Source organism: Streptomyces sp. R302 (assembly GCF_012927245.1).
GTDB lineage: Bacteria > Actinomycetota > Actinomycetes > Streptomycetales > Streptomycetaceae > Streptomyces.
The window spans coordinates 56249-281557 of sequence record NZ_JABBGE010000007.1; the positions used below are offsets into that span (position 1 = coordinate 56249).

Genomic DNA, 225309 nt, shown 5'->3' on the forward strand with positions numbered 1-225309 from the left:
GACGAGGATCGTCGCCTGGCGATCCTGGCCCGCGGAGCCGCCGAGCTCGCCGCTCGCCGTACCTGCGGAGGGGAAGGGCCTACCGTGGACGACGTCGTGCGGCTGGCCTTCGAGGAGTTCGCGGTCGTGATCGACGCCGCCCAGGCTCGTACGGCCCTGCTCGGTCGAGTGCGTTGACCGGGTCGCTTCGGGAGGCGCTGTCGGGATCGGTGTCGGGGAGCAGTGTTTGGGATCGGCGTTCGGGATCGGTGTTCGGGATCGGCTTCGGGTTGGTCCCCGTGGCACGATCGCCCTGACGCTCAGTGGCCGGCCCGTGCCGTCTGCGCCCTCTGGGTCAGGGCCAGTGGTGACCTGTCGGCCGGGCTCGGGCGTACGTGGCGTGGGGACCGGCCCGGCACAGGCTACGGGGGCGCTTGATCAGCCGTCCGGGCTCACTCGCTGGGGGGCGGGAGGCGGGGGCGGCGCGGTGCCGAGGATCCGGCAGCGATCGGTGACTGTCCCGGAACAGATCGCGAGCGCGCGCCCTGGCAGGCCGTTCAAGGAGGGGAGGCATGCGACCCAGCGGGAGGGCCGGACACTGCCTCGTCCCCGTTCCGTGCGGCCCACCGCCGGACTGCCGGCCGGTACGAGCGGCCCGTGGGCCCGTGGCCCGGTACCCGTGGCCCCTGGCCCGGTTCCCGGAGCCCGCGTGTCAGCTCCGACGCACGGGAAGGCCCCGCAGGTCGGCGACCGGCGGGGCCTTCCTCCGGGGATTCGCCGTGCGGCGGGCTCCCCGGGTGTCAGAGCGGACGGGCGGGAGTGAGCAGGGTCAGGTCTCCACCGGCCTTCTCGCTTCTCAGCTCGGGCCGTGACCGCAGGAGCGTCCGCGTGAGCGGGTCGCGTGCGAGGACCCAGTCCGGGAAGACCGGTGTCCCGTCCCCGTCGTAGAGCACGGCCGAGTCCCAGTCGGCGGGGTCGCTCGCACCCTGCCGGTCGACGATCACGGCGCGGGTCGGGACCGGCAGTGCCGTCGTCGCCGCGATGACGGCCGCCTCGACCGCGTCGGTCTGCTCGGGCGTGAGGCCGTCCAGCCACAAGGTCTGGATCTCGCAGCCGAGCGGTTCGTACCGGAACTCGTCGGTCACGTCGACGTCGGCGGAGAACCACCAGTTCACCGTGAGGGACGCGATGCGCAGGCCCAGCAGGCGGCCCAGCTCCTCCCGGCTCATGGGGACGCCGTCGCCCTCGACGTCGAGCACCACGGCCGCGCCCCGCGCCGGGTGCGCGAGCGCGAGGCCATGCGCCCCGAAGACCTCCGCCTGCTCGGCGAGGACCGGTGTGGCCGCCGACTCCCGGTACCACCGGATGAATCCGTCAGTCATGGCTAGCAGCTCGGCAGGGTGAAGATGTGGACATTCTCGTCTCCGAAGGCCTTCTTGGCCTGCTTGATCGCCGACTCCGGGGTGTTGTCGGCCAGGTAGTAGACGGCCTTCACGCCGGCCTCGTCGGCCGCGTACTTGTTGATCTTGAGGGCCTTTCCGAACTTGGACGGATTGGCGGCCTTGGCGCCGCCGCCGACGTAGATGTACTCGCCGTTCGGTCCGATGACGTCGAGACCGCTCGATCCCACGTTGGGCATGACGATCTTGATGTCCTGGCCCTTGTCGTCCTTGGCCACCGTTCCGCCGACCAGCTTAGCGATGTACTCCTCGCGCTTGAGGCCGATGTTCTCCGCGTCGCCGCCGCCGGACCTCGTCGCGAACACGCCGCGCGCGGCGGCCGCCGACAGCGCGGAACTCCGCGCCGGACCGTTCTTCTTCTTGTCCGTCACGCACGCCGGAAGCTTCTTCCAGACGTCGTCGAGGATCTCCTCGCCCTTGTCGACGAGCTTCTTCGCCCGGGCCGACTTGTCGAGGAAGTCGTTGATACCGAGGATGATCTTCCCGAGCTTCGGGAGCTTGCTGACCACCTTGACGGCCTTCGCCCAGGGCAGGTTGGTGACGATCGCCCACAGGCAGGTCGGAATGTCGGGGTCGTCCCAGCACTCCTTGATCTCCTCGGCGGCGAGTTCGACGAGCAGTTCGGCGCCGTTGTCCATCAGGTAGTCGAGCAGGTCCTGCTGCGCGAGGGCCTTGGCCGCCTCGTACTCCGCGACGCTGATGCCCGCCGCTTCGAGCGCCTTGCGCTCGGCCTCCTCCAGGGAGTAGCCGTCCCCCTTCTCCTTGCTCCTGGCGGCCTCCTCGCGGGCCTTGCGCTCCTGCTCGCGCTGGTACTCCTCGGCCCGCCGGGCCGCCGCCTCGGCCTCCTTGGCGTGGGTGCCGGCGTTCTTGGCGGCGGTCTCGGCCGAGGTGGCGTGCTTCTCGGCGGAGTCCGCGAGCTCGGCGGCGTCGGCGGCGTCCTTCTCCGCCTCGGTCGCCGCGGTCCGCGCGAGTCCGGCTTCCTTCTCGGCCAGGGTGGCGGCGCCTGCGGCGGCCGCCGCGTGGTTCTCCGCTTGGGCGGCGGCGCCCCGGGCCCGCTGCGCCTCGGCCTCGGCCCGGGTCGCCGCGGTGCGTGCCGCCGCCGCGTCCGCGAAGGCCTGGTCGGCGGCCTGGCGGGCGAGCTTCGCGTCGGCCTGCGCCTGGACGTCGGCCTGGTGGGCCCGTGCCGCGGCGGCCCGGGCCTTGGCGCCGTCTTCGGCGGCCTGGGCGGCGGACTTCGTCGCGGCCGCCGAGGAGCGCGCCGCGGCCGCGGAGGAACGGGCCGCCGCCGCGGCCGCCTTGAACGCGGGCGCCACCTGGGCGTTGGCGCGTGCGGCCGCGGCTTCGGCCGCCTCGGCGGCCTTGACCGCCTCGGTCGCCCGGGCCTCGGCCTTGGTGACCTCTTCCTTGCCCATGGTCAGCGACGCCTGGGCCACCTCGGCGGCGAAGTCCGCGTTCACGTCCGCGCCGGTGAACGGCGCGGTGAGGAGGACCGCGGTGTTCGCCGGGTCGGCGATGCCGGCGGCGGCGGTACGGGCGGAACCGGCGGCCCGCAGGGCGACGGTGGCCTGGAGGCGGGCCATCGCCGCTTCGCGGGTGGCGCCTTCGGCTTCGTCCCGGGTGCGGTTGGCGGCCTGCAGGGCCTGGTTGGCGTGGACCGCGGCGAGTCCGGCCAGCCGGGCCGCTTCGTGTGCGGCGATGCCGGCGCGCGCCTCCTGCGCGGTGGCATCGGCGGCCTTCACGTCGGCCCGCTGCGCCGCGGCCCGGGTGGCGGCGGCCTCGGACTCGGCCCGGTTCGCCGCCGCGTTCGCCGCGAAGGCCGCGGCTTCGGCCCGTCCGGCGGCGGCGTCGGCGCGCGCGGCGTGGGCGGTGGCCTCGGCGGCCGCCGCCCGCGCCCGCGCGGCCGCACCGGCCGCCTCGATGGCCGCCGAACGCGCGCGCACCGCGGCGCCGGAGGCCTGGTCGGCCGCGCCCCGGGCCGTACCGGCGGCCGTACCGGCGGCGTTCGCGGCGGAGCGCGCCTCGGTGGCCGCCGTGCGCGCGGCCTCCGCGTGCTCGGTGCCCTTCGCCTTGGCGGCCAGCGCCTCGGTCGCCTTCGCCCGGGCCTCCTCCGCCTTGTGGGCGCGTTCGGCCGCCACCGCCTTGTTGCGGGCGTCGCGGGCCTTGGTCTCCTCGCCCCGGGCCAGCCCGTCGGCCTTGGCGGCGATGCCCTCCTGCGTCTGGGCGGTGGCCCGCTTCTCCGCGGCCACGGCCGCGGCGGCCTGTGCGTCGGCGCGCTTGGCGGAGGCGGTACGGGCCTCGGCCTCGGCACGCGCCCGGGCCTGGGCGGCCGCGTCGCGTTCCCGTTCGGCCCGTGCCCGCGCGGCCGCGGCGAGGTCGCGCTCGCGCTCGGCGATCGCCCGCTGCTCGGCCGCGATCCTGGCCTGGCGCTGCGCCTCGATCCGCGCGTCGCGGGTCTTCTTCGCGTGGTCCCAGGCCTGCTTCTCGGCCTGCTCGGCCTCGATCCGCGCCGTGCGGGCCTTGCCCGCCGCGTCCGCCGCGATCGCGGCCTGCTTGGCCGCCGCCTCCGCGAGCCGGGCCGCCGCCTTGGCGTGCTGTTCGGCGTTGGCCCGCCACTTGGCGGCCTGCCGCGCGTGCAGTTCGGCCTGGTTCTTGGAGTCGAGCCCGGCCGCGTCGGCGGCCGTGGCGTCCACCGCGTGCCGGGCGGTCGCCGAGGCCTTGGCGGCCGCGTCCGCCGCGGACGCGATGCCCGAGGCGACCTCCGACCACTGCACGCCGTGCGTCAGCCCGGTCTCGGCCAGCACATCGGCCTGCACCTTGGCCTGGGCCGCCGCCACCTGCGCCTGCCGCGCGGCGTCCTCGGCGATGCCGACCTGCCGGGCGATCTCCGTCTTCACCGGCGCGTAGTCGGACAGCCGCTTCCCGGCGCGGTCGGCGGCGAGCATCCGGTCGGCCTCACGGGACTGCGCGGCCGCCGAGCTCATCGCGTTCGCGGAGGTCTTCAGCGCCTTCACCGCGTTGCCGTGGGCGGCTATCAGCTTGGTACGGGCCTCGGCGGCGCGGGCGGTGTTCTCGGCCAGCTCCCGCAGCCGCTGCGCCGCCTCCAGCGTCTCCTTCTGGGCCTTCTCGTGTGCGGCCCGGTCGTCCGCGTCCTTCTGCGCGGCGACCGGGTAGCCCTTCTCCAGGAACTCGGCGATGGCCTTGTCGTCGCCGGTGGCCAGCGCGGCCTGCGCGGCCCGCTTCACCTCCGGACCGCCGACCGCGACGAGCATCTCCACCCGCTTGCGGTTCTCCGCCGCGCGCTGCTTCTCGTTCTGCTCGGTGGCCTTGTCCCGCTGCCGCGCGATGTCGGCGCCGAACGCCAGGAAGTCGGCCCGGTCCTTGGCCGTCCCCTTCAGGACCCGCTCGACCTCCGCGTTGAAGTACGGGCCGCCCGTACCGCGCATCGCCTCGATCCGGCGACGGTCGGCGATGTCGGCCGCGTCCCGCTTGTCCTTGGCACGCTGCCGTGCCTCGGCCTCACCGTGCTCCAGGAAGTCCCGGATCGCGTGAGGATCCGTGCTCTCCAGCGCCTTCCTCGCGGCTTCGCGGACTTCCTCCTCCTCGTCGAACTCCGCGAAGTCCTCGACCAGTTGCCGATCGCGTGCCGCACTGATGTCGTCCAGTGCGGTGCGCGGCGCGGGCACGGCCGTGGTGGCCGGCTTCGGCGGCGCGGCCCCCAGCCGGCTGTGGGCGACCGTGGCGTCCGCCCCGGTCCGCGTCGCGGCGCCGGCTTCCCCGGCCGCACCACCCAGGATGGCCAGCGCCATCACGGTGGAGACCGCCCTGCCCATCATGGCGGGCACACGGCCGCGCCTTCTTCCGGCCCGTGGCCGGAACGTTCCCTTCACGGGAAACCCCTTCAAAGAATTGGTCGGTAAAGAAAAACGGCAAAGAAATCCCCCTGCCCTCGATGCGCGGGCAGGGGGAAGGGACCGGAGTCACGGCTCCGGTGTCGGGGACGGTACGGGCCCGGCGAAGTGGGCCGGGCCCGTGGCGTCAGCCCTTGACGCGGTTCTCGCCGTCCCGGGCCCGGTCGGCCATGTCCTTCCAGAAGGCGGCCGTCTCACCGGCCTCCGTGCGCTCCTTGGCCCAGTCGCCCTGACGGGCCTCGGCGGGTCCGGAGATCTTCTCCCAGAGGGCGTCGGCGCTCTGCTCGGCCAGCCTGGCGATGTTCTGCCAGCTCTCCGCCTGCGTCCGGGCCGCGTCCTCCTCGGTCAGCCACGCCTGCCGCGCTCGGTCCGCGTGACCGGCGACCGCCTGCCAGGCCGCCTCGGCCTCGGCACGCGCCTTCGCCGTGTCCGCCGAGGACGTCAACGCCTCCTCGGCGGCGACCGCCTGCGCGATCAGCTGCGACAGCAGGTGGTGGCGGCGCACCTCGGCGTCCGCCACCCTCAGCCGGTACGCCTCCACGTCCAGTGCGGCGCCCGTCGCCCAGCCGTAGCCGAAGAACTCCGCGACGTCCGTGTCCGTGGAGCCGGGCCGCAGCGCCCACTGCGCCGCCACCCGCACCTGCTCCCCGGGGTCACCCTCCGAGAGGGCCCGTACGAAGGCGCGGTCCCGCTCGGCGATCTCCTGACGGTGTTCCACGTCAGCCGCCCGCGCGGCGCGGTCGCGCTGCTGCGCCTCGGCGTACCCGGTCCTCACGAACGCGGCCCGATCGGCGTCGGTGCCCTTCAGCGCCCGCTCGGCGGCCGACCGCACCGCGGGGGAGAAGCCCGCCGGATGCGTGCTCACCACCCGCTCGCAGAACGCCCGGTTGCGCGACCGGGCGTCACGCAGGCGCCGCTTCGCCGCGTCGTAGCCGCCCTCGGGGGCCAGCCAGTCCGCGATCGCCGCGTCGCCGCGCCTACTGCGCAGCGCGTTCCACGCCGAGGTACGGATCTCCGCGGGCAGCCCCGACTTGGCCAGGCGCAGTACGCGCGCCCGTGCCTCTTCCGCGGCGGCGGCCGCCACCAGGGCCGGCTGACCGGCTCCCGCCGGTTCGGCCCCGGCCGGGTCGGCGGCCACCGCCGCGGCGTGCGCCCGGACGGCTGCCGGGTCGGCGAACACGCCGCCGGCGGCGAGCACGCCGACCACCAGTCCGGACACGGCCCAACGCTGACGTCTCCCACCGTGACCGGCGGATCCTGTCATCACTCTCGCTCCCCCGTCGTCCGTCCCTCGGGTCAGGGCGCCAGCGGTGCGGAGACGCGCCAGATCGCCATGAGGACCGGCTTGGCTTCGCCCGGCTTGCCGCCGGGCAGGTCGAACGTCATCTTGGAGCGCGCGTAGACGGCCTTCGTCGTGGGCCCGAGCCAGTTCGTGGCCGTGCCGGCGGGCTGCGTGAAGAACATCCCGCCGAAACGCGCCGGCAGGGGGGCCTTGCGCGCACACCAGGTGGCGCTGTTCCGGAACGCGGTGCTGCGGTCGTCGGCGGCGACCTCCACGCGCAGGCCGTCCTTCTCCGCCTTGCCGCTCTTGAGGTAGTGGCCGGGCTTGCGCACGGACTCGAAGGAGTAGCAGCCGGGCCGGCTCGCGAGGGAGGGCACGACGACCCAGGTGGCGTCCTCGCGGTCGGCCAGGGAGCTCGCGGAGTTGATCGAGTCGGTGAGGACGACCTTCCCGCGGTCGGCGCTGGACTGGCGGGCGATGTCGCCGTTGCCGCGCACCTTCAGGGTCTGGCGCTTGAGCCGGTACTGGGTGTCGGCCTTCAGGAAGTGGGTGACGGCTTCGTCGCTGCCGGCCAGCGCCTTCTTGGCGCCGGCGGCGAGGTGGGGGTTGACCCCGCTGTTCTCCGCCGCGGCCTGGATCTGCAGGGCCAGCTTGCGGTTCGCCGCCGCGAGCTGCTTGCGCCGGTTCTCGTCGTCGCGCTTGTAGGCGGCGTCGGCGCCGGTGTGGATGTACGCCTTCCACACGGCCGGGTCGGAGCTGAGGGTGGCGCGCTGCGCCTCGGCGTAGAGCTCGGAGCCCTTCAGGTCGGCGGGTGCCAGGCGCAGGAGCTCGCGGATGAAGTTGTCGTCGCTCAGCACGAGCATCGCCTGGGAGGGCGTGACGCGGAACAGGGCGGCGGCGCTCTTGCGGGCCGCCTCCTCCTTGCGGCGCTCGGCCTCCCGGCGGTTCTTCTCCTCCAGCTCCTTCAACTCGTTGGCCACATCGCGCTTGTGGGCCTCGCGGCCGCCGTTGACGATGAACTCGTGCCAGTCCGCCGCCTCGCCGAGCAGTGCCTGCAGTGCCGCGGCCCGCACTTCGGGACCGGAGGCGGTGTGCCGGGCGACGGCCCGGATGAAGTTGTCGTCGCCGAGGGCGAGGAGCTCCGGGGTGCTGGGGATGCCGACGGCGAGCAGGAGCTGGGACTTGGCCAGCCGGTTCGCCCGCTCGGCCTCGGCCTTCTCCCGCTCGCGCTGCTGGTCGAGCTTGTACGCCTCGTGGATGCCGGTCGCGATGAACCGCACGTGGTCGTCCTCGACCGTGCTGGCCATGGCCTGCTCGGCGGCGGTGCGGACCGCGTCCAGCTTCTCTCCCGCGTCGCTGGCCTTCTGCCACAGCGCGTGGATGAAGTCGTAGTCGCTGAGCAGGAGCACGTCGGCAGTCGGGTCAAGGCGGACCACGGCCGCGGCCTCGACCCGCTGGTCGTCGGTCGTGCCGATACCCGCGGCGCGGGCGGCGACGTCCGCTGTCGCGGCGGTGCTGTCGGCGACGGCGGCCGGTGCGACGGCGCCGGTGACGGCCGCGAGGGCGGTGGCGGTCGTGAGGCCGCGCGTCACGATGCGTCGCATCCGCGCGGAAGTGCTGTGCTTGCTGTTCATGGTCGTGCGAAGACCCCCTCTGCCGCCGAGTGGCGGCGGATGTACATGAGAAGAATGGCAGCGGACACCGCGTGGTCGTCGCGGTGGTCGGTCGTGTGCGCCGCCATGTCGAACGAGGTGAGCCGGGGCGTGAAGTCGCTCGGCCATCATGGGATGTGACGGTCGATCACGATCCCAGAGGCGAGGAAGAACGACGACGGTGTGTCAGAGGAACACCGTGGTGTCAGCGGGAAAGGCACGCCGCCGCGCGATGGTTCGGAGATCCACTCCGGCGACGTCTCACAATTCCCCCTGCTGTACTGATGAAACACCCTGGGGCGCCCGGTCCGGCGAAGCATGGTCAGTGCCTCGTCGATCCCCTCCGGCACGCTGCCCGGTCACGCTGTTCATAACGAACCTGACCCGCGCATGCCGACCCACGCAATGATCTTCCTGACACAGTGGCGCAACTCGCATACGGTGGGTGCAATTCCGCTTGGCGAGCAGCCGGGAGCGCGGGACGAGCCCAGGGCGGGCACCGGACGTGCGCGTTGGAGGGATTCAGTTGCGGTCGAGTCGCGGGAGCTCGGCGCAGAGGCGGGACGGCAGCTCCGGCAGGACTTTGCGGATGCCCGCGCATCCCGCGTCGCCGTTCATGGCCGCCGGCCGCCAGCCCGAGGTCTCGGCCCGGTAGAACCAGCGCTGGGAGACGGTCGAGGAGGAGCAACCGGCTTCGGCGCCGCCGCACGCCGGTCCCATGCGGGTCGACAGGTCCAGCACCAGCCATGTGTCGTCGCAGCCGCGGTACTCCCAGCTCGTGTGCTTCGGGATGTCCGTGTCGTTGACCGCCTGGTGGTACGAGGAGGAGGTGCAGCGCGGGGGTGTCGGGTCGCACCCGTTCTCGCCGCACCGTCGCAGGGCGGGTGGGGTGGCGCCCTTGGGGGTGTAGACGTCTCGGCTGTTCACCATGATCGTGCGCGTGCCCAGGGGTTCGCCCAGCTTCACCGTCGCTTCGATCCGCCGCGTCCCGGTGCAGCCGGAGTCCCGGTCCAGGGCAGGCGTCTCGTACGTGACCTTCACGTACACGGTGCCGTGTTCGACGGTTTCGAGTTCGCCGCGCACGTCGCGTACGCAGTCGCCCGCCCCGTCGGGCACTTCGGCGTCCACTTCCAGGGAACGGCCGCCGTCAGCGGTTCGGACGCCGTTGATGCGGATCGGAGCGGCGAGCGTCCAGGCCGTGGCTGTGGCTGCGGCGCTGGCCGTGGGTGCGCCGGGGACCCCGTCGGCCGTCTCGGCGGTATCGGCGGTATCGGCGGTATCGGCTGCCTTGGAGCCGCAGCCGGCGACGAGTGCCAAGGCCGTGGCGAGCACGATCGTCCGCATCTTCCGGTACCGCATTCCATGTCCCCCCATCGCCGAGGATCGGCAGCCTAGCCTCCCCTCCCCCGTTGCGCCGCCCGCCTTCGATGCGTCTGATCTGCCACGTCAGGCCATCCCGCGCCCGCGCCCGAGCAGGAGCAGGCGCGCGGAGATGTTGATCACCGGGTCGGGGCGGGCCTACGGTGCCTCGCATGACTGCGGTTCGAATCGGTGTGATGTACGACCGTGACTGGGCACCGGAGGGTCTGCCGGCCTTTGCGCGGGAGGTCGAGGCGCTCGGGGTGGACGATCTGTGGGTGGTCGAGGACCTCGGGTGGAACGGTGGCGTGTCGGCCGCCGCGGTGGCACTCGCGTCGACGGAGCGGCTGCGGGTGGGGATCGGGATCACCCCTGCGCCGCTGCGCAGTCCGGCGCTGCTGGCCATGGAACTGGCCACGTTGGCGCGGATGTTCCCCGGGCGGCTGACCGCCGGAATCGGGCATGGGGTGGCGGAGTGGATGGCGGCCGCCGGTGTCGCGCCGCGGTCGCCGCTGGCGTTGCTGGAGGAGACGATCCGGTCGGTTCGGGCGCTGCTGCGTGGCGAGCGGGTCGAACTGGTCGGGCGCGAGGTGCGGTTGGACGGTATCCAGTTGGTGCACCCGCCGCTGGAGCCGCCGCCGATCGTCGCCGGTGTCGTGCGTCCTCGCTCGCTTGAGCTTTCGGGGCGGGTCGCGGACGGGACGCTCATCGCCGAGGGGCATGGGCCGCGGGATCTCGAACGGGCACGGGAACTGACCGCGCGGGGCGGCGCGGGGGTCGACCACGACCTGATCGTGTTGGCCTTCTGTTCGGTGGGGGAAGACCGCGAGCAGGTGGCGCGGACGTTGCAGCCCACCGTCGAGGGCCACGCGGGCTGGCTGGGTCGCCCACCGGAGCAGGTGTTCACCGTTTCGGGGCGCGTCGAGGACGCCGTGGAACGCGTGGACGAGCTGGCCGCGGCCGGGGCGGGAACGGTGGTGCTGCGGGTCGTGGGCGACGAGCCGCTGAAGCAGCTCGGGGGTGTGTGGGGAGCGCTCGCGTCGAGCCGTCGCCGCATGGGCTGACCAGGGTGGCGGGCGCGGCGGGCGGGCGTGACGGGCCGCTGTCCGTGCGAGCCGCACGTCGTCCTTCCCTGGACCGCCCTGCCTTCCCCCGACGCGCGCTGTCGGCCGCTGTTGGGTGGGGTCGATTTCGCGTCCGCGCTGCGGATGGCCGGGCCCTTCGTTCATCGCGCGGGGCTTGCGCTGGCGTAGCCGACGCTCGTCGCCGTCGCGCTGCCCACGGGCGCCGTCCCGTCGGCCGCGACCGCTCCCCCGCGGCGGGCTGCTCAGGTCGTCGGGACCTTCGTCGGCGCTTGCTCGTGGCGGGCGAGGAGGCCGGAGGTGGTGATGGCCGTGGTGCGGCGGACCGGTCCGGTGAAGTCCAGGCGCATGGGTGCCAGTTCGGTGTCGGCGTGGTCTCGATGAGGGTGCCGGCGGCGTCTCGGGGCCGAGTTCGGGTACGCGCTGTCGCGCGAAGGGGGTGAGGGCTTCCAGGAAGGTCTTCGCCACGCTCCTGTGCCGGATGGCCACCCCGGTGGAGATGTTGCCTCCGGTACGACGCCCTGCGCGCCGAGGAGGTCGCACACGACCGGGCGGGCGGCCATCGAGGTGGCCAGGACGTCCGGCCAGGCGGTCGCCCCGTTGCCGCGTGGTGCCCGGGACGGGCGGATGCAGGCGGGTGAGCTCGTCGGCCCATTCCTCGGCCTCCGTGTCGAGGAGGTCGAGGAGGTCGAGGAGGTCGAGCAGGACCGCCTCGCGCGATTCGAAGTAGCGCAGCACGTTCGCCCTGCCGAGGCCCACGCGGCGGCTGAGTTCGTTGAGGTTCCCGACCAGCACGGAAAGCTCGCCGGGGCAGGTGCCCATGTCGTTCTGGCGGCGCGCACGCCGACCTGTCGTCGGTCCGCACCTTCACGGAAGGGCCGGTCTCCGTCGGCAGGCCGCTGGACCTGCTGGTCGACGACGCCGGCGTGAGGAACGTCCCCGGGCGCACCGAGACCGCCGACGGCTTCGAGCTGCAGCCGGGCACCAACTTCCTCGGCCCGTTCGCCCTCACCGTCCGGCTCCTGCCCCTGCTGCTTGGCCGTCCCCGCACGGCGCGTTCCGGTTACACCCGGGCCAATCCGATGACCTCCGGCCCGACCCTGAACGGCGGTCGTCCCGGCCTGGCGAGCCGCCGCTCTCCAAGATCGTCCCGCCCCAGAGGGCGGAGCAGGGCGCGGAACCCCTGCTGTACGCGGCCACCGGCCCCGACGCCACGGCCGGCGGCTACTACGCGGGTTGTGGCACGAGGCCGAGGACTTCGTCGGCGTGTCGGTGGCCACCCTGGTCTGACACCTGCTGTGACTCCGCTCCTGCGCGTGGAGAAATACGGTGCGGGAGCGCTCCCACTCTGGGATCGTGGGGCGGGTGACGCCACCGTTCATCCGCCGCTACCGGCCCTCCGACCGCGCCGCCCTGGGCGAGATCTGTGTCAGGACGGCCGACGCCGGCGGTGACGCCGCCGGGATCTATCCCGATCCCGAGCTGCTGCCCGTGATCTTCGCCTATCCCTATGTCGAGTTGGAGCCGGACTTCGCCTTCGTTCTGGACGACGGGACGGGGCGGGCCGTCGGCTACGTCCTCGGGGCGCCGGACACCGCGGACTTCGCCGCCCGGTTCCGTACGGAGTGGCTGCCTCGGGTGGCGGATCGCTTCCCGGCGCCGGCCGGGGCGGCCGGCACGCCCGCCGACGCGATGGCGGTCCTTCTGCACACGCCGGAGCGCATGGTCCACGGGGAGCTGTCCGGGCACCCGGCCCACCTGCACATCGACCTGCTGCCCTCCTGGCAGGGGCAGGGGTACGGGCGCGCGCTCCTCCACGCGCTCCTCGCCGCGCTGCACGAGCAGGGCGTGCCCGCCGTGCACCTCTGCATGGATCAGGCCAATGCGCCGGCCCGCGCCTTCTACGACCGGCTGGGGTTCACGCGGTTGGAGGTTCCGGACCCCGGGCCCGTCTGGTACCTGGGCCGACCGACGGCGCGGTTCCGGCGAACGGGAGCCGGCCGTCAGCGGTCCGACAGTCGGGCCTTGTAGGCGAGGGCGTAGGCGAGCTTTCCGGGCTTGGCTTCGCTGTACGGCTTCGCCAGCTTGCCGAACTCGCCCTTGTCCTTGGCCTTGCCGTCGTTCCAGGCCGCCAGGACGCCGAGTTCGCCGGCGGTCCTGCCGCTGTCGACCACGCTGTCCGGGGACAGGGCCGTCTGCGCCTTCGTCAGGGTCTCGACGGCGCCGAGGTAGCCGGCGAGGTCGTCCGTGTTCCAGCGGTCGAGGCCGGCGGGGCGGGTGTCGCGCAGCCAGGCGCCCCAGTAGAACTCCTGGAACGGGACCGTCCCCGCCTCGTAGCCGATGTCGCGGCCGAAGTAGAGGAGGCTGCGGTAGGGGTCGTCGTCGAAGTTGGCGAGTCCGACGTTCCGGGGCAGCTTGTTCACGTCGACGGCGTCGCCCTGGGCGTCGCGCAGCCACACCCACTTCTCGGCCTTCATCCGGTCCCAGAACGCCTGCCGGGGCAGCCGGCTGAGGTTGGCCACGACCCGGAGCCGTATCCGCAGGTCGGCCCCGCCGTCGGGGAGTTCGTACAGGGAGGTGAGGGTGTGGTGGCCGTCGGTGAGGTACAGGCTGCCGCCGGGGCCGACGACCACGGTCTTCATGGCCGCGAGGCTCTCGGGCGTCTCCTGGCCGACGGGCAGTTCGCAGGTGAAGGAGGCCGGATCGTCGATCCGTGCGTCCGGAGCGGCGCTCGCCGCCTCGGCCTGGCCGTTCGTCTCGCACCACTCGTCGAACTTCTTGTTGATCTTGTCCTTGCCCAGCGTGAAGCGGCCGAGCTTGTAGTAGACCTCGTCGTGGCCGAGCGACGGCTGGGTCGGGCGTACGTCCCCGATCCTGACCTCGACCAGGTCGCCGGGCCGGGCGCAGAGGTACTCCTGCGGGGTCGGCCGCCGGTCGTGGCCGCAGAGCGAGGGCGGGACGCCCGGCTCTCCGGGCGCGGCCGGGGCGGGTCCCGCGGACGCGAGGACGCTGCCGCCGGCCAGGGCGGTGACGGCGAGGGCGGCGAGCGTGCCCGTCAGGGGGCGACGGGCGGGCTTCGCGGAGGACATCGGGGAGGACATCGGTGACGGTTCCTCAGGGATCGCGGTGCGTGGGAGTGGGGCAGCGTGGGAGGCGCGCCCACGGTCCTGATCACGCGCGACGCGCGGGAAGCCGTCGTCCGTCGTCCGGGTGAACGCCGGTCGAACGTCGGTGGCGTACCGCCCTGCCGCCTCTGGCCCTCGTCGCCCTCGGGGCCGGGTCAGACCGTGCGGGCCAGCAGCGTGGTGCCCATCACGAGCATGGTGGCGGCCACGAGGGCGTCGAGGACGCGCCAGGCGGCGGGGCGGGAGAGGACGCCGCCGAGGAGGCGGGCGCCGTAGCCGAGGCAGGCGAACCACGCGAGGCTGGCGAGCATCGCGCCGAGGCCGAAGACCCAGCGCAGGGAGCCGCGTTCGGCGGAGACGGAGCCGAGCAGCAGCACGGTGTCCAGGTAGACGTGCGGATTGAGCCAGGTCATGGCCAGGCAGGTGAGCACGGCGGCGCGTACGGAGCCCGCAGAGGCCCCGTTCGTCGCGAGCGCCTCCCCGGCGGGCCGCAGGGCGCGGCGTGCGGCCAGGAGGCCGTAACCGATCAGGAAGGCGCCGCCGGCGAGGCCTATCGCGGTCAGTCCGGCGGGCCAGGCGGTGACGACGGCCCCGAGCCCGGCGACGCCGAGGGCGATCAGGAGGGCGTCGGACAGGGCGCAGATGCCGACCACGGCGAGTACCGCCTGCCGGCGCACGCCCTGGCGGAGGACGAAGGCGTTCTGCGCGCCGATGGCGACGATGAGGGAGAGGCCGGTGCCGAATCCGGCGACGGCCGCCGGGAGGATGGTGCTGGTCATGGCGACGACGCTACGATCGCGCGCCTGCTTCAGTACAGCTAAAGATTCTTATGCGGCTTAAGGTGAGCTCATGATTCCATGGGGCTCATGGACGAGCTGCCCATCGATCAGGTCCGCACGCTCCTCGCCGTCATCGACGAGGGCACCTTCGACGCGGCCGCCGCGGCCCTGCACGTCACGCCCTCCGCCGTCAGTCAGCGGGTGAAGACGCTGGAACAGCGCACGGGGCGGGTCCTCCTCACCCGTACGAAGCCGGTCCGCGCGACGGAGTCGGGCCAGGTGGTGGTGCGGTTCGCGCGCCGGCTGGCCGCGCTGGAGCGGGACGCGCTCACCGATCTGGGCATCGCGGGAGGATCGGGTCCGACACGGCTGGCCATCGCGGTGAACGCGGATTCCCTGGCCACCTGGTTCCTGCCGGCCCTGACCCGGGTGCCGCAGGATCCACCGATCTGCTTCGAACTGCACCAGGAGGACGAGGCGCACACCGCGGCGCTGCTGCGCGACGGACAGGTGATGGCGGCGGTGACGTCCTCGTCGGAACCCGTCGCGGGCTGCACCGTCAGCCCCTTGGGCGCGGCGAGGTATCTGCCGGTGGCGAGCCCGTCGTTCGCGTCCCGGCACCTGTCGGGCGGGCCGCTGGAGTTCGTCCTGCCGGACGCGCCGGTGGTCGTCTTCAACCGGCGCGACGAACTGCAGGACCGGTTCGTCGGTGCCCTCGCCTCCGGCGCGTCGGGTGCGAGCCGGCTCCGACACCACGTGCCCACCTCCGTGGGCTTCGCCGAAGCCATCGCCGCCGGCCTCGGCTGGGGCCTGGTCCCCGAGTCCCAGGCCGAACCCCTGCTCCGGTCCGGCGCCCTCGCCGAGCTGGCCCCGGGCCGCTTCGTGGACGTACCGCTGTACTGGCAGCAGTGGAAACTCGACGTACCCGCGCTGGCGCTCGTGGCCCGGACCGTCGCCGCGACCGCCGCCGCGTCCCTTCACGTCCTGGACCGCCCGTCGGGAGCGCGGCGGGCTCCGTGACCGTCAGCTGCCGGCCCGGCGGACGCGGAGCGCCCACAGCACCAGCGGCACCTGGAGGGGGAGCCGGGCCAGGGCCGCCGTCCTCGCGGGGGCCGGGCGGTGGCGCCAGTCGTACGCCATCTTCACGTTCGCCGGGAACACGGCGGTGAACAGGCCGGCCGCGGCCAGCGCGCCCGCGCGCCGCGAGGCCGGATGCGCGACCGCCGCGCCGACGGCGATCTCGGCGAGCCCGCTCAGGCGGGTCCACGTACGCGGCGCGCCGGGGAGGCTCCGGGGAACCATCGCGTCGAACTGCCGCGGAACCACGAAGTGGGCTACGCCGGCGCCCACGAGCAGACCGCCGAGGAGGCGAGCGGAGGTCGCGGAACCGGGCATGTGACGCCCCTTTCGTGGAGGTGGTGTCCTGCGGAGACCCTTGCAAGTTACCTGACGGTAGCGGTCGGGCGGCGCGGAGGGAACCCGCTCCACGAAGGCGCCTTCGGCGGTCTGCCCTGCGCGGGCCGCTCGTGTCAGCATGGCCGTCATGACGAGTACAGGGCAGACACCGGCCGTCACCCCGTTACCTCATCCCGGCCCGGGCCCCGGCCCCGCCTCCCTCTCCCGCAGGGTGCGTTCCGCCGGATCGGCGTTTCCGCTGCTCACCCTCGGCGCCGAGGAGGAGTTCCTGCTGGTCGACCCGGTCTCCCGCGGACTGCGAGCCGACGCCGAGAAGGTGGTGGCCGAGGCGGCGGGCGAACTCGGCGAGCGGGTGGGCCCGGAGCTCACGCGCTACCAGGTGGAGACCCGTACCGACCCCCACACCAGCCTGGCCGACTTCGCCGGCCAGATCCGCGCCACGCGCCACGCGCTCGCCCGCGCCGCCGCACGCCGGGGTGTGCGCGTCGTCTCCAGCGGCACACCCGTCACCGCTCCGTCCGGGCCGCCGCCGCTGACCGACGACCCCCGCTACGCACGCAGCGCCGCCCTCTTCCGGGCCCTGGACGACGAACAGATCGCCTGTGCCTGCCACATCCACGTCGGCGTCCCCGACCTCGCCACCGGCCTCAGGGTCAGCAACCACCTGCGGCCGTGGATCCCGCCGCTCATCGCCCTCTCGGCCAACTCGCCGTTCTGGGCGGGCCGGGACACCGGTTACGCCAGCTGGCGGACGACCACCTGGGGACGCTGGCCGGTCGCCGGTCCCCCGCCGTACTTCGAGTCGACCGCCCACTTCGACGAGCTCGTCGGCGGCTTCCTCGGCACCGGCGCCATCATGGACCTCGGCGGCCTGTACTGGGACGTCAGGCCCTCCCATCACGTGCCCACTCTCGAATTCCGGGCCGCCGACGCCGCGGGCACCGCCGACGACACCGTGCTGATCGCCGGGCTCGTCAGGGCTCTGGCCGCCACCGCGCTGCGCGCCGTCGACGCGAACGAGCCGGCTCCCCGGCCCGCTCCCGAACTGCTGCGGGCCGCCTGCTGGCGCGCCGCCCGCGACGGCCTCGCCGGCGACCTCGTCGACCCGGTCACCGGCCGGCTGGTCCCGGCCCACGTGTACGTCGACGGGCTCCTGGCCCATGCGGGACCGGCGCTCGACCAGGCCGGCGACACCGGGCTCGTCCACCGGCACTGGTCGCGCCTGCGGCGTCACGGCGGGCGGGCCGAGGCCCAGCGTGCCGCGCACCGTCGCCGTGGCCGCTCGGCCGACGTCGTCGACCATCTCATCGCCCTCACCACGTCCGAGGCCTCCGACCGGCCCGCGTGACGCCCCCGCGGGGCTCTTAGGATCGGCGCCATGGCAACACGTCTCGTACAGATCAACATGAAGGCCCACGACGACGCCGCGCTCGGCCGGTTCTGGGCGGAGGTGCTCGGCTGGGGTGTCGACAGCGAGGGGCCCGGGGTGACCAACCTCGAACCGGTGGGCTTCGCCTACCCCGACCCCACGGCCGTCTGCATCGACCTCGTCGCCCGCCCGGAACCCAAGACGGTGAAGAACCGCGTCCACATCGATCTGGCCACGACGTCGGCCGCCCACCAGGCGGAGTTGGTCGAGCGTCTGAAGGCTCTCGGCGCGACCCTCGCCGACGTGGGGCAGGGCGACGTGCCGTGGACGGTCATGGCCGACCCGGAAGGCAACGAGTTCTGCGTCCTGGAGCCCCGTCCGCTCTACCGGGACACCGGTCCGATCGCCGCGGTGGTGGTCGACTGCGCCGACCCGAGGGAGCTGGCCCGGTTCTGGGACGCGGCGATGGACTGGACGCTGCACGAGGTCACCGACGACCACGCGAGGATGCGGTCCGCGAAGGGGGTCGGCCCCTACCTGGAGTTCGTCCGTACGCCCGACACCAAGAGCGGGTGGAACCGCGTCCACCTCGACGTCAGGCCCTACCCCGGTGACGACCTGGCCGCGGAGGCGGACCGGCTGCGCGCCCTGGGCGCCACCGACCCCGGCTTCGACGGGTCTGCCATCCACTGGACGGTGCTGGCCGACCCGGAGGGCAACGAGTTCTGCCTGCTCGCCCCTCGCTGACCCGGGGCGCCGCCACCCACCGGTCTCGCGCAGCGCCGCGCCGCGGCTTCAGGCGGGGTTCTGCGCTGCCGGCGGGCTGTCGTGGGTGGCGGCCCAGGAGGCCAGCAGGCGTAGTGCTTCCTCGGAGGCGTCGGACGTCGTGGGCGCCCCAGCGGGTGCGGAAGTCCGTGCTGCGGCCCGGCCAGTTCGTCGTCGGATCCTTCGCCGCCTCGGACAACACCTGCGCGAACTGTGCCCACGGTTTCCCGTCGAACTGTCCGCACCGGGAGTTCATGTCGACCTGCCAGGCCGAGTACATCCGCGTCCCGAACGCCCAGGGCGCCCTCGTGGCCCTCGTGGCCCTCGACGAGACGCCGGACGAGTCGCTGTGGCCGGGACTGCTGGCGCTGTCGGACGTCATGGGCACCGGCGAGTGGGCCGCCGACGCCGCCGAGGTGCGGCCCGGCTCGACCGCCGCGGTCGCCGGCGATCGCCCTGAGCCGCCACGCGTCCCGTCAGGAGCTGGCCGTCGCGTTCGGCGCCACCGACATCGTCACCGAGCGCGGCGAGGAGGGCGTCGCCCGCGTCAAGGAGATGACCGGCGGCATCGGAGCCGACTCCGTCCTGGAGTACGTCGGTACGGCGCAGGCGACGAGCCGGGCGCTCCGCTCGGCCCGGTCCGGTCCGGTCCGGCGGCAACGTCGGCTTCGGCGGCATCCCGCACGACGTCGCCGTCGACGGCGAGGAGCTGTTCTCCTGCCACGTCGGCCTGCGCGGCGGCCCCGCCCCCGTCCGCCGCTACCTGCCCGACCTCACCCTCCCGCTGGAGCAGGTCGCCGAGGGCTGCCGGGCGATCAAGGCGCTCCTGAAGCCCTGACCAGTGTGGTGCGGAGGCGTCGGGAGCGGAGGACCAGGAGGAGTTCGAAGCGGCGGTCGGGGTCGTCGAGGGCGTCGCCCCAGAGTTCTCGGATCTGGCGGAGGCGGTAGCGGGCCGTCTGGGGGTGGACTCCGAGGCGGTGGGCCACTTCGGGGGCGCCGCCGGAGGTCTCGATCCAGGCCAGGAGGGTGTCGGCGAGGCGGCGGGCCTGGGCGGGGGCGACACCGTTCAGGGGGGTGAGGCACCGCGCGGCGGCGGCGTCGACGAGGTCGCGGGAGGGGAGCAGGAGCAGTTCCTCCATGCGGTCGGTGCAGTGCTGTACTTCGCCGTGCGGCAGGAGGCCCTCCTCGGTGAGGGCCACGGCCGTCTCCGCCCAGCGTAAGGAGGCCACGGCGGAGGCCAGGGGCACGGTCGGGCCGATGGCCCCCGACCAGCCGGCCGTGGCGTGGCGGACGTGGTCGACGCGGCCGGCGGTGTCCGGGTCGGGGATGACCAGGCGCGGCTGCTCGCTCTCCATGTCGAGGAGGATCCCCCGGCCGAGGGCGGGGGCGACGGCCTCCCGGGCGGGCCGGATGAGGAGTCCGACGGCGACGGTGGCCGGCAGGTCCCAGCCGATCCGCGCGGCGCGCTCGCCGAGGGACTGGGCGGGGTCGGTGTGCGGGCCGGACAGGAGCCGGTCGATCAGCCGGCGCTGCAGGCGCAGGCGTTCGCCCTCCTGGCGGGCCGCCGCCTCGGCGTAGCCGCGTACCGACTGTTCCACCAGGCCGTCCAGGTACTTGAAACCGGACTCGGCGAGTTCGTACATGGCGGGCGCGGCGATGTCGACCTGCTGGCCGATCTCGGCGAACCGGCGCCAGGCGAGGCGGACGCCGAGCCGGTAGACGGCCTGGAGGGAGTCCAGGCTGCGTCCGTTCAGGCCCTCTCCCCGGCCGAACTCCTGGAAGACCTCGGACGGCACGCGCGGGTCGGCGGCGCCGGACGCGAGATGGTGGACGAAGCCCTCGATGGCCCGCCGGATGCCGACGAGGGCCTTCGGCTCGCCGGACTCCCCCTCCACGAGGCGCAGTTCGGGGAACTCCTGGCGGATGGCGCGGAGGATCTCGTGGGCCAGGGCGGACGATTCGGCCAGTGCGACGTCGGCGAACCGGTCCATCTGCGGCCGGGGCACCTCACTCCAAGCGAGTCGGGTCATCGGCTCGCCGGGGTGGTCTCGTAGGTGACCAGGGGAACGTTGGGCTGCTCCGGAACGCTGTCGAGCAGGGACACGATCCCGAAGGAGGCGCCCACGGCGCACATCGCGGCGATCACGACGGTTCCAGTTGCTGCGATCAGTCTGCGCATGGTGTCGGGTCAGCTCCTCGCTGGAGTCGTCCCCCTCCCGGCGGCCCCCACGCCGACCGACAGTTTTGACAGTACATTGACATCTCGTCAAGTGCTGCCTAGCGTCTCCGGCCACAAGGACCTCGACCGGGTCCTGGGGTCCGTGCGTCTCCGTGAGAGTTCTCGAACCAGGAGTCCCGGATGCGCCGCACCGCTTCGCCCTTGTCCCTGATCCTGCTGGGAGCAGGGGTCTTTCTGCTGGTCCTCGCGCCACTGCTGGTGGCGCACGTCCTGCCGGAGGCGAAACGCACTCCGCTCGACGTCGACACGACGACCGTGTTCACGGGGACCGGCAGCTACTTCGACACCGCTCGGCTCGCGACCGTCGACGACCGGCGGATCACCATCACCCGGCAGGTCCGCGGCGACGTCGCCGACGGCGTGCGCGGCGGGAAGGCCGTGTGGGACGTGTCCACGTCGGTGGACACCGACGCCACGCTGCCCGCCTCCGACACCCGTGACTCGCTCCAGTGGACCCTGGAGCGGTGGGTGACGGACCGGCGGACCAACGAGCCGGCGCACTGCTGCGGCGAGACGCCCGTCTTCGACGGCGAGGCGTACCTGAAGTTCCCCTTCGACGTCGAGCGGCGTGACTACCGCTGGTGGGACGGCACGCTCGGCGGCGTCGTCCTCCTCCGTCACACGGGCCCCGGCACCGTGCAGGGCCATCGGGGGCTCCGTTTCACCGGCACCGTCCCCGCCACCCGTACGGGCGTGCGCCAGGTCCCGGGGAAGCTGGTCGGCCTGCCGAAGCGGCCGCAGGTCCTCGCCGAGGAGTGGTACGAGAACACCGGCATCGAGCTGGTGGTGGACCAGCCCACGGGGCGCATCCTGTACGCGGCCATCGGGCCCCGGAAGACGCTGCGCGCCCCCGAGGCGGACGAGGACGCCGTCGTCCTGCTCGCCAGTGACAAGATCGCGTTCACCGAGGCGACCCAGCGGCGTCAGGTGGAGCTGGCGGCGTCGGACGGCAGGAGGCTGAAACTGCTCGGCAGCGTCGTCCCGATGGCGGCCGGGCTGCTCGGTGCGGTGCTCGCGCTGGCCGGCGGGATCCTCGTGGCGCGTGGGCGCGTCCGCCCGACCGCGCGCGGCTGATGCTCACTTGTCGACACATCCACGCGCCTGAGCGGTCGCCAAGTTGTCATACCGGTGAGTAGCCCCGGGGTGATCGGCTGGCGAAGACTGGCGTTCCCCATCAAGCACGGCCCCATCCCGGTCGCCCCTGTCCTTCTCCCGTCTCCGTCCTTCCCTCCGTCTCTTCCCCCTTCCGACTCCCCCCTTCCGACTCCCCCCTTTCGGCTCCCCCCTTTCGGCTCCCCCCTTCCGTCCCTGCCCGTTCCGCTGTCCCCGTTCCGTACTGACCCGGCCTCCCCGGGCCGCGCCGACTCCCTTCCCGTCGGTCCCCCGCCGCTTCCCCGCACCCGCACGAGTTGGAGCACGCATGCCCCAGCACGTCCCGCCCCCGCCGCTCACTCCCGCCCCGCCGTCCCCGCTCCCCCAGGCCCTGACCGGACGCGTCCAGAACCGCGCCCGCCGGACCGAACCGCCGCGGCGCGTCGTCTTCCTCGCCCACCGCGGCGTCGGGAACCCCGCCGCGGGCGGCTCGGAACTCCTCATCGACCAGATCGCCACCGGGCTGACCGAGTCCGGCCACGAGGTCACGCTGCTGTGCGGCGGGACCGCGGCACAGCGCCCGTACCGCGTCGTCTCGGCCGGAGGCCCGTTCGGGCACTTCGTCACCGCCCGGTCCGCCTTCCGACGGCACGTCGGCTCGTGCGACCTGCTCGTGGAGGTGTGCAACGGCATGCCGTACCTGTCGCCGCTGTGGCACCGCGGCCCGACGGTGTGCCTGGTCAACCACGTCCACACGGAGCTGTGGGGGATGCGGTTCCCCCGGCCCATGGCCCGTACCGGTCGGCTGCTCGAACACTGGGCGCTCGCCCGGGCCCACCGGGGCAACCTCCTGGTCGCCGTCTCCCCCTCCACGGAGGCGGCGCTGCACGCCATCGGGGTGCCCCCGGAGCGGATCCGCGTGGTCCACAACGGCGTCGACGAACCGGGCCCCCGGGCGGCGCGGTCGCCGGAGCCGATGTTCCTCGTCCTCGGCCGGCTGGTCGACTACAAGCGCGTCGACCTGCTGCTGCGCCTGTGGGAACGCGTCCGGCCGGTGACCGGCGGCCGGCTGGTCGTCGTCGGCGACGGCCCCGAACGCGAGCGGCTGCGGCGACTCGCGGGCGAGGGCGTCGAGTTCACCGGCCACGTGTCCGAGGAGGAGAAGCACCGGCTGCTGTGCGAGGCGTGGCTCCTGCTGCACCCCGCGGCCGTGGAGGGCTGGGGCCTCGTCGTCACCGAGGCGGGTGCCCGCGGCACGCCGACGCTCGGCTTCGACGTGCCCGGTCTCCGGGACTCCGTACGGGACGGCGTCACGGGCGTCCTGGCCCGCGGGGAGTCCTCGTTCGCCGCCGCGTGGTGCGCCCTGGCACTGGACGGCGGCCGTCGCGAGGCGATGGGCGAGGCCGCGGCGCGGCTCGCCGCCGGGTTCCGGTGGAGCCGTACCGTACGCCGCTTCCGCGCCATCGCGTCGGAGGCCGTCGAGCTGGCCGGGCCTCCTCCGCGCCGGGGCGTGCGTACGGAAGGCGTGCGTACGGAAGGCGTGCGCCGATGAAAGAGCCGATGAGCGCGCCGTTGAGGGATCCGTCCTTCGGCCGGTCCGTGGCACTGCTCCGGGCCTTCCTCCGTGAGCAGGACGACCCCCGCGCGGCGTACGAGCTGCTCGCCCGGGACGCCGCCGACCAGGTCGAACGGCTGGTGCCGCTGAAGGGCCGGGTCGTCGTGGACGTCGGCGGCGGGCGCGGGTACTTCACCCGGGAGTTCCGTCGCAGGGGCGCGCACGGCTACCTGTTCGAGCCCGACCCGGCCGAGCTCGCGCCGGCCGGGTCCGAGGCGGCTGCGGCCGGCTCCGACGGCACGGTCGTCGTCGCGGACGGCTATCTCCTCCCGCTCGCCGACGGCGTGGCGGACGTGTGCTTCTCGTCGAACGTCCTGGAGCACGTGTGGGATCCCGGCACCTTCCTCAGCGAGTTGGTGCGGGTGACCCGGCCCGGCGGTCTGATCTACGTCTCGTTCACCAACTGGCTCTCGCCGTGGGGCGGCCACGAGTGGGCGCCCTGGCACTACCTGGGCGCCGAGCGGGCGCGGGCGCGCTACGAGCGGCGTACCGGCCGGGCGGCCAAGCACCGGCTCGGCGAGAACCTGTTCGCGATCGGCGTCGGCCCCACCCTGCGTGATGTCAGGGGGCGGGACGACATCGAGATCGTCTCCGCGCGCTCGCGCTACTGGCCGGTGCTGCCCGCAGTCGTCACCCGGATTCCGGTGGTCCGCGAGGTCGCGACCTGGAACCTTCTCCTTCTTCTTCGGCGGTGTCCATGAGCAGCCTCGTTCCTGTCCGCCCACCGGCCCCGCCCGGTTCCGGTTCCGGTCACGGGACCGGAACCGGGAGCGGGACCGAGACCGCCGTGCCGGGTCCTCGGCGCGCGTCCCGGCGGTGGCTGTTCGGCTTCTGGGCCGCCGTGTTCGCGGCCTTCCTGGCGGTCTCGCCCGGCCGGATGACGTTCGACACGAAGCTGGGCGTCGTCACCGATCCGTGGAAGTTCCTCGCGGATCTGGGCCGGTTGTGGCACGACCGGGCCGGTTTCGGAGGGATCGCCGACCAGTACGTCGGTTACGTGATCCCGATGCTGCCGTTCCACGCGGCGGCCGATCTGGTGCGGCTGCCGGTCTGGCTGGCGGAGCGGCTCTGGCTGTCGGTCGTGGTGACGACCGCGTTCTGGGGTGCCCTGCGGCTGGCCGAGCGGTTCGGCGTGGGCTCCTCGGCGTCGCGGGCGGTCGGCGCGGCCGTCTACGCGCTGTGGCCGACGTACACGATCGTCGTCGGCTCCACCTCGGCCGCCGCGCTGCCCGGTGCGCTGCTGCCGTGGGTGCTGCTGCCGCTGGCCCACCCGGGTACGAGCCCGCGGCTCGCCGCGGCCCGCTCGGCGCTGCTGATCCCGCTGATGGGCGGGGTGAACGCCGCCTCCACGCTGGCCTCGCTGCTGCCCGTGGGCCTGTATCTGCTGTCCCGTCCGCCCGGTCCGCGCAAGCGGGCGCTGATCGCCTGGTGGACGCCGGGCGTGATCCTCGCGACGGCGTGGTGGGTCGTGCCGCTGCTGCTCCTCGGGGTGTACGGCGAGAACTTCATGCCGTACGTGGAGACCTCCCGTACGACGACGGCGACCATGTCGGCGACCGAGGTGCTGCGCGGCGCGGGGAACTGGGTGGGCTACCTCCACTTCGGCGAGGCGTGGCTGCCCGCCGGCTGGACGGTCGCCACCTCGGCCGTCGTGGTGGCCGGTTCGGTACTGGCCGCGGCGCTCGGTCTGGCGGGGCTCGCCCGCCGGGACCTGCCGGAGCGGCGGTGGCTGGTGCTGACCGTCTCCGTGACCGCGCTGATCACACTGGCCGGGTACGGGGGCGCGCTCGGCGGCCCCTTCCACGCGACGGTACGGGAGTGGCTGGACGGGCCGCTGGTGCCGTTCCGCAACATCTACAAGTTCCAGACCGGGATGGCGCTCGCGCTGGCCCTGGGGCTGGCGCATCTGCTGGCGGTGGCGGTGGCGCTCCCCCGGCAGGTGCCGGTGCGCGCCCGGCGGCTGGCGCCCGTCGTCGCCGCCGTGCTCGTCCTGCCGGGGCTGGCCTGGCCGTACCTCAACGGCACGATCCTCCAGCCGGGCGCGTTCCGGAAGCTGCCCGCGCACTGGGAGGCGACCGCGGACTGGCTGGCCGAGCACGCCCCCGAGGACCGCGCGCTCGTCGTCCCGGCGACCGCGCACGGCATCTACACCTGGGGGTCGCCGATCGACCAGCCCCTGGACGTCCTGGCCCGGTCCCCCTGGGCGCAGCGGGACTACGTGCCGTTCGGCACGCCCGGAAACCGGCGCGTCCTGGACGCCGTGGAGCAGGCGCTGGCGTCCGGCGGCGAGGTGCCCGGCCTGGCCGCGTACCTCGCCCGGGCGGGCCTGTACCACGTGGTCGTCCGCAACGACCTCGACCCGGACCAGGTCGGGCACGTGCCCACGGCGACGGTGAAGCGGAGCCTGGAGGCGTCCGGATACCGACGGGTGACCGGCTTCGGTCCGCTGCTGACCGACGGCCGGATCCCGGACGGCACGCCGTTGCAGGTCGAGGGGTTGTACCCGCGTCAGCGGGCGGTCGAGATCTACGCGCCGCCGGCCGGCACCCCGCGCCCCGGACGGGTGCGCGTGTCGCCGGCGGCGGACACGGCGGTGGTCGGCGGCGGGCCCGAGTCCCTGCTGCCCCTGTCGGCGTCGGGTGCCGTGACCGGACGGCCGACGGTCCTGGCCGGTGACGCCCACCCGGGGGTGGAGGCTCCGGCTCTGTACGCGGCCGGCGACGGGCTGCGGCGGGCCGACACCCGGTTCGGTCTCGTCAACTCCGGAACGTCCCACACGTACACCGACGAGGAGCGCAACCCGGTGGAGGCGGTGCAGGACCCGGGCGCGGAGCCGCGTCAGATCCTGCCCACGTCCGGCGCCGCCCACCAGACCACGGCGGTGCTGCGCGGCGCGCGGTCCGTGACCGCGTCCTCGGTCGGCAACTGGCTGTTCCACCTGCCCCAGTACGACCCGGTCAACGCCTTCGACGGAGACCCGGACACCGCCTGGGCCGAGGGCTCGCCCGGAACGCCCCGCGGCGAGTGGCTGCGGATCGCCTTCGACACCCCGGCCGCGATCCCCGCGACGCTGGACCTGACGCCGCTGCCCAGCGGCGAGGTGCGTGCCGCGCCCACCGTGGTGAAGGTCGAGACGGACCGCGGGAGCGTGGTCAGTCCGCTGCGCCCGGACGGCAGCACCCAGCGGGTCGCCGCGCCGCAGGGCGAGGCGACCTGGCTGAAGCTGACGATCCTCGACTCCCAGCAGGGCCGCCCGGGGCTCACCGGCGCCGGGTTCGCCGAGGTCGCGGTGCCGGGCCTGCAGGTGACCCGGATGCTGCGGCTGCCGGCCGACGCGCCGCAGGAGGTGGTGGCGGGCCCGGTGGCGTACACGCTGAACCGCGGCAGCGACCCCGGCGGTCTGTCCGCCGTGCCCGCCGAGGTGGGGCTTCACCGGCAGTTCACCGCCGCCAGGTCCGGCGACCACACCGTGCGGGCCACCGCCCTGCCGGTACCGGGCGAGGAACTCGACGACCTGCTGTTCACCCTCACCGGGCGGCGTGAGCAGATCGTCGTGAGCGCGGACTCGACCGCGCGGCTCGGCACGAACCTGAGCCCGCGCAACCTCACCGACGGCGACCTGACCACGGCGTGGGTGGCCGGCGACCGGCCCTTGCTCCGGCTGTCCTGGCCGGAGAAGACGGCGGTCGGCGAGATCGTGCTCGCCTCCTCCGGCGGCCTCGCGACCCGCCCCGAGCAGCTGCGGATCAGCTCGCCGGAGGGTGCCGCGATCGCGTCCGTGGACGAGAACGGGGTGGCGCGGTTCGCCGCCATCACGACGGACCGGATGGACATCGCCGTCTCCAGGGCCGCGCCGCTGACCCTGCACCATCCGGTCGCGGGCCGGCAGCTGCAGCTGCCGGTGGGGCTCAGCGAGCTGTACATCCCGGCCCTGGAGAAGTACCGGGCGCCGCAGCCCGACCCCGCGAAGCGGTTCACCCTGCCGTGCGGGAAGGGCCCGGTCGTCTCCGTCGACGGCCGGTTCCTGGAGACGCGGGCCGAGGGCCGGATCCGGGACCTCACCGAGCGGCGTCCGATCGCCGTCTCCCTCTGCACCGAGGGCGGCAGGGTGTCCCTCGCCCGCGGCACCCACACCGTCGAGGCCGGTGACACCGGTCCCCTCGCGGTCACCCGCGTCGACCTGACGAGCGGTGCGCCGAGGGCCGCCGCGACCGCGCCGCGCGAGGTGGAGGCCGTCTCCGGCGGCGGGGACCGGCGCACCGTGCGGATCGGCGCGGGCGAGGCCTCGTACCTCCAGCTCCACGAGAACCACAACGCGGGCTGGACGGCCGTGCTCGACGGGCGAAAGCTGGAGCCCCTGCGCGTCGACGGCTGGCAGCAGGCGTGGCTGGTCCCCGCGGGCGCGGGCGGGACGGTGACGCTGGTCTACGAGCCGTCCCGGCTGTACTCCGCCGGGCTGACCGTCGCCGCGGTGGCGCTGCTGGTGCTCGCCGGGCTCGCGCTGTCCGGCCGGCGCAGGAGGGACTCCGGAAACGGCGGAGGGAGCGGTTTCGACGCGGCGACGGAGCCGCCCGCGCCGGGGCTGCTGCTCGGGACGGTGGTCCTGACGCTCGTCGGCGTGGTGATCGCGGGGCCGGTGGCGGTGCTCGTCCCCGTGCTCGCGGTCCTCGCCTGGCTCCGTCCGGGGCTGCTCGCGCCGCTCGCCTTCGCGGCGATGACCGGCGCGGGGGTCACCGCCGTGACCGGTGGCGCGGCCGTCCTGGACGAGGGCGCGTACGGGCCCACGGCCCAACTCCTCGCCCTGACCGCTCTGTTCGCCGCGCTCGTGACGGTACGCCGGGGGTACGGCTCCGGGACCGGCGCCCATCGCGCCGGGTCCGCCGCTCCACGCGCGGGATCGTACGGACCCGGGAAGCGGACCGGAGAGGAGAGGGACTGATGGCCGCCGACCACCGGACGCGCCCCGCGGACCTGCCCGGGCGCGAGCCGCTCGCGCGGGTGCCGTTCACGGTCGCGGACGAGATCGCCCGGCACTGCGCCGACGCCCGCGAGCCGAACACGGTGCACATCGAGCTCCACCTGCCGGGTCGCGTGGTGCGGGACCGGCTGCGCGAGGCGTTCGGCAGGGCGCTGGCCCGGCACCCCCGGGTGCTGATGCGGGAACGGCCGCGCGGGCCGTTCGCCCGGCGCTACGAATGGGAGCTGACCGGCCGCGCCCGCGCGGACGTGGTGGTCTTCCCGCCGTGCGAGCCCGGCGCGCTCGCCCGGGCCCGGCACCGTTCCCTCACGGAGCCCCCGTCGCTGGCGGATCCTCCGCCGCTGCGTCTGGAGGTCGTCGAGGAGCCGGACAGGGAGGGCTGCGTGCTACTGCTCGTCCTGAACCACACGGCGCTCGACGGGCCCGCCGGTCTGCGGATCGTCGCGACGGCCGCCGAGCTGTACGGCGGACGGACCGCCCCGCCGGCCGCCCCGCCGGTCCGTCCCCCGGCCGCCGCCTCCCCCGGGCCGGGGGGCCGGGGGGCTCGGGTCGCCCGTGTCGCGGCCGGCAGCCCCGGGCCGGCTCCCGGCAACGCGATGCTGGTCACCGAAGTGCCGGTGCCGCGCCGCCCGTCCGGCGCCGCGCACACCGTGAACGACCAGCTGTTGATCGCGACGGCCCTGACCGTCGCCGACTGGAACCGCCGCCAGGGCGCGCCCGAACGCCCCCTGCGCATCACGATGCCCGTCGACGACCGCGGCCGGGGGCCCGCCATGCCGATCGGCAACGGCACCCGGCTCGTCGAGGTCGACTACGCCCCGGCCGAGGTCCGGCCGGGTGCCGACCTCGGCGCGCTGCTCCGGGCCACGGCCGCACGCACCCGCGTGCTCAAGGCCTCGGACCGCCCGCCCCTGGGGCGTGCCGCCGAGCTGCTCACCTCCCCGGTCGTCCCGGTCGCCGCCCGCGCGGTGCTGGCCCGGGGCGCGCGCCGGCTCGGGGCCCGGTGGATCTCCACCACGCTGCTCAGCAACCTCGGCCGGATCCCCTACCCGATGGACTTCGGCGACGCGGGCCGGGCCTCCGCCGTGTGGGTGTCGGCGCCTGCCGCCATGCCGCGCGGCCTGACCTTCACGACCGCCTCGACCGGCGGCCGGCTGCACCTGGCGGTGCGGTGGTCCCGGGCCCTCCTGGGGGACGAGGACGGCCGCCGGATCGCCGAGACCTTCGCCGACCGGCTGGCCGCGACCGACACGGAGGCACGGTGAACGTGGAACAGCCGGAAGCCCCCGGCGTCGGCACCTCGGCCGGGCTGCGCGACTTCTACGAGAATCCGGCCGTGCCCGTCGCGTCCGGCGACGCCCGGAGCCGGCGTCAGGCGCGGCTGCTGGCCGGGGTGCTCGACCGGCCCGGGGCGCTGGTGCTCGACGTCGGCTGCGGCGACGGCACCGCGGCGGCGACGGCGGGGCCGGTCCTCGCCGGGCACCGGATCGTCGGCGTCGACTGGTCGCAGGACGCGTTGCGCCGTGCCCGGCCGCGGATGAGCGCCGTCGTCCGGGGCGAACTGGACGACGGGGGGCTGCCGTTCGCGGACGGCTGCGCGGACGCGGTGCTGTTCAGCGAGGTCGTCGAGCACCTGGTCGACCCGGACGGCGCCCTGGACGAGTTGCGGCGCGTGCTGCGCCCGGGCGGCCACCTGATGCTCTCCACGCCCAACCTCGCCGCCTGGTACAACCGGGCGATGCTGCTGGCCGGCCGGCAGCCGGTGTTCTCGGAGGTGAGCCTGCGCGGCATCCACGGCCGACCCGGCACCGAAGTCGTCGGTCACCTGCGGCTGTTCACGGCGCGGGCGCTCCGCTCGTTCCTGACGTCGGCCGGGTTCGAGGACGTCCGGATCTCCGGTGCGCCGTTCCACGGCGTCCCGCGCGGGCTGCGCCTCGTCGACCGCGCGGCGTGCGCGGTGCCGTCCGCGGCGTCCATCCTGCTGGCGCACGCCCGGCGGAGGTGACCGTGTGGTGGGGGGTGGCGGCGGCGTTGACGGCCAACGTGCTGTACAGCGTCGGCTTCGTCCTGGAGAAGCGGGCGCTCGGCGCGCTGCCCGCGCTCTCGGCGGGACGGCCGGTGCGCGCCGTCGCCGCGCTGCTCACCAGCCCGCTGTGGACGGCGGGCGCGCTGACGCTGGCCGCCGGGTTCGCCGCGCAGCTGTTCGTGTACCGGGCGCTGCCGATCGCCGCGGCCCAGGGCATCTTCGTCTCGGGTCTGGTCCTGCTGCTCCTGCTGTCGTCGTCGGTCCTGGGCGAGCGTCCGTCGGGCCGCGAGCGGCAGGCGGTGGGCGCGGTGCTTGTGGCGCTGCTGATGGTCGTGGCGTCGGTGCGCGAGGACGACGAGGTCGCGAGCGGGGGCCCGCCCTGGGGCGTGGCGCTCCTGGTGTCCGTACCGGCGCTCGTGGCCGGCGTGGGCCTGTTCGGGCAGGTGGAGCGGCGGGCGCGCCGCCGTCACCGGGTGCCGACCAACGGCATCGGGTACGGCGTCGCCGTGGGACTCCTGTACGGCGTCAGCTCGCTCGCCGTCAAGGGCGTCTCGGGGCGGCTCTCCGTCGCGGGCGTGCCCGAGGCGGCGAGGGCGCTGCTCGGTTCGCCGTACCCGTACCTGCTCCTGTTCACCGCCGGTGCCGGGCTCGTCATGTCCCAGACGGCGCTCCAGCGTTGCCGTGCCACGTTGATCGTGCCCGTGTGCACCACGGTGACGTGCCTGTTCACCGCCGTGGTGGGGACGTTGGCCTTCGGGGAACGGCTGCCGGACGATCCGCTCCTGCTCTGCCTGCGCACCGCGGGTACGGCCCTGGCCCTGGCCGTCCTGCTCCTCCTGCCCCGCCACGACCCGCCACCCGCCCGGGCGCCGGGTCCCCCGATTCCCGACCCGCGCCGCCGAGGGCGGCACCGTCACTCACAGAACAGCGAGGACCCGCATGTCTCCCGCCCCGTCCCGCCCGTCCCCGGCGCTCGACGACACGCTGCTCCGCATCCTGGCCTGCCCCCTCGACAAGGGCCCGCTCACGCCGACGGCCGACCGGGACGCGCTCTATAACCCCCGGCTGCGGCTCCGCTACCCGATCGTGGACGGCATCCCCCAGCTCCTGCCGTCGTCCGGGGAGCGGGTGCCGGCCGAGGCGCACGAACGGTACGTGAAGGGCGTGGGCACCCCGGCCGGGTAGCGCCGGCGGGAGCGGGGCCCGCGCGCCGGTCCGTCAGCCCGTCAGGGAGGTCCAGACGGTCAGGGGGCGGTCCTCCACCGTGATCTGGTCCTCGTGGCCGCGGCCGTCGCGGATCACGATGATCCGGTACTTGTCCTGGTGGAAGGCCCAGAAGAGGCTCAGGCCGTTGATCCGCTGCATGTCGGGGACCGCCAGGAACTCGTCGACCCGCTCGATGCCGGCCAGCGAGCGCCACAGGTCGAGCCCGCGGTCGCCGCGCTCGATGGCGTCCTGGTGGCCCCTGCCGTCGGCGACCGAGATGAGGCGGTAGACCTGGGCGCCCATCAGGGTGTGGAACACCCAGTAGTAGCTCTTGCCGTCGGCCCGTTGCAGGTCGGGGACCGGGAGGAAGGCGTCGACCTGTTCCACGCCGTTGAGCGAGACCCACGCGGAGAGGGAGCGGTCGGGGCGGTCGATCCGGGCGGCCTGCTCGGGCGGGAGTCCGCTCTCGGCTCCGTCGGCGACCGAGATCAGACGGTAGGCCTGACGGCCCTCGACCGTGTGGAACAGCCAGAAGCGGCTGCGGCCGTCGACCCGTTGCTCGTCCGGGACGGGCAGGATCGCGTCGACCTTGGTCACCCCGTCGTAGCAGGGCCAGGTGGTCAGGGGCCGGTCCGGGCGTTCCCGGACGTCCGTGTGATCGTCCCCGTCGGCGATGGAGAGGGTCCGGCAGACGGGGATGCCGTCGCCGCCCGTCCCGTACGCCCAGTACCAGCTCTTGCCGCCGCTCCGCTGCAGGTCGGGGAGGGGCAGGAAGGCGTCGGTCGTCCGGAGGACGGCGGGCGGCTTGTCGGTGAGCCGGCCGTCGCCCAGGAGCCGCAGCAGTCGCAGCGACGGCACGAACGCGTACACGGACCCTTCGGTGACCACGAATTGACTGAGGGTCAGCTTCGTGGTCCTCCCGGGCGTCTCGTAGCTGAGCGTGCCGGCGGCGCCGACCATCCCGTCGGGGCCCGGCTTCTCGGTCCGGTTCGGGGGGAAGTCCGGGCTGTCGATCCAGGCCTTCTGGATGAACTCGAACTGCTGCACGAGGTCGGACTGGTAGCAGACGAAGAGCAGGCCGCGCTTCTCGTCGGGCCCGCCGGGCCCTTCGGAGGCGGGGTCGAAGGGCGCGCCGTAGGGGGCGCCGCGGCGGATGATCCGGCGGCGGTCCATGACCGGGTTCTCGTCGAACGGCCGGTCCCCCGGATGCTCCTGGAGGCCGTCGCGGGGGTTGGTCTTGCGCAGGTGCGAGAAGAGCGGGGTGCGGAAACCCTCGGGGTCGTCGCGGTAGCCGAAGTCGTTGTCCTCGCCGGCCTGCGCGTTGGAGGGACGGTCGGCGTTGGGGCAGGTGGCGACGGGGGTGCCGGAGCGCCACCGGCCGACGAGGCGGGCGGCCAGCCACTCCGTGGTGGCCTCGGGCGGCACCACCTTGGCGTTCTTGAGCACCTTCAGCTGTCCGGCGACCTGCGACCAGAATCCGGGGACGTCCTGGCTGAGCCGGCGCACCACCTGGAAGCTGCCGTTCTCGGTCCATTCGGGGGTCTCGCGCGGCTCGCTGTCGACCCGGTCGAGCCCGACGACGAACTCGCCGGGCGGGATCAGCCGGGTGCCGTGGTGGCCCTTGACGTACTCGGGCTTGACCGCGTCCCGTTCGTCGAAGCCGATCACGCCCGGCTCGCTGACGCCGTCCTTGAAGCCGAAGTGCTCCTTGCCCCTGCGGGTGCCGGTCAGGGTGGCGGCGTCCTGCTGGAAGACGATCACGATCTTCGCCCCGGCGCAGGCCTCGCGCTGCTGCCGGACCGCCGTCTGGAGGTCCTGGAGGGTGTCGGAGGCGATGGTGAGGACGGCGTGGACGGGCTCGCCCTTGCCGTTGCCGAAGAGCCACATCTCGGGCGAGCTGTCGCCGGTGTCGCCCAGGGCCCGCTTGTCCGAGCCCTGCTTGAACGCCTCCAGGCCGCTGCGGGGCGCGACGGACGGCAGCGGGTCCTTCCCGGTCAGCTGCCGCAGCCCCTCGTAGGTGAAGCTCACGTTGATCCAGGTGGCCCGCAGCGTCTTCGGGTCGTCGCCCGCCGAGGCCTTCCGGGCCCTGCTGAACGCGGCGTTGAAGGTCGCCACCTGACGCGTCGTGGAGATCTGCGGTTCCAGCGCCTTGACCCAGGCGCGCGCCCTCGCCGGATCCTCGAACTTGAGGAAGAGCAGGGTCATCTGGTCCTTCTTGAAGCCGGCGAGGACATCGCCCTGGATGTCGTCGCTGTCACGCAGTCTGAGATCGTCCGCCATGGTCCCTCCAGAAGATCGACACCTCCACGCCTTGGTTGCGCAGAGTGATTGCAACGTATGCGACCTCCGGAGGGCCGAGGGGCCGGGAGCGCGGCCTTCACTCGTTCACCGCCGACAAACGGGCTGGTCAGGGGGCGCACGGGGCGCATCGGGGCGCTTTCGGCGCTCGGGATCACCCAGCTGCGTCGGTCAGGGCGACAGCCTGCCGACGCGCCGGAACACTGAGTCACGTCACTGTCAGTGAACACGTGGCAGTCTGGCAGTCCTGTCACGGGCGCGCCCCGACCTGTCCCCTCGTCGGAGCCGCTGCGCCGTCCCCACCCGACAAGGAGTCCCATGCCCCCCGGAAACCCAACGACGCCCGCCCGCCGCAGACTCGCCACGGCGGTCTCCCTGTGCGCGGCCACCGCGATGGCCGCCTCCGTGGCCGTGATGTCGGCCGGCCCCGCCCTCGCCCACACCGGTCACGGAGACACGGACCACGGCGACGCCTTCCCGTACGCCCCCGCCTCCCGGGCGGCGAAGGCCCCCGTGGCCGTGGACCCGGCCGAGGCCGCGACGCTCGGCGAGGAGCACGCCGAGGAGCACGCCCGCACCCGCAAGGCGATCGCCGACGTCGGCGAGTACCCGCAGACGACCCGGACGGCGCGGCTCAACGCGCTGACCGCCTCGCAGGAGAAGGCCAACGCGTCCTTCGACCCCTCGGAGTTCGGCCGGTTCCGGGAGTACTTCCAGTCCCCGGACTTCGCGGCCCACATCGCGCTGCTGCCCACCGGCAAGGTCCTGCTGTTCTCGTTCGAGCGGATCGAGGTCAACCCGCAGAAGGAACCGGCCCCCACCGACACCATCGGCAAGGAGAACGCCGGCCGCGCCTGGATCTGGGACCCGGCCAAGGGGACCGGCGCCGACGCGTTCACCGAGAAGAAGCCGCCGATCGTCAACATGCCCGACGGCAAGAACGAGCCGCGCCCGGCCCCGTTCTTCTGCGCCGGTCACTCCTTCCTGCCCAACGGCATGCTCGGCGTCTTCGGCGGCAACCTCGGCGGCAACGGCGGCTCCGGCGCCAAGCTGTCGCTGGTGTTCGACCCCTGGGCGGAGGAGTGGTACCTGAACAAGGACATGTCCGTCGGCCGGTGGTACCCCAGCGTCGTCACCGGCGCGGACGGACGCCAGGTCATCATGTCCGGGCAGTCGGAGCTCGGCTGGGGCACCCCCACCCCGGTGGTCGAGCGCTTCCCCGGCGCGGCGCACCCGGTCCCGTTCGACAAGTCGGTCAAGCCGGTCGGCTGGGGGGTGGACAAGCTCAAGACCGAGGCCCCGTTCAAGTGGGACTACCCGCACCTGTTCTCCCTGCGGGACGGCAAGATCTACGGCCTCGGCCGCTCCGTCGACCATCAGTGGATCTTCGACACCGCCACCGACACCAAGTCCGACCTGCCGAACCGGCCGGACGTCAACAAGGACATGCCCGGCCCCGACGGCGGGGAATGGCGGCGCAACTACGGCTCCGCGGTCCCCCTCCCGGCCGGCTTCCGGGGCCCCGACTCGGTCCTGGTCCTGGGCGGCGACCGCAACGACCCGAACACCTACCGCCTCGCCGGCGGCAAGTGGAACACCGAGAAGCCCCGCGCCTTCGGCCGCACCCAGGACGACACCCTGCTCCTGCCCAACGGCAACCTGCTCACCGTCAACGGCGCCTTCGACATCCGCGACTACGGCAACGGACCGTACAACCCGAACGCGGATCTGAAGTTCCGGCAGACCGAACTGCGCGACGAGAACGGCGACTGGAAACTCGGCCCCGTCCAGCGGCTCCCGCGCGGCTACCACTCCAACGCCGTCGTCCTCCCGGACGGCCGCGTCATGATCACCGGTGACGAGCTCCAGCAGCTCGCCAACGACCCCGACATCAACGACAGGAACAACGGAAGCATCGAGATCTACGAGCCGGCCTACCTCCACCAGGGCAGCCGCCCGGAGCTCGGTCTGGTCTTCAACCCCACCGTCGGCTACAACGACAAGCTCACGGTGAGCACCAGCACGCCCAACGACGTCACCCGCGCCGTCCTGCTCGCCCCGACCACCTCGACGCACTCGGTCAACACCAGCCAGCGCCACCTCGAACTGCGCATCAAGAGCCGGGGCGGCAACTTCCTGGAGCTCCAGGCCCCGCCGAACGCGGGCGCGGCCCCGCCCGGCCACTACATGCTGTTCCTCCTGAACGAGGAGGGCGCCCCGAGCAAGGCGGGCTGGGTCCAGCTCAAGCCGACCACGGCGGCGACGACCGCTGCGGCCGCCGCGGCGGCCGACGCCGCCAGGACGAAGGCGTCAGGAGAGTAGCCCCCTGGCCCCCCTTCCCCCTGACCCCTGACCCCGCGATTCCGAGCCCCCAGCCCCGTCCTGGCGCTGGGGGCTCGCCGCATCGTGGTCCGCCGGCGTGCCTAGCCGAGCCAGACGATGTGGAGGACGGTGAGGTGGCGCAGGGGTCTGTTCACCCAGTAGGTGAGGGACATCCGGCCCACGGAGGCGTAGCGGACGTCGTGGCCGTCGGGGTCGTCGGCGTTCCACTGGCGGAAGCCCCACGGGTCGGCCGCGGCGGCGTCCAGGACGTCCCATACCGCGTCCTCGACGCCATCGGGCAGGGTGTCGAGGACCTCGGCCGCCGCCGAGGAGAGGCGGACCGCGTACGGGGCGCCGGTCACGGGCGCCTTCGCCGCACTTCCGCCATGTCGACGGCGTCGCTGTCGTCGTAGCCGGAGGTGATGAAGGCGTCGACCGCCGAGGCGTGGGCCAGACGTGCCTGCCAGTCCTGGACGACCTCGTACAGTCCGGCGAGGGAGAACGTCCGGCGTGACTCCTCCAGCGCGGCCGTCCACTCCCGCTCGAAGGCCGGCGCCCACCGCTCCGCGCGGTTGCTGGACCGGAGCCGGGCGAGGAGTTCGGCCGGCGCGCCGGGCGCGGGTGCGTGGGGTGTGACGGGGGTGCGGGGTTCGCCGGGGGTGTGGTCGGGTTCCGCGCTCATCGGCACCTCCAGGAGGGACGTGGTCCTGGTCACTGTACGCGCGGGTGGCGGGGCGGGGTGGGCAACGCGGGGGTCGACGATCGAGTCCGCCGGCCGGACGCAGCCAAGTCCTGGACGTGGAGGCCGAGTTGTGCGGTAGCTGCGGTCAGGGGCGGGCGCCGCCGCGGTGTGACTGCTGGTACTGGGGTTCCGGGGCGGGTGGGACGTCGCGGACCCGGTCGCCGGCGTGGTGGGGGCGCTGGCCGGTGTGGCGGGACTGGGCCGTTCGGGACGGACCTGCGGGAGGGCGCGAGGACCGCGTGCTCCTGAGAGGGCGTCAAGTGCGTTTCCGGTAGAGGTCGCGTCCGGGTTGGGTGAGGTTTTTTGCCGGACGAGGCGGCCCAGGCGGGAGCGGGTGACGTTCACCGTGGCTTCGTCGGTGGGCAGGTGGAGGTGTTCGTGGAGTTCGCGACGCCAGCGCCCGCATGCCCTCGATGAGGCACCCCGGGTACGCCGGGCTCCGGCGGTCGGCGACCCGCCCCCGCACGCATGGGTCGAGACGGGACCGGCCGGGGCCGCGTGCTCGGGTCGGTTGCCTACGGGCCCAGTCAGGGATAAGCCAGGTGTACGACGGGCCAGTTGCGCCGGGAGTCTAACGCTCCTCGCGGTTGAGGGTCTGGTACTTTCCGTCCTTAGGATCACCGACCAGCCGCCGCATCTTCGGGTGCTCCTTCGAGCCGCCGAATCTCCACGGGTTGCCTTCGCAGATGGTGGTGTACAACGACTCATGCGCTGCCTTGTCGTCGGGATACACCCCCCACTCGCCGGAGCCGCTGCACTCCGACACCTTCTCGCCGTCGCGGCCGTACCAGACAAGCCCGGTCACAACAACGGTGCCATCGGCCTCGAAGCGGAGGGTCCCGTCATCGTCACTGGACCAGGTCCCCGTGATCTCAGCCCGAGCCAGCTCCTGCTGCTGCCACATGCACCCGGTGGCCAGCATCAAGGCAGCGACCACGCCTGCCGGCACCATCCCACCCCGGGCAGCTGCACAGATCCGTCCCCTCATACCGCGCATGGCTTCCCCTCACCTCCACGACACGTCCCCGGTCAGTCCGCGCTGCAGACCGGCAGATGATCATCCTGCCAAAGGAGTTGAGCGCGTTCAACTCCTTTGGCTGTCCGTGGATCGCCCTCACACTGCGTCGCTATCGGCTCCCGCGCTGTATCCAGCGCTATATTTACGGGCCATCGGTCGCTGAAACGGGCCTGACGTCCACCGGGGGGCGTTAGGTTTCATTCCTGATGGTGTGGTGCCGCCCGTTCGTGGGTGATGGGACGGTACGGTCCTCGCGTCACGTCGTGTGCATGATGGGGTCGCGGGCATGGAACGGATGCCGTACGCAACCGACTTGTCCGATGGGCAGTGGGCGTTGATCGAGCCGCTGGTCACGGCGTGGAAGCAGGAGCGGGTGGCTCGGTCGACGACCGGGGGGATCCGGGCTCCTGAGACCTGCGCGAGGTCGTGAACGCGCTGCTCTACCAGAACCGGACGGGCTGTCAGTGGCGGCTCCTGCCGCACGACCTCCCGGCCTGGTCGGCGGTGTTCTCCTACTTCACCCTTTGGCGCCAGGACGGCCTCGACCAGCGGACCCAGGAGATCCTGCGCTGCCAGGTGCGAGAGAGCCAGACGATTAGAGGACCCATCCCTGGTGATCATCGGCACTCGGTCCGTCCGCGTGGCGGCCGGGGTGCCGAAGGGGACGACGGGACTGGACGTCAACAAGAAGGCGCCTGACAGCAAGCGGGGACTCGCCGTCGACGTGCTGGGCCTGATCATCGGTGCCGTGATCCTCGCTGCGAGCGCGCACGACAACGAGGCCGGCATCGCCCTGCTGGACCAGGCGGCCGAACGATGCGGGATGCGCCTGGAGAAGGTTCTGGTCGACCAGGGCTTCAAAGATGCCATGGTCATCCACGGGGCGGTGAAGGACATCACCGTCGAGGTGGTCCGCCGCAACCCCGCCGACCACGGCAAGGGCTTCGTCCCGCAATCGAAACGGTGGGTGGTCGAGCAGGTCAACGGCACCCTCATGCTGCACCGGCGCCTCGCCCGCGACTACGATCACCGACCCGACAACGCGGCCTCCCGCGTCTACCGGGCCTCCACCGCCGGCATGCTCCGCCGCCTCACCACCCCTGCCCCCACCTGGCGGGACGACGTGGAGCTGGCTGCGTGAACGTCCACGAACTCCTGCGGCTGCTCCAGGCCGAGCATGATGAGACCGCCACACGAGCCGACGACCTGCGTGAGCAGATCGAGCAACTCACCACCGTCCTCGCCGAGACCGAAGCCCGCCTGGCCGAGCTCGCCGCCACCCGCAAGGTCATCGACGGCCTCACCCCTCCCGCCCACGCAACGGCCCCCGTGGAGACCACCACCGCCACCGTCTACCAGCGCTTCGTGACCACGTTCAACGAGCACCCCGGGAAGGTGTTCCGCGTTCGCGATCTGCACAAGCACCTCGGCCTGCCCGCCGACGAGCCCTCGATCAACGTCACCCGCTCCCGCCTGGGGCGACTCGTCCGCCAGGGACTCCTCGAACAACCCGAACGCGGCCGCTACCGGAAACGGACTCAATGCCCTCTGAGACCGCGTCGCTCCGCGCTGGGGTGCGCGGCGGGTTGCCTTCCTGTTCTGTTCCTCGGCCTGTTCGCGTCCGGCGAGGGTCCGACGGTCGGCTGGGCGGTGCGGGCGGCGGCCTTCGGGCTGATGGCGGCGGCGCGATGGGCATCGCCGTCGTTCCCGACGAACGCCGCGACGGGCCGCGGTCGGTGATACGGGCCTGGTCTTCCTCGTCCTGACGCGCGACGTGCTGCCGTGGCGTCTCGGCCGCTTCCTGCACGCGTGCCACCAGGCAGGGATACCGCGCACGGCGGGAGCGGCGTACCGGTTCCGGCACCACGAGCTCCAGGGCCATCTGTTCAGGGGCCGGTGAGGTGGGCCGCGATGCGCGTGATGGTGCGGGCGTTGTCCTCGAACAGGTGGGCCTGCATGCCCGTCGCCCGCGCGGCCTCGACGTTGACCGCGGCGTCGTCGATGAACAGGCAGGCCTCCGGGCGCGCGCCCATCGCGGCGCATGCGGCCTCGAAGGCGCGCGGGTCGGGCTTCTCGATGCCGAGCTCGTGCGAGTAGACGATCTGTTCCACCAGCTCGTCGAAGTGATACAGCGTCGTCTCCCGCTCCCGGGCGCCGACGAAGCTGTTGCTCAGGATGCCCAGCCCGCAGCTGCCGCGCAGCCCCCGGAGGTGGTCGATGAGCTCGACGTTCGGCGTCCCCAGGTACTCCGTCCAGAGGTCGGCCATGAAGGCGTCGACCTGTGCGGCGTCGAGCCCCAGCCGGACCGCCACCTGTGCGTGCACGCCCTGCTCGCCGATGCTCCCGACGCTCCCGGCCTGCCATATGTCGTGCATCCGTGCGTGGACGGTGCCGCGCGGCAACTCAAGGCGTTCTTCCCAGCGTTGCACCCACCCCGTGTCCGGCGTGAACTCCAGCACGCCGCCGACGTCGAGGATGACGCAGGTCTCGGTCATGGGAATCTCCTCCTCGTCGGCGCGAGGTCAGGCTATCTGCGAGGCCAGGAACTCGGCGAGCCTCGCCCCGGGTTCACCGTCCACCTGATGCGCGGACCGGCCGGTCGGCCAGGTGGAGATCCCGTCGTCCGTCCATCGCGGTACGACGTGGATGTGCAGGTGCGGCACCGACTGCTCCGACCCCGGGCCGCTGGCGCTCAGGATGTTCACGCCCGTGGCGCCCAACTCCGCCCTCATGGCCCCGGCCACCCGCTGGACCAGCGCCATCGTCGCGGCCAGGACCTCCGGCGGTGTGTCGAAGACATCCGCGTAGTGCCGTACGGGAACCACCAGCGTGTGCCCGGGCGCCAGAGGATCCAGCGGCGAGAAGGCGCGGGTCAGGGCCGTACGGGCCACCCAGCGCGTCGCATCGTCTCGGATGAGGTCACAGAATACGCAGTCCACGCGATCCGAGCCTGCCACATGCCCTCCGCGTCCGGATCGGGGGGACAGGCGGCCGCCGCACCCACTAACGTACCCGCGAGTAGGCAGCGGGCGGCGGTGTCGCGCGGTACGGAGGGAGCGGGGCCATGGACCGGCGGTGGAGCCTGGAGGAGAGTGTGGTGGTCGATGCGCCGCCCTCGGTCGTCTACGGGTTGGTGTCGGACCTCCGGAACATGGGGCGTTGGAGCCCGGAGTGCCGGGCCGTGTGGGTGCTGCGGCCTCCGGCGCGTACCGGGTCCCGGTTCGTCGGCTTCAACCGGCGCGGGCCGTTCCTCTGGCCGACCGTCGGACGCGTCACCCGGGCCCGCCCGGACAGCGAGTTCGTCTTCGACATCAGCGCCTTCGGGCTGCCGATCGCGCGCTGGGGCTACCGGTTCGAGCCGGAGGGTTCGGGGACACGGGTCACCGAGTTCTGGCAGGACCTGCGGACCGAGGGATTCCGCGCCCGGGTCGCCGAACTCCTCGGAACGGTCTTCGCCGGTTCCCACCCGGCCCGCCGGGTCGCGCTCAACCGGGCCGGCATGCGCACCACCCTCGCCCGCATCGCGCGGACGGCGACCGCCGATGTCTGACAGCTGACGTCCTCCCCACGCGCGGGGATCGCCGGCCGCGGGGGGGGGAGCCCCGCCCCCGCGGGGTCAGGAGCCGGTCGTCGGAAGGCTCAGGAACAGGTCGAAGTAGGTGCCGGTCGACAGGAGCAGTCCGATGGCGCCGAGTACCGCGCCCGCGGCGGCGATCGCGCGGACCCGGACGGGGCGCCGGGGCAGGGTCAGCACGAGGACGGCGACGATCACGGCGAGGAGGGAGAAGACTCCGTTGACCAGGGCGGTGCTGTGCCAGGCGTCGCCGTAGATCTCGTTGATCTGCTGGGCCGGGGTGCCGGTGCCGGAGGTCTTGATCTGCCCGATGAGCGTCTCGCGTTCGGCGACGACCTTTCCGGTCCAGGTACCGGTGAGGGCGGCGACGGCGAGCGCGGCGGAGACGACGGCCGCGGCGGCGGAGACGACGCCGGTGCCAGTGCCAGTGCCAGTGCCGGTGCCGGTTGCCGCGGCCTCCACCTCGTCCCGCGCCTCCTCGTCGTCGTGCTCGTTCTCACTCGGTTCGTCGAGCAGGTCCTCACCCTCGTCGACTGCGTTTTCGCTGTCCGGGCCCGCTGTCGTCTCTTCGGTCTTCTCGGTCGTCTTCGTGTCCATGCCGCGCACGCTAGGCGCCCCACATGAGAACCGTCTTAACCGATCCGCCGGTCCACGCGCGTCCGGTCAGGAGGGGAGGTAGCCGGCGGCCATGAGGAGGACGGTGACGCCTACGTCGGTGAGGGCCGCTGCCAGGAGGTACCCCACGGGTGCCTGGGACGGGGTGTCGGGCGGCGCGGTGAGGGTGCCGGCCGTCCTGGTCTGCCACCACACGTAGGACGCGAGCAGGAGGGCGGCGGCCGGGAGCAGGATGACGTGTCCCGTGAAGTGCGGTACGGCCCCGCTGACGCCGGCGACTCCGGCGGCGCCCAGCAGGACGCCCCGGCCGTCGAGGCGGAGGCCGATGCGGCCCGGACGGTCGCGCACCAGGGCCGCCGTCGCGATCGCGGCGGTCACGGCGAAGGGGATGCCGCCGAACAGACACGCACGCCAGTCCAGGGCCATCGGGACCCACCAGGTCGCCGCCAGGCCGAGCGCCGGGCCGGCGGCGCCCGCGACCGCGACGTAGATCCCGAACGCCTTCCGGCGTTCCTGGAGGTCGGTGAAGGAGGTGGACACCAGGGGCACCGCCGAGGACGAGACCAGCGCGGCGAAGGCGCCTTGCAGGGCGCGGGCCGTGATCCAGAGGCCGGACGAGGGCGCCAGGCCGCCGAGCGCGGCGGCCGCCGCGAAGCCCACGAGGCCGATCACCAGCGTCCGCTTGCGACCCATGAGGTCCGCGATCCTGGCGCCGACCAGCAGCGCACCGACGAAGGCCAGCGCGTACGCGAGGGGCATCACGTCCAGGTAGACGGTGGACGACACCTTCCAGCCGTCGACGGAAAGCCCGAGGTCCCGGCGGACGCCCGCAAGCATCATCGCCCGGTTGGCGAAGACGGCGTCGAAGAGCACGACCGACTGGGCCAGCGCGAGCACGACCAGGGCCCACCAGCGCCGTGGCAGCGGGGCCTCCGGCTGCGGGAGGCGGCCCGGGGCCGTGGGCGCGGCGCCCCAGGCTCCGGGTGACGGAGGCAGGGGCGCGCCGAAGCCGGGGGTGGCCCCGGCGTGCGCCGGAGCCGTCGGGACGTACGCGGGCGGGGCGGACGGGGCGGGCTGCGCGGGCATCGGCGCCCTGGCGGGCGGGATCCGGGGGTCCGGCGGCGCGGCGGCACCTTCGGCACCCGCGTCAGCCGGGGCGGCGGGTGCGGCGGGGGCGTAGTCCAGCATGTGAGCGGCGCGGCGGCCGAGCTGGGCGAGTACCGCACCGGGCAGCCACTCCCCTGCCTGGCCGGTCGTGGTGCGCGCGGCCACCTCGTGCGGGGTGGGCCGCTTCGCCGGGTCCTTGTCGAGGCAGGCGCGTACGAGGTCGACGAGCGCGTCCGGTACGCCGGTCAGGTCCGCCTCCTCCTCGGCGATCCGGAAGAGGTGGGCGTTGAGGCCGGTGTCCGTGGCGCCGAAGAGGAGGCGGCCGGTGGCGGCGTAGACGAGGAGCGCGCCCAGGCAGAACACGTCGGACGCGGGGGTGAGTTCGAGTCCGCGCACCTGCTCGGGCGACATGAAGCCGGGCGAGCCGATCAGCATGCCGGTGCGGGTGTGCAGGCTGTCCCCGGCCAGGCCGTCCATCGCCCGTGCGATCCCGAAGTCGATGACGCGGGGGCCGTCCACGGTGACCAGGACGTTGGACGGTTTGAGGTCACGGTGGATCAGGCCCGCCTCGTGCACGGCCTGGAGGGCGAGGGCGAGGCGGTTGGCGAGGATGCGGACCGAGTGCTCGGGCAGCGGACCGAAGTCCCGGGCCACGACGGTGGTCAGGTCGGGCCCGGGGATGTACTGGGTCGCCACCCAGGGCACGGCGGCGTCGGTGTCGGCGTCCAGGACGTCGGCGGTCCAGGCGCCGCCCACCCTCCGGGCCGCCGCCACCTCGCGGGCGAAGCGTCTGCGGAACTCCGCGTGCTGGGCGTGTTCGGCCTGGACGACCTTGACGGCGACGGTACGCCCCAGGTCGGAGCGGCCCAGGTAGACGAGGCCCATCCCGCCCGCGCCCAGGCGGGCGATCAGGCGGTACGGGCCGATGTGCGCGGGGTCCTCCCCCGTCAGCTGTTCCACGGTAGAGGTCAGCCCTTTCGGTGCCGGTCATCCGGGATCTTGAGCTAGAACAGAATTCCAGAACGTACCGCAGCGCGCCAACCTCCCGACGATCGGGGCGCGTTGGCCAGGCCAGCGCTGTCTCGGCGCCGCGGCCGGGAGGTGCTCACGTCGGAGCGGGTCGCGGCGAGCGTCAGCACCCACCCGGTGATCATCCGGCGCAGCCTCGGCGAGCTGCGGCGCGCCGGGCTGGTGCGGATCCGCCACGGCGCCGGCGCGGGCTCCGGCGCCGGCGCGGGCTGGAGCCGGGCCCGCGCCCCTGAGCGGATCACGTTGCTGGACGTGTACGACGCCGTCGACGCGCAGCCGCCGTTCGGCCTGCACCGCACCGAGCCGCACCTGAAGTGTCCGGTCGGCCGGGGCATCCGGCCCGCCCTGGGCGGGGTCTACGGACGGGTCGAGGCCGCCCTGCGGGAGGAGTTGGCGGGCACGACGATCGCCGACGTCCTGCGCGAGTCCGCGGAGCTGATCGAGCTGTCCGTCCGGGAGTTCGTCGAGTCCGAGGAGGCGGTGGAGGCGGTGGAGGCGACCGTCCTGGGCCAGTTCCGTGACCTGGACGACCCCGACCGGTTCGTCTGGCTCCGCGGCTTCGAGGACATGGCTCGCCGCACCGAGGCGCTGGAGAGCTTCTACGGCGGGCCGGTCTGGGCCGCGCACCGCGACAAAACGAACGCGACGATGGCCGACTCCGATGACGTGCTGCTGCTCCGGCCCGCGTCGGCGGGCAGCGGGTTCCCCCTGCCGGCCCGGACCCGGCCCGCCCCCGGCGAGCCGACGGCCCCGCCACGGTCGCTCGTCCTCGCCACGATCTGGTACGGGCACGGCCCGTTCGACGAAGCTTTCGTCGAGTTCTTCCCCGCGCTGCCGGTACGACTGAACGAGAAGGTGTTCGTCTGGTTCGCCCACTTCGCCGCCGACGGCGAACGACCGGCACCTGACGCGGCTGGAGCGTGCGGAACGGTGTCGCGAGGAGGTGCTGCCGCCCCTCTCGGACCGTTGGGCCAGGGTGCCGCAGCGACTGCGGCTGATACCCACCGACCGGTCCTCGCTGCGGCGAGTACGCCCGGCGCTCCCGGAGGTCAGCTCACGAGGAGCAAGCGCACCGCGCCCTCGAAACAGCCGACCGTGCGAAGGCCTACCGCGCGCGGGTGAGCCGTCCGCCGGGGAGGACTGCGTTGCGTCCTCCGTCCTCCTGGACGGCGGTCCGCGGCGCCTCGATAAGGTCCGTGCGGCCTGCCTCCGCGCCGAGGACGCGGGCGAACCCGCGAGCGAGCTGCGGGCCGCCCCGGACGGCCCACCCTCGGATCACGTCGCGGCAGGCCGCCTCCCGGCAGCGAGGGTCACTTCATCCACCCCCGAGAACGCCCGGCGCAGTCCGAGCACGGGGACGCGATCCGCGCGCTCGGGGTAACACACCGAGCGGAGTTCCAGCATGGCGCGGCGCAGGAGCGTGGCGGCGGCGTGCGCGTCGGGTCCCAGGTCTCCGCCCGGCGGCCGACAGGTGCCAGGCGCGATCGTCCGGGCGGTACTCGCCGCCGGCCGCGCGGAACCGGCCCGGTCTCCCGCGATCCGGCGTCCAGGATCACGCCACCGGCGTCGGTGACGTCGTCCGGCCACACGTTCAACAGGGCAGGTGGCGCGGGCTCTTCTACGGCGAACCTGCGGTCGGGACCGCCTGGAGAGTGACGTGCGCGGGCGGGCGCGGCGCGTCGGACGGCGGAGAAGCGGGCCGGGTCACGTCGCGATGCTCGCAGACGGCGGTGACCGGTGGCCGGACGGGCGGGCGACCGGACCGGGTCCGGTGGCGGTGACGGTCCCGGCCCTCCCGGGCCCGGTCCTCCCGGTCCCGGGGCAGGGCGCGGTGTCGGCGGGCCGGGCGGGAAGGGCTTGGGGTTCGTCGGGGGCGCGGGGTGCGGGTCCGACGGATCCAGCGGGTCGGCGGGGCCTGTCGGATCGCCGGGTTCCGGCGGCGGGGGCGGACCGGTCGGGGAGCCGGTCCGTGCTTCATCGTCCATGGTCACACCTGCTCATGAAGGGAGCCGCTCCAGGCGTCCGCGGGCCGCTTTCAGGGAGCGGCCGCGGGGCAGCTCTCGTTTCCAGGGGTCGTCTTCCTCCAGGCGTTCGTCGAGGGTGGCGAGGGTCCAGCACCTCGCCGTGAGGTCGGGGGCGTCGAGTTCGGTCCAGCTCAGCGGGGTGGCGACCGGGGCGCCGGGGCGGGCGCGGACGGCGTAGGGGGTGACGGAGGTCTGGCCGTAGCCGTTGCGCTGGATGTCGAGGTAGAGCCGTCCCTTGCGGGCCTGTTTGCGTGCCGCGGTGGTGAGGTCCTCCGGGTGCCGGGCGGCGAGCAGTTCGGCCACGTCGCCGGCGAAGGCCCGTACCTCGTCGAAGGCGGTGCGGCGGTCGAGGGGCACCACGACGTGCAGTCCGCGCGAGCCGGTGGTCATCAGGGCCGCCGGCAGGTCGAGTTCGTCGAGCAGCTCGTGGAGTCGGGCGGCGGTCCGCCTGACGGGTTCGAAGTCCTCGCCGGGAGGGTCGAGATCGAAGACCAGACGGTCGGGGTGGTCGGGCCGGTCGGCCTTGGACAGCCAGCGGTGGGGGGTGATGCACGCCTGGTCGACGAGGTAGAGGAGGGAGGCCAGGTCGTCGCAGACCGGGTACGTGACGGTGCCGCCCTCCTTCGGCAGCTCCGCGCGGTGGATCCAGTCCGGGAAGTAGTCGGGGGTGTCCTTCTGCATGATGCGGCCGTCGCCGATGCCGTCGGGGTAGCGCTCCAGCATCAACGGGCGTCGGCGCAGGTGCGGCAGGATCCGCGGGCCGACCCGGCGGTAGTGGTCGGCGAGGTCCGCCTTGGTGATGCCGTCGTCGGGGAAGAGCTCCTTCCCCGCCCGTTTGATCTCGACGGTCCGGCCGCTCACGCGGATGTCGGTGCTGGTCGTCGTGGTCATGGCGTGCCTCGTTCGCGGATGACGTCGGTGGCCGCTTGTCGTCGCGCAGGCCCTTGTAGCGGGGGGGCGGAGCCGGCCGGCGCCGGTCCACTCGGTGAAGTCGCTCTGGACGACGAGTTCGGGACCGACCCAGTGCACGGCTCGCTCCCGGACGTCGTCGGCGAGCGGCGAGCGGTCCCGCTCCAGCCGGTCCAGGCGTCCGCGCAGCCCGCGCAGAGCGGCCGTGTCGTAGCCGGTGCCGACCTTGCCCGCGCACCGGAGCTGTTCGCCCTGGCCGGCGGCGCACTTGAGCTTGAGCCGGTCGGTGAAGCGCCGGTGCAGGTAGGTGCACGTAGGGGCCGTCGGCCGCTTGGCGACGAGGCCCTCCCAGCCGCGTCCGCAGGCGTCGGCCGGCAGGTCCCGGGCGTCGTGGCCGACGCGGTGGGGCGTGAAGCGCAGCGGAGGACGGAAGGCGAACGCGTCGCGGAGCAGGGACTTGCGGGCGCGTACCGGCAGGGCGGTGATGCTCCGGCCGTCCAGCCGGAGCAGGCCGAAGAGGTAGGAGCGGACGGAGACGCGGCTGGCCCGGACGTCCTCCGGCCGCGTGAGCCGCATGCGCTGCTGGAGCAGGGCGAAGTCGCCGCGGCCGCCCTCGACGGCGGTGATCTCACCGTCCAGGCGGAAGTCCGGGCGGTCCTGCGCGGCGAGGACGTCGACGACTTCCGGACAGGTGCGGTCCAGGTCCCTCCCGGTGCGGGAGAGCAGCCGTGGCGGTGCGCCGTCACGGCGGGTCGCGAGGACACGTACGCCGTCCAGCTCGCGTTCGAACAGCATCTCGTCGTCGAAGGTCCGGCGGTCGCTGAGCACGGCGAGCACCGGCCGCCGCTCACGGGCGTCGGTCTCCGCGACGCGCAGGCGTTCGCTGTCGGCCCCGGACAGCCGGTCCAGCAGGCTCATACGGTCTCCGCCCCTCGCTCCTGGCGTGTTTCTCGCTCCTCATGCGCGTCTTCCTCTTCGTGCGCGTCTTCCTCTTCGTCCTCGGCGACCCGCTTGAGCGTCCGTCCGCTGCGCGCCGAGCGCGCCCGCCGGGGGTCGGGGGTGCCGCCGCGTGCGGTGTGGCCGTGTCGGACCAGCAGCCACGCCTCCCGCTCCCCGTCCGTCCCCTTCCGGAACCGGGTGAGCGCCCAGTCGCCGTGCAACTTGCGGCCCGCGAGCCGGAAGGAGGCGTGGCCGGCGTCGAGCGCCTCGTCGAAGGGGATCTCGTGGCCGCGCCTGTCGGTGCTGCGGTTCTCGTACCGGCCCTCGTCCCAGATGATCACCGTGCCGGCGCCGTACTCGCCCGGGGCGATCGTCCCCTCGAAGTCGCGGTACTCCAGGGGGTGGTCCTCGGTCGGCATCGCCAGGCGCTTGTCCTGCGGATCGCCCGAAGGGCCCTTGGGCACCGACCAGGACTTGAGCACCCCGTCCACCTCCAGGCGGAAGTCGAAGTGCATCGTGGTGGCGTCGTGGATCTGGACGACGAACGCGGGCTCGTGCCCGTCCCCGCCGTCGCCCTTCCCCTCGGGCTCGCGGGTCTTGCGGAAGTCCCGCTTCCGCCGGTACTCCGTCAGCGTCTCCTCCGGTCCGGCCATCGCGCGTTCCTCCTCTCCAGCCCCCGCGACTACCCGCGGAGCCGGTGACGACACCCCGGTGTGACGCCCCGGATGCGGGGCAGCCGCCCGAAGAGGGGGCGGAAAAGGAGCGGAGAGGGAGCGGAGAAGGCAGACGAAGGCGAGGTGCGCGGGCGATGACCGCCGACACGATGACCTCCAGGCTGTTGTCCGCATACGGCCGGACCTACGCACAGCAGGCGGGCATCACGCTGCGCGACAAGCCTTCCCCGCTGTACCGGCTCCTGGTCCTGACGGTGCTCTGCTCGATCCGGATCAGCGCCGACACGGCGGTCGCGGCCGCGAGGGAGCTCTCCCGGGCCGGGTTCCGGACGCCGCGGGCGATGGCCCGCTCCCGCTGGCAGGACCGGGTGGACGCCCTCGGCCGGGCCCACTACGTGCGGTACGACGAGAGCACCGCGACGGCCCTCGGCGACGGGGCGCGGCTGGTGCTCGAACGGTGGCGCGGCGACCTCCGCCGTCTGCGGGACGAGGCCGACGGCGACGCGGACGCGCTCCGTGAGCTGCTCCAGGAGGTGCCGCGGATCGGCCCGGTCGGCGCCGACATCTTCTGCCGGGAGGCGCAGGCGGTCTGGCCGTGGCTGCGTCCGTACTTCGACGACCGGGCGTGCGAGGTGGCGCGGGACCTCGGCCTCCCGCACACACCTCGCGGGCTCGGGCGCCGCGTGCCTCCGGAGGACCACGCGCGGCTCGCCGCCGCGCTCGTCCGAGTCGGCCTCTCGAAGGACGCGGCGCGGGAGCTGCGAGCCGCGTGACGCGCGGAGTCCTGGCGCCGGCTCCCTACGCGGCGGGGGCCAGGCCTCCTCAGACCTCCGTGCGCTTCTTGAGGCGGCTGCCGCGCGGCAGGGTGACGGACATGATGTCGCTGGGGCCGTCCAGTGTGATGCGGTGCCATCGCCCACGCGGGACGATGACGGCCGTTCCGGCCGCCAGCTTGATCTCCTCCTCTACCTGCTCCTCTACCTGCTCCTCTGTCCGGCCCCCTGCCTCGCCCTCTGCCTCCCCCTCGGTCTGCTCCCCCGGCTGCTCCGGACGGAAGTGGAGACGGATTCCGCCCGTGAGGCAGGACACGAGTTCGTCCGCCTCGGTGTGGATCTCCCAGTGGTCGCCGTGGACGTCGGCGTCCGTCTCCACGTGGAAGGTCATCACCTGCCAGCCGTCCCGCTCGGAGTCGAACACGGGTTGCCCGGCGCTCACCTGGCCACTCCGGTCCAGGTGAATGAACGAGGAGAAGAGATCGATCGGTGCAGCGGTCATGTCAGGACATCCATTCTTCGGAGTTCGTCGGGTGGGTTGCGGCGCGTGGAGACGGGCCCGACCGCGTCAGCCGCCGTACATCGCCACGCGGTACAGAGCCGCGAGCGCGTCGTCGATGGGGTGGGGCTGCGGGCTGCCGGAGGAGTCGAGCCTGTTCCAGCGCTGCGTGTTCACCGCGACCGCCAGCTGCCGCTCGCCGTCGGCCCGGATCATGGCCAGTGCCCCGCCGCCCCAGACCGTGCCGCCGTTGCCCCAGAAGGTGTCCTGACCGGGCTCCTCCATCGGGTACAGGCCGAGGCCGTAGTCGATCGTCGTTCCCGCGTGGGAGACGACCGGGCCGGTGCGCTGCATCTGCGCCAGCGACGACGGGCTGACGATCTCGCCGGCCAGCAGCAGGCGGTAGAAGCGGTTGACGTCCGCGACGGTCGAGATCAGCGAACCTGCCAGCCCCGTCCACGACATGTCGTAGACGCTGTAGTCGCGCGGCGGGTCGATCATGCCGAACCACGCCTCGTAGAGCCGCGAGTGCGGCCCGCCGACGTACGGTCCGGTGGGGAGTTCGGTGTCGCGGAGTCCGGCGCGCTCGATGACGTTCCGGGTGATGTACTGCTCGGCCGTCGTGCCGGTCACCCGCTCCAGGAGCCGGCCGAGGAGCAGGTAGTTGGTGTTGGAGTACGCCCCCGGAGTTCCGTCGGGCGCGCCGGGGCCTCCGACGGCGGGTGCGGCGACTCCCCTCTCGATCAGGTCGACGGGGTCGAAGCGCGTGAAGCGGAGGTCGTCCAGGCTCTGGGGGCTGGTGTCGGCGACGACGGGGAGCGCCTTGAGGGAGGGGTAGGCGTAGGGCAGGTACTCGGCGAGGCCGCTGGTGTGGTTGATCAGCATCCGGACCGTGATCGCGTCGCCGCGTTCTCCGGGGACCAGCTCCGGAAGGTACCGGCCGATCGGTGTGTCGAGCCCGATCCGACCCGCTTCCGCCAGCTGCAGCACCGCGGCGGCGACGAAGGTCTTGGTGATGCTGCCGACGCGGTGCCGCATGCCGGCGGTGACGGGGCGGCCGGTGGCGACGTCCGCGACTCCGGCGGCGCCGCGCCAGACCCGGTCACCGGCCCGTACCTCGGCGAAGAGGCCCGGTATCCCGGCGCGGTGGACGTTCTCGATGGCGGCGTCCAGCGCCGCTAAGTCCAGTGAGTTCCTCACGACATGTGTCCTTTCGGATCGCTCGGGGCGTCACGCCCACGTCCTCATTATGCACGCGGTGCGTGCAACACCAAGTGCATAAGTTAGACTTCGTCCGACGAGAGGGGCGAAATGGCAGCTCGAAGGCGCTGGACGACCGAGGAAATCCTGGATGCGGCAGCGGAGTTGCTGCGCACGAGCGACGCGGAGTCGTTCAGCGTGCGCAAGCTCGCCGCGGCCCTGGGGACCGATTCCTCCAGCCTGTACCGGCACTTCCGCAGCAAGACCGAACTGCTGCGTGCGGTCGCCGACCGGATCCTCCTGGCGTCCATGGACGGCTACCGCGCCGAGGGCGACTGGAAGCAGCGCATCACGGCCCTGGCCCTGCGCGTGCGAGAGGCGTTCGGCCAACAGCCCCAACTCGCCGCGGTGTGGGGACGGTACGCGTCGGGCGGCGCCGGGTCCCGGCTGGTCATGGAAGAGGTGCTGCAGGCCCTGCGCGCGGCCGGGCTGCCCGACGAGGAGATCCCGGCGCGCTACCACCGCCTCGCGGTCCTCATCGCCGCGCTGATCGCCTCCGAGGCCGGAGTCGGCAGCATCACCTCGGAGGAGTACGAACAGGGCATGGAGCTGTTCCGCGTCGCGGTGCTCGGCGCCGACCCCGAACGCTTCCCCGCCCTGGCGCACTTCGCGCGTGACGTCCGCCCCCTCGGGGAGGATCGCCGCGCCGCGTTCGAGGAGATCCTCGCCGCCCAACTCGCCCACATCGAGGCCGCGATCGACGCGAGTCGGCCGACCGACGCGAGTCGTCCGACCGACGCGTGAGCCCGCGCGCGACCGGACGCGCTCAGGCGTGGTCCGTCCGGGTCGGCCCTTCGCGTCGGCAGGTCCCGGGCGGGGTGCCCTGCGCGCGTCTGAACGTGTGGGCGAAGGCGGACTCGAACGCGTAGCCCACTGGGGCGGCGACCCATCTCAGGACGCGTCCGATGTCCGTAGCGGCCGCGCCGCCGTGGTCGTCCCCCGCCACCAGGTCACGTACGCCAGAGTGGCTGGCTCCCCCAGCCACGCGAAGCGCTGGGCGAAGGGCTGGGCTGAGCGCTGGGCGAAGGGCGCCCTGGAGAGCCGGACCTCCGCGGCGGGCGGCGGTGACCGCCGGGTCGTCCAGTGCGGCGGCGAGCAGGCTTCTGCGTGCGGGCGGCTCGACGGTGGCGGTGCGGGGAGGGTGGGCGGATCGTGTCCAGAGCGACCCCGATCGAGCCGCCTCTCGACGCCGGGGCGAGCGCGGCGCGCATGGTCGCCCGCGGCGTTGTGGCGGACCTGAGGGCACTGGTGGATCTCGTCGACGCGGGCACGGTCAGGGTGGACATCAGCTCGACATCACCTCGACATCAGCTGACCGCGACGACTGGCGGACCTCGCCGATGTCCACCGGACCGGGGAAATCGACCGGACCCGGGGCAAGGTGCTCATCGCCCCGTGAGTCCAGGTGGCCGGCACCACCACCGGCACCGGCACCGGCACCGGCATTCGGCATTCGGCATCCGGCATCCGGCCTCCGCGTCAGCCTCGGGTCCGGGTGCCGTGTCCCTTCTCCAGGGTGGTTCGTTCGCACAGCGGGTTGCACGTCGGCCGGATGCGAGGTGGGTTGGTGCAGGTCCGGATGGTGTCGGAGAGCTTGGGCGAGTCCAGTGCCGGGCGGGCGCGGCCGGGGAGGATGAACGCGCTGGACCGGGCGTTCGCGTTCCTGTCCGACCGCAGTGCCGCGCCGTTCATGGTGGGCCATGTCCTGGACTTTCCTGCCGAATCGTTCACGCTCGACGCCCTGCGCGCCCGCGTGGCCGAGCGGGTGCCTGCCCTGGAGACCCTGAATGTCGCTGCGGTGCCGGGGGCACGGTCGTGGACGCGGACCGCGCCGCCCCGGGCCGGGCTGCATGTCGGCGCGGAGCGGGTGGACGGCCGGCTCGCCGAGGCGACCGACGCGGCTCTGCTCCGGCCGCTGCCCTCCCCTCCGGCGCCCCGCTGGGACCTGCGGCTGCTGACGTCCCGTACCGAGCAGGTCCAGCGGGTGTGCTTCCGTATCGAACACGCGGTCACGGACGGCGTCGGCGCCGCCCATCTGCTGGCCGCGCTACTGGCCGACGAGCCGTGCGTGGGGCCGTACCCCTACCGCCCGCCCGTCCGGCGACGGCGCGGCTCCTCCCTCGCGTGGTCGACCAAGTGGCCGCTGGGGAAGCTCCCCGTCCAGGAGACGGTTCCCGCCGGGTCCGACGCCACGCGGAGCGGGCGGGTGGCCCTGGCGTACGCGGATGTGCCGGAGGCGGAACTGCGGGCGGTGGCGTCGCGGTGGGGGGTGGCCGTCAACGACGTGTACCTCGCGGCGGTCGCCGGCGCACTCGCGGCCCTCCAGCGGAGGCTGACGGGCCGGGCCGGGGACCTGACGGTGGTGATGCCGATGTCGGTCCGCCCGCGGGGCGCCGCGCTCGCGCCGGGGAACGCGGCGCTGCCGGCGATCGTACGGCTGCCGTGCACGGTGGCGGATCCGGGGCGGCGCCTGGAGGACCTGGCAGGACAGACCCTCGCGCACAAGGAGTCCGGTCTGCGGGAGAGCGGCTGGAGGACCCTTCTGCGCGTTCCGCCCCGCCTGCTCTGCCGCACGACGGAACGTGCCGGCTTCCGGCTGGCCACCAGCCACATCAACCTCAACGACACCTACCGCGTCCTCGACGCGCCCCTGCTCGGCGGCGGCGTCTTCGCCCTGAACAGTCCCGGCATGCTCGGCTACTTCTCCCTCCTCCGCACGACGGAGACCGCCCGCGTCACGGTCGTTCACGACCGGTCGCTCGCGTCGGCCGCCGATCTGCCGAGGCTCTGGGTGCAGGCCCTCACCGAGCTCGCCCTGCCCTGATCCACCCGGTCCCCGCTACTGCACGTGGCGGTACCAGCGTCGGTGCACCACGGGTTCCACGCACAGGACGGCCGCGCCCGCGATCGTACCGACGAGGAGGGCCGGGGCTCCGCCCCCGTTGAGGACCGCGCCGAGGCAGGCGGCGGCGACGGCGAGCGGACGCAGCAGGGTCAGCGGGCCGAGGCCGATGACCACCGCGAGAGTGCTGGCCCGGAACGGCAGAGCGAGGTACGCCGCGAGCGAGACCGTCACGACGGCGGTGTAGAGGGCGAGCGGAAGCAGGTACCCGAGGCCTCCGGCGGCCAGGGTGTCGAAGGTCTCGGCCCGGTCGGACGCGGTCAGCAGGACGAGGACGGCGGTCAGCGTGGGGGCGAGCAGCAGAACGGCTCCGACGGCCAGCCCGCGCAGGGCCGCCCGCGCCGCGGCCCGGCGCTTGCGGATCCGCGCGTCGCGCCCGGCGTAGGCGCGGAATCCGCTGAACGACGCGTCGATCAGACCGAGCAGCGCCAACAGTACGGCGGTCGTCATCGGGCGGCCTCGGCCAGGTGCTCCGGGCCGAGCAGGCGGCGCGCGGCCCGTCCCAGCGCCAGGCGGAGCGGCGCCTCCAGGTGGGGGCGTACTCCGATGACCGGCCGCAAGGTGGTGCAGAACGGGTTCGCCGAGCCGCGCGGCTCGTACAGCAGCGGCCGGATACCGGGTGCGGAGGCGGCCCGGAGCAGTGTCTCGTCGCTGTGTGCGCGCCGCGCGGAGACGACGCCGTCGTGGCGGCCGAGGGGGTGGCGCATGCGGGCGCGGTGGAAGACCCACGCGCCGATCGGGGCCACGCGGGTCGCGGCGATGTCGAAGTGGCAGAAGGCCTGCGCCGGTGTGGCGGCCTGGGCCCGGAAGAAGTCGGCCAGGTCCGGTCCACGGAAGTGGTGCAGCACGCCGGTGGAGACGTAGACGGTCGCCGCCTCCGGCAGGTCGAAGGCGTTTCCGTGGACGAAGCGGCAGTCGAGCCCCTCCGCGCGGGCCAGCCGGTCCGCTTCGCCGATCAGCGCGGCGTCGAGGTCGACCCCGACCAGCTCGACGTCCGCGCCGAGGGCGTTGGTCGCCGCCAGCCAGCGCACCAGGTAGCCGAGGCCGCAGCCGACGTCGACCAGGCGGTACGGGCCGGACCGCGCGCCCGTCGACCGGATCGCGGTGAGGAGCGGGCCGAGCACGTGGACCAGGCGTTCGCCGATCCGCAGCTCCTCGCTCAAGCGCTGGAGCTCCGTGTGCACGCTGACGAGCAGACGGTCCACGGCGTGCGGGTCGAGTACGCCGTCCCGGTCCGTGGGCAGCTCGGCGACGATCCGGGCCCCGCGCTCGTCCCCGCTCTCACGGAGCAGCCGGATCACCGCGGCGCGGCGGACCGGGAGCCGGCGTCCGCTCTCCGGCTCCACCGCCGTGATCAGGTCGGATATCTCAAACTGGTGCACGAGGCAGAACCCTACGGCTTCCCCGGACCCTGCCTGCCTTCGATCGCCAGGGCGGACGATCACTCCTTCTTGGTGGTCAGCGTGCGGTCCAGGAGCGGGAGCAGGCGGTCCCAGTGGCGCTTCAGGCCGGAGGCGCTGAAGGCGTCCGTGTCGGACATGGTGAAGCCGTGGGTGGTGCCGGGGTAGATCTCGGAGGTGCGTAGGCGACACCCGCGGCGTCCAGAGCCTGATCGAGCTCCTTGAGCGCCTCGGGTGTCATGTCGCCTTCGGCGTGACCGAGGTGGACCTGAGCGGTGAGCCGGGAGAAGAGGTCCGGGCCGTCGACGCCCACGGGGCCGTGGAACGCGGCGACGGCGGCCACCCGGTCGGCGTGGGCCGCGGCGGTGCGCATCGCGTAGAGGCCGCCGCCTGCATTAGCCGGTCACCGCGACCGGCCCGGCGCCCACCTCGGGCTGGGCGGTGAGGAACCTGAGGTAGGCGTCCGTGTCGCTCAGGACACGTTCCGCGGTGTGCGCCTCGATCAAGGGCATCACTTGGGCGAAGACGGCGGATCGGGCCTCTTCTACCGGCACGGCCCGGCGCCCGATGTGCTCGTGCAGCCCGACCACGGGCGCCGGGCCGTGCCCGTAGAAGAGGTGGGGGACGAGTACGTCGTACCCGCGCTCCGGCAGTTCGCGGGCCATGCCCCGCAGCACGGGCCGGATGCCGAAGCCGTCCGCGTACCTCAGCACTCCCGGGTACCGCCCGCCGGGGCCGCGGCCGCGCAGGCTCCTCGACCGGACAGCGGGCCCGCCCGCCCAAGCCCGTACGGCGCTCAGGAGAGCACCGGGTCACCGATCCGTGTGTGGCGCGATGCCGTCCCGGTAGTCATCCCCGCAACTCAGCCCACGGTCAAGGCCGTGCGGCGGCACCGTGGCGGCGCGGAGAAGGGGGAACCCGTGATGTGACCCACATCACATCACACTTCTGTCAGGAATCGGAGGGCTGCCCCGCTCAAGCCACCGAGAGCAGGCACAACGACAGGAGTCGAACATGAAGCAGCACCGCATCGTCGTTCTCGGTGCCGGGTACGCCGGGGCCTTCGTCGCCGGGACCCTGGCCCGCCGGCTGTCACCGAAGGACGTCGAGATCACGGTGGTCAACGCCGAGCCGGAGTTCGTGCAGCGGTTGCGGCTGCACCAGTACGCGGCCGGCCAGGAGATCGAGGCTCCGCGGCTGTCGGAGGTCTTCGCCGGTACGGGAATCGGGCTGCGCCTGGCCCGTGTCACCGCGGTCGACCCCGAGCGGCAGGTCGTCGCCGTGGCCGACGCCGACGGTGGCGACGAGTTCGGGTACGACACGCTCGTCTACGCGCTCGGCAGCCATGGAGACACCCACGGCGTCCCCGGCGCCGCCGAGCACGCCTTCGACGTCTCCGCCCGGCCCTCGGCGCAGCGCCTGCGCGAGCGCCTGGCCGACCTGGACGCGGGCGGGCGGGTGGTGGTGGTCGGTGACGGGCTGACCGGGATCGAGACCGCCACCGAGGTCGCCGAGTCGCGGCCCGGCCTGTCGGTGGCGCTGGTCGCCCGCGGGGAGCTGGGCGCCCGGCTCTCGACCGGGGCCCGCGGCCATCTGCGCCGGGCATGTGAGCGGCTGGGCATCACCGTGTGGGAGCACACCGAGGTCGAGTCCGTCGAGGCAGGGCGCGTGGTGTGCGCCGACGGCACCGTTCTGGCATCGGACGCGACCATCTGGACGGCCGGGTTCGCGGTCGGCCCGCTGGCCGCCGCGAGCGGCCTCGACGTCACCGGCGACGGCCGGATCGTCGTCGACCGCACCATGCGGTCGGTCTCGCACCCGAACGTCTACGCCGTCGGCGACAGCGCTCTCGCCATCGGCGACAACGGCCGGCCGCTGCCGATGTCCTGCGCCTCGGCCGGCTACACCGGCCGGCAGGCCGTCAACGCGATCGTGGCCCGTCTGACCGGCTGCTCGATCGTGAACACCAAGCTGGAGTACATCGCCAACCACCTCAGCCTCGGCCGGCGGGACGCGATCCTGCAGATGGTCGACGGCGAGGGGCAGGCGAAGCCGAAGTACACGGGCGGCGGGAAGGCCGCCCGGATCAAGGCGGGCATCGTCTGGATGTCGCTGTGGGCCACCTCGCACCCCACCTTCGCCCTGCCGAGGCGCAAGCACCGCGTGACCGTCACGCCGGTCGCGTCGTCCACCGAGGCGACGGTGGCATAGCCATGCGAGACGTCCCCACTCAGGGCGCACCCGCAGCCCTCCCCCCTCAGGCCAGGCCCGCAGCCGAACCGACTGAGGCGACACCCGATTCCCCTCAGGCCGGGCCTGCGGCCGATACCGCCGGAGCAGCGTCCGTTTCCGCTCAGGCCGGGCCTGCGGCCGATACCGCTGAAGCGGCACCCGATTCCCCTCAGGCCAGGCCCGCAGCCAATACCGCTGAAGCAGCGTCCGTTTCCGCTCAGGCCGGGCCTGCGGCCGATACCGCTGAAGCGGCACCCGATTCCCCTCAGGCCAGGCCCGCAGCCAATACCGCTGAAGCAGCGTCCGTTTCCGCTCAGGCCGGCCCCGCTGTAGATACGGCCGAGGGGGCAGCCAACCCCGCTCAGGCCGGGGCCACGGCCGATCCGGCTGAGTCAGCATCCGTTCCCGCCCAGGCCGGGCCCTCGGCCGATACCGCTGAAGCGGCGTCCGCTTCCACTCAGGCTGGCCCCGTAGGAGATACGACCGAGGCGGCATCCGCTTCCGCCCAGGCCAGGCCCACAGACGATCCGGCTGAGGCAGCATCCGCTTCCGCCCAGGCCGGGCCCGCAGCCGATACCGCTGAAGCAGCGTCCGCTTCCACTCAGGTCGGCCCCGCTGTAGATACGGCCGAGGGGGCAGCCAACCCCGCTCAGGCCGGGGCCACAGCCGATCCGGCTGAGGCAGCATCCGTTCCCGCTCAGGCCGGGTCCACAGCCGATACAGCTGAGGCAGCGTCCGTTTCCGCTCAAGCCGGTGCCACCGCCGACCCGGCCGAGGCGGCATCCATTCCCGCCCAGGCCGGCCCCGCAGTCGGCGTCTCGCCCTGGCCCGTCGTGGCCGGGGCGGTCGCCCTGCTCACGGCGATCGTCAGCCTGCTGCTCGCCGCATTCGCCTGGCCGTCCGTACGGTCGTCGGTGCACGATGTGCCGATCGCCGTCGCGGGGCCCGCCCCGGCCGTCAGACAGTTCACCGCCGTACTCGACCGACGGCTCCCCGGCGGCTTCGAGGTCACCGAGGTCGCCGACACCGCCGCCGCCGAACGGCTGATCCGCGACCGCGAGGTGTACGGGGCGATCGACCTCGGCTCCGGCACGTCGCCCCAGGTGATCACCGCGTCCGGCGCGAGCATCGCCGTCGCCCAGACGTTGAACGGCATCGCGGCCGCCCTCGGCCAGACACCAGACTCCGGCACGGCGGCCGCCGCCCGGGACCTCGTCCCGCTGCCGGCCGACGACCCGCGCGGCGCGGGACTGGCCGCCGGAGCGCTGCCGCTCGTCATGGGCGGCCTCCTCGCCGCCCTGCTCCTGACCAGGCTCGTCCGCGGCAGCGCCCGCCGCGTCGCCGGAGCACTCGCCTTCGCCGTCACCGGCGGCCTCGCGATGACGGCAATCCTGCAGTTCTGGCTCGGCTCGCTCGACGGCTCCGCCTGGGCCAACAGCGGCGCCATCGCCCTGGCCCTCGCCGCCACCTCCCTGAGCATCCTCGGTCTCGCGTCACTGCTCGGCTCCGTCGGCTTCGGCCTCGGCGCCGCCGCCATGATGCTCGTCGGGAACCCCTTGTCAGGAGCCGCGACCGCACCCGAGATGCTGCCCGGCCGGTCCGGTACCCTCGGGCAGCTGCTGCCGCCCGGGGCCGGTGGCCAACTGCTGCGCTCCACCGCCTTCTTCGACGGTCACGGCGCCGCTCGCCCTGTCGCCGTCCTGGCGGCCTGGCTCACGCTCGGAGCCGTACTGTGCCTGGTCGGCGCCCTGCGTGCCCGCACCGCGGCCGCCACGCACGGCCCGGCGGCACCGGCAGCACCGGCGGCACCGGCGACGACCTGATTCCTTGATCACTTTCCGCGCGATCTTCTAGGGTGGTCCCCGTGGACAGCACCGTCACCGATCCCTTCGACACCGCCCGGTTCGAGGCCGGCCGGAGCCGGCTGGCCTCACTGGCGTACCGGCTCCTCGGCTCCGCCGTCGACGCCGAGGACGTCGTACAGGACGCGTTCCTGCGCTGGCAGGCCGCCGACCGGCAGCGGATCGAGGTGCCGGAGGCGTGGCTGACCAAGGTCGTCACCAACCTGTGCCTCGACCGGCTCCGTTCGGCCCAGGCTCGCCGCGAACGCACCGCAGGCGCCTGGCTGCCCGAACCGCTCCTCGACGGCGACCCGATGCTCGGCCCCGCCGACACCTTCGAGCAGCGCGAATCGGTCTCCCTGGCCGTACTCACACTCCTGGAGCGCCTGTCGCCGATCGAACGGGCCGTCTACGTCCTGCGGGAAGCCTTCTCCTACGGCCATGCCGAGGTCGCCCAGATCCTCGACATCTCCGAGTCCGCGAGCCAGCAGCACCTCCACCGGGCCCGGCAGCGCGTCACGGCCGCCCGCCGCCGCGGCGCCGAGGTCGATCGGGCGGCGGCCCGCCGGATCGTCGAGGAGTTCCTCGCCGCCGCCACCTCGGGCCGCACCGAACGGCTGGTGGCCCTACTCACCGACGACGCGACCGCGATCTCCGACGGTGCCGGCCTGGCCGCGAAGCTGCTGCGGTTCGACACCCCGCAGCGCGTCGCCGCCGTCGCACGGGCCGGCTTCAAACCCACCCCCGCGAAGCGGCGCCTGGCCGGCGGTACCCCCGCCATCCACTACGCGCTCGTCAACGGCACCCCCGCCATCCTCAGCGTGGTCGGCGACCAGGTCGTCGGCTCCGTGTCCTTCGACCTCGTGGACGGCAAGATCGCCACCGTACGCGGCATCGCCGCCCCCGCCCGCCTCACCCGCCTCACCGAAGCCTGGCGACGACGGCCCGGAACGGACACTCCGCTCATCGCCGAGTGGTGACCCACTCGGGGGGGGACCTTCTCCTCCTACAGGGCGAGGACGTCCTGGGCCGGTGTGGGCGTCATGTCGTCGGACAGGTCCGCGCCGATAGCGCTCCTGGACGGCGCCTTCACCGTGTTCGTGCGGCGCGGCTACGCCCAGGCGTGCGTGAAGGAGATCACGCAGGAGGCGGGCGTGGCCAAACCCACGGTCTACAGCCACCTCGACGACCAGGAGACCTTGTAGCGCGAGGCCGTCCAGACCGCCGCCGAACGGTTCGACACGCGCCGCGCTCACCGTCGCGGCCCGCAGTCTGCTTCAGGAGGTCACCGACGAAGACGTCTGAGAGGTACGGCAGTTGGCGTCGGCCCAGGCCGCGGCACCATGCCCCGATCTCACGGACAGCGTTCGCCGGCCGCCTGCGCCCCTGCCCTCGACCCCCGTCGCGGACGCCGCGGTGGACGACTTCCTTCGCGCCCACGGAACGACTGAAGCCGACTCCACGGCTCCGCCGCCATGATCACCAGCTCGACGAAAACAGCGCGCCTGGCGGCGGCAGGGAGCGCGGACCGGTCCAGCCGCCCGCCCCCGCTCACCCCGCACTAGGGTGACGGCCGTGATCAAGAACAGATTCCTCACCGGCCTCCTCATCGTGGGACTCCTCGTGGCGGGCGCGCCGGCCGCCACCGCGCAGGACGAGACGTACGTGAAGACCGGCGTCGTCTTCAACAAGCCGCGCGGCACGACCGCCGAGCAGGGCGCGATCCTCAGCCACCTCGGGCGCCTCGTCAACGGCGCCCCCGGCGGGTCGACCATCCGCATATCCCTGTACGCGTTCGGGTCGTCCTGGCTCGCCGACCAGCTCGTGCAGGCGCACCGGCGCAATGTGAACGTGCAGGTCCTCGTCGACGACACCAGCGTCGCCGCGGCGTGGATGGGCACGTCGGGGCAGACCGTTCGGGACAAGCTCCAGGCGGCCTTCGCGACGCAGTCCGCGCCCGGTCAGGAGTCGTGGTTCCGGGTGTGCGCGGCGGGCCGGCCGTGCCTGGCCGCGGGGACGAGCGGTGTGAACCACAACAAGTTCTTCCTGTTCTCCCGCTCCACGGGAAGCGGCTCGCCGACCACGGGCGCGGTGGTCGAGGACATCGTGGTGCAGTCCTCCGGGAACCTCACCACCTGGGACCGCGAGTCCGCCTGGAACGACGCGATGACCGTCACCGGCAACGCCGCCCTGCATGCCGGCTACGTCCGCTACTTCGACCTCATGGCCGCCTCGCAGGCGCAGCCGGACGGGTCGAAGACGGTGAGCAACCTGGCCATCGACGTGGAGGCCGGGCAGGCCAAGGGCTACTTCTTCCCGCGCTCTTCGACGGACGTCGTCGAGAACATCCTGAGCATGGTCGAGACCCGTGTGCCGAACGCCGACGGGACCCTCGCCCCGGTCTGCCACGGGAACACCCCGGGCCACGGCACGGCGGACGGCCGCACCGTGATCCGCGTCGCCAACGGGCACATCTCGCGGCCGGCCGTGGCGGAGAAGCTGTGGAGGCTCGCCGACGCGGGCTGCTACGTCGACGTCGTGTACGGCAAGCTCTCCGACTACTCGGCCGCCGGCACGCACCGGGAGACCGCGTACTGGCTGACGCGGTCGACCGAGAAGGGGAAGATCTCCCTCCACCGCCTGGCGAACGACAAGGCCACCAACCCCGCCGCGCCGGAGGTCTCCGGCACGACCACCCACACCAAGTACCTGCTGATCGAGGGCTCGTACAAGGGCGTGAAGGATCAGAAGCTGGTCTTCACGGGCAGCCACCCGTACACAGGCCTGGCACTCACCGCCAACGACGAGACGCTCCTGAAGTACGTGGCCCCGGAGATGCACGACGCGTACGTGACGAACTTCCGCGACCAGCGCGCCGCCGCCCTCGCGGAGTCCCAGTACGGCGGCGTGTTCTGAGAGGTCATCCCCTGTGGCCGGGGCGGTAGGTCGCGGGCCGTGGTGGGGGTGGTCGAGCCGCTGGCGCCGGACGGGTTGTGGGAGCTGTTTCAGTTGCCGTCTGCCTCGTTCGGGCCGTCGTGAGCGACGGCCCACCGGCGCAAGCGCGGGTACCGCCCACCGCATCGCCTGCACTCTCGTCCGCTACCGCCGACTCGGCGGCCACGCGCCCCGGTAATTCGATGGCGCACGTGAAGCGGTGTGATCACCCTGATCGAGTGACAGAACCCAAGCATCAGATCCGAGCCCTTCACACGGACGCGACGGTCACCGTCTACCAGGCATATTCGTCGGCGATCGGCCTGGCCGCGGCCCGGGACGGTCGTTTCCCGGCAATGTGGCAGCGGGATCGGATGACGTGGATCAAGCCGTCATTCCTGTGGATGATGTACCGCTGCGGATGGGGCACCAAGGAAGGCCAGGAGCACGTCCTCGCCGTCGAGATCACCCGGGAAGGCTTCGAGTGGGCACTGCGGCACGCCTGTCTGTCGCACTATGAGCGGGGACTCCACACCGACCGCGACGAGTGGAGGCGTCGGCTGAAGCGAGCTCCTGCCCGTGTGCAATGGGACCCTGAACGCGACCTGCGTCTTCAGCCGCTCCCCCACCGATCACTCCAGCTCGGCCTCGCTCGTGAAGCCGCCCACCTCTACGCCGACGAGTGGATCGTCTCCATCACCGATGTCACGGCGCTGGCCCGCACGATCCACACCCACGTACAAGACGGAGAGCTGGACGCGGCCCGGCAGCTCCTGCCGCATGAACGCCCCTACCCCGTGAGCGATGAGGCTCTGACTCATCTACGCCGATAGCCGGTCCAAGGGGCAGGGCTACACTCCGAGTTCGGCGCAGAGGGCGGCGTAGGCCTGGAGGTGGTCGGGGTTGCCGCGGACGGCGCCCAGGCCGATCACGTCGAACTCGTCCGCCGTGGCCGCCGCCTTCACCCCGAGCGCCGCGAGAGCCTGATTGATCGTCGCTCCGTCGGGCGTCAGGCGCACCTCCCCGTCGAACGCGGCCGCCCACTGGTCGCCGGTGCCGGCGAAGTACTCGGTCTGGACGACGGCGAAGCGCGGTGTGCGCCCGCGGGTCACCTCGCGCACGAGGTCGTGCAGGACCGCCTCTCCCGGGAACGTCATGCTCTCCGCGAGGATCCCGGGCGGCAGATCGAGCTGGGCGCGGTTGCCCCGCACCGCGGCCCAGTAGGCGGAGAAGTAGTGGTCGATCGGGAACACGGTGATGTCCGCGTGTGCGAGCACGGCACGCAGCCCCACGGATTCGGCTCGTGGGGTATCGACCCGCCCGGCCACGACGAGTCCGCACATAGCGTGGGCCATGCGGGCATCGTATCCAGTGAGGCGTGTGGCGATCGGAGCAGGGCCGGAGGCGGCATGAGCGGGGAAATCGAGGGTGCGGCCGAGGAGTTCGAGCGCTCGGCGGACTGGTTGCGGGACGCCTTGCGGGGTCTGGTGGCGGCGGTCGACCGCGCCGCGGAACCGGAGGTCGAGGAGTGGGTCCAGGAGCGGCGGACCACACGCGGGGCGCAGGGGCGTCAGTTCGGGATACGTATATCCCGCATCGCTCCGCCCGGTCCTCACCACGCGGACGGCGTCGCCGACGCATTGGCCTCCGCCGCCGACGCGATGACCGCGGCCGGCTGGCGCACCGAGATCAGGGAGGACGCCCGGGGGCCTCGACTCCTCGCGCAGCAGGCCGGTTTCGAAGTCGGCCTCTTCGGCGTGCGGAACGGCGGGCTGAGCGCGTGGGGGAAGGCGCCCACCGTCTGGTTCCGTACCCGTTGGGCGCGTCCACCGCGCGCGGCCACGCCCGAGACCCTGGCGCCCGGATACGAGCTGTGCCCCGGGTGCGACGGCTGGGGCTCCTGCTTCGGCTGCGAGGGGCTGGGTTTCCTGGACGGGCGGCAGTGCCCGGAGTGCGGTCTCGGCATGGACTGCTCGTACTGCGGGGGCTCCGGCCGGCGACGCGCCGACCGTTGACTCTCCCGGCCACCCGACCGGGAGTTCGGCTTCTCGGACGACCCGGAGGTGATGTGCGAATGAACCGCGCGCCCCGGCCTCCGGGGCGCGCGTCGGGGTCTCATCACTCCTTCGTGTGAACCCGTCACCGGATCGACGGACATCTCCTGCCGCGATCATGTCGTTATGTGGGCGTGAGAGGGATAAACGATCGACGGAGAAAGGATTCTTCGATAGGTCGGCGCGACTGCGTCGTCGACCTGTCGGCCGGCCCTGTCGTTCCGAACACCCGAACCGACCACTTTCAGACGAAACCATTCTGCAACGCGGGAACCGGACCGCACCCGGTAGGACCACGCGCGCCCGCCCGCCCTCCCCCAAGGACACCCATGCATCGCGATCCGATCGACAGCCCGGGCGACATTCCGGTGAGGACGAGTCCGGGAGCGGCGCCGGGCCATCGCGGCGTCGACGCCCTGGCCCCACCCCCACAGCCGCCGGGCGCGCGCCTCGCGGCCGGGGGCGCCGGATCGGACCGCGCGCCGGGCAGGGCGGCCGATTCCGCCGAGGCGGCCTTCGACGCGCTCTACCTGTCCACGGCGCCCGGCCTCACGCAGCAGGCGTACGTGCTGACCGGCTGCCGCCGCCTCGCCTTCGAGTCGGCCGAGCAGGCGTTCCACCGCGCTTGGGAACAGTGGCCCGAGGTCGCGCACGATCCCGACCCCGAGGCATGGGTCAGGGCGCGGGCCCACGAGTACGCTCTCGCGCCCTGGCACCGCCTGCGCCCCGGCAGGCCCCGGCCCGATCCGTCGGCCGCCGACCCCGTCGTGCGCGTGCTCCTGGAACTCCCGCCGTGGCAGCGCCGAGCGGCGCTGCTGTGCGACGGCCTCGACCTGAGCGTCTCGGAAGCCGCCGCCGAGACGCACGCGACCACCGCCGCCACCGCCGGCAGGCTGCGCCATGCCCGCGCCGTCATCAGCGGGCGGCTGCCCGACGGCGCCGCCGGCGCCCCGGACCACCCGCTCCGACGGCGCGTCAAGGACGCGTCGGCCGCCACCCTCGCCCAGCCCTGGTGCGTCCGCGCCGCGAGCGAGCGTCGGGCACGCGCTCTCACCCTCGTCGTGTTCGCGGCGACCGCGGCCCTGGCCGCCCTCGCCGGCGCCTTCGCCCTCGCCCCGCCGACCGACAGGCCCGACGACGACAACGGCCGCTCGCCACACGCCCGTTCCCAGCCCGGCGACCCAGCGCACGGGACACGGTGACGGCCGGGACGCGGTGACGGCCGGGACACAGTGACGGCGGGGACACAGTGACGGCCGGGGCACGGTGACGGGTCTCCGGGCCCTGACCGCTTCAGGTCCGTCCCCGAAACGTCACAACGCTGTCATCACAGCCGCGCCCCCGCCTCAGCCGACGCACCATGTTCCCAACCCACCACCGCACACCCAGGGGAACCATGCGCATCCGCACCGCAGCCGCCGTCGCCGTACTCGCCGTCGCCCTCGTCGGCTGCGGCACCGACTCCGACAGACACAGGCCCACCACCGTCGAAATCCCCTCGCCCACGCACGCGCGTACGCCTCCTGCGACGGGCACCGCGCACACGGGTACCGGCGCCGGGAACGCCGGCATTCCGCCGGAGCCCACCGGCGCCCGGCGGGACGCCGTCCTCGCGGCCATCCGCGACGTCAACGCCGGCCTCGCCCATGACGAGGAGAAGGCCATCGACGCGGCCCGCAGCCAGTGCGCGGCCCTCGACGGCGGCGCGGCGGAGCCTGACCGCAGCGCCGTGCGACGGTTCTCCTACGACGGTGTCACGCTGACCCGTGACGACGGGAGCCACCTCAACATCGGGCTGCGCAGGACGCTCTGCCCCGAGTCCTGAGGCATCAGCCCGCGGGTGGGGCGTCGCGGCTCCTGACCTGGCTGAGCAGCTCGTCCAGGTCGACGTACTCGGTCTCGCCGCCCGCCGGGACGATCGCGTACGAGGCCGCGAGGAACTGCTCGATGACGGGCTTCGGCGCGTGGAACGTCACCGGGCAGCCCGGTGGGTGCAGCCAGAAGTAGACGACGTCATGGGCGGGGTCGAACGACGGATGGACGGAGACGTCGCCCGGACCCGCCCAACCGTGGAGCCCCTGGGCGAGGAGGTCGCGGGCGAAGACCCACGTGACCGGCGTGGGGAGGTCGACCTGGCAGTCCAGGTGCACCGCGTACGGATCCCTGCGGTGATAGCGCAGCCGGGCGGGTACGGGCGCCGTCCGGTCCGGGGCGGTGTACGCCGCCAGGGTCAGGGGGACGACGCAGTCGGGGGCCTGCGCTGCGCCGCAGGGCCCCTTCTTCGGCTTCCGGCCGGTCACCGGCGCTCCACCCCCGACACCACGCCCCGCGCGCCGCGGGAGACGGGGACGAGTTCCGGCAGGACCGGGACGATCCGAGTCGGGGTGACGGAGACGAGCGCCAGCGGGCGGTCCTGGGCCGCCGCCCCCGGGACGAACCGCCCGCTCTCGAGCCACTGACAGGCGAGCGCGGCAAAGATCGGAGACTCGCGCAGAACCGTTTCGTCCAGGGCTAGGACGGTGACGCGAGGGTAGGAAGTCATGCCCGAGGAAACGATGCTGCAAGATCTCGGTAACTCCCTGAGTCAACCCTCCTTGACATCCGAGACGGACCCTCCGAGCAATTCACCCACTCGCCCCCTCGACCACCCCTCGCCTGCCCCTCACCCGCCCCTCGCTCACCCCTCCACCACGTCACGCATTCCGCTCAGACGTTTGAGAGACGGAATCCGCATCCCCCTATCAGGCGAAGTGATCACCCATTGGTGGTGCGACCTTCCCCCGACCTCGGTCGTTAGGTGGGCATGACGTCGGAAGGGGTGTTTGCAGAAAGGGTTCTTCTATGGAACGCGGTCACACACACGAGTTAACCGGAGAAGATCACGTGCGCGCCTCCGCACTCCGTGCTCTCGACGGACCGATCTGAAACAAGGGCACGAAGAAAGTCAGATGGACTGGTACAGAGAAAAGCCGAACTTCTACATCCCGCAGCACCCCATGGAGCCGGTGCGGGAGACGCCGCAGTACCCCGGCGTGGGGCGCGACACCTCGCCGTATCCCACGGGCTCGGGCTGGAACGTGCGGGAGTACCCGGGCATGGGGGACGACGTCCCTGCGTACGCCGCGGGTCCGGTGCGGGAGATGCCGCAGCACCCCGGGGCGGGGCGTGACGTTCCGCTCTATCCCCCGCGCTCCGGGCACGACGAGCGCGTCCCGTACGACAGTGGCCCCGTTCCCACCCGGCAGCCCTGGGACGACAACGGGCTCGACACCACGATGAGTCACAGGAATCTGGAGGAGGAGCTGGCCCACCTGCTGGCCGCGGAGCCGGCGCCGCCGCCGCAGGACGCCGACCCGATGGACCGCCAGGCGCCCAGGATCGACCGGCGGCGCACCCGGCCCAGACCGCAGTTCCTCGGCCTCTACCGGCGCATCACCCAGGTGACGGCGCTCTTCGCCGCCATCGCGCTGTGCGCGGCATGTCTCCTCGTGTGGTCCATCGCCTATACGTACGGGCAACTGTCGGAGACCGCGGCGTCCGTACTCCCGATGGACCTCGCTCTCTGGTGGCCGCTCACGCTGTACGGCCCCTGGTCCGTCGCGGCCCTCTCGGTTCTACGGGCGGCCGTACAGCGACAGCCCGCGAAGCGCTCCTGGGGAGTGCTCCTCGTGACCTCGGCCATGGCGGTGGCCCTGTGCGTGAGCCACTCGTCCCGCTCGGTGCTGGCGTACGTGACACTCGGGATTCCGCCGATCACGTCCCTGGTGTGCTTCTGGGAGCTCGTCGGCCAGTTCTCCTGCGAGCGCCGGACCCGGCGGAGGTCTCGCGTCCCGCAGCCCTCCAAGGCATGACGAACCCCCGGAAGAATCCCCGGAAGGAACCACCCGACCTCCACTGAGGGACCGCCGAGAAGCTCCTCAGCAGAAACGGTTCGCCGACTCCCCCGGCGAACCGTTCCATTCCGTTCCAGCCAGTTCCGTTCCGTTCCAATCCGTCCGTACGCGACTAAGGGCTGTCCCGTAAAGGCCCCTCATAGCTCAGGGAACGGCAGGGTGTCGTCCATCATCTGCAACAACTTCCGAGCAGGTGTCGCTTCCTCTGGCCGTACGGAGGAGACGACGCTCTCGATGACTGACCGGCCTACGTACACGGCTGCCCTTGAGGCCGTCTCCCAGCCGGTTTGCTGCCGGTAGCTCGCATCGTGTTTGCGGTCCTGGGTCGCCGAAGCGGCGGAGTGCCACTGGTCGGTCTGGTAGATGCTTCCCAGCAGGTCTAGCAACTCGGCCTTGCAGGCCACGTGCGGGGACCCGGCCAGTTCGAGAAGGAACGGGACGGTGGGAGCTGTCGCCTCGCCGACAACGAACCCCAGCGCGCAGATGGCATCGCCCAGGTCATCGATGGCGATGCGGGCCGTGTCCTCGTCCCCGTATGCGATCCGGGACAGCAGAGGGGGGATACCGCCGGCTGCGGCGCCCGTCGCGTCGCGCAGTTCTCCCCAGCGGACCGCGGAAAGGCTCCTCAACAGACTTCCCACACCCTGCTCCTCATCAGATCCTCGTGCCGGCCCCGGCGGTGCCTTGAACATGGTGCAGCTATGGGTGAGGCCCTGGCCAGACGACCTTTGACCGGGTGGTGTAACAGGCCACCGGCTGGCGCCATGATCTTGCTGTGACTGGAGTGATCACGGCGTCGGCCTCGTCCTGGATAGCCCCGTTCACCGGGCTGAGCCCGCGTTGCTTCGGCAAGCTGGTGACTGCGCTGCGCCGAGAGGGAGCCGACGAGGTGCGGCGGGGCCGGCCGTGGGGGCTGCCGCTGGAGGACCGGGTGCTGCTGGTCACGGCGTACTGGCGCACCAACTTGACGCTGCGCCAGCTTGCCCCGCTCTTCGGGGTGTCGAAGTCCGCGGCCGACCGCGTCATTAAACACATCGGCCCCCTGCTCGCGCTCCGGCCGCGCAAGCGGTTCCGCAGGGACACTGTGCTCGTCGTGGACGGCACCCTGGTGCCCACCCGGGACCACACGGTGGCGGAGCAGTCCAAGAACTATCGGTACTCGACGAATCACCAGGTCGTGATCGATGCCGATACCCGCCTGGTCGTCGTGGTCGGCCAGCCGCTCGCCGGGAACCGCAACGACTGCAAGGCGTGGGAGGAATCTGGCGCCAAGGCCTCCGTCGGCAGCACCACGACGATCGCCGACGGCGGCTACCCGGGCACCGGACTTGTCATGCCTCACCGTCGGCGAAAGGGCGAAGAGCTACCCAAGTGGAAGGAGGCGCACAACAAGTCCCACAAGCAGGTCCGTGCCCGCGTTGAGCACGTCTTCGCCAGGATGAAGACGTGGAAGATCCTCCGCGACTGCCGCCTCAAAGGTGACGGCGTTCACCACGCCATGCTCGGCATCGCACGGATGCACAACACTCGCCGGATAGGCGAGCGGCGCACGACGGCCGGCCATGCCCGAGGCGACCCGGAGATCATTTGCGGGACAGCCCTTAGGTTCGGTCCCGCCGATCATGTCCGGAGCCAGATGATGGTTGCGACGGTGATGGTGCCCAGGTAGACGTATGCGCGCTTGTCGTACCTCGTGGACACGGGGATGCCGCGCCGACGCAAGTAGCGTCGGGTCCGGCGATTGCTGTACGCCTTGTCGGCGCTCACGCTGTCTGGTGTGGTTAGCGGGTGGCCTGGCCCGAGTCGAGGCACCCGGATGCGTTCCATGACTGGCCCGAACTGTGTGCAGTCCGCCCGTTGGCCTGCCGTCAGTCTGCCGTCAGTAACAGTGAGAGCACGTGGCAACGCCCGTCGGCACTCAGGTGGATCTTGATGATGAAGCCTCCTCGGGAACGACCGAGCGCCTCACCTCCTGCACCACCTCCGCCAGGCGGGCGCACAGTCTCGCCCACAGGCTTCCGCTCTGGTGTGCCATCGCGGCCGCCCCTTTTGACGCGGCGGGCGGCGGAGCTTTCCGCGCGCCGGCCGGTAGCGTTCAGGCAGGTCGCGCCGCTGCTCCCCGGTTCGCACCCGGTGCAGGATGCCGTTGATCACCTGACGGTGATCAACGGCACCACCTGCAGCGGTTGTTGTCCGTGGGCAGGAGCGGTTCCAGACGTCGCCACTCCGCCTCCGTCGGATCCCCCCGACCGGTCACGCAAGAGCCAAGGAACCAGTGGGTGACATGGGTACGGTCAGCATCTGCGATGCCACCACGCCAGCCCCGGGTCTTCCGTCGGCTCGTGATGCGTTCGCCCGAGGAGCACCGCGTCCAGGCGCTCGACCTGCACCCGGAGTTCACCCGCGGCCCTTGGCGGAAGCATGAACAAAGCGTCTTGCAGCTTGTCCCGGGCCCAACCCTCGCCGCAGCAGGGGCAGGTGAACTCCGCCTCCCCTTGCCTCCACCGGCGCCTCGTGCCGTGGACGCGCACGGACCACACGCTCAGCGCCACCGCCACGACGCCCGGAGACAATCGCTCCCGTTCGAGCACACGGACAGCGGCGTTGGCCGCTCCCGACAGACCCGGGACATCGCGATACCGCACCCAGGGTGCACTCCACCTGCGTTCCCGTGGCCGAAGTGAAGCTGGTGTTCTACGAGGCACGGCCCCTTCGGATGCAGGTCATGAACAGCATCCTCCCACAGCCCGAGCCGCAGCCCGAGATCGGCCGGACGGAACCTAGCTCAGCGTCTTCACCGCGGCAGCGTCGTACGGCTTCAGCTCGTCGAACCGGCCCGACAGGACCTTCGACGCCCACTCGGGGTCCTGGAGCAGGGCGCGGCCGACGGCGACCATGTCGAACTCGTCCCCCTCCAGGCGGTCCAGGAGCTCGTCGATGCCCTGCACCGGAGAGCCCTGGCCCACGAAGGCGCCGATGAAGTCGCCGTCGAGGCCGACCGAGCCGACGGTGATGGTGGGCCTGCCGGTGAGCTTCTTGGTCCAGCCCGCGAGGTTCAGGTCCGAGCCTTCGAACTCGGGGATCCAGTACCGGCGGGTGGAGGCGTGGAAGGCGTCGACGCCGGCCGCGGCGAGCGGGGACAGGATCGCCTCCAGCTCCTGCGGCGTCTCGGCGAGCCGCGCCTCGTAGGCGTCCTGCTTCCACTGCGAATAGCGGAAGATCACCGGGAAGTCGGGCGAGACGCTCGCGCGCACGGCCGCCACGATCTCGGCCGCGAACCTCGTACGGGCCACGGGGTCGCCGCCGTAGGCGTCGGTACGGCGGTTCGTCCCCGACCACAGGAACTGGTCGATGAGGTAGCCGTGGGCGCCGTGCAGCTCGACGCCGTCGAAGCCGATGCGCTCGGCGGCGGCCGCGGCCTCGGCGAAGGCGCCGATGACGTCGTCGAGGTCGCGCTGGGTCATCGCCTTGCCCTCGCCCTCGGTGCCGTCGGTGCGGATGCCGGAGGGGCCGACGGCGGGGGCCTCGGGGTAGGGCGCCTGGCCCTCCTTGCGGACCATGCCGATGTGCCAGAGCTGCGGGACGATCGTGCCGCCCTCCGCGTGCACGGCCTCGGCGACCTTGGCCCAGCCCGCGAGCTGCTCCTCGCCGTGGAACCGCGGCACCCGGTCGCTCTGGCCGGCCGAGTCGTGGCCGACGTAGGTCCCCTCGGTGACGATCAGTCCCACGCCGGCGGCGGCACGGCGGGCGTAGTAGGAGCGCACGTCCTCGCCGGCGACGCCGCCCGGGGAGAACATGCGCGTCATCGGCGCCATCGCGATGCGGTTCGGGACGGTCAGGCCGTTCAGCGCGACGGGCCGGGAAAGGATCTCGGCCGCGCGGGAGGCGGGGGACTCGGTGACGGTCACAGAAACGCTCCTCATGGCTACTGCTTGACAACTTCGATGCTTGAGAACCTCATGCAATGACGAAGACGGTAGAGGTCGATATTTGAGGTAGTCAAGTATCTCCGGGTAGAGTGACCCCATGACCGAAGCTCCCCGCGCCGACACGGCCCAGCTCATGGAGCTGCTCTCCCTGTCCCTCGGCGTCTACTACGGCGAGTTCATCGCCTCGGCGGCGAGCGAGAACCTCACGGCGAGCCAGGGCAAGGCCCTCACCGTGCTGCGTCGGGGACCCGCGGCGATGCGGGCCCTGGCCGAGACCATGACCTGCGACGCGTCGAACATCACCGGGATCGTCGACCGACTGGAGAAGCGCGGCCTGGTGCGCCGCGAGGCCGGCACCTCCGACCGACGCGTCAAGAACGTCGTCCTCACCGCCGAGGGCGAGCGCGTCGCCGACGCGATCCGCGCGAGGATGCCCATCACCCGGGAGGGCCTCGACAGGCTCGACGACCAGGACCGGGACCGTCTGCGGATCCTGCTGGAACGAGTCTTCCTCTCCGACCACCCCACCGCCTGATCCTCCGCCCCTGGCGACGGGTACGACCCCGGGGGCACCGCCCCCCGTCGGCCCCAACGGTGTCACCCTCCGTCGACCCCACCGGTGTCAACCTCCTCAGCGCCGGAGCCGCCGACTCCCTCGGCCGGCGTCCACCGCCCGGCCAACTCCTCACCGCCTCCGCCGAGTTCTTTCGCGAGCGCGGTCACCAGGCATTTCTCCATGGAGTGACTCAAGGGGTGAGACGAGGGTCTTGACGACGCGATTGGTCCAGTCCAATCTGTGACGCGCTCACCTCTCCCTGCTCCCCACCCCACCCCCCCATCCCCATCACCACCCACAGCTCCCCCTGGAGGAATGGTGTTCGTACGCAACCGTCTGGTGGCATCGCTCGGCGCGTCGCTGCTGGGCGCGGCGGCCCTGGTCGCCCTGCCCGCCCCAGCCGCCCAGGCCGCCGAACTGCTGACGAACCCGGGCTTCGAGTCCGGCTCCCTCTCCGGGTGGAGCTGCTCCGGCGGCACCGGCTCGGTGGTGTCGAGCCCCGTCCACGGCGGTACCAAGGCGCTGGCCGGCGCGGCGAGCGCCTCCGACACCGCCCGGTGCGCCCAGACGGTCGCCGTCCAGCCCAACACGACCTACACGCTGGCCGGTTGGGTGCGCGGCAATTACGTGTACCTCGGCGTCGACGGCAGCGCCTCGACCTGGACCGCGTCGGCACCCTCGTACCAGCGCCTCTCGCTGAGCTTCACCACCGGCGCGAGCCAGACCAGTGCCACCGTCTACACCCACGGCTGGTACGGGCAGGGCACCTACTACGCCGACGACCTCAGCCTCGACGGCCCCGGCGGCGGGGGCGGCGGCGACACGCAGGCCCCGAGCGCGCCCACGGGCCTCCAGGTGGCTTCGAAGACCGCCTCCGCGGTGACCCTAGCCTGGGCCGCGGCCTCCGACGACGTGGGCGTCACGGGGTACGACGTCTACCAGGGGGCCGCCAAGGTCAGCACGGTGACGGGCACGACCGCCACGGTCGGCGGGCTTGCCCCGAGCACCGCGTACACCTTCACCGTCAGGGCCCGCGACGCCGCCGGCAACGTCTCCCCCGCGTCCGCTCCGGTCACGGTCAGCACCGAGGCGGGCGGCGGGGGCGGCACCGGCTTCAAGCAGGCCGCGCCCTACCTGTACCTCGGCTGGGGCAACCCGCCGGCCCCGGCCACGGTCATGAACGCCACCGGCATCAAGACCTTCACCATGGCCTTCATCCTCTCCTCCGGCGGCTGCAACCCGGCCTGGGACGGCCAGCGTCCGCTCACCGGCGGGATCGACCAGTCCACCATCAACGCCATCCGGGCGGCCGGCGGCGACATCGTCCCGTCCATCGGCGGCTGGTCCGGCAACAAGCTCGGCCCCAACTGCGCCACCCCGGAGGCCCTCGCCGGCGCGTACCAGAAGGTCATCGACGCCTACGGGCTCAAGTCCATCGACGTCGACATCGAGAACACCGACGAGTTCGAGAACGCCGCCGTCCAGGACCGCGTCCTCGGCGCGCTGAAGATCGTCAAGGCGAACAACCCGGGCCTGCGCACCATCCTCACCTTCGGCACCTCGACTACCGGCCCGACCTCCTGGGGCAACCGGCTCATCGAACAGTCCAAGGCGCTGAACGCCGGCATCGACGTCTTCACCATCATGCCCTTCGACTTCGGCGGCGGCGCCGACATGTACGGCAACACCGTCAAGGCCGCCGACGGCCTGAAGAACAAGCTCAAGTCCGTCTACGGCTGGGACGACGCCACCGCCTACGCCCACGTCGGCATCTCCGGCATGAACGGCCTCTCCGACCAGCAGGAGGTCACCACCCCGCAGACCTGGACCGGCATTCGGGACTGGGCCAACACCCACCACATCGCCCGGCTCGCCTTCTGGTCCGTCAACCGCGACCGGGGCTGCGCCGGCGGCGGGGTGACCGAGACCTGCTCCGGCATCGCCCAGGCCGACTGGGAGTTCACGAAGATCACCGCCGGCTTCACCGGCTGACGCCACCTACGCCGTTCGGCGGGCCGGACCCCTCTCTCCTGGGGCCCGGCCCGCCGCCGTATCGCGCCGGTGACCGTGCCCGTCCGCCGCCCCCGGGAGGCGGGTCAGGACCGGCTCAGGAGCACAGGGTCTTCTGCAGCAGTTCGCCGAACTCGGCGGGGTGGGTGGTCGAGCCGGTGTGTCCGCCGGGGAAGTGCTGGAGGTCCACGCCGAGGAGTTCGGCGAGGAATGCGGTTGCACGGTAAGGGAGTTCACCGCGCGAGTCCTGACCGCCGGCGAGGACGAGCCGGTCCGACAGGGCTGCCAGGCGGGGGATGTCGGGGGTGTAGGCCATGAAGACGGGGACGATGCGTTCGACGAAGTACGGCAGGTCGGCCATCGTCCGCTCGGCCCGCGCGGCGGCCTGCGGCGGCAGCTCGGTCGCGGACTCGGGCGCGGGATTCCCACTCCCCTCCGTCAGCCCTGCGGCGAACACGGCCATCGCCGGCATGAGCCCCCGGGTACGAAGCGTGTCCCGCACGCGTGCGAGGAGCGCGCGGTGTTCGGCCGCGTCCGGCAGGACCTCCACCACGGGCGGCTCGTGCGCCACGACGCGTGCGACGCGCTCGGGGTGGGCGGCGAGCAGGTGCAGCGCGGCGATCGCCCCCGAGCTGGCGCCGAAGACCCGCGCGGGCTCGCCGGGCGACAGGTGTTCCAGCAGACGCAGGGCGTCGTCGGCGTGTTCGGACACGCGCTGCTCGGCGGCGGCGTCGGCGTCGGCGTCGGCGTCGGCGCCGAGTGCGCTGTTCCCGATGCCGCGCGGGTCGTAGGCCACGACGGTGTAGTCGGCGGCGAGCGCGTCGACGACGCCGTCGAAGGCGGCCGCGCCGCCCGCGCCGCCGGGGATCAGCAGGAGGAGCGGGCCTCGGCCGCGTACTTCGTAGTGCAGGGTCGCGCCGTCCACGCGCAGGCTGCCGATGACGGGCTCGGTGATGACGGGCTCGGTGATGACGGGCTCGGCCATGAGGGGCTCGGTCATGAGGGGTCTCCTTCTCGGGCGGAGGGCCAGTTCTCCAGGAGGGAATGCAGGGCGTCGAGGGCCCGGACCCAGGACTGCTGCGGCGTACGCTCGTGCGCGAAACCGCCCGCCGCCTCCAGGGCGACGAATCCGTGGAACGTGCTGCGCAGCAGCCGGACCGCGTCGGTCAGATCGGGTTCGGCCAATCCGTAGCCCCGCAGCATGCCGTACGTCAGCACGACCGCGCGGCGCGGTCCGGGCGCGTCCGCGGCCAGCTCCGGGGCGATCTCGATCGGAGCCTGCGTCGCGGTGTAGCGGCCCGGGTGCTCGTGGGCGTACGCGCGCCATGCGTTCGCGAACGCCACCAGCGCGTCCTTGCCCGCCCGCCCCGCGGTCGCCTCCGCGATGCGGATCGTCTTCTCGTCCGCCGCAAGGAGCGCGATCCGCCCGCGCAGGTCGTTCAGGCTCCGTACATGCGCGTAGAGACTCGCGTCCTTCACCCCGAGCCGCCGCGCCACCTGCGACATGGTCACCCGGTCGAACCCGACCTCGTCCGCCAACTCAGCCGCCACGGCGGTCACTCGCTCCGCTGTCAGCCCCGCACGCACCATGAGCTCCCCCATTCCTAATAGCTCTAGTTTTAAGCTAGGAGTATTAGGTTCGTCAATTGAGTGCAAGCCTCGTCGACGTGTCGGATCACCGTCGGCGTGCGCGACATGGTCGGTATGGGTGGAGGAACGAGGCGAGTCGCCCGGACGTAGGCGCTGATCACGCCTCGGAAGAACCGCCACCGCTACGGGTGCGATGTGGAGTCCGGCCAGATCGATGGTCGCGGTCTTCTCGTAGCGGGGGGCGATGCCCCGCCACTGTTTCAAGCCGTTGATGCAGCGTTCGACGGTGTTGCGCTGCTTGTACGCCTCGCGGTCGAAGGCCGGCGGCCTGCCCCCTCGGCTTCCGCCAGCAGGCGGTGGCCGCGTTGATCGGCCGGAATGGGAATAACGGCGCGGTTCCCGCGCTTGCGCAGGTGCTCGCGGATTGCACGGGAGGAGTACGCCTTGTCGGCCAGGAGCACGTCCGGCCTGGTGTGGGGCCGTCCTCGCCGTCGAGGACCGCGAAGGCGGGCCATGACGTCTGTGAAAGCGGGTGCGTCGCCGGCCTGTCCGGCGGTAAGAACGAAGACCCATGGCCGACAGTGGGCATCGGAAGCCAAGTGGATCTTTGCGGTCAGTCCACCGCGGGACCGACCGATGGCGTGATCGGCCGGTTCGCCTGCGGGGCCCCTTCTTGCGGGCTCCGGCCGCGTGCTGGTGTGCGCGCACGATCGTGGAGTCCACCGAGACAGTCCAGTTGAGGTCTTCGTCGGCGTCGGCCTGTGCGACCAACGCGGTGAGCACCCGCTCCCAGGTGCCGTCGATGGCCCATATCCGCAGCCGGTTATAGACGCCTCGCCAGTTGCCGTACTTCTCAGTGGACGTTAAGTCCGTTTCTGGTAGCGGCCTCGTCCGGGCTGGGTGAGGAAGCCTTGGCGGGTGAGGCGGCCCAGGCGGCTGCGGGTGACGTTGACGGACGGTTCATCGGTGGGCATGCTGAGGAGTTCGTGCAGCTCACGGACTCGGAACACCTGGTCGGGGTGCTGGGTGAAGGCGTTCACGATGGCCTGGTAGGCGGTGTTCGTCTCGGGCGGATCGGGTTCGGCTCCTGCCGGTGCGACCTCCGCGATGACCTTTCGAGTAGTGACCAGATCTGCGAGTCGCGCTTCGGTCTCGGCCAGGGCAACGGTGAGGTGCTCGATCTGGCCGCGTAGGTCTCCGGCCCGGGCGGTGGCCTCGTCGTGCTGGGCCTGGAGGTCCGCCAGGAGCTCGATGACGTTCATGCTGCCATCGCGAGGGTGTCACGCCAGGCCGGAGCGGGTGTGGTGAGCCGGCGGGTCATGTTCGCGATGGAGGCCCAGTAGACGCGCGAGGCAGAGGTGTCGGGCCGGTGGTCATACTCGCGGGCCAGGCGGCGGTGCAGCATCAACGTGCCGTTGACCTGCTCGACCACCCACCGCTTCGGCTGCGGGACGAAGCCTTTGCCCTGGTCGGCGGGGTTGCGGCGGACGACCTCGACGTCGATGTCCAGCAGGGCGCCGTGGATGAGGACCTCATCCTTGAAGCCCTGGTCCACCAGGGCCTTCTCCAGACGCATTCCGTATCGCTCGGCTGTCTGGTGGAGCAGGGCGGTGCCGGCGGCGTTGTCGTGAGCGGAGGCGGCCGGCACGACGACACCGATGATCAGCCCCAGCACGTCGACGGCCAGGCCCCGCTTGCGCCCCTACACCTTTTTGTTGGCGTCCAGGCCCGTCGTGGTCTTCGGGACACCGGCGGCCGCGCGAACGGACCGGGTGTCGAGGATCACGAGGGACGGGTCCTCTAACCGGCGGGCTCTCTCCCGCACCTGGCAGCGCAGGAGCTCCTGGATCCGCTGGTCCAGCTCGTCCTGGCGCCACAGGCCGAAGTAAGAGAACACCGCCGACCAGGCCGGGAAGTCGTGGGGCCGATAGCGCCACTGGCAGCCCGTCCGGTTCTGGTAGAAGATCGCGTCCACGACCTCCCGGGTCGCAGGACCCAGGGTCCCCGGTCGCCGAACGTGCCACCCGGCCCTGCTTCCAGGCCGTGATCATTGACTCGATCAACGCCCACTGCTCGTCCGATAAGTCGCTCGGACACGGTCTTCGTTCCATGCTCCGCATCTCAACATGGGCATGCCCAACAGGTGGCCCGTGCGCGGCGATCAGTACCAGGATCGAGCGATCACGAACCGGGGAAGGTCGGACTTGACATCCACCGATAGCAGCGGTGCCGCGAGTTCGGAAAGCTCGGCAGGTAGATGCAAGAAGTCGGCGTTCTCGCGGTGGCGTTGGAGAACGTCGATCAGGGAGGATGGCACGCGAACGCGCCCCCTGTTCGTGATCAAAGGCTTCGTGAACCTTGATCATCAGGGGTCGCGTTCGTCGCATCCAAGCATGGACAAGCAGGTCATCAGCCCACGTCCGCATACGAGTTACTCGTCTCGCTGCGCGAGAACTCACGCGCCCTGGCGGGATGCCGATGGCCCTTCTGGCGGGGCGGGGTTGCAGGCCCATGCCGCCACCTCACCGGCCTCTGCCTACCCTGAAACATCTGAGGTACCTTCTGGTGCCCCCCATGGCACACTCCTGGGAAGCCGTCGCCATGGAACGAATGACGGTGAAGCGCCCCCCACTTCAAACAGACAAGGACTTCACGTGTCAAGAACTCGCACTGGGACAACCGCGCTGGCCGGCGCTCTCGCCCTCACGGCCCTGGGCGTCGGTCTCGCACCGACCGCAGCCGCCGACGGCCCCGCTGTCCAGATCAAGTATTCGGTGAAGGTCACCGGCACCACCAAGAACGTGGGAGGGAAGCTGCTCGCGACATGCTCCGCCGGGAAGGGCGGCACCTGCACGCTCTCGAAGACGTACTCCGTCACACGTACCATCGGAACCGATCTGGGCATCTCACGCGGCGCGGTCGCCAGTTCGATCAGCTTCAGTAGGTCCACCTCCGCGAGCGTGACGGCGGCGTGCACTTCCCCGAAGTTCTCCTCGAACAGCCAGGTCTACGAGGCCTATGCGCAGGGGACCAGGAAGTACTACAAGGTCACCAAAAAGACCTACGTCCAAGGCATGCTGGCGAGCACCAAGACCTCGGGCACGCTCTCGGCGTTCAATCCCACAGGGGTCAAGTGCGTGATGAGGTAGCGCTGACAGGGGCAGTCTCTCTGCTCACCATGTAAGAAGGGCCGTCGGCGGGGAACGCCGACGGCCCTTGTGGTGGGGCGGGCTGCAGGTTGGCTCAGGAATCGCCGCATGGAGCGGCACGCCGAAGCCCTGCGCATCGCGCTCACCGTGCGCATGCCGGGGATACTGCAGACCGAGGACCACGCCCGCGCCGTCCTCGAGGCAGTGGCCCTCCGCCTGCGCCCCTCGGACATCGACCTGCGCGTGGCACACCGCATGGATCACCAACAGGTACTGGAGCGGGCGGATCCGCCGAACGTCGCGCTGATCATCCACGAGGCCGCCCTACGCATGGAGATCGGACCGCGCCCCGCACCCAAGTCCGAGGAGACCAAGGCGCCGACGGTGGATGGTTCCTCGCGGACCTTTGCGTGCGTGGCCGAGCCCGAAGTCGCCCTGCCCCGCTCACCCTCGGCCGCCGGTTCGACGGCCCGCAGGCCCTGTTCGCCGAGCAACTGCACGGCCCGGACCGGGGGATGCGGTACGACGTCATCGCCATGGCGCGCCAGCTGATGGGCTCCTGGCGGGCGATCACGTCCGTCCTTTACGGCTCATCAGCGACTCCTGCGGCCGGAAGAATCGCGGTCCTCACCGAACCAGCCCCGGGTCCCCCTTGCCGCCTACGTCACCGCCCATCCCACGCCGAGCACCGTCGGACGCGTGGGCGAGCCTTCACCGCGCCCCTGTGCCGTGCCCATCAGCCGGCCGTCGTGGCGCTGGCCGACCTGGCGGCCTGGCGGTCTGGCGGCCTGGCCGAAGAACCTGCCCCTGCCCAGCCTGCTGAGCACCCACACCGGCACCCATGTCTGCCGCGCGGTAGACGCAAAAAGGGCCCTGCCGCATGCCGCCGCCGCGAAACTCACCCTTGGCCAGCTCGGACAGGTAGCGGCCCACCGCGGTAGCCGTCCTGAAGGCGCTCGCGTCGTTCGGCCGCGCCCCGCGTCCGCGCCGGCCGGCATCCGACCCGTCACCGTTCGACGGACAGCACGGTGGCCGCCCAGACGGTCGCGACGCGTGCCGTGCGGGAGCGCGAACGCCGCTCTGAGCATGTCGTACCGCTCCTGGACTGCCCGCCACCTCAACCGCCGCCCGAACTTCGACGCGATCGACCCGTCGGTCCGATCGGGCCTGTCGTCCCCTCGTACTGCCGCGCCTACGACGGATCTCTGAGGCGTAACTGGCGACGACGAGTCCGGCTCCACCGCGTCAGCCCTCTTGAAAGCCTGGAGGGACAACGACCCCACCGCACGCGAAGTGGCGCCCTGTCTCGACCGTGTGGCCGTTCCGTCGCGGCACGTCTGGAAGACGTAGACGTCTCGGAACCTGCGCCGATCGCGAAGGAGCAGGCGAATCGCTCGTCGGTACGGGAAGGGCCCCGCTCTCCGGAAGAGGCCCTTCCCGCGCGCCGGGTGCGCCGCGGAGGGCGCGACCGTGGCGTCAGCCGACCGACAGGAGGTCGACCACGAAGATCAGTGTCTCGCCCGGCTTGATGGCCGACGACGGCGAGCGGTCGCCGTAGGCCAGGTGGGGCGGGATGACCAGCTTCCGGCGGCCGCCGACCTTCATGCCGCGCACGCCCATGTCCCAGCCCTTGATGACCTGCCGTCCTCCCAGCGTGAACTCGAAGGCCTCACCGCGGTTCCACGAGGCGTCGAACTCCTCGCCCGTGGAGTGGGCCACGCCCACGTAGTGGACCCCCACCACGGATCCCTTGGTGGCTTCGGCCCCGTCCCCGACCACCAGATCCTCGATGTGCAGATAGGGGGACGGCCTGCCTCGGGGGGACTCGATCTCAGGTCGCTCAAGGGCCATCGCCCGCTCCTCGCTCTCGTCGCCGGCCGACCCGTCGTCGTCCGACATGCCTAAGCGATCATTCTCACCCACCCGACCCGTGCTGTCCGGCAGGGGCGGAGGCTCTTCCCCCTCCTCCCCCTCTCCCCGCGCGCACCCCGTCTGCTGTGACATCGACCGCGTGCGGCACAATCACGGTCGACTGGCCAGACGCGGATGGGGGCGAGGCGAACGTGGGACGTTTCGGATCGTGGAGTCGGGGGAGTCGAGGGAGTCGGCGTCGGTCCGTACCGACCGATCCGGGGCTGCTGGCCGCGGCCGCGGAGCACCCGGGTGGCAGCGTCGCCGAGATCGACCCGACGTACATCGACGACCCGAACGGCTATGTGCCGCCGGAGGCGATTCGCGGCGCCTGGCTGGTGGACGGGAACGGGAATCTCACCGGTGAGTACGAGAAGAATCCCCGCCACGGCGTGCCACAGGACGACTTCGGCAAGCTCAACACCTCCGGTCACTGGCTCGGCTGGCTCGGCGACGATCCTGCCGCGGCACTCCGGGCCGGCATCGAGGACTCCTTGCGCGCGCAGGTGGCGGACGCGGTCGTCGAGTGGGTCAAGGTCCTTGAGACGCCCCACTTCCTCACGGGCGCGCGTCCCCGCTCCGAGGACGAGCAGACCCTGCTGGTGACCCGCGCGGCTCTCGCCGCCCCCTTCGCGTTGTCCGTCCGTACCGCACAGCACGGTCGTTCCGTGCTCCTCGGGGTCTTCTCGTGGGCGGCGGTGGACCTCGCGCCGCCCGGAGTCCGCAGGGATCGGCAGTGGTTCGACCTGGGCGTCGGCCTGGACTGGGCAGCTGAGCAACTTCAACAACGGATCTACGACATCGACGGTGCGGACGACGCCGCTGAGCGGTAGGGCGACAGGACCCGGAGTCGCTCCGGATGCCACTGGGGGGGGTGGCCTCACCCCCGATGGGGCCGGTGGCCGGATGGGGCGGGGGCCCATCCGGCGACAAGCTTGAGGCATGACAACACGCCGTATGAGTACGTCACTTGCCGCCTCCACCCTGGCCGTCGCGGCCATCGCCTCCGTGGGACTCGTCGCCGCGGGAGGCCCCGCGAGCGCGACCGGCAGCAAGGCCCGCCCAGCGCCCGCATCTGCCACCCAGACCGCAATCGCTGACAGTGACGGTGATGGTCACGTTGACGGTGACGGTCTGCATTGGGACGACTGTCCTGCTTCGGTGAAGCCGGGTGCCGGGCAGCAGTGCGCGACGCTCGCCGTGCCGCTCGACTACGGCGACCCGACCGGACCGCGCGTGGACATCGCCGTCTCCCGGCTGGCCTCCACTCGGCCGGAGGCCCGCCGCGGGACGCTGCTCGTGATCGCGGGCGGGCCCGGGAGCTCCGGGGTGCAACGGCTCTCGCAGAAGGGTGCCGCGCTCGCGAAGGAGACCGGCGATGCATACGACCTCGTCGCCTTCGATCCGCGCGGGGTCGGCGGCTCGACGAAGGCGCGGTGCGGGCTCGCGGACCAGGACCGGTGGCTGGTGACCCTGCGGTCCTGGCCCGCCGCCGACGGGTCGATCGGCTCCAACGTCGAGCGGGCGCGCCGGATCGCCGAGGCCTGCGACCGCAACGGCGGGGCCATGCTGCGGAGCCTCACCACCGCCAACCAGGTGCGGGACATGGAGGTCCTGCGGCAGGCGCTCGGTGAGCGGAAGGTGTCGGCGTGGGCCAACTCGTACGGGACGTACGTCGCCGCCCGATACGCGCAGGAGTACCCGGGCCGGACCGATCGCTGGGTCCTGGACAGCAGCGCCGACCCGGACCCGCGCCGGCTCGCGTACGGCTGGCTCGCCGACATGGCGAAGGGCGCCGAGGACCGGTTCCCGGACTTCGCGGCCTGGGCCTCGCACCCGGACCGCGAGGCGGAAGGCCTGCGGCTGGCGGACGGGCCCGAGGAGGTGCGCTCCCTCGTCCTCGCCCTCGCCGCACGTCTCGACCGCGCCCCCCGCGCCACCACGGTCCCCGGCGCCCTCCTCACCGGCGCCGCGCTCCGGCAGGCGCTGCAGTCCGCCCTCTACTCCGACGCCGCCTTCCCCGGCTTCGCGCGCCTCGTCGGCCAGGCACTCGACCCGAATGCCTTGCCCGTGCTGCCGCCGGAGCTGACCGGGCCGATGCCCGACGAGGCCACCACGATCACCGTGGGCGTGGTCTGCAACGACGTCACATGGCCCCGTTCCGTACCGGCGTACGAGAAGGCGGTCGCCGCCGACCGGGCCCGTCACCCGCTGACCGGTGGCATGCCCGTGAACATCACTCCCTGCGCCTTCTGGAAGGGCGGGGCGGTGGAGAAGCCGGTCCGCCTCACCGACGACGGGCCGTCCAACATCCTGATGATCCAGAACCTGCGGGATCCCTCCACCCCGTACTCCTCCGGCCTGAAGATGCGCCAGGCCCTCGGCGACCGCGCCCGGATGGTCTCCGTCGACCGAGGCGGCCACGGCGCGTACCTGATCGCCGCCGGCGGCACCGGCAACGCCTGCGGCGACCGAACGGTCACCCACTTCCTCCTGACCGGCGAACGCCCGGACACCGACGCGCGGTGCTGAGCGGTCGATACGTCGGCGGATACGGCCACGTCCTGCGCGTACGGGGTCAGGGCACGTCTCCCCTGGCTGTGTCGCCCTCCTCCCTCCCCCTCATCCCTCCCCCTCACCCTTCCTTCACATCTTGACGGAAGGATGGTCCAGACCTATGGTCTCGGCTCAACACGCCATCCCCTCAAGGTGTTTCACGTTCAACACGAGAACGGAAGGCCCCCACCCATGCGCAGAACCGCACCCCTCGCGGCCGTCGCCGCCGTCGTCGTCGCCGGTGCTCTCGCCTGGCCGTCCGCGCCCCGCGCCGAAGCCGCCCCCGCCGTCTTCGCACATCCCGGAGTCACCGTCTCCCAGGGACAGTTGGACTTCGCCCGTTCCAAGGTGCTCGCCGGCGCCCAGCCCTGGAAGAGCGCCTACGACCAGATGATGGCGAGCAAGTACGCCGACCTGAACCGCACGCCGAAGCCCCGCGCGGTCGTGGAGTGCGGCTCGTACTCGAACCCCAATTACGGCTGTACCGACGAGCGGGAGGACGCGATCGCGGCGTACACCAACGCCCTCGCCTGGTACATCAGCCGGGACGCCCGCTACGCGCGGAAGTCCATCCAGTTGATGGACGCCTGGTCCGCCGTCATCACGGACCACACCAACAGCAACGCCCCGCTCCAGACCGGCTGGGCGGGCTCCTCGTGGCCCAAGGCCGCCGAGATCATCAAGTACACGTACACGGGCGGCTGGCCGAACTCGGGCCGGTTCGCGACGATGCTCCGCGACGTCCACCTTCCCGAGGTTATCAACGGCTCCCACTCCAACGGGAACTGGGAGCTGTCGATGATGGAGGCCGCCGTCGGCATGTCCGTCTTCCTGGAGGACAGGGCGTCGTACGACAAGGCCATGGCGAAGTTCCGCACGCGGACCGCCGCCTACGTGTACCTCGCCTCCGACGGCGCGCTGCCGAAGACCGTACCGAGCCAGAACCTCGACACCCGCGACAAGATCGTCAAGTACTGGCAGGGCCAGTCGACCTTCACCACCGGCCTCACCCAGGAGACCTGCCGCGACTTCACCCACACCGGCTACGGCATCTCCGCGATCGCGCACGTCGCCGAGACCAGCCGGATCCAGGGCCAGGACCTGTACGGCACGGACGTCGGCGAGCGGCTGCGCCAGGCGCTCGGCTTCCATTCGAAGTACGAACTCGGCGCGGCCGTGCCGAGCACGCTGTGCGGGGGCAGTCCGCACCTGGGGCTCGGTCCCGTCACCGAGGTCGGTTACAACGCCATGCACAACCGTCTCGGCTTCGCCATGACCAACACCGAGGCGCTGACCAAGCGCAACCGTCCGGTCGGCAGCAACAACCTCTTCGTCGCGTGGGAGACCCTCACCCACGGGGACAACCCCTCCTGATCAGGATCCGAAGGTGGGGTCCGGCCGGGGCGAGCAGCCTGGGACGGCCCCCACCGACCCGGAGGAGGAGGAGGAGGTGGCGGCGTGCATGGTGAAGGCTCGGCTGCTTCCTGGTCCGCTCCAGTCGTGCGGAGGAAGCACCCCTACGGTGCGGGCCGAGGAGCGACCCAGCGCGCACGACGGCTGTGATGGTCTCGGCACCACCAGAGCCCGCGTGCTCGGCACCCTCTCCCGGTGTGAGCACCAGCGTGACCGCGGTGGCCGAGCCCACCGCGGTCGGTACGGTCTCCGACACCGTCACGTCGTGGTACGCGACGCGACCAGCGGCCCGTCGACGAAGACGGCCCAGGTCGCACCCCCTCCCGGGTACCCGGCCCGCCACCGGTCTTCGGCGCCCGGCTCCGCTCACCCTCCCCGCTGGGAGGTCGGGCAGACGGCAGCGCGTACGCGGTCACCGGCGAGCGCGCTCACCGGCGAGGGCGCGCACGACTTCGCGCGCACGCGGGGGACGCTCGTCGTGGGGCTGGAGGACGCCGCTCGGTTCGAGCAGGTCTTCACGGCGGAGCGGCTGTACGTGCGGGGGACCACGGCGAAGGGGTCGGTCGACTGGATGCACGTGGACCGGGCCGGCGTGAAGGCCGAGCGGATCCTCAAGGCGCCGGGCAACGACCCCGAGTTCCTGCTGCGCCAAATGCTCATGGGCGTGCGCTACCGGCGGCTCGCGGCGAAGGACGTGGATGGTGTCTCCGCCACCCGCTACCCGGGCGAACTCACCCACGCCGCCCTCGCCCTCGGCATGTCCCCGGAGGCCCGGAAGAAGGTCGACCAGATGCGCGACATGACGGGCGGCACGATTCCCGCCACCGCCGACGTGTGGCTCGATCGGCGGGGCCGGCTCATGCGGGTTCGGCTGCAGATGGATCTTGAGGGGATGCTGCTGTCCACGGCGACGCTGAGCCCGAGCGGGCTGGGCGAGCCCGTGCAGGTGCGGGTGCCCGCCGACGCCGTCGAGGCCGAGACGTCGTCACTCGTCTGAGCGGGCAGCCCTCACGGGGGTTCTCTCCGCGTCGCGGAGGCGTCGGGTGGTGACCCGGGAGGCAAGGGGAAGCGCGGCGAGGGCGAGTCCGACGGCCGCGGCGAGGAAGACGGCGCGGACACCCAGGTGGCGTCCGAGCAGTCCTCCGCCGAGCGCGCCGAGGGGCACGACGCCCAGGACGATCAGGCGGTAGGCCGCGGTGACGCGGCCGAGGAGCGCGTCGGGGACGGCCGCCTGGCGCAGGGTGCTGACGACGATCTGGTTGAGCGAGCCCGCGAACGCCGCGCCGAACATCGCGGCCAGGGCGAGCGGCGTGCTGTGACCGAGCCCGAGGACGGCGTACCCGGCGGCCGGGACGAGGGCGGCCAGCCAGCAGGTGGGGCCGCCCCCGATGCGGGGCACGACGCGCTCGGCGAGCAGCGAGCCCGCGATGGCGCCGGCCGCGGGAACGGCGATGAAGAGGCCGTAGTTCGACATGGCCACCGCGTACGGGCCCGTGATCAGCAGGACAAGGAGCCCACCGGTGGCCGCGCCGAAGAAGTTGATGGCCGCCGAGATGAACGCGACGCGGCGCAGCAGGTCGTGGCGCCAGAAGTGGGCCCATCCGGTGCGGATGTCCTGAGTCACGGTGGTCCGGGCGGAACTGTCGGAGCGGTCGGAGCGGGCGGGTTCGTGTTGCTTGCCGGTCGGGCGCAGTGCGGGCAGCAGCAGGGCCGCGAGTCCGGCGAGGGCGAACGCGGCCGCGCCGGTGAAGAAGGCCGCGGACGCCGCCAACGCGAACAGCGCCGCGCCGACGGGTGGGCCGATGAACGTGTTCACGAGCGACTGCGTGGCGAACAGTCTGCCGTTCGCGCGCTCCAGCTTCGCGCGGGGCAGGAGGCGGGGAGGTATGGCCAGGGCTGCGTTGTCGACCATCGTCTCGGCGCAGCCTGCGACGAACACCGCGGCGTAGAGCAGGGCGACGTGGCGCCATCCGCCGGCCAGGGCGAGGGCGAGCAGCGCGAACCCCGCCGCGCGCAGCAGATTGCCCGCGACGAGGATCCGCCGTCTGTCCATGCGGTCGGCGAGCGCGCCCGCGGGGAGGGTCGCGAGCAACCAGGGCAGGAACTGCGCCACCGTCATGCCAGCCACCACGAGCGGATCACGGGTCAGCGTGGCGACGAGGAGGGGAGCCGCCGCCTGGAGAAGTCCGTCGGCGAGGTTCGACGACGCCTGCGACGCCCACAGAGCGGTGAACGGTCTGACGACGGCGGAGGCGGTGACGGCGATTTCGGCGGACACGATCTTTCCCTTCGCGAGAATCTCATGGGTGATTCGCCAATTGGGCATGAAAGAAAAACGAGCACCAGGATCACAGAGGATCACCTCACATGCAATGATGGTTTTACCCATGAGGGGTGACATCTGAGAGAGGAGCCGATGGTGAGGTTCGGCCACATCGCGGGCGACCGCATGCTCGACCTGGTGAACACCGTCGCGTGGCGGCTGGGCGGACCCGAACGCACCGAGTCCCTGACGACCTACTCCGACGTCGTCGCGTGGTGCCTCGAATCCGATCTGATCGGTACGGGCGAGGCCGCCGCCCTCCGCGACCTCGCCGAACAGGACGGCGCCGCGGCCGAAAGGGAACGCGAACAGGTCGTCTCCGCACGGGAGATGGTCTACGGGGTCCTCCTCGCCGACGACGCGGAAGCCGCCGCGGACCTCGCGAGCCTCTACCGGGCGGCGATCGCCGCGGCCGACCTCGTCCACACGGACGGCCGCTGGCAGTGGCAGGACCGGGAGACCGACCTCCGCCTGCCCCGCCACCGCATCGTCCGGGGGCTCGTGTCCCTCACCCAGCGCGACGACCTCGACCGTCTGCACCAGTGCGAGGACGCCAAGTGCGGATGGGTCTATCTCGACACGTCACCGCGACGGAACCGCCGCTGGTGCGACACGAAGGACTGCGGCGATCGCAACCGCGCCCGCGCCTACTACGCCCGGCAGAAGCAGAAGCATAAGCAGCAGGACACGCAGGCTCAGGAGGCGTAGAGCCTCCCTCACAGTGTCCCGATTGGTTCACGAAGCCGTCCCGATCGGACCCCGACACCACCTCCAGCCTGCGACGACGGATAGCGTTCCAGGCCGCGGGGGCGCACGTCCGTACGACGTTGGCCCGAGCGGCACATTTTTCCGATCCGACGGCTCCACGGGGGTACAGCGACATGACCATGCGAGGCGACAGCGTGCCGGGCGGCAGATTCTCCCGGCGGCGCGCACTGCGGCTGGCCGGCGGCGGACTCACCCTGGCCGTCCTGACGGTGGGGGCGACCGGCTGCCGTGAGGACGACGCCAACCTCGGCGGATCGGGGGGATCTGGCGGATCTGGCGGATCGGGCGGTTCCGAGGGGTCCGGTGAGTCCGGTGGTTCTGGTGGCTCCGGCGGCGACAAGCCCGCCGAGGGCGGCGGCGCCGGCAAGGACGGACGGGCGCCCAAGCCTCTCTGGACGAAGACGACGTCCGCGCAGACCTACGGCGACAACGACGAACTCGTCGCCACGAGCGGCGTGGTGATCGCCAGCGGTGAGCCGCTGGCCGCGCTGGACGCCGCCTCGGGCCAGGAGCGGTGGTCGTTGAAGGACGGCGCGGTGCCCGGTGCGCCGATGCTGCTCGGCAACGGCACGCTGTACCTGGCCAGCGCCACGTACGACGGCACGGTCGCCGGCTACGACCCGGCCTCCGGCAAGGAGACCTGGCGCAGCCACCTGGGCAAGGGCTACCGGCAGCCGAAGCCGATCGCGGTGGACGACAGGCAGGTGTACGTCATCGCCGAGGTCCTGGAGGCCGACGGGTCGTCCAGGACCAACGTGATCGCCGCGCTCAACAGCCGTACCGGCAAGCCGGCTTGGCAGGAACAGCGCGACGTCGGCACCGAAGGCAACGGCATCCACGCCCACGCCCAGGGCCGCCACCTCGTCTACACCGACTTCAAGAAGAACCTCACGGTGCGAGACACCAGCACCGGCAAGCAGGTGTGGACGCACAAGACCACCAAGACCAACTACGGCTTCTTCGCCGTGTACGAGAACCTGGTGATCGTTCCGCAGGGGTCGAGGCTCCAGGCCTTCAGCCTGGCCGACGGCTCGCTGAAGTGGTCGGTGGAGACGGCGGCGAACTACGTCTCCTTCAAAGAGCCGGCCGTCCTGGACGGCGTCCTCTACCTCGCGGACAGCAGCCGTACCCTGCGCGCCCTCGACCCCCGCACCGGCAAGGAGATCTGGACGTCCCAGGCGCTCGCCGACGCGAACCTCACGGTGCCCCGGCAGTACGTGAAGGCCGGTGGTGTCCTGTACGCGGCCACGGACCTGGACCAGCGGGGCGGTGTGATCGCCATCGATGCGAAGACCGGTGCTGTGCGCTGGACGTTCAACGACGGCTCAGGCGACTACCACGCGTGGCTGGTGGCCACCGACGGGAAGCACGTGTTCGCCCTGCACGGCAAGAAGCTGCACGCCCTGCCCGTCTGACTCTCCGGCCACACCGATGATCCCGGCGATCCCGACGCTTCCGTCGGTTCCGACGGCTCCGACGGCCCCGACGGCTTTGTCACGCGGGCTGCAGGCCCAGGGCCGTACGGGCTTCGCCGACGAGGTACAGCGAGCCGAAGACGACGATCAGGCCTTCGGGTCCTACGAGTTCGGCGGCGCGGTGGAGCGCGGAACCGGTGTCCTCGGCGGTCACGCACGGTCCCCGGCGGTCGGGCGCGAGCCGGGCTCGCAGGGCGGCGGGGTCCGCGGCTCGGGGGGCGCCGGTGCGGGTGAGGACCAGGGGCCAGTCGGCGGGGAGCGGGGCGAGCATGCCGGAGACGTCCTTGTCGTCCATCGAGGCGAAGAGCAGCACGGGCGGTCCCCCGTTTCCGCTGTCGCGGGCGTGGCGCAGGATCTCCGGGGCCACGGTCGCGACGCCCTGCGGATTGGTGGCGCCTTCCAGCAGGACGCGGCCCGTCCAGTCGCCCAGGCGGGTCTCGACCAGTTCGAGGCGTCCGGGCCAGCGGGTGGACGCCAGTCGGGCACGGAGCCGGTCGGCGTCCGGCTCCTGGATGTGGCCGCGTTCGACGAGGGCGTCCACCGCGGCGATGGCGACCGCGAGGTTGTGGTGCTGGTGTGCTCCGGGGAGCGGGCAGGGCAGATCTCGGTACACGGCGCGGGGCGTGGTGACGTCGACGAGCGTCACCGGGCGGTGCGGGCTGTGCGGGCCGTGTGGACCGTGTGAACCGCGCGGGCCGGGGTGACCGCCGTAACCGGCGCGCCTGGCGTAACCGGCTTGTTCGGCTTGTACGGGTTGTTCGGCTTGTTCGGCGACTCGGGCGGTGTAGCGGATCTCGTGGTCCATCCGCCAGACGGAGAGCCCCGTCCGCTCCTTCAGCACCCGCTCGGCGGTCGTGGCCGCCTCCGGGTCCAGGCGCCCGAGGACGACGTGGTCCCCGTCCTGCGCGGCCGCGACCTTCGCCTCGGCGATCTGGGCGAGGGAAGCGCCGAGCAGGCGGGTGTGGTCGAGGCCGATGCCGGTGACGACCTTCACGTCGAGGCCGAGTTCGGCGGCGGCCGCCCGGCTCCCGCCGATGCTCGCCTCGGCGACGGTCAGCGCGACGCCCGCCCGCCGGAAGTGCACGGCCGCGGTGGTCGCGTAGACGCCCTGGGCGAGGACGGGCAGGTCGTGGCATTCGATCGCCTGCCAGACGTCGGAGAACGCCGTGACGTACTCGGCGCGCGTCACGGGGACCCCGTCGATCCGGATCCGCTCCCTGAGCTCCTGCAGATGAGGGCTGGGCATGCTGCCGACCCGTTCGCCGGTCGCGGCCGCCGCCGACACGGCGAACGCGCACGTCGAGCCCTTGCCGTTCGTCCCGACCACCAGCATCCCGCGCAGTCCCCGCTCCGGACGGCCCAGCATCTCCAACAGGCGGGAGACGTTCGCCTGTCGCACCGTCCGGGGAACCCGGTCGGGGTTCTCGTGCACCTTCGCCAGCGTGTCGACGCACATTCGGTAGTCCACACAACGGATCATGCCACCGAGCGTGACGAGTAGGCAGCGAAGAGCGAAATCCATGACTCGCCGCGATCCGCTCGAACAGAGTCCAAAAAGGCTTCGCGCATTCGGCAAACAAACGGACACGCCCGTCGCACTCGGCCCTACGTTCCTGCCGTGAACCACTCTTCGGGAACTCCCTCGCGTCGCGGTCTGCTGCGCACGGCCGTGACCGGGGCCACCGTGACCACGGGTGCCTGGGCGCTCGGCTTCCCGCCGACGACAACGACGACGACGGCGGCGCCCGCGACCCGAAGGCGGGCCCGGCCCACGACGCCCGGAGCCGCGCTGCGCGAGCTGAACGCGGGCAACCGGCGCTGGCGCACCTTCCACGAGAAGCATCCGCACGAGACGCGCGCCGTCCGCACCGAGGTGGTGTCCGGGCAGCACCCGTTCGCCGTCGTCCTCGGCTGCGTCGACTCCCGGGTCCCGCCGGAGCTCATCTTCGACCAGGGCCTGGGCGACCTGCTCGCGGTCCGCTCCGCCGGCGAGGTACTCGACGAGGCGGTGCTCGGGAGCGTGGCGTACGGGGTGCTCGACCTCGGGATCCCCCTCGTCGTGGTCCTCGGGCACCAGTCGTGCGGTGCCGTCTCCGCGGCGGTCCACGCGGACGAGTCCGGTGAGGCGCTGCCTGCCCACATCCAGTACATCGCCGAGCAGATCAAGCCGGCGATCGACCGTTCGCTCCCCGGCTCGGCCCGCGTCGACGCCGCCGTCACCACCCAGGTCCGGCTCGTACGCTCGCGGCTCGCCACGGAGCCCGACCTGGCCGCCAGGATCGCCGCGGGCCGACTGGCCGTCGTCGGGGCCCGCTACGAACTGACGAACCAGCTCGTCCGCGAGGTCCGCTGACACCGAGCGGGCTCCCCCGGTCGAGTCACTCGTCCGGGGCCGGTGCGGCTGGCGGGGCCCGTGTCGGTCGGTCAGGTGCGGGTGACGGTGTGGCGGGCGGTTTCGTCGACGTGGAGGGTGAAGACGTCGGGGCGGGCGTAGTGGCCGGTGGTGTCGAGGTCGAAGCGGGCGCGGGCCAGGTCGTCGAGGTCGAGTTCGGCGGTGAGGATGCCCTCGCCGTCGCGGAGCGGTCCCGCGAGGACTTCGCCGAGCGGGGAGACGATGACGGAACCGCCGCCGATCAGTACGGTGCCGGGCTCGTCGCCCTGGACGGGATGGACGTCGTCCGGCAGCGCGTCACGGCGCAGGTACTGGTTGGCGCTGAGGACGAAGCAGCGGCCCTCCAGGGCGATGTGGCGCATGGTGGCCTGCCAGGCGTCGCGGTCGTCGACGGTCGGCGCGCACCACAGGTCGACGCCCTTGGCGTACATCGCGGTGCGCAGGAGGGGCATGTAGTTCTCCCAGCAGATCGCGGCGCCGAGGCGGGCGGCGCCGGTGTCGACGACGGGGAGCGTGGAGCCGTCGCCCTGCCCCCACAGGTAGCGTTCGGCGGCGGTGGGCATGAGCTTGCGGTGCAGGTCCAGGTAGCCGTCGGGGCCGAAGAAGAGGGCGACGCAGTACAGGGTGCCGCCGCGGCGCTCGACCGCCCCGATCACGGCGTGGACCCCCAGCTCCCGGGTCACGGCGCCGATCGCCTCCGTCTCCGGGCCAGGGATCTCGATCGCGGCGGCGTGGTAGCGGTGGAAGAGCTCGCGGCCGTCCGGGGTGCGGCTGCCGACGGTGATGCCGAAGTCCAGCCCCTTGGGGTAGCCGCCGATGAACGCCTCGGGCAGCACGACTACTTCGGCGCCGCGCCCGGCGGCCTCGCGGACGAGTTCCTCGGCCCGGGCCACCGCCGTCGGGGTGTCGAACAACGGGGCGGCCGCCTGGACGACGGCGACGGTCACGGTACGGCGGGCCTCTGCGGCAGTCGAAGTCATGCTTCGACGCTAGGCCATGGCGCCGCCGGCGGCGCGGGCGGCCAGAACGGGTCGTACGACCGGTCCCGCGACGACGGCTGTGGTGGGGACGATGCCCCGGGGCTGTCGTTGGGGTGGGGTGGAACGGTCATGGTGTTGTTGTCAGGTCAGGTCAGGTCAGGTCAGGTCAGAGGTCGCGTACGTCGGCGGAGACGCCTCCGACCCCCGATCCGCCGTCGTCGGCCGTGCTGCGGCGACGTCGCGGGGACCTGCGCTTCGCCCCTCGCGTCCGGCCCCTCACGGCGAGGGGCCGGACGCGGGGCGCACGGGCGCCGGGGGGCTCGGGTCTCAGAAGCGGGTGTTGTCGTAGCGGCGGAGGCGGGCGGCGAGGGCCTTCTCCGTGCTGCCGAGGGCGGTGGCGATCTCCTCGTCGGTGTGTTTGCGCGTGGCGAGGCGGGTGGCGTACGGGCCGTCGGTCTCGACGACCGCGTCGAGCGCGCCCACGATGCGCAGGGCGGTGAGGGGGTCGGTGTCCTCGATGTCGTCGAGGCGTTCACGGATCTGGGAGATGAGGCGGGCGACGTCCTGCGGCAGGGGCACCGCGGCCGCGTTGATCTGCCGGGTGTGGTTCTCCCAGTCCCGCTCGGGGGCGGAGGTGTCGTACAGGTACGGCTCGCGGTGCGGTACGCGCTTCCAGTCGATCGGGTACGTCGTCTCGCACTGCCACCCGCAGGCGCACACGGCGCGCATCCGGTCCGCGAGCGGGCGCCGGTGCACGCCGTCGTAGTACCACCAGTCCGTGAAGCTCGGGACGTACGACCCGCTGCCGATGTCGATGTAGACCGGGCCGGGCACCGTGCCGTCCTCCAGCAGCACGCCCACCTTGCCCACGTGTCCTTCCGCGCCGTCCGGCTCCCACATGGTTCGCTCTCCCCTTCTGTGGTGTCGGTGCGACGGCCGCCGCGCACGTCCGTCGGCGGTCGCCTCATTCCCTCCACGGTGGCGCATGCCCGGGGGTGGCCGCAGGCGAATGCTCGTCATATTCCGTGGGCAGGCCCCAACACTGCGCCAGGTTGAGCTGGGCGGGACGGTGGAGTCGGCGGTCGGCGGTCGGCGGTCGGCGGTCGGCGGTCGGCGGTCGGCGGTCGGTAACGTATCGCCGACCGGATACTCAGCCTCTCCCTCACCGGCGGCAGGCCCTCACCCGACGGCGGCTGAGACTCGTCGTGGCGTCCGGGCGGCGGTTCAGTGCGTGCCCAACTGGATCACCATGGTGTCCGCGTTCCCCTCCCGTCCGACCGTGACGAAGCCGCGGGAGGCGTAGAGCGCGGCGGCGTGGTTGCCGTCCTCGACGCTGAGGCTCAGGCGGTCGACGCCCGACCGGGCCGCCAACGCCACCACCGCGTCCAGCAGAGCGCCGCCGACGCCTCGGCCCCGGTGTCCGGGGAGCACGCCGACGGTCAGTTCGGGCACCTGCGGGTCGACGTGTCCGTACCCCGGGTCGTGGGCGGGGAATGTCCTGGCCCAGGCCGCGCCGACGGGGGCGCCCGAGGGGGCCTCGGCGACCACGCCGAAGTCCCCTGCCCGGGGCCACCCGGTGACGTAGTGGGCGAAGTGCGGCGTCGCCAGGATCTCGTCCCGACTGAACCGCGGGGCGTCCCAGTTGAACGCCTCCAGCAGTATCGCCGTCAGGAACTCTGCGTCCCCGGCGGCAGCCGGCCGCAGCCGGAACCCGGCCTCCGGAAGGTCCGCCCGGGCCGCGCCATCCGTGTGCATGTTCTCCCTCGATTCGTGACTCTGATGTGACGTGGTGCTGCACGCATCGGCATCGGCATCGGCATCGGCTCATTGGGCGAGGTGCCGTCGGATGAACGGCGCCGTGACGAGGACGAGCGTGGCGAAGAAGGTCAGCCGTTGGAGGCCGGGCCGGGCGGCGAAGTCGCCGTGCTGGAAGCCGTAGACCGCGTACCAGTTGGCAGCGGTGTCGGTCGTCGTGATGACGCAGGCGAGGTCGACTCCTCGGCGTTCGCCTCTGATCAGGAGCACGGCGGCGAGCACGTCGAGGAGCGCCAGCGACGACCAGTAGAGGTTGAGCCACCCCGGCGCCCAGGCGTACGGGTGCAGACCGTGGGTGAGGATGTCGATGATGTGCGACACCGCACCGACGAGGAGCAGAACGGCCGCGATGCCGGAGACCGACACGGCCACCCAGCGCGGGGCGTGGCGCATCCATCCGATCATGGTGCGGATCGTCCCATGCGCGGGGCGCGGGTCGACAGTCCATCAGACTGCGGCAGTTGACGACCCGGGAGGGCGGTGTCGGAGCTGCCGTGGTGGGTTATCCCCCGCTTCGGCTGCGTCTGGCGCGTGACACGGGGGCGGGGATGGGTCGTAGGGGCGTGGACAAAGGGTGTCTCGGCGTCGGCTTGGTCTTCCTGCCGTTCGCCTTGGGGCTCGGGTACGTGCTGGTCATGGCGGTCTGGCGGCTCGGACGGTATCTGTGGACCACGGGTGGGCCGCGGCTCGCCGCGGGCGATCCGGCGGCGTGGACCGTTCTCGGCATGGTCCTCTTCCTCTTCGCGGTGGTCGCCTTCATCCACTGGCACGCGGGCCGCGACGGCGGACCGAGCCCTCGGCCGGGGCGGGCGGTCCACCAGGGCGAGGACTGGTACTGGGAACCCGATCCGGTCGAGTACCCGCCGAAGTCGCGACCGAACTCGAACCCGAATCCGAACCCGGACGTTCGTTCGCGACGTCCGCCCGGGCCGGGGTCGTCAGAGGCCGGGCCGCTGTCGGAGATCCCCGTCAGGCCGCCCCGGCGGGTCCTCAGCCGGGCGCAGCAGGCTTCGTTGCCGCGTGCGGGGGTCTTGGCCAGCTGGTCGGCGTCGGCTTTGCCGACGTAGACCTCCGCACAGGTCCATGCTTGGGCGACGGTTCGACGAGGGGGAAGCTGGCGTACCCTGGCGGCGCTTCGCGCGCTCGGCACCGAAGAGCTTGGTAGGGCGCCGTCGGACCGATCCGGCTGCGCCTGCTGTCCTCCCGTTGGGCGTCTCCCAGCCGACGATCTCCCGCCACCTGAAGGTGCCGGCGGGCGGCCGGCCTTGTCGGCTCCGAGCGGCGTGGCACGTGGGTGTACTCCTGGGTGCTGCCCGAGGCTCTGGCGCAGCTGTCCGCCCGTCGCGGCCAAGGCGTCGGTCGGGGGGCTCGGGGCGGCCGCGCTGGTCACGACGGTGGTCGGCTCCGGGATCCGGGCCACCGAACCGACCCGTGACGTCGGAACGCAGTTGCTCGCCGACTCCCTCGCCACCGTCTTCGACCTCGGCGTGCTGATCGCCCTGCTCGTCCCGGTGCCGGGGGCCACTTCAATCCGGCGGTCACCCTCGCCGTTCACCACGCGCGAGGCCGCGGCGTACGTGCCCGCCCAGATCGCCGGGGCGATCGCCTGCGTGGTGCTCGCCGACGCGATGTTCGGCGACGCGATGTTCGGCGAGCCGCTCCTGCGCCTCTCTCTCCCCCCCCCACGCCCGGTCGGCCCGGCATCTGTGGCCGACGGAGGTCGTGGCCGCCGTCGGGCCGGTCTGGCTCGTCATCGACCTGGGCCGTACCGGCCGGGCCCACCTCGCACCCGCGCGGGTCGCCTGCTTCATCGAAGTGGCGTACTGGTTCACCTCCTCCACGTCCTTCGCCGGCATGGTCGCGCTCCGCTTCGGCCGCGTGGTCCCGGACTTCGCAGTCCCGGTCGTCCCCACGGAGACCGCCGCACGCCCCACCGAAGAGGCGCCCTGGCCCGATGAGCACCTCCCACCTCCCCCATGCCTTCCCCCCCTTCCCCTCCGTCGTTCTGGTCGTCTGTGCCCACAACTCCGGCCGGTCCCAGATGGCCGCCGCCTTCCTCGCCCACCTCGGCGAGGATCGGGGCGAAATCCGCTCGGCCGGACCCGCCCTGGCCGACACGGTGAACCCGGCCGTCGTCGAAGCCATGCGCGGGTCCGGCATCGGCATCTCAGCCGAGGCGGTACGGGCTCCGACGTCGTGATCACCATGGGGTGCGGCGATGCCTGCCCCTACTTCCCCGGCAAGCGGTACCTGGACCGGCAGCTCGACGACCCGGCGGGACGCGTCGTGCCCCTGCGGTCCGAGCACTCCGGGCAGGTGCGGTGCGCGTACGCCGGCGGCTCAGGGGCTCAGCACGTGACCCAGTAGCCCGGCGAGGTCTCCTTGATGGTGCTGGAGGCCAGGACGTTCCAGAGGCCGAGGTTCTGGTTCGAGCCGTTGGCGTAGGTGTAGCCGCCCGACTGGTGGGCTCGGCCGGCCTGGGTGTGGGCGTAGTTGCTGGCGGTCACGCAGAGCGCGGCGCCCGTGGTGGTGGCCGTGACGGGTGCGGCCTTGGCGCCGGGCGCTCCGGAGGCGTCGACGGCCGCGACCGTGTAACCGTACGCCGTACCGGCCGTCAGGCCGGAGTCGGTGTAGCCGGTGGACGTCACCGGGGCGGCGTTCACCTTCGTTCCGTCGCGGTAGACGTCGTACGACGCGGCGCCCTGGACCGCGCTCCAGGACAGCGTGGCGCTCGACGCCGTGGTGCCGGTGACGGCCAGTCCGGTCGGGGCGGGGAGACCGGGGGTGGGGGTGGGGGTGTCGGTGGTGCCCGCGCCGAGGGCCTTGGCCATGTTCATCACGGCCGTCATCTGCGGGCCGCTCTTCTGCGCGTAGTCGGCCGACTTGTAGCCCCACCAGTCCCAGCAGCCACGCGGGTTGCCGGTCATGGTGGTGGCCTGCGGGTAGAGGACGATCATGTCGTTGGTGTCGGCGTACTCGTTGAGGTAGGCCTTGTCCATGAGGGCGTTGCCGACCAGGCCGTAGTACTGGTAGCAGCCGTGGAGCGTGACCATCAGCCTGCACGAGGCCCCGTCCTGGCAGGACCGCGGTACGTAGGCGAAGCCCTCGGCGCCCATGCTGACGGCGCTCGGGCTGCCGCCGGGGGTGTACGCGCTCTGGTCGAAACGGACCAGCTTGCCCGTGGGCGCGGAGGAGGTCGCCGGGTTCACGCTTCCCAGCAGGTGCGTCAGCATGTCCTTCACCGGGTCGCCGCCGCAGTTGTTGACGTACGGCGAACTGGTGGACGTACACGCGTTGGGGCCGATGGGGCTCACCCAGGCGTGGCCCGATGCCGACGTGTTGTCGTAGATCACGTCGGCGCCGAAGTCGCGGTAGTACGTGGCGAGGTCGTCGTTCACGGGGGCCTTGACGGTGGTGTCGTTGGTGCCGTGGAACAGCCAGACCTTGTCGCCCGACAGGTTGGCGACCGGGTCGACCTTGCCCGCCGCGGCCCGGTCGCGGGTCAACTGCTCCAGCTGGGCGGGGGTCTTGCGGGCCATGAACGTGTCCATGCACGCGTACAAGGCCGTGTTGAGGTTGTTCTGCGCGCAGTCGTACGGGCCGGCCGAGAAGATGCCGGCCCCCGCGAAGACGTCCGAGTAGGCGACGTGCATCTGGTTGGCCATGAACCCACCGGAGGAGAGGCCGCTCACGTACGTCGCGCTGATGTCGTACTGCTGGAGGGTGCCGGGCGTCGGCGCCGGAACCGCGGCCGTCGCCCCATCGACCGCCGGGGCGGCGATGCCGATGGCCGCGAGAGCGGCGACGAGGAGCTTCCCGATACGACCGGCCCTGCCGGTGCCGGCCGTGCTGCCGGTCCTGCCGGTACTGCCTGTGCTGCCTGTGCTGCCGGTCCTGCCGGTACTGCCCGTGCTGCCGGTCCTGCCGGTCTTGCTTCCGATCATCCTTCTGATCTTCATGCGCATCTCCGGGTACAGGGTGGGGGTGAGATGCGGACATCCTGGTGAACGGCGGGGAACCCGGCCCACATGTGGTGCCGCCACTTCCGTGGGTGGGAATGTGGCGCGCCGTGCCATAGGAGCGACGGTTTCCGGCCTGCGTGGCCGGGGCGGGGCCCCTCCGACGTCACGGACGCCGGGGCTGCCGCTCCACCGCCACCCGCAACGGGGCCCTGAAGGACAGCAGGCCCAGCATGGGAGGTTCGACCTGGGGGTCCGCCGGCCGTACGGAGGGAAGGCGGCGGGCTGCCGCCCGCAGGGCCACCGCCGCCTCCGTGCGGGCGAGCGTGGCGCCCGGGCAGAGGTGACGTCCGGCGCCGAACGCCAGGTGGCGGCGGGCGTTCGCCCGTCCCGGGCACATGCGCTCCGGGTCCGGGAAGACGGCCGGATCGGAGCCGCTCCCCATGAGCATCAGCAGCACCTGCGCGCCCGCCGGCAGCTCCACGCCGCCCAGCCGGGTCGCTTCGGCGGTCACCCTGCGCCAGGTGGTCACGGGCGGCTCGCGGCGCAGTACCTCCTCCACCCACGCCTCGGCCAGGCCCGCCTCCTCGGCGGCACCCCGCCACACCCCCGGGTCGGCGAGCGCCCTACTGAGGACGGTGGCGATGAGCTGCCCGGTGGTGGACTGGCCGGCGACGAAGACGAAGAAGCAGGCGGCCACTGCGGTGGGGACGTCCAGGGGCGTGCCGTCGGGCAGCCGATGGTCGGCGAGGGCGCGGACGAACGAGCCGGGCGGCGCGTCGTCGTCGCGCACGGTCGCGGTGAGCCACTGGTGGAACTCCGCGACGAGCTCCGCCAGCTCCAGCTGACGGGCGAGCGAAGGGCGCCCCCAGAAAAGCTCCAGCGCGGCGTCGCTCCAGGCGATCAGCGTGGCGGGATCGACGCCGCGAATGCCGAGCAGCTCCATCAGCACCCGACAGGGAAGGATCTGAGCGAAGGGGATGAACAGGTCGATATCGCCGCCGGGTATCCGGTCGAGCAACTCGTCGGCGATACGCTCGATCATCGGTACGGCGGCGGTGACACTCCGCGCGTCGAAGAACCGCATGACGACCCGCCGCAGCCCCGCGTGGCTCGGGGTCCCGTTGTTGGCGAGCGCGGCCGGCAACGTGAACCCGGCCCGCACGAGGACCCGCATCACGGCGACGGGCAGCGGCGTGACCGCGTTCTGGGCGTTGTCCGGCAGGAACCGGTCCGTGTCGAGCAGGGCGCGCCGGATGTCCTGATGCCGACTGACCAGCCACAGCCCCGTACCGGGATCCTGATGCACGGGCGCCTCGGCCCGCAGCCGATCGAGCCACGGGTACGGATCACGGACGAAGGAGTCGCCGAACAGGTCCAGCAGCCCCAGCGACTCGGCCGCGTGGACGGCGTCGCCGGCCGGGCGGCCGTCCGACAGCACGGAACCGGACCTGACTACGTCGTCGACTTCGCGGGCATCCGCGACCGGGGAGATCACTGCCGGAAGCTAACACGTCCCGGCCGGCAGCCCCGCCGCATGTGTGCGGCATCACTCGCCGTGACGCGGCGGTCGCCGTCACCGCACGCTCCGGTGTGCCGCGGCCCGACGCCGGCACCACCTGTCGTGGCGTGGCGCGGTGTCAGTTCGTCTGTTCGGCCAGGGCGAGGATGATGCCTGAGGGGCCTCGGAGGTAGCAGAGGCGGTACACGTCTCGGTACTGCGCCACCTCGCCGATGAGCTCGGCGCCGTGGGCGCGGAGGCGGGCAAGGGTGTCGTCGATGTCGTCGACGGCGAACATGACCCGGTGCAGGGCCAGGGTGTTCGGCGGCGGGTTGGGTGAGCCGTCGACGATCGCCGCGGGGGTCCGGTACTGCGCGAGTTCCAGTTTGCCGTGGCCGTCCGGGGTCCGCAGCATCGCGATCTCGCTGCGGACTCCGTCGAGGCCGACGGCCTGGTCCGCGAAGAGGCCCTCGATCTGCGCCCTGCCGTCGAGCGTCATGCCCAGTTCGGTGAAGAAGGCGATGGCGGCCTCCAGGTCTTCGACGACGATGCCGACGTTGTCCATGCGGTGGAGTGTCACGACTGCTGTTCTCCCTCTGCCTCGCGAGGCCCCTCGGCTCTTCGGCTCTTCGGCCTCTCGGCCCTTCGGAGCTACCGGTATATCGGGGGCGCGGGGTGCGGGCTCCGTGCGACACCCGCAAGCCGGTCGCCTTTCGCCGACCTCCCGCCGGGCGGTCGGTCGGGGCGGCTTCAGCGGGCGGTCCTCTGGAAGGTCAGGAGGAGGTCCGCCGCGACGCTGACCGCGATCGTGGCGGGTTCCTTGCCGGTGATCTCGGGGAGGCCGATCGGGGTCTTGATCCGGTCGATGGTGGCGGGATCGTGGCCGCCCTCCTTGGCGAGGCGCTGCCGGAAGCGGGCCCATTTGGCGGCGGAGCCGATCAGGCCGATCGAACCGAGGCCGGGCGTGCGCAGCGCCGCGTCGCACAGGGCCGCGTCCTCGGCGTGGTCGTGCGTGGCGATGAGGACGTGGGTGCCGGGTGCGAGTTCGTCGAGGACCTCCTCGGGGAGGAGCGGGGTGTGGTGGACGTGGAGTCGGGCCACCGCGTCGTCGAGGACGGAGAGGCGTTCCGTGGTGAGCATGTCGGCGCGGCTGTCGATCAGGTGCAGGTCGAGGTCGTGCCGGGCCAGGATGCGGGCCAGTTCGAGGCCGACGTGCCCGACGCCGAAGACCGCCACCGCGGGCGGCACCGGCAAGGGTTCCAGGAACACCGAGACCGTGCCTCCGCAGCACTGGACTCCGTGGCGCCCGGTCACCTTGTCGTTCAGGGCGAACTCCATCAGCTCCGGCTCCGCCTCCGCCTCGGGCGTGTCGATCAGCTCCCGGGCCCGGTCGATGGCGACGGCCTCGATGTTGCCGCCGCCGATCGAGCCCCACACGTCCGTCCGTCCCACGACGAGTTTCGCGCCGGGCTTGCGGGGTGCGTGACCGCGCACGGTCGCGACGGTCACGAGTACGCCGGCCTCCCGGCGTCCCCGCAACCGCGCGACCGCGGCGACCCAGGTCATGTCAGGCATGGCTCGGAACGTTCGATTCCGTCATATCGGCTGTTTTCGCCTCTTCCGTCGCTGCCGTCGCTGCCGTCGCTGCCGTCGCTTCCTTCGCTTCCTTCGCGCCCTTCGCTGCAGTCCGGGTCCCGCCACCCCGCGCCGACTCGATCGCCCAGTACACCGCCTCCGGGGTCGCCGGGCTGGCGAGCTCGACGCTGACTCCGGCCGGGCCGAACGCCGCCGCGGCCTGCCGCAGCGCCTCGCGCACCGAGAAGGCGAGCATGAGCGGAGGCTCGCCGACGGCCTTGGAGCCGTACACGGCGCCCTCCTCCGTGGCATTCTCCATCAGCCTGACGTGGAACTCCTCCGGCATCTCCGAGAAGCTGGGCAGCTTGTACGTGCTCGCCGCCTGGGTCAGCAGCCGGCCGCGGTGCGGGCCGTCGCCGGTGTCCCAGCGGAGGTCCTCCAGGGTCAGCCAGCCCGCGCCCTGCACGAAGCCGCCCTCGACCTGGCCGATGTCGATCATCGGGGAGAGGCTGTCGCCGACGTCGTGGACGATGTCGACGCGCCGGATGCGGTACGCGCCGGTGAAGCCGTCCACCTCCACCTCGGTCGCGGCGGCGCCGTGCGCGAAGTACTTGAACGGGGAGCCTCGGAAGGACGCCGCGTCCCAGTGCAGGCCCTCGGTCCGGTAGTAGCCGGCCGCCAAGAGCTGCACGCGCTGGAAGTACGCGGTGCGCACCAGGTCGTCCCAGGCGAGCTCCTCGTCGCTGCCGAGGGCGCGGGCGACGCCGTCGACGACGCGTACGTCGGAGGCGTTGACGCCCAGCCGGGTGGCGGCCACCCGGAGGAGGCGCTCGCGCAGCTGCTCGCAGGCGTTCTTGATCGCCCCGCCGTTGAGGTCGGTGCCCGCGCTGGCCGCGGTCGCCGAGGTGTTGGGCACCTTGTCGGTACGCGTCGGGGCCAGCCGCACCCGGTGCAGCGGGATGCCGAGCGTGGTCGCGGCCACCTGCATCATCTTGGTGTGCAGCCCCTGGCCCATCTCGGTGCCGCCGTGGTTGATCAGGACGGAGCCGTCCTTGTAGATCAGCACCAGCGCGCCGCCCTGGTTGAAGGCGGTGAGGTTGAAGGAGATGCCGAACTTGATGCCGGTGACCGCGAGCGCCCGCTTGGTGTGCGGGTGCGTGGCGTTGAAGGCGTCGACGGCGCGTCTGCGGTCGGCGAGGCCGGCGTCGTCCTGGACCTGCCGCCAGACGTCGGTGATCCGCTCGGCCTGGGTGACCGGCTGGCCGTACGGCGTCGTCTGCCCCTGCCCCGGCCGGTAGAAGTTGCGTTCCCGCAGCGCCATCGGGTCGAGGCCGAGGAGCGGGGCGCAGCGGCCCAGGATGTCCTCGATCACCAGCATGCCCTGGGGGCCGCCGAAGCCCCGGAAGGCGGTGTTCGAGACGGTGTTGGTCCTGGCGACGCGGCCGGCGACGCGCGCGTTCGGGATCCAGTAGGTGTTGTCGATGTGGCAGAGGGCGCGGGCGAGCACCGGCTCGGAGAGGTCGAGGCTCCAGCCGCCGTCCGCGACCAGGGTGGCGTCGAGGGCCTGGATGCGGCCGTCGGCGTCGAAGCCGATCCTCCAGGTGGCGTGGAAGCCGTGCCGCTTGCCGGACATGGTGAGGTCCTGGGTGCGGTTGAGCCGGAAGCGTACGGGTCGGCCGGTCAGCTTGGCGCCGAGCGCGGCGACGGCGGCGAAGCCGTGCGGCTGCATCTCCTTGCCGCCGAAGCCGCCGCCCATGCGCAGGCACTGCACGGTGACCTCGTGGGCGGGTACGCCGAGCACGTGCGCGACGATCTCCTGCGTCTCCGAGGGGTGTTGGGTGCTGCTCTGGACGAACACCTGCTCGTTCTCGTCGATGAGGGCCAGGGCCGCGTGGGTCTCCAGGTAGAAGTGTTCCTGCCCGGAGAAGCGGAACTCGCCGCTGAACACGTGCGCGGAGTCCGCGAAGCCGGCGTCGATGTCGCCGGTCTCCATCAGCGGCCGGGCGCCGTGGTAGCTGCCGGCCGCGATCGCCTCCTCCAGGGTGACGAGGGCGGGCTTCTCGTCGAGTTCCACCTCGACGGCCGCGGCGCCGAGCCGGGCGGCCTCCAAGGTCTCGCCGAGCACCCAGGCCACGGCGTGGCCGTGGAACATGACCTCGTCGGGGAAGAGCGGCTCGTCGTGCTTCATGCCGGCGTCGTTGACGCCGGGGACGTCGGCGCCTGTCAGGACGCGGACCACTCCGGGCACGGCGAGCGCGGGTTCGGTGCGCAGGGCGGTGACCCGGCCGTGGGCCTTCATGACCTGGACGGGGTGGGCGTGCAGGACGTCCTTGGTGCGGTGCACCAGGTCGTCGGTGTAGAGCGCCGCGCCGGTGACGTGCAGCTGGGCGCTCTCGTGCGGCATGGAGACGCCGACGACGGCCTTCTCGGGGCGCTCGGAGAGATGACTCATGACGACACCGCCTCGGTGGTGGTCTGGGCGTGCAGCTTCAGCAGGCTCTGGCCGAGCATCGCGGAGCGGTAGAGGGCGCTGGCGCGGTGGTCGTCCATCGGGGTGCCCTCGCCGCGCAGTTCGCACGCGGCGGCCTCGACGGTCTCCGCCGTCCACGGCCTGCCTTCGAGGGCCGCCTCGGTCGCGAGGGCGCGGATGGGGGTGGCGGCGACGCCGCCGAGCCCGATCCGCGCCTTCCGGATGGTGCCTTCCTCGGCGTCGATGTCGAGCGCGAAGGCGACGGCGACGCTGGAGATGTCGTCGAAACGGCGCTTGGCGATCTTGTGGAAGGCCGTGACGGGTGCCTGCGGCAGCGGGACGCGTACGGCGCGGATCAGCTCGTCGGGGCGGCGGATGCTCCGCCGGTAGCCGGTGAAGTACTCCGCCAGCGGGACCACGCGCTCCCCGTCGGCGTCGGCGAGCACCAGGGACGCGTCGAGGGCGAGCAGCACCGGCGGGCTGTCGCCGATGGGCGAACCGGTGCCGAGGTTGCCGCCGAGGGTGGCGCTGTTGCGGATCAGGCGGGAGGCGAACTGTGGGAACAGCTCGGCGAGGAGCGGTACTTCGCCGTCCAGCCGGCGTTCGATCTCGGTGAGGGTCAGGGCGGCGCCGATCTCGATGTGGTCGGACTCGCGGCGCAGCTCGCGCAGTTCGGGGAGCCGGTCGACGGCGACGACGCAACTCTCGCGTCGGGAGCGGATGTTCACCTCGACTCCGTGGTCGGTGCCGCCGGAGACGACCACCGCCTCGGGCCGTTCGCGCAGCACGCGGAGCGCCTCGGCGAGGCTGCCCGGCCGTAGGAACGTACGGCCGTCCCGGGTGTAGTGGGTCGCGGCCGGCTCCGGCGGCGCCTGGTCGCGGCGCCGCGCCAGCGGGTCGTCCGCGGCGGGGTCGCCGACGGCGAACGCGGCGTCCCGGATCGGCCGGTAGCCGGTGCAGCGGCAGAGGTTGCCGCTCAACGCGTGCAGGTCGAAGCCGTTGGGGCCGTGCTCGTGGTGGTGGGCGGCGTCAGGGGCGTCGGTGGCGGCGCGGGTGGCGTCGGCGTCGGTGGCCCCCGTGTCCGTGTCCGTGTCCGTGTCCGGGGCGCCGTGGGGTGCGCGGCGGTCGGGCCGGTAGTACTCCGACGCCATGCTGCAGATGAATCCCGGGGTGCAGTAGCCGCACTGGGAGCCGCCGCGCACGGCCATCTCCTCCTGCACGGGGTGCAGGGTGGGGGGCGTGCCGGGCGCGCCGGGGGTGGCGAGGCCTTCGGCGGTGACGATCTCCTGGCCGTCGAGGGCCGCCACCGGCACCAGGCAGGCGTTGACCGCGACCCAGTCGGTGGGCTTGTGCACGCCGGGCCGGGCCACCAGCACCGAGCAGGCACCGCACTCCCCCTCGGCGCAGCCTTCCTTGGTACCGGTGAGGCCGCGCTCGCGCAGGAAGTCCAGCACGGTGGTGTGGGCCGCCGCCGGAGCGATCGGCGCCTCCTGCCCGTTCACGGTGATCCGCGCCTCGGTCACGACCGTCCCTCGCTTCGGCTCGGGGTCGTACAAACGGAATGGAGACTGTTCGCCATGTCGGCCTTCTGTGTCGGTGCGTGGTGGGAGAACCGGCCCGGGCGCGCGCGTCGGACGTCCACACGACGGCGCACGGCAGGGGTCGGCATGTACGAGAAAAGTACGAGGAAAGAGCGAGAGCGGCGGTGCCACGGCAGGGCCCGCCGGAAGAGCGGCCGCTTCAGCAGCCGTGTGCTACGCGACCCGGAACCCAGGCAGCCCGGTGAGCGAGGCGATTCAGGTCGGAGAAGATCGACATCCGCCCTCGCCTCCTTTCCGTACCCGCGAGTCGGTGCGCATGAAACTAGGGCCCTGCGGGTTGATCGGTCAAGGGCGGGAGCCGGCGGCAAGGGACCGACGGCATCGCGGACGGGGTTCAGAGCGGGAGCACGGGGCGCGTGGAGGAGTCCTCGTGGAGCCCTTCCCCTTCGGCGCCGTACACGAACTCGGCCGTGGAGGGGTTGCGATGGGCCGTGGCCAGGGGCAGCCATCCCAGGAGGTGGCCGTAGCCGCCGCACACCGACTCGCCGCCGTCTCCGCCGTGCACCGCGGTGACGTCGCTGCTCAGTTCCGTACGGTAGGTGTCGTAGGCGATGTGCAGGCCGAAGGCGTTCGGCCGGTGCTGCGGGCCGTCCGCGGCGCCGTAGGGGCCGCGGTCGAGCGGGCAGTCGTCGCCCCATCGGAACAGGGTCGTGGCGCCGGCCCCACAGGCGTGCTCCCATTCGTCCGGACTCGGCATGCGCAGGCCACGCGCCGCGAGCGCGGCGGGCATGTCGGCGGGCGGCTCGGTCAGGTCCTCGTCCTCGACGGCCATGAGTACGGTGGCCAGGACGACGCTCCGCCGCGGGCTGAGGACCCGCGCGAGATGGGCCCGCAGGTCGGGGCCGTCCCCGAAGCCCTGTTCCAGGCTCGCCGCGTAGTCGGCGGTCTGCTCGGGTGCCGGCCGCCAGGCGTCGAGGTCGAAGCCGAGCGTCACCCGGCCACCCGGTATCAGCGCGAACGCCTGCGCCTCCCGCTCGATCCGTACCCGGTGCAACGGCGCGCCGAGGTGTTCGACGGTCTCGACGCCGGTCACGCGCCCGCCCACCAGCTCCGCGGCTTCACGGGCGAGGTGACGGGCCGTGGACAGGTCGAGGGACCGCCACTGGGTGAGGCTGAGCTGGGCGAGTGACATGTGCGGGAGTGTCACACGGGCCTCTGACACGAACGGTTCGCGGTCACGCCGGTCCGCCCCTCCGGTCAGGTCTCTCTAGCGCGCGGACCCGGGTCCCACGACGGAGAGGAGGTCCACGACGAAGACGAGGGTCGACCCCGCGGGGATCAGCGGCGTGGGCGACTGCTTGCCGTAGCCGAGCCGCGGCGGGACGACGATCTCGCGCCGGCCGCCCACCTTCATGCCCCTCACGCCCCGGTCCCAGCCCTTGATGACCCGGCCGCCTCCCAGGGCGAACTTGAACGGCTCGCCCCGGTCCCAGGAGGCGTCGAACTCCTTCCCGGTCTCGAACGTCACCCCGACGTAGTGGACCCGGACGACCGTGCCCGGCTTCGCCTCCGGGCCGTCGCCGACGACGAGGTCGCGCACGGTCAGCTCGGTGGGAGCGTCCCCCTCGGGAACCTCGACCTCGGGCTTCGCCGGTCCACTCATCGCAGCCTCTGCACTCTCTCCGCCGGACGCGCGGCGGCCGATCGTCGTCGTTGTCGTCACGGCCACCGTACGTGCGGCGCCGCGCCTCGTCGCGCCGTCCGCGACGCCGACACCCCTCGCGCACCGGCGGGCCGACCGGTGACGTACGATCCGCCCGCCGTCGTACGCACACACCTCGGGGGTCCCGTGCCTCCCGCTCCTGCGGCGCGCCCTCCGCCCGGACGGGCACCTGAATGAATGAACGGATGAAGAGACGGATGACGGGGAGCTTTTGATGAATGCGCGCATCGAGGATGCGGACCACGTCCTGGTGGCACCCTCCTCCCTCTCCCACGAGCACGACGTGATCGGGGAATTCTTCGGGACCGTCATCACGCCGGAGGCGCTGGCTTCCGGTGCGCACGACCTCGCCGGCAGGACCGTGTACCTGTGCGGGGACGTCTCCGGCATCGATGACGACCATCTGCGCACGGCTGCGCGGGTGTTCGTCGTCCGGGAGCTTTCGCACGGGCACCGCGAGGACGTTCACCCGTCTCGTACCCTCGTCGATCTCGGCCGGGTGCCGCTCCGCGTCCACGGCGTCGGTGTGTACTACCGCCGCTTCTTCGACCCCGGCGCCGATCACTTCGGACGGATCCGTGCCGAGCACGTCTTCCAGTCGCTGACGGAATCCACCAAGCCCGGAACGGCTCATCGCAGCGGGATCTATCTGACGCCCGTCACGCGGGTCGGTGATGACCTGCACTTCCGTCTGCTCCGGTGCTCGACGAACCTGTCGGGCCCGACCGAAGGTTTCCGGCCGACCGACACGCTCATCGTCGATGCCCTGAATGAGGAGGCGGCCACCGTCTTCCGGGATCAGGCGCCGCTCAATCACGTCCTCGCCCAGATCTACCACAACACCCTTGCCACGGCGGAGCGCAAGCAGTCGAAGGCGAAGATCTCGGCCCACGCCGACAAGACCAAGGACATGCCCGCCGACGGCATCATGGCCTTCTGCACCTTCTACGACGGGCTGGACGAACTGCGGCCCCTGCGCGAAGACGCCTTCGACCGTGGTGTGAAGGGCGTCAGCGGGCTGACCCGACTTCACTTCCGGCTCAAGGAGCCGTCGGCTCGACTCGACGGGGCGGCGCTGCCGACGCAGTTCACCATCACCCTCTATCCGGGCTCGGTGTTCTTCATGCCGCTCTCCACCAACCGCCTGTACACGCACGAGATCCGCCCGTCGGCGCTGGACGCGGCGCTGCTCCCGACCCGCCTGGGATACGTGGTGCGCTGCTCCGGCACGGAAGCCGTACACAAGGACGGCCGGACGTTCCTCCAAGTGGCCGGGGATCTCGTGCCGTTGGAACCGCCCACGGAGGACGGCATGGAGAAGCTCCGCACTCTGTACGCCGAGGAGAACAGGACCTCGGCCTTCATCGACTACGGTCACGATTTCCTGTTCAGCATGAACACGGGAGACTACGTTGCCCCCCGAGCCTGAGATCCCGGACGAGATCACCGTCCGTACCCTGCGGTTCGAGGAGAACCCCTTCGCGGAGCTTTCCGTCTCCGCCCACCTCGAAGACCTCGGAAAGGGCCGGCGCGGCGCGACGCTCGCCAAGGTCGACGAGACGGGCGGCGTGCCTCTCGTCCGCACCACCACGCGATACGACCGTCCGACGCAGCGATTCCACGTGGTGCACGAGCGCCTTGCACAGCGGGTCCAAGCGTGCGCGGGGATTCCGATCGGCTTCGACAACGCGCTCATCGAGATCTACACGGACGCGTATCGAAAGATGGGAAGCCACTCCGACCAGGCCCTGGATCTCGCGGACGCGTCGTCCATCGCCGTCTTCTCCTGCTACCGGACTCCCGAATCGACCCCGCCGAGAAAACTGATCGTCGAGTCGAAGGAGGACAGCGGCGAGACGTACGAGATCGCCCTCACCCACAACAGTGTCGTCGCGTTCTCCGTCGCGTCGAATCGCCGCTTCAGACACCGGATCGTCCTCGACACTCCACCCGGGACGGCGACCGCCGCCCAGCCCGATGGCAATCCTTGGCTGGGTGTCACGTTCCGGACGTCCAAGACGATCGTCCATTTCCGCGACGGTCATCCGTACCTCCCCCAGGGCGCCCGCCTCACCTCCGCCGACGACGAACAGCGGCGCGAGTTCTACGGACTGCGACGCCGCGAGAACGAAGAGACCGCCTTCACCTACCCCGCGCTGACGTACACCGTCAGCGAGAGCGACCTGATACCGCCCGCGCCCGCCCCCGGCTCGTGAGCGATGACGGGACGTCGGCCGTGTGCTCACCGCGCGGCCGTGGAGCGCTCCGCGTCTTCGTGTCGAGGGTGCTCGTCCGCGGTGGCCAGCCAGAAGAAGACCGGGGGGAGGGCGAGTTCGATGACTGTCAGGGCGATCTGGAAGCCGTGGGGCCAGCCGTGCATGGCGAGGGAGAGCAGGCGGCCGGCGCCGCCGAGGAGGAAGACCGCGGCCAGAAGCCGTACCGCCTGGGCGGGGATGGGGCGTCGGCGGGCGGCCCAGAGCCAGGCGAGGCCGTAGCCGACGAAGGCGGCGCCCATGAAGCGGCCCCAGCTGTCGACCGTCGCGCCGGCCGAAGCCGCGCCGGGGAGCGCCGCGTTGCCGAGGAGCACGTGGTACAGACCGATCGCGACGCAAGACCAGCCCATCAGTCGTGTGAGTGTGCGCAGAGTCCTGGCCATGTTCCCTCCGAGCCGTGGCGGTGGAGTTAAGTAGACGTGTGTCTCGTAGCGTGGGCCCCTGGTGGACACATGTCAACTAGGCTTCGGCTCATGCCTCCCCGCCGACGCCTCGATCCCGCCGACCGCCGCGCCCAGCTCCTCGCCGTCGGTGCGCGGCTCTTCGCGGCCCGCCCGTACGACGACGTCCTGATGGAGGAGGTCGCGGAGGAGGCCGGGGTCTCCCGGGCCCTGCTCTACCGCCACTTCCCCAGCAAGCACGCCCTCTTCGCCGCCGTGTACCAGCAGGCGGCGGACCGGCTGCTCGCCGAGACGCGCTTCGACCCCGCCGACTCCCTGGTGGAGCAGCTCGTCCAGGGCATGGACGTCCACATCGACTACTTCGTGGCGAACCGCAACGCCGTCCTCGCCGCGAACCGGGTCCTCGCCGGCGATCCCGTCATCCAGACGATCATGACGAACGAGCTGGACGCCCTGCGCGCGCGGCTGCTGGCAGGTCTCCCGGTGACGGACGCGCGCACCCGCGAGGCGGTGTCCGGCGTCCTGAAGAGCTGGCTGGTCTTCGTGCAGGTGCTCTGCGTCGACTGGCTCGCCCACGAGACGTGCACCCGCACCCGGTTGCGGGACGTCTGCATCGGCGCGGTGGTGGGCGCGCTCCGGCCGCTCCTCGCGGAGGACCCCGCGCCCGACTGGCCGTCCGGGCGGCCTGGAGGGGGCGCGTAGGGCCCGCCGGTGCGGGGCCCGCACCCCCACTTGAGCTGGGCAAACGATTCCGCAGCACCCGTCCGGGTGACATCGGGAATGGCTCGCCGTCGCGAGGGGCAGCGCTCGCAGTGCCACCTCCGCTTCTCCGCGGAACCCGACCGTAAACAAGGAAACCCACCCCATGCGTCTTCGCTCCGCCCTGGCTTCCGCCGCCGGCGCCGCCCTCCTCCTGATCACCGTCCCCGGTTCGGCCTCCGCCGCCGAGGGGCAGTTCCGCTACACGTACCGGACGGCCGACGGGTACGAGGCGGTCGGCTTCCTGAACAACCCCGAGAGCGGCACCTGCATCGACATCCAGGGGCCGGGCTCGGAGCCCGGCTCGGCCGCCTACGCGCCGAAGAACCGCACCGACGCGACGGCGGTGGTCTTCCTGAAGGCGAACTGCGAGGGCGAGGCGTTCTACATCCTGCGCCCGGGCGGCGGCGCCTCGGAGCGCCTGCTCGTGCGGTCGGTCGCCTTCTCCTGACCCACGGCGACGCCAGGGGACCCGGGTCCTCGGGGTCCGGGTCAGCCCAGGGCGGCGACGAGCAGTGCGAAGGCGGCGACGATGACCTCGACGCGGACGTAGTCACCCGGGCCTGTTCACCGAGGTGTTCTGGGCGCCCCTGCACGGCCTCGTGGCGGACCGGCTCACCTCGCTCTGACGACGGAGGGGCGGCGAGGCGGAGGGGGGCGGAGCGAGGCCCCTGCGCCCTCACTTCGGCACTCAGCCGAGGAAGTGGCGCACGTCGGCGGCCAGGGAAGCCATCTGCTCACCGGCCTCCAGCCAGGTGGTCACCGACGCGGCCCAGCCACCGACGGCCGTCGGCCACGGCCTGAGCGTCCAGGTCAACCCGATGCGCCCGCGGGACCGGAACGCCGCCGACACGGCGAGATCCCGGTCGTCGGTCCGCCAGTTCCGCTCGCCGTCCCAACCCCGGTAGTCGGCGGCGAGCGCGTCCAGGAAGGGCGCGAGATCGCCGTCCCGCCTCCAGGAGACGACCTCGTCGGCCCGGGCGGTCAGCCCCGGGGCCCGCAGCTCGACCGCGTAGTGCACCGAGTCCGCGTCGAAGCCGAACCGGTCGCAGAGCCGCACGCTCACGGACGCGTTCTCCTGACAGCGGATCAGGACGCCGGGTCTGTCGTCGAGGTCCTCTTCTGCAGCGATCACGGACGGAACGTCAGCCCGCGGCCTCGGGGCGGACCACGTGTTTCAGGAGTGACCGCCACAGGCGGGAGCGGCCGGGGCGGTCGAGGGCTTCGTGGGCGGCCAGGAGGCCGCCGGTGGCCGCGCCGAGGAAGCCGCCGGCCAGGACGTCCTGGCCGGAGAGGTACAGGCCGTCGAACTCGGTGCGGGGGCGCAGGCGGTCCGCGAGGCCGGGGCGGGTGCCGTCGCCGAACGCGGCGACGTCCTTGGCGAGGCCGTAGAGGCTGCCGCCCGGCCAGCGGGTGAAGTGCTCGGCCGTCAGCGGGGTGCCGAGTTCGTGGTACGCCACCCGGCCCCTGGTGCGGGGCAGGTGGAGGTACAGCCGGTCGAGGAGCCGTCCGGTGAGTTCGGCCTTCAGGGCGAGGTAGGCGGGATCGCGGTCGTGCCAGTGCGAGCCGTGGAAGGGGGCGAACAGGTCCGGGTCGACGTACGCGAGGATCTCGCCCGTGGACCGGCCGGGGTACCGCGCGGTCCAGGTCGGGTCCTTGGCGGAGGAGAAGGAGAGGAAGAGGCCGCTGGTGTGCCCGCCCGTGCCGTCGAAGAAGGCGTCGCAGTCGCCGTCGGTGACCATCAGGTTGTGTCGGGGCAGGCCCAGTTCCTCCGGGTCTCCGTCGAGGCCGAGGAAGAGGAGCACGAAGGGGAACCCCTCACGCAGGCCGCGCACGGGGTCGGCCCGCACCGGGGCGGTCGGCGCGTCGGAGGCGGACCGGCTCGGCAGCAGGGTGCGGTACGTGTGGTGGGCGCCCACCGCGCTCACCACGACCGGGGCACGTACCCGGGTGCCGTCCGCAAGGACCACGCCCGTCGCCCGGGTCCCGTCCAGCTCGATCCGTTCGACCGGCGTGCGGACGTAGACCTCTCCCCCGGCGGCGCGGATGGGGTCGACCATCGCCCGGGCGATCGCGGCGCTGCCGCCCACCGGGTACCAGGCACCGGTCCTGAAGTGCTCGAACAGCACCGCGACGAGGAAGAACGGCAGCTTGGAGGAGGAGTCGGCGAGGAGAAGGACGGAGGGGGTGAGCACCGCCTGGCGGAGCCGCTCGTCGCGGACGAGGCCCGCGACCACCTCCCGAGCCGGTCGCAGCGCCTCGGGCGGGACGGCCGCCGGCCGCAACAGACCCGCCAGGCGGCGGGCCACCGGGCCCGAGAGGCGGCCGAGCGCGAGCACGGGAAGCGTCGCCCGGCAGCGGGCGACGAGCTTGAACAGTGCCTCGATCCCCGCCCGTTCGGCCGGGAAGCGCTCGATCAGACCGGCCTGGTAGGCGGCGAATCCGACGGGCGCCCGGTGCACCTCGCCGCCCAGCCGGTACTCGTCGTACGGGTCTCCCAGCGGCGCCCACCGCAGCGCGCCGCCCGTCAGGTAGTCGGACACCACCCGGACCGGCTCGCGCGGCGCGAGCTGCCCGACGTAGTGGATGCCGACGTCCCACTCCCAGCCGCGTCGCCGGTAGGCGTGGGTGTAGCCGCCGGCGGTGTAGTGCTGCTCGAAGACCGCGACCCTGCGCCCCTGCCGGGCGAGGCAGACGGCTGTCGTCAGGCCGCCGACCCCTGAGCCGATGACGACCGCGTCGTACGCGTCCCCCACCTCGCCCGGCGCGGGCGCCCGCCCCACCAGCACGCCGCGCGTCGCCTCCGCCCCTTCGGGCCGCCGGTTCCGGTCGCGGGGACGCCGGGGGACACGAGGGGTCGGCATCTGCGGTGCTCCAGGAGGTGGGGAGGGGGACGGGGGCACCTGGTGGAACGTTCCAGTGGGGGTGGGGTTGCGGTGGAGGCCGTGAACTCACCTGGACGGAGGGAGCCGGATGGGGAGTCGGGGTGCCACGGCCTCCCCTGCGTCCCGGGGTCCCGGGCGGTCAATTCAGGCGGGGTGGGGTCCAGGCGTGGTGGCGCAGGATCATGCGCGTCGCGGTGCGGGAGGGGGTGAGGCGCATCGCGGTGTTGCGCAGGGTGACGGCCAGGGGGTGGGAGAGCTGCTGGCCCATGCGCCCGGCTTGGCGGGCGGCCCGCGCGACCGCCTGGCTGCGGGGTCGCCGCTCGGCGTCGTAACGGGTGAGCGCGGCTTCGGTGGTGGGCGCGGTGGCGAGCGCGGCGGCCAGGGTGACCGCGTCCTCCAGTGCCTGGCAGGCGCCTTGCCCGAGGTTGGGGGTCATCGCGTGGGCCGCGTCGCCGAGCAGGGCGATGCGGCCGACCGCGTACGAGGGGAGCGGCGTGCGGAGTTCGCCGATGTCGTGGTGGAGCACGGCGTCGGGCCGGGTCGCGTCGAGCAGCGCGGGGATCGGGTCGTGCCAGTCGTGGAACCGTCGGCGCAGTTCGGCCAGGGGGTCGGGGAACCGTGTGCCGGCGGGAAGGCTGAGGACGGCGTGCCATTCGGCCCGTCCGTCGTGGAGGGCGATGTGGCCGAATTCGGCTCCCTGCCCCCAGGTCAGTTCGAAGTCGGTGCGGAGGTCGACCGGTTGGGCGGTGAGGGCGCGGAGCACGGTCGAACCGCTGTGGACCGGTCCCGGATGGGCCGGGAAGAGCCCGCCGCGGATCTTGCTGCCGATGCCGTCGGCGGCCACCACCAGGTCCGCGTCGAGGACCTCCCCGCGACCGCCTTCGACGCGGACCGTGCCGGAGGTGGTCTGCCGGACGGAGCCGGCGTCGAAGCCGATCAGCAGGGATTCGGGGGGCAGGGCCTCGCGCAGCAGCCGGTGGAGGGTGGCGCGCGGGATGCCCACGATCGGCGTACCGACCGCCTTCTCCAGGAGCGTGCCGTCCATCCGGGTCAGCCAACCGCCCGCCGGCGTTCGGGTGCCGCCGCTGTACTGGCCCCGCGACGCGCTCCGGACGGCCTCGCCGACGCCGAGTTCGTCCAGTGCCCGGAGGCCGTTGGCGGCCAGGGAGATGCCGGCGCCCGCGCCCTGGAGCACCGGGGCGCGCTCGACGACTCGTACCTCCCATCCGATGCGGCGCAGGCCGATCGCGGCGGCGAGCCCGCCGATGCCGCCTCCGACCACCACTGCCGTTCCGACCACCATGCCGCCTCCCCTGCTTTCTACACCTGTAGAAAGTCGACTGTACCGATTCTCCCGCCGGGCTTCTACGGGTGTAGAAAGACGGCATGACTTCGGACCGGCGCACCCTCCTCGCGGACGCGGCACTCGACGTACTCGCCGACGAGGGGATCCGCGGCCTCACCCATCGGGCGGTCGACCGTCGGGCAGCACTGCCGTCCGGCACCACGTCGGCGTACTTCCGCACCCGCGCGGCCCTGTTCACCGCCCTCGTCACCCGGCTCGTCCGGCTCGACCAGGAGGAGCTGCGGACGACGGCCGAAGGGCTGCCGCCCCTGCGCACCGCCGAGGAACTGGTGGACGGCATGGTGGCGCTCACCCGGCAGCGGCTCGTCGGCGAGGGCCGCCGCCGGTCGCTCGCCCGCTACGCCTGCGCCGTCGAGAGCGTCCGCGTCCCGGAGCTGCGCGAGATCCTCGTCCCCCGGGAGAACGCCGGCCGCCAGGCCGTCCGGCAGTTTCTCGCCGACCAGGGCGTGAAGGATGCCGAGACCCGCACGCACACCCTGCTGACCTGCGTCGACGGCATGGTCTTCGACCGGCTGGTGAACGGCGGCGAAGTCCCGCGCGAGGCCCTCGAAGGCCTCGTCGCCGCCGCACTCCGCTAGGCACGCGTGCGTACGAGCGGCGATGGGCGGCCGCGGCGTACGTACGGTCACCTGCCGGCCGACCGAGGCCCCGGCCGCGGCCGAGGGTCTGCTGGCGTTCCCGCCCCGGGCCCTGTCCCCGAGGATCAGGATTCGGACCGGATCAGAAGGGACGCGAGCGTGCGGCTACGCTGCGGCGGCCGGCCTGTCGAGCCGGTATCCAGCCCTTCTCGGCTTCCTGGAGGACACCCATGTTCACGGTCAACGAGTACTTCGACGGGACGGTCAAGTCCATCGCCTTCACGGGCGCCGAGGGGCCCGCGACGGTCGGCGTCATGGCCCCCGGCGACTACGAGTTCGGCACCGGCAAGCGGGAGATCATGCACGTGGTCAGCGGCGGCCTGACCGTGAAGCTGCCCGGCTCCGACGACTGGCGGACCTTCGACGCCGGCGAGAAGTTCGACGTCCCCGCCGACAGCACGTTCCGGCTCAAGGTCGCCGAGGAGACCGCCTACCTCTGCGAGTACCGCGACTAGGTACGGTCCGGCGGAGAGCGCTCGTGCACAGCGCACTGACAGAGCGTGCGCGGTGCCTGTACGGCGACGAGTACGCCCCCGCGCCTGAGTGCGCGACCACCGGGAGTTCCTCTTCGTCGAACGGTCGGCCTTCGCCGACGCGGACGCCCTCCACGCGATGATGCGTGAGCTCTGCCCCCGTCGTCGACGGCCGCCTACCGACTGCTGCTCCTCCGGCGGCCGGACGGGCCGGCGCTGCTGCGGGCGGTCGCGCTCGGAGCCGTAGAGGTGGCGTCGGCGAGGTGTCGACGCGCGGCGGCACGGGTGGTGCGGGCGTCGGTACCCGCTCTGCCGCCGGTGCCGTGGAATGCTTCCGTTCCGGATGGTGGGCCGGTTCGACGAAGGGGTACGCCGGGGATGACCGAGGTCGAGGAGTACTTCGACGGACTGGACGCGGCCTCGCGGGACGCCTTCCGGCGGATCCGGGCGATCGCGCTGCGGGTCGCGCCGGAGGCGGAGGACGGACGGAGCTACGGCATGGCGGCCCTGCGGCACGGCGGCAAACCGCTCCTCGGGTTCCGGGCCGCCAAGGACCACCTGAGCGTCTTCCCGTTCAGCCCGGAGGCGGTCGACGCGGTGCGGGAACGGCTGGCCGGCTTCGACCTGTCGAAGGGAACCGTCCGCTTCACCGCCGACCACCCGCTCCCCGACGACGTCGTCGCCGACCTCGTCCGCCACCGCCTGGCCGAGATCACGGGATGAACCGCACCCCGCACCCGCACCCCCGCCCGCTCACGAGCCCGGGGCGAGGCCGGCGGAGGGATCGCCGGCCTCGCCCGGGTGAGGTCGTACGGGGCCTCAGGCCGTGTGCAGGCGCAGGCCGTAGCGGTTGAGGATCTCGTTGACCGGCTGGAACCACGTCTCGCCGCCGGAGGAGCAGTTGCCCCAGCCGCCGGAGGTGACGCCCTGGGCCTGGTCGCCGCTCAGGAACGAGCCGCCGGAGTCGCCGCCCTCGGCGCAGACGCTGGTCTTGGTCATCTGGTACACCGCGCCCTGGCTGTAGTTGACCGTCTGGTTCTTGGCCAGGACGGTGCCGCAGTGCCAGCGCGTGGTCGAGCCCGAGCGGCAGATCGACGCGCCGACCGGGGCCTCGGCGGAGCCGCGTACGAGCTGGTCGGGGACGGTGCCCCAGCCGAGGACGACGGGTACCGTCCACCAGCCGCTGTGGATCGAGACGTACGCGTAGTCGTCGCCGGGGAACGACGAGCCCTGGAACGTGCCCATGGCGGAGCCGTCCCAGCCGCGCACGGCCGCGCCGGCCCGCCCGCAGTGACCGGCCGTCACGAAGCCCCCGTGCACGGAGAAGCCGATCGAGCAGCGGACGTTGCCGGTGTAGTACGGGTCGCCGCCCACGGTGCCCGCCGCGTAGGTGCGGGGCGCCTCGGCCGTCTCGGCGACGGTCACGAGGCCGTCGGCGCGGGCTCGGTCGAGGAAGGCCCGTACGGCGGGGGTGTGGCGCTCGGCGCGTACGACGTCGACCACGACGCTGTTGGCCCTCGGGTCGACGTGCCAGCCGGCCACTCCGGCGGGGGCCCGGAGGCCGTCGAGGCGCGCCTTGGCCCGGTCCAGCGCGGTGGCGCTGTGCCGGACGAGGCGGGTGTCGGCGCCCAGGGCCCGTACGTCGCGTTCCTTGGCGCGGTCGGTGACGGCGACGACGAGCCGGCCGGCCGCGGGGTCGAACCAGGAGCCGCCGTAGGCGGCGCCCGCGCGCTGCCGGGCGGTCCTCTCCACCTCGGTGGCCGCCTTCTCGGCGCGCAGCCGTTCCTCGGCCTGCGCCGCGGTGAGCCCGAGGTCCTGCCGCATGGCGTCGAGGAGTCCGGCGGACGCCGACGGCGGCGCGGCGGGCTCCGGGAGCGGGGCGGCGGTCGCCGAGGACGCGCCGAGACCGACCGTCAGGAGCAGGGCGCAGACGGCGGCGCCCAGAGAGGTGAAGGGGAGCAGGGTGGTGCGTTTCACGGAACCTCCTGGTGTGGGGGAAGCCAAACGCTGAGAGCGCTCTCAGAGCGCTCTCCGGCTACGGTAGCGGGCTTCATTTGTCAGGTCCATACCAGGTGCGTCCCGGGCCGGGACAGTCGGTGGAGGCGGAGGGCCAGGTGGAGTTCCAGGGCGCTGCCGGGGGTGTTCCAGTCGGGGCCGAGGAGTTGGGCGACGCGGTCGAGGCGCTGCACGACCGTGTTGACGTGGACGTGGAGGGCGTCCTTGGCGCGGGCGAGGCTCGCGCCCTGGTCGTAGTACGCGTACAGGGTGCGGACCAGTTCGGTGCCGCGTTCGGCGTCGTAGGCGAGGACGGGGCCGAGGACGCGGTCGACGTACGCCGTGATGTCGGCGCGGTCGCCGAGCAGGACGCCGACGAAGCCGAGGGCGGCGACGTCGGCGCCCTCCCCGGTGCGGCCCAGGGCGTGGAGCGCGGTGAGGCAGCGGACGGCCTCGGCGTGGAGGGCGGCGTGGCGGTCGGGGCCGGTGCCGGGGCCCGCCGTGCCCACGGTGACGGGTGCGCCGACGGCCCGGGCCAGGCCCGCCGCGAGCGCGTCGGCGAGGGCGCCGGCCTCGTCGCCCGGCACGAGCAGGACGGTACGGCCCCGGCGGCTGCCCGCCAGGCCGCCGAGCCCGCGCGCCACGCGGCCGGCCTCCGCGGCGAGCCGGGAACGCAGCGCGGGTTCGCAGTCGACGACCGCGACGGCGTGGGGGCGGGCGAGGTCCACGCCGAGGCGCCGGGCGCGCAGCGCGAGGCTGCCCGGGTCCCAGTGGGCCGAGGAGGCGGGGCCCGCGAGCAGGTCGTCGAGGAGTTCGCCGCGCACCCGGTCCTCGGTCTCGGCGACCGAGCGGCGGACCAGCAGCAGCATCGCCGTGACCAGCGCCGACCGTTCGAACAGGCGCCGGTCCGCCTCGGAGAGGTCGCCGCGGCCGGTCAGCACGATGCTGCCGAGCGGTTCGGCGCCGGCGAGCACGGCGCAGGTCCAGACGCCGTCCGCGCGTACCGCCCTGCCCTCGGTGCGCGAGGCCGCCAGGCTCGCGGCGGCGGGCGTCACCGGCCCGGTGCCGATCCGGGCGAGTTCGCTGCCGTCGGTGTCGTGGACGGCCACTCCCCCACCGAGCAGCACCGCGATCTCGGCGGCGACCTCGTCGGTGCCGGCACCGCGCAACACCAGCTTGGAGAGCCGGTCGTGGGCGTCGGACGCCAGGTGGAGGGCCTCGCTGTGGGCGCGGGCGGTCGCGTTGGCGGCTTCGAGTCGGGCGAGGGCGGTGCGGGTCTCGTCCAGGCGGCGGGCGCTGTCGATGGCGACGGCCGCGTGGTCGGCGAGCGAGGCGAGGAGGGCGATGGCCTCGGGGGTGAACTCGCGCGGGGAGCGGTCGGCCGCGAAGAGGACCCCGATGATCTCCTCGCCCAGCCGGAGCGGGACGCCGAGGATGCCGCGGAGCCCTTCCTCGGCGACGCCGTCGTCAATGGTCCCGGTGTGCCGGTAGCGGTGGTCGGTGCGGTAGTCCGTGCTCGCGTACGGGCGGGCGGTCTGCGCGACCAGTCCGCCCAGGCCCTCGCCCATGCCGAGCCGCAACTGCTGGAAGGCGGCCGACACGGATCCTTCGGTGACCCGCATGAACGTGTCGTGGGCGGCCGGGTCGTTCAGCGTCAGATACGCAACGTCCGAGCCGAGCAGCGTACGGGCCCGCCGGACGATGGCCCGCAGCACCGCGTCGAGGTCCCGCAGGCCCGCCAGGTCGCCCGCCGTGTCGTACAGGGCGACCAACTCCGCCTCCCTGCGCCGGAACTGGTCGAGCACCCGCCGCACCGCCAGTGCGGCCCCGGCGGTCTCCTCGATCCACGCCACGTCCCCCGGGGCGGCCCCGGCGGCCCGGGCCCTGGCGGCCTGCGCGGCGAGCTCCTCGCCGGGCGCACCGGCCGCAAGGAGGTCGAGGAGGCGGCGCGCGGCCGCCTCGGTGGGGGACGCCGTACGGGGCTCGGTTCGTCGGCCGGCGGTCATGGGGCCTCCTCGCGACCGGGTGGCTGGGTGGGTGGGTGAGTGGGTGGGTGAGTGGGTGTGTGTACGGGCAGACCTGGCCGCCGTCATCAGCCGGTGATGACGGCGGCCGGAGGGGGGGAGCTCTACGACCGGTCGCCGACCGCGGCGGCGGTGGTGGTCGCGGGGGCCGCCGTGGTCCGTTCGTCCTTGTGGTTGCGGGTGAGGTCACGGCCGAGTGTCTCGCGGGTGACGGCGACGGTGAGGGTGGTGATCACGGCGGCCGCGCAGAGGTAGACGCTGATGGGTGTGGAGCTGCCGTAGTCCTTGAGGAGTTCGACCGCGATGATGGGGGCGAGGGCGCCGGCGAGGATCGACGCCAGCTGGGAGCCCATGGAGGCACCGGAGTAACGGACCTTGGTGTCGAACATCTCCGAGATGAAGGCGGCCTGCGGCCCGTACATCGCGCCGTGCAGCAGCAGACCGGCCGTGACGGCCAGGGTGATCACGACGAACGACTTCGAGTCGACGAGCCCGAAGAAGACGAACGCCCACACCGCCATGCCCGCCGAGCCGATCAGCGTCACCGGGCGCCGGCCGATGCGGTCGGAGAGCGCGCCCCACAGCGGGATGGTGACGAAGTGGACGGCCGAGCCGATCAGGACGGCGTTCAGGGCGGTGCTCTTCGGCAGCTCCAGGTGGACGGTGACGTACACGAGGAGGAAGGAGGTGAGGATGTAGTACGAGATGTTCTCGCCGAAGCGGGTGCCGATCGCCGACAGGACCTCGCGCCAGCTGCGCCGGAAGACCTCGACGACCGGCGCCTCCTCCTTCGCGCCGGCCGCGGCCGCCGCCTCCGCCTTGGCCTGCGCCTCCAGGAACACCGGGGACTCGGAGACCGAGACGCGGATCCACAGACCGATCATGACGAGCAGTCCGGAGAGCAGGAACGGGATGCGCCAGCCCCAGGACTGGAAGGCGGCGTCCGACTGGACGGCGGCCAGCAGGGACAGGACGCCGGTGGCGAGGAGGTTGCCGCCGGGGGCGCCGGCCTGGGGCCAGGACGCCCAGAATCCGCGGTGCTTGTCGCCGCCGTGCTCGGAGACGATCAGGACCGCCCCGCCCCACTCGCCGCCGAGGGCGAAGCCCTGGACGAGCCTCAGCACCGTCAGGAGGACCGGCGCCCACACGCCGATCGTCTCGTACGTGGGCAGCAGGCCCATCGCGAACGTCGCGCCGCCCATCATGAGCAGGCTGAGCACCAGCAGCTTCTTGCGGCCGATCTTGTCGCCGAAGTGGCCGAAGACGATCCCGCCGAGCGGGCGGGCGGCGAAGCCGATGGCGTACGTGATGAAGGCGATCAGGGTGCCCACGAGCGGGTCGGCGCTGGGGAAGAACAGCGTGTTGAAGACGAGCGCGGCGGCCGAGCCGTAGAGGAAGAAGTCGTACCACTCGATGGTGGTACCGATCAGGCTCGCGGCGACGATACGGCCGATGCGGCCTCTCGGCTGGGTGGTGGCGTCAGACATGGGTTCACCGGTTTCACGTACGGATGGGGGACGGGGGTGGAGCGTTGGAGGGGAGCGGGGGTGGAACGGGGGGTGTTGGGGGGTGTTGGGGGGGTGTTGAGGGGCTGTCAGCCGGCCGTCCAGCCGCCGTCGAGCGGCAGGGAGGTTCCGGTGAGGTAGCCGGAGTGGGGGCCGCAGAGCCAGAGGACCGCGGCGGCGACCTCCTCCGTCTCCAGGAGGCGCTTCACGGGTGAGCGGGCCAGCATCACGTCGGCCAGCACGTCGCCCTCGCTGATGCCGTGCGCGGCGGCCTGGTCGCGGACCTGGCCCTCGACCAGCGGGGTGCGGACGTAGCCGGGGTTCACGCAGTTGCTGGTGACCCCGTGCGGGGCGCCTTCGATGGCGGCGACCTTGCTGAGGCCTTCCAGGGCGTGCTTGGCGGCGACGTAGGCGGCCTTGTACGCGCTGGCGCGCAGCCCGTGGACGCTGGAGACGTTGACGATCCGGCCCCAGCCGCGGGCGTACATGTGCGGCAGCGTCCTGCGCATCAGCAGGAACGGGGCGGTGACCATCACCTTCTGGATCAGCTCGAACCGTTCCGGCGGGAACTCCGTGAGCGGGGCGACGTGCTGGAGCCCGGCGTTGTTGACGAGGATGTCGACCTCGGCGGGCAGGAGGTCGACGGCGCCCGCGTCGGCGAGATCGGCGACCTGCGCCCGGCCCCCGGCGAGCTCGGCGACGGCCTTCGCCGAGTCGGCGTCCCGGTCGACCACGTGGACGAAGGCCCCCGCCTGCGCCAGGGCGAGGGCGCAGGCCCGGCCGATGCCGCTGCCGCCGCCGGTCACCAGCGCGGTGCGCCCGCTCAGGTCGAGCGCGCCGGCGGGTGACGGCAGCCGGTCCGGGGTGGGAAATGTGTTCGTCATGGCCCGAAACAGTAGGGAGGGCTCTCGGGTCGGCCCATGTGCGAGTCACCCATAGTGCAGAGCGATTCCATGGTGTGCGACCCCATGGATCGCCCTCTGCGTGGAGCTCCTACGGCTCAGGACGGCGCGCCGGTGGCCTTCGGGGTGTCGAGCGGGCACGCGTTGGCCAGGGTCACCGGGTCCTGGCCGACGGGCCGTGCGACGGTTCGCGAGGCGGGTGGGCGGTGTCCGGTGGCGAGCCAGCCCTCCAGGGCCGTGAAGGCCGTGCGGTGGCAGGGCGTGAGCGGCCGGAGCCCGCCGTCCGGGAAGGCGTCGACGAGCGAGTCGGTGTGGGTGCCGCCCTCGATGCGGTAGTAGCGGTGGAGCGAGCCGCGGCCCGCCTCGCGCACCATGCGGGCGTACACGTCGGAGTCCCGGCCGATCGGCAGGAGGGCGTCCAGGGTGCCGTGGAGGGTGATCAGCGGTTTGCCGATCCGTCCGGTGAGGGCGATCTTCCGCACGGCCTGCCGGACCTCGGCGGGGCGGGCCGCGTAGTCGTAGTCGGCGTCGCAGGCGGGCGTGCCCGGCAGGCAGTACGGCGTGCCCGCCTCGGTCGGCCCGTCGAAGCCGGGGTCCAGCTCCTCGCGGTAGATGCGCTGGGTCAGGTCCCAGTAGACCTTGTGGTGGTACGGCCACAGGAACTCCGAGCCGGCCGGGAACCCGGCGGCGTGCAGTTCGCGCCGCGCCTCCTCCGCGCCCGCGCCGCCCGCGGCGTACACGGGATAGGCGCGCATCGCCTTCGGCAGGAAGTCGAGCAGGTTGGGGCCGTCGCTCCGCCAGAGGGTGCCTTCCCAGTCGACGCCGCCGTCGTAGAGCTCGGGGTGGTTCTCCAGCTGCCAGCGGACCAGGTACCCGCCGTTCGACATACCGGTCGCCAGGGTGCGGGCGGGGGGCCGGTGGTAGCGCTGCGCCACGACGGCCCGGGCCGCCCGGGTGAGCTGGGTGACGCGGTCGTTCCATTCGGCGATCGCGTCGCCGGGGGCCTTTCCGTCGCGGTGGAAGGCGAGACCCGTGTTGCCCTTGTCGGTGGCGGCGTACGCGTACCCCCGGGCCAGCACCCAGTCCGCGATAGCCCGGTCGTTGGCGTACTGCTCGCGGTTGCCGGGCGTGCCGGCCACGACGAGACCGCCGTTCCAGCGGTCGGGCAGCCGGATGACGAACTGGGCGTCGTGCTGCCGGCCGTGGTTGGTGTTGGTGGCGGAGGTGTCGGGGAAGTAGCCGTCGATCTGGACGCCGGGCACGCCGCTGGGGACGGCCAGGTCCTTCGGGGTGAGCCCCGCCCAGTCGGCCGGGTCGGTGTGGCCGGAGGCGACGGTGCCGGCCGTCGTCAGCTCGTCGAGGCAGGCGGACCGCTGGTGCTCGGCGCCGGGGACGCGGAGGTGCGCTTGGCGGGCGCAGTGGGGTCCGGGGGCGGTGGGTGCGGTGGGTGCGGTGGGTGCGGCCGCTGTGGCGGGGACGGTGGTGAGGGTGGTGAGGACGAGGGCGGCCACGGTCAGTGTGGCGTGTGCGCCTTGCCGCCGGGGGCGTGGTGAGGAGCGGAACGTGGGATGACGGTGACGACGCATGAGTGCGTACCTCCGAGGTCAGGGGACTCGCGGGAGGCTATGTCGCCGTCCGCCCGCCCGACATGGCTGCGCGGCCCACCGTCCCGGGCCGTGCGGTGGGCGCCGCCACCACCCTTCCGCCGCGGCGGCGCGGCAGTGGCCCGTCGTGCGGAGGCATTGGTGAGCGACATGAGGGAGGGGGGTGGTGTGTGGACGGCAGCCATGGTCGCCGCCGAGGCCCGCTGCCTAGGGTCGGTGCCTGTCGCTGGTACCGGCACCGGTTCTGACCTGCGAGGTCGTCCGGATGCCCCGAGGGAAGGGATCCTCATGGGTCTGGACAAGACGGTCGCGAGCGCGGCGGAGGCGGTGGCCGACATCCCCGCCGGGTCATCGCTCGCCGTGGGCGGATTCGGGCTCTGCGGGATACCGGGCACGCTCATAGACGCGCTGTGGCAGCGCGGCACGGAGGGCCTCCGCGTCGTGTCGAACAACTGCGGTGTGGACGACTGGGGCCTCGGCCTGCTGCTGGCCGCCGGCCAGATCGCGCGCATGACGAGCTCGTACGTGGGCGAGAACAAGGAGTTCGCCCGCCAGTACCTGAACGGGGAGCTGGAGGTCGAGCTCGTCCCGCAGGGCACGCTCGCGGAACGGCTGCGGGCCGGCGGCGCGGGCATTCCCGCCTTCTACACCCCGGCGGGTACGGGGACGCAGGTCGGCGAGGGCGGGCTGCCGTGGAGGTACGCGGCCGGCGGAGGCCCGGTCGCGGTCGCGTCGCCGCCCAAGGAGACGAGGGAGTTCGGCGGGCGCCCGTATCTGCTGGAGGAGGGGATCACGACGGACTTCGCGCTGGTACGGGCGACCATCGGCGACCGGCACGGCAACCTGGTCTTCCGGTCCTCGGCCCGCAACTTCAACCCGCTGGCCGCCATGGCCGGACGGGTCACCGTCGCCGAGGTCGACCACCTCGTCGAACCGGGTGAGCTCGACCCCGACGAGGTCCATCTCCCCGGCGTCTTCGTCCAGCGGGTGGTCCGGGTCACGCCCGGCGACCCCGCCGCCGAGCGGCGCGTCGAGCGCCGTACCGTCCGACCGGAAGGCGACGTCCGATGACCCTCACCCGCGAGCAGATGGCGGCCCGCGCCGCCCTGGAACTCACCGACGGCAGTTACGTGAACCTCGGCATCGGACTGCCGACGCTCATCCCCAACCACCTCCCGCCCGGCATCGAGGTCGTGCTCCAGTCCGAGAACGGCATCCTCGGCGTCGGCCCGTACCCCACCGAGGACGAGCTCGACGCCGACCTGATCAACGCGGGCAAGGAGACGGTCACGACGCTGCCCGGCGCCTCGTTCTTCGACTCGGCCCTGTCCTTCGGGATGATCCGCGGCGGTCACATCGACGCCGCCGTCCTCGGCGCCATGCAGGTCTCCGCCTCGGGCGACCTCGCCAACTGGATGATCCCCGGCAAGATGGTCAAGGGCATGGGCGGGGCGATGGACCTCGTCCACGGCGCCGGCCGGGTCATCGTCCTGATGGAGCACACCGCGAAGGACGGCTCGCCGAAGCTCGTCGAGACCTGCGGGCTGCCCCTGACCGGGCGGGGCGTCGTCCAGCGCGTGATCACCGACCTCGCCGTCGTGGACATCGCCCCCGACGGCTTCGTCCTGGCCGAACTGGCCCCGGGCGTCACCGCCGACCAGGTCGCGGCGGCCACCGCCGCGCCGCTGCGCGTACCCTCGCACCTCTCGCGGGGAGTCGGTCCGGACGCCTGACCTTCACCCACGGGTCGATGGTCCGGGGCCGGTACGCCGGACAGATCCGGGGGAACATCCGGGGCCGACTGGCGATGCCGCTCCGCGAGCTGCTCGCGCCAGTCGCCCCGCGGTGTCAGCGGATTGTCGACGTCGACGTACCTCCGGCGGATCTCCTCCGCCTTGGCGGCCGTGGGGAGCGGCATCGCGGGGTCGACATCGACATCGGCGTCGGCGTCGACCCCGCGCTCCGCCGCGGCCCTCACCCGATCCAGCATCCGGGCGGCCTCGGCGACGGACAGGTCGTGGTGGCCCGTACCCAGCACCCGCCGCGTACGGGCCGCCCCGCCGCGTACCCAGCACCCCCGCGTCGGCGTCTGCCCGCCCGCGCCCTTCCCGCAGCACCTCGATCCGGCGGCCGGAGTCGCCCGTGCTGCCCAGCGCCTCGGCGAGATCACAGCGGGCGAACAGCTCCTGCGCCAGGGTCTCGTCGAGGATCGCGGCCCGCCGTGACGACTCGGGAGGAGCAGCCGTGCGGCGTCGTCGTGGGCCCTGCCCAGCAGGGCGCCCGCCTTCTCTCCGTGGACCACGGTCACCCAGGGATCGCCGCCGCCCATCGCGATCATGAACTTCCGCCGGCGGGCCCGTCCGACGGTGAGCCCCGCGACGACGGCGCGCGGTCCGTCCGGGCCCGCGTCCGCGTCCCGCACGGCGAGGGCGAGGGCCTCGGTGGCGAGCTGCGCGTACGGCGGATCGGTGTCGGTCTCGGCGACGAGCAACTCCGCCCAGGCCATGCTCAGATGGTCGCCGCGCCCGTCGTACTCCGTGGGCAGCAGGGGACAGCCGATGGACTCGGCGACCAACTGCCCTCCCAGCCGGCCCTCATACCCGTCCGGCAGCGGACCCACTTGGCCTTCGGCCGCCCGGCCGTGGCACCATCCGTGAGATGCCCCTCTCCATACAAGTCGGCCCGTACACCGTCATCGCCCTCACCGATGGTGCGGGGCCCTTCTTCTCTCCCAGGGCGGAGGCGTTCCCCGATGCCACCGCCGAGCAGTGGTCCGCGGCCGACCGGTTCGATCCCGGTGCGCTCGACGCCGACGGACGCTGGTGGCTGCAGTTCCGCGCGTTCGCGATCCGCAGCGAGCGAGGTGTGACGCTGGTCGACGCGGGGATCGGGCCTGCCGACAGCCCGGCGGCCTCATGGGCGCCCGTACCCGGGGCGCTGCCGGCCGAGTTGGCCGCGGCGGGCATCGAACCGGACGAAGTGGAGAGCGTGGTGATCACGCACCTTCACACGGACCATGTGGGATGGGCCGTCGTCGGCGGCAAGGAGGGAGAGACGTCGCGGCCGTTCTTCCCGAACGCCCAGTACCTCCTCCAACAGGCCGAACTCGACGCCCTGGAGCAGATCAACCCCCCGTTGCGGTCCAGTGTGATCGACCCGCTCAGGGCGGCCGGTCGACTCCGGCTGGTCGACGGCGAGACCGCGCTGCGCGGCGGCGAGCGCCTGATCGCCACGCCCGGTCACACTCCCGGCCACCAGAGCGTCCTCGTCGAGTCCGGTCGCGAACTCCTCGCCGTGACCGGTGACTTGCTCGTCCACGCGATCCAGCTGCTCCATCCGGAGCTGGCCTACGCCCACGAGATGGACCCGCACCGGGCCCAGGCCTCACGGGAGCGGGTCCTGCGCGCCCGCGCCACACGCACCCTCCATCTGGCGACACCACACCTGACCGAGCCGTTCGTCGTCGCGGGGCCGTGAATCCCGGGGCTCGTAGCAGGCACCGCGCCGGAGTGCTCCGCGCACGGTCGGTCACTCCTCCGTAGATCCGGCGGCCCGTCCCGACCGGATGACCGCGGAGAGGCGGTGGTCGTGCCAGTAGGCCGGGTCGTACGTCCGCCCCAGCCGTCCTATCGCCTCCGCGGTGCGGGGATCGTCCCTCCTGAGCAGTCCGTAGGCGACGTCGAGCCGTACGCCGAAGTCGTCCTCGTCCATCAGGGCCGCGAGGGCGTCGGCAAGCTCCGCCGTGCGGTCCTCGCCGGCCGCGGCGGCCTCCGCGGCGCCGCCCCGCACCTGAGCTTCCGGGTCCCGGAGCAGACGCACGACGGCCTCCGCGACCTCGGCGCTGCCGTCGTACTGCGCACTCAGCACCCGGCCGGCGCCGACGCGCACCCTCCAGTCCTCGTCCCCCGCGAGGGCGACCAGGGCGGTGCGCACCGCCGCGTCGAGCGGCGCGGGCGACGTGGCCCCGCTCCGCAGGAGCTCCGGAACCCGCGCACGGACGCGAGCGTCCGGGTGCACCGCGTACCGCAACCCCACGGCGGTCCGTTCCTCGCACTCCGTCTCATCCAGCACTCGGAGGACCTCCGCCAGGACGTCGGGATCGTCGTCCCCTTGGTGTGCCCAGGCGGCCACCAGCTCCGTCACTTCCGTCTCATAGGAATTCCGCCAGCTCCCGAACGCAAGGAGGAGTCCGAAGGCCACGTCCAGAACGAAGCGCCGGCGCTCCGGACGTGTGCTGTGCCGGTAGGCGGCCACCGCCGACCACGTCTCTCTACTGCGGCGTTCGCCGAGGACCCCGCGGACGGCCGCCCAGTCGACGTGGTCCGGGTCCCGCCGTTTCGCGGCTCGGGCCACCAGGTCGTCGACGGGCGTGAGCACGCGGAAGGCCCATTCCAGGTCGGTGAGGATCGCGCCGTGTCCGTCGCGCACCGTCAGGCCGCCGAGCGTCAGTTGCCCAGCGTGGTGGTACTCGTCATCCATCGCCGGCACCCTCTGGACGGGACCGGACATCCCCGTCCTGCGACGGAGTTCGTCCTCCGCGTCCCGCTCGCACCAGGAGCCGACGACGTCCAGTAGTCGCTGCCGTTCGTTCTCCGTGAGGCGCAATCGAGGTTCCAGGCCGAGCACTTCCGCCACGACCGCCGGCGAACCGCTGTCGACCGCTCGTACCAAGGGAGTCGTTCCGTCCGACAGCGACCGGTCCTGATCCGCGCCGGCCTCCACCAGCGCCTTCGCCACTACCGTGTCGAACGCCGCGATCGCCGCGCAGAGGACGGGAAGTCCGTCTTCCGTCACCGTGTCCGGATCCGCACCGGCCTCCAGCAACCCGGCCACGGCCGCCGCGTCCCCCTGCCGGACCGCCGCCACCAGCTTCGTACCGTCGTCCATGTTTTGCCGCTCCCGTCTCGACATTGAGCCGGACCGCCCGGCGCGACACCGTCGACGAGCAGTCTAAAATCGCGTGCGGGTGGCACACGCTCGTGCTGGGATCAAGCGTCATGAACGATCGCTTTCTCGATGAAGCCGACTTGATGGACCGGATGGAACGGAACCTGGCGGAGCATGCGTGTCACCTGCATCGGGGGATGGCCGGTGCGGTCGTCACGGAGGCTGGGGACCTGGTGGTCGCGGACAGCGGCCTGGACGACGACACGTTCAACATCGTTGCCGCCGCGCGCTTCACCGGCGACGACGCCACGGCACGTATCGCCGAGACGGCTGGGATGCTGGCCCGTACCGGTCGTCGTTTCTCCTGGTGGGTGGGGCCCGCCTCGACGCCCGGGGACCTCACCGCTCGCCTGGCGGCGGCCGGGCTGGCGGCGTCCGAGCGCGAGGCGGCCATGTGGGCCGAGCTGGGCGAGGACCTGCCCGCACCGGCCGTCGAAGGGCTGGAGATCCAGCGGGTGGCCACGCCTGAACAACTCGCCGACTACGCGATGGTTCTCGCCGCGAACTGGGACCCGCCCGCCGACACCGTCCGGCGCTTCCTCGCCGAGGCCGCCCCGCAAGCACTGGGCGAGGAGTGCCCGGCCCGGTACCTGGTCGGTTACGTGGACGGCCGTCCGGTCTGCTCCGCCGAGGTGTTTCACCACGCGGGAGTCGCCGGCATCTACAACATCTCCACCCTCGCCGCCCACCGCCGACGCGGTTACGGAGGCGCCATCACCCTCGCGGCACTCCACGCGGCCCGCGACCGCGACCACCGCATCGCGGTCCTGCAGGCATCGGCCGAGGGTGAACCCGTCTACCGCCGACTGGGGTTCCGTACCTGCGGGCAGTTCACCGAGCATGCCGTGAATCCCTGAACCTCCCCGGATTCCGACACCTGCCGATCGCTCCGACCGGGCCGGTCGGTGTGCTAGGCGAGGACCCAGCGGGGAGGGTGCTCCGGGGCCGTCGGGCAGGTGAAGACGTGCAGGTCCCGGTCCCGTCCGAAGCGAAGACGCGTGGGGCGGGTGAGGGAAGGGTCGCTCAGGACCGAGGCGCGTCCCCGCTGTGGCGGGTCGCGGTCCTCCAGGGGCATCCAGCTGTGCGAGCCGGCGTCCGCCTCGTCGCCGCCGGCGGTCAGGAGCAGCCGCATCGGGGTCGGGGTCGGGGTCGCGCAGGACGTGCAGTCGACGGCCATCGGGCCCGTGGACGCCCAGCCGGGACAGCCGCCGACCCGCCAGCCCGGTGGGATGGATAGGTCGCCCTGGTAGGTGGGGGCGTCGGGGCCGAGCTCCGCCGCCTGCGCGTCCTCCCAGGCGTCGATGAGCGCGATCAGCGGGGCGGGCAGTGCGTCCTCCTCCGCCCAGGGGTATGTGTCCACCTCCTCGGGGTGCAGGACGCACGCCTCGGGAAGCTCGTCGTCCCACCGGAGGAGGGGCACGCCGGGCGGCTCGGTGAGGAGGCGTTCGGCGCGCTCGGCATCCACCGCACACCGCCAGCGCAGGAGGTAGGCCCGTTCCAGGTGAGGCCGGTGGGCGCGGGGGCAGCGGAAGAGCTGCACCAGGTCGGCGCCGTCGGGCCCCGGCGCCAGGCCGTGACGTCACGTGCGAAGAACTGGGCGAGCCCGAGGAACGGAACCGGTGCGCCCGCGCCGGGCCGATCGGGCTCGGGGTCGGGCTCCGGACCGGGACCGGGACCGGGCTCGGGGTCGGGACCGGGATCGGGGTCGGGGTCGGGGTCGGGATCAGGATCAGGATCGGGATCGGGATCGGGATCGGGATCGGGATCGGGATCGGGATCGGGATCGGGCCATGGTCGGCTCGGTGGGCGCGCGCCTGCCGCCCCGGGGCGGCGCGGATCTCCTCCGGGGCGTACCCCTCGCTCTCCGGATGGTGCGGTCCGTGGCAGATGGGCCACGGGTCGTCCGCCGGCCACAGCATCGGTCCGCCGACGTGGCTGTCGCGCATCCCTGGCCGCCCGGGCCTGGGATGCAGCCGGGTGGTCCTGCCTCGGCGGGCGGCCGGCGCCGGGAAGAGCGCTTCGACGGACACCGGTCTCGACGGGGTCGCCCTCGTCATGGCGGCGTCATCCTGGTCATGCCGGCGAGCGTACGCACCTGGGGAAGAGCATCGCCAACGCATGGCCGCCACGGCGAACGCGCCGAAGCGGGGTGGAAGTGGTCCCGGGCCCGGTACCGGTCCCGGGCCCGGTACCGGGCCCGGGCCGTCGCGGGTGGGGGGCGCGTAAGGTGCCGGGATGATCGATGTTCCGGAGGAGTTCGTACGCGGCACCGTCGGGCGTGAGGGGGCGGTCGGGTCGACCTGGCTCGCCGAACTACCCGTGATCGTCGGTGAGTTGCTGGAGCGGTGGCGGTGCGTTCCGGACGGTGAGGTGATGCACGGGGGCGTCGGCGTGATCGTTCCGGTGCGGCGGCGGTCCGGGGAGAGCGCGGTGGTGAAGGTGTCGTTCCCTCATCCCGGGAACGTCCGTGAGCCGGACGCGTTCGTCGCGTGGCGCGGCCGCGGGGCCGTAATGCTGCACGAGCGCGACGACGAGCGGTTCGCGATGCTGCTGGAGCGGGTACGGACGACGACCCTCGCGGAGGTGGAGGACGGGGACGAGGTCGCCGCGGTCGCCGGGCGGCTCAATCGCCGCCTCGCCGTTCCGGCGCCGCCCGGCCTGCCCCGGTTGCGCGAGCAGGTCGGCGCCTGGGAGACCCAACTCCGCGAGGACGCGCAGGAGTTGCCGCACGCCATGCCTCCTCGCGTGCTGGACGCCGCCGTGGAGACCGTACGGGAACTGGGCCTGGACCAGCCGGACACCCTCGTCCACGGCGATCTGCACGCGCGGAACATCCTGCGGGCCGACCGGGAGCCGTGGCTGGCCGTCGACCCCAAGGGGTACGCGGGAGATCCCGCCTACGACGCCGGGACGCTGCTGAAGTCCCGGGCGCTGACGCTCCTCGAAGCGGACGACCTGCGGCGGTCCGCCGACCGGGTCCTCGACGTCTTCGCCGAGGCCGCGGAACTCGACCGGGAACGCGTACGTCGATGGGCGCAGTTCCACGCCGTCCAGGCCGCGTTCTGGGGCCGTCGGCACGGCTTCCGTATCGCGCGAGACGGTCCGCGGCTGGACTGGCTCACCGAGTTCGCCGAGCGGCTGGCCGGGCTGCTCACCGAACGGCTGTAGCGGGGGGGGAGGGGGAGGGACCTGCCGGCTCACCCGTCGGCGTCGGTCAGGTCCGCGGTGATCCGGGAGTAGATCAGCATGTCGCGGCGCTCGCCGTTCACCGACTGACGGCTGCGGAGGTGGCCTTCGTAGATGAAGCCCGCCTGTTCGGCCGTCCTGCGGGAGGCGGTGTTCCAGGGTTCCACGTACAGCTCCAGGCGCGCGAGGGCGAGGTCGCGCAGCGCCCAGGAGGCGATCGCGCGCAGGCCCACCGTGGCGATGCCCCTGCCACGCGCGGAGCCCGCCACCCAGTAGCCCACGGACGCCCGCCCTTCGTCGGTGGCGTCCGGCCACAGGCCGATCTGACCGAGGCCACGGTCCCCCGCCTCCTCGGCCATGACGAAGGGGTAGCCGGCGCGGCTCAGCGCCCGGTCCTCCTGGCGGGCGATGAAGGCGACTCCCTCTGCATGCGTGTACGGGCTCGGGACGGTGGTGACCAGAGGGATGTAGGAGTCCTCGGCCGCCTCCCGCACCAACGGCAGGTCGCCGAGCCGCCAGGGTCTCAGCACCAGGCCGTCGCCTGCGGCGATCCGGGGAACGACGAACGGTTTCCGCATGCTCCTGATCATGCCCGAGGCGGGTGTACGTCGGCACGGCGACACCACCGCCTCCCCGCGTGAGGAGTCCGCCTCGCTCAGCCTTACGCTCGGCCCACGCCGCCCGGCACCGACCGCAAGGAGCTTCATCATGACCACGCATCCCGATGTCGCCGCGCTGCTCGATCTCGTGCCGGCGGACCTCGCCGGCGGGGAGCGGATCGACTGGGCCGCGGCCGAGGCCGCGCTGGGCACCGCGCTGCCGGGCGACTACAAGGCGCTGCTCGACGCGTACGGTGTGGGCGACATCGGCGACCTCGTCATCCTGCCGCCGCTCCCCAGTGACGTGCGCGGGTGGGAGAGCTGTCACATCGGCGCCCGCACGGACGACCTGCGCGGGCTCTGGGTGGAGGACGCGGGGGTTCCGGGCGTGGCGGCCCCGGCCGACGCCGTCCTGCCATGGGGCACGGGGATGAACGCGAACGAGATGGCCTGGCTCATGAACGACCCCGACCCGGACAACTGGCCCGTCGTGGTCCGGCGTCGGCACCATGCGTGGGGCGAGTCGCCGTGGGCCCTGTTCGAGTGCACCATGGTCCAGTTCATCACCCGCATGATGCTGGGGCGGTTCGACACCTGTCCGCTCGGCGACGCGTCGCTCTGGCAGCGGACCGGCGCCTTCGTGAGCTGGCGGGAGCAGGAGCGACGGTTCCGGGCCGGTCTGGATCCGTTCACGGGCGAACCGGATCCGTACGCTGGGATGTTCCCCGCTCCCTAAGGGCTGTCCTGCAAAGATCTCGGCTGCGGGTCCGGAGCGGTCTGAAGAGCTGACGGGATGCTCAGTTGGTGGTTCGTGAGGTGCTCAGGGACCGGGCGAAGTCGGCGAGCGTGTGGAAGTCGTCCTCTCGTAGGCCGATCCGTGGGTTGACGTGGTGCAGGAGCCCGGTTCCCTGGTGGTGGGCGGTCACGTACGTCTGGTCCAGCTCGCTCTGCTCGTCGTCCACCCAGGCGAAAGGACGGCCGTCTGCGTAGTTCACCAGCGGTCCGGTCTTCCAGTGGACTCCATCGGGGCGTTCTTGAAGTAGGACGTCGCCGAAGTCGATGAAGGGAAGTTCCGGAAGGCCGAGGACCGGTGCGATCCACCGGTTGGCGTCGTCCATCCATGTGGTGGCCCAGCACAGCTCGAAGCCGAGTTGGAGCAGGCTTTGCCCGTGCTCTGGGTTGAGCCAGACCCGCAGGGGGTGCTGTCGGAACGAGAGGCCCCTGTCGTCCCCATGGGCGTCGTTCCTGGGAACTCGGATTGTGGTGTAGCCGTCGGGACGCCTCTCCGGCTTGGCTGCGTAAGGGTTGAGTGGCCCGTCCACGTCGAGGAACAGCAGCGGTCGGTTCACGGTTTCCCCCGGTCTTACTCACTGTGGACTGCCCCGGCCAGCGTAGCTGCGGGATTGTCACGGCATGGAGCCAGCCCGGGTGACGATCATGAAGTGGCGAGTGTGATCACGGCGTCGGAGCCGTCCTGGATAGCCCCGTTCGCGGGACTGAGCCCGCACTGCTTCGGCAAACTGCTGACCATGCTGCGTCGGGATGGAGCAGATGTGGTCCACCGAGGCCGGCCATGGAGTCTGCCGCTGGAGGACAGGATCCTGCTGGTCACGGCATACTGGCGCACCAATCTGACGTTGCGGCAGCTCACCCCGCTGTTCGGCATCTCGAAGTCCACGGCCGGCCGGGTCATCAACCACCTCGGCCCCCTGCTGGCGCTCCGGCCTCGCGAGCGGTGCGCCAAGAACACCGTGCTCAACGCGGATGGCACCCTGGCCCCCACCCGCGACCACACCAACGCCGAGCGGTCGAAGAACTACCGGTACTCCACCACCCACCAGGTCGTCATCGACGCCGACGCCCGCCCGGTCGTCGTGGTCGGCCGGCCCCTTGCCGGGAACCGCAACGACTACAAGGCATGGGGCGAATCCGGCGCCAAGGCCGCCGTCGGCAACACCGTCACGATCGCCGACGGCGGCTACCCGGGCACCGGACTCGTCATCCCGCACCGCCGCAAGCGCGGCCAGACCGAACTGCCAACCTGGAAAGAGGAACACAACAAGTCCCACGGGCAGGTCCCCGCCCGCGTCGAGCACGTCTTCGCCCGCACGAAGACTTGGAAGATCCTGCGCGACACACATCCTCGCCCTCGCCGGATAGATCGCGCGCGGCACGGTGGGCCGCTACGTCCGGCGACTCCAAGATCCTTATCGGGACAGCCCTTAGGGCTCGATCAGGTACGGGCGGCGGGATCGCCGGGGAGTGACCGGGACGTCTCCGGCCTTACGAGACGACGTAGTTGTGGGCCGGGATGATCGTGGGCCGGACGTCGGCGTGGCCGAGTTCGGCCAGGATCGGTCCGAAGGCCTTCGCGTGGGTCTCCAGGGCCTCCTGGCTCTCCCAGACCTCCGTCACGCGGAACACCCCGTCGGCCGTTCCCGCAGCATGCGAGACGAGACCCGCGACCGGCAGGTCGGCGAAGCGGGTGAAGCCTCTGCCGTCCGTCATCCGCTTGATGACCGTGTCGTAGAGCTCCTGCCCGGCACCAGGGAAGTCGAAGGTGACGATGATGGCCATCGGTACGCGCCTCTCGCTCGGTCCGCCGCATGGCTGTGACGGCGGCAACGGCCGCGATCCTAGCGGTATGTGAGGATGTGAACGCTCTGGGTGAGGCGCAGTGGTGAGGGCTCTGCACGGCGTTGACGTCCGGGGCACCGTGCGGGGTGCGGGGCGGTTCGACGTCGGCGGTCGTTCGCCGCGGGCGGCGTTCTGCTGACGTACGAGGACGCCGCCGGGGCCGATCGGGTCGGGGCCCGTGTCGGCCTGCGCGCCGCGTGCGCCTCCCGGGAGGAGTTCAATCGGAACACGTGGCGACGCACTACGGCTCCGGCTCGCCTTCCCCTTCTCTCCGCCCCCTCTCCCCCGCCGTCGCGGTCAGCTCGGCTCGCCGCTGTGGGGTGTGGCGTGCGCCGTGAACGGCTCCGCCTCCACGGCGGTGTACGCGGAGGTGAAGGTGAAGGCGCGGGGGGAGGGGCCGTGGGCGCGGAGGTCCGCCAGGCGTGCCAGCGCCTCCTCCGTGGTCGGGCGGTGGCCGGCGGGGACCCACCAGAGGACCAGGTGTGCCTCGACGTGCCGCTCGAACCACGCGCGGCGCTGCCGCATCACTTCCAGGTGTCCACTGCGGTAGGTGAAGTCCCACAGGGCTTCCTGGGTCTCCCAGACGGTGAGGTTCACGATGACGTCCTCGCCCGCGGGACGCGCGCCGGTGGCGTCGGGCGTCCCCTCCTCCACGAACCGCCACACGAATCCGGGCGCGCCGTCGGCCGCGGTGTTGATGGGGTCGAGCATCTCGACGAACGGCGCCATGCGGGGGTCGTCGAGGGGGTGGAGGAGCGTGGCGACGTTGAGCTGGGCGAGGTGGTGGGCGGTGGCGGGCGCGGGCGGGGATGCGGTCATGGCCTCATCCCAGCATGCCCCCCATTTCTATGTCAATGATCGTTGTTTTTAGAAGGCTCGACCACGACGCAGCACTCCCCCGGCCTGGCGTCCATCCGGGCGCGGACGGCGTCCGACTCGCCCAACAACCCCTCCAGGAGCGCCAGGTTCATACCGCAGACGAGCGGCGGGAAGCGTTCCGCGACGGCATGGAAGGGGCAGTTGCGCATGCGGATGACGGCGGCAGCCGTGGCGGTGACGTCATCGGTGGCGTCGGCTGCGTCTACGCCTGCGCCTGCGTCCTCCAGGTGCGGCTCGTAGCCTCGGGACGCCAGCCGTTCCATGGCTTCCTCAAGGCTTTCGCACGGGCCGGTCGCCTCGCGCAGGGCATCGCCCCGGCGCCGGGCGGCCTCGCAGAGTTCGGCGTCCAGGCCGGCCAGTTCGGCGGCCTCGGCGAGCAGTTCGGCGGCGGTGCGGTAGTCGCGGGCGGGCAGGGACACCGACCGCTCGCCCGGCGCCCTCCGGTACACCTTGGCGGGGCGGCCCGCGCCGGGGCCCGAGCGGCCCGTGAGGCGGCGGCTGCCGCTTTCCAGCAGCCCCGCCTCCGTCAGGCGGTCCAGGTGGTGCGCGGCGAGAGTGCGCGCCACGCCCGCCGCCTCCGCGGCCTCGTTGCGCCCGACTTCACGCCCCTGCGCCACCACGTACTCGTACAGGCGTCGGCGTACCGGATCCTGTAGCGCCGCGATCGCTTCGATGTCCTCGTCCTCCATCCGGCCATTCTAATGACAATGGAGGTTGGCGATAGAGATGGGCGGGAGGGCGGCCGGATCTGTCAGGCGATCGTCGCCATGCGGTCCTTGTCACCGACGGCGGCGGGCCGGCGCGTGGTTGTCAGGGACCGTTCGAGGAGGTCGAGGCTCTGGCGCATGTCGGCGATGCGCCGCGCGAGGTCCTCACCGTCCTCGGGGTGCGTGGCCCCGGGGGCCGTCACCGTCGCGCTCGCCGGCTCCGGCCTCCCGGCGCCGCCACGCGAGGCGTGGGCGTCGGCGTGGGCGTCGGCTTCGAGTGCGGCCTTGTCGAGTTCGCGCGCCTCGTCGAGGCTGTTCAGGACGACCCCGATGAGGACGTTGACCAGGACGAAGGATGCGAGCAGGACGTAGGAGCCGTAGTAGAAGAGGCTCAGGCGCGAGATGGCCAGGCCGTTGTAGATGGCGTCCTGCAGGCCCTCCAGGGTCATCAGCAGGAAGAGGGTGAGCAGGGCGCGGCCGAGGGAGCCGAAGTGGGCGGGGTCGTGGGAGCCGAAGCAGACCCAGCCGATCATGGCGTAGACGTAGAGGATGACGGCGCCGACGAAGAGGAAGCTGACGGTGCCGGGGAGGCTGCGCGAGACCGCGATGAAGAGGATGCGCAGCTGGGGGAAGAAGCGGGCCGTGCGGAGCACGCGTACCAGCCTCAGCAGCCGCAGGACGGTGGAGTTCTCGCGTACGAAGGGGATGTAGGCGCAGGCGACGACGACCAGGTCGAAGATGTTCCAGCCGTCCCGCCAGAACTCTTTGGGTCGGTCGGCGTGGGCGCCGACGCGGAACAACATCTCCAGCGTGAAGAAGGCGAGGCAGGTGAGCTCCGCCGCGCGCAGGTGGGCCGCGTGGCCGCTGACGAAGCCGCGGTAGGTCTCGGCGCCGAGGAGGGCGGCGTTGAACAGGATCACGGTCAGGACGGCGAAGGAGAAGGCGGGGGCCTCGGTCACGGCGCGGCAGGCTGCCGCGATCCGTACCCGGGTGGGAGCCGGGGCGGTGGTCATGAAGGTCTCCGGAGGCGCTTGCGCCGGGCACTGGGTTCGGTGCGGGCGCGCGACGGGATGCGGGGGCGGGCGGGGAGGGAGGGAGTGGGTTTCCTGCTGTCCTAACGGGGTGGGAACGCGTCGGGCTGCGGGGTGGGCACGAAATGGCTGAACGATTCATCCGCTGCGGGGAAAGACCGCGCATTGGGTCCCCTCCGGACCGTCGGGTCCGTGACCCGTCCCGCCCAAGATCGTTAACTCCGGCCTGCGGGGCGGCTGGCGGGCCGCCCTGCCGGGCGGCCGGTTCCGGTCCTCCCGACAACCACCTCCAGCCCCACCGGGGGCCGAGGCCCGGCCCCCGGCATCAATCGTCGGCCCACCGGGGGGCTCACCCCTCGGGGTGGAGCCGGTCCGTTCGGTGGGCGCAGTTCGGCCCGTCGTGCCGGGGGGGCGGCTGCCCGTGGCGAGAAGGGTGGGGAGCCCAGGATCGATGGACGGAGTGATCACGTACGTCCTTGAGGAGCTCATGGCCACGGGCCCGGTCGCGCGAGAGCGATGGAGGCAGTGGGGGCGCTGGGGTGCTGGGGACGGTGGGAGCCACCGTCACGGCGCTCGTACTCGGGCTTCCGGCGGTCGCGGTGGCCGCGCCGGGGGATCTGGATCCTTCCTTCGACGGCGACGGCAGGGTCGTGACCGACCTGGGGGGCTTCGCCGGGGCCTAAGGGATGGTCGTGCAGCCGGACGGGCGGATCGTCACCATCGGGTACGGGTACTCCAACGAGGCCTCCGGCGACTTCACCCTCACCCGGTACAACGCCGACGGCAGTCTGGAGTCTGGACCCGACCTTCGGCGGGGACGTCATCGTCACCACCGACTTCGTGGGGGCCGACAACGACGAGGGGCGCGGCGTCGCGCTGCGGCCCGACGGCAAGATCGTCGCGGTCGGCGGGTCCTCCGATTGGGGCGGCAACGACGCCTGGGCTGCGGACCGTTACCTCCCGGACGGCAGCCTCGACGCGAGCTTCGGCGAGGGTGGCAAGGTGCTCACCGAGATCGACGTCGACGCGATCGAGACCGCGCGGTCGATGCTCGTGCAGCCCGACGGCAGGATCCTCGCCGGCGGGTCCAGCGGTGGCGTGTGGTCGCTGGTGCGCTGGGACTCCTCCGGCGTTCCGGGCCCCGGTTTCGGCGGGGACGGGCGGGTCACCACCACCTTCGGTCCCACCTGCTGTCACCGCGTCGCCGACATCGCCCTCCAGGACGACGGCAGGATCGTGGCCGCCGGGAGCGCCGGCGGGCTCGCCGTGACCCGCTACCTCGCCGACGGCACTCTCGACACGAGCTTCGACGGCGACGGGTGGGTCACCACCGGCACCGACGCACCGACGCAGCGGCGGCCGTGGCGGTGCAGGGCGACGGCCGGATCGGCGTCGCGGGCAGTCAGGGCAACGCCTTCCTCGTGTCCCGGTTCACCGCCGCCGGCGCGCCGGACCCGGCCTTCGGCGGGGACGGGCGGGTCACCACCTCCTTCGGCCCCGAGGAGGGCGGCGGCGCGGACACGGTCGTACAGCCCGACGGTCGGCTCGTCGTGGCCAAGCCGGTACGGCGGCGACTTCGCCCTCGCCCGGTACAACACCGGAGGCGCCCTGGCCCCGGGCTTCAGCGGAGACGGACGGCTGACCACCGACTTCGGCGGCACCGGGGACGCGGCCGCGAGCGTGGCCCTGCAGACCGACGGCGAGATCGTCGCCGCCGGGCTCGCCGGCACGGCCTTCAGCTTCGACGCCCACCGGGGGCTCGCCCGCTACCTCGGCGGTGGCGGCATCGAGCCGCCCGCCGGCGTGGACGTGTCCGTGACGAACACCGGGGCAGCTGCACGACGGTGCCCGGCCGTGTCACCTGCGCCCTCGGCACGCTCGCCCCGGCCGGCAGCCCCTCCGGCGCCACGGCCACCGTGACGATCGTCGCCGAGCCCTCCCGCACCGGCGCGCTCACGAACACGGCGACGGTCACCGCCGCCCAGACCGACCCGGCGCCGGGCAACAACGCCGCGCCCCGCACCACGACCGTGAACAACAGCCGCGGCTGCACGATCGTCGGAACCAGCGGCGCCGACACCCTCAACGGTACGTACCAGGGCGACATGATCTGCGCCCTCAGCGGCAACGACACCGCCAACGGCGGTCTCGACACCGACACCTGCACCACCGATCCGGGCGACGCGCGCGTCAGCTGCCCCTGATCCACCGCCCTGATCCACCGACCGCGATCTCGCCTGCCGAGGTCGGTGCGTCAGTAGACATCGCGGACGTAGCGCTTCTCCGTCGCCAGCTGTTTCACGTACACGGCCGCCTCCTCCTCCGTCATGCGGCCGTGACGGGCGACGACGTCCCGGAGGGTGCGGTCGACGTCCTTCGCCATGCGGGCGGCGTCGCCGCAGACGGCGACGTGGGCGCCGTCCTGGAGCCAGGACCACAGGGCGGCGCCGTGCTCGCGCATGCGGTCCTGGACGTACACCTTGGCGCGCTGGTCGCGGGAGAACGCGGTGTCGAGGCGGTCCAGGTGGCCCGTCGCCAGGTGGGCTTCGAGGTCCTCCCGGTAGTAGAAGTCGGTGGCCGCGCGCTGTTCGCCGAAGAAGAGCCAGTTGCGTCCCGTGTGGCCGCGGGCCAGGCGGTCCTCCAGGAAGCCGGCGAAGGGGGCCACTCCCGTGCCCGGTCCGACCATGATCAGAGGAGCGGCGGGGTCGGCGGGCGGGCGGAAGTGCGGGGCGCGCTGGACGAAGACCTGCACCGGGCCGTCGTCGGCGTGATCGGCGAGATAGGCGGAGCACACTCCCGTACGCTCCCTGCCCCGGCCGTTGGCGTAGCGGACGACGGAGACGGTGAGGCTGACCTCGCCCGGCTGCGCGAGGGGGCTGGAGGAGATCGAGTACAGGCGCGGCTGGAGTCGTTTGAGCACCCCCGTCCACTCGGCGGCCGAGGCGCGGACCGGGTGGGAGGCGATGAGGTCGGGTGCTTGAAGTCCCCAGCTCCATTTGGCGAGTTCGTCCTTGTGGCCGGGGCGGAGCAGCCGCTTGAGCTCCTGGCTTCCGGTCCGTTCGGCGACGAACCTGAGCAGGTCCGGGGTGATGCGGGTGATGTCGAGGCGGGTGCGCAGCGCTTCGGCGAGGGGGAGGGTGTCCGCGCCGGTCGACACCGGTTCGGCGGGGTCGAGTCCCGTGAGGGCCAGCCACTCCTCGACCAGCTCCATGCTGTTGGCCGGCCAGACGCCGAGGGCGTCGCCCGCCTCGTACGCGAGCTCGCCGCCGCGGGTGTCGAAGGTGAAGCGGCGCACCTCCTTCTCCGAACCGGGCAGGCTCAGCAGCCGGTTGCCGACGAGGAGCGTCGCGAACGGCGAGGACTTCGAGTACGCCGGTCGCGGCGTGGTCCCGTCGGCGGTCGGTACGGGGAGGGTGCGGGGCTGCTGGGCAGGAACGGCGGAATCGGCGGGAGCGGCGGAATCGGCGGGAGCGGTGGGTTCCGGGGCCTCGGCGGGCAGGAGCGGCAGCAGGGCCGTGAGCCAGGCCGCGGAGGTCTCCTCGTGGTCGGGTTCGCAGTCGGTACGAGGGAGGAGGCGGCCCGCGCCGAGTTCGGCCAGGCGCTCGTCCACCCGGCGGCCGTGGCCGCAGAAGTCGTCGTACGCGGAGTCCCCGAAGGCGAGGACGGAGTAGCGCAGTCCGTCGAGGCGCGGGGCCCCGGGCGCGTTCAGCGCCGCCCAGAAGGCCGCGCCGTTGTCGGGGGCGTCGCCGTCCCCGAACGTACTCGTCACCACCAGCAGATCCGTGTCGGCGCCGAACTCCCCGAGGTCGCTGCTCTCCATCGGGAGGAGCACCGGCCGGTGTCCGGCCTCGGTGAGCCGGCCGGCGGCCGCCGCGGCGAACTCCTCGGCGGTGCCCGTCTGCGACGCCCAGAGGATCAGGAGCCGACGGCCGGACGGCGTCGGAGCGGAGGGAGCCGGTTCCGGGAGCGGCGCGGACGCGTCCTCCCGGGCCTGAGCCCAGGCCTGAGCCCGGTCCCCGGCCTGGTCCCCAGCCCGGGCCGGGGCCCGGGAGAACATCCCGGCGAGGACCCCGTCGACCCAGAGGCCGTGGTCGGGACGGAAGGGGGCGGTGGGGGGCAGGACCGGGGTCCGGCCGTCGGCGGGGGCGGCGGCGAGCCCGGAGAGGTACCCGGCGAGATAGCGGCGCTCCGGTTCGGTGAACGGCGGCGGTACGAGCTCCGCGAGGCCGAACAGGGCGGCGAGGGCCGTGGACGCCGACTCGGTCGTGGAGGCGGCCCCGGCACCGGGCGCGGAAGCGGCCTCGGCATCTGCCTCGGAAGCGACCCCGGCACCGGCCTCGGAGGCGACCTCGGAGGCGGATCCCGCCGTCGGCACCGGAATCGGCACCGGCGCCGCCGTCCTGGTCAGGCTCACCGCGCACGCCTTGAGCTCGGGCTGGAAGGAGAGGGGGTCGACGGCGTCGTTGGTGACGGCGTTGACGCTCAGGTACTCGCCGAAGAGGTCGTTCCAGTGGAAGGGGGCGAAGCAGGTGCCCGGCAGGACCCGGTCGGTCACCACGGCGGGCAGGACGGCGCGGCCACGCCGGGAGGCGATCTCCAGGTGGTCGCCCTCGTGGACGCCGAGGGCGACCGCGTCGTCGGGGTGGACCTCGACGAACGGGCCGGGGTTCAGCTTGGTCAGCTTGGCGACCTTGCCGGTCTTGGTGAGGGTATGCCACTGGTGCTGGAGCCGCCCGGTGTTGAGGACGAACGGGTAGTCGTCGTCGGGGAGTTCGGCGGCCGGGAGGTGCGGGCGCGGGAAGAAGCGGGCGCGCCCGTCGGGCGTCGGGAAGGCGAGGCGGGGGCGGGTGCCGTCCGGGCGTTCCAGCAGGGTCTGGCTGACGCCGTCGTTGAGGTAGCGGATCGGGTTGCGGTCGGGGCCGTCGGCCGTGGGGGCGGGCCACTGCACGGGGGTGGCGCGCAGGCGCTCGTACGAGACGCCGCGCAGGTCCCAGCCGCTCTGCGGGTTCCAGGCCTGCTTGAGTTCCTCGAAGACCTCCTCGGCGGAGGCGTACGTGAACGCCTCGGCGAATCCCATGGCGCAGGCGACGCGGGCGATGAGCTGCCAGTCGGGGAGGGCCTGGCCGGGCGGGTCGACGACACCGCGGACGAGGGTGAGGTTCCGCTCGGAGTTGACCATGACGCCGTCGGACTCGGCCCACAGGGCGGCAGGGAGGACGACGTCGGCGTAGGCGTTCGTCTCGGTGTCCGCGAACACGTCCTGGGTGATGACGAGTTCGGCCGTTTCGAGGGCGGCGATGACGGTCTTGCGGTTGGCGACGGAGGCGACCGGGTTGGTGCAGATGATCCAGCAGGCCTTGATGTCGCCGGCCGCCATCCGCTCGAACATCTCGACCGTGCCGCGTCCGACGTCCTCGCGGAGCGAGCCGGCCGGTATGCCCCACAGTTCCTCGGTGAAGGCGCGGTCGGCGGGGACGAGCACCGAGCGCTGTCCGGGCAGGCCGGGGCCCATGTAGCCCATCTCCCGGCCGCCCATGGCGTTGGGCTGGCCGGTGAGCGAGAAGGGGCCCGCGCCGGGCCGGCAGATCGCGCCGGTGGCGAGGTGCAGGTTGACGAGCGCGTTGGTGTTCCAGGTGCCGTGCGTGGACTGGTTGAGTCCCATGGTCCAGCAACTCGTCCAGGCGCCGGCCTCGCCGATCCACCGGGCGGCGCGCCGGATGTCGTCCTCCGGGATGCCGGTGATCTCGGCGACCCGCGCGGGCGGGTAGTCGGCGAGGAAGGCGGGCATGGCGTCCCAGCCCTCGGTGTGCGCGGCGATGAACTCCTCGTCGAGCCGGCCGTCCTCCGCGAGGAGGTGCAACAGGCCGTTGAGGAGGGCGAGATCGGTGCCGGGTCGGATCTGGAGGAAGAGGTCGGCCTTGTCGGCGGTGGCGTTGCGCCGCGGGTCGACGACGATCAGCTTCGCCCCGGCCGCCTTGATCCGGTCCATCATCCGGAGGAAGAGGATCGGGTGGCAGTCCGCCATGTTGGAGCCGATCACGAGGAAGACGTCGGCGTGGTCGAAGTCCTCGTACGAGCCGGGCGGGCCGTCCGCGCCGAGCGACAGCTTGTAGCCGGTTCCGGCGGAGGCCATGCAGAGGCGGGAGTTGGACTCGATCTGAGGGGTCCTCACGAAGCCCTTGGCGAGCTTGTTGGCCAAATACTGCGCCTCCAGGGACATCTGGCCGGAGACGTAGAACGCGAGGGCGTCGGGGCCGTGTTCGTCGAGGATGGCGCGGAGGCGTCGGGCCACGTCGGCGACGGCGGTGTCGACGTCGGTCGCGACCGGTGCCGCCTCGCGCTCCGCCCGCACGAGCGCCGTGGTGGCACGGCCGGGGGCGGCCAGCATGTCGGCGCTCGTGGCCCCCTTCGTACAGAGCCGCCCGGCGTTCGCGGGGTGGGCCTTGTCGCCGGAGGCCTTCACGGCCCGGCGGCGCCCCGTCGCAGGGTCCGTCGCGATGTCGAGGACGATGCCGCAGCCGACCCCACAGTACGAGCAGGCCGTACGCACCGCCCTGTCCTCCGCTTCCGGCGACCCCACGGGTACCCCTCCCATCGACACCGACACCGACACTGACACCGTCTCCTACCTGGGAACTCTCCCATGCAGGAGACGATAGGAAGATCCGGTTTCCGGACGATCACGCCCTCCGGGCGGGGCGGGTTACGCTGCCCGCACGCCGCCCCTCGGCCCGCGGTGAGGCCCCCGCTCCGCTTCCGGAAGCTCCCGGGTTCCCCCGGGATTCCCGGGGCCTTCCCGGCTCCGCCGGGGCCTCGTGCTCGCACGGCTCGTTCCGCATGCTTGTCGGCGGTCGGCGCGGGCACGACGATGTGCGCCGGGAGCGAGCCGTACGACCTCGATGGGGAGGCCGACATGAGCGAGGCGACGACGCGGTGGAGCGCGCGGCCCGGCGAGGAGCCCAGGGCGGTGGTGGCGGAGTCGTGGCGGCGGTCCGAGCGGGCGCGGGTCAGCCGGGAGGGGGCGGCGCCGACGGAGCTCGACGAGGAGGAGCTGGCCGCGTACCGGGCGGGACATCCGCTGGCGGCGGCGATGCCGGTGATCAGGGAGCTGCTCGGCGCGGACGCCAGGGACGGCGGGCATCTGCTCGCGGTGTGCGACGCGGGCGGGCGGCTGCTGTGGGTGGAGGGGGATCCGGCGGCGCTGCGGCAGGCGCGGCGGATGAACTTCGTGGCCGGCGCGGGCTGGGCGGAGACCGCGGCGGGGACGAACGCGCCGGGGACCGCGCTCGTCGTCGACCGGCCGGTGCAGGTGGTGGCCGCGGAACACTTCCGGCCGCCGGTGCGGGCGTGGACCTGCGCGGCGGCGCCGCTGCACGATCCGCGCAGCGGGCGGCTCCTCGGCGCGGTCGACCTGACCGGCGGCACGGGGCTCGCCCACCCGCACAGTCTCGGGCTCGTACGGGCGGTGGCACGGGCGGCCGAGGCGCAGCTGGCGCTGCTCACGCCGGAGCCCGCGCCGGGGCGGCCTCGGCTGACCGCGCTCGGCCGGGACGAGGCGCTGTTCGCGGTGGACGGGCGGCGGCTGCGGCTGAGCCGCCGGCACAGCGAGATCGCGGTGGTCCTGGCACACCGGCCGGAGGGGGTGGGCGGCGAGGAGCTGCTGTCCCTGTTGTACGAGGACGGGTCGGTCACCCCGGTGACGCTGCGGGCGGAACTGTCCCGGCTGCGGTCGCTGCTCGGGCCCGAGGTGCTGGCCTCGCGCCCATACCGGCTGGCCGGACCGGTGGACGCCGACTTCGCGGTGGTGGACCGGCGCCTGGCCTCGGGGGCGGTCGCGGCGGCCGCCGGGGAGTACGCGGGCCCGCTGCTGCCCGGCTCGACCGCGCCCGGGGTCGTACGGCTCCGGGAACGGCTGGCGGGCCGGCTGCGGGCGGCGCTCGTGGCCCGTGCGGACCCTCTGCTGCTCGCGGACTGGGCGTACAGCGCGTGGGGCGAGGACGACCTGGAGGTGTGGCGGGCGCTGTGCGCGGCGGTGCCGGCGGCGCAGGCGGCGCCCGTACGCGCCCGACTCGACGCGCTGGAGGCGGAACTGTCGGCCGGGACGGCGGGGTCGACGCGGCCGGCGAGACCGCTGCCTGCAACGGGCGTCCACCATCCGCCCCCCGCACCGGACGCCCACCGTCCCCTCCCCGCGACGGACGTCCACCGTCCGCTCCCTGCAACGGGGTTGCAACGTCCGCTCCCCCACACTCGGCGGTGAGGGCGCCGGTCGAGCGGACGGGCGCCTCGCCGTCCCAGGGGCGCCGCGCGCCCGCCGTCCGCCGCTCGGCTTCCGCCGCCCGGCCTCCGGCCTCCGGTCACCGCCTTCCGGCGGTCCCGGCGGCGCCCCGGCGGCCCGGATCCGTACGACGACCTTCAGGGAGGTCTGCCGATGAACCGTTACGCCGCACCCGGCACCGAGGGCGCGCTCATGGCGTACCAGCCGCGTTACGACCACTGGATCGGCGGCGCGTACGTCGCCCCGGCGCGCGGCCGGTACTTCGAGAACCCGAGCCCGGTCGACGGCCGGCCGTTCACCGAGATCGCCCGGGGCACCGAGGAGGACGTGGAGCGTGCCCTGGACGCGGCGCACGCGGCCGCGCCGGCGTGGGGGCGGACCCCGGCGGCCGACCGGTCGGCGGTGCTGCTGCGGATCGCCGACCGTATGGAGGCGAACCTGGAGGCGCTCGCGGTCGCGGAGACCTGGGACAACGGCAAGCCGGTACGGGAGACCCTCGCGGCGGACATCCCGCTGGCCATCGACCACTTCCGGTACTTCGCGGGGGCGTTGCGGGCGCAGGAGGGGTCGCTCAGCGAGATCGACGAGGACACGGTGGCGTACCACTTCCACGAGCCGCTGGGGGTGGTGGGGCAGATCATTCCGTGGAACTTCCCGATCCTGATGGCGGTGTGGAAGCTGGCTCCGGCACTGGCGGCGGGCAACGCGGTGGTGCTGAAGCCGGCGGAGCAGACGCCGGCTTCGGTGCACTACTGGCTGAGCCTGGTCGCCGACCTGCTGCCGCCGGGCGTGCTGAACATCGTCAACGGCTTCGGCGAGGAGGCCGGCAAACCGCTCGCCTCCTCCCCGCGGGTCGCGAAGATCGCCTTCACCGGCGAGACGGCGACGGGCCGCCTGATCATGGAGTACGCCTCCGCGAACCTGAAGCCGGTGACGCTGGAGCTGGGCGGCAAGTCGCCGAACATCTTCTTCGAGGACGTGTGGGCGGCGGACGACGACTTCCGCGACAAGGCGCTGGAGGGCTTCACGATGTTCGCCCTCAACCAGGGCGAGGTCTGCACCTGTCCGTCGCGCGCGCTGGTGCAGCGGGGCTGCTACGGCGAGTTCATGGAGGCGGCGGTCGCCCGCACGGAGGCGATCGTCGCGGGCCACCCACTGGACCCGGCGACGATGATCGGCGCGCAGGCGTCGGCGGAGCAGCTGAAGAAGATCCTCTCCTACCTGGAGATCGGCCAGCAGGAGGGCGCCAAGATCCTGACGGGCGGTCAGCAGGTCGGCCACGGCGGTGACCTGGAGGGCGGCTACTACATCCAGCCGACGGTCTTCGAGGGCGACAACCGCATGCGGATCTTCCAGGAGGAGATCTTCGGCCCGGTCGTCGCGGTGACCTCCTTCACCGACTTCGACGACGCGATCCGCACCGCCAACGACACCCTGTACGGCCTCGGCGCCGGCGTCTGGACCCGCGACACGAACACCGCCTACCGCGCGGGCCGCGCCATCCAGGCGGGCCGCGTCTGGACCAACTGCTACCACGCCTACCCGGCCCACGCGGCCTTCGGCGGCTACAAGCAGTCGGGCATCGGCCGGGAGAACCACAGGATGATGCTGGAGCACTACCAGCAGACGAAGAACCTGCTGGTGAGCTACTCGCCGAAGAAGCTCGGCTTCTTCTAACGGCACGAAAGGAGGCGCCTGACCTGGAGTTTTCCCCGGGTCAGGCGCCTTTCTGGAGCGCACGCCCCTCCCATGGGGGAGGTGCAGAAATGCCCCCTTCATCCCTTTCATCCCGCCGGTATCCCAGTCCTGACCAGCGGTTCCGGGCCATACACGGGCCAGATGGCGGCTCAGCCCTTGGGCTGCTGTCCTCGCTGCGCCGGCTCCAGTTCTGCATCGGCTCCTTGACCAGCCGGTGGGAATGCTCCTGCAGACTGTCCAGGAACTTGGCGTAGGACCGAAAGAGCTTGCCGTAGCCCGCTGCATCGACGTAGCCGCCGGCCGCATTGCGAAACACTCGGCCATCGGGCGCCACGCCGAAGCGATCGGCGTGTTTTCGCAGCGTGTGCGCGAACGGCGGCGGTATCGGCACGGGACGTGTGGCCTTGACGGCTCGCCGCTTCAAGGAGTGCACTTCGTGGGCCGCGCCCTCGTCCGTCCACTCCTTGCCGGCCGTGACGACACCTCCGCTCAGGTTGAGCATGCCCCCAGCCGCTCTTCGGCAGATGGCACTGCGAGATCCGCAGGTGGACGACCTCCGCCGGACGCATGGCCGCGTCGTACATGCAGCCGAAGAACGCCTCAAGGTGCGGGCCGCGGCCCTGTTGTTCGCCAGCAGCGGTCAGCAGGCGAGCAACCTGGGCCGGGTTCGGCACTCAGGGCGGGCCCACTTCATCGCTCACCCCAGGGGCCTGCCACTTGACCCTTGCGAGCGGATTCTCCGCGAAGTGTCCCTTGTCGACGGCAGTTCCGAGGACCTCGCTGAAGGCCGATCGCTTCCGCAGGGTGGTCTTCGCCGCGGCGGACTCTCCGCGGGCGACTCTCCGTCGATCTTCCGGCCGAGCGCGTCCAACGCCCTGCGTACGACGTCCACCGCGACTTCGACACCGGCTACGTGCCGCGATGGCACGCCGACATCATCGATCCCGAACGCTTCCAACTCGCCCCGCCCGCCCCGCCCCGCCACACGCTCCTGGCGGCCCTGGACGCGTGAGGCCCCGCGCACCCGCCGAACCCACTCTGGATGCGTCCTCGCCGGGCGCGGAGGCGCTGTGACGGTCCTTGGGAAAGCTGGTGCTCGACGAGCGGACGGAGCCCGACGGAGATCAGGGGACCCTGCGCTTCGAGGCACCCATGGTTTAAATGAAAACGATTATCGCTTACTCTAGCGGTCGACGTCCCTTGATCGGCACGACCGGAAGACGAGAACCCCCATCATGAGAAGCCCCCGCCGTCGGCTCATAGCCGGTTTGCTCCTCGTCCCGCTGCTCACCGGCTGCTTCGCCTCCGGCGACAGCGGTTCGCCCGCCTCCGGGGCCTCGGGCTCCGGCGAGGGTTCACGACTGCGCGTCGCGATGGCCTTCGCGCCCGCGGAGAACTTCTCCCCGTACGGACGGGACGCGTTCCTCCTGACCAAGCTGGGCGTGAGCGAGGGGCTGACCCGTCTGGACGCCAACGGCACGGTGGTGCCCGCGCTCGCCGAGTCGTGGAACAGCGAGAAGGGCGGCAGGAGCTGGGTGTTCACCCTGCGGGATGCCAAGTTCCAGGACGGCGGCGACGTCACCGCCGAGGCCGTCGCCGCCGCCCTCACCCACGCCGCCGCGGCCGAGCCGACACCCTCCGCGGTCTCCGGGGTGAAGCTGACCGCCGAGGCCGCAGGTGGCGGCAAGGTCCGGGTGAGCACAGACGAGGCCGACCCGGTGCTGCCGCTACGGCTGACCAACCCGAGCCTGGCGGTGTTCTCCCCCAAGGCGTACGACACGAAGGGAGCCGCCAGCCCGGTCGGCACCGCCACCGGCCCGTTCGAACTCACGAAGACCACCGGCGACACGGCGGCCACCCTGGAGCGCTTCGACGACTACTGGGGCGGGCGCGCCCAAGCCGCCGGCATCGACGCGAAGTTCGTCTCCGACGGCACCGCCCGCGCCAACTCCCTGCGCACGGGCGATGTGGACATCGCCGAGACGCTCCCCGTGGCCCAGGTCTCCTCACTGGCCAAGGGCACAGCTCACGAGACGAACACCGCACGCAACACGAGCCTGTACCTCAACACCAGGTCCGGCGCGTTCACCGACGCGCGGCTGCGTGCCGCCGCGCGCGAGGCGGTCGACGCCTCCGCCGTCGCCGAGGGCGTGTACGAGGGGTACGCCGAACCCGCACAGGGGCTCTACGGCCCCGCACTGACCTGGGCCGCCGACAAGCGTACCGAGCCGGCCGGCCGGGCGGAGGCCGCCGGCCCCGACGGCAAGAGCATCACCATCGCGACCTTCAACGACCGGCCGGAACTGCCCGAGACGGCCCAGGTGCTGCAGCAGCAGCTGGAGAAGGCCGGGTTCAAGGTGAAGCTGGAGGTCCGCACCTACGCCCGGCTCGAAAGCGACCTGCTCGCCGCGGAGTTCGACGCCGCCGTCGTCTCCCGCAACATGATGCTCGACACCGGGGACCCGGTCACCGTCCTGGCCAGCGACCACACCTGCGGCGGCAGCTACAACCTGTCGTTCCTGTGCGACAAGAACGTCGACAGGTTGGTCGCCGCCGCCCAGGCCGAGTCCGACCCGGCGAAACGGCAGGACGCCGCCCTGGCAGCGGAGGCGGCGATCCTCAGCACCGATGCGGAGATCCCTCTCGTCCATCTGAAGGTCGTCACCGGGATCGGCACGTCCGTCAGGGGCGCGCTGCTCGACCCGTTCGAGCGGCAGCTCATCGGCACCGGAACCCGGCGCTGAGCAGCATGTCCGTAGGCTTCAGCGGTCCTTCCGCGCTGCCCGCCGCCCTCCGCGCCCTCGCGCGGGGCGGTGGCCTACGCGCCCTCGCGCGGGGCGGTGGCCTCGTCCTGCTGTGGCGGACCGTCCTCACGGCCGCCCTGGTGTGCGCGATCGGCCTGCTGCCGTGGCTGTCGCGCACCGACCCGGCGCTGACCGTCCTCAAGGCCCGCTCGGCGGAACGCGACCCGACTCCGGAGACACTGCACGCAATCCGCCACGAACTCGGCCTGGGTGAAGGCCCGTCGACCCTGCTCGGACGCTGGCTGGGCGGGCTGGTGCACGGTGACGCGGGCCAGTCATGGGTCTCCGGCACCGACGTGCTGCCCGCCGCCGCCCAGGCCCTCGGTGTCTCCCTGCTGCTGATGGCCGGGGCTCTCGCCGTCGCCTCCGCCACGGCCGCCGCGGTGTGCGCCCGTACCCTTCGGCTCGGCTCGCGGCGCCGGCTCGGCGACCGCAGCCCGGTCGGCACCGGGGCCGCGGTGCTGGCCGCGCTCCCCGAGTTCCTCGTCGCCTCCGTGCTGGCTTCGGTGATCGGCGTACAACTCGGCTGGCTGCCCGCCCTGGGCTGGTATGGACCACAGTGGATGGTGCTGCCCTCGCTCGCCCTCGGGCTGCCCGCCGGCGCCGTCCTCGGGCGCATGCTGGACGACCTGCTGCCCAGCGCGTTCGCCGAGCCCTGGGCCCTGGCCGCCACCGCCCGCGGCCTCCCGCCGAAGTCCGTCGCCCGCAAGGCGCTGCGCCGCTGCGTGCCCGGACTCCTGCCGAACCTGGGACTGTTCGTGGTCGGTCTGACCGGCGGCTCCGTCGCCATCGAGCAGATCTACGACATTCCGGGCCTCGGCCGGCTCACCCTGCGTGCCGCCCTCGCCCAGGACCTGCCCGTATTGCAGACCGGCACGCTCGCCCTGGTCGTGCTCGCGGCGGCCGTCGGCCTCCTGGCCCGGTTCGTGGCCCGGCTCATGATCGGGCCCGCACTGCGCGACGGCGCCCTGCAGTCCCTGCACCGGCCGACCCCGCCCGCGCGCGGCATCGCGCCTGTGCTGTACGGGGCGCTGCTGCTGGCGGTCATCGGATCCGGCCTGCCGCGCGACCCGCTCGCGCTGGACACCAGCGCGCGGCTGAAGTCCCCGTCCTGGACGCACCCGTTCGGCACCGACGCCCTCGGCCGGGACATCCTCGCCCGCATCGCCCACGGTGCGCTCGACACCCTCGGTACAGCCCTCGCGGTGAGCGCCCTCGCCCTCGTGACCGGCATCCTGCTGGGCCTGCTGCCCCGACTGTCGGCTCCGGTCGTCGACACCGTCAACGCCCTGCCGCCCGTCCTCGCCGGCCTCCTCGTCACCGGGATCGCGGGCAGCGGGTCGTGGACACCCGCGCTGGCCGTGGCCGTCGTCGCCTGGTCCCCCCTGGCCACCCACACCGCTGCCCTGCTCCAGCAGGAGCGCGCCACCACCCACCTGGCGGCCACCCGCGCGCTGGGCGCCGGATCCCGGTACGTGCTCCGGCGCGTGCTCCTGCCCGCCGTCCTGCCACCCGTCACCCGCCATGCCGTGCTCCGGCTCCCCGGCATCGCCCTCGCCCTGGCCGCCCTCGGCTTCCTCGGCCTCGGCGCCCAGCCGCCCTCTCCCGAGTGGGGTCTGCTGATCGCCGAGAACCAGCCGTACGCCGAACGCGCACCGTGGGCGGTCTTCGCCCCCGCCGCCGTCCTCGCCTTGCTCGGGGCGCTGGCCGTGACCGCGTCCGGCGGTGTGCGCCTGCCCCGCCCGAAGCGGAACTCCCGGCCCGGCGCACGGCCCGGACCTTCCGCGCCCCAGGTTCCGCCGGACATGGAACCGCCGCGTGCCGACACCGTCCTCGCCGCCGTATCCCCCTCCCCCTCACCCACCTCATGAGCGATCCGATGACCCGCGTCCTGCGCCGCCGCTCCGCCGCACGATCCCCGCGCGAGCGGACCTGGAAGCACCTCTCACCGCTCCTGCGGCTGCTGATCCTGACCCAACTCGCTTTCAACGTCGGCTTCTACGCTGTCCTGCCGTTCCTCGCCACGCACCTCGGCACCGCGATCGGCATGGCAGGCTGGATGGTGGGCTTCGTCCTCGGCCTGCGCACCTTCAGCCAGCAGGGCCTGTTCATGGTCGGCGGCTGGCTCGTCGACCGTCACGGCGTGCGCCCCCTCGTCCTCGTCGGCTGCGTGCTGCGGATCGCCGGCTTCGCCTGTCTCGGGTACGCGGAGGCGACGTGGAGCGTGATCGGCGCCGTGCTGCTGATCGGCTTCGCCGCCGCCCTGTTCTCCCCGGCGGTGGAGTCCGAGGTCGCCCGGCAAGCGGTGATCTGGGAGGAAGAGGGCCACGGCTCACGCACCCGGGTACTGGCCCTGCTCAGCGCGGCAGGACAGGCCGGCGCCTTCGTCGGCCCGCTGCTCGGCGCCCTGCTGCTCGCCGTCGACTTCCGCACCGTCTGCCTCGCCGGAGCCGGGGTCTTCGTCCTCGTTCTGGCCGGGCACATGTGGCTGATGCCGCAGCACATCCCCGGCCGGGTCCGCATTCGGGAACGCGGTGGAGTGCGCGTGCTGCTGCGCAACCGCCGCTTCCTCTCCCTGTGCTGCGCGTACGGCGCCTACCTGCTCGCCTACAACCAGCTCTACCTCGCCCTGCCGGACGAGGTGCGGCGCGCGACCGGGTCCCAGGAGGCCCTGTCCTGGCTGTTCGCCCTGTCCTCCCTGCTGGTCGTGTGCGCCCAGCTCCCGATGACCCGCTGGGCGAGTGACCGGCTCGACCTGCGCCGCTCCATGGCCACCGGGCTGCTGATCATCGCGGCCGGCTTCGCGGTCGTGGCCGCCGCCCTCCCCGCCGGTTGGACGGGGACCTGGGCCCTGCTTCCCGCCGCGGGATACGTCGTCCTGCTCACCCTCGGCCAGATGCTCGTCGTCCCGGCCGCCCGCGCCTGGGTGCCCGACCTCGCCGAGGAAGGCCGCCTCGGCCTCTACACCGGCGCTCTGTCCTCCCTGTCGGGCCTGATCGTTCTCATCGGCAGCTCCGCCACCGGCTCCCTCCTCGACCTGGGCCTGCCGCCGGCCGTACCGTGGCTCGTCCTCGCCGCCCTGCCCGCCCTGGCCGTGGCTCTCCTGCCACACCGGCCTGAGAGCGCCGAAGGCGGGACGGAGGGGAGGATCCCGGTGCGCTGACGCCCCTCCCTGACATCCGACGTTCCGCCGGCCCCACTCACCTCGTGGGCGAGGACGACACGTACCCCGCAGGGGCTCTCCGTCGGCCACCGCACCCGGTCGGCGCGGCACGGTCGCGGAGCGGGCCGTGCTCGCGGGGCCCGACCTCGAAGCACGGGCCGGCGAACCGACCGTCCTGCTCGGCCCCAACGGCGCGGGCAAGTCCACGCTGCCACGGACCCTGTGCGGGCTGCTTCCGCCGCGCGACGGGCGGATCCGGATCGGCGGCTCCGACCTCGCGCAGACATCGCCGACCACGCTCGCCCGGCGGCTGGCGGTGGTCCCGACCGCCCCCGAAGCACAACCCGGATCGGGAGGGCTCCGAGCTCGAAGACTGTGCAGTGTGTCTGCATGCACTGGTCGAACGTCTCGCCAACCATCGACACATGAAGCACCGACCGACCCGCCAGTTCACCCACTGTCCAGGCGCTGCGGCACTGCTCCTGGCCGACATCGATCCCACGCTCCCGCCGGCCCCTCATCCCACCGAGGAGCTGCCAGACCTAGCACAACTGGGCAGCCGCGTCCTGGACGGAGCCTCCTGGGTCGTACTCAACGAGTACGTCTCCGATCACGCCGCCGGGAAAGACTGGACCGGCCAGGCGGAACAGTGGCACATCGTGCACAGCTGGCTCGTCGAGGACACCCAGCACGAACAGGTCATGGAGTTCCTGAGTTCGCGCAGCCTCATGGGCCGCTGGATGCCGGAACCCCCCGCCTGGCATGCCGTCTACCTGAGTGAGCTTCCCCTGCTCCAACACGACACGGATGACGACAACACGCCCTCCCAGCCCAACTACGCAGTCGGCGACACCGAACCACCCGCCGCACCCAATGGCAGTCTGGAGCAGTTCAAGGGCCGCCGCACGAAGACAGCCCTCACTGACAAGGATCTGCTTGCCAATCTGCACAAGCTGGCCGCCCAGTGGTCCAACCCTCTACCGGTCCCTGCGCCCCAGAGAGGTTCGCCCGCACCACCGACGGCTCCCTGCACGCGGCTCATGAACGGAGCCGGTCTACACTGCGACCCCGACAACGGCAACTGGCACACCTCCGAAGGCCAACTGGTCGTGAGGGGCCTGCGAGGCACCAGGCCCACCGGAACGATCAACACACTCCTGGTCCGGCGGGACTGGCTCACCCAGCGTCTCGAACAACTACACATGCGGATTGTGCTGGGCGTGTTTGGCGAACGTCAGCCCCGCAGCAATGACCACCTGCGCACCTGGCGCGAGTACAGCCAGACCGCGCTCCTTACCCTAGATACAGGCGGGCTCGCAGCTTCCCCCCTCCTCTCCTAGATTCGGCGGAACCCAGGGCGCTAACTCCCGCGTAAGGCCGCGGCCTGGCGACCTTCTCTCTCGTGGCACGTTGGATCAAGGCATGCTCGGTGGCGGCCCGTCGGCCCGCCCTCGCTTGTGTGCCAACTCGCCGCCGCCACGGGCCATCGGTCAGGGACCCACTCCGTGCCGACCAAGATCCGGGCCATACACGGACCAGCCGCCTACAGCTTGGGCGAATCGAGGTCGTTTCCGCTGGTCATAGGCCATGCGAGGCGTGCACCTCCAGCATACGAAGAACCTGCTGGTGTCCTATTCCCCGAACAAGCCGGGCTTCTTCTAGCGACACGAAGGAAGGTGCCTGCGGACTGTGAAGACCATCTCGCGTTCGGGCGACTTGCCTCATGTCCGGAGCGACGACCCATCTCCGAGGTGATCCAGGACGTTCCCCCACGTCGGCGCGCCTCGAAAAAGAGGGAGTGCGGCAGCGTGGTAGGGGTATCGAAGGTGGACGCGTTCCGGCGCGATCGGGTCGGGATCGTCTCGTCGCGTGTCGCCGGGTCCTTCGTGCCCCTCGCCCTCGCGGCACCCCTGATCACCGCCCCCGACGGCACTATCCCGACCGAGCACTACGGCCGGAACGGCATCTCGGCCGAGCACTGGTTCGGCATCGAGCCCGGGCTCGGCCGCGACGCCCTCGCCCAGTTCCTGTACAGCATCCGCACCTCGGCAGGGCCTGCACCTTCGCCTGCAACCTCCTGCTCGCGTTCCCGGCCCTGTTGTTCCTGACGACCCTGGGCCCGGTCGTGCAGACCCGCTTCGTCGGGCCAGGCGGCAGCGAACCCGCCTGGATGCAGCTCCTCGTCCTGGTCCTCGCCTTCTCCTTGTTCGGCTGGGTGCCGCTCCCCATGGTGCTGCGCACGGTCGTACGACCCCTGAGCGAAGGGGAGTTCACCGAGGCGGCGCGGGCTCTCGGCCCGAGCCGGCGGCACATCATGTTCCGCGAACTCCTTCCGAGCGTCCGGGCACCGGATCCTGGTGCACATCACCCTCACCGTGCCCGCGATGGTCACCACCCAGGCCGCGCTCTCCCTCCTCGGGGTCGGCGTCAGCGAGGTGGCCCGGTCCATGGGAGCCGGTCCGGCACGCATCATCACCACCCTCCTCGTCCCCGAGACGCTGCTACGCCTTCGTCTTTGGCTGCCTACTCACCATCGTGGTCCTCGTGCAACCGGCCGGCGGGGCGCCGGCGGGGCCGTGCCCGCCGTGGCGGTGTCGCGACCGTTGCCGTTTCGCGTTTCTTTCACATGCGTCACAGCCGCCCCCACCGGTCCTCTGCTGTCACAGCTTCACGGAATGGACACCGTGTGATGTCCAGTCAGTCCGTATGCCTTCTCATCGACGTCGTGGCCGCATTAGGATTGCCCTGCGTGCCGGACAACTCGCGGTGTGTGATGCAGGTGTCGCCGTTCGGTCACCGGCTTCGCAATTCGTCATCGGATCCGTGACTCATGGAATTGGGTGACCCATGCCTCCTCGGCTCGTCGGCCATCAAGGCTCTCTGACCGGAAAGCAGTTCGCGATCGGCGCCACACCGGTGACCCTGGGTCGCAACGGCGACAACAGCATCGTGATTCTCGGCGGAAACGTCTCCCGTTTTCACGCCGAAGTGCGCCGTGAGGGGCACGGATTCGTGGTGTACGACAGCGGCAGCAGTAATGGAACACGCGTCAACGGGACGCGCGTGACCTCGCACGAACTGCAGCCCGGAGATCTCATCGAGATAGGAACCGAGACGTTCCGTTTCGAGGCGGCCGACGCGATGGAGACCATCCTCGACCTCTCCGTGCCGCTCCCGCTCCGCCACTCCCCCCAGGCGACCGTGACGGCAGGGCCGGTACTGAACGTCACGGTTTCGGGCGGAGGCCCCGTCGGCCTGAGCTTCGCTCTCCTCCTGGAACACCTCATGGGGCATCGTGTCGCCATCACCGTGCACGACGGCCGCTGGACCCAGGACGGGCCGAAGGTCGTCTGGAAGAGCGAAGGCCAGGGCAATGTGCGCCGGCAACAGGTCGTCACCGTGCAGAGCCGCCAGTACCTGAACCTCCCCGAGGAGGTGCAGCAACGCCTGTTCCGTGGCGACGCGTTCTCCGAGATGTGGCCCGTCGGCCCCGACTCGATCCGGGGCCGCAGCCCGAGGAACCTCCGGATCGCCTACATCGAGGACACGCTCCTCGAACTGGCCAACGAGAAGCCGGACCGCATCCGGCTGGTCCCCGCCGCGTTCGACCCGGCCGAGCACCAGAAGTCCGGCACCACGGACCACGTACTCGCCATCTGCGAGGGCGGCCGCTCCCGGACGCGCGAGTATTTCGCGGACAAGTTCGGCACCGCCGACAAATCCATCTACTCGCTGCACGGTCAGCACGTCCAGGACGTCGTCCTGGGTCTCCGCGTCAAATCGACGCTCACGGACCCCATGACGGTCCTGTTGACCGTCGCCCAGAACCGTTTTCTCCTCAACGCCCTTCGCGGCGAGGGATTCCTGAACATGCGGCTGACCGACGCCGAGGCCGCGGAAGTCGTCGGCATCGATCCGGTCCGGCACGTATTCGAGGAGTGCATCGCCTCACGCCCCTGCGTGATGGGCCGCGACGACCACGGTGATTTCCAGTGCTCGACGCACAGCACGCTCTTCCTGCCGGCCATGGTCAAGGGCTCGGCCCTGTGGAAGCGGGTACTGGAAGGGCTGGCACTGTTCAGCGTCGCCGAGAAGGACCTGAGCGCCGTCACGGCCTTCCGGCTCGACATGGTTCAGCGCCCCAGGTTCACCACCCGGCTGTACGCGACCACACCCAGCTCACCGGGGACGTACGGATTCCTCCTCGGCGACGCCGCCAACGCCATCCACTTCTGGCCGGGGCGCGGGCTCAACAGCGGACTGGGCTCGGCCATCTCGCTGGCCCGGTCCCTCGATGGGGCCTGGACGGGCAGGCCGTTCCGCGACGCCGACTTCGCGCGCCACGAAGCAGCGATGTCCATGCTCCAGTACCGGCACAAGAGCCGCGCCTGGAACACGATGATCACCACCGACGAGAACGGCGTCAGCCTCCCGATCAAGGAGAAGGTGGCCCGGAGCATCGAGGAGAACGAGGGGAAGCACGTCGACAGGGCCGCGGCCGTCGACGCCCTCATGGAACGACTGCGGTCGATCCGCGGCCGGCTGGCGTCACGCCTCCCCGGCATGCCCGACGACCCGACCCTCCGGAACCACCTCGAGTCGCTCAACTCCTCGACCCTGCACACACTGTGGGAGAGCGGAGCATGGGACACCCTGATCGTCGGCGGCGAAGAGGTGGACATCGACATCTTCTACCGACAGGACGCACCCGCCACGACCGCCACGACAAGGACCCCCGCGACACCGTGAGTGTCACCGCCGGATTCAGGGCGGAGGCCCGATCAGTCCTCGGGAACTTCCGGGCGGCCCGCGGTGGTCGTCCTGCCGGTGGACGCCCTTCCCGAGGCGCCGGACCGGTACGGACGCGAACGGGGGCTCAGCGACGACGACGTGTGCTCTGCCTCAGCACGCCGCCGACCCACGCCCCCGGCCCAGGCGGACCACCCTCTCGGCCGTCGCGCGCGAGCGCGCCCTGCCCCGACGCGAGCGGCGTGGTAGAAGCGCATATCTCGATGCTCGGCACTCCGCTGGCCGAGGGCGGTCAGGCGCACTCCGGCGCCTGCGGTGACGAAGCGGCTGCGGTCCGCCGGTGAGGGAGACCACGGCGTCGGCGCGGGCGACGCGCGGGGCGTCCCGCTCCGGAGCGGGGGTACGGCCGGGGGTCTCGCTGTCGAGCACGGTCTGGCCGGTGATCTCGGTCGGCGTGGTGCGGCCGAACCCGGGCAGCGGAAGGGCGGCCACCAGGCCGAACCGCCATGTCCCGAAGCCGCTTCCGGCGGCGGGGGCGAAGGCCCAGAGCCCGGTCGTCGCCCCCACGGCGGTGCCCGCCGCCATGTCTATCAGGACGGACGTCTGGCGCCAGACGCCATGCAGGAGCACGTACGCGGCGACCGTGAGCGCGGCGAGCAGCACCGCGCGCGGCTCGCCCGTGCCGTCGGGGAACACCGTCACGCCCATGACGAGGGGTGGGAAGCCGTACGACCCGGGCGTGCAGGGGCAGTACCGCCAGGAGGACGGCGTCGGCGGCGCGCCGCCGGGCAGCATGGCGAACGGGAGGTCGCCGCCGATCCGCCACACGCCTGGGGGCTGCGGGAGGATGGCGCTGAGCAGGGAGGCCGTGGCCCCGGGCGGCATCATCGCCAGGACCTGCTGGGCCGGCAGCGGCGCGAGTCGCCGCCGAGACCCGTACGGTCGATGTCGTCCGTGCCGGAGACACCGGCTGTTTCGATCGCGCGGCGTGTGGCCGTCACCGGCTGCACACGCTGGAGCTCGTCGGCGCGCGCACGCGGCGGGCCGCGGCTTCCGGCACCGCAACGACCAGCTCATGTACGTGGCCGACGGCCGGATCCACCACCTCGGCCTCGGCGACACCCTGCTGCCGTCCGGCGGCGTCCGCCACCGCCGGCGTTCCACCGAACCGGGCTCCCGGGTCCTGGTCGTCGCGATCGGCGACCACGTGGAGGTACCGGAGCAGCTCTGACGGGGCGAGGCCGCCGCGCGCACCGGTAGGGTCCGGCGCGACTGGCGCGACTGGCACGACCGGCACGACCGGCGCGGCCGGCTCAGTCGCACGACAGCTCGCCGAGCAGCTTCCAGGTGCGGCGCCGGTCGTCCTCGCCGCTCAGGTCCGTCGCGGTGAACACCACCTCCGTCGCCCCGGCGTCGCGGTAGCGCCGCACCTCGGCGGCCACGGCCTCCTCGTCGCCCAGGACGGCCAGGTCGGCGGCCCGGTCGGCGCCGGAGAGCTCGATGACGCGCTGGTAGGAGGGGACGCGCTCGTACAGTGCGAGCGCTTCCGCGGCGCGCTGCCGCACACCCTCGGCGTCGGCCGTCACCGCACCGGGGACGAGCGCCACGATCCGGGGCGCGGGCCGGCCCGCCGCCTTCGCCGCGGCGGTCACGGCCGGGACGATGTGCTCGGCGAGCGCACGCGGTCCGGCCAGGAACGGCAGGATCCCGTCGGCGAGTTCACCGCTCACGCGCAGGGCCTGCGGCCCCATGGCCGCGACCAGCACCGGCACCGGCGGCCGCGCTCCCGGGACGGCTGCGGAGTAGGGGGTCGTCGCCGTCAGCAGTTCGCCGTGGAAGTCGGCCTCGCCGGTTTCGAGGAGGGGCCGCAGGGCGGTGAGGAACTCCCTGAGCAGGCCGATGGGCCGCTGGTACGGCAGGCCGAACGCGCCCTCGGTGAGGTGCCGGGTTCCGAGCGCGAGCCCGAGGTGGTAGCGGCCGCCGGTGGCCGCCTGCGCCGTCTGGGCCTGGCTGGAGACGAGCAGCGGATGGCGGCCGAAGATCGGGATCGCGGCCGTCCCCACGTGCAGGTCCGGCACCTCGCGGCCGACGAGCGCGGCCAGCGAGGGGGAATCGTACGCGAAGGACTGACCGAACCACCCCGAGTGCAGACCGGCGTCCCGCGCCTCACGCGCGAGCGCGACGGTGCTGTCGAGGGGAAGCTGCCGGGAGGTCGAGCTGAGCTTTACTCCGAGATTCATGTACGCCGCAACAGGCGTCGGCAGCACGGGAATTCCTTCTCCGCGCGAACCGCCTGGGCACCGTCACCCGGAACACCCCGCCGCCCCCGGCTTCGACGGGTCGGAGACGGGCGGATCAATCCTGGCTCGGTACCGGCTTGGGTACCGGCTGTCCCATCCACCAATTGCCGGGGGCTTCGGGGTCCGGGCTGGTCCAGAACTCCACGACGGCGTGGGTGAATTCGGCGGGCGACAGCGTGCCGTCGCCATCGGTGTCGAGGTGCCGGAACACCTCGGCCGCGTCCTCCTCGGTGAACCCGGGGAAGTGCCCGCGCCGGAAGGCGAGGAACTCTTCGGGGCCGACCCGCCCGTCCTGGTCGATGTCCGCGATCCGCAGGTAGGCCTCGGCGATCCCGCCGAGGGTCGCCTCGGCGGCACCGGGGTTCCCGGCCAGCAATCGGGTCGAGGCGACGAACCGGTCCTTCGGGATTCCCTGCCCGCCGGCCGGCAGGAACGGCAGGTGCACCTCCCGCCAGATGCCCAGGTACGCGTCGGCGATCCGCCGCGCCTCCGGGGAGTCCTCGGCGTGCCCGAGGCAGGACGCCACGCGGCGGCCCATGACCACGTGGTCGTCCTCGGTCAGCACACCGTTGCCGTTCACGTCGAGCCGGTCGAAACCGCGCTCGATCTTCGCCGTCAGAAAGTCCTGACCGGTCATCACCGCTCCTCGTCGTCGCGTGTCCTGCGGCGGGACGCGGGGATGCGTCCGCCACGCGGGGCCACGAGACGCCGACCGGAAAGGGGCGAGCAGTCCGGTCGCGGTCCTGCGCACACCCTTGCACAGACATGTGACATGTGCCATTTTACTCCGCATCCCGAAGCCGACGGGTTCCCACCTCACCTTCCAGGAGCCGAACTTGCGCGCCTTGGCCATCGCCACCGCCCTGCTGATCGCAGTCGCCACCCCCGCTGCCGCCGCCCACGCGGCGCCGACCGGCCGGGGCGAGCCCGCCCCGGACCACGTCTTCGCCGACGCCGGGCAGCGCCCGGCCCACGGCACGGGCAAGACCACGCCCGCCCTCACCGCGGCCGGCGGCCGCAGACTCGAAGCCCGGATCCTGCCCCTCGTCCACGACTGCGGCCCGACACTGCGGATCCGCGCCCAGGAGATGACCGCCGCCCAACTGGCCGCCACCTGTGAGAGCCTCGCCGGCCAGGACGCCACCTTCCACAGCGTGGTCAAGGACTCGGGCCCCGTCGCCGACGACTACAACACCAAGCTCGAGGTCGACGTCTTCAACTCGAGCGCGGACTACAAGGCGTACGCCGGCCGGATCTACGGCATCGACACCAACAACGGCGGCATGTACCTGGAGGGGGACCCCGCGCGAACCGGCAACCAGCCCCGGTTCATATGTTACGAACGCACCGACGTGAGCCCCGGCTGGCAGATCTGGAACCTCAACCACGAGTACACCCACTACCTCGACGGCCGCTACGACCTCCACGGCGACTTCGCCGACAGCCAGACCACCCCCACCGTCTGGTGGGGCGAGGGCATCGCCGAGTACATCTCCTACTCCTACCGCGGCATCCCCTACACCAACGCGCTCGCCGAGGCCGGCAAGCACACCTACGCGCTGCGCACGCTGTTCGACACCACCTACGCCAACAGCGACGTCAACCGCACCTACAACTGGGGCTATCTCGCCACCCGCTACATGATCGAGCGCCACCCGGACGACGTCGCGACCGTCCTCGGCCACTACCGCACCGGGAACTGGAACGCCGCCCGCGCGTTCCTCACCGCGCTGGACTACGAGGACGACTGGCACGCCTGGCTGACGGACGTGGCCGCCGGCGCCTGACCGCTCCCGGCGCCTGACCGCCCCTCGGCGGGGCGCGCCGACGGAGAGGCCCTCGCGGCGGGTGCGCGTCGCGGGGGCATGCCGGCGCCCGTGCGGGGCAAGCGCTGGAGAGGGACGAGCGCGGCCGCGGCGCGCTCTCGTGAAGAGCCGCGGGTGACCGAGGTGCGAGGCGATCGAGCCATGACCGAGAAGAAGATCATCACCGTGTTCGGGGCGACCGGCAGGCAGGGTGGCGGGCTCGTGCGGGCCATCCTCGCCGACGGTGAGGAGGAGTTCACCGTACGCGCCGTCACCCGTCACCCCGACGGCGAAGCCGCCCGGGAGCTGAAGCGCCTCGGCGTCGACGACGTCGTCCGGGCCGACATGGACGATCCGCCGAGTCTCGTTCCGGCCGTCGAGCACGCGTACGGCGCCTTCGTGGTCACGAACTTCTGGGAGCACATGGACGCGGAGCGGGAGAAGGCCCAGGCCCGGGCGGTCGCGCGGGCCGCCTCCCACGCCGGTGTCCGGCACGCGATCTGGTCCACCCTGGAGGACACGCGCGACTGCGTCCCCCTCGACGACGCGCGGATGCCGACGCTCCAGGAGCGCTACAAGGTGCCGCACTTCGACGGCAAGGCGGAGGCGGACCAGTACTTCCTCGACGAGGCGGTGCCGACCACGTTCCTGCGCGCCACCTTCTACTGGGAGAACCTCCTCGACGCCTTCGCCCCGCAGCGCGACCCGGACGGCACCTTCCGGCTCTCCTACCCGATGGGCGACAGCCGGCTCTCCGGCATCGCGGTCGACGACATCGGCAGGACGGCCCTCGCCGTCCTCCACGGCGGTGCCGACTTCGTCGCCGCCACGATCAGCATCGCCGGCGAACACCTCACGGTCGACGCGATGGCCGCGGCCCTGACCGAGTCCCTCGGCGTCCCCGTACGGTACCGGCCCCTCACGCCGGACGCCTGGCGCGCGCAGGACGCACCCGGGGTCGACGAGTCGGGGAACATGTTCCAGTACTACGCGGAGTGCGAGCACCGCTTCACCGCGGCCCGCGACGTCGCCGCCGCCCGCCGCCTCGACCCCGGCCTGCAGTCCTTCGCCACCTGGGTGGCCGGCCACCGCGACGCACTGCTGGACGCCTGGCGGTGACGGCCGGGGACGGCGCCCGACCCGTGTGTCACGTGGCTCCGTGTGGCCCGTGGCTCCGTGTCACGTGGCGGTGGTGTCACGTGGCGGTGGTGCCGGGGCGGACGATCACGACCGGGCAGGAGGCGTGCAGGGCGCACTGCTGGCTGACGGACCCCAGGAGGAGGCTCGCGAAGCCGCCGCGGCCCCTGCTGCCGACGACGAGCAGGTCGGCGCCCTTCGACGCCTCGGTCAGGACGCCGGCCGGGTTGCCGCGGGCCACGTGTTCTTCGAGGGGCACGTCGCCGGTCCGGTCGAGCACGCCGCGTATCTCCTCGGTCATCACCTGTCTGGCGTGTGCCGCGTCGTAGGCGGCGTCCACGGCCGGCGCGGACCGGCCCGTCGCTCCGGGTACGTCGTAGGCGCCCCAGACCTCCAGTTTCGCCCCCGTCAGGCGTGCCTGGTCCGCCGCCCATCGCAGGGCCTCGTACGAGTCCGGGGAGCCGTCCACCCCGACGACGATGCGCCGGGCCTTCTCTGCGTGCGTGCCGGTGTTCATGGCGCAGTCCCTTCACCGCGAGCCGTCCGCGCGAGTCGGCCCCCTCGACCGGCGGCTACCCGTGCGGACATGGGTTACGCCTGTCCGTCGTCCGAGACGACGCGGCCGTCGCGCATGTGGAGGGCGCGCCGGCAGCCCGCCGCCACCGAACGTGCGTGGGCGGCGATGAGGACGGTGGTGCCGTGCTCGCGGCCCAGCCGGACGATGAGGTCCATGACGGCGGCTCCGGTGGCCGAGTCGAGGGCGCCGGTGGGTTCGTCGGCGAGCGGCAGGCGCGGGGGGGGCGACGAGGGCGCGGGCCAGGGCGACGCGCTGCTGCTGGCCGCCGGAGAGTTGGGCGGGGTGGGCGTGGGCGCGGTCGGCGAGGCCCACGGCGTCGAGGAGTTCGCGGGCGCGCGCGTGCTTGTCGTAGGGAGTGCGGCGCGGGAGGACGGGGGCCAGGACGTTGTCCAGGACGGTGAGGGCGGGGAGCAGGTGGAAGCGCTGGAAGACGAAGCCGACGGTCCTGCGGTAGCGGGTGAGGTCCTTTTTGCCCGGCGCGGTGATGCCGGTTCCGTCGACGACGATGCTGCCCGCGTCGGCGCGTTCGATGGCTCCGAGCAGGTGCAGCAGGGTCGATTTTCCGGATCCGGAGCGACCGGTGACGGCGACGATCTGGCCGGGCGGCACCTGGAGCGTGATGCCGTCGACCGCGGTGATCCTGGCCTCGCCGCGGTCGAACGACCGGGACAGGCCGGTGGCCTCGATGGCCACGCCCGACGTGCCGCCGGGCGTGGAGGGGAGGGGAGGGGGTCGTGGGGTGGTCCGTGGTTCAGTCCTCGGCGAGTAGGGGGGCCGTCGGCAGGCGGAGCAGGGCGGCGGCGGGGGCGAGCGCGGCCGTCGTGGTGAGGAGGACGCCGCCGAGCGCGGCCGCCGCGGGGGTGGCGGCGAGGGCCGGGGTGAACGTGCCGGTGAGCCAGACGACGAGCGCCGCACCCGCGGCGGCTCCGGAGGTCGCCCCGAGGGCGCCCAGCTGCGCGCCTTCGTGGAGGACGAGGCGTACGAGGTGGGCGTCGGACCAGCCGGTGGCCTGCAGGACCGCGAACTCGGCCGCCCTCTCCCCGATGCCGAGGAGCCTGCGCCGGGGCGGACCGGGTACACGCGGTACGAGAACGAGAGAGGCGGATCGGTCACCATGCGTACGCACGCGGAGAACCGGAGTCACGCCGGCGGTCGCCCGTACCGCCCGAGGCTGACGGACGTCGAGTTCCGGGCACTGATGCAGGAGGCCCGCGCGGAGACCCGACGCCGCTCTCTCGGCGACCCGCCGGCGGCAGAGGCCGACTTCGCCCTGCGCACCCAGCACGCCGAGTTCGGCGCGGGGGCCCACTGAGGCGCCCGACGACGCCCGGACGTCCGTGCTCGTGGGGAACGTCCGGCACCACGTCTCCCGGCGCATTCTTCGGGGCGGACGGGGTACTGGCAGACCCTCGGGGCTTCGGACCGCAGCGGCGCACGCGGCAGGAGGGATCGAGATGAACCTCGCCGGAGGAGCCCCCGCGCACGGTGACACCGCCGCCGACGACCGACGGCACACGGGTCCCGCGGGGTTCGCGGCGCGCACGGACCGTGGTCACCGCCGGCGGGACCTGCCGGCGGACCACACCCAGGCGATCCTGGAGGTCACGAAGGAGGTCGCCGGGGTCCTCAAGTCCTCGGGGTGTCCGTTCGCGCTGGTCGGCAGCGTCGCCGCGTACGCCCACGGAATCCCCGTGCGTCTGCAGCACGACGTGGACTTCGCCGTACGGAGGGAGGACGCCGAGCAGGTCACGCCCCTGCTCGGCGAGCACGGGATCGAGATCGTGGAACCGCCCGAGGACTGGCTGGTCAAGGGCCGCAGGAACGGGGAGCAGATCGATCTGATCTTCGCCCTGGCGGGCCGCCCCGTCACGACCGAGCTGCTCCGGCGCGCCGAGACCCTGCCCGTCGACTCGGTGCACATGCCGGTGATCCATCCGACCGACCTCATGGTCGGACGGATGGCCGCGTTCTCGGAGCACCACTGCGACTTCGGGACTCTGCTCCCCGTCGCCCGCGGGCTGCGGGAGCGCGTCGACTGGGACCGCGTACGCGAGGAGTCCGGGGACAAGCCGATGGCGGCGGCCTTCCTGTACCTGCTGGAGCGGCTCGACGTCGTCCCGTCCCGCCCCGACGACGGAGGGGAGCCGGGCCGATGACCGCCGGACACACCTCCCGGGAGGTCGAGTACCGGATCGCCCGGCTGCGCGAACGCCTCGCCGGCGACGAGATCGCCGAACTCGGCGTCCGGATCGAACTGCGCGGCGACACGGTCCTGCTGACCGGTGCGCTGCCCACGGCCGGCCGCCGGGACGAGATCCTGCGGGTGGCGGAGGAGGAACTGGACGGGCTCGTCGTCCGCACGGACCTCACCACGCCCTCCGCCGACGCGCCCGACCACCGGGAGCGGCTGCCATGACCCGGCCGACGCGGACCGCCCCGGGCGGCGCCGACCACGTCGTCAGGGTGGCGGCGGTCGGTGACATCCATCTGGCTCCGGGGTGCGAGGGGCTGCTGCGTCCCGCGTTCACGACGCTCCCCGGGTGCGCCGACCTGCTCCTCCTCGCCGGCGATCTGACCCGGCACGGCACCGTCGACGAAGCCCGGGTGGTGGCCGAGGAGGTGCGTGACGTCGGGGTCCCGGTCGTCGCGGTGCTGGGCAACCACGACTACCACTCGGACGAGGAGGGCGAGGTCACCCGTACGCTCCGCTCCGCGGGCGTCAGCGTCCTGGAGGGGCAGTCCGCCGTCTTCCCCGTCGCGGGCCACCGGGTCGGCGTGGCCGGCGTGAAGGGGTTCTGCGGAGGGTTCGCGGGCCGGAGCGCGGGTGCCTTCGGCGAGCCGGAGATGCGGGCCTGGGTCCGGGTCGCGCACGTCGGCGCCGAGCGCCTCGCCTCCGCGCTGGAGGAGCTGGCCTCCCGGCGCTGCGACGTCCGGATCGCTCTGACCCACTTCGCTCCCGTCCCCGACACGCTGGCGGGTGAGCCCGTCGAGATCTATCCGTTCCTCGGCAGCTACCTGCTGGCCGAGGCGATCGACTCCGTGGGCGCGGACCTCGCCGTCCACGGCCACGCCCACCTCGGGACGGAGCACGGCACGACGGCCGGCGGGGTCCGCGTGCGCAACGTCGCCCAGCCGGTCATCGACCGCGCGTTCGCGCTCTACGAACTGCCGGTCTCCCGAACGCGCTCAGAGGCCTAGTGACCGCCTCAGGGGCCTAGTGACCGCTCAGGGCCCTAGTGACCGAGCTTCCGCTTGAGCTCCGCCTTGTTCATCTGGGAACGCCCGTGCAGGTTGCGCCGCTGGGCCTCCGCGTACAGCTGGTCGTACGTGGGCCCCTCGGAGCCGCTGTGCGAGCGCTTGCCGCCGCGGCGCGAGGACGACATGTCCTGCGTGGAGCTCTTGCTCGCCGTCTTGGACTCGCCCGAGCGTGCCCGTTCCTTGTTCACGGTGCGGGCGGCGATCTCCTTGGCGCGCTTCTCGCTCTCGCCCCGGTCCAGGGCGCTCTCCTTGATGTGCTCGTACTGCCGCTCCCGCTTGGCACTCGATCCACGAGGCATGGCGTACTCCTTCCCGACGAGCCCCTTCCGGACGGCGAAGGGGCTTCCTCTCGCGCGGTTGCCCCTTCCCCCGGCCTTCATGCGGCGCCCGGGTCCCTCACCCGCGCCGCCCGCGCAGGCTCCGGGCCGCCAGCGCCACCGCGCCCACGACCGCCGCGCCGGTGGCGACGGGTCGGCGGGCCAGGGCGGCGTACGGCGAGCGCGCGGCCGCCTCGTCGTCGAAGGTCCCGTGGGCTCCGTGGTCCTGTCCGCCGGGCCCGTCCAGCGGGGCCCACAGGTTGTGCGGCTCCTCGCCCGTCGCCGGCTCGCCGGTCTGCTGGGACGCGTATCCGGTGCGCGCGACGTACCGGTCCAGGAGAGCGGGCGCGGCCCGGTGGGCGAGCACCGCCGCCGCCGTCGAGGCCCCGACCAGGTGCTCCCGGCGCCGCGGCCGGCGGGCGGCGTGGAGGACGGCGCGGGCCGCGACCTCCGGCTGGTACACCGGCGGGACCGGGCGCGGGCGGTACGGCAGCCGGGACAGCGCCCACGAGAACTGCGGGGTGTTCACGGCCGGCAGCTGCACCACCGTGACCGCCACCCGGCTGTGGAGGTGCAGGAGTTCGAGCCGTACGGAGGCGGTGAAGCCGTTGATCGCGTGTTTCGCCCCGCAGTACGCGGCCTGCAGCGGCACGGCGGCCTCGCCGAGGGCCGAGCCGACCTGGACGACCGCGCCCGAGTTCCGGGGCAGCATCCGCCGCAGCGCGGCCCGGGTGCCGTTGACACAGCCGAGGTACGTCACCTCCGTGACCCGCTCGTACTCGTCCGGCGCCGCCGCGAGGAACGGCGCGAAGACGGACGTGAACGCCGCGTTCACCCAGACGTCCACGGGCCCGAGGCGGCTCTCGACGCGGTCCGCCGCCGCCTCCACGCTCCCCGCCACCGCCATGTCGACGGGCACGACCAGGGCCTCGCCACCGGCCCGGCGGACCTCCTCGGCCGCCGCCTCCAGACCGACCCGGCCGCGCGCGAGGAGGGCCACCCGGGCCCCGGACTCGCCGAAGGCGCGCGCGGTGGCCCGTCCCACCCCGGCGCTCGCCCCGGTCACCACCACCGTGCGCCCCTCGAACGGCCGCCGGGGCTCGCGCGCCGCCGCGGCCATCGCCAGCAGGCTTTCGACGAACGAGGAGACATCGGACGTCCGGTTCATGATCACGCTCCTGTCCGCCCGCGGGGGCACGCCCCCCCACTTGGCCCTTGCCCCCGGCTCCGGCGGAACACGCGCCGGTACGGATGGGAGGACCACGGTCGGGTAGTCGCGTGACCGGACCGAGGCGAGGGGCACGGCGTGAGGAGGACACGATGACCGCGCGTGCGGCACGGGCGTCCCGGGGCGCTGCCCTGTTCGACGTCGACGGGACCCTGGTGGACACCACCTACCTCCACACCGTCACCTGGTGGCAGGCGCTGCGCCGGCACGGTCACGACGTACCGATGTCCCGTATCCACCACGCCATCGGCATGGGCTCCGACCGCCTGCTCGACGCGGTTCTCGGCGAGCGGCGCCGACGCGCCGAGGACGGCTCGATCGCCGGGACGCACGCGGCCCTCTACGCCGCCTGGTACGAGAACCTCCGCGCCTTCGAGGGCGCGACGGAGCTGCTGCGCGCGGTGGACGCGCGAGGCTGGCGGGTCGTGCTCGCCAGCTCGGCCTCCGAGGAGGAGGTCGCCGCCGTCCGCGGGCTGCTCGGCGCCGACGACGTGATCGAGGCGGCCACCTCGGGCGGGGACGTGGACGCCACCAAGCCGGCGCCCGACCTGGTGGAGGCGGCCCTGGAGGCGGTGGGCGCCGAGCCCGAGGACGCGGTCTTCGTCGGTGACACCGTCTGGGACGTCGAGGCCGCCGGGCGCGCCGGGCTGCCGTGCGTCGGCCTGCTGACGGGCGGCGCGACGCGCGCCGAGCTGGAGGGGGCGGGCGCGGTGCTGGTCTGCGAGGACGCCATGACCCTGCTGCGGAGGATCGACACCAGCCCGCTGTCCCGGCCCCCGGAGTGACCGCCGGACCGCCGCGCGCGCCCGCCCCGTACCGCGTGTCGGTTCAGGCGCGGGACCTGGCGGCGGCCAGGGCGTCCTTGACCTGCTGGACGACGCGGGCCGCGTCGTCGGGGTCGTGCACGACGTCGGTGCGGTTCATGTCGATGACGAGAACCTCGCTGGCCGAGTAGTGCTTGTGGACCCAGTCGTCGTAGCCGGACCACAGCGTCCGGTAGTACTCCACGAGGGCCTCGTCCTGCTCGAAATCGCGGCCGCGCAGCCCGATGCGCTTGAGCACGGTCTCGAAGTCCGCCTTCAGGTAGACCATGAGGTCGGGTGCCTTGCGGTACGGCAGGCCGTCGATCTCGCGCATCATCTCGTTCAGCAGGCCCTCGTACACCTGCATCTCCAGGGAGCTGATGCGGCCCAGGTCGTGGTTGACCTTGGCGAAGTACCAGTCCTCGTAGATGGAGCGGTCGAGGACGTTGTCGCCCTGCCTGTACGCCTCCTTGATCGACGCGAAGCGCGTCTGGAGGAAGTAGAGCTGGAGCAGGAAGGGGTACCGCTTGGCCTGGATCTCCTCGGGGCTCGCCGTGTAGAAGAGCGGCAGGATCGGGTTGTCGTCCACGCTCTCGTAGAAGACGTCGCTGCCCAGCTCCTTCGCCAGAAGCTCGGCCACGCTCGTCTTGCCGATCCCGATCATGCCTCCGACGCAGATCACCGACATACCTCACTTCTCCCTGGGATTCCTGTTTCACGGCGAGAGCCGGGTGCCCCCATCGCCCGGACACGTCGCTGCGGTGGCTCGGTTCCCCAGGTTCTTCATGATCGATGTCACGTGGTCCCCGCCCGGGCCTCACTAGCCGCTGCGCGGGTGCCGCCCAGAAGCATAGTTGACCCGGGTCCCGCGCCTCGGTCAGGTCAGGCCAGCACGCGCAGGGCCGCCGGCATCGCCCTGAGGGTGACCGGCAGGGTGGCGTCGACCTCGCCGTCCGCGCCGTACGGGAGGGGGCGGTCGGCTTCGATGCGGACCTCCTTGCCGCGGAGGATCTCGATCTGGGGGCGGTTCACGTGGGCGCCCGTCTTGAGCTCGTTCATCATGGCGAAGAAGAGCCGCTTGGGCGCCTCCTTGATGACGACGACGTCGAGGAGGCCGTCGTCGACGCGGGCCCCGGGCGCGATGTTGCGGCCGAATCCGTAGAAGCCGGAGTTGGCCGCGACGACGGAGTAGCCGGTGCGTTCGTGCCGGATGCCGTCGATCGTGATCCGGTAGGCGGCGGGCTTCCAGGCGAGGACGGCCCGGAGGCCGCCGGCGTAGTAGGAGGCCGCGCCGCGCAGGAGCCGGGAGGCGTTGGCGTGGCGGTTGGCCACGGCGTCGACGCCCGCGTACACGCTGCCGAGGACGCGGACGCCGGCGTGCCGGGCCGACTCCACCTCGATGGTGTCGACGGCCCGGGGTTCGCCTTCGAGGAGGACCCGGGCGAGGCCCGGGGCGTCGGTGGGGAGGCCGAGGGCGCGGGCGAAGTCGTTGCCGCGGCCCGCGGGGACCAGGCCGAAGACCGTGTCGGTGCCGCTGAGCGCGCCGCCGACGGTGCCGGCCATGCCGTCACCGCCGACGGCGAGCACGATGTGCCCCTTCTCCCCGGCCTCCCGGGCGACGTCCCGCGCGTGTTCCAGGCTGCGGCTGTACACGGTGTCGAGCCGCGCGCCCGCCTCCCGCAGCAGCCGGGCCACCGGGATCAGGCTCGCCGTGCCGCTGGATCCCCCTGCGGTGGGGTTGACGACGGCGGTGAACTGTCGCATGGAAGTGGCCTCCGGGCGGCGCGATGAGAGGTGCGGGAAGGTACGGGCAGGGGCGGGGCGAGCGGGGCGGTGCTCAGCGGACGGGGATCAGGACCCCGGGGCTGAGCACGCCGGTCGGGTCGACCTCGGCCTTGACCGCCTGGAGCATGCGGATGCCGAGCGGGCCGACCTCGCGGGCGTACCAGTCGCGGTGGTCGGTGCCGACGCCGTGATGATGGCTGATGGTGCCGCCCGCCGCCAGGATCGCGTCGTTCGCCGCCCGCTTCACCGGCGCCCAGTGCGCGACGGCGTCCTCGCCCTGCGCGGAGACGACCGTGAAGTACAGCGAGGCGCCGTTCTCGTACGTGTGCGAGATGTGGCACATGACGAGCGGCGGGGTGCCGGCTGCGGTGAGGGTGCCGGTGAGCGCGTCGCGTACGGCCGTGTAGAGGCCGGGGATCGCGGACCAGAAGGCGGCCGTCTCCAGGGTCTCGGCGAACGCGCCGGCGTCGAGGAGCGCGTCGCGCAGATAGGGGGCGTTGTAACGGCCGTGCTCCCACTTGTCGCCCGCCTCCTCGCCGATGAACTCGCCGTCGCAGGCGAGGAGGACCTCACGCGCGGCGGCCCGCCGGGCGGCCGTCTCGGCCTCGGTGCCCTCGAAGCCGACGATGGCCATGCAGCCGGGGTTCTCGGGGAGCGCGGTGGCGCCGATGGCGTCGGGCTGGGCCAGGCCGACGAAGGTCTCGGACTCGTCGGAGAGCCGCAGCACTGTGGGCCGGGGGCCGTCCTGGGCGAGCCGGCGCAGGGCGGCCGTGCCGGCCTCGAAGGAGGCGAAGCGCCAGCCTTCGTAGATCCGCTTCTGCGGCAGCGGGCGGACGCGCACGGTCACCGAGGTGATCACGCCGAGGGCGCCCTCGGAGCCGAGGATCAGCTGGCGCAGGTCGGGGCCGGCTGCGGAGCGCGGGGCGCGGCCGGTGGACAGGGTGCCCTCGGGCGTGGCGACCTCCAGGCCGAGGACCATCTCGTCGAAGCGGCCGTAGCCGGCCGAGGCCTGGCCGCTGGAGCGGGCCGCGGCGAAGCCGCCGATGGAGGCCCATTCGAAGGACTGGGGGAAGTGACCGAGGGTCCAGCCCCGCTCGTTGAGCAGCGCCTCGGCCTGCGGGCCGCGCAGTCCGGGGTGGAGGGTGGCGGTGCGGGAGACCTCGTCGAGGGCGAGCAGCCGGTCGAGGCGCCGCAGGTCGAGGGCGACGAAGGGGCGCTTCGTGGTGGGCGCGAGGCCGCCGACGACGGAGGTGCCGCCGCCGAAGGGGACGGCGGAGAGGCCGTGGTCCGCGCAGGCGCGGAGGACGGCGAGGACCTCGTCGTGGCTGCCGGGGAGGACGACGGCGGCGGGGAGGTCGTCGACCTCGCCGGCGCGGATGCGCAGGAGGTCGGGGGTGGACTTGCCGCGGGTGTGCCGGATGCGGCTCTCGGCGTCGTCGCGTACGCCGTCGGGCGCGGCGACGGCGGCGCGCAGGGCGCCGCTCGCCTCCTCGGTGAGTGCCGGGGCGGGCACCTCGATGTCGGTGAGGGCGGCGGGGCCGCTCTCGCGGGGCGTGACGCCGAGCAGGTCCCGCAGCAGTCCGGTCACCGATTCGGGCAGGGGCGCCGCCTTGGCCGGGTCGCCCCAGCCGCTCCACAACATGTCCACTTCGAGAGGTTCCTCACGGTCTGTTTCAGGGACGGCGCTGCCGCTCGGCCCGCACTGGCATTACACTGTGACAGATGACGCCCATTCGTCACAACCATGCGGACGCGGATCCCGTGCTCGACGCGGCACGGGACTGCGTGCTCGCCGTCGGCGTACGGCGAACCACCCTCACCGACGTCGCCCGGCGGGCCGGCGTGTCCCGGATGACCATCTACCGGCGCTGGCCCGACGTCCGGAGCCTCGTCGGCGACCTGATGACCCGCGAGTGGATCGCGGTCGCCGCCGGCGCCATGCCGCCCGTCGACGACGACCGGCCCGAACGGGAGCGGATCGTCGACGGCCTGGTGGCGGGCGTCGCCGCGTTCCGGTCGCATCCGCTGTTCCGGAAGATCCTCGACGTCGACCCCGAGCTGCTGCTGCCGTACGTCCTCGACCGGCGGGGCGCCAGCCAGGACGCCCTGCTCGGGCTGCTCCTCACGGCCCTCGACGAGGGGCACGAGGACGGTTCCGTCCGCCGCGCCCACCCCGACCTGCAGGCCCGGTCCCTGCTGCTCGTCGTCCAGTCCTTCACGCTCTCGCTGGGCACCATGGCCGACGCGAGCGATCCCGAACTGCGCGAAGCCGCCTTCCTCGAAGAGCTGCGCACCCTGCTGGAGAGGACCCTCGCCCCGTGAACCCCCCGCGTACTCCCCCGGGCGGCACCGCCCTGCCCGGCTCCTCGCTCGACGCCACGCGGCGCCGGCGCGAACTGGAGCGGCTCGCCGACGGCGAGACCGTCGACGTCCTCGTCGTCGGGCTCGGCGCCACCGGAGCCGGGGCCGCGCTCGACGCCGCCGCCCGCGGCCTCAGCGTCGCCGCGATCGACGCCCACGACCTGGCGTTCGGCACCTCCCGCTGGAGCTCCAAGCTGATCCACGGCGGACTGCGCTACCTCGCGTCCGGGCAGCTCGACGTCGCCCACGAGAGCGCCGTCGAGCGCGGCATCCTCATGGAGCGCACCGCCCCGCACCTGGTCCGCGCCCAGCCCTTCGTACTCCCCCTCACCCCGCTCGTCAGCCGCGGCCAGGCGGCCCTCGCCCGCGCCGGGTTCGTCGCGGGCGACCTGCTGCGGGTCGGCGCCCGCACCTCGCGGCGCACGCTGCCCCAGCCGCGCACGCTGTCCGCCGTCGAGACCCGCCACCTCGCCCCCGCCCTGCGCCCGGTCGGCCTGCGCGGCGGACTGCTCTCCTGGGACGGCAAGCTCTCCGACGACGCGCGCCTGGTGACCGCGATCGCCCGCACCGCCGCCGCGTACGGCGCCCGGATCCTCACCCGCGCCCGGGCCCTGGAACTGCACGGCGACGGCGCGCTGGTGCGGGACGAGACCACCGGCGAGGAGCTGCGGCTCCGCGCCCGCACCGTCGTCAACGCGACCGGCGTCTGGGCGGGCGGCCTCGTCGACGACGTACGGCTCCGGCCCTCGCGCGGCACCCATCTCGTGCTGCGCTCCGAGACCCTCGGCAGGCTCTCCGCCGGACTGCACATCCCGATCCCCGGCGAGACCAACCGCTTCGTCCTGGTGCTGCCGCAGGGCGACGGACGCGTGTACGTCGGCCTCACCGACGAACCCGTCGACGGCGACGTCCCCGACGTGCCGGAGGTCCCCGAGACCGACATCGGCTTCCTCCTCGACGTCCTCGGCTCCGCCCTCGACGTCACCGTCCGCCGCTCCGACGTGGTCGGGGCCTTCGCCGGACTGCGGCCCCTGCTCGACACCCGCGCCCCGGACGGCCGTACCGCCGACATCTCGCGCAAGCACGCCGTGCTGACCTCGCCCGACGGCGTCGTGACCGTCGTCGGCGGGAAGCTGACCACCTACCGCCGCATGGCCCAGGACGCCGTCGACGCGGCCGTCGCCGTCCGCGACCTGCCCGCCGGACCCTGCCGCACCGCCTCCGTCCCGCTCGTCGGCGCGGCCCGCCCGGCGGTCCTCGCCGGACTGGACGTGCCGCCCCGCCTCGTCCAGCGGTACGGCTCCGAGGCCCCGGCCGTCCACGCCCTCGGGATCGAGGACCCGGCCCTGGCCGAGCCGGTCGTGCCCGGCCACCCCGTCACCGGCGCCGAACTCGTGTGGGCGGTCCGCCACGAGGGCGCCCTCGACACCTCCGACCTCCTCGACCGCCGCACCCGCGTCGGCGTGGTCCCGGAGGACCGCGCCCTGGCGGAGGAGGCGGCCCGCGACGCCCTCGCCCGCACGACCCCGGCCGGACAGCGCGCGTAACGGGCGCACCGCCTCCGGCCAGACCCCACCCACCCCCGTCCGAGCCTCACGCTCGGGCGGGGGTTCTTCGTTGCGCCCGCCCGCACCACGCAGCCGCCCTATCTTTCATACCGACACCTGCCCGCGTTTGCCATTAACGCGCGTCTGCAATTATTGTGAGAGCACGCAAGGAGCTCGCTCAAGCAACAAGGAAGGGTTCGCCCCAATGCCGCTCGCTCTCCTCGCCCTCGCCGTGGGGGCCTTCGGGATCGGCACGACCGAGTTCGTGATCATGGGACTCCTGCCCCAGATCGCGGGCGACTACGGCGTGTCCATCCCCACCGCAGGACTCCTGGTCACCGGCTACGCACTCGGCGTCGTCATCGGAGCCCCGCTCCTCACCGTGCTCGGCGGCCGGGTGAGCCGCAAGCGCATGCTGATGACGCTGATGGGCCTGTTCGTGGCCGGGAACCTCGTCTCCGCCCTCGCTCCCACCTTCGAGGTCATGCTCGCCGGGCGCGTGGTCGCCTCCCTCGCCCACGGCTCCTTCTTCGGCATCGGCTCCGTCGTCGCCGCCGGCCTCGTCGCCCCCGACAAGAAGGCCGGTGCCATCGCCACCATGTTCACCGGCCTCACCGTCGCCAACATCGTCGGCGTCCCCCTGGGCACCTTCATCGGACAGGCCGTCGGCTGGCGCACCACCTTCGCCGTCGTCGCCGCCCTCGGCGTCGTCGGACTCGCCGGCATCGCCCGCCTCGTCCCCGCCATGCCCCGCCCCGAGGGCGCGCACCTGCACCGCGAGCTCACCGCCTTCCGCAACCCCCAGGTCCTCCTCGCCATGGCGATGACCGTCCTCGGCTTCGGCGGTGTCTTCGCCGCCATCACTTACATCGCGCCGATGATGACCGAGACCGCCGGGTACTCGGAGGGCGCCGTGACCTGGCTGCTCGTCCTCTTCGGCGCCGGCATGTTCCTCGGCAACCTCCTCGGCGGACGCTACGCCGACCGCGCGCTCATGCCGCTGCTGTACGCGACCCTCGGCGGACTCGCGGTCGTCCTCGCCCTGTTCACCCTCGCCGCGCACGACAAGATCCTCGCCGCGATCGCCGTCTTCCTCGTCGGAGCGCTCGGCTTCGCCACCGTCCCGCCGCTACAGAAGCGCGTCCTCGACCAGGCCCACGGCGCACCCACCCTCGCCTCCGCCGTCAACATCGGCGCCTTCAACCTCGGCAACGCGCTCGCCGCCTGGCTCGGCGGACTCGTCATCGCCGCGGGACTCGGCTACACCGCCCCCAACTGGGTCGGCGCCCTCCTCGCCGCCACCGCCCTCGTCCTCGCCCTCTGGTCCGCCGCGCTCGAACGCCGCACGACCAGGACGAGCACCGTCGTGGCCCAGGCCACCCCGGCCCGCTCCGCCGAGCGCACCGCGCTCACCAAGTGAAAGAGCACGTAGTCACCATGGCACCGTCCACCACCCCCACCACCCCCACCACCCCCACCACCCCCACCACTCCTGCCGTCCCCACCGTCGAGCTGAACAACGGCGTCGAGATCCCCCAGCTCGGCTTCGGCGTCTTCCAGGTCGCCGACGACGCGACCACCGCCGCCGTCACGGCCGCCCTCGACGCCGGATACCGCAGCATCGACACCGCAGCCGTCTACGGCAACGAGACCGGTGTCGGCCGGGCCCTCGCCGCCTCCGGGATCGCCCGCGAGGAACTGTTCGTCACCACCAAGCTGTGGAACGCCGACCAGGGCTACGACGCCACCCTCCGGGCCTTCGACGCCGGCCTGGCCAGGCTCGGCCTGGACTACGTCGACCTCTACCTGATCCACTGGCCGACCCCGGCCCGCGACCTCTACCGCGACTCCTGGCGCGCCCTGGAACGGCTCGCCGAGGAGGGCCGCATCCGCGCCGCCGGCGTCTCCAACTTCCAGCCCGAGCACCTGCGCCGACTCCTCGACGGCGCCGCGCTGACCCCGGTCGTCAACCAGATCGAACTGCACCCCGCGCTCCAGCAGTCCGAGCTGCGCGCCTTCCACGGCGAGCACGGGATCGCCACCGAGGCGTGGAGCCCGCTGGCGCAGGGCGCGGTCCTGGACGACCCGGCGATCGCCGCGATCGCCGCCGCCCACGGCAAGTCCCCCGCCCAGGTCGTCATCCGCTGGCACCTCCAGCTCGGCAACGTGGTCATCCCGAAGTCGGTCACCCCGGCCCGGATCCGCGCCAACGCCGACGTCTTCGACTTCGTCCTGACGGACGGGGAGATGGCGGCGATCGCCGGTCTCGACCGCGGCCTGCGCACAGGGCCGCACCCCGACGAGCTGAACTGACCCCGGCGCGCCCGGCGGGCGTCAGACCGCGTCGGTCACGGTGGCGAGGGCGTCCAGCGATTCGGGGACGGTCTGGCCGCCGTCGACCGTGAGGGTCTGGCCGGTGATGAACGCGGCCTCGTCCGAGGCGAGGAAGCCGACGGCGTGGGCGATGTCGGCGGTCTCCCCCAGCCGGCCCAGCGGGATCGACGCGGCCATCCGCCGCAGGTACCCCTCGCCCAGCGCGTCCAGGCCCTCGGTACGGACGTTCCCCGGGAGCACGGCGTTGACGGTGATGCCCAGCGGCGCCAGTTCCAGGGCCGCACCGCGCAGGAAGCCCAGCTGGCCGGCCTTGCTCGCGCCGTAGTGGGACCAGCCGGTGTAGCCGGTGGTCGGTCCGGTGATGGACGAGGTGAGGACGACGCGGCCGCGCCCCGCGCGTTCCATCGCGGGCAGGCAGGCCCGCACGGCGAGGATCGTCCCCCGGAGGTTGACGGCGAGGACGTCGTCGACGTCGGCCGCCGTCATCTCGCGCAGCGGCTTCTCGGGGAAGACGCCGGCGTTCGCGCAGAGGACGTCGACGTGCCCGTGGAGGCGTTCCGCCTCGGCCGCCATCTCCTCGACCGCGGCCGGGTCGCGCAGGTCCACGCCGGTCCCGGCGACCCGCCCGCCGGTGGCGAGGGCCACGGCCCCGGCCACCTCGCGCGCCACGGCCGCGTCCCGGCCGGTGAGGAGCACGGCCGCGCCCCGGCGGGCGAAGAGTTCGGCGATGCCCCGTCCGATGCCGCGCGTCCCTCCCGTCACCACGACGGACCGCTCTCGCCAAGGGGTGCTGGTCATGGACCGTCCTGTTCTCTGCTCGTCCCGCGCCCGTACGTGGCCTCACCGTAGGCGACCGGCTCGCGCGCGGGTGAGACCGTTTTCGGGCGGGCCGCGCCGGCGGCGTGGATCTCACCCGTACGAGTCACCCGGCGCGCGCCCGCCGGCATATCCTTCCCGCCATCGCACGCCGACTCGAAGGACCCAGAGCATTGACCGGCTTCACCGCCTTCCCCCTGCCGTTCCACACCACCCGTACGCTGCCGTTCACGCCGCCGCGGACCTTGCGGGAGCTGGAGATGATGGAGTGCAGCGCCCATGTCCGGGCGAAAACGGGGTGGTTCGAGAAGAGGAACGACGCCGACATCGTGGCCCGGTGGACCCGTGAGGCGGTCGCCCAGGGGCTCACCGAGGCGCAGGTGGCGTACGTGCTCGCCGAACTCGCGCACTACGCGGGGCTGCGGGACGAGGCGACCGGTGCCGAGGTGTCCGCGGTCGACGGGGTGTGGCAGTCGGACGCGCTCGTCGACGAGCCGCTCCGGTCCCGGCTGCGGGACGCGGTGCGGGTACTGGAGGAGGTCCCCGAGGCGGAGAAGGACTGGCACCCGGGTTCCGACGGCCAGGTGCTCGACCTCGTGCACCCCTCGCTGTTCTGCCTGGTGCGGGAGGTGAGCGGCGCGCCCGAGGAGGCGTGGCGGAACCCGACGGACCGCTACTCGGCGTACGAGTTCTCGGAGCGGTTCCAGTGGCTGCCCACGGACGTCGAGGTCGACGACGAGGGCGCGGTCGCCCTCCTCTCGTACGTCAACAACGTCCACCCCGAGACCCATCGCGAACTCGCCGCCGTGCTCCCGGAGTTGTTCGGCCGGATGCGTCCGCTGTTCGAGCGGGTGCTCACCGACCTGCGCCATCCCCGGCCGCTGCGCATCGAAGCCGATCCGTACGGGTGGTACGAGGCGGAGCCGAAGTTTCCGTCCAAGTCCGCCTATGCCGACGACGCGGCCTACCAGGAGGCCTACCACGCGTGGGTCGAAGCCCACGACGCCTGGTACGAGACCCGCAGCCCGGTCGTCCCGGACGCCCCGGAGTTCACCGCGCCCGAGGCGCCCGCCGAGGCCGACCGGGTCGATCTGCGCGGTCGGCGCCTCCAGGTGATCGTCAAGCTCGCCACCATCCACCTGCCCCCGGAGAAGCCCGAGTACGCCGGCGGCTCCTGGCACGTCGAGGGGATGGTGAACGAGCGCATCGTCTCGACCGGGCTCTACTACTGGGACAGCGAGAACATCACCGAAAGCCAGCTGGGGTTCCGGGCGGCGCTCGACGATCCGGATTACCAGCAGAGCGACGACACCGGGGTGCGCGAGGTCTACGGCCTGGAGAACGACGACGCGCTGAACCAGGTGCTGGGGTCGGCTCCGACACCGCAGGGCCGCTGCCTCGCCTTCCCGAACGTCCTCCAGCACCGCGTCGAAGCGTTCCGCCTCGCGGACCCCACCCGCCCGGGGCACCGCAAGATCCTCGCGTTCTTCCTGGTCGACCCCTCGCAGCGGATCGTCTCGACGGCCGACGTGCCGCCGCAGCAGCCGTGGTCCGCCACCACGACCATGACGCTGGAGCAGGCCAGGACCTTCCGCGAAGAGCTCATGAAGGAACGCAGGTTCTTCGTCGACGAGCACAACGAGCAGCTCTACGAGCGGGAGTTCTCCCTCTGCGAGCACTGAGCCCGCGGCCCCGGTTCCCCCGCGTAGGGGGACCGGGCCGCGCGCCCGGCTCGTTCAGTCGCAGCAGCAGTCGCAGCACTTGCACGGGTTGCAGCAGCCACCGCCGTCGCCGCAGCAGCCGCCACCCCCGCCACCAGACCCTCCGCCCGAACCGCCCGAGCCACCCGAACCGCTTCCGGAACCGCCCGAACCGCCGGACGAGCCGCCCGAGTTGCCGCCGCCACCGCGCCCGCCGAACCAGCCGTCACCGCCGGAGCCGTCCCGGCCGGAACCACCGCCGCTTCCGCTACCGCCGCCGCTTCCGCCGCCGTCGCCGAACTGCACGTCCAGCTCCTCGCCGCCGTCGTCGTCGCAGCGGCAGCACTCGTCACACAGCCTGCAGTCGGGGCAGAGGCGGCGCCACTGGCGGCACCGCCGGCACTCGCCGTCCGGCGTCCTGTTCGCCGCCGTCATGCCGCCCTCCGGGGCCGTGCCGGTGAGCGTCCCGACACCGCAGGAGTGGCCGTCACCCGCCGCCGGCGGCGTCTCCGTACGACGTCCCGGCAGGGGCAGCAGGCCGAGCACCCGCGGCCGGCTCCGGTGCTGGTGGTCGTGGTGGCGGTGCCGGGGGTCGAAGGCGCGGTCGACGGCGCGTTCCAACTCGCCGCCGAGCAGGGTCCGTACCAGCCGTCCGTCGACGAAGTCGGCCTCGGCCAGGGCCAGTCGGATGCCGTGGACGGCGTCGTCGCAGAGCCGCCGCACCTCGGCGCGGTCCGCGCCGGTCACGGTGATCGGGTTCCACGCGCCGGAGGCCGCGTCCGCGTCCAGGTCCTCCACCGCGTCCAGCAGATGCGCAAGGCGGCCGAAGAGGCGGCCCGCCTCCGCGAGCGGTTCGGCGTTGCCCGGCCGGTCGGTGAGGACCGCGGTGTACGCGAAGGCGGCCGCCGTCGCCGTCTCCGTCGGCTCCGTCACCGTGAGCAGCGAGCCGCCGGGGCCGGTGGCCCGCTCGATCTCCGGCTGACGGTCGACCGCCTCGACCAGCACCGCCGTGTCGAAGCCGAGCCGTTCGCCGCCCGCCGCGCCCGCGCGGTCCCAGCCCCGGGCGATCCGGCGAGCGGCCAGCGCCACCGGGCGACGCGCCACCAGGCCGTCGCCGTCGGCGACGTGGTCGCGTATCTTCGCCGCGGCGAGCACCAGCGACACCGTCGCCGCGAGTCGCGCGCCCTCGCCCTGCGCCACGTCCGCCGACCGCATGCCGCGCAGCGGGCACGGGCCGGCGGCCCGCCGCCAGTCCCCGCTGCGCTCCGACTGCGCCTCGGTCAGCACCGAGACGATCAGCCCGTCGTAGTTGGTCGCCACCCGCGCGAACTGCCCGTACTCGCCGCGCAGCGCCAGGCACAGCCCGCACAGGTGCGCCATCCACTCCGTACGCAGGCCCTCGCCCAGCCGATGACGGCACGGCCTGATGATTCCGAACAACGAAGCTCTCCCCCCGTGGGAACGACGCCGCCCGGACACCTCGCGTCGAACGGCTCACGGGGATCCTAGAGGGTCCCTTTCCGGGGAACGCCCGCGGCGAGTCAGCGGCCCGTCAGCCGCCCAGCAGGTCAGCGGGTCAGTCGGTCAACGGGTCAGCCGGTCAGCGGCCCAGTCGGTCCAGTGCCGCGAGGACCGGCGCCACGCCGTCCTCCGTGGCCAGGCGGTCGGCCAGGGCGCGGGCGCGGGCACGGTGGGAGGCGTCCCCGGTGGCCCTGCGCAGGGCCACCGTCAGGTTCCCTGCGGTGAGGCGGCGCAGCGGTACGGCCCCGGGGGCGGTGCCCAGGGCGGTCAGGCGGGACGCCCAGAAGGCCGCGTCGAACTGGACCGGCACCGGCACGGTCGGCACCCCGGCCCGCAGGACGGCGCCGGTCGTGCCCGCGCCCGCGTGGTGGACGACGGCGGCCGTGCGCGGGAACAGCAGGGAGTGCGGCACCTCGTCGACGGTCAGGATGTCGTCGCCCCGGGCGGCCAGCCCGGCCCACCCCTTCTGTACGACCCCGCGCACCTTCGCCGCGCGCAGCGCCGCGACGATCTCGCCGCTCACCCGCTCGGGGTCGGGCACGGTGGCGCTGCCAAGCCCGACGAAGACCGGCGGGGGCCCGGCGGCGAGGAAGTCCTCCAGTTCGCGGGGCAGCCGCCCGGTCTCGTGCGGCCACCAGTATCCGGAGACTTCGAGGCCGGCGGCCCAGTCCCGGGGCCGGGGGACGACGAGCTCGCTGTAGCCGTGCAGCACGGGCCACGCCGGTGACCGTCCGCCCGCCCTCGGAAGTCCGTACCGCCGGGGCAGCGACCGTACGGCGTCGTGGAACATCAGCTCCACCGACGTCATGACGGCCCGTCCGCTCAGCCGGTTCCCCACCGCACCCAGGGAGCGGGTGCCGAGGACGGGGGCGGGGAACTCCGCCGTCGGGTGCAGCGGCTGGAGGTGCAGCCCCACGGCGGGCACGTCCAGGCCCTCGGCGATGGCGTACCCGAGCGGACCCAGCGCCCCGCCGACCAGCAGGACCTCGCCCTCCCGGGCCACGTCCACCAGGGCGGCCGTCATCGCGTCGACCGCTCCGCGAGCCATGGACGCGAGGCGTACGAGCTTCCCCGCGCCGGTCCTCGCGTCGTGCAGCCGCCTGCCCCGCGCGGAGTGCAGCTCGGCCCGGGGGTCCACCGGCAGCGGCCGGAACCGCACCCCCGACCCCGCCACCAGCGGCTCGAACACCGCGTGCGCGGCGAGCGTCACCTCGTGCCCGGCCCGCACGAGACCAGCGCCCAGACCCGTATACGGCGAGACGTCGCCCCGCGACCCCGCCGTCATCATCACGATGCGCACACCGCCAGTCTGCCCCACCGACGCACCCCGCACGAGCACGGCGCGCACCGGATCGGACCGGCCCTCCGAGGCCCGCGAGATCGCGTTTCCGCTTCTCGTCCGACGGGTTGTCAGGTACGGCGCCAGCTCCTACAGTGCGTCCAGCACCGTCGCGTGGGAGCGCTCCCAAACATCATATGAAACCCGCACGTCCTGGATATGCTCCCCTGCGGTCCGTACGCCCCCTGCCAGGTTCCCCTCCCCAGGAGGTCCCCCGTGCGAGCGTCCCCCCACCCTCTCCGTGCCGCGCTCGGTGCGCTGCTCCTCACCTTCGCCACCGTGGTGGCGATGCTCGTGGGCACCGCGCCGGCGGCCACGGCCGACACCCTGATCTGCGAGCAGTACGGCACGGCCACCGTCCAGGGCCGGTACCTCGTCCAGAACAACCGCTGGGGCACCGCCGCGCCCCAGTGCGTCACCGCCACCGACACGGGCTTCCGGCTGACCCGCGCCGACGGCTCCGTGCCGACCGACGGCCCGCCGAAGGCGTACCCGTCGCTCTTCAACGGCTGTCACTACACGCGCTGTTCGCCCGGCACCGCCCTGCCCGCGCGCGTCGACGGCATCGCCGCCGCCCCGAGCGCCGTCTCGTACGGCTTCGTCGGCGACGCCGTCTACAACGCCTCGTACGACATCTGGCTGGACCCGATGCCCCGGACCGACGGGGTCAACCGGACCGAGATCATGATCTGGTTCCACAGGACCGGCCCCGTCCAGCCGATCGGCTCGCCGGTCGGCACCGCGACCGTCGGCGGCCGGTCGTGGCAGGTGTGGACGGGCGGCAACGGCTCCAACGACGTCATCTCCTTCGTCGCCCCGTCCGCCCTCGCGGAGTGGAACTTCGACGTCATGGACTTCGTCCGGGAGACCGTCTCCCGGGGCATGGCCCGGAACGACTGGTACCTGACCAGCGTCCAGGCCGGCTTCGAACCCTGGCAGAACGGCGCCGGGCTCGCCGTGAACTCCTTCTCCTCGACGGTCAACCTCGGCACCCCGCCCACCGAACCGGAGGAGCCCGGGCCCGGTGAGCCGGGCCCCACGGCCGCCTGCCGGGTGACGTTCACGCCGAACGTCTGGGCCGGCGGGTTCACCGCCGACGTCACCGTCGCCAACACCGGTCCGACGGCCGTCGAGCCCTGGAGGCTGGCCTTCACCCTCCCCGCCGGTCTTCGGATCACCCAGTCCTGGAACGCCGCCGTCTCCCCGTCCTCGGGCGCGGTGACGGCGACCGCCCTCGCCCACAACGCACGGATCCCGGCCGGGGGCAGCCAGTCCTTCGGCTTCCAGGGGACGTACAGCGGCACGTTCGCCCCGCCGTCCGGCTTCACCCTCGGCGGGGTGCCCTGCTCGTGACCCGAGGCGCGAGCCTCCCCACACACGTACAGGAGACACGATGGCTGGACGCAAGAAGATGGCTGGACGCAAGAAGAGAGTCGCCTCCCTCGCGGCGGTGCTCGCGACCCTGCTCGCCGGAATCGGCCTGACGCTGCTGGGCCAGGGCAGCGCGCAGGCGCACGGCGTCACGATGACGCCCGGATCACGTACGTACCTCTGCTGGGTGGACGCCAAGACCAGCACGGGCAGCCTCGACCCGACCAACCCCGCCTGCAAGGCGGCGCTCGCCGAGAGCGGACCGAACTCGCTGTACAACTGGTTCGCCGTCCTCGACTCCCACGCGGGCGGACGCAGCGCCGGTTACGTCCCGGACGGCACGCTGTGCAGCGCCGGCGACCGCTCGCCGTACGACTTCACCGGCTACAACGCGGCCCGCTCCGACTGGCCCCGCACGCATCTGACCTCCGGGCGGACGATCCAGGTCAAGCACAGCAACTGGGCCGCCCACCCGGGCTCCTTCCGGGTGTACCTCTCCAAGCCGGGCTACTCCCCCACGACCGAACTCGGCTGGGACGACCTGGAGTTGATCCAGACCGTCACCGACCCGCCGCAGACGGGCTCCCCGGGCACCGACGGCGGACACTACTACTGGGACCTCGCGCTCCCCTCGGGACGCTCGGGTGACGCGGTGCTCTTCATCCAGTGGGTCCGCTCGGACAGCCAGGAGAACTTCTTCTCCTGCTCCGACATCGTCTTCGACGGCGGCAACGGCGAGGTGACGGGCATCCGCGGCTCGGGCAGCACCCCCACCCCCACCCCCACTCCTACTCCCACGGAGCCGACCCCGACCCCCACGGAGCCGCCCCCCACGGAGCCGACGCCTACGCCGACTCCGACCGACCCGCACACCGGCTGCATGGCCGTCTACACCGTCGTCAACGCCTGGACCGGCGGCTTCCAGGCTTCCGTCGAGGTGATGAACCACGCCACGACGGCCCGCGACGGCTGGGCGGTGCGCTGGACGCCGGGCGCCGGCACCCGGATCAGCAACCTGTGGAACGGCGCCCTGACCAGCGGGACCGACGGCACGGTCACCGTCGGGAACGTCGACTACAACCGGACCGTCCCGCCGGACGGCAGCGTCACCTTCGGCTTCACCGCGACCTCGGCCGGGAACGACCACCCGGTCGGATCCATCATCTGCGTCACGCCGTGAGCAGGGCGCAGACGAAACGCTCCTCCGTCGCCCGCAGGCGGGCGAGGAGCGCCGGGTCGAGCGGCACCTGGCTGCTGACGGAGACCGTGACGGCGCGCCGGCCGTCGCGGGTGGCGGCGGCGAACTGGGTGTAGCCGGGGGTGTTCCCGGTGTGGCCGAAGACGGTGCCGCAGCGGGTCTCGTACCGGAAGAGGGCGAGCCCGGCGGCGTTGACGCCGGGGCCGGCGGGCTGGGACTCGCCGGGCACGAACCGCCGCTGCGCGTGGCGGGTGCCCGGCGACAGCAGGCCGGGCCCGGCGTAACCGCCGATGAAGGTGTTCAGGTCGGCAGGGGTGGACACGATCCCGCCCGAGGCCCACGCGCCGGAGGCGCTGATCGCCTCGCTGACGTCCTCGGGCGGTTCGCCGGGGGTCGTGTCGTAGCCGTGGAGGAAGGGGCGGGGCAGCCGGAACCCGGAGGGGAGGCTGGTGTCGCGGAGGTCGAGCGGGCGGTACACCAGCTCCCGCAGCAGGTCCTCGTAGCGCCGTCCGGTGGCCTGTTCGGCCATCAGGGCGACGGCGATGTTGTCCGAGTTGGAGTAGGCGTAGCGGCTGCCGGGCGGGAAGGCGAGGCTCTCGCCCGCGACGAATTCGAGGAGGCGCCGGGAGTCGAAGCGGTGACGCGGGTCGGCGCGGACGATCGCCTGGAACCGCGCGCTGCGGCTGAAGTCGGGCAGGCCGCTGGTGTGCTGGAGGAGCTGGCGCAGGGTGACGGCGTGCCAGGCCTTCGGCAGGTGCGGCAGCCGCTTCCCCAGGGTGTCGTCGAGGGCGAGCGCGTCGCGGTCGACGAGGCCGAGGGCGACGGCTCCGCTGAACGCCTTGGCGGCGCTCGCGATCCGCATGTGGTCGTCCGCGCGGGGCGGCCGGGTGCCGCCGCCGGTCCCGGACTTCGCCGTACCGCTGCCGAGCCGGGCGGTTCCGGCGCGGTAGACGCGGCGGTCGCCGTCGCGGGTGAGGACGGCGATCGCGCCGGGCGGTCCGCCGGGGGCGGCGACGAGCTCGGCGAGGGCGCGGCGCAGCTCCCGCTCCTCGCCGCTCTCACCTCCGCCGCTGCCGCCTCCGCCCCCGCGCGCCCCCGCGGCCGGGCGCTCGCCGGCCGTCGCGTACGGAAGGGCGGGCGCGGTCAGCGCGGCGGCGAGGAGCAGCGCGGCGACGGCCACCCGGCGCGGGCGGTACGGGCGGTACGGGCGGCGGGCGGGGGCTGATCGGGGCATGCGGGACCTCCTGGGCGGGCCGGCGCGGCCGGGAGCGGCGCACCGGCCCGTCCAGCTTCGGCACACGGCTCCACGACCGGCGGCCGGGGCTGCGCCACCCGGCCGTGCGGAACCCCCCGCCGGGAGGCTCCGGCAGCTCCGGGTCCTGGGCCGATCGGAGGAGTACGATCCGCCGCACGCGCGTGACCGGGCTCAGGGGATGACCGGGCTCAGGGGAAGTACAGGGCGGCCTCCTCCAGGACGTGCCGCGTGAACAGGCCTCCCCAACTGCACCTGCCCCCGTACATCGTCGTCCGCGCCCCGTCGGGTGCGGTCTCGACCGCCAGGGGCCGGCCGATCAGCGTCGTGCCGAGGATCCGGGCGTCCTCCGCGGCCCACCGGGCCGCCTCGGGACGGACGCGCGTGCCCACCAGGGCGGCAGCAGCATGGCCGCGTTGCGGGCGCCTGGGATGCCGCCCGCCGACTCTTCGCGTATCCCATGGCCCAGGTGGTGAACTCCGCCAGGTCGCCCGCGTCGACCTCGGGCACGGCGGCCGCGAAGACGAACGATTCGGCCTTGGTCCCGAAACACCGCACCTTCCTGTCGACCCGGGAGCCGGTCACCACCCGGTACCCGTTCCACTCCGGCGCGGTCACCGTACAGCCGTCTCCGGGAGGCATACGGATTCATGCGGGAATCCTCCAAAGCCCGTGGCAGGCAAGGGAAGTGAGGGATCCGACGGCTACCGCCCGCGCGCGGTCGTCGCGCGCCGCCTCAGCCGCTCTGGAAGAAGAACTCGGCGCGCTCGCCGTCCGGGGAGAGGAAGAGATAACCGACGCCGTTGTCGCCGAAGTTGACGTCGAAGGGAAGCTGGTACGAGTCGAACTGGGCGACCAGCCGCCACCCTTCGCCCGGAAGGTCGTCCCCCTGCAGCCAGACCGGCGCGACGTCGGCGCCGCCGAGCTGGTTCATCCGGATGTTTCCGTCAGCGTCCTTCCGACTCTCTTCGAACAGCTCCTCCAGCCGTTCCTCCCGTTCGTACGCGTCCTCCCCCTCCTCCGGCTCCAGTGCCCGCTCGACCTCGGCGTGGTCGACCTCCTCGTCCACCCGCAGTAGATGGACCTGCTCCAGGACGCTCGGCCCGGTGACCGCCGCACGCGTCTCGAAGGAATCGGTGACCCACCCGCCCGGCTGGACGACGGTGACGTGTTCGCCGGAGAACCCGACGGCGAAGAGGTACACCATCCGGTCCTCGACGCGGAACTGCCCCATGAACTCGGCGAGTTCGCCGTCGTACGGGTTGACCGGCCACTGGGGCGCCCCCTCCAGCCAGTGCGGCCGACCGCCCAGGCGGGTGACGCCCGCGCCGCCCTCCTCGCCCGCGCCGCCCTCCTCGGCCTCGGCGGCTCCGGCCGGGTGGTAGGACGTGAATCGGTACCGCATCTCGCACAACCCGCTCTCGACTGACCTCACACGACAGCGAACAAACTATCGACTCCCCGGGCGGCGCGGGAACGGCACAGGGTGGGCCCATGGTGGCAGAGTGGCCGCATGTGCGGCCGTTACGCTTCCACCCGCAGCCCCCAGGAGCTGACCCGGCTCTTCCAGGTGACCGACTGGCAGCCGGAGGAGGCGCTGGAGCCCAGCTGGAACGTCGCGCCCACCGACCAGGTGTACGCCGTCCTGGAACGGGCCGGCCGGGACGGCGGCGGGGAGGTGCGCCGCGAGCTGCGGACCCTGCGGTGGGGGCTGGTGCCGTCGTGGTCGAAGGACCCCGGGGCGGGGGCCCGCATGATCAACGCGCGGGTCGAGACCGTGCACGAGAAGCCCGCCTACCGCCGCGCCTTCGCCAAGCACCGCTGCCTGCTGCCCGCCGACGGTTTCTACGAATGGGACCCGGTGAAGGACGAGGCGACGGGCAGGACCCGCAAGCAGCCCTACTTCATCCACCCCGCCGACGGCGGGCCGATGGCCATGGCGGGCCTGTACGAGTACTGGCGGGACCCCGACGTCACCGCCGACGACGACCCGGCCGCCTGGCTGATCACGTGCACGATCATCACCACCGAGGCCACCGACGCGGCCGGGCGCGTCCACCCCCGCATGCCGCTCGCCCTCTCCCCCGACCACTACGACGCCTGGCTCGACCCCCACCACCACGACACCACCGACCTGCGGGCGCTGCTCACCCAGCCCGCCGACGGGCACCTCGACGCCCGCGCGGTCTCCCCCGCCGTGAACAACGTCCGCAACAACGGCCCCCACCTGCTGGACGCCCCGAGCTGACCCGGACGGCCGGAACTGACGCGAACGGCCGGAGCTGGCGCCGACAGCCGGAGCTGACGCCGACAGCCGGACGAGTCTGCCGTCAGCTCACGAATTCCTCGTCGCCGTACCACACTTCGACCGTGTTCCAGTCGACGCCCAGGTCCTTGGTGAACTTCTGCGCCAGCGGCAGATCGGCGAGCGGGGCGACGAGGATCAGCTGCTCGTCGAGGGTGGTCGAGCCGCCGCCGAGCCGCTCGCGGGCCTGGGGATCGGCGAGCAGCGCGTCGTGCAGCCGGGTCGAGGTGACGCCGTCGGCCTGGATCCGTACCGCGTCCGTCTCCGGGGACGTCCTCGGCAGGCAGCGGAAGGTGAGCACCGACTCCTGGTGGTACCGCTTGGCGATGACGCCGGCGATGTGCCGGAGGCCGTCGCGGCCGACCCGGTCGACGTCGAACTCGCGCGAGCGCTCGTACGTGGCCCGCTGGAGGTCCGACGACCAGAAGACACCCTCCAGGAGCGTGGAGGCGCCGGGCCGCGCCCCGTGGGCGCGGAGGATCCCGCGCACCTCGCGCTCGAAGCGGACGAGCCGGGTGTCGAGGCGGGGATCCGCCGGGTCCGTGATGATCGCCGTGTTGTCGGTCGCGAAGAGCTCGGCCTCGGACGGGCAGGCACCGTCCGCCGGGCCGGCCTCCACGGCGTTGGCCGCGCCCGAGAGGCCCAGCGTGAGGGCGCCGACGGCGACCAGGGCGCACATGCGCCCGCGCAGGAGGATGTCGATGTTGTTCACGCCGTGCCCAACGAGCCGGGGGCGCGGTGGTGGCAGGGCGCTCGTCCGAACGGGGACTACGCCTCGTCCGCGCCGTCGTCGTGGGCGCCGCCGAAGAGGCGGGAGGACTTGTCCTCCTGGGCCAGGCGCCGCAGCGCGAGCAGGGCCGGTTCCAGGAGGACGGTGACGAGTACGGCCCGCTCCGCCTGGGCCAGGGGGTCGCCCTCGCCGTCGAGTTGCCGCAGGTCGAGTTCGGCCATGCCGTCGGCGAGGCGGGCGTAGGGCAGGAGGGTGCGCCCGTCGATCCCCGCACCGAGGTGGTCGAAGGCGGCGAGGACCTCGGCGAGGGTGCGCGTGGCGGGGTTGCCGGGGGACACGTCCCAGCCCATCGCGTCGATCAGGTCGCGCGCCTCGGCGAGCCCTTCCGGAGCGGAGTCGGCGGCGGCCGGGTCAGAGTCGGGGTCCGGGTGCGGGTGCGGGTGCGGGTGCGGGTCCGGCGCGGGTTCCGGCTCCGCGCCCTTCGCGGGACGGACGCCCAGCACGATGCCGAGGACCTGGTGCAGGTCCTCCTGGCCGGCGGTGATGGCGTCGAGGATCTCCTTCGTCGCGCCGGCCGAGAGCCCGCGTGTCCCGATGAGGGTGCGGATCAGCCGGAGGCGGCGGACGTGGTCCTCGCCGTAGTCCGCCTGGTTGGCGGCGGTGGCGCGGCCCGGAGGGAGCATCCCCTCGCGCAAGTAGTACTTGATCAGCGGTACTTGCACGCCGGTGCGGCGGCTCAGCTCGGAGACCTTCATCGACTCTTCCCCTCGAAACGGATAATGGATAGCGCTATTATCTACTCTGCGACGGTGGCGGCGCCACGACCCGCACCGACCGCGCACGCACCGAGCTCCGCCCGAACACCCTCCACCCTCCGCCCTCCACCGGAAGGACCCCTCCCATGTTCGGCACCCTCATGCTCCTCGCCGTCCCCACCCTGCTGTTCCGACTGCTCGGCGCGCTGGGCGTCGGACGGTTCGCGACCTGGCGGGTCTCCGCTCTGCACGGCCTCGCGGTGATGCTGGTCCTCACGGCGAGCGCGCACTTCGCCCCGTCGGCTCTCGGCCCGATGCCCGGCCATCAGGACCTGGTCGCGATGGTCCCGTCGTTCGTGCCGTTCCCCCGCTTCGCGGTGTACGCGACCGGCGTCCTGGAGCTCGCCGGCGCGGCGGGCCTCGTCCGGGAGGCGACCCGTCCGGCCGCCGGCGTCGGCCTCGCCGTGCTGTTCGTCGCGATGCTCCCGGCCAACATCCACGCGGCCGTCGCCGACATCGGCTTCAACGGCGAGCCGGCGACGCCGCTGTGGTTCAGGATCCCGGAGCAGGTGCTCTTCATCGCGCTGGCGCTCTGGGCGGCGTACGTCCCCCGGGGCGCGCGCCGTGTCCGCGTCACGGCAGGGAGCGCGTGAGCCAGACCACCTCGCCGGCGCCCTCTTCCAGGGAGACGTGGTCCCGCTCGAAGCCGAGCTTCTCCAGGACGCGGAGGGACGGGCCGTTCCACGAGCCGACGGTCGACCAGAGCCGCTTCCGCCCGGTGGCGACCGCCGCGTCGAGCACCGCGCGGGCCGCCTCCGTGGCGTACCCCTTGCCGTGCGCGTGCCGGAACAGCTCGTACGCGATCTCCGGCTCGTCCGCGGAGGCCCGCCCGACGATCAGCCCGCAGTAGCCGATGAAGTCCCCCTCCTCGCGCCGCTGGATCGGCAGCAGGGCGAACCCCGTGGCCTCCGCGTCGGCGAGCAGCTTCACGATCCCGGCCCGGGCGCGCTCGACGGTGAACGTCCCCTTGCCGCGTTCGTCGAGCAGAGCGCGGAACGCGTCGGCGTCCGACTCGGCCCACGGGCGCAGCACCAGCCGCTCGGTCTCCAGATGAAACGCCATCGTCTCGTAGCCATCCATGCCCCCACTCTGCCCCATGCGTCTACGCTCGCGGTGATCGTTTCCGTCGAGGGAGGGGCTGGGGCATGGATCTCACCGGGCGCGCGGTGGTCGTCACCGGGGCCGGACGCGGGTTCGGGCGCGCGCTGGCCTTGCGGGCGGGGCGGCTCGGCGCGCGGGTGTACGTGTCCGCGCGCGGTCATGCGACGGCCGAGAAGGTGGCGGCCGAGGTGGTGGCGGACAGCGGGGCGACGGCGCACGCGTTCGCCTGCGATCTGTCCGAGCCCGCCTCGATCCGGGCCTTCGCCCGGGACGTCGCGGGCCTCACCGGGCACGTGGACGTCCTGGTCAACAACGGTGCCCGATACCTCCGCGGCCCGGACCTCTGGGACGCCGACGACGACGCGATCGGTGACACCGTCGCCTCGGGTGCCACCGGCTCGCTGCTGACGACCAAGCACTTCCTGCCGCTGCTGCGGGCCTCCGCCGGCGCGGACGTGGTGAACCTGGTGTCGTCGGCGGCCGAGGCCCGGAGCAACCGTTCCCCTGCACACCCCGCGTTCTACGCGGCGAAGGCCGCCCAGGCCGGCTTCGCCGACGTCCTCTCGCAGCGGCTGCGCCCCGAGGGGATCCGTGTCATCTCCCTCTACCCGCCCGACTTCGACGACGGCGACCCGCTCGCACCCTCCTGGGAGGACGCGCCCCGGACCGCCGACCGTCCGCTGACGGCCCAATCCGTCGTCGACTGTGTCCTGTTCGCGATCGGCCAGCCGAGGGACTGCTTCATCCGCTCCTTCCACTTCGAGCAGGCCTGACGACCGGCAGCCGCCTCACCTGCCCGTGACCGGAAGGACTGTCTCCGTGCGAGAGGTGGTCCATGGTGCGGCGACCTGGGGTGGACGGTGATGGCCCACGGCGAGGGCTACCACCGGGAGTTCGGCTGGGACACCGACTACGGGACGCGCCACGATCCCGCCCCGGAGGGCGTCTGGATCGCCAAGGTCGACGGCCGGCGCGTGGGCTGCGTCTTCCTGGTCGGCGGCGACCGGCCGGGCCTGGCCAGGCTGCGGCTCCTCCTCGTGGCCCCGGAGGGACGGGGGCACCGCCTCGGGACCCGCCTGGTCGCGGAGTGCCTGGCCTTCTCCCGCGAGGCAGGGTACGAGCGGGTGACCCTGTGGACCAACGACGTCCTGGTCTCGGCCCGCAGGATCTACCAGGCCTGCGGCTTCGGCCACGACCTCGTCGGCCAGAACTGGATCCCCGACCTGCCCCACGGCGCGTGACACGCGCCTCGCGGCCACCTGACCGTCCGGCCGTCCGTCCGGTCTCAGGCGGAGCGCCGTACCGCTGACGCCGTCGCCATGCCTCCACCGGCACCCGCACCCGCACCCGCACCCGCCGCGTACTCGCGGCGGGCGGCCTGGAGGAGGCCGGCCCAGTCCCGCACGGTGGGGCGGCGCTTCAGGAGGGCGCGGCGCTCCCGCTCCGTCATGCCGCCCCAGACACCGTGCTCGATCCGCCGGTCCAGCGCGTACGCGAGGCATTCGGAGCGTACGGGACAGCCCACGCACAGCTCCTTGGCCTGGTTCTGGGCCGCCCCCTCGACGAACAGGTCCTCGGCGTCCGCCTCACGGCACCGCCCCGACGCCATCCAACTACCTTCCACGCACTCCCCCTTGACCCACGGGCTGTCGATCTCCGCGGACCGCCCTCGTCGGGCGGCCCTCGTTGATCAGGCACGCTACGTAGGCATGTGCGGCGGGTCTACACCTCGCCCCGTCCTTCGCTCCAACGGGTGACGAACGCACATACTTCCGGCCACTCTCCGTGGTCTCCCCAGCCTCCGTGGCCGGATCTATGGCCAAAGCTCGGCAAGGGCTCAGCAGACGATCCGGAAAGGGGCGTAGTCGCCGGCGGGGATGGGCGCGGCGGCTCTCGGGCTCGGGACGACGGGGCGGCCGCAGGGGACGGGAGCGGTTCCGGTAGACCGTCGTAGCGCGGGCCAGCATCTTGACCACCTCCTCCGCGAGCCTCAACTGGTGCTGGCACAACTAGGAGTTGTGGGTGTTCAGATCTTCGATGGCCACGTGGTTCTCCTGGCGGCAGCCTCCCCCGCACAGATAGCGGGCCCAGCACCCGCCGCACACGGGGTGCTCGCGGGTGATGCCCCGGTCGCCGGTGCCGACGTCGAACGCCTCGTCGCCGACCAGGCGGTGACAGGGGCTGACGCTGCCGTCCGGGGAGTGGGAGTAGTAGGTGCGGCCGCCGGAGCAGAAGGCGAGGGCCGCCGGGCCCTCGCTGATCATCTGGACGGCCCGTTCGTACTCCAGGACGCCCTGGAAGCGGTTGCCGGGGTCGAAGAGGTTCGGGTAGTCGGCGAGGAACTCCTTGAACTGCTCGACGATGCCCGGCTGGAGGAAGTGGTTGATGTACCGGAGATCCCGCCCTGCGGTTCGGAACGGGTCCGGTAGCCCGGGGTGAGGGCGACGGGGACCGTCGTACCCGTGCGGACCGGATAGACGCGCGGGTGGACCTGGAAGTGGTCGAAGAGGCCGAGGCGTCAGAGCTCCCCCACGCTCCCCGAAGCGGCCGAACGACCGGCCCAGGTAAACCTGGACCGTGCCTGGCGCGAACGCTCCGCTCGATTCCGCGCTGGTCCGCGTGGACCCGTCCCACCGCGAGGAGTTTCTGGACACCGCCCTGGCCGTCCGCGCGGAGGAACCCGCCCCGGGCTGCCGGCTCCGCCTGGAACTGATCTCCCTGGACGCCCGCCACGCCGACTGGGCCCTGTGGCAACTGGGCACGGCCGCGGAAGCCCTCACCCCCACCGTCCCTCCGCACCGCCCTCTCCCTCCACGCTACGGAACTGGCCGAGCTCCTTCCGACCCCGGCAGCGGCCGCGAACTCACCCGCGGGGGCGCGTCATGGACGTCGTGGCGCGGTACACGCTGGGGCGTTGGTTCGTGTGGCGGGTGAAGACGGTCGCGAAGGTGCCGGGGTCGCGGTAGCCGACGTCGGCGGCGATGGTCGCGACGGTGCGGTCCGTGGTCTCCAGGAGGTGGCGGGCCCTGCGGACGCGGGCGGAGTGGAGGTAGGCGAGGGGGGTGCGGCCCGTCTCCGCGCCGAAGCGGCGCAGGAGGGTGCGGGTGCTGACGCCGAACTCGCGGGCGAGGGCCGGCAGGTCGTAGCGGGCGGCGAGGTTCTGGTCGAGGTGGCGCATGACGGTGGAGGAGAAGGCGTGGCCCGTCGTCGGGAGGAGGGCCGGGTCGACGTACGGGGACTGGGAGGAGCGGGTGTCGTCGAGGAGGGCGACGCGCGCCGTGGCCCGCGCGGTGCCGGGGCCGTCGTGGTCGCGGACGAAGCGCAGGGCGAAGTCGTACATCGCGCTGAAGGCCGCCGTGGTCGTCACCCCCCGGTCGGTGACCACCAGACTCTCCGGGTGTACCCGGACCTCCGGGTAGCGGCGCGCGAAGCGGTCCGCGTGCAGCCAGGAGGTCGTCGCCTCCCGGCCGTGGAGCAGTCCGGCCTCCGCCAGGAGGTACGCGCCGACGCAGAGGGACACCAGGGCCGTGCCGGAGGCCGCCTGCTCGCGGATCGTGGCGAGTTCCGGGGCGAACTCCGCGAGCGCCGCGTCGGGGTCGCGCGCGGGCGGCAGGTCGAAGCCGGGGACGATCAGGACGTCGGCGGGGCGGACGGCCGCGACGTCGATACGGGCTCCGCCGGCCGCGAGGACCCGTCGGCGCGGCGAGACCACGGAGGTCTCGTACGAGGGGTCCGTCCGGCCCCGCGCGGCGGTGACGTGCGCGGCCATCGTGAGCAGGTCGGGGACGCCGTACACCTCCGACGCGAAGCAGCCGGGGTAGGCGAGGACGCTCACGCGCAGCGGGCTCATGGGCCTTCCCTCCCAGGGGTGTGGTCAGTCGCGGTGGGTGGCGGGATACCCCGGAGTATCGGCGATATCGCCCGTTCCCGGGAAGGCCGGGTCTCGTCATGCTTTCCGCCATGACAGACCGGAAGAAGCAGCTCGACGACCCGCTGGACGACTTCTCGTGCCGGGTCGTCGAGGTCGAGGGCGTCGGCAAGCGGGTGTACGTGACCGGGGCGGGGCACGCCGTCGTCCTCATGCCGGAGATGCCCGGCATCAGTCCTGACGTGGCCCGGTTCGCCCGGTGGATCCGGGGCGCGGGTTTCTCGGTGTACGTGCCGTCGCTGTTCGGCGTCGACGGGGCCTATCCGCTGGCGGAGGCGGCCGGGACGGTCGTACGGCGGGCCTGTGTCAGCGCCGAGTTCCGGGCGTTCGCCGGCGGCGGGACCAGCCCCGTGGTCGCCTGGCTGCGGGGGCTCGCGCGGGTGGCGCACGCCGAGCGGGGCGGCATCGGCGTCGGGGCGGTCGGGCTGTGCTTCACCGGCAACTTCGCCCTGTCCATGACGCTGGAACCGGCCGTCGTCGCGCCCGTCGTCAACCATCCGTCGCTTCCGCTCGACGACCCCGCGGGAATCGAGCTGGGTGCGGAGGACGCCGTCGCCGTGGCCGAGCGGGTCCGGCGCGACGGGCTGAAGGTGCTGGCCTACCGCTTCGAGGGCGACCGCTGGTGCACGGGCCGGCGGTTCGCCGCGTACCGCGCGCTGCTCGGCGAGGCCTTCGACGGGCGCGTGCTTCCCGCCGAGGCGGCGAACCCCGACCCGCCGCCGTTCTTCCGCGAGGTCGTCGGCTGCGCGCACAGTGTCGTCACCGCCCACCTCGTGGACAGCGCCGGGCACCCCACCGTGCGGGCCAGGGACGAGATCATCGCGTTCCTGGCGGAGCGGCTCTCGCCCCCGGCGGAGGCGTCACGCTGAGGGGGCGGCCGGCGCGGGCGCCGTCCAGTCGGAGAGGAGCCGGAGGGAGCGGGCGGTCTCCGAGGCGGGTTCGACGTTGTAGACGCAGAGGGTCTGCTCGGTGTCGCCGGGGACCTGGAACGACTCGTAGGAGAAGTGGAGTTCGCCCGCCACGGGGTGGCGGTAGTGCTTGGCTCCGTGGGTGCGGCGCAGCACCCTGTGGTCGTTCCACCAGGTGGAGAACTCCGGGCAGCCCAGGGTGAGTTCGCCGACCAGGTCGGCGAGTCTGCGGTCGCCCGGGTGGCGGCCGGCCTCCAGGCGCAGCACGGCCACGGTCTCCGCGGCGATCCGTTCCCAGTCTCCGACCCGCTCGCGGGCCCGCGGGTCCAGGAGGTAGTAGCGGGCGAGGTTGCGCCGGGTGGCGGGCAGGGCGTCGAAGTCGGTGAGGACGGCCCGGGCGAGGTGGTTGGCGGCGAGGACGTCGGTGCGGCGGCCGAGGACGAACGCCGGCACGTGGCCGAGCGTCTCCAGCATCAGGTACAGGCCGGGGCGGACCCGCTGGGGCCGGTTCGGGGCACGGCGGGCCGCGTGCGGTTCGGGCAGCAGCAGGTCGGTGAGGTGCTCGCGCTCGGAGGCGTCCAGGCGGAGCGCGTCGGCCAGGGCCGCGACCACCTCGGCCGAGGGGTTGCCCGCGCGCCCCTGCTCCAGGCGCGTGTAGTACTCGGTGCTGACCCCGGCCAGGCGGGCCACCTCGTCCCGGCGCAGGCCCGGTACGCGGCGCACCCGGCCGTCGGCCGGGAGACCGGCCCGCTCGGGACCGATCGCGGCACGGCGGCCCCGGAGGAAGTCGGCGATCTCTCTGCTGCGGTCCATGGCTCCAGTGTGGGGCGCCGCGCGGGCGGCGGAGGCCCCTGGGTGGCCCTGCCGGTACCTGTTTCGGCAGGGCCTGCTCGGGCGTCCCGGCGGGGGTCGTGGGCTGGTGTTCTTGAGGTGTGCCGGGGAGCAGCCCCGCACGTCCCCCCTCCTCGTACCTCAGGAAGGCATCACCTCATGTCCGCACAGAACACTCTCGCTGCCGTACGCCACACCTCCGTGGCCGCGCGGGACGCCCTCGGCGCCGCCGCCCTGCCCCTGCGCGGCCGTGTCGCCGTCGTCACCGGCGCCTCCAGCGGGATCGGCGAGGCCGCCGCCGAGACGCTGGCCGGACTCGGCGCGCACGTCGTCGTCCTGGCCCGGCGGGCCGAGCGGCTCGGGGAGCTCGTCGCCCGCGTCGAGAAGGACGGCGGCCGGGCGCTGGCGATCGCCGCCGACGTCACCGACCAGGCGGCCGTCCGCGCGGCGGCCGACCGGGTCGCCGCCGAACTGGGCGGCGCGGACCTCCTCCTGAACAACGCCGGCGTCATGCTGCCCGCCCCGATCGAGGAGCTGGCCACCGACCAGTGGCAGCGGCAGATCGACCTGAACATCACGGGTCTGATGAACGTGACCGGCGCGTTCACCCCGCAGCTGGTCGCGGCCGCCGCGGCGCGCGGGGTGGCCGACCTGATCAACACCTCGTCGATCGCGGCGCAGAACATCTTCCCCACCTTCGCCGTCTACTCCGCCACCAAGGCGTACGTCACGCACCTCTCCCGGCATCTGCGCACCGAGCTGGGCCCGAAGAACGTGCGGGTCTCGGCGATCGAGCCGGGCATCGTCGGGACCGAGCTGCAGAGCCACGTCACCGACGAGGGCGCGCGGGCGTGGCTGGCGGACGCGAGGGAGTCGATGGAGTGGCTCACCCCGCAGGACGTCGCCGGCACCATCGGTTTCCTCGCCTCGCTGCCGGCCCGGGTGAACCTCCAGCAGGTCACCATCATGCCCACGGGCCAGATGAGTTGAGGGCCGTTCGGGCGACGCGCCGTTCAGGAGACGAGGCGGGTCTCCACCTCCCTCAGCTTCACGGTGCACAGTCCGCCGCGCTCCGCCTTCACGTCGGTGACCTCCAGCTGGGTACCGGGGGCCAGGATGTACTCCTCCTCGCCGGTGAAGGCGGAGAAGCTGCGGATGCCGACGGCGCGGGCCGGGGTCACCTCGAACAGGGTCCGCTTGCCTCGGCTGCCGAGGAACGAGCGGGCGACGCCGAGCTCGGAGGTGCATGAGGAGACGCCCCACCAGGTGACCGTCTCCCCCAGGGGGTACTGGGCCCGCAGGTCGAGGGCGACGCCGCGCCACAGGGGCTCGGTGCGGGCGGGGAGCGACTCCACCGCCGAGAAGAGCAGCCGCAGGTAGGGGAGGTACGGCACGACACGGTGGCGGTCCGGGGAGCGGAGGACGGCGTTGATGTTCCGGTAGAAGCCGGACTCGCAGGTGTAGAGGTGGAGCGCGGCGATCGCGTCGGCGGAGAGTCCGGCGCCGGCCTTCTCGTCGGCCCGCCGCTTGCCGAACTCGCGGGAGCGGTCGATGTGTCCGGCGAGGCCGCGCAGCACCCGGGCGACCGGGGCGACGGCGTCCTCGAACGGCATCAGCTCGGTGTCGAACACGCCGGTGAGCGGGGGCAGGACGTGGCCCTCGTCGCGGACGCTGGTGAGCCGCTCCAGATAGAGCTGGTGGAGCTCCATCGTCGAGGCGATGAAGGCACCCATGCGGGCGGCGACGTCGCTGTCCGGGCCGGTTCCGCCGCCGGCGCCCGGCGTCGCGGAGCTCGTACCGGTGGCGGAGCCCATACCGGTGGCCGCGCCGGCCGGGGGCCGGTCCCAGCCCTTGCTCGGCAGCCAGTCGACGGGGGCGGCGCCGAGGGACATCAGGGCGTCGTTCACGGTGGCGAGGTGGTCGCCGTCGCAGAACAGGTCGCCCTGTGCGGCTGGGTTGGCGTGGTCGATGTGGCGGACCTCGACGCCCGGGTAGTTCTTCTCCAGGCGCTGCACGGTCTTCTTGAGGCTGCGGGCGTGGGCGCCCCACCAGGCGAAGACGACGCCCCGGTCCTCCGGGTCCTCCGCCTCCTGCTTGGCGCGGAGGATCTCCTCGACGATCCGCTCGGCGACGGGCCGCCAGAACGCGGTGTGCCGGTCGGTGGCCAGAGCGCCGTCGGCGCTGGCGGTCAGCGAGGCGTTCAGGAGCAGGACGCCCTGGGTGAGCATCGCCTGGAACCACTCGGGCGGCTGGACGGTCTCGCGGTCCTTCAGCAGGGCGCGGATGTCCTTGATGGGGGTCTTCTTGACGATGCCGTACTTCCACATGGCCGCCGCCTTGATGAGGCAGCGGATGCTGACAACCCGTCCGAACTGGCTGTCCTTCCAGTCGTTGAAGGTGTTGTCGAACATGGCGATGCCGGTGGCGCTCTCCGGCCGCGGGTAGGGGTTCTGGCCGAAGACGACGACCTTCCACTTGTGCGGCGGGTGCGGCTTGAGCGCCTGGAAGGTGAGCTCGCGGACGGGTACCACCTGCGGGCTGCGGCCGGGGCCGATGAACCGGTCGGCCTCCGCACGGGCCTCGATGACGGGCTTGAGGACGGGCAGCCAGGGCTCGCCGCCGGTGAACAGCTCGGCGAGGGCGAGCGGGTCGTTCGGGTCGGGCTGCGGCGAGGGCGCGGCGGCGGCGGTGTCGCTCATGGCGGCGGAACTCCCGGTGGTCGTACCTGCGGGGTGGGCGGCGGTGGGGGTGGCGGTGGCCGGCTGGGCGCCGTCAGCGGTGGAAGGGGTGCCCTGCGGCGAGGTCACCTTTGACGACGGCGCCTTTGGCAGCGGCTCCTTTGGCGACTGCCCCTTTGCCGGCGGCTTCTTTGGCGACTCCCCCTTTGCCGGCGGCTCCTTTGGCGAGTGCTCCTTTGGCAGCGGCCGCTCCTCCCGCCGCACCCGTGAGCGGGGGCGCGTACTCCTCCGGTGTGCCGCCCGGCGGAACGATCCGTACCCGGGTCGTGGGCGAGGCCTGGTCGATGCCGGCGAGCTGGGCGGTGATGGTGGCGCGCAGCTCGTCGTCGTCCTGGAACCAGTGGTCGTGGAAGAGGGTGTAGCCGGTCCACATCAGGTTGGCGCACACCCGGGCGGGGACGCGGCCGGTGCGGGCTCCCATCCCGACCAGGGCGACCGAGCGGATGCTGCCGGGCGCCTTGCGGTTCTGCCGGTGGACGGCCTGGAAGGCGGCGGCGCAGGCCATGGCGACGTTCAGCGTCTCGCTCACGTTCTGCGACGAGGCGACCATGGTCGGCGTCGAGATGACGAAGCGCGGGACGGTCGCCCCCGAGGGGACGCACACCGCGCTGCCGACCGGCATGCTGCCGTCGAAGCGGTCGGCGATCGCCTTGCGGACCCTCAGCTGGATACCCGCGCCCAGGTGGCGCTTGATGACGGCGTCGACGCCGCCGTCCATGCTGCCCGCCGCGTTCGTCGGCGTGACCCAGGCGTCCACGTCCTCGTCGAGGATGGAACCCCGGCGGATCTCGATGCCGGGAACGTCGGCGAAGGCGGCGCGCCAGGCCTGCACCACCCCCGCGTTGACATCCGTCAGCACCACCCGCAGCGCGGTGTCCACACAGCCGTCGGTCATCGAAGCCCCCTGTCGGAACGGTGTCGTGCGACTCTCTCGCAACACCTCCGAAGCTAGTGGGCACCACTGACAACGCCGTTCGGGGCCTATGCCCGAGGCATCGTCTTCCGGCGAAAGCCCTCTGCCCTCGGCGTCTTTGGTGTCTAGTGGACCTCGTCCGTGAGCACCACCCGGCCGTGGGGGTCTGCCGCCGGTCCGGGATGTCCAGAACTGAGGGAGCACGTACTGATGGTGAGTGTGGAAACGTCTCTGAAGGAGGCGATGACCTCCATCGAGGGGAGCGTGGGGGCGGCGCTGGTCGACTACACGAGCGGCATGGCGCTCGGCACGCTCGGCGGGGGCAAGGACCTCGACCTGACCGTGGCGGCGGCCGGCAACACCGACGTCGTCCGGGCGAAGCTGCGGGCGATGGAGATGCTGGGCATCGAGGACGGCATCGAGGACGTCCTGATCACCCTCGACACCCAGTACCACCTCATCCGGCTGCTCAAGGGCCGGGGCGGCAACGGCCTGTTCCTGTACATCGTCCTGGACAAGAACCGCGCGAATCTGGCCATGGCACGGCACCAGCTGAAGCGCATCGAGGCGGAGCTGGAGCTGTAACCGTCCCCCTGACTCCCGGCTCCGCACGCCCACGACTTGAAGAAGTCTTCAAGTCGACACATCCGAAAGTGACGCAGTCGAGGGCGTGCGGACGCCGGGACACGGGAGGATGGGCCCGTCAGCACAGGTCAGAACGTCGGGGAGAGTCGTCGCATGCAGGTGCCGCTGTACCAGGCCAAGGCGGAGTTCTTCCGCATGCTCGGGCATCCGGTCCGGATCCGCGTCCTGGAACTGCTCAAGGACGGCCCTGTTCCCGTGCGCGAGCTCCTCAAGGACATCGACGTCGAGCCGTCCAACCTCAGCCAGCAGCTGGCCGTCCTGCGCCGCTCGGGCATCGTGGTCTCCGTCCGCGACGGCTCCACCGTCAGCTACGCACTCGCCGGCGGCGACGTCGCCGACCTCCTCAAGGCCGCCCGCCGCATCCTCACCGAACTGCTCGTCGGCCAGAGCGAACTCCTCGCCGAACTCCGCCACGCCGAGAGTGCCACCGCCCCGCCCCCACGGCGCGGCTGAACGGACCCGGCGATCCCGCCGCCGCGCCCACCGACGTCAGCCCTCCGCGGCCACGTCGAGGACCCGCCCGTCCACGGCCCCGATCAGCACCCTCCCCGCCCCGGCGCGGACGAGCGAGAGCGGTACGACGGCCCGCCCGCCGAGCTCCAGCCGGTGCCGCCACCGCACTCCTCCGTCTTGGGTGCGCAGCGCCACGAGCTCGCCCGAGCCGAAGGCGCCGTAGACCGTGTCCTCGTCCCCGGCCAGGGCGGTGACGGGGGCATCGGCGTCGAAGAGCCAGTGCACGGCTCCGTCCTCAAGGCTCCACCTGGCCACGAAGGATGGAGGCGCAGGCCGCGCCCCGCGTCCCAGTCACGGGGGAACAGCTGCCGTACGGTGGGGGCGCCGTCGGGGCCGGACGGATCGACGGCCACCACCCACTGGTCGTTCCACGGCTCACCCAACGCACCCTGGAGCGCGATCAGTTGCCGTGCGTGGCGGACGGGGAGGGCGTTGTCGACGGCGTCGAAGGCTCCCACCGACGCGTACGACTCCGGAGCCGTACGCGTCGGGCCGGTCAGCGCGGCCGGCTCCGGGGCGCGCCTGTCGCCGCTCGCGGGGCGGGGCAGCAGCCAGCCGTCGTCGGGAGCCCTCAGGGCCGTACGGAATCCGGGATGCAGGAGGTCGAGCACCGTTCCCTCCGGGAGGGAGGGTCTCGCCGCGCAAGGCGGTACGACGACCTGCTCCCGACCCGCCCAGCGCACGCGCCGACGCTCCACGTTCACCCAGGCCTCGCGCTCGCCGTCCCTCACGACGAGCTGTCGGCCGCCCTCGTCGTCCGGAACGCGCCAGTGGGGTCGCTAGTCCGGCAGCCACGCCTCGGCGAGTACTCCGTCCAGACAGGCCACGACCCGCCCGTCCCGCAGGCCGTGGACGTCCCAGACCCGACGACGCGGCTCCCAGTCGGGCTCCCCGTGGGACGTCGCTCCGGTCGACGGCCTCGACGACGGCTTCGTAGCACCTCGCGCCGTCCCTGAAGGGCCCGAGGCCACCCGGCCGGACCCGAGATCGATCAGCAGCTCGCCGTCGTAGAACCACCCTCCGTCGAACGATCCGGCCGCGCTTCTCGCCGACGGTCACCGCCGAGGGCACGCCCACATCGGCGCAAGCGGTCAGGGGTGGGTTCCGGTGCTTCCGGGGTGTGGGGGATTTCTTCGGGTGTACAGCGGGAAGTCACGGGACGGTCGTGGGGTGGTGGTTCTCGGGCGCTCTTCTTGGGGCGCTCCGCGCCGGTCCGTGGCCGGCGCTCGGTTCCCGTGTCCGCTCGTCTTCCGGAGGCTTCCCCCATGGCCGATCTCGATCGTCGCAGGTTTCTTCAGCTGGCGGGTGGTGCCGTCGCGTTCAGCGCGCTGTCCGAGTCCATCGCCCGGGCCGCGTCGATTCCCGCGCAGGGGTCCACCGGCACCCTTCAGGACGTCGAGCACATCGTCGTACTGATGCAGGAGAATCGTTCCTTCGATCATTACTTCGGGGCGATGAAGGGGGTGCGCGGGTTCGGCGACCCGCGGCCGGTGACGCTGCCGAGCGGGAAGTCGGTGTGGAACCAAGCCGACGGAAAGAAGGTGACGCTGCCGTTCCGTCCGGAGAGCGCGAAGCTGGGGATGGAGTTCCTCCAGGGGCTCAACCACGACTGGGCGGGTGGCCAGAAGGCGTTCAACAACGGGCGCTACGACCAGTGGATTCCGGCCAAGACCAAGGCGACGATGGCGCACCTGACCCGGGAGGACATCCCCTTCCACTACGCGCTCGCCGACGCGTTCACCATCTGCGACGCGTACCACTGCTCGTTCATCGGCTCGACCGACCCGAACCGCTACTACCTGTGGTCGGGGCACACCGGCAACGACGGCACCGGCGGCGGGCCGGTGCTCAACAACGCCGAGGCCGGGTACGGGTGGAAGACGTATCCCGAGCGCCTGGAGGCGGCCGGGGTCTCCTGGCGGATCTACCAGGACATCGGCGACGGGCTCAACGCGGCCGGCTCCTGGGGCTGGATCAACGACGCGTACCGGGGTAACTACGGCGACAACTCGCTGCTCTACTTCAACAGTTACCGGAACGCGCAGCCTGGCAGCCCCCTGTACGAGAAGGCGCGGACGGGGACCAACGCCAAGGCGGGAGAAGGGTACTTCGACCGGCTGCGCGCCGACGTGCAGGGCGGGCGACTGCCGCAGGTCTCCTGGATCGCCGCCCCCGAGGCCTTCTCCGAGCACTCCAACTGGCCCTCGAACTACGGCGCCTGGTACATCGCCCAGGTTCTGGACGCGCTGACCTCGAACCCGGACGTGTGGGCGCGTACGGCGCTGTTCATCACCTACGACGAGAACGACGGCTTCTTCGACCACGTCGTCCCGCCGTACGTCCCGGCCTCGGCGGCGCAGGGCCTGTCGACCACGCCGACCGCCCTGGACCACTTCCCCGGGAAGACGGGGTACGTCGCCGGGCCCTACGGCCTCGGCCCCCGTGTCCCCATGATCGTCGTCTCCCCATGGTCCACCGGCGGCTACACCTGCTCCGAGACCTTCGACCACACCTCGGTCATCCGCTTCATCGAGCGCCGCTTCGGCGTCCAGGAACCGCAGATCTCGCCCTGGCGGCGGGCCGTCTGCGGCGACCTGACCTCGGCCTTCGACTTCGGCCGCGCCCAGCCGCAGCCGGCCGCGCTGCCGTCCACGGCCGGCTACTACCCGCCGGACCGCGACCGCCACCCGGACTTCCTCGCCACCGCGCCGGCCGTGGGGACGATGCCGCGTCAGGAGCCCGGGGCGAAGCCGACGCGTCCGCTGGCGTACGCCCCGTATGTCGACGGCTCCGCCGACACGACGGCCGGCACCTTCCGCCTCGCCTTCAGCGGCGGCCCGTCCGCCGGCGCCCAGTTCTACGTGACGTCCGCGAACCGCACCGACGCGCCCTGGACGTACACGACCGGCGCGGGCGCGTCGATCGCGGACACCTGGAACACCAAGTACTCCAAGGGCACCACCGACCTCACCGTGCACGGCCCCAACGGCTTCCTGCGCCGCTTCCGCTCGCCGGGGAAGACGGCCGTCCCGGAGGTCACCGCCCGCCACGACGCCGCCACCGGCTCCCTGCGCCTCACCTTCACCAACGCCGGCGCCGACACGACGGTGACCCTCGTCAACGCCTACGCGGGCGGCCCGCAGACGCTGACGGTGGCCCGCGGCGCGACCGTCACCCACACCGTGCCGCTCGCCGACTCCGGCCGGTGGTACGACGTCACGGTCACCTCGGCCGCCCACGCCGACTACGTCCGCCGCCTGGCCGGGCACGTGGAGACGGGCGCGGAGGGTGTGACGGACCCGGGCATCCTCACGTACTGACTCGCCCGGGGGGGGCGGCACGCGCGCGTCACGGCGTGTGCCGCCCCCGTGGGGGTGTCAGTGGCCGAGGGCGTCGACGCCCGCCTGGGCGAACTCCTCGTCGAGGAGACCGCTGGGCGCGCCGGCGACGCCGATGCGGATGGCCGATGCCTATGCCTATGCCTATGCCTATGCCTATGCCTATGCCGGCGAGCGTCGGGCTCTGTTCGACGCGGCCGACGAGGACCGACGTCGGGGCGTTGAACGACGCCGCCGTGTACGCCTTCCGGTGCGCGGACTCGTACGTGTGGGATGCCGCGCCGTCGCCGCGCAGGACGACGAACGCGTTGCCGCTGCGGTCCAGGACGGTGACGGCCGCCGCCAGCGCGGCGCGCGCGGCCTTCTCGGCGGCCCGCTCCGTCAGGTGCGCGGTCGTGACCACGTTCTGGGGTGCGACGCCGCCGACCGGCAGGGGGCGTCGGCCGTCGCCGGCGCGGGGACGGCCAGGCCGAGGCCCCGGCCGATCGCCATCAAGGTGCCGCAGGCCGCGACGCGTACACCCGGCGTGGATCTCTCCACGGACACTCCCGGCCCGGTCGCGGCGGCCTGCGGGGCGCGGGCCACCGACACTGCCCGCCCGGCCGGGGTGGGGGTGGGTCAGCGGCCGTCCCGGAGGCGGAGCAGGTACGTCGCGGTCAGCGCGACGCCGGGGTCCGCGTCCCGCGTGAGACCGGCGAGGGCGCGGGCGGCGACGGGCCCGGGGATGTCCGCGAGGGCCTGGGTAAGCCGACCCCGGGCGGCGGAGGCGCTGGCCGCGTCAGCGTCTGGGGCGGCACCAGCGGCGACGGGGTCGCTGACCGGGTCGGCGGCGGAGGCGCCGTCGTCGGCGGCGGCGACACGGGCGATGGCCGGGGCGGCGGAGGCGGCGTCGGCGTCTGGGGCGGCGGAGGCGTCTGGAGCGGAGGCGTCGGCGTCTCGGGTGGCGGAGGGGGCGTCTGGGGTGGCGGTGGCGGCGTCTCGGGTGGTGAGTCGGGTGAGGAGTTCGGTTGCGATGGCGTCGCCCTGGGTGTCGTCGGTGGCCAGGGCGGCGAGCGCGTCGGCCGCGTCGGTGTCGTTGCGGCCGTCGACGACCATCTCGACGAGCGTGGGGATCGCGTCGGCGTCGCCCCGGTTGCCGAGCGCGAGGGCCGCCTGGGCCCCGACCACCGGGTCGGGGTGGGTGAGGGCCGTGCGGAGCAAGGTGGTCGCGTCCGCGCCGGGGAGCCCGGCGAGGATGCGGACGGCGCGTTCGCGTACCGCGGGGTCCGGCGAGTCCAGGGCGTGGGCGAGGAGGGCGGGGCCGCCGTCGCCGGAGCGGGCGAGCGCCCAGCGGAGGGCGCCCGCGACGTTGGTCTCCGTCTCGCCGAGGGCGGCCTCCACGAGTGCCTCCACCGGTACGGGGATCTCGTCGGCGGCGGCGAGCGCGGCGCGCTGGCAGGTGTCCTTGCTCGCCGAGCCGAGGGCCTGGAGCAGTGCCACGACCCGCAGGGCGTCGTCCCAGCCCGCGGGTTCGGTGGCGTCGATGCGGCGCAGCCGGGTGAGCAGTTCGGTCTCGGCGGCGATGCGGGCGCGGGTCTGCTCGATGAGGTCGCCGACGAGCCGCCCGGGCGTGAAGCCGGGGTCGTCGAGGGCGCGGCCGATCTCCCGCAGCGACAGCCCCAGCGAGCGGAGGCTCTCGATGTGGAAGATCCGCCGGATGTCCTCGTCGCGGTACTCCCGGTAGCCGGATCCGGTGCGGTCCGAGGGCCGCACCAGGCCGAGCTTCTCGTAGTGCCTGAGCATGCGGGCGCTGACGCCGGAGCGACGCGCCACTTCACCGATCAACACGCCCTAGTGTCCCTCCCCCGGGGACCCGTCGAGCGCCACGACGCGCTTCGCCTCCTCGATCGCGTACTCGAATCCGGTGTCGGGGTCGCGCAGGATCCGCCGGGTGGCGAGGGCGTGGGCGCGCACCAGCGGGTCGGGGCCGGCCGCCGCGGTGTCCAGGACCGGGAGGATCACGTCGCCGAGCCCGATCAGCGCCCGGCTCAGGCTGAGCTGCGTCTCCCGTCCGCCGCGCCCCAGCTGGCCGGCGAGGACGGTGGCGAGGGCGGGCTCCTCGCCGTCCGGCACGAGCAGGACGGCCGTCCGCCAGGCGGCCCTGGCCACCTCGTCGTCGGTGTCGGTGAGGTGCGCGCGGGTGATCGCCGGCCAGGCCCGCCGGTCGCCGATCTTGGACAGGGTGTGCAGGGCCTGGCTCCGTGCCCGCGCCCGCTCCGAGCCGAGCTCGGCGAGCACGCGGGGCAGCGTCAGGGACTCGGGGTGCCTGGTCAGGGCCCAGGTCAGCATGTCGCGGACGAAGAACTCGGGCTCGACGGCGCACCGCTCGACGAGCGCGTCGACGAACCGCGCGTCGGGCGTCGTGCCGACCGCCAGGGCGGCCTTGAGCCGCACCGACGGGCGGTCGTCCGCGAGCGCCCGGAGCGCGCGGCCTACCTCTGGGTCCTGATACGTCGTGGTCATCGGGACCACCTCCTCGCCCGGCAGTCAAAGGCTTGTCACCGTGTCAAGGTCAAGCGCGCGCCACCGGTGCCGTGCCGGCTACCGCCGGTGCCGTGCGGGCGACCGGCGGTCACTGGGGCAGGGGCCGGTCGTCGACGACGTGCTTCATGACGAGGGTGGAGGTCAGGCGCTGGACGCCGGGGAGGCGGGCGAGCCGCTGGTCGTAGAGCTCCTGGAAGGCGGGGAGGTCGGCGGTGGCCACGCGCAGGAGGTAGTCGGGCTCGCCGAAGAGGCGCTGGGCCTGGAGGACGTGGGGGACGGCCGCGACGGCCTCCTCAAAGGCGGTGACGGTGTCGGGGTCCTCCCAGCGGAGGGTGGCGAAGACGAGCGCCTCGAAGTTCAGACCGACGGCCGCCGGATCCACGACGGCGCGGTAGCCGCGGATCGCTCCGGCGCGTTCGAGGTCGCGCAGCCGGCGGTGGCAGGGCGAGACGCTGAGCCGCACGCGGGCGGCGAGCTCGGTGACGGTCAGACGGCCGTCCTGCTGCAGCTCGGCAAGAATCTTCCGGTCCATGGCATCCATGAGGGAAATTCTCCCCTATATGCGACCTCAGCGGGGTAAAGAAGGGAACACTTTCGGGCATATCCCGCCTAGCCTTCCTCACGTCATACGGCACGTGAGCACGTGAGAGGGCCCGAACCATTGGACACGACCACACTGGCGGCCTTCCTGGCCGTGGACCTGCTGCTGGTCCTCACGCCGGGCGCGGACTGGGCGTACGCGATCTCAGCCGGACTGCGCGGACGGTCGGTCGTGCCCGCCGTCGCCGGGCTCGTCGCCGGCTACGCGGGGTACACCCTGCTCGCCGTCGCGGGCCTGGTCGTCCTCGTCGCGAGCTCGCCGGCCGTCCTCACCGCGCTCACCCTGGCCGGCGCCTGCTACCTCGTCTGGCTGGGCGTCGGCGTGCTCCGGCAGCCGGCCGTCCTGACGGCCTCCGAGGAGACCGCGGGGGCAGCGGCGGCCACGGGGGCCTCCGGGGGCACAGGGGTGTCCGGGGGCACAGGGGTGTCCGGGGGCACGGGGGTGTCCGGGGCGCGGCTCGCGCTGCGCGGAATGGGGATCAGCGGCCTCAACCCGAAGGCGCTGCTGCTGTACTTCTCCCTCTTCCCGCAGTTCATCGACCCGGCGACGGGCTGGCCGGTGGCCGCGCAGACCGGTCTCCTCGGCTCGCTCCACATGACGGCCTGCGCCGTCGTCTACCTCGGCGTCGGCGTCCTCGCCCGCACGGTGCTGCGCGGCCGGCCCACCGCCGCGCGCGCGGTGACGCGGGTCTCCGGCGTCATGATGATCGCCATCGGCGCCCTGCTGCTGGCCGAGCACCTGGCGGGCTGACGGGCCGCCGGTGTCCCGCTCCCTCCTCCGTCAGGCCGTGCGGGTGTGGACGAGGAGGACGGCACGCCCGTCGAAGGTGCGCGTCCCGGCGAGGGCGAGCGGGGTGCGGGCCTGTGCGGGGTGGAAGGCGGGCCGGCCGCCGCCGAGGAGGACGGGGTGGACGACGACGTGGTACTCGTCGATGACGCCGTGCTCCGTGAGGTGGGCGGCGAGCTCCGAGCCTCCGAAGAGGACCAGGTCGTGGCCGGCCTCCTTCAGGGCGGTCAGCTCCTCGGCCGCGTGGTCGGAGATCAGGCGGGTGTTGTGCGCGGCCTCGCCCAAGGCGCCTTCGTCCAGGGCGTCCTGGCGCAGGGTGCGGGAGACGACGATCTTGGGCGCCTTGCGCCAGACCGGCGCGAAGGCCAGGTCGTGCGGGTCCTGCGAGTACCGCTCGGCCTGCGGCCAGAAGCCGGACATCAGGTCCCACACCTTGCGGCCGTAGAGGAAGAGCGTGCCCTCCGGAGTCAGTTCCCGCGAGTGGGCGGAGAGTTCCGGGCCCATCGCCGGCCAGTCGAACTCGCCGTTCGGGCCCTCGATGTAACCGTCGAGGGACTGGTGCACGAAGTGAATGAGCTTGCCCATGGTGTCGACCGATCCTCAGGTGTACGCCGGTGCCCCTGTGACACCGTCACCCCTGGGTCGGAGCCGCGAAGGCGGGCTCTACATCCGGCGCGACACTTTCCCGGAAAATTTTCCCGGGGCATGCCCGCAGACTGCTCCCCGGCACGGCCGACGCCCAACTCGCGTGCGCCGAAGGCCTGGTCAGGAGGGTTTGGAACCCCCTGGTGAGCTGCTGTGCGCCGTTCCGCTCCGGTCGCACCTCAGGGTGGGACAACTACGGCGCGCGCTCGGCGGAACCGGTGAATCCGGCACCGGATATGTGGGTCCGACACGTGCGCCGGGCACGTTCCCGCCAGCGGTTGCCACCGTCGAGAGGGATGGGCATGACGAGCCACGCCACCGAAGCCTTACTCGAAGACCTCCTCCACCGGGCCCTGCTCGCCACGGACACGGGCGGGCGCTGGGCCACCAGGTCCGACGACATGTGGTGCCGGGTGACGCCCCTCGACGGGGAGCAGCGGCCTCAGGGTTGGAAGCTGCACGTGTCGGCGACGGCCGCCTCGGCGCCCGCCGTCCTCCTGAAGTCCCTTGAGGTGCTCCTCCCGGACGCCTCGGGATTCAAGTTCGCCCGCTCGCTTGAGCGGGTCGGCGCGCTCAACTCCCGTGCCACACCGCGCGGCAGCTCCGGGAAGTTCCTGACGGTGTACCCGCGCTCCGACGCCGACGCGGCCCGCCTCGCCGCGGAGCTGCACCGAGCGACGGCGGGACTCGCCGGCCCCCGGATCCTCTCCGACCAGCAGTACGCCGCCGACAGCCTGGTCCACTACCGGTACGGCGCCTTCGTCGGCCGGCGGCGGCTGTCGGACGACGGCCTGCTGGTCTGGTACTTCGAGGACCCCGACGGCAATCCGGTGGAGGACCGGCGCACCGGGCGGTACACGCCCCCGGAGTGGGCCGTCAGCCCCTTCCCCGCCCCGGCCCACGTCCCCTCCCCCGCCCCCGCCCCGACTGCCGCCGCGCCCCGCCCGGTGGTCGTCGGCGGCCGGTTCTCGGTACGGGAGGCGATCCGGCACACCAACAAGGGCGGTGTGTACCGGGGCAGCGACGTCCGCACCGGCGCGCCCGTCGTCATCAAGGAGACCCGCCCGCACGTCGAGGCCGACGCCTCCGGCAGCGACGTCCGGGACTGGCTGCGCGCCGAGGCGCGGACGCTGGAGAAGCTGCGGGGCTCGGGGCTCGCGCCCGAGCCGCTGGCCCTGTTCGAGCACGGCGGGCACCTGTTCCTCGCACAGGAGGAGGTACCGGGCGTCCCGCTGCGGACCTGGGTAGCCGAGCGTTTCCGCGACCTCGGCGGCGAGCGGTACGGGGCCGAGGCGACGGCCCAGGTCGCGCGCCTCGTCGACCTCGTGGCGGCGGCCCACGAACACGGCTGCGTGCTGCGCGACTTCACGCCCGGCAACGTGATGGTCCGCCCGGACGGCGAACTGCGCCTGATCGACCTGGAACTGGCCGTCCTCGCGGACGACGCCGCCCTCCCGACCCGGGTGGGCACGCCCGGCTTCAGCGCCCCCGAGCGCCTCCTCGACGCGCCGGTCTCCCCGACCGCCGACTACTACAGCCTCGGCGCGACCGTGTGCTTCGTCCTCGCGGGCAAGGTGCCGAACCTGCTGCCCGAGGAGCCGCAGCACCGGCCGGCGGAGGAGCGGCTGGCCGAGTGGCTGGACGCCTCTCTCGTCTCCGTACGACTCCCGGAAGGAATACGGGAGTCGATCCTCGGCCTGATGCGCGACGATCCGAACGCCCGCTGGGACCCGGGCAGGGCCCGGGAGGCCCTCGGGCTGACGGACGGCGGGAAGACGGCCGGTGTGTCGCCGGTCGGCGGGCCGGCAGCAGCGCGGTCGACGGCCGGTGGGCCGACTGCCGCCCGGTCGGGGGCAGGTGGGAAGCAAGCCGGCGGGCCGACAGCCGCCCCGTCGAATACCGACGGTCCGACAGCCAGCGGGCCGACAGCCACTCCATCAACCACCAACGGGTCGGCTGCCGGAAGATCAACGGCCGGTGGGCCAACTGCCGCCCGGTCTACGGCCGGTGGGCAGCAAGCCAGCGAGCCGACAGCCACTCGGTCAACTATCGGCGGGTCGGCTGCCGGCCGGGCAACGTCCGGTGGGCCAACGGCCGACGGGTCCACGGCCGACAGGTCCACGGCCAACGGGTCCACGGCCGACGGGTCGACAGCCAACCGGTCAACTTCCGACGGGCCGACAGCCGGCGGTCCGACAGCCGGCGGGCCGGGGGCCGCCGGGTCAACGGCCGGCGGTCCGACAGCCGCCGAGTTGCCGGCTGTCGTGCCGACGGCGCGCCCGTCACGGCCGTCCTCGGCCGGCTCCGCCGCCCCGCCCGCGGCCTGCGCCGCGCCCCTCGACCCTCCCACGACCAACGTCCCGCCCACGCCCCTCTCCCCGCCCACGACCAACGCCCCGTCCGCGGCCCTCTCCCCTCCCCCGGCCTGTGCCCCCGCCTGCGGCGACGCGATCGGGACCGCCGTCGACGGGATCGTGCGGCACCTCGTCGACACGATGACGCCCGGCGACGACCGGAGGCTGTGGCCGGTGTCGACGCTGGCCGGGGAGAGCGATCCGTGCAGCGTGCAGCAGGGTGCGGCCGGTGTCCTGGCCGTGCTCACGCGGTACTTCGAGCTGACCGGCGATCCCCGGCTTCCGGGACCGCTCGCCGTCGCGGGGCGCTGGATCGCGGAGCGTACCGAACCGCGTTCCGCCCGTCCCGGCCTGCACTTCGGGACAGGCGGCACCGCCTGGGCGCTGTACGAGGCCGGGCGGGCCGTCGGGGACCGGGCGCTCGTCGACCACGCCCTGGCGCTGGCGGTGGCCCCGCAGCGGCCGACGCCGAGCCATGACATCACCCACGGCACGGCGGGCAGCGGCATGGCGAGCGTCCACCTGTGGCGGCGCACGGGCGATCCGCGGCTGGCCGCGCTGGTCGGCGAGGCGGCCGACCGGCTGGCCGAAGCGGCCCGGCGGGAGGCGTCGGGGGTGAGCTGGCCGGTGCCGGCGGAGGCCGTCGCCGAGGAGGCGGGCAAGCGCTACCTGGGCTTCGCCCACGGCTCGTCGGGCATCGGCTGCTTCCTCCTCGCCGCCGCGTCCGTCACCGGCAGCCCGGTCCACCGGGAGCTGGCCGTGGCGGCGGGCGAGCACCTGGTGGCCCACGCCGTGGACGTGGGCGGCGCGGCCCAGTGGCCGGCGCAGACGGGGGACGTGCCGACGGCTCCGTACTGGTGCCACGGCTCGGCCGGCATCGGCTCGTTCCTGGTGCGGCTGTGGCGGGCGACCGGCGACGACCGGTTCGGCAGCCTCGCCCGCGCCGCGGGCCGGGCCGTCGTCGAGCGGGCCTCGCGCGCCGCGCTCACCCAGTGCCACGGCCTCGCGGGCAACGGCGACTTCCTCCTCGACCTGGCCGAGGCCACCGGCGACCCGGCGCACCGCGCGCGGGCCGGCGACCTGGCCCGCCTCCTCCTCGCCGAACGGTCCCTGCGCGGCGGTCACGTCGTCTTCCCCAACGAGTACGGGGAGGTCTCGACGGGCTGGAGCGACGGCTCCGCCGGAATCCTGGCGTTCCTCCTGCGGGTACGCCACACCGAGCCCCGGCACTGGATGGTCCAGCTGCCGGTCTGAGCGGCGGCGGGCACGCCGCCGCCGCACCCCGAGGAACGGCGCGAAGAAAACGACACACCACGAAGAAGAAGGAGAAGACCATGGAGAACAAGGACCTCGAACTCCTCGCCCAGCTGCACGCCCTTCCGGAGACCGACCCGGTCGGCGTCGACGGCGCGCCGTTCGCCGCCACCTGCGAGTGCGTCGGCCTGCTCACGCTCCTCAACACCGTCTGCATCGGTGTGAGCTGCGCGTAGCCCGTACCGCCTCCCCCGGCCGGTGGCTGTCCCGGGGCAGCCACCGGCCGGGGCGAGGCCCCGGACCCCGCCCGCCCGGCCCCACCGACGAGGACGAGACCATGCCGCTGCACCCCGGTGACCACGACTCCCCCCGCACCGCCGCCGCGCGGACCGCGCCGCCGGCCGCGTCCGTCCCCTCCGCCATCCGCACGCGTGGCCTGGTCAAGAGCTACCGGGGGCCGGACGGCGCCCCCGTCCACGCGGTGCGCGGGCTCGACCTGGACGTGCGCCAGGGGGAGACGTTCGCGTTCCTCGGCCCGAACGGCGCCGGGAAGTCCACGACCATCGCGATGCTCTGCGCCCTCACCCGCCCCACCTCCGGGTCCGCGACGGTGGCGGGCGCCGACGTGCTCACCGAGCCCGACCTGGTACGCGGCAGGGTCGGGCTGCTGTTCCAGCACAGCGCCCTCGACACCGACCTGACGGCCGAGCAGAACCTCCGCGTCCACGCACGCCTGTACGGGCTCCGCCGCGGCGAGGCCCGCCGCCGCACGGCCGAGGCGCTCGACGTCGCCGGCCTGTCCGACCGGCGCCGTGCGCCCGTCCGCACCCTGTCGGGCGGCATGCGGCGACGCCTGGAGCTCGCCCGCCAGCTGCTGCACTCCCCCGGAGTGCTGTTCCTCGACGAGCCGACGACGGGCCTCGACCCGCACGCCCGCGTCCTCGTCCGGGACCACCTGCGGACCCTGCGCGACCGGCACGGCAGCACGCTGTTCGTCACCACCCACTACCTGGACGAGGCGGAGCACTGCGACCGCCTCGCCATCGTCGACCGGGGCCGGCTGGTCGCGCAGGGGACCCCGTACGACGTGAAGGCAGCGATCGGAGACGACCGGGTGGCGCTGCGCACGAGCGACGACGCGGGCGCGCGGCGCGTCGTCGTCCCGCTCGCCCCGCCCGGCCGGCCCGTCACGGTCGACGCGGACGGCCTCTGGCTGCGCGTCCCCCACGGCAGCACCTGGATCCCACGGCTGTGCGCGGCGCTCGGCTCCCACGGCATCGACGTCCACGCCGCCTCCGCCACCCCGCCCACGCTCGACGACGTCTTCTTCCACCACACCGGCCGCAGCATGGCCCCGGACGAAGGGGGCGGCCGATGACGACGACGGCCACGGGTGGTCGTGTCGGCATCGACACCTGCACCGGCACCGGCACCGGCACCGGCCTCCGGCGGGAACTGCGGGCGGTGCACGCGCTGGTCCACCGCGATCTCCTCCGCCTCGCCTGCCAGCGGATCCCCACGGCGCTGATGCTGCTCCACCCGGTCCTGTACCTGTTCATCCTGGGCGGCGGCCTGGCGGCGCTGATCCCCACGACCTCCCTCGGCGTCGGCTACCGGACGTACCTCTTCCCGGGCATGCTGATGATGACCGTGCAGACTCCGGCGATCATGGTCGGGATCCGGCTGATCACCGACCGGCAGAGCGGCTACCTCCGCGAACTCCTCATGGCCCCCGTGGGCCGCACCACCCTCCTCCTCGGCAGCTGCGCCGGCGGCACCCTGGTGGCGACGGTGCAGGGCGCCGTGCTCCTCCTCCTGGCGGGCGCGGTGGGCCTCCCGTACGACCCGGTCCTGCTCGTGCTGCTCCTCGGCGGCCTGGTCCTCGCGTCGTTCGCGATCACCGCGCTGTCCCTGGCCCTGGCCGTGGGCCTGCGGAGTCCGGAGACCTTCCACACGCTCCTCGGCCTGGTGATGATGCCGCTGCTCTTCCTCTCCGGCGGCTTCTTCCCCTTGACGTCCCTGCCCGGCTGGGCGCAGGCCCTGGCGGCCGCGAACCCCCTCGCGTACGGCGTGGACGTGCTGCGCCGCTCGATCGCCCTCCGGGCGCCGGAGCAGGCGGCGGCCGACGGTCTCGCCTGGGCCGGGCACCCACCACCCCTCCTCCTCGAAGCGGGCCTCCTCCTGGCAGCGGGCGCGGCAGCCCTCACGTGGGCAGCCCGCCGCTTCGGCCGCCCGGAGTAGCCGCCTTGAGCAATCGCCTTGAGGAGTCCGCCCGGGTCAGCCGTCCCGGCCCGCCAGGGCTCGGGCCGTGGCCCCGATGCGGTCGCGGAGCCCGGGCGGCGGCGCCGGTGAGGCGGGCGGCTCCGCACGGGGAGATCCGGACGACGGCCTCGCCAGCGCCGCTCGCACACGAACGCGGCGCCCGGATCCGTCACGTCCTCACCCCCGAGACCCCGGACGTCCCCGCCTGCCTCGCGGACGCGCCCCGGTTCGGCACGACGGACTAGGGCTTTCCGCAGATCGCGAAGTTCCCCTTCCCTTCCTTCCAGGACGACATCAGGGAGAGCGACTCGGTGACGACACGGGAGCCCCTCCGCACCCGCACGTCGACCGTGCCGAGCGTCAGGTCGGGGAACTCGATGGCATGGACCGACCGCCGGCCGTCCGCGACGACGCCGACGTCCTTCACGGGGAGGGGCACGCCGTTGCAGGTCACGGACTCCACGGTCTCGTGCTCGGCGCCGAAGACCACGTTCCAGCCCGTGGCCATCATGGTGACCAAGGGGATGATCCGGGGCTTCTCCCCCACCGGTGGCGTGTGGGGAGCCGAGGCGCAGGCCACCATGGTCATGCCGACGGGCTTCGCCGCGCCGTGGCAGAACCGGCCGTCCGGGGTCTCCCAGACGAAGAGCGCCCCGCCGGTCGACTCGGCGGCGACCAGCAGTCCCTGGGGGCCGGGCGCGTTGCGTCCGGTGGCGGCGGTCCTCATCTGCTCGGCCGCCGCGGCGACGGCCTCCTCCACGCTTTCGGTCGCCGTGGCCGTTGCGGAGGCGGTGGCGGACGGCGTGGGGCTCGCCGACGACGTCTTCGGCGTCCGCTCCGGGCTCTCCGCTCCCGCGCAGGAGGTCACGGCCAGTACGGCACAACCCAGGAACACGCCGACCCTCGGTCCTCGTAGCACTTTCCCCCGCCCCCGGTGCAGCCGCCTCGGCGGCGGCGGTCCTCTAGTCTGCTCCGCATGATCGGAACGTTGCAATGTGTGGTGCTGGACTGCCCTGACGTCATGGAACTCGCGCGTTTCTACGCTTCGCTGGTCGGGGGCGAGGTCAACCGGCCCGATGCCCGGTGGTCGCTCGGTGACGACTGGGCGACGGTGCACGCCGACGGCGGGCTCGTGCTGGCGTTCCAGCGGGTGGCGGAGTACCGGGCGCCGCGCTGGCCGGATCCCGGCCACCCTCAGCAGTTCCACCTCGACCTGGGCGTGGCGGATCTGGATCGGGCCGGGGCGGAGGTGCTCGCCCTGGGGGCGACGCTTCTCGACGGCGGTGACGGGAAGCGGAGTTGGCGGGTGTACGCGGATCCGGCGGGGCACCCGTTCTGCCTCGTGCGGGACTGAGCGCGCCGGTCCTCGGGGCGTGTGTGGGACCGGCGGGCCGTGACGAGTTCCGGACAGGAATCTGCTGTTCCGCATGAGGGGCGCGGGAGCGGGGAGCCATGGCGGTGTCCGTTGTCGGCCGATTCACCCCGCGAGGAGCCGCCATGTCCGTGCCGTATCCCCCGTCGCCCGACGAGCCCGTGTTCGCCGCCGACTTCGGCTCGCCCTCGCAATGGGTCGCCGGGCGTACCTGGGCCTATCCGGACGGCGGGCCGGTCAATCCGCTCGACAACAAACTCGACCACCTCGTGGACGATCCCGCCTACTGCCGCTCCGGGGTCTTCCGGGCGACCCGACGGCCCGACGGCCTGTGGGACAGCGGGCTGCTGACGACGGAGGGCAGCGAGGAGGGGTTCGAGGTCCGGGCGGGGGACGTGCTGGAGGCCCGGGTGCGGCTGCCGTCGGAGACGGGGGCCTGGCCGGCGATCTGGACCTGGCGCGACGGCGGGCAGGAGGTCGACGTCTTCGAGTACCACCCGGACAACCCCGATCTGCTGGAGCTCTCCAACCGCGTGCGGGGCACCCATCACTACCACCGTTCGCCCGACGTCCGGCCCGGGGAGTGGGTGGAGCTGCGGACCGAGTTCGGGGCCCGGTCCGTGGTGTGGTGGGTGAACGGCACCGCGGTCTTCGCCGACGGCCGGGGCGTCGGGCGCTCCTGGCACGCCTGCCTGATCGTCAACCTCTCCGTCTGCGCCGGCCGATACCACCCCGCGCCCGATCCCGGGACCACCGAGATGTCCTTCGAGGTGGCGGATCTCCGGGTGCTCCGGAGCCGCTGGTGAGGTGGGCGTCGCCCCGGGCCCGCCCCTCAGGCGTGGTACCCGCCGTCAGGCCCTGGCGCCTGCCCACCAGCCCTGGCGCCCGCCCGTCAGGCCCTGGCCATGCCCCGGGCCTCGGCGCGCCGCGTCGCCTCGTCGCCGGTCAGGAGGGCGAGGGCCTCCTGGGCGTGGGCCGGGGCGGTGGTGGTGGCGAGGACGGCGGCGGTGAAGAGGGAGGTGATGGCCGTGTCGCCGGGGAGGGGGCCGAGGACGGTGACTCCGGGGAGGTCCATCAGTTCGCTGTGCTGCTGGAAGGCCAGGTCGGCGCGGCCGGAGGCGAGGAGGGTGCCGGCGGGGACGCCGGGTGGGGCCTGGACCAGGCGGTCGGTGAGCGTGTCGGCCAGGGCGAGGCGGTGGAGGAGGTCAAGGAGGGCCGTGCCGCTGGGGCCGGTGGAGTAGGCGATGGCGGTCGCCGACGTGAGAGCGGTGCGGAGGTCGCCGACCGTGTCGAGGGGTAGGGCCGGGGCCTGCGCCGGTACGGCGGCGACGACCTGGGAGCGCCACAGGGGGCGGGCCGTTCCGGGGGCCAGGTGTCCGGCCTCCTCCAACGCCGTCACCGCGTCGGCGGCGAGGACGAGGAGGTCCGCCTCGGTGCCCTCGCGCACCCGGCGGGCGATCTCCACGCCGCCGGCGGACTCGAAGCGTATCCGCGTCCCGTCGGCGAGGCGGAGGTGTGCGCAGAGGTCGGCGAGGATCGGGCGGGTCGCCATCGAGGACAGTCCTACGAGTTCTCGGTGCATGTCGAGGCCTCACGTGGTCGTGTCGGGATCGGGAGAGGGGAGACGAGAGAGGGGAGCGCGGCAGGCGGCTCGGGGCGGGTCCGCGGGAGTCTGCGAGACTGGCGGCGTGAGCACGACCCGGAGCACCGCGGCAGGCAAAGTACTGGAGGTCCTCGCGGTCTTCGACCGTGAGCACCCGGCGCAGACACTATCCGAGATCGCCCAGCGGACCGGCCTGGCGCTGAGCACCGCGCACCGGGTGGTCATGGAGCTGGCGGCGTGGGGGGCGCTGGAGCGGGGCGAGGACGGGGCGTGGCACGTGGGGCTGCGGCTGTGGGAGATCGCCTCGGGCTGTCCCCGGACGCAGATCCTGCGGGACGTGGCGCTGCCGTTCATGCAGGACCTGTACGAGGTGACGCACGAGAACGTGCAGCTCGCGGTGCGGGAGGGCACGGAGCTGGTGTTCGTGGAGCGGATCGCCGGGCACCGGTCGGTGGAGCTGCTCACCGGGGTCGGGACCCGCTTCCCGGTGGGGGCGACGGGGATGGGGCGGGTGCTTCTCGCGCACGCGCCGGGGGACATCCAGGAGGAGGTCCTGGGGGCGCCGCAGCGGGCGTGGACGCCGCACACGGTCACCGATCCGAGGACATTGCGGGCGCAGTTGGACCGGATCCGCCGGGAGCAGGTCTTCGTCAGCGACCGGCAGTTGTCGGAGAGCACGGTGGCGGTGGCGGCGCCGGTGCGGATCGGGCGGTCGGGGCCGGTGAGCGCGGCGCTGGGGATCGTGGTCACGGCGGAGGGCGCGGACCGGGCGCATCGGTTGCGCGAGCCGCTGCTGCGGGCCGCGTACGGGATCTCCGACGAACTCGGCAGGCGGACGCGGACGACGGAGTGACTTCCGGGCCGGCTTCCGCCTGACGGAAACGCCGCAGACCGGGGGGTGGGCAGGCTGGCAGCGTTCGGGCCGTTCCGAACCGTTCGGATCGCTCACAGCTGCTTGGGAGATGCCATGGCCGACGCCCCCGTCGACTCCGTCGTCTCGGTTCCGGTCGCGGTGGTCGGCGCGGGGCCCGCGGGCCTCATGCTGGCCCATCTGCTCGGCCGTGCCGGGGTCGAGGCGGTCGCCGTCGACACCCGTACGCGTCACGGGATCGAGACGACGCAGCGGGCCGGGATCCTGGAGGCCGACGTCGCCCGGGACCTGGTCGACACCGGGGTCTCGGACCGGATCCTGCGGGACGGGTACGAGCACGAGGGCATCGAGGTGCGGTCGGGCGGACGGCCGTACCGGATCGACTTCAAGAAGCTCGTCGGCGCGTCCACCTGGCTCTATCCGCAGACCGACGTCTTCGTCGACCTGGCGGACGCCCGCGAACGCGACGGCGGCACCGTCCACTTCGGGATCCGGGACACCGAGGTCCTCGACGTCACCACCGACGCCCCGCGGGTGCGGTACACCGCGCCCGACGGGACCCGGCACGAGATCCGGGCGCGGTACGTGGTCGGCGCCGACGGCTCGCGGAGCATGTGCCGCGACCTGGTGCCGGAGGGCCGGCGGACGCGGTACGGCAAGGAGTACCCCTTCGCCTGGTTCGGCATCCTCGCCGAGGCACCGAGGAGCGCGCCGGAGCTGGTCTACGCCCGTTCCGAGCACGGTTTCGCGCTGATCAGCCAGCGCACCGAGGCCGTGCAGCGCATGTACTTCCAGTGCTCCCCCGACGAGTCCGCCGACGCCTGGTCCGACGACCGGATCTGGGAGACGCTCCAGGCGCGGGTGGCCGGCGAGGACGGCTTCCGGCTGAAGGAGGGGCCGATCACCGAGAAGACGGTGCTGCGGTTCCGTTCCTTCGTGCAGGAGCCGATGCGCTGGGGTTCGCTGCTGCTGGCCGGCGACGCCGCGCACACGGTGCCGCCCACCGGGGCCCGCGGGCTCAACCTGGCGCTGCACGACGTGAAGGTCCTCGCCGAGGTGCTGCTGAAGGCGCTCGGCGGCGCCGGCGAGACGGCCCTGGAGGAGTACGAGCCCCGGGCGCTGCGGCGGATCTGGCGGGCGCAGAACTTCTCGTACTGGATGACCCGGCTGCTCCACACCGCGCCCGGGGCCTCGGCGTTCGACCTGCGGCGTCAGCTCGGCGAGCTGGAGAACGTGGTGGGGACGCGCGCCGGACGGACGTACCTGGCCGAGCAGTACACCGGCTGGCCCACCCGCGACCACTGACCACCGCACCGGACGACCCCGAGGCCTCCCCATGATCATCGACTGTCACGGCCACTTCACCACCGCCCCGCCGAAGCTCGCCGCCTGGCGCGAGCGGCAGATCGCCGCCGCCGAGGGCCGCGGCCCCCTCCCGGACCCCGACGAGCTGGTCATCACCGACGACGAGCTGCGCGCCGCGGTCGAGGGCAACCAGCTGCGCCTGATGGACGAACGCGGCAGCGACCTCACGGTGTTCTCGCCGCGGGCCAGTTTCATGGCCCATCACATCGGCGACTTCGCCGTCTCCTCGGTGTGGGCGCGGATCTGCAACGACCTGGTGCACCGCGTCGCCGCCCTCTACCCCGACCGGTTCGCGACGGGCGCGATGCTGCCGCAGTCCCCGGGCGTCGACCCCGCGACCTGCCTGCCCGAACTGACGCGTGCCGTCGAGGAGTTGGGCGCCGTCACGGTGAACCTCAACCCCGACCCGTCGGGCGGCCGTTGGAGCGCGCCGCCGCTGACCGACCGCAGCTGGTACCCGCTGTACGAGGCCATGACGGCGTACGACATCCCGGCGATGATCCACGTCAGCACCTCCTGCAACCCGGCCTTCCACACCACCGGCGCGCACTATCTGAACGCCGACACCACCGCCTTCATGCAGCTGGTGCAGGGCGACCTGTTCGCCGACTTCCCCACGCTGCGGTTCGTGATCCCGCACGGCGGCGGCGCCGTCCCGTACCACTGGGGCCGCTTCCGCGGCCTCGCGATGGCCCTCGGCAGGCCGGATCCGGAGGCGCTGCTCGACAACGTCTTCTTCGACACCTGCGTCTACCACCAGGCGGGCGTCGACCTGCTCACGCGGGTGATCCCCAGCCGGTCCGTCCTGTTCGCCAGCGAGATGATCGGCGCCGTCCGCGACGTCGACCCGCGCACGGGCCATCACTTCGACGACACGAAGCGGTACGTCGACGCCACCCCGCACCTGTCGGACGGGGAGCGTGCCGCCGTGTACTCCGGCAACGCCCTGCGCGTCTACCCCCGACTCGCCGCCCGCCTCGCCGCGGCCGGCCGCTGACCCCAGGAGAAGCACCCATGGAACACACCGAGATCGGCGTCGTCCGCACGCACGTCGAACGGGCCGCCCCGGAGGCCGTCGCCGAACTGTCGAAGTACGGCGTCGCCACGATCCACGAGGCCATGGGCCGCGTCGGGCTGATGCGGCCCTACCTGCGCCCGGTCTACCCGAAGGCCCGGATGTGCGGCACGGCCGTGACCGTGCTCCTCCAGCCCGGCGACAACTGGATGCTGCACGTGGCCGCCGAGCAGATCCGGGACGGCGACGTCGTCGTCGCGGCCTGCACGACGGAGAGCGAGGACGGCTTCTTCGGCGAGCTGCTCGCCACCTCCTTCCGCGCCCGGGGCTGCCGGGGCCTCGTCATCGACGGCGGGGTGCGGGACGTCGCCGACCTGGAGGGGATGGACTTCCCCGTCTTCTCCCGCGCGGTCAACGCCAAGGGCACGGTCAAGGCCACGCTCGGCTCGGTCAACGTGCCCGTGGTCTGCGGCAACGCCCTGGTCCGGCCCGGTGACGTGGTCGTCGCGGACGCCGACGGCGTCGTCGTCGTGCCGCGCGAGCGGGCCGCCGGGGTGGCCGCCGCGGCGGCGGCCCGGGAGGCCGCTGAGGAGGGCAAGCGGGCGCAGTTCCGGGCCGGGAAGCTCGGCCTGGACCTGTACGGGATGCGCGGCCCGCTGGCCTCGCTGGGACTGCGGTACGAGGACGGACGATGACGGCCTTCGAGAAGACGCCGGGCTGGCTGGACTGGTACGCCGGTCCGAGCCGGCCGGAGTTCCGGCTCCCCGAGGGCGCCGTCGACGCGCACTGCCACGTCTTCGGGCCCGGCGAGGAGTTCCCGTACGCGCCCGAGCGCAAGTACACGCCCTGCGACGCGTCCAAGGAGCAGCTCTTCGCGCTCCGCGACCACCTCGGCTTCGCCCGCAACGTCGTCGTGCAGGCCACCTGTCACGGCGCCGACAACTCCGCCATGGTCGACGCCCTGCGGGCCTCCGGCGGGCCGGCCCGGGGCGTGGCGACGCTGCGGCCCGACGTCACCGACGCCGAGGTGCGGGAGCTGCACGAGGCCGGCGTCCGGGGGGTGCGGTTCAATTTCGTCCGGCGGCTGGTCGACGCGGCGCCGGAGCAGGACCTCCTGGACATCGCCGAGAAGATCGCTCCGTACGGCTGGCACGTCGTCGTCTACTTCGAGGCGGCCGACCTCGCCCGCCTGCGGGACTTCCTCCTCGCCCTGCCCGTGCCGCTGGTCGTCGACCACATGGGCCGGCCGGACGTCGGCAAGGACCCGGACGGGCCGGAGTTCGGGGCCTTCCTGGACTTCCTGCGCGCCCGCGCCGACATCTGGTGCAAGGTGACGTGCCCCGAGCGGCTCAGCGCGAGCGGTCCGCCGGCCCTGGACGGCGAGCGGAACCCGTACCGGGACGTCGTGCCCTTCGCCCGGCGCGTGGTCGAGGAGTTCCCCGACCGGGTCCTGTGGGGCACCGACTGGCCGCACCCCAACCTCACCGGCCACATGCCCGACGACGGGCTGCTCGTCGACTTCGTCCCGCACATCGCGCCGACGCCGGAGCTCCGGCGGAAGCTGCTCGTCGACAACCCGACGCGCCTGTACTGGCCCGAGTCCGACTGACCACACCACGAGGGGAGTTCCGGCATGCCGCTGGACAAGACCTACAAGCTGGTTCCGGGGACGACGATCTTCGACGCCGAGCAGTCGGCCAGGGGATACCACCTCAACCAGTTCTGCATGTCGCT

197 protein-coding genes and 25 pseudogenes (2 of these 222 only partly in view) are annotated in these 225309 nt (G+C 72.8%); 116 read left to right on the forward strand and 106 right to left on the reverse strand.

From position 1 onward, the window contains the following. Window positions 1-177, forward strand: the 3' portion of a protein-coding gene (locus tag HHL19_RS21990) for a hypothetical protein (protein WP_240981796.1). 45 nt of this gene lie to the left of the window's left edge; only the last 177 of its 222 coding nucleotides appear in the window; its start codon lies off the left edge, out of view; the stop codon is at window positions 175-177. A 602-nt stretch (window positions 178-779) separates the two neighbouring features. Here the strand turns inward: HHL19_RS21990 and HHL19_RS21995 are convergent. The 5 genes from HHL19_RS21995 to HHL19_RS22015 form a co-directional block, all read right to left on the reverse strand. Beyond that, the gene (locus HHL19_RS21995; protein ID WP_169092043.1) at window positions 780-1361 is read right to left on the reverse strand and encodes a hypothetical protein; all 582 of its coding nucleotides are present in this window, start codon (window positions 1359-1361) and stop codon (window positions 780-782) included. A gap of 2 nt (window positions 1362-1363) precedes the next feature. Next, on the reverse strand, window positions 1364-5272 hold the full coding sequence (locus HHL19_RS22000; RefSeq protein ID WP_206325114.1) for an ALF repeat-containing protein: 3909 nt from the start codon (window positions 5270-5272) through the stop codon (window positions 1364-1366). A 202-nt stretch (window positions 5273-5474) separates the two neighbouring features. After that, complete coding sequence (locus tag HHL19_RS22005; protein ID WP_346768367.1) at window positions 5475-6566, reverse strand: ALF repeat-containing protein; 1092 nt, start codon at window positions 6564-6566, stop codon at window positions 5475-5477. 77 nt (window positions 6567-6643) lie between these two features. Continuing rightward, complete coding sequence (locus tag HHL19_RS22010; protein ID WP_169092046.1) at window positions 6644-8263, reverse strand: AbfB domain-containing protein; 1620 nt, start codon at window positions 8261-8263, stop codon at window positions 6644-6646. Window positions 8264-8803: 540 nt separating this feature from the next. Further along, window positions 8804-9640, reverse strand: a complete 837-nt coding sequence (locus HHL19_RS22015) for a hypothetical protein (protein ID WP_240981797.1) — start codon at window positions 9638-9640, stop codon at window positions 8804-8806. Between the two features lie 173 nt (window positions 9641-9813). Here HHL19_RS22015 and HHL19_RS22020 point away from each other — a divergent pair, with 173 nt between their 5' ends. The 3 genes and pseudogenes from HHL19_RS22020 (at window position 9814) to HHL19_RS22025 (ending at window position 12753) form a co-directional block, all read left to right on the forward strand. Beyond that, the gene (locus HHL19_RS22020; protein WP_169092047.1) at window positions 9814-10704 is read left to right on the forward strand and encodes an LLM class flavin-dependent oxidoreductase; all 891 of its coding nucleotides are present in this window, start codon (window positions 9814-9816) and stop codon (window positions 10702-10704) included. 860 nt (window positions 10705-11564) lie between these two features. Further along, window positions 11565-11759: pseudogene (locus tag HHL19_RS37530) on the forward strand (short chain dehydrogenase); the annotation flags it as partial. A gap of 328 nt (window positions 11760-12087) precedes the next feature. Then, the gene (locus HHL19_RS22025) at window positions 12088-12753 is read left to right on the forward strand and encodes a GNAT family N-acetyltransferase (protein ID WP_169092048.1); all 666 of its coding nucleotides are present in this window, start codon (window positions 12088-12090) and stop codon (window positions 12751-12753) included. On the opposite strand, the gene HHL19_RS22030 is transcribed toward HHL19_RS22025, so the two are convergent. Next, on the reverse strand, window positions 12726-13823 hold the full coding sequence (locus HHL19_RS22030; protein ID WP_240981798.1) for a ParB/Srx family N-terminal domain-containing protein: 1098 nt from the start codon (window positions 13821-13823) through the stop codon (window positions 12726-12728). The two genes, HHL19_RS22025 and HHL19_RS22030, sit on opposite strands and share 28 nt — an antisense overlap. A 179-nt stretch (window positions 13824-14002) precedes the next feature. Next, entirely contained in the window at window positions 14003-14626 is a 624-nt protein-coding gene (locus tag HHL19_RS22035) for a LysE/ArgO family amino acid transporter (protein ID WP_169092049.1), read from the reverse strand. Between the two features lie 87 nt (window positions 14627-14713). Between HHL19_RS22035 and HHL19_RS22040 the strand changes: the two genes are divergently transcribed. Then, a complete protein-coding gene (locus tag HHL19_RS22040; RefSeq protein ID WP_169092050.1) occupies window positions 14714-15646 on the forward strand; it encodes a LysR family transcriptional regulator ArgP in 933 nt (310 codons plus the stop codon). A gap of 3 nt (window positions 15647-15649) precedes the next feature. Here the strand turns inward: HHL19_RS22040 and HHL19_RS22045 are convergent, their stop codons facing one another. Next, window positions 15650-16021, reverse strand: a complete 372-nt coding sequence (locus HHL19_RS22045) for a hypothetical protein (protein ID WP_169092051.1) — start codon at window positions 16019-16021, stop codon at window positions 15650-15652. A 232-nt stretch (window positions 16022-16253) separates the two neighbouring features. Between HHL19_RS22045 and HHL19_RS22050 the strand changes: the two genes are divergently transcribed. The 3 genes and pseudogenes from HHL19_RS22050 to HHL19_RS22060 all read left to right on the forward strand — a co-directional run. Further along, the gene (locus HHL19_RS22050) at window positions 16254-17390 is read left to right on the forward strand and encodes a glutamate--cysteine ligase (RefSeq protein WP_346768368.1); all 1137 of its coding nucleotides are present in this window, start codon (window positions 16254-16256) and stop codon (window positions 17388-17390) included. Window positions 17391-17420: 30 nt separating this feature from the next. Continuing rightward, a complete protein-coding gene (locus tag HHL19_RS22055) occupies window positions 17421-18158 on the forward strand; it encodes a VOC family protein (RefSeq protein WP_169092052.1) in 738 nt (245 codons plus the stop codon). A gap of 170 nt (window positions 18159-18328) precedes the next feature. After that, window positions 18329-19014: pseudogene (locus HHL19_RS22060) on the forward strand (zinc-binding dehydrogenase); the annotation flags it as partial. Here HHL19_RS22060 and HHL19_RS22065 read toward each other — a convergent pair. Then, complete coding sequence (locus HHL19_RS22065; protein WP_169092053.1) at window positions 18992-20206, reverse strand: PucR family transcriptional regulator; 1215 nt, start codon at window positions 20204-20206, stop codon at window positions 18992-18994. The pseudogene HHL19_RS22060 and the gene HHL19_RS22065 sit on opposite strands and share 23 nt — an antisense overlap. Further along, window positions 20203-20355, reverse strand: coding sequence for a hypothetical protein (locus HHL19_RS22070; protein ID WP_169092054.1), 153 nt, complete (start codon window positions 20353-20355; stop codon window positions 20203-20205). Before HHL19_RS22070 ends, HHL19_RS22065 begins: the two co-directional genes overlap by 4 nt. Window positions 20356-20535: 180 nt before the next feature. On the opposite strand from HHL19_RS22070, the gene HHL19_RS22075 reads away from it, so the two are divergent. The 8 genes and pseudogenes from HHL19_RS22075 (at window position 20536) to HHL19_RS22110 (ending at window position 31311) form a co-directional block, all read left to right on the forward strand. Then, window positions 20536-21489: a DUF3068 domain-containing protein gene (locus HHL19_RS22075; RefSeq protein ID WP_169092055.1), complete on the forward strand. Its 954-nt coding sequence runs from the start codon at window positions 20536-20538 to the stop codon at window positions 21487-21489. Between the two features lie 346 nt (window positions 21490-21835). Further along, on the forward strand, window positions 21836-23059 hold the full coding sequence (locus tag HHL19_RS22080) for a glycosyltransferase family 4 protein (RefSeq protein ID WP_169092056.1): 1224 nt from the start codon (window positions 21836-21838) through the stop codon (window positions 23057-23059). Between the two features lie 20 nt (window positions 23060-23079). Continuing rightward, the gene (locus HHL19_RS22085; protein WP_169092392.1) at window positions 23080-23823 is read left to right on the forward strand and encodes a class I SAM-dependent methyltransferase; all 744 of its coding nucleotides are present in this window, start codon (window positions 23080-23082) and stop codon (window positions 23821-23823) included. After that, on the forward strand, window positions 23820-28061 hold the full coding sequence (locus HHL19_RS22090; protein ID WP_169092057.1) for an alpha-(1->3)-arabinofuranosyltransferase family protein: 4242 nt from the start codon (window positions 23820-23822) through the stop codon (window positions 28059-28061). The genes HHL19_RS22085 and HHL19_RS22090 overlap by 4 nt, the downstream gene beginning before the upstream one ends. After that, window positions 28061-29365, forward strand: coding sequence for a condensation protein (locus HHL19_RS22095; protein ID WP_169092058.1), 1305 nt, complete (start codon window positions 28061-28063; stop codon window positions 29363-29365). The genes HHL19_RS22090 and HHL19_RS22095 overlap by 1 nt, the downstream gene beginning before the upstream one ends. Beyond that, window positions 29362-30105 (forward strand): class I SAM-dependent methyltransferase, encoded by a 744-nt coding sequence (locus HHL19_RS22100; protein WP_346770288.1) that lies wholly within the window; start codon window positions 29362-29364, stop codon window positions 30103-30105. Before HHL19_RS22095 ends, HHL19_RS22100 begins: the two co-directional genes overlap by 4 nt. A 2-nt stretch (window positions 30106-30107) precedes the next feature. Further along, a pseudogene (locus HHL19_RS22105) lies at window positions 30108-30995 on the forward strand (hypothetical protein); the annotation flags it as partial. Between the two features lie 70 nt (window positions 30996-31065). After that, window positions 31066-31311, forward strand: a complete 246-nt coding sequence (locus HHL19_RS22110; RefSeq protein WP_169092059.1) for a Trm112 family protein — start codon at window positions 31066-31068, stop codon at window positions 31309-31311. Window positions 31312-31344: 33 nt separating this feature from the next. Here HHL19_RS22110 and HHL19_RS22115 read toward each other — a convergent pair whose 3' ends face one another. Further along, window positions 31345-33612: a Dyp-type peroxidase gene (locus tag HHL19_RS22115; RefSeq protein ID WP_240981799.1), complete on the reverse strand. Its 2268-nt coding sequence runs from the start codon at window positions 33610-33612 to the stop codon at window positions 31345-31347. A 336-nt stretch (window positions 33613-33948) separates the two neighbouring features. Here HHL19_RS22115 and HHL19_RS22120 point away from each other — a divergent pair, with 336 nt between their 5' ends. After that, window positions 33949-35952: a galactose oxidase early set domain-containing protein gene (locus HHL19_RS22120; RefSeq protein ID WP_240981800.1), complete on the forward strand. Its 2004-nt coding sequence runs from the start codon at window positions 33949-33951 to the stop codon at window positions 35950-35952. A 101-nt stretch (window positions 35953-36053) separates the two neighbouring features. Here HHL19_RS22120 and HHL19_RS22125 read toward each other — a convergent pair whose 3' ends face one another. From HHL19_RS22125 to HHL19_RS22135, 3 genes are all read right to left on the reverse strand, one after another. Beyond that, window positions 36054-36314 carry a hypothetical protein gene (locus tag HHL19_RS22125; protein ID WP_169092060.1) on the reverse strand — a complete coding sequence of 87 codons (261 nt, stop codon included), beginning with the start codon at window positions 36312-36314 and terminating at the stop codon, window positions 36054-36056. Next, on the reverse strand, window positions 36311-36634 hold the full coding sequence (locus HHL19_RS22130; protein WP_169092061.1) for a DUF6247 family protein: 324 nt from the start codon (window positions 36632-36634) through the stop codon (window positions 36311-36313). Before HHL19_RS22130 ends, HHL19_RS22125 begins: the two co-directional genes overlap by 4 nt. 631 nt (window positions 36635-37265) lie before the next feature. Further along, the gene (locus HHL19_RS22135) at window positions 37266-37631 is read right to left on the reverse strand and encodes a hypothetical protein (RefSeq protein WP_169092062.1); all 366 of its coding nucleotides are present in this window, start codon (window positions 37629-37631) and stop codon (window positions 37266-37268) included. A gap of 367 nt (window positions 37632-37998) precedes the next feature. Here HHL19_RS22135 and HHL19_RS22140 point away from each other — a divergent pair. Together HHL19_RS22140 and HHL19_RS22145 are read left to right on the forward strand one after the other, a co-directional pair. Further along, window positions 37999-38853 (forward strand): annotated as a pseudogene (locus tag HHL19_RS22140) (IS5 family transposase). Then, the gene (locus HHL19_RS22145) at window positions 38850-39452 is read left to right on the forward strand and encodes a PspA/IM30 family protein (protein WP_240981801.1); all 603 of its coding nucleotides are present in this window, start codon (window positions 38850-38852) and stop codon (window positions 39450-39452) included. The pseudogene HHL19_RS22140 and the gene HHL19_RS22145 overlap by 4 nt, the downstream one beginning before the upstream one ends. Before the next feature lie 146 nt (window positions 39453-39598). Here the strand turns inward: HHL19_RS22145 and HHL19_RS22150 are convergent, their stop codons facing one another. Then, complete coding sequence (locus HHL19_RS22150; protein WP_169092063.1) at window positions 39599-40207, reverse strand: HAD-IA family hydrolase; 609 nt, start codon at window positions 40205-40207, stop codon at window positions 39599-39601. 27 nt (window positions 40208-40234) lie between these two features. Further along, complete coding sequence (locus HHL19_RS22155) at window positions 40235-40603, reverse strand: HIT domain-containing protein (RefSeq protein ID WP_346768369.1); 369 nt, start codon at window positions 40601-40603, stop codon at window positions 40235-40237. 173 nt (window positions 40604-40776) lie between these two features. Here HHL19_RS22155 and HHL19_RS22160 point away from each other — a divergent pair, with 173 nt between their 5' ends. Then, the gene (locus tag HHL19_RS22160) at window positions 40777-41262 is read left to right on the forward strand and encodes an SRPBCC family protein (protein ID WP_169092065.1); all 486 of its coding nucleotides are present in this window, start codon (window positions 40777-40779) and stop codon (window positions 41260-41262) included. Between the two features lie 66 nt (window positions 41263-41328). Here the strand turns inward: HHL19_RS22160 and HHL19_RS22165 are convergent, their stop codons facing one another. Next, window positions 41329-41883 carry a hypothetical protein gene (locus HHL19_RS22165; RefSeq protein ID WP_169092066.1) on the reverse strand — a complete coding sequence of 185 codons (555 nt, stop codon included), beginning with the start codon at window positions 41881-41883 and terminating at the stop codon, window positions 41329-41331. A 66-nt stretch (window positions 41884-41949) separates the two neighbouring features. Beyond that, window positions 41950-43968, reverse strand: coding sequence for a bifunctional serine/threonine protein kinase/MFS transporter (locus HHL19_RS22170; RefSeq protein ID WP_169092067.1), 2019 nt, complete (start codon window positions 43966-43968; stop codon window positions 41950-41952). Window positions 43969-44070: 102 nt separating this feature from the next. Here HHL19_RS22170 and HHL19_RS37535 point away from each other — a divergent pair. Beyond that, window positions 44071-44463: pseudogene (locus tag HHL19_RS37535) on the forward strand (Rrf2 family transcriptional regulator); the annotation flags it as partial. A gap of 1571 nt (window positions 44464-46034) precedes the next feature. Here the strand turns inward: HHL19_RS37535 and ligD are convergent. The 3 genes and pseudogenes from ligD to HHL19_RS22190 all read right to left on the reverse strand — a co-directional run bounded on the left by ligD (window position 46035) and on the right by HHL19_RS22190 (window position 48562). Further along, the gene (ligD, locus tag HHL19_RS22180; RefSeq protein ID WP_169092068.1) at window positions 46035-46952 is read right to left on the reverse strand and encodes a non-homologous end-joining DNA ligase; all 918 of its coding nucleotides are present in this window, start codon (window positions 46950-46952) and stop codon (window positions 46035-46037) included. 111 nt (window positions 46953-47063) lie between these two features. After that, window positions 47064-47888: pseudogene (locus HHL19_RS22185) on the reverse strand (ATP-dependent DNA ligase); the annotation flags it as partial. After that, window positions 47885-48562 (reverse strand): DNA polymerase ligase N-terminal domain-containing protein, encoded by a 678-nt coding sequence (locus HHL19_RS22190; RefSeq protein WP_169092069.1) that lies wholly within the window; start codon window positions 48560-48562, stop codon window positions 47885-47887. The pseudogene HHL19_RS22185 and the gene HHL19_RS22190, both read right to left, overlap by 4 nt. A gap of 155 nt (window positions 48563-48717) precedes the next feature. Between HHL19_RS22190 and HHL19_RS22195 the strand changes: the two genes are divergently transcribed. After that, a complete protein-coding gene (locus HHL19_RS22195; RefSeq protein WP_169092070.1) occupies window positions 48718-49356 on the forward strand; it encodes an endonuclease in 639 nt (212 codons plus the stop codon). A gap of 49 nt (window positions 49357-49405) precedes the next feature. Here the strand turns inward: HHL19_RS22195 and HHL19_RS22200 are convergent, their stop codons facing one another. After that, entirely contained in the window at window positions 49406-49858 is a 453-nt protein-coding gene (locus HHL19_RS22200; protein ID WP_169092071.1) for a cupin, read from the reverse strand. A gap of 66 nt (window positions 49859-49924) precedes the next feature. Beyond that, window positions 49925-51055 carry a serine hydrolase domain-containing protein gene (locus tag HHL19_RS22205; RefSeq protein ID WP_169092072.1) on the reverse strand — a complete coding sequence of 377 codons (1131 nt, stop codon included), beginning with the start codon at window positions 51053-51055 and terminating at the stop codon, window positions 49925-49927. A 111-nt stretch (window positions 51056-51166) separates the two neighbouring features. Between HHL19_RS22205 and HHL19_RS22210 the strand changes: the two genes are divergently transcribed. Further along, on the forward strand, window positions 51167-51859 hold the full coding sequence (locus HHL19_RS22210) for a TetR/AcrR family transcriptional regulator (protein WP_169092073.1): 693 nt from the start codon (window positions 51167-51169) through the stop codon (window positions 51857-51859). An 889-nt stretch (window positions 51860-52748) separates the two neighbouring features. After that, window positions 52749-53939, forward strand: coding sequence for a hypothetical protein (locus HHL19_RS22215; RefSeq protein ID WP_169092074.1), 1191 nt, complete (start codon window positions 52749-52751; stop codon window positions 53937-53939). Between the two features lie 15 nt (window positions 53940-53954). Here the strand turns inward: HHL19_RS22215 and HHL19_RS22220 are convergent, their stop codons facing one another. The 3 genes and pseudogenes from HHL19_RS22220 to HHL19_RS22230 all read right to left on the reverse strand — a co-directional run bounded on the left by HHL19_RS22220 (window position 53955) and on the right by HHL19_RS22230 (window position 56166). Beyond that, window positions 53955-54467 (reverse strand): hypothetical protein, encoded by a 513-nt coding sequence (locus tag HHL19_RS22220; protein WP_169092075.1) that lies wholly within the window; start codon window positions 54465-54467, stop codon window positions 53955-53957. Further along, window positions 54464-55399 carry a class I SAM-dependent methyltransferase gene (locus HHL19_RS22225; RefSeq protein ID WP_169092076.1) on the reverse strand — a complete coding sequence of 312 codons (936 nt, stop codon included), beginning with the start codon at window positions 55397-55399 and terminating at the stop codon, window positions 54464-54466. Before HHL19_RS22225 ends, HHL19_RS22220 begins: the two co-directional genes overlap by 4 nt. Before the next feature lie 59 nt (window positions 55400-55458). Then, window positions 55459-56166 (reverse strand): annotated as a pseudogene (locus tag HHL19_RS22230) (dienelactone hydrolase family protein). 265 nt (window positions 56167-56431) lie between these two features. Here HHL19_RS22230 and HHL19_RS22235 point away from each other — a divergent pair. The 6 genes from HHL19_RS22235 (at window position 56432) to HHL19_RS22260 (ending at window position 63257) form a co-directional block, all read left to right on the forward strand. Continuing rightward, window positions 56432-57628 carry an FAD-dependent oxidoreductase gene (locus HHL19_RS22235; protein ID WP_169092077.1) on the forward strand — a complete coding sequence of 399 codons (1197 nt, stop codon included), beginning with the start codon at window positions 56432-56434 and terminating at the stop codon, window positions 57626-57628. An 854-nt stretch (window positions 57629-58482) separates the two neighbouring features. Further along, window positions 58483-59472 carry an ABC transporter permease gene (locus tag HHL19_RS22240; protein WP_206325087.1) on the forward strand — a complete coding sequence of 330 codons (990 nt, stop codon included), beginning with the start codon at window positions 58483-58485 and terminating at the stop codon, window positions 59470-59472. 41 nt (window positions 59473-59513) lie between these two features. Next, a complete protein-coding gene (locus tag HHL19_RS22245; RefSeq protein ID WP_346768370.1) occupies window positions 59514-60470 on the forward strand; it encodes a sigma-70 family RNA polymerase sigma factor in 957 nt (318 codons plus the stop codon). A 63-nt stretch (window positions 60471-60533) separates the two neighbouring features. Then, window positions 60534-60695 (forward strand): helix-turn-helix domain-containing protein, encoded by a 162-nt coding sequence (locus HHL19_RS22250; RefSeq protein WP_169092079.1) that lies wholly within the window; start codon window positions 60534-60536, stop codon window positions 60693-60695. A 370-nt stretch (window positions 60696-61065) separates the two neighbouring features. Further along, window positions 61066-62406, forward strand: coding sequence for a phospholipase D-like domain-containing protein (locus HHL19_RS22255; RefSeq protein ID WP_169092080.1), 1341 nt, complete (start codon window positions 61066-61068; stop codon window positions 62404-62406). Between the two features lie 221 nt (window positions 62407-62627). Further along, window positions 62628-63257, forward strand: a complete 630-nt coding sequence (locus tag HHL19_RS22260; RefSeq protein WP_169092081.1) for a DUF4291 domain-containing protein — start codon at window positions 62628-62630, stop codon at window positions 63255-63257. Window positions 63258-63275: 18 nt separating this feature from the next. Here HHL19_RS22260 and HHL19_RS22265 read toward each other — a convergent pair whose 3' ends face one another. Then, window positions 63276-63779 carry a hypothetical protein gene (locus tag HHL19_RS22265; protein ID WP_169092082.1) on the reverse strand — a complete coding sequence of 168 codons (504 nt, stop codon included), beginning with the start codon at window positions 63777-63779 and terminating at the stop codon, window positions 63276-63278. A gap of 54 nt (window positions 63780-63833) precedes the next feature. On the opposite strand from HHL19_RS22265, the gene HHL19_RS22270 reads away from it, so the two are divergent. From HHL19_RS22270 to HHL19_RS22280, 3 genes are all read left to right on the forward strand, one after another. Continuing rightward, window positions 63834-64439, forward strand: a complete 606-nt coding sequence (locus tag HHL19_RS22270) for a hypothetical protein (RefSeq protein ID WP_169092083.1) — start codon at window positions 63834-63836, stop codon at window positions 64437-64439. Window positions 64440-64807: 368 nt separating this feature from the next. Then, window positions 64808-65680 carry an RNA polymerase subunit sigma-70 gene (locus tag HHL19_RS22275; RefSeq protein ID WP_169092084.1) on the forward strand — a complete coding sequence of 291 codons (873 nt, stop codon included), beginning with the start codon at window positions 64808-64810 and terminating at the stop codon, window positions 65678-65680. 194 nt (window positions 65681-65874) lie between these two features. Then, entirely contained in the window at window positions 65875-66303 is a 429-nt protein-coding gene (locus HHL19_RS22280; protein WP_169092085.1) for a DUF732 domain-containing protein, read from the forward strand. 4 nt (window positions 66304-66307) lie between these two features. Here the strand turns inward: HHL19_RS22280 and HHL19_RS22285 are convergent, their stop codons facing one another. Both HHL19_RS22285 and HHL19_RS22290 read right to left on the reverse strand, forming a co-directional pair. Then, entirely contained in the window at window positions 66308-66778 is a 471-nt protein-coding gene (locus tag HHL19_RS22285) for an SsgA family sporulation/cell division regulator (protein ID WP_169092086.1), read from the reverse strand. After that, on the reverse strand, window positions 66775-67020 hold the full coding sequence (locus tag HHL19_RS22290) for a hypothetical protein (protein ID WP_169092087.1): 246 nt from the start codon (window positions 67018-67020) through the stop codon (window positions 66775-66777). The genes HHL19_RS22285 and HHL19_RS22290 overlap by 4 nt, the downstream gene beginning before the upstream one ends. A 406-nt stretch (window positions 67021-67426) precedes the next feature. Here HHL19_RS22290 and HHL19_RS22295 point away from each other — a divergent pair, with 406 nt between their 5' ends. Further along, complete coding sequence (locus tag HHL19_RS22295) at window positions 67427-68329, forward strand: DUF2637 domain-containing protein (RefSeq protein ID WP_169092088.1); 903 nt, start codon at window positions 67427-67429, stop codon at window positions 68327-68329. Window positions 68330-68508: 179 nt separating this feature from the next. On the opposite strand, the gene HHL19_RS22300 is transcribed toward HHL19_RS22295, so the two are convergent. Further along, a complete protein-coding gene (locus HHL19_RS22300) occupies window positions 68509-69063 on the reverse strand; it encodes a hypothetical protein (RefSeq protein WP_206325088.1) in 555 nt (184 codons plus the stop codon). Between the two features lie 83 nt (window positions 69064-69146). Between HHL19_RS22300 and HHL19_RS22305 the strand changes: the two are divergent. Next, window positions 69147-69896, forward strand: a pseudogene (locus tag HHL19_RS22305) (transposase); the annotation flags it as partial. A gap of 95 nt (window positions 69897-69991) precedes the next feature. On the opposite strand, the pseudogene HHL19_RS37545 reads toward HHL19_RS22305, so the two are convergent. The 3 genes and pseudogenes from HHL19_RS37545 to HHL19_RS22315 all read right to left on the reverse strand — a co-directional run. Beyond that, window positions 69992-70338, reverse strand: a pseudogene (locus HHL19_RS37545) (transposase); the annotation flags it as partial. A gap of 115 nt (window positions 70339-70453) precedes the next feature. Continuing rightward, window positions 70454-70628 (reverse strand): annotated as a pseudogene (locus tag HHL19_RS37550) (transposase); the annotation flags it as partial. 523 nt (window positions 70629-71151) lie between these two features. Continuing rightward, window positions 71152-72279 carry an NADH:flavin oxidoreductase gene (locus tag HHL19_RS22315; RefSeq protein WP_169092089.1) on the reverse strand — a complete coding sequence of 376 codons (1128 nt, stop codon included), beginning with the start codon at window positions 72277-72279 and terminating at the stop codon, window positions 71152-71154. 118 nt (window positions 72280-72397) lie between these two features. Here HHL19_RS22315 and HHL19_RS22320 point away from each other — a divergent pair, with 118 nt between their 5' ends. Both HHL19_RS22320 and HHL19_RS22325 read left to right on the forward strand, forming a co-directional pair. After that, window positions 72398-72835, forward strand: coding sequence for a MarR family transcriptional regulator (locus HHL19_RS22320; RefSeq protein WP_240981802.1), 438 nt, complete (start codon window positions 72398-72400; stop codon window positions 72833-72835). A 336-nt stretch (window positions 72836-73171) separates the two neighbouring features. After that, window positions 73172-74848, forward strand: coding sequence for a carbohydrate binding domain-containing protein (locus tag HHL19_RS22325; RefSeq protein ID WP_169092090.1), 1677 nt, complete (start codon window positions 73172-73174; stop codon window positions 74846-74848). Window positions 74849-74963: 115 nt separating this feature from the next. Here HHL19_RS22325 and HHL19_RS22330 read toward each other — a convergent pair whose 3' ends face one another. The 5 genes and pseudogenes from HHL19_RS22330 to HHL19_RS22345 form a co-directional block, all read right to left on the reverse strand. Continuing rightward, the gene (locus HHL19_RS22330; RefSeq protein ID WP_169092401.1) at window positions 74964-75821 is read right to left on the reverse strand and encodes an alpha/beta hydrolase; all 858 of its coding nucleotides are present in this window, start codon (window positions 75819-75821) and stop codon (window positions 74964-74966) included. A 41-nt stretch (window positions 75822-75862) separates the two neighbouring features. After that, on the reverse strand, window positions 75863-76456 hold the full coding sequence (locus tag HHL19_RS37555; protein WP_240981830.1) for a TetR/AcrR family transcriptional regulator: 594 nt from the start codon (window positions 76454-76456) through the stop codon (window positions 75863-75865). Window positions 76457-76615: 159 nt separating this feature from the next. Further along, a pseudogene (locus HHL19_RS37560) lies at window positions 76616-77308 on the reverse strand (IS5 family transposase); the annotation flags it as partial. A gap of 11 nt (window positions 77309-77319) precedes the next feature. Next, window positions 77320-77718: a hypothetical protein gene (locus HHL19_RS22340; RefSeq protein WP_169092092.1), complete on the reverse strand. Its 399-nt coding sequence runs from the start codon at window positions 77716-77718 to the stop codon at window positions 77320-77322. Beyond that, window positions 77715-78567: pseudogene (locus HHL19_RS22345) on the reverse strand (IS5 family transposase). The gene HHL19_RS22340 and the pseudogene HHL19_RS22345 overlap by 4 nt, the downstream one beginning before the upstream one ends. A 543-nt stretch (window positions 78568-79110) precedes the next feature. On the opposite strand from HHL19_RS22345, the gene HHL19_RS22350 reads away from it, so the two are divergent. Together HHL19_RS22350 and HHL19_RS22355 are read left to right on the forward strand one after the other, a co-directional pair. Next, window positions 79111-79605: a hypothetical protein gene (locus HHL19_RS22350; RefSeq protein WP_169092093.1), complete on the forward strand. Its 495-nt coding sequence runs from the start codon at window positions 79111-79113 to the stop codon at window positions 79603-79605. Between the two features lie 108 nt (window positions 79606-79713). Beyond that, the gene (locus HHL19_RS22355) at window positions 79714-80157 is read left to right on the forward strand and encodes a Scr1 family TA system antitoxin-like transcriptional regulator (protein WP_169092094.1); all 444 of its coding nucleotides are present in this window, start codon (window positions 79714-79716) and stop codon (window positions 80155-80157) included. Between the two features lie 924 nt (window positions 80158-81081). On the opposite strand, the gene HHL19_RS22360 is transcribed toward HHL19_RS22355, so the two are convergent. Continuing rightward, window positions 81082-81456 (reverse strand): FKBP-type peptidyl-prolyl cis-trans isomerase, encoded by a 375-nt coding sequence (locus HHL19_RS22360; protein WP_169092402.1) that lies wholly within the window; start codon window positions 81454-81456, stop codon window positions 81082-81084. Between the two features lie 146 nt (window positions 81457-81602). Here HHL19_RS22360 and HHL19_RS22365 point away from each other — a divergent pair, with 146 nt between their 5' ends. The 4 genes from HHL19_RS22365 (at window position 81603) to HHL19_RS22380 (ending at window position 86482) form a co-directional block, all read left to right on the forward strand. Next, the gene (locus tag HHL19_RS22365; RefSeq protein WP_346768371.1) at window positions 81603-82349 is read left to right on the forward strand and encodes a hypothetical protein; all 747 of its coding nucleotides are present in this window, start codon (window positions 81603-81605) and stop codon (window positions 82347-82349) included. Window positions 82350-82458: 109 nt separating this feature from the next. Continuing rightward, entirely contained in the window at window positions 82459-84048 is a 1590-nt protein-coding gene (locus HHL19_RS22370) for an alpha/beta hydrolase (RefSeq protein WP_169092095.1), read from the forward strand. 216 nt (window positions 84049-84264) lie between these two features. Next, window positions 84265-85446, forward strand: coding sequence for an alginate lyase family protein (locus HHL19_RS22375; protein WP_169092096.1), 1182 nt, complete (start codon window positions 84265-84267; stop codon window positions 85444-85446). Between the two features lie 304 nt (window positions 85447-85750). After that, entirely contained in the window at window positions 85751-86482 is a 732-nt protein-coding gene (locus HHL19_RS22380) for a hypothetical protein (protein WP_169092097.1), read from the forward strand. Here the strand turns inward: HHL19_RS22380 and HHL19_RS22385 are convergent. Next, window positions 86471-87763 carry an MFS transporter gene (locus tag HHL19_RS22385; protein WP_346768372.1) on the reverse strand — a complete coding sequence of 431 codons (1293 nt, stop codon included), beginning with the start codon at window positions 87761-87763 and terminating at the stop codon, window positions 86471-86473. The genes HHL19_RS22380 and HHL19_RS22385 overlap by 12 nt on opposite strands. A 138-nt stretch (window positions 87764-87901) precedes the next feature. Here HHL19_RS22385 and HHL19_RS22390 point away from each other — a divergent pair, with 138 nt between their 5' ends. Both HHL19_RS22390 and HHL19_RS22395 read left to right on the forward strand, forming a co-directional pair. Beyond that, a complete protein-coding gene (locus HHL19_RS22390; RefSeq protein ID WP_169092099.1) occupies window positions 87902-88516 on the forward strand; it encodes a CGNR zinc finger domain-containing protein in 615 nt (204 codons plus the stop codon). Between the two features lie 173 nt (window positions 88517-88689). Continuing rightward, window positions 88690-89991 carry a PQQ-binding-like beta-propeller repeat protein gene (locus tag HHL19_RS22395; RefSeq protein ID WP_240981804.1) on the forward strand — a complete coding sequence of 434 codons (1302 nt, stop codon included), beginning with the start codon at window positions 88690-88692 and terminating at the stop codon, window positions 89989-89991. A gap of 79 nt (window positions 89992-90070) precedes the next feature. On the opposite strand, the gene HHL19_RS22400 is transcribed toward HHL19_RS22395, so the two are convergent. Continuing rightward, complete coding sequence (locus HHL19_RS22400) at window positions 90071-91519, reverse strand: bifunctional folylpolyglutamate synthase/dihydrofolate synthase (RefSeq protein ID WP_346768373.1); 1449 nt, start codon at window positions 91517-91519, stop codon at window positions 90071-90073. A 150-nt stretch (window positions 91520-91669) separates the two neighbouring features. Between HHL19_RS22400 and HHL19_RS22405 the strand changes: the two genes are divergently transcribed. Beyond that, window positions 91670-92404, forward strand: a complete 735-nt coding sequence (locus HHL19_RS22405) for a carbonic anhydrase (protein WP_346768374.1) — start codon at window positions 91670-91672, stop codon at window positions 92402-92404. Between the two features lie 71 nt (window positions 92405-92475). On the opposite strand, the gene HHL19_RS22410 is transcribed toward HHL19_RS22405, so the two are convergent. The 4 genes from HHL19_RS22410 to HHL19_RS22425 all read right to left on the reverse strand — a co-directional run bounded on the left by HHL19_RS22410 (window position 92476) and on the right by HHL19_RS22425 (window position 95643). Beyond that, window positions 92476-93423, reverse strand: a complete 948-nt coding sequence (locus HHL19_RS22410; RefSeq protein WP_169092100.1) for a nitrilase-related carbon-nitrogen hydrolase — start codon at window positions 93421-93423, stop codon at window positions 92476-92478. A 327-nt stretch (window positions 93424-93750) separates the two neighbouring features. Beyond that, a complete protein-coding gene (locus HHL19_RS22415; protein WP_169092101.1) occupies window positions 93751-94323 on the reverse strand; it encodes a hypothetical protein in 573 nt (190 codons plus the stop codon). 324 nt (window positions 94324-94647) lie between these two features. Then, window positions 94648-95178 carry a GNAT family N-acetyltransferase gene (locus tag HHL19_RS22420; RefSeq protein ID WP_169092102.1) on the reverse strand — a complete coding sequence of 177 codons (531 nt, stop codon included), beginning with the start codon at window positions 95176-95178 and terminating at the stop codon, window positions 94648-94650. Window positions 95179-95247: 69 nt separating this feature from the next. Next, window positions 95248-95643, reverse strand: a complete 396-nt coding sequence (locus HHL19_RS22425; RefSeq protein WP_206325090.1) for a hypothetical protein — start codon at window positions 95641-95643, stop codon at window positions 95248-95250. A 185-nt stretch (window positions 95644-95828) separates the two neighbouring features. On the opposite strand from HHL19_RS22425, the gene HHL19_RS36855 reads away from it, so the two are divergent. From HHL19_RS36855 to HHL19_RS22440, 3 genes and pseudogenes are all read left to right on the forward strand, one after another. Beyond that, a complete protein-coding gene (locus HHL19_RS36855; protein ID WP_206325091.1) occupies window positions 95829-96305 on the forward strand; it encodes a hypothetical protein in 477 nt (158 codons plus the stop codon). A gap of 145 nt (window positions 96306-96450) precedes the next feature. Continuing rightward, window positions 96451-96673: pseudogene (locus HHL19_RS37565) on the forward strand (hypothetical protein); the annotation flags it as partial. 519 nt (window positions 96674-97192) lie between these two features. Next, a pseudogene (locus HHL19_RS22440) lies at window positions 97193-97605 on the forward strand (phosphotyrosine protein phosphatase). On the opposite strand, the gene HHL19_RS22445 reads toward HHL19_RS22440, so the two are convergent. From HHL19_RS22445 to HHL19_RS22480, 8 genes are all read right to left on the reverse strand, one after another. Next, window positions 97587-99182: a PHB depolymerase family esterase gene (locus tag HHL19_RS22445; RefSeq protein WP_169092103.1), complete on the reverse strand. Its 1596-nt coding sequence runs from the start codon at window positions 99180-99182 to the stop codon at window positions 97587-97589. The pseudogene HHL19_RS22440 and the gene HHL19_RS22445 sit on opposite strands and share 19 nt — an antisense overlap. 181 nt (window positions 99183-99363) lie before the next feature. Next, a complete protein-coding gene (locus HHL19_RS22450) occupies window positions 99364-100695 on the reverse strand; it encodes a cytochrome P450 (protein WP_346768375.1) in 1332 nt (443 codons plus the stop codon). Between the two features lie 142 nt (window positions 100696-100837). Next, window positions 100838-101278 carry a VOC family protein gene (locus HHL19_RS22455; protein ID WP_169092104.1) on the reverse strand — a complete coding sequence of 147 codons (441 nt, stop codon included), beginning with the start codon at window positions 101276-101278 and terminating at the stop codon, window positions 100838-100840. A gap of 170 nt (window positions 101279-101448) precedes the next feature. Beyond that, window positions 101449-102264 carry a xanthine dehydrogenase accessory protein XdhC gene (xdhC, locus tag HHL19_RS22460; RefSeq protein ID WP_206325129.1) on the reverse strand — a complete coding sequence of 272 codons (816 nt, stop codon included), beginning with the start codon at window positions 102262-102264 and terminating at the stop codon, window positions 101449-101451. Between the two features lies 1 nt (window position 102265). Beyond that, window positions 102266-104725 (reverse strand): xanthine dehydrogenase molybdopterin binding subunit, encoded by a 2460-nt coding sequence (xdhB, locus tag HHL19_RS22465; protein ID WP_169092106.1) that lies wholly within the window; start codon window positions 104723-104725, stop codon window positions 102266-102268. Then, window positions 104722-106266, reverse strand: coding sequence for an FAD binding domain-containing protein (locus tag HHL19_RS22470; protein WP_169092107.1), 1545 nt, complete (start codon window positions 106264-106266; stop codon window positions 104722-104724). The genes xdhB and HHL19_RS22470 overlap by 4 nt, the downstream gene beginning before the upstream one ends. Before the next feature lie 412 nt (window positions 106267-106678). Continuing rightward, window positions 106679-107476, reverse strand: coding sequence for a hypothetical protein (locus tag HHL19_RS22475; RefSeq protein ID WP_169092108.1), 798 nt, complete (start codon window positions 107474-107476; stop codon window positions 106679-106681). A gap of 75 nt (window positions 107477-107551) precedes the next feature. Continuing rightward, complete coding sequence (locus HHL19_RS22480; protein WP_169092109.1) at window positions 107552-107947, reverse strand: FKBP-type peptidyl-prolyl cis-trans isomerase; 396 nt, start codon at window positions 107945-107947, stop codon at window positions 107552-107554. Between the two features lie 274 nt (window positions 107948-108221). On the opposite strand from HHL19_RS22480, the gene HHL19_RS22485 reads away from it, so the two are divergent. Both HHL19_RS22485 and HHL19_RS22490 read left to right on the forward strand, forming a co-directional pair. Further along, window positions 108222-109436, forward strand: coding sequence for a hypothetical protein (locus tag HHL19_RS22485; protein WP_169092110.1), 1215 nt, complete (start codon window positions 108222-108224; stop codon window positions 109434-109436). Beyond that, a complete protein-coding gene (locus HHL19_RS22490; RefSeq protein WP_206325093.1) occupies window positions 109420-110223 on the forward strand; it encodes an alpha-ketoglutarate-dependent dioxygenase AlkB in 804 nt (267 codons plus the stop codon). Before HHL19_RS22485 ends, HHL19_RS22490 begins: the two co-directional genes overlap by 17 nt. A 26-nt stretch (window positions 110224-110249) precedes the next feature. On the opposite strand, the gene HHL19_RS22495 is transcribed toward HHL19_RS22490, so the two are convergent. Then, window positions 110250-110663, reverse strand: coding sequence for a DUF4345 domain-containing protein (locus HHL19_RS22495; protein ID WP_169092111.1), 414 nt, complete (start codon window positions 110661-110663; stop codon window positions 110250-110252). Between the two features lie 90 nt (window positions 110664-110753). On the opposite strand from HHL19_RS22495, the gene HHL19_RS22500 reads away from it, so the two are divergent. Both HHL19_RS22500 and HHL19_RS22505 read left to right on the forward strand, forming a co-directional pair. Beyond that, window positions 110754-111383: a TetR/AcrR family transcriptional regulator gene (locus tag HHL19_RS22500; protein ID WP_169092112.1), complete on the forward strand. Its 630-nt coding sequence runs from the start codon at window positions 110754-110756 to the stop codon at window positions 111381-111383. Between the two features lie 163 nt (window positions 111384-111546). Beyond that, window positions 111547-111891, forward strand: coding sequence for a hypothetical protein (locus HHL19_RS22505; RefSeq protein WP_169092113.1), 345 nt, complete (start codon window positions 111547-111549; stop codon window positions 111889-111891). Window positions 111892-112131: 240 nt separating this feature from the next. Here the strand turns inward: HHL19_RS22505 and HHL19_RS22510 are convergent, their stop codons facing one another. The 3 genes from HHL19_RS22510 to HHL19_RS22520 form a co-directional block, all read right to left on the reverse strand. Beyond that, a complete protein-coding gene (locus HHL19_RS22510) occupies window positions 112132-112575 on the reverse strand; it encodes a DUF6228 family protein (RefSeq protein ID WP_169092114.1) in 444 nt (147 codons plus the stop codon). Between the two features lie 10 nt (window positions 112576-112585). Further along, window positions 112586-114304, reverse strand: a complete 1719-nt coding sequence (locus HHL19_RS22515) for an NAD(P)/FAD-dependent oxidoreductase (protein ID WP_169092115.1) — start codon at window positions 114302-114304, stop codon at window positions 112586-112588. Between the two features lie 160 nt (window positions 114305-114464). Beyond that, complete coding sequence (locus HHL19_RS22520; protein WP_169092409.1) at window positions 114465-115625, reverse strand: FAD-dependent monooxygenase; 1161 nt, start codon at window positions 115623-115625, stop codon at window positions 114465-114467. Between the two features lie 86 nt (window positions 115626-115711). On the opposite strand from HHL19_RS22520, the gene HHL19_RS22525 reads away from it, so the two are divergent. The 3 genes from HHL19_RS22525 (at window position 115712) to HHL19_RS22535 (ending at window position 117525) form a co-directional block, all read left to right on the forward strand. Beyond that, entirely contained in the window at window positions 115712-116269 is a 558-nt protein-coding gene (locus HHL19_RS22525) for a TetR family transcriptional regulator C-terminal domain-containing protein (protein WP_169092116.1), read from the forward strand. Between the two features lie 230 nt (window positions 116270-116499). Beyond that, window positions 116500-116784, forward strand: coding sequence for a pyrimidine/purine nucleoside phosphorylase (locus HHL19_RS22530; RefSeq protein WP_169092117.1), 285 nt, complete (start codon window positions 116500-116502; stop codon window positions 116782-116784). A 396-nt stretch (window positions 116785-117180) separates the two neighbouring features. Beyond that, window positions 117181-117525 (forward strand): DUF1801 domain-containing protein, encoded by a 345-nt coding sequence (locus HHL19_RS22535; protein ID WP_169092118.1) that lies wholly within the window; start codon window positions 117181-117183, stop codon window positions 117523-117525. Between the two features lie 96 nt (window positions 117526-117621). Here the strand turns inward: HHL19_RS22535 and HHL19_RS22540 are convergent, their stop codons facing one another. The 5 genes from HHL19_RS22540 to HHL19_RS22560 form a co-directional block, all read right to left on the reverse strand. After that, window positions 117622-118725 carry a S1 family peptidase gene (locus HHL19_RS22540; protein ID WP_240981833.1) on the reverse strand — a complete coding sequence of 368 codons (1104 nt, stop codon included), beginning with the start codon at window positions 118723-118725 and terminating at the stop codon, window positions 117622-117624. A gap of 134 nt (window positions 118726-118859) precedes the next feature. After that, entirely contained in the window at window positions 118860-120803 is a 1944-nt protein-coding gene (locus tag HHL19_RS22545; protein WP_169092120.1) for a GAF domain-containing protein, read from the reverse strand. Window positions 120804-120925: 122 nt separating this feature from the next. Further along, window positions 120926-122308: an MFS transporter gene (locus tag HHL19_RS22550; protein WP_169092121.1), complete on the reverse strand. Its 1383-nt coding sequence runs from the start codon at window positions 122306-122308 to the stop codon at window positions 120926-120928. Window positions 122309-122415: 107 nt separating this feature from the next. Next, window positions 122416-123210 (reverse strand): 3-hydroxybutyrate dehydrogenase, encoded by a 795-nt coding sequence (locus HHL19_RS22555; RefSeq protein WP_169092122.1) that lies wholly within the window; start codon window positions 123208-123210, stop codon window positions 122416-122418. Between the two features lie 116 nt (window positions 123211-123326). Continuing rightward, window positions 123327-124739 (reverse strand): tannase/feruloyl esterase family alpha/beta hydrolase, encoded by a 1413-nt coding sequence (locus tag HHL19_RS22560; protein ID WP_346768376.1) that lies wholly within the window; start codon window positions 124737-124739, stop codon window positions 123327-123329. 381 nt (window positions 124740-125120) lie between these two features. On the opposite strand from HHL19_RS22560, the gene HHL19_RS22565 reads away from it, so the two are divergent. The 4 genes from HHL19_RS22565 to HHL19_RS22580 all read left to right on the forward strand — a co-directional run bounded on the left by HHL19_RS22565 (window position 125121) and on the right by HHL19_RS22580 (window position 128309). Then, window positions 125121-125903 (forward strand): CoA transferase subunit A, encoded by a 783-nt coding sequence (locus HHL19_RS22565; protein ID WP_169092124.1) that lies wholly within the window; start codon window positions 125121-125123, stop codon window positions 125901-125903. Next, on the forward strand, window positions 125900-126565 hold the full coding sequence (locus HHL19_RS22570; protein WP_169092125.1) for a 3-oxoacid CoA-transferase subunit B: 666 nt from the start codon (window positions 125900-125902) through the stop codon (window positions 126563-126565). Before HHL19_RS22565 ends, HHL19_RS22570 begins: the two co-directional genes overlap by 4 nt. Before the next feature lie 123 nt (window positions 126566-126688). Then, the gene (locus HHL19_RS22575; protein WP_169092126.1) at window positions 126689-127057 is read left to right on the forward strand and encodes a hypothetical protein; all 369 of its coding nucleotides are present in this window, start codon (window positions 126689-126691) and stop codon (window positions 127055-127057) included. A 433-nt stretch (window positions 127058-127490) separates the two neighbouring features. Continuing rightward, window positions 127491-128309, forward strand: a complete 819-nt coding sequence (locus HHL19_RS22580) for an MBL fold metallo-hydrolase (RefSeq protein WP_169092127.1) — start codon at window positions 127491-127493, stop codon at window positions 128307-128309. Window positions 128310-128360: 51 nt separating this feature from the next. Here the strand turns inward: HHL19_RS22580 and HHL19_RS22585 are convergent, their stop codons facing one another. Next, complete coding sequence (locus HHL19_RS22585) at window positions 128361-129719, reverse strand: ankyrin repeat domain-containing protein (protein WP_169092128.1); 1359 nt, start codon at window positions 129717-129719, stop codon at window positions 128361-128363. A gap of 152 nt (window positions 129720-129871) precedes the next feature. On the opposite strand from HHL19_RS22585, the gene HHL19_RS22590 reads away from it, so the two are divergent. After that, a complete protein-coding gene (locus HHL19_RS22590) occupies window positions 129872-130636 on the forward strand; it encodes a GNAT family N-acetyltransferase (protein WP_169092410.1) in 765 nt (254 codons plus the stop codon). A gap of 53 nt (window positions 130637-130689) precedes the next feature. Here HHL19_RS22590 and HHL19_RS22595 read toward each other — a convergent pair whose 3' ends face one another. Then, window positions 130690-131319, reverse strand: coding sequence for a hypothetical protein (locus HHL19_RS22595; protein ID WP_240981806.1), 630 nt, complete (start codon window positions 131317-131319; stop codon window positions 130690-130692). A 695-nt stretch (window positions 131320-132014) separates the two neighbouring features. On the opposite strand from HHL19_RS22595, the gene HHL19_RS22610 reads away from it, so the two are divergent. Beyond that, window positions 132015-132947, forward strand: coding sequence for an aminoglycoside phosphotransferase family protein (locus HHL19_RS22610; RefSeq protein WP_169092129.1), 933 nt, complete (start codon window positions 132015-132017; stop codon window positions 132945-132947). Between the two features lie 29 nt (window positions 132948-132976). On the opposite strand, the gene HHL19_RS22615 is transcribed toward HHL19_RS22610, so the two are convergent. Continuing rightward, complete coding sequence (locus HHL19_RS22615; RefSeq protein ID WP_169092130.1) at window positions 132977-133543, reverse strand: GNAT family protein; 567 nt, start codon at window positions 133541-133543, stop codon at window positions 132977-132979. Window positions 133544-133673: 130 nt separating this feature from the next. Between HHL19_RS22615 and HHL19_RS22620 the strand changes: the two genes are divergently transcribed. Further along, on the forward strand, window positions 133674-134300 hold the full coding sequence (locus HHL19_RS22620; protein WP_169092131.1) for a hypothetical protein: 627 nt from the start codon (window positions 133674-133676) through the stop codon (window positions 134298-134300). Between the two features lie 61 nt (window positions 134301-134361). Here HHL19_RS22620 and HHL19_RS22625 read toward each other — a convergent pair whose 3' ends face one another. After that, window positions 134362-134913: a hypothetical protein gene (locus tag HHL19_RS22625; RefSeq protein ID WP_169092132.1), complete on the reverse strand. Its 552-nt coding sequence runs from the start codon at window positions 134911-134913 to the stop codon at window positions 134362-134364. Between the two features lie 93 nt (window positions 134914-135006). On the opposite strand from HHL19_RS22625, the pseudogene HHL19_RS22630 reads away from it, so the two are divergent. After that, a pseudogene (locus HHL19_RS22630) lies at window positions 135007-135699 on the forward strand (transposase family protein); the annotation flags it as partial. Window positions 135700-135847: 148 nt separating this feature from the next. Here the strand turns inward: HHL19_RS22630 and HHL19_RS22635 are convergent. From HHL19_RS22635 to HHL19_RS22650, 4 genes are all read right to left on the reverse strand, one after another. Continuing rightward, window positions 135848-136141 carry a hypothetical protein gene (locus tag HHL19_RS22635; RefSeq protein ID WP_169092133.1) on the reverse strand — a complete coding sequence of 98 codons (294 nt, stop codon included), beginning with the start codon at window positions 136139-136141 and terminating at the stop codon, window positions 135848-135850. Window positions 136142-136498: 357 nt separating this feature from the next. Further along, entirely contained in the window at window positions 136499-137020 is a 522-nt protein-coding gene (locus HHL19_RS22640) for a DUF3291 domain-containing protein (RefSeq protein WP_169092134.1), read from the reverse strand. A gap of 32 nt (window positions 137021-137052) precedes the next feature. Further along, window positions 137053-137769, reverse strand: a complete 717-nt coding sequence (locus HHL19_RS22645; RefSeq protein WP_169092135.1) for a helix-turn-helix domain-containing protein — start codon at window positions 137767-137769, stop codon at window positions 137053-137055. Window positions 137770-137831: 62 nt separating this feature from the next. Further along, entirely contained in the window at window positions 137832-138800 is a 969-nt protein-coding gene (locus HHL19_RS22650) for an ion transporter (RefSeq protein WP_169092136.1), read from the reverse strand. A 704-nt stretch (window positions 138801-139504) separates the two neighbouring features. Between HHL19_RS22650 and HHL19_RS38200 the strand changes: the two are divergent. The 5 pseudogenes from HHL19_RS38200 to HHL19_RS22665 form a co-directional block, all read left to right on the forward strand. Then, window positions 139505-139603, forward strand: a pseudogene (locus tag HHL19_RS38200) (delta-60 repeat domain-containing protein); the annotation flags it as partial. Between the two features lie 55 nt (window positions 139604-139658). Next, a pseudogene (locus HHL19_RS37580) lies at window positions 139659-140090 on the forward strand (delta-60 repeat domain-containing protein); the annotation flags it as partial. Between the two features lie 95 nt (window positions 140091-140185). Further along, a pseudogene (locus tag HHL19_RS38565) lies at window positions 140186-140254 on the forward strand (hypothetical protein); the annotation flags it as partial. A 160-nt stretch (window positions 140255-140414) separates the two neighbouring features. Next, window positions 140415-140738, forward strand: a pseudogene (locus HHL19_RS37590) (hypothetical protein); the annotation flags it as partial. Continuing rightward, window positions 140705-141022, forward strand: a pseudogene (locus tag HHL19_RS22665) (calcium-binding protein); the annotation flags it as partial. The pseudogenes HHL19_RS37590 and HHL19_RS22665, both read left to right, overlap by 34 nt. A 50-nt stretch (window positions 141023-141072) precedes the next feature. Here HHL19_RS22665 and HHL19_RS22670 read toward each other — a convergent pair. Further along, window positions 141073-145413, reverse strand: coding sequence for a bifunctional nitrate reductase/sulfite reductase flavoprotein subunit alpha (locus HHL19_RS22670; RefSeq protein WP_169092138.1), 4341 nt, complete (start codon window positions 145411-145413; stop codon window positions 141073-141075). A gap of 318 nt (window positions 145414-145731) precedes the next feature. Here HHL19_RS22670 and HHL19_RS22675 point away from each other — a divergent pair, with 318 nt between their 5' ends. Together HHL19_RS22675 and HHL19_RS22680 are read left to right on the forward strand one after the other, a co-directional pair. Then, window positions 145732-147078: a GAF domain-containing protein gene (locus HHL19_RS22675; protein ID WP_240981807.1), complete on the forward strand. Its 1347-nt coding sequence runs from the start codon at window positions 145732-145734 to the stop codon at window positions 147076-147078. Between the two features lie 171 nt (window positions 147079-147249). Beyond that, a complete protein-coding gene (locus HHL19_RS22680; RefSeq protein ID WP_169092139.1) occupies window positions 147250-148773 on the forward strand; it encodes an aldehyde dehydrogenase family protein in 1524 nt (507 codons plus the stop codon). A 40-nt stretch (window positions 148774-148813) separates the two neighbouring features. Here the strand turns inward: HHL19_RS22680 and HHL19_RS22685 are convergent, their stop codons facing one another. Then, a complete protein-coding gene (locus HHL19_RS22685) occupies window positions 148814-149296 on the reverse strand; it encodes a hypothetical protein (protein WP_240981808.1) in 483 nt (160 codons plus the stop codon). 411 nt (window positions 149297-149707) lie between these two features. On the opposite strand from HHL19_RS22685, the pseudogene HHL19_RS22690 reads away from it, so the two are divergent. The 8 genes and pseudogenes from HHL19_RS22690 (at window position 149708) to HHL19_RS22725 (ending at window position 159510) form a co-directional block, all read left to right on the forward strand. Continuing rightward, window positions 149708-149955, forward strand: a pseudogene (locus HHL19_RS22690) (hypothetical protein). A 74-nt stretch (window positions 149956-150029) separates the two neighbouring features. After that, on the forward strand, window positions 150030-151538 hold the full coding sequence (locus HHL19_RS22695; protein WP_169092140.1) for an ABC transporter substrate-binding protein: 1509 nt from the start codon (window positions 150030-150032) through the stop codon (window positions 151536-151538). 5 nt (window positions 151539-151543) lie between these two features. Next, complete coding sequence (locus HHL19_RS22700) at window positions 151544-153469, forward strand: ABC transporter permease subunit (protein ID WP_169092141.1); 1926 nt, start codon at window positions 151544-151546, stop codon at window positions 153467-153469. Continuing rightward, the gene (locus HHL19_RS22705) at window positions 153466-154761 is read left to right on the forward strand and encodes an MFS transporter (protein WP_169092142.1); all 1296 of its coding nucleotides are present in this window, start codon (window positions 153466-153468) and stop codon (window positions 154759-154761) included. Before HHL19_RS22700 ends, HHL19_RS22705 begins: the two co-directional genes overlap by 4 nt. 127 nt (window positions 154762-154888) lie before the next feature. After that, window positions 154889-155050, forward strand: a pseudogene (locus HHL19_RS37595) (ATP-binding cassette domain-containing protein); the annotation flags it as partial. A gap of 136 nt (window positions 155051-155186) precedes the next feature. After that, a complete protein-coding gene (locus HHL19_RS37600) occupies window positions 155187-156101 on the forward strand; it encodes a hypothetical protein (protein ID WP_240981852.1) in 915 nt (304 codons plus the stop codon). A 486-nt stretch (window positions 156102-156587) separates the two neighbouring features. After that, window positions 156588-156869, forward strand: coding sequence for a hypothetical protein (locus HHL19_RS22715; protein ID WP_169092144.1), 282 nt, complete (start codon window positions 156588-156590; stop codon window positions 156867-156869). 739 nt (window positions 156870-157608) lie between these two features. Beyond that, window positions 157609-159510, forward strand: coding sequence for an FHA domain-containing protein (locus HHL19_RS22725; RefSeq protein ID WP_169092145.1), 1902 nt, complete (start codon window positions 157609-157611; stop codon window positions 159508-159510). 153 nt (window positions 159511-159663) lie between these two features. Here the strand turns inward: HHL19_RS22725 and HHL19_RS22730 are convergent, their stop codons facing one another. Continuing rightward, complete coding sequence (locus HHL19_RS22730) at window positions 159664-160398, reverse strand: hypothetical protein (RefSeq protein ID WP_169092146.1); 735 nt, start codon at window positions 160396-160398, stop codon at window positions 159664-159666. 104 nt (window positions 160399-160502) lie between these two features. On the opposite strand from HHL19_RS22730, the pseudogene HHL19_RS22735 reads away from it, so the two are divergent. Then, window positions 160503-160741: pseudogene (locus HHL19_RS22735) on the forward strand (hypothetical protein); the annotation flags it as partial. 82 nt (window positions 160742-160823) lie between these two features. On the opposite strand, the gene HHL19_RS22740 reads toward HHL19_RS22735, so the two are convergent. Continuing rightward, window positions 160824-161750 carry an LLM class F420-dependent oxidoreductase gene (locus tag HHL19_RS22740; RefSeq protein WP_169092148.1) on the reverse strand — a complete coding sequence of 309 codons (927 nt, stop codon included), beginning with the start codon at window positions 161748-161750 and terminating at the stop codon, window positions 160824-160826. A gap of 115 nt (window positions 161751-161865) precedes the next feature. After that, complete coding sequence (locus HHL19_RS22745; protein WP_169092149.1) at window positions 161866-162447, reverse strand: EF-hand domain-containing protein; 582 nt, start codon at window positions 162445-162447, stop codon at window positions 161866-161868. Window positions 162448-162829: 382 nt separating this feature from the next. Between HHL19_RS22745 and HHL19_RS22750 the strand changes: the two are divergent. Both HHL19_RS22750 and HHL19_RS22755 read left to right on the forward strand, forming a co-directional pair. Next, a pseudogene (locus HHL19_RS22750) lies at window positions 162830-163591 on the forward strand (collagenase); the annotation flags it as partial. 186 nt (window positions 163592-163777) lie between these two features. Next, window positions 163778-164734: an NmrA/HSCARG family protein gene (locus HHL19_RS22755; RefSeq protein WP_169092150.1), complete on the forward strand. Its 957-nt coding sequence runs from the start codon at window positions 163778-163780 to the stop codon at window positions 164732-164734. Window positions 164735-164810: 76 nt separating this feature from the next. Here HHL19_RS22755 and HHL19_RS22760 read toward each other — a convergent pair whose 3' ends face one another. Genes HHL19_RS22760 through HHL19_RS38575 form a run of 3 tightly spaced genes read right to left on the reverse strand, consistent with a single transcriptional unit; the run spans window position 164811 to window position 166455 of the window. Next, window positions 164811-165269: a universal stress protein gene (locus HHL19_RS22760; protein WP_206325095.1), complete on the reverse strand. Its 459-nt coding sequence runs from the start codon at window positions 165267-165269 to the stop codon at window positions 164811-164813. A gap of 12 nt (window positions 165270-165281) precedes the next feature. Continuing rightward, window positions 165282-166022 carry an ATP-binding cassette domain-containing protein gene (locus tag HHL19_RS38570; RefSeq protein WP_346768377.1) on the reverse strand — a complete coding sequence of 247 codons (741 nt, stop codon included), beginning with the start codon at window positions 166020-166022 and terminating at the stop codon, window positions 165282-165284. 58 nt (window positions 166023-166080) lie between these two features. Next, window positions 166081-166455, reverse strand: a complete 375-nt coding sequence (locus HHL19_RS38575; RefSeq protein ID WP_169092151.1) for an FtsX-like permease family protein — start codon at window positions 166453-166455, stop codon at window positions 166081-166083. Here HHL19_RS38575 and HHL19_RS22775 point away from each other — a divergent pair. The 4 genes from HHL19_RS22775 to HHL19_RS22790 all read left to right on the forward strand — a co-directional run bounded on the left by HHL19_RS22775 (window position 166444) and on the right by HHL19_RS22790 (window position 168527). After that, complete coding sequence (locus HHL19_RS22775; RefSeq protein WP_169092152.1) at window positions 166444-166641, forward strand: hypothetical protein; 198 nt, start codon at window positions 166444-166446, stop codon at window positions 166639-166641. The two genes, HHL19_RS38575 and HHL19_RS22775, sit on opposite strands and share 12 nt — an antisense overlap. Window positions 166642-166783: 142 nt before the next feature. Further along, window positions 166784-167485, forward strand: a complete 702-nt coding sequence (locus tag HHL19_RS22780) for a nucleotidyltransferase family protein (protein WP_169092153.1) — start codon at window positions 166784-166786, stop codon at window positions 167483-167485. Further along, window positions 167482-167745: a hypothetical protein gene (locus HHL19_RS22785; protein WP_169092154.1), complete on the forward strand. Its 264-nt coding sequence runs from the start codon at window positions 167482-167484 to the stop codon at window positions 167743-167745. The genes HHL19_RS22780 and HHL19_RS22785 overlap by 4 nt, the downstream gene beginning before the upstream one ends. After that, entirely contained in the window at window positions 167742-168527 is a 786-nt protein-coding gene (locus HHL19_RS22790) for a metallophosphoesterase (protein WP_169092155.1), read from the forward strand. Before HHL19_RS22785 ends, HHL19_RS22790 begins: the two co-directional genes overlap by 4 nt. A gap of 35 nt (window positions 168528-168562) precedes the next feature. Here the strand turns inward: HHL19_RS22790 and HHL19_RS22795 are convergent, their stop codons facing one another. After that, the gene (locus HHL19_RS22795; protein WP_169092156.1) at window positions 168563-168886 is read right to left on the reverse strand and encodes a plasmid stabilization protein; all 324 of its coding nucleotides are present in this window, start codon (window positions 168884-168886) and stop codon (window positions 168563-168565) included. Between the two features lie 97 nt (window positions 168887-168983). Further along, complete coding sequence (locus HHL19_RS22800) at window positions 168984-170024, reverse strand: SDR family oxidoreductase (RefSeq protein WP_169092414.1); 1041 nt, start codon at window positions 170022-170024, stop codon at window positions 168984-168986. 200 nt (window positions 170025-170224) lie between these two features. Between HHL19_RS22800 and HHL19_RS22805 the strand changes: the two genes are divergently transcribed. After that, window positions 170225-170917, forward strand: coding sequence for an HAD family hydrolase (locus HHL19_RS22805; protein ID WP_169092157.1), 693 nt, complete (start codon window positions 170225-170227; stop codon window positions 170915-170917). Between the two features lie 43 nt (window positions 170918-170960). On the opposite strand, the gene HHL19_RS22810 is transcribed toward HHL19_RS22805, so the two are convergent. From HHL19_RS22810 to HHL19_RS22820, 3 genes are all read right to left on the reverse strand, one after another. Next, the gene (locus HHL19_RS22810) at window positions 170961-171623 is read right to left on the reverse strand and encodes a deoxynucleoside kinase (protein ID WP_169092158.1); all 663 of its coding nucleotides are present in this window, start codon (window positions 171621-171623) and stop codon (window positions 170961-170963) included. Between the two features lie 194 nt (window positions 171624-171817). Continuing rightward, window positions 171818-172699: a YegS/Rv2252/BmrU family lipid kinase gene (locus HHL19_RS22815; RefSeq protein WP_169092159.1), complete on the reverse strand. Its 882-nt coding sequence runs from the start codon at window positions 172697-172699 to the stop codon at window positions 171818-171820. A gap of 73 nt (window positions 172700-172772) precedes the next feature. Continuing rightward, window positions 172773-174368, reverse strand: a complete 1596-nt coding sequence (locus tag HHL19_RS22820; RefSeq protein ID WP_169092160.1) for an FAD-binding oxidoreductase — start codon at window positions 174366-174368, stop codon at window positions 172773-172775. 74 nt (window positions 174369-174442) lie between these two features. Between HHL19_RS22820 and HHL19_RS22825 the strand changes: the two genes are divergently transcribed. The 4 genes from HHL19_RS22825 (at window position 174443) to HHL19_RS22840 (ending at window position 178941) form a co-directional block, all read left to right on the forward strand. Next, window positions 174443-175042, forward strand: a complete 600-nt coding sequence (locus HHL19_RS22825; RefSeq protein ID WP_169092161.1) for a TetR/AcrR family transcriptional regulator — start codon at window positions 174443-174445, stop codon at window positions 175040-175042. After that, entirely contained in the window at window positions 175039-176628 is a 1590-nt protein-coding gene (locus HHL19_RS22830; protein WP_169092162.1) for a glycerol-3-phosphate dehydrogenase/oxidase, read from the forward strand. The genes HHL19_RS22825 and HHL19_RS22830 overlap by 4 nt, the downstream gene beginning before the upstream one ends. Before the next feature lie 205 nt (window positions 176629-176833). After that, window positions 176834-178048 carry an MFS transporter gene (locus HHL19_RS22835; protein WP_169092163.1) on the forward strand — a complete coding sequence of 405 codons (1215 nt, stop codon included), beginning with the start codon at window positions 176834-176836 and terminating at the stop codon, window positions 178046-178048. Between the two features lie 17 nt (window positions 178049-178065). After that, complete coding sequence (locus HHL19_RS22840; RefSeq protein ID WP_169092164.1) at window positions 178066-178941, forward strand: aldo/keto reductase; 876 nt, start codon at window positions 178066-178068, stop codon at window positions 178939-178941. A 21-nt stretch (window positions 178942-178962) separates the two neighbouring features. Here the strand turns inward: HHL19_RS22840 and fabG are convergent, their stop codons facing one another. Then, window positions 178963-179760, reverse strand: coding sequence for a 3-oxoacyl-ACP reductase FabG (fabG, locus tag HHL19_RS22845; RefSeq protein ID WP_169092165.1), 798 nt, complete (start codon window positions 179758-179760; stop codon window positions 178963-178965). A 191-nt stretch (window positions 179761-179951) separates the two neighbouring features. Here fabG and HHL19_RS22850 point away from each other — a divergent pair, with 191 nt between their 5' ends. After that, complete coding sequence (locus HHL19_RS22850; protein ID WP_169092166.1) at window positions 179952-181460, forward strand: DUF4246 domain-containing protein; 1509 nt, start codon at window positions 179952-179954, stop codon at window positions 181458-181460. 54 nt (window positions 181461-181514) lie between these two features. Here HHL19_RS22850 and HHL19_RS22855 read toward each other — a convergent pair whose 3' ends face one another. Both HHL19_RS22855 and HHL19_RS22860 read right to left on the reverse strand, forming a co-directional pair. Then, on the reverse strand, window positions 181515-182918 hold the full coding sequence (locus HHL19_RS22855; RefSeq protein WP_169092167.1) for a DUF5685 family protein: 1404 nt from the start codon (window positions 182916-182918) through the stop codon (window positions 181515-181517). 160 nt (window positions 182919-183078) lie between these two features. Next, entirely contained in the window at window positions 183079-184299 is a 1221-nt protein-coding gene (locus tag HHL19_RS22860) for a glycosyltransferase (RefSeq protein ID WP_346768378.1), read from the reverse strand. Between the two features lie 255 nt (window positions 184300-184554). Between HHL19_RS22860 and HHL19_RS22865 the strand changes: the two genes are divergently transcribed. Then, window positions 184555-185691 (forward strand): cellulose binding domain-containing protein, encoded by a 1137-nt coding sequence (locus HHL19_RS22865; RefSeq protein ID WP_346768379.1) that lies wholly within the window; start codon window positions 184555-184557, stop codon window positions 185689-185691. A 58-nt stretch (window positions 185692-185749) separates the two neighbouring features. After that, window positions 185750-186889, forward strand: a complete 1140-nt coding sequence (locus HHL19_RS22870; protein ID WP_169092416.1) for a lytic polysaccharide monooxygenase — start codon at window positions 185750-185752, stop codon at window positions 186887-186889. Here the strand turns inward: HHL19_RS22870 and HHL19_RS22875 are convergent. From HHL19_RS22875 to HHL19_RS22885, 3 genes are all read right to left on the reverse strand, one after another. Then, window positions 186879-188141 (reverse strand): serine hydrolase domain-containing protein, encoded by a 1263-nt coding sequence (locus HHL19_RS22875; RefSeq protein ID WP_169092169.1) that lies wholly within the window; start codon window positions 188139-188141, stop codon window positions 186879-186881. The two genes, HHL19_RS22870 and HHL19_RS22875, sit on opposite strands and share 11 nt — an antisense overlap. 209 nt (window positions 188142-188350) lie before the next feature. Continuing rightward, window positions 188351-188551 (reverse strand): hypothetical protein, encoded by a 201-nt coding sequence (locus HHL19_RS37610; protein WP_240981810.1) that lies wholly within the window; start codon window positions 188549-188551, stop codon window positions 188351-188353. A 344-nt stretch (window positions 188552-188895) separates the two neighbouring features. Continuing rightward, entirely contained in the window at window positions 188896-189564 is a 669-nt protein-coding gene (locus HHL19_RS22885) for a hypothetical protein (RefSeq protein ID WP_169092170.1), read from the reverse strand. A gap of 108 nt (window positions 189565-189672) precedes the next feature. On the opposite strand from HHL19_RS22885, the gene HHL19_RS22890 reads away from it, so the two are divergent. After that, a complete protein-coding gene (locus HHL19_RS22890; protein WP_169092171.1) occupies window positions 189673-190407 on the forward strand; it encodes an SOS response-associated peptidase in 735 nt (244 codons plus the stop codon). 82 nt (window positions 190408-190489) lie between these two features. Here HHL19_RS22890 and HHL19_RS22895 read toward each other — a convergent pair whose 3' ends face one another. Continuing rightward, on the reverse strand, window positions 190490-191143 hold the full coding sequence (locus HHL19_RS22895; protein WP_169092417.1) for a hypothetical protein: 654 nt from the start codon (window positions 191141-191143) through the stop codon (window positions 190490-190492). Window positions 191144-191232: 89 nt separating this feature from the next. Next, window positions 191233-191949 carry a MerR family transcriptional regulator gene (locus tag HHL19_RS22900; protein ID WP_169092172.1) on the reverse strand — a complete coding sequence of 239 codons (717 nt, stop codon included), beginning with the start codon at window positions 191947-191949 and terminating at the stop codon, window positions 191233-191235. Window positions 191950-192095: 146 nt separating this feature from the next. On the opposite strand from HHL19_RS22900, the gene HHL19_RS22905 reads away from it, so the two are divergent. Continuing rightward, on the forward strand, window positions 192096-192602 hold the full coding sequence (locus tag HHL19_RS22905) for a hypothetical protein (RefSeq protein WP_169092173.1): 507 nt from the start codon (window positions 192096-192098) through the stop codon (window positions 192600-192602). On the opposite strand, the gene HHL19_RS22910 is transcribed toward HHL19_RS22905, so the two are convergent. Beyond that, complete coding sequence (locus tag HHL19_RS22910; protein WP_169092174.1) at window positions 192583-193089, reverse strand: GNAT family N-acetyltransferase; 507 nt, start codon at window positions 193087-193089, stop codon at window positions 192583-192585. The two genes, HHL19_RS22905 and HHL19_RS22910, sit on opposite strands and share 20 nt — an antisense overlap. A 65-nt stretch (window positions 193090-193154) precedes the next feature. Between HHL19_RS22910 and HHL19_RS22915 the strand changes: the two genes are divergently transcribed. Then, window positions 193155-193883 carry an SDR family NAD(P)-dependent oxidoreductase gene (locus tag HHL19_RS22915; protein WP_169092175.1) on the forward strand — a complete coding sequence of 243 codons (729 nt, stop codon included), beginning with the start codon at window positions 193155-193157 and terminating at the stop codon, window positions 193881-193883. Window positions 193884-193973: 90 nt separating this feature from the next. After that, complete coding sequence (locus HHL19_RS22920; RefSeq protein WP_169092176.1) at window positions 193974-194351, forward strand: GNAT family N-acetyltransferase; 378 nt, start codon at window positions 193974-193976, stop codon at window positions 194349-194351. A gap of 44 nt (window positions 194352-194395) precedes the next feature. Here the strand turns inward: HHL19_RS22920 and HHL19_RS22925 are convergent, their stop codons facing one another. The 3 genes from HHL19_RS22925 to HHL19_RS22935 all read right to left on the reverse strand — a co-directional run bounded on the left by HHL19_RS22925 (window position 194396) and on the right by HHL19_RS22935 (window position 196960). Next, complete coding sequence (locus HHL19_RS22925; RefSeq protein ID WP_169092177.1) at window positions 194396-194719, reverse strand: WhiB family transcriptional regulator; 324 nt, start codon at window positions 194717-194719, stop codon at window positions 194396-194398. Between the two features lie 400 nt (window positions 194720-195119). Next, window positions 195120-195374 (reverse strand): SPASM domain-containing protein, encoded by a 255-nt coding sequence (locus HHL19_RS22930; RefSeq protein WP_169092178.1) that lies wholly within the window; start codon window positions 195372-195374, stop codon window positions 195120-195122. Between the two features lie 599 nt (window positions 195375-195973). Further along, window positions 195974-196960, reverse strand: a complete 987-nt coding sequence (locus tag HHL19_RS22935; protein WP_169092179.1) for a helix-turn-helix domain-containing protein — start codon at window positions 196958-196960, stop codon at window positions 195974-195976. Window positions 196961-197070: 110 nt separating this feature from the next. Between HHL19_RS22935 and HHL19_RS22940 the strand changes: the two genes are divergently transcribed. Next, the gene (locus HHL19_RS22940; RefSeq protein WP_169092180.1) at window positions 197071-197907 is read left to right on the forward strand and encodes a dienelactone hydrolase family protein; all 837 of its coding nucleotides are present in this window, start codon (window positions 197071-197073) and stop codon (window positions 197905-197907) included. Here HHL19_RS22940 and HHL19_RS22945 read toward each other — a convergent pair. Beyond that, on the reverse strand, window positions 197899-198759 hold the full coding sequence (locus tag HHL19_RS22945) for a helix-turn-helix transcriptional regulator (protein WP_169092181.1): 861 nt from the start codon (window positions 198757-198759) through the stop codon (window positions 197899-197901). The genes HHL19_RS22940 and HHL19_RS22945 overlap by 9 nt on opposite strands. A gap of 177 nt (window positions 198760-198936) precedes the next feature. On the opposite strand from HHL19_RS22945, the gene HHL19_RS22950 reads away from it, so the two are divergent. Continuing rightward, window positions 198937-199767, forward strand: coding sequence for an SDR family oxidoreductase (locus HHL19_RS22950; protein ID WP_169092182.1), 831 nt, complete (start codon window positions 198937-198939; stop codon window positions 199765-199767). 23 nt (window positions 199768-199790) lie between these two features. Here the strand turns inward: HHL19_RS22950 and HHL19_RS22955 are convergent, their stop codons facing one another. Together HHL19_RS22955 and HHL19_RS22960 are read right to left on the reverse strand one after the other, a co-directional pair. Continuing rightward, window positions 199791-201584, reverse strand: a complete 1794-nt coding sequence (locus tag HHL19_RS22955; protein ID WP_346768380.1) for an ADP-ribosyltransferase domain-containing protein — start codon at window positions 201582-201584, stop codon at window positions 199791-199793. Then, a complete protein-coding gene (locus HHL19_RS22960; protein WP_240981811.1) occupies window positions 201550-202410 on the reverse strand; it encodes a macro domain-containing protein in 861 nt (286 codons plus the stop codon). The genes HHL19_RS22955 and HHL19_RS22960 overlap by 35 nt, the downstream gene beginning before the upstream one ends. Before the next feature lie 228 nt (window positions 202411-202638). On the opposite strand from HHL19_RS22960, the gene HHL19_RS22965 reads away from it, so the two are divergent. Then, entirely contained in the window at window positions 202639-203013 is a 375-nt protein-coding gene (locus HHL19_RS22965) for a hypothetical protein (RefSeq protein ID WP_169092183.1), read from the forward strand. 153 nt (window positions 203014-203166) lie between these two features. After that, entirely contained in the window at window positions 203167-203526 is a 360-nt protein-coding gene (locus HHL19_RS22970) for a metalloregulator ArsR/SmtB family transcription factor (protein ID WP_169092184.1), read from the forward strand. Window positions 203527-203562: 36 nt separating this feature from the next. Here the strand turns inward: HHL19_RS22970 and HHL19_RS22975 are convergent, their stop codons facing one another. Continuing rightward, window positions 203563-203841, reverse strand: a complete 279-nt coding sequence (locus HHL19_RS22975) for a PQQ-binding-like beta-propeller repeat protein (protein ID WP_346768381.1) — start codon at window positions 203839-203841, stop codon at window positions 203563-203565. Between the two features lie 1010 nt (window positions 203842-204851). Here HHL19_RS22975 and HHL19_RS22980 point away from each other — a divergent pair. Next, complete coding sequence (locus HHL19_RS22980; protein WP_169092185.1) at window positions 204852-206906, forward strand: phospholipase C, phosphocholine-specific; 2055 nt, start codon at window positions 204852-204854, stop codon at window positions 206904-206906. Window positions 206907-206934: 28 nt separating this feature from the next. Here HHL19_RS22980 and HHL19_RS22985 read toward each other — a convergent pair whose 3' ends face one another. The 4 genes and pseudogenes from HHL19_RS22985 to HHL19_RS23000 all read right to left on the reverse strand — a co-directional run bounded on the left by HHL19_RS22985 (window position 206935) and on the right by HHL19_RS23000 (window position 209988). Further along, window positions 206935-207327, reverse strand: a complete 393-nt coding sequence (locus tag HHL19_RS22985; protein ID WP_346768382.1) for a heme-binding protein — start codon at window positions 207325-207327, stop codon at window positions 206935-206937. Between the two features lie 629 nt (window positions 207328-207956). Next, a pseudogene (locus HHL19_RS37620) lies at window positions 207957-208751 on the reverse strand (MerR family transcriptional regulator); the annotation flags it as partial. A 3-nt stretch (window positions 208752-208754) separates the two neighbouring features. Further along, complete coding sequence (locus tag HHL19_RS22995; protein ID WP_169092187.1) at window positions 208755-209426, reverse strand: HEAT repeat domain-containing protein; 672 nt, start codon at window positions 209424-209426, stop codon at window positions 208755-208757. 109 nt (window positions 209427-209535) lie between these two features. Then, on the reverse strand, window positions 209536-209988 hold the full coding sequence (locus HHL19_RS23000; RefSeq protein ID WP_169092188.1) for an Lrp/AsnC family transcriptional regulator: 453 nt from the start codon (window positions 209986-209988) through the stop codon (window positions 209536-209538). 120 nt (window positions 209989-210108) lie between these two features. On the opposite strand from HHL19_RS23000, the gene HHL19_RS23005 reads away from it, so the two are divergent. Continuing rightward, on the forward strand, window positions 210109-210798 hold the full coding sequence (locus tag HHL19_RS23005; RefSeq protein ID WP_169092189.1) for a LysE family translocator: 690 nt from the start codon (window positions 210109-210111) through the stop codon (window positions 210796-210798). Window positions 210799-210828: 30 nt separating this feature from the next. Here HHL19_RS23005 and HHL19_RS23010 read toward each other — a convergent pair whose 3' ends face one another. After that, window positions 210829-211419, reverse strand: a complete 591-nt coding sequence (locus HHL19_RS23010) for a dihydrofolate reductase family protein (RefSeq protein ID WP_169092190.1) — start codon at window positions 211417-211419, stop codon at window positions 210829-210831. A gap of 362 nt (window positions 211420-211781) precedes the next feature. On the opposite strand from HHL19_RS23010, the gene lanL reads away from it, so the two are divergent. From lanL to HHL19_RS23030, 4 genes are all read left to right on the forward strand, one after another. Next, entirely contained in the window at window positions 211782-215087 is a 3306-nt protein-coding gene (gene lanL, locus HHL19_RS23015) for a class IV lanthionine synthetase LanL (RefSeq protein WP_169092191.1), read from the forward strand. Window positions 215088-215167: 80 nt separating this feature from the next. Next, the gene (locus HHL19_RS23020; protein WP_169092192.1) at window positions 215168-215323 is read left to right on the forward strand and encodes a VenA family class IV lanthipeptide; all 156 of its coding nucleotides are present in this window, start codon (window positions 215168-215170) and stop codon (window positions 215321-215323) included. A 101-nt stretch (window positions 215324-215424) separates the two neighbouring features. Next, a complete protein-coding gene (locus HHL19_RS23025) occupies window positions 215425-216465 on the forward strand; it encodes an ATP-binding cassette domain-containing protein (protein ID WP_169092193.1) in 1041 nt (346 codons plus the stop codon). Further along, entirely contained in the window at window positions 216462-217328 is an 867-nt protein-coding gene (locus tag HHL19_RS23030; protein WP_169092194.1) for an ABC transporter permease, read from the forward strand. Before HHL19_RS23025 ends, HHL19_RS23030 begins: the two co-directional genes overlap by 4 nt. A 262-nt stretch (window positions 217329-217590) precedes the next feature. Here HHL19_RS23030 and HHL19_RS23035 read toward each other — a convergent pair whose 3' ends face one another. Further along, on the reverse strand, window positions 217591-218217 hold the full coding sequence (locus HHL19_RS23035; RefSeq protein WP_169092195.1) for a hypothetical protein: 627 nt from the start codon (window positions 218215-218217) through the stop codon (window positions 217591-217593). 108 nt (window positions 218218-218325) lie between these two features. Here HHL19_RS23035 and HHL19_RS23040 point away from each other — a divergent pair, with 108 nt between their 5' ends. Together HHL19_RS23040 and HHL19_RS23045 are read left to right on the forward strand one after the other, a co-directional pair. Then, window positions 218326-218703, forward strand: a complete 378-nt coding sequence (locus HHL19_RS23040; protein WP_169092196.1) for a VOC family protein — start codon at window positions 218326-218328, stop codon at window positions 218701-218703. 143 nt (window positions 218704-218846) lie between these two features. Further along, window positions 218847-219527: a beta-glucanase gene (locus HHL19_RS23045; protein ID WP_169092197.1), complete on the forward strand. Its 681-nt coding sequence runs from the start codon at window positions 218847-218849 to the stop codon at window positions 219525-219527. An 86-nt stretch (window positions 219528-219613) separates the two neighbouring features. Here the strand turns inward: HHL19_RS23045 and HHL19_RS23050 are convergent, their stop codons facing one another. Next, on the reverse strand, window positions 219614-220273 hold the full coding sequence (locus tag HHL19_RS23050; protein WP_240981812.1) for a substrate-binding domain-containing protein: 660 nt from the start codon (window positions 220271-220273) through the stop codon (window positions 219614-219616). 136 nt (window positions 220274-220409) lie between these two features. Here HHL19_RS23050 and HHL19_RS23055 point away from each other — a divergent pair, with 136 nt between their 5' ends. From HHL19_RS23055 to ligA, 6 genes are all read left to right on the forward strand, one after another. Further along, complete coding sequence (locus tag HHL19_RS23055) at window positions 220410-221177, forward strand: IclR family transcriptional regulator (RefSeq protein ID WP_346768383.1); 768 nt, start codon at window positions 220410-220412, stop codon at window positions 221175-221177. 114 nt (window positions 221178-221291) lie between these two features. After that, window positions 221292-222500 (forward strand): 4-hydroxybenzoate 3-monooxygenase, encoded by a 1209-nt coding sequence (locus HHL19_RS23060; RefSeq protein ID WP_169092200.1) that lies wholly within the window; start codon window positions 221292-221294, stop codon window positions 222498-222500. Window positions 222501-222531: 31 nt separating this feature from the next. After that, window positions 222532-223557: an amidohydrolase family protein gene (locus tag HHL19_RS23065; RefSeq protein ID WP_169092201.1), complete on the forward strand. Its 1026-nt coding sequence runs from the start codon at window positions 222532-222534 to the stop codon at window positions 223555-223557. Between the two features lie 17 nt (window positions 223558-223574). Further along, a complete protein-coding gene (gene ligK, locus HHL19_RS23070) occupies window positions 223575-224270 on the forward strand; it encodes a 4-carboxy-4-hydroxy-2-oxoadipate aldolase/oxaloacetate decarboxylase (protein ID WP_169092202.1) in 696 nt (231 codons plus the stop codon). Then, window positions 224267-225184 carry an amidohydrolase family protein gene (locus HHL19_RS23075; RefSeq protein WP_169092203.1) on the forward strand — a complete coding sequence of 306 codons (918 nt, stop codon included), beginning with the start codon at window positions 224267-224269 and terminating at the stop codon, window positions 225182-225184. Before ligK ends, HHL19_RS23075 begins: the two co-directional genes overlap by 4 nt. 24 nt (window positions 225185-225208) lie before the next feature. Then, window positions 225209-225309, forward strand: partial view of a protocatechuate 4,5-dioxygenase subunit alpha gene (ligA, locus tag HHL19_RS23080; RefSeq protein ID WP_169092204.1) — the beginning only. 1204 nt of this gene lie beyond the right edge of the window; the window shows 101 of its 1305 coding nt (coding positions 1-101); its start codon is at window positions 225209-225211; its stop codon lies beyond the right edge, outside the window.

Excerpts from the sequence above, each read along its gene's own strand:
- HHL19_RS21995 (WP_169092043.1), bottom strand. The coding sequence starts at position 1,361 with ATGACTGACGGATTCATCCGGTGGTACCGGGAGTCGGCGGCCACACCG.
- HHL19_RS22000 (WP_206325114.1), bottom strand. The coding sequence starts at position 5,272 with ATGATGGGCAGGGCGGTCTCCACCGTGATGGCGCTGGCCATCCTGGGT.
- HHL19_RS22010 (WP_169092046.1), bottom strand. The coding sequence starts at position 8,263 with ATGAACAGCAAGCACAGCACTTCCGCGCGGATGCGACGCATCGTGACG.
- HHL19_RS22015 (WP_240981797.1), bottom strand. The coding sequence starts at position 9,640 with ATGCGGTACCGGAAGATGCGGACGATCGTGCTCGCCACGGCCTTGGCA.
- HHL19_RS22020 (WP_169092047.1), top strand. The coding sequence starts at position 9,814 with ATGACTGCGGTTCGAATCGGTGTGATGTACGACCGTGACTGGGCACCG.
- HHL19_RS22030 (WP_240981798.1), bottom strand. The coding sequence starts at position 13,823 with ATGTCCTCCCCGATGTCCTCCGCGAAGCCCGCCCGTCGCCCCCTGACG.
- HHL19_RS22035 (WP_169092049.1), bottom strand. The coding sequence starts at position 14,626 with ATGACCAGCACCATCCTCCCGGCGGCCGTCGCCGGATTCGGCACCGGC.
- HHL19_RS22040 (WP_169092050.1), top strand. The coding sequence starts at position 14,714 with ATGGACGAGCTGCCCATCGATCAGGTCCGCACGCTCCTCGCCGTCATC.
- HHL19_RS22045 (WP_169092051.1), bottom strand. The coding sequence starts at position 16,021 with ATGCCCGGTTCCGCGACCTCCGCTCGCCTCCTCGGCGGTCTGCTCGTG.
- HHL19_RS22055 (WP_169092052.1), top strand. The coding sequence starts at position 17,421 with ATGGCAACACGTCTCGTACAGATCAACATGAAGGCCCACGACGACGCC.
- HHL19_RS22065 (WP_169092053.1), bottom strand. The coding sequence starts at position 20,206 with ATGACCCGACTCGCTTGGAGTGAGGTGCCCCGGCCGCAGATGGACCGG.
- HHL19_RS22070 (WP_169092054.1), bottom strand. The coding sequence starts at position 20,355 with ATGCGCAGACTGATCGCAGCAACTGGAACCGTCGTGATCGCCGCGATG.
- HHL19_RS22075 (WP_169092055.1), top strand. The coding sequence starts at position 20,536 with ATGCGCCGCACCGCTTCGCCCTTGTCCCTGATCCTGCTGGGAGCAGGG.
- HHL19_RS22080 (WP_169092056.1), top strand. The coding sequence starts at position 21,836 with ATGCCCCAGCACGTCCCGCCCCCGCCGCTCACTCCCGCCCCGCCGTCC.
- HHL19_RS22090 (WP_169092057.1), top strand. The coding sequence starts at position 23,820 with ATGAGCAGCCTCGTTCCTGTCCGCCCACCGGCCCCGCCCGGTTCCGGT.
- HHL19_RS22095 (WP_169092058.1), top strand. The coding sequence starts at position 28,061 with ATGGCCGCCGACCACCGGACGCGCCCCGCGGACCTGCCCGGGCGCGAG.
- HHL19_RS22110 (WP_169092059.1), top strand. The coding sequence starts at position 31,066 with ATGTCTCCCGCCCCGTCCCGCCCGTCCCCGGCGCTCGACGACACGCTG.
- HHL19_RS22115 (WP_240981799.1), bottom strand. The coding sequence starts at position 33,612 with ATGGCGGACGATCTCAGACTGCGTGACAGCGACGACATCCAGGGCGAT.
- HHL19_RS22120 (WP_240981800.1), top strand. The coding sequence starts at position 33,949 with ATGCCCCCCGGAAACCCAACGACGCCCGCCCGCCGCAGACTCGCCACG.
- HHL19_RS22130 (WP_169092061.1), bottom strand. The coding sequence starts at position 36,634 with ATGAGCGCGGAACCCGACCACACCCCCGGCGAACCCCGCACCCCCGTC.
- HHL19_RS22150 (WP_169092063.1), bottom strand. The coding sequence starts at position 40,207 with ATGACCGAGACCTGCGTCATCCTCGACGTCGGCGGCGTGCTGGAGTTC.
- HHL19_RS22160 (WP_169092065.1), top strand. The coding sequence starts at position 40,777 with ATGGACCGGCGGTGGAGCCTGGAGGAGAGTGTGGTGGTCGATGCGCCG.
- HHL19_RS22165 (WP_169092066.1), bottom strand. The coding sequence starts at position 41,883 with ATGGACACGAAGACGACCGAGAAGACCGAAGAGACGACAGCGGGCCCG.
- ligD (WP_169092068.1), bottom strand. The coding sequence starts at position 46,952 with ATGACCACGACGACCAGCACCGACATCCGCGTGAGCGGCCGGACCGTC.
- HHL19_RS22190 (WP_169092069.1), bottom strand. The coding sequence starts at position 48,562 with ATGGCCGGACCGGAGGAGACGCTGACGGAGTACCGGCGGAAGCGGGAC.
- HHL19_RS22195 (WP_169092070.1), top strand. The coding sequence starts at position 48,718 with ATGACCGCCGACACGATGACCTCCAGGCTGTTGTCCGCATACGGCCGG.
- HHL19_RS22200 (WP_169092071.1), bottom strand. The coding sequence starts at position 49,858 with ATGACCGCTGCACCGATCGATCTCTTCTCCTCGTTCATTCACCTGGAC.
- HHL19_RS22210 (WP_169092073.1), top strand. The coding sequence starts at position 51,167 with ATGGCAGCTCGAAGGCGCTGGACGACCGAGGAAATCCTGGATGCGGCA.
- HHL19_RS22215 (WP_169092074.1), top strand. The coding sequence starts at position 52,749 with ATGAACGCGCTGGACCGGGCGTTCGCGTTCCTGTCCGACCGCAGTGCC.
- HHL19_RS22220 (WP_169092075.1), bottom strand. The coding sequence starts at position 54,467 with ATGACGACCGCCGTACTGTTGGCGCTGCTCGGTCTGATCGACGCGTCG.
- HHL19_RS22235 (WP_169092077.1), top strand. The coding sequence starts at position 56,432 with ATGAAGCAGCACCGCATCGTCGTTCTCGGTGCCGGGTACGCCGGGGCC.
- HHL19_RS22250 (WP_169092079.1), top strand. The coding sequence starts at position 60,534 with ATGTCGTCGGACAGGTCCGCGCCGATAGCGCTCCTGGACGGCGCCTTC.
- HHL19_RS22260 (WP_169092081.1), top strand. The coding sequence starts at position 62,628 with ATGGCGCACGTGAAGCGGTGTGATCACCCTGATCGAGTGACAGAACCC.
- HHL19_RS22265 (WP_169092082.1), bottom strand. The coding sequence starts at position 63,779 with ATGGCCCACGCTATGTGCGGACTCGTCGTGGCCGGGCGGGTCGATACC.
- HHL19_RS22270 (WP_169092083.1), top strand. The coding sequence starts at position 63,834 with ATGAGCGGGGAAATCGAGGGTGCGGCCGAGGAGTTCGAGCGCTCGGCG.
- HHL19_RS22275 (WP_169092084.1), top strand. The coding sequence starts at position 64,808 with ATGCATCGCGATCCGATCGACAGCCCGGGCGACATTCCGGTGAGGACG.
- HHL19_RS22280 (WP_169092085.1), top strand. The coding sequence starts at position 65,875 with ATGCGCATCCGCACCGCAGCCGCCGTCGCCGTACTCGCCGTCGCCCTC.
- HHL19_RS22290 (WP_169092087.1), bottom strand. The coding sequence starts at position 67,020 with ATGACTTCCTACCCTCGCGTCACCGTCCTAGCCCTGGACGAAACGGTT.
- HHL19_RS22295 (WP_169092088.1), top strand. The coding sequence starts at position 67,427 with ATGGACTGGTACAGAGAAAAGCCGAACTTCTACATCCCGCAGCACCCC.
- HHL19_RS22300 (WP_206325088.1), bottom strand. The coding sequence starts at position 69,063 with ATGTTCAAGGCACCGCCGGGGCCGGCACGAGGATCTGATGAGGAGCAG.
- HHL19_RS22320 (WP_240981802.1), top strand. The coding sequence starts at position 72,398 with ATGACCGAAGCTCCCCGCGCCGACACGGCCCAGCTCATGGAGCTGCTC.
- HHL19_RS22325 (WP_169092090.1), top strand. The coding sequence starts at position 73,172 with ATGGTGTTCGTACGCAACCGTCTGGTGGCATCGCTCGGCGCGTCGCTG.
- HHL19_RS37555 (WP_240981830.1), bottom strand. The coding sequence starts at position 76,456 with ATGGTGCGTGCGGGGCTGACAGCGGAGCGAGTGACCGCCGTGGCGGCT.
- HHL19_RS22340 (WP_169092092.1), bottom strand. The coding sequence starts at position 77,718 with ATGAACGTCATCGAGCTCCTGGCGGACCTCCAGGCCCAGCACGACGAG.
- HHL19_RS22355 (WP_169092094.1), top strand. The coding sequence starts at position 79,714 with ATGGAGCGGCACGCCGAAGCCCTGCGCATCGCGCTCACCGTGCGCATG.
- HHL19_RS22360 (WP_169092402.1), bottom strand. The coding sequence starts at position 81,456 with ATGGCCCTTGAGCGACCTGAGATCGAGTCCCCCCGAGGCAGGCCGTCC.
- HHL19_RS22370 (WP_169092095.1), top strand. The coding sequence starts at position 82,459 with ATGACAACACGCCGTATGAGTACGTCACTTGCCGCCTCCACCCTGGCC.
- HHL19_RS22375 (WP_169092096.1), top strand. The coding sequence starts at position 84,265 with ATGCGCAGAACCGCACCCCTCGCGGCCGTCGCCGCCGTCGTCGTCGCC.
- HHL19_RS22390 (WP_169092099.1), top strand. The coding sequence starts at position 87,902 with ATGGTGAGGTTCGGCCACATCGCGGGCGACCGCATGCTCGACCTGGTG.
- HHL19_RS22395 (WP_240981804.1), top strand. The coding sequence starts at position 88,690 with ATGACCATGCGAGGCGACAGCGTGCCGGGCGGCAGATTCTCCCGGCGG.
- HHL19_RS22410 (WP_169092100.1), bottom strand. The coding sequence starts at position 93,423 with ATGACTTCGACTGCCGCAGAGGCCCGCCGTACCGTGACCGTCGCCGTC.
- HHL19_RS22415 (WP_169092101.1), bottom strand. The coding sequence starts at position 94,323 with ATGTGGGAGCCGGACGGCGCGGAAGGACACGTGGGCAAGGTGGGCGTG.
- HHL19_RS22420 (WP_169092102.1), bottom strand. The coding sequence starts at position 95,178 with ATGCACACGGATGGCGCGGCCCGGGCGGACCTTCCGGAGGCCGGGTTC.
- HHL19_RS22425 (WP_206325090.1), bottom strand. The coding sequence starts at position 95,643 with ATGATCGGATGGATGCGCCACGCCCCGCGCTGGGTGGCCGTGTCGGTC.
- HHL19_RS22445 (WP_169092103.1), bottom strand. The coding sequence starts at position 99,182 with ATGATCGGAAGCAAGACCGGCAGGACCGGCAGCACGGGCAGTACCGGC.
- xdhC (WP_206325129.1), bottom strand. The coding sequence starts at position 102,264 with ATGACCTGGGTCGCCGCGGTCGCGCGGTTGCGGGGACGCCGGGAGGCC.
- xdhB (WP_169092106.1), bottom strand. The coding sequence starts at position 104,725 with ATGAGTCATCTCTCCGAGCGCCCCGAGAAGGCCGTCGTCGGCGTCTCC.
- HHL19_RS22475 (WP_169092108.1), bottom strand. The coding sequence starts at position 107,476 with ATGTCACTCGCCCAGCTCAGCCTCACCCAGTGGCGGTCCCTCGACCTG.
- HHL19_RS22480 (WP_169092109.1), bottom strand. The coding sequence starts at position 107,947 with ATGAGTGGACCGGCGAAGCCCGAGGTCGAGGTTCCCGAGGGGGACGCT.
- HHL19_RS22485 (WP_169092110.1), top strand. The coding sequence starts at position 108,222 with ATGAATGCGCGCATCGAGGATGCGGACCACGTCCTGGTGGCACCCTCC.
- HHL19_RS22495 (WP_169092111.1), bottom strand. The coding sequence starts at position 110,663 with ATGGCCAGGACTCTGCGCACACTCACACGACTGATGGGCTGGTCTTGC.
- HHL19_RS22500 (WP_169092112.1), top strand. The coding sequence starts at position 110,754 with ATGCCTCCCCGCCGACGCCTCGATCCCGCCGACCGCCGCGCCCAGCTC.
- HHL19_RS22505 (WP_169092113.1), top strand. The coding sequence starts at position 111,547 with ATGCGTCTTCGCTCCGCCCTGGCTTCCGCCGCCGGCGCCGCCCTCCTC.
- HHL19_RS22515 (WP_169092115.1), bottom strand. The coding sequence starts at position 114,304 with ATGCCGACCCCTCGTGTCCCCCGGCGTCCCCGCGACCGGAACCGGCGG.
- HHL19_RS22525 (WP_169092116.1), top strand. The coding sequence starts at position 115,712 with ATGACTTCGGACCGGCGCACCCTCCTCGCGGACGCGGCACTCGACGTA.
- HHL19_RS22530 (WP_169092117.1), top strand. The coding sequence starts at position 116,500 with ATGTTCACGGTCAACGAGTACTTCGACGGGACGGTCAAGTCCATCGCC.
- HHL19_RS22535 (WP_169092118.1), top strand. The coding sequence starts at position 117,181 with ATGACCGAGGTCGAGGAGTACTTCGACGGACTGGACGCGGCCTCGCGG.
- HHL19_RS22545 (WP_169092120.1), bottom strand. The coding sequence starts at position 120,803 with ATGACCGCCGGCCGACGAACCGAGCCCCGTACGGCGTCCCCCACCGAG.
- HHL19_RS22550 (WP_169092121.1), bottom strand. The coding sequence starts at position 122,308 with ATGTCTGACGCCACCACCCAGCCGAGAGGCCGCATCGGCCGTATCGTC.
- HHL19_RS22555 (WP_169092122.1), bottom strand. The coding sequence starts at position 123,210 with ATGACGAACACATTTCCCACCCCGGACCGGCTGCCGTCACCCGCCGGC.
- HHL19_RS22565 (WP_169092124.1), top strand. The coding sequence starts at position 125,121 with ATGGGTCTGGACAAGACGGTCGCGAGCGCGGCGGAGGCGGTGGCCGAC.
- HHL19_RS22570 (WP_169092125.1), top strand. The coding sequence starts at position 125,900 with ATGACCCTCACCCGCGAGCAGATGGCGGCCCGCGCCGCCCTGGAACTC.
- HHL19_RS22580 (WP_169092127.1), top strand. The coding sequence starts at position 127,491 with ATGCCCCTCTCCATACAAGTCGGCCCGTACACCGTCATCGCCCTCACC.
- HHL19_RS22585 (WP_169092128.1), bottom strand. The coding sequence starts at position 129,719 with ATGGACGACGGTACGAAGCTGGTGGCGGCGGTCCGGCAGGGGGACGCG.
- HHL19_RS22590 (WP_169092410.1), top strand. The coding sequence starts at position 129,872 with ATGGAACGGAACCTGGCGGAGCATGCGTGTCACCTGCATCGGGGGATG.
- HHL19_RS22610 (WP_169092129.1), top strand. The coding sequence starts at position 132,015 with ATGATCGATGTTCCGGAGGAGTTCGTACGCGGCACCGTCGGGCGTGAG.
- HHL19_RS22615 (WP_169092130.1), bottom strand. The coding sequence starts at position 133,543 with ATGCGGAAACCGTTCGTCGTTCCCCGGATCGCCGCAGGCGACGGCCTG.
- HHL19_RS22620 (WP_169092131.1), top strand. The coding sequence starts at position 133,674 with ATGACCACGCATCCCGATGTCGCCGCGCTGCTCGATCTCGTGCCGGCG.
- HHL19_RS22635 (WP_169092133.1), bottom strand. The coding sequence starts at position 136,141 with ATGGCCATCATCGTCACCTTCGACTTCCCTGGTGCCGGGCAGGAGCTC.
- HHL19_RS22640 (WP_169092134.1), bottom strand. The coding sequence starts at position 137,020 with ATGACCGCATCCCCGCCCGCGCCCGCCACCGCCCACCACCTCGCCCAG.
- HHL19_RS22645 (WP_169092135.1), bottom strand. The coding sequence starts at position 137,769 with ATGGAGGACGAGGACATCGAAGCGATCGCGGCGCTACAGGATCCGGTA.
- HHL19_RS22650 (WP_169092136.1), bottom strand. The coding sequence starts at position 138,800 with ATGACCACCGCCCCGGCTCCCACCCGGGTACGGATCGCGGCAGCCTGC.
- HHL19_RS22670 (WP_169092138.1), bottom strand. The coding sequence starts at position 145,413 with ATGGGAGGGGTACCCGTGGGGTCGCCGGAAGCGGAGGACAGGGCGGTG.
- HHL19_RS22675 (WP_240981807.1), top strand. The coding sequence starts at position 145,732 with ATGAGCGAGGCGACGACGCGGTGGAGCGCGCGGCCCGGCGAGGAGCCC.
- HHL19_RS22680 (WP_169092139.1), top strand. The coding sequence starts at position 147,250 with ATGAACCGTTACGCCGCACCCGGCACCGAGGGCGCGCTCATGGCGTAC.
- HHL19_RS22685 (WP_240981808.1), bottom strand. The coding sequence starts at position 149,296 with ATGCTCAACCTGAGCGGAGGTGTCGTCACGGCCGGCAAGGAGTGGACG.
- HHL19_RS22695 (WP_169092140.1), top strand. The coding sequence starts at position 150,030 with ATGAGAAGCCCCCGCCGTCGGCTCATAGCCGGTTTGCTCCTCGTCCCG.
- HHL19_RS22700 (WP_169092141.1), top strand. The coding sequence starts at position 151,544 with ATGTCCGTAGGCTTCAGCGGTCCTTCCGCGCTGCCCGCCGCCCTCCGC.
- HHL19_RS22705 (WP_169092142.1), top strand. The coding sequence starts at position 153,466 with ATGAGCGATCCGATGACCCGCGTCCTGCGCCGCCGCTCCGCCGCACGA.
- HHL19_RS37600 (WP_240981852.1), top strand. The coding sequence starts at position 155,187 with ATGAAGCACCGACCGACCCGCCAGTTCACCCACTGTCCAGGCGCTGCG.
- HHL19_RS22725 (WP_169092145.1), top strand. The coding sequence starts at position 157,609 with ATGCCTCCTCGGCTCGTCGGCCATCAAGGCTCTCTGACCGGAAAGCAG.
- HHL19_RS22730 (WP_169092146.1), bottom strand. The coding sequence starts at position 160,398 with ATGATGCCGCCCGGGGCCACGGCCTCCCTGCTCAGCGCCATCCTCCCG.
- HHL19_RS22740 (WP_169092148.1), bottom strand. The coding sequence starts at position 161,750 with ATGAATCTCGGAGTAAAGCTCAGCTCGACCTCCCGGCAGCTTCCCCTC.
- HHL19_RS22745 (WP_169092149.1), bottom strand. The coding sequence starts at position 162,447 with ATGACCGGTCAGGACTTTCTGACGGCGAAGATCGAGCGCGGTTTCGAC.
- HHL19_RS22755 (WP_169092150.1), top strand. The coding sequence starts at position 163,778 with ATGACCGAGAAGAAGATCATCACCGTGTTCGGGGCGACCGGCAGGCAG.
- HHL19_RS22760 (WP_206325095.1), bottom strand. The coding sequence starts at position 165,269 with ATGAACACCGGCACGCACGCAGAGAAGGCCCGGCGCATCGTCGTCGGG.
- HHL19_RS22775 (WP_169092152.1), top strand. The coding sequence starts at position 166,444 with ATGCGTACGCACGCGGAGAACCGGAGTCACGCCGGCGGTCGCCCGTAC.
- HHL19_RS22780 (WP_169092153.1), top strand. The coding sequence starts at position 166,784 with ATGAACCTCGCCGGAGGAGCCCCCGCGCACGGTGACACCGCCGCCGAC.
- HHL19_RS22785 (WP_169092154.1), top strand. The coding sequence starts at position 167,482 with ATGACCGCCGGACACACCTCCCGGGAGGTCGAGTACCGGATCGCCCGG.
- HHL19_RS22790 (WP_169092155.1), top strand. The coding sequence starts at position 167,742 with ATGACCCGGCCGACGCGGACCGCCCCGGGCGGCGCCGACCACGTCGTC.
- HHL19_RS22795 (WP_169092156.1), bottom strand. The coding sequence starts at position 168,886 with ATGCCTCGTGGATCGAGTGCCAAGCGGGAGCGGCAGTACGAGCACATC.
- HHL19_RS22800 (WP_169092414.1), bottom strand. The coding sequence starts at position 170,024 with ATGGCCGCGGCGGCGCGCGAGCCCCGGCGGCCGTTCGAGGGGCGCACG.
- HHL19_RS22805 (WP_169092157.1), top strand. The coding sequence starts at position 170,225 with ATGACCGCGCGTGCGGCACGGGCGTCCCGGGGCGCTGCCCTGTTCGAC.
- HHL19_RS22810 (WP_169092158.1), bottom strand. The coding sequence starts at position 171,623 with ATGTCGGTGATCTGCGTCGGAGGCATGATCGGGATCGGCAAGACGAGC.
- HHL19_RS22815 (WP_169092159.1), bottom strand. The coding sequence starts at position 172,699 with ATGCGACAGTTCACCGCCGTCGTCAACCCCACCGCAGGGGGATCCAGC.
- HHL19_RS22825 (WP_169092161.1), top strand. The coding sequence starts at position 174,443 with ATGACGCCCATTCGTCACAACCATGCGGACGCGGATCCCGTGCTCGAC.
- HHL19_RS22835 (WP_169092163.1), top strand. The coding sequence starts at position 176,834 with ATGCCGCTCGCTCTCCTCGCCCTCGCCGTGGGGGCCTTCGGGATCGGC.
- HHL19_RS22840 (WP_169092164.1), top strand. The coding sequence starts at position 178,066 with ATGGCACCGTCCACCACCCCCACCACCCCCACCACCCCCACCACCCCC.
- fabG (WP_169092165.1), bottom strand. The coding sequence starts at position 179,760 with ATGACCAGCACCCCTTGGCGAGAGCGGTCCGTCGTGGTGACGGGAGGG.
- HHL19_RS22870 (WP_169092416.1), top strand. The coding sequence starts at position 185,750 with ATGGCTGGACGCAAGAAGAGAGTCGCCTCCCTCGCGGCGGTGCTCGCG.
- HHL19_RS22875 (WP_169092169.1), bottom strand. The coding sequence starts at position 188,141 with ATGCCCCGATCAGCCCCCGCCCGCCGCCCGTACCGCCCGTACCGCCCG.
- HHL19_RS22885 (WP_169092170.1), bottom strand. The coding sequence starts at position 189,564 with ATGCGGTACCGATTCACGTCCTACCACCCGGCCGGAGCCGCCGAGGCC.
- HHL19_RS22890 (WP_169092171.1), top strand. The coding sequence starts at position 189,673 with ATGTGCGGCCGTTACGCTTCCACCCGCAGCCCCCAGGAGCTGACCCGG.
- HHL19_RS22895 (WP_169092417.1), bottom strand. The coding sequence starts at position 191,143 with ATGTGCGCCCTGGTCGCCGTCGGCGCCCTCACGCTGGGCCTCTCGGGC.
- HHL19_RS22900 (WP_169092172.1), bottom strand. The coding sequence starts at position 191,949 with ATGAAGGTCTCCGAGCTGAGCCGCCGCACCGGCGTGCAAGTACCGCTG.
- HHL19_RS22905 (WP_169092173.1), top strand. The coding sequence starts at position 192,096 with ATGTTCGGCACCCTCATGCTCCTCGCCGTCCCCACCCTGCTGTTCCGA.
- HHL19_RS22910 (WP_169092174.1), bottom strand. The coding sequence starts at position 193,089 with ATGGATGGCTACGAGACGATGGCGTTTCATCTGGAGACCGAGCGGCTG.
- HHL19_RS22915 (WP_169092175.1), top strand. The coding sequence starts at position 193,155 with ATGGATCTCACCGGGCGCGCGGTGGTCGTCACCGGGGCCGGACGCGGG.
- HHL19_RS22920 (WP_169092176.1), top strand. The coding sequence starts at position 193,974 with ATGGCCCACGGCGAGGGCTACCACCGGGAGTTCGGCTGGGACACCGAC.
- HHL19_RS22925 (WP_169092177.1), bottom strand. The coding sequence starts at position 194,719 with ATGGCGTCGGGGCGGTGCCGTGAGGCGGACGCCGAGGACCTGTTCGTC.
- HHL19_RS22930 (WP_169092178.1), bottom strand. The coding sequence starts at position 195,374 with ATGATCAGCGAGGGCCCGGCGGCCCTCGCCTTCTGCTCCGGCGGCCGC.
- HHL19_RS22935 (WP_169092179.1), bottom strand. The coding sequence starts at position 196,960 with ATGAGCCCGCTGCGCGTGAGCGTCCTCGCCTACCCCGGCTGCTTCGCG.
- HHL19_RS22940 (WP_169092180.1), top strand. The coding sequence starts at position 197,071 with ATGACAGACCGGAAGAAGCAGCTCGACGACCCGCTGGACGACTTCTCG.
- HHL19_RS22945 (WP_169092181.1), bottom strand. The coding sequence starts at position 198,759 with ATGGACCGCAGCAGAGAGATCGCCGACTTCCTCCGGGGCCGCCGTGCC.
- HHL19_RS22950 (WP_169092182.1), top strand. The coding sequence starts at position 198,937 with ATGTCCGCACAGAACACTCTCGCTGCCGTACGCCACACCTCCGTGGCC.
- HHL19_RS22960 (WP_240981811.1), bottom strand. The coding sequence starts at position 202,410 with ATGACCGACGGCTGTGTGGACACCGCGCTGCGGGTGGTGCTGACGGAT.
- HHL19_RS22965 (WP_169092183.1), top strand. The coding sequence starts at position 202,639 with ATGGTGAGTGTGGAAACGTCTCTGAAGGAGGCGATGACCTCCATCGAG.
- HHL19_RS22970 (WP_169092184.1), top strand. The coding sequence starts at position 203,167 with ATGCAGGTGCCGCTGTACCAGGCCAAGGCGGAGTTCTTCCGCATGCTC.
- HHL19_RS22980 (WP_169092185.1), top strand. The coding sequence starts at position 204,852 with ATGGCCGATCTCGATCGTCGCAGGTTTCTTCAGCTGGCGGGTGGTGCC.
- HHL19_RS22995 (WP_169092187.1), bottom strand. The coding sequence starts at position 209,426 with ATGACCACGACGTATCAGGACCCAGAGGTAGGCCGCGCGCTCCGGGCG.
- HHL19_RS23000 (WP_169092188.1), bottom strand. The coding sequence starts at position 209,988 with ATGGATGCCATGGACCGGAAGATTCTTGCCGAGCTGCAGCAGGACGGC.
- HHL19_RS23010 (WP_169092190.1), bottom strand. The coding sequence starts at position 211,419 with ATGGGCAAGCTCATTCACTTCGTGCACCAGTCCCTCGACGGTTACATC.
- lanL (WP_169092191.1), top strand. The coding sequence starts at position 211,782 with ATGACGAGCCACGCCACCGAAGCCTTACTCGAAGACCTCCTCCACCGG.
- HHL19_RS23020 (WP_169092192.1), top strand. The coding sequence starts at position 215,168 with ATGGAGAACAAGGACCTCGAACTCCTCGCCCAGCTGCACGCCCTTCCG.
- HHL19_RS23025 (WP_169092193.1), top strand. The coding sequence starts at position 215,425 with ATGCCGCTGCACCCCGGTGACCACGACTCCCCCCGCACCGCCGCCGCG.
- HHL19_RS23030 (WP_169092194.1), top strand. The coding sequence starts at position 216,462 with ATGACGACGACGGCCACGGGTGGTCGTGTCGGCATCGACACCTGCACC.
- HHL19_RS23040 (WP_169092196.1), top strand. The coding sequence starts at position 218,326 with ATGATCGGAACGTTGCAATGTGTGGTGCTGGACTGCCCTGACGTCATG.
- HHL19_RS23045 (WP_169092197.1), top strand. The coding sequence starts at position 218,847 with ATGTCCGTGCCGTATCCCCCGTCGCCCGACGAGCCCGTGTTCGCCGCC.
- HHL19_RS23050 (WP_240981812.1), bottom strand. The coding sequence starts at position 220,273 with ATGGCGACCCGCCCGATCCTCGCCGACCTCTGCGCACACCTCCGCCTC.
- HHL19_RS23060 (WP_169092200.1), top strand. The coding sequence starts at position 221,292 with ATGGCCGACGCCCCCGTCGACTCCGTCGTCTCGGTTCCGGTCGCGGTG.
- HHL19_RS23065 (WP_169092201.1), top strand. The coding sequence starts at position 222,532 with ATGATCATCGACTGTCACGGCCACTTCACCACCGCCCCGCCGAAGCTC.
- ligK (WP_169092202.1), top strand. The coding sequence starts at position 223,575 with ATGGAACACACCGAGATCGGCGTCGTCCGCACGCACGTCGAACGGGCC.
- HHL19_RS23075 (WP_169092203.1), top strand. The coding sequence starts at position 224,267 with ATGACGGCCTTCGAGAAGACGCCGGGCTGGCTGGACTGGTACGCCGGT.